General features: G+C 55.4%; 217 protein-coding genes and 4 tRNA genes (2 of these 221 only partly in view). 122 read left to right on the top strand and 99 right to left on the bottom strand.

The window, feature by feature from the left end; translation table 11 throughout:
- The 4 genes from BP758_RS03285 to BP758_RS03300 all read right to left on the bottom strand — a co-directional run.
- Positions 1 to 696 carry the 5' portion of a homoserine dehydrogenase gene (locus BP758_RS03285; RefSeq protein ID WP_292368670.1) on the bottom strand. The gene continues 291 nt to the left of window position 1, outside the view, so 696 of the gene's 987 nt are visible here — the first part of the coding sequence; the start codon lies at positions 694 to 696; its stop codon lies off the left edge, out of view.
- A complete protein-coding gene (locus BP758_RS03290; protein WP_292368672.1) occupies positions 693 to 1,184 on the bottom strand; it encodes an amino acid-binding protein in 492 nt (163 codons plus the stop codon). The genes BP758_RS03285 and BP758_RS03290 overlap by 4 nt, the downstream gene beginning before the upstream one ends.
- 90 nt (positions 1,185 to 1,274) lie before the next feature.
- The gene (locus BP758_RS03295) at positions 1,275 to 2,087 is read right to left on the bottom strand and encodes an NAD(+)/NADH kinase (RefSeq protein WP_292368674.1); all 813 of its coding nucleotides are present in this window, start codon (positions 2,085 to 2,087) and stop codon (positions 1,275 to 1,277) included.
- A 6-nt stretch (positions 2,088 to 2,093) separates the two neighbouring features.
- Entirely contained in the window at positions 2,094 to 2,870 is a 777-nt protein-coding gene (locus tag BP758_RS03300) for a bifunctional fructose-bisphosphatase/inositol-phosphate phosphatase (protein ID WP_292368676.1), read from the bottom strand.
- A gap of 105 nt (positions 2,871 to 2,975) precedes the next feature.
- Here BP758_RS03300 and BP758_RS03305 point away from each other — a divergent pair, with 105 nt between their 5' ends.
- The gene (locus tag BP758_RS03305; protein WP_292368678.1) at positions 2,976 to 3,353 is read left to right on the top strand and encodes a translation initiation factor IF-5A; all 378 of its coding nucleotides are present in this window, start codon (positions 2,976 to 2,978) and stop codon (positions 3,351 to 3,353) included.
- A gap of 170 nt (positions 3,354 to 3,523) precedes the next feature.
- Here the strand turns inward: BP758_RS03305 and BP758_RS03310 are convergent, their stop codons facing one another.
- Positions 3,524 to 4,375, bottom strand: a complete 852-nt coding sequence (locus BP758_RS03310; RefSeq protein WP_292368680.1) for a hypothetical protein — start codon at positions 4,373 to 4,375, stop codon at positions 3,524 to 3,526.
- Positions 4,376 to 4,614: 239 nt separating this feature from the next.
- Between BP758_RS03310 and BP758_RS03315 the strand changes: the two genes are divergently transcribed.
- The 15 genes from BP758_RS03315 to BP758_RS03385 all read left to right on the top strand — a co-directional run bounded on the left by BP758_RS03315 (position 4,615) and on the right by BP758_RS03385 (position 19,590).
- Positions 4,615 to 5,220 (top strand): flagellin, encoded by a 606-nt coding sequence (locus tag BP758_RS03315; RefSeq protein ID WP_292368682.1) that lies wholly within the window; start codon positions 4,615 to 4,617, stop codon positions 5,218 to 5,220.
- A gap of 304 nt (positions 5,221 to 5,524) precedes the next feature.
- Positions 5,525 to 6,439: a hypothetical protein gene (locus BP758_RS03320; RefSeq protein WP_292368684.1), complete on the top strand. Its 915-nt coding sequence runs from the start codon at positions 5,525 to 5,527 to the stop codon at positions 6,437 to 6,439.
- 3 nt (positions 6,440 to 6,442) lie between these two features.
- On the top strand, positions 6,443 to 6,955 hold the full coding sequence (locus BP758_RS03325) for a flagellin (protein ID WP_292368686.1): 513 nt from the start codon (positions 6,443 to 6,445) through the stop codon (positions 6,953 to 6,955).
- A 12-nt stretch (positions 6,956 to 6,967) separates the two neighbouring features.
- Positions 6,968 to 7,444: a hypothetical protein gene (locus tag BP758_RS03330; RefSeq protein WP_292368688.1), complete on the top strand. Its 477-nt coding sequence runs from the start codon at positions 6,968 to 6,970 to the stop codon at positions 7,442 to 7,444.
- Between the two features lie 14 nt (positions 7,445 to 7,458).
- Entirely contained in the window at positions 7,459 to 8,193 is a 735-nt protein-coding gene (locus BP758_RS03335; RefSeq protein ID WP_292368690.1) for an ATPase domain-containing protein, read from the top strand.
- Between the two features lie 3 nt (positions 8,194 to 8,196).
- Positions 8,197 to 10,062 carry a type II/IV secretion system ATPase subunit gene (locus tag BP758_RS03340; RefSeq protein WP_292368692.1) on the top strand — a complete coding sequence of 622 codons (1,866 nt, stop codon included), beginning with the start codon at positions 8,197 to 8,199 and terminating at the stop codon, positions 10,060 to 10,062.
- A 2-nt stretch (positions 10,063 to 10,064) separates the two neighbouring features.
- On the top strand, positions 10,065 to 11,708 hold the full coding sequence (gene flaJ, locus BP758_RS03345) for an archaellar assembly protein FlaJ (protein WP_292368694.1): 1,644 nt from the start codon (positions 10,065 to 10,067) through the stop codon (positions 11,706 to 11,708).
- A 1-nt stretch (position 11,709) separates the two neighbouring features.
- Positions 11,710 to 12,963, top strand: a complete 1,254-nt coding sequence (locus BP758_RS03350; RefSeq protein WP_292368696.1) for a hypothetical protein — start codon at positions 11,710 to 11,712, stop codon at positions 12,961 to 12,963.
- Positions 12,964 to 13,025: 62 nt separating this feature from the next.
- Positions 13,026 to 13,841, top strand: a complete 816-nt coding sequence (locus BP758_RS03355) for a CheF family chemotaxis protein (RefSeq protein ID WP_292368698.1) — start codon at positions 13,026 to 13,028, stop codon at positions 13,839 to 13,841.
- Between the two features lie 61 nt (positions 13,842 to 13,902).
- Positions 13,903 to 14,265, top strand: coding sequence for a response regulator (locus tag BP758_RS03360; RefSeq protein WP_292368700.1), 363 nt, complete (start codon positions 13,903 to 13,905; stop codon positions 14,263 to 14,265).
- A gap of 5 nt (positions 14,266 to 14,270) precedes the next feature.
- Positions 14,271 to 15,314, top strand: a complete 1,044-nt coding sequence (gene cheB / locus BP758_RS03365; protein WP_292368701.1) for a chemotaxis-specific protein-glutamate methyltransferase CheB — start codon at positions 14,271 to 14,273, stop codon at positions 15,312 to 15,314.
- 3 nt (positions 15,315 to 15,317) lie between these two features.
- Positions 15,318 to 17,288, top strand: coding sequence for a chemotaxis protein CheA (locus tag BP758_RS03370; protein WP_292368703.1), 1,971 nt, complete (start codon positions 15,318 to 15,320; stop codon positions 17,286 to 17,288).
- A gap of 7 nt (positions 17,289 to 17,295) precedes the next feature.
- Positions 17,296 to 17,910, top strand: a complete 615-nt coding sequence (locus BP758_RS03375) for a chemotaxis protein CheC (protein ID WP_292368705.1) — start codon at positions 17,296 to 17,298, stop codon at positions 17,908 to 17,910.
- Positions 17,911 to 17,924: 14 nt separating this feature from the next.
- Complete coding sequence (locus tag BP758_RS03380; RefSeq protein WP_292368706.1) at positions 17,925 to 18,416, top strand: chemotaxis protein CheD; 492 nt, start codon at positions 17,925 to 17,927, stop codon at positions 18,414 to 18,416.
- Positions 18,394 to 19,590, top strand: a complete 1,197-nt coding sequence (locus BP758_RS03385) for a two-component regulator propeller domain-containing protein (RefSeq protein ID WP_292368707.1) — start codon at positions 18,394 to 18,396, stop codon at positions 19,588 to 19,590. The genes BP758_RS03380 and BP758_RS03385 overlap by 23 nt, the downstream gene beginning before the upstream one ends.
- A gap of 67 nt (positions 19,591 to 19,657) precedes the next feature.
- Here the strand turns inward: BP758_RS03385 and BP758_RS03390 are convergent, their stop codons facing one another.
- Both BP758_RS03390 and BP758_RS03395 read right to left on the bottom strand, forming a co-directional pair.
- Entirely contained in the window at positions 19,658 to 20,188 is a 531-nt protein-coding gene (locus tag BP758_RS03390; protein WP_292368709.1) for a DUF5804 family protein, read from the bottom strand.
- 52 nt (positions 20,189 to 20,240) lie between these two features.
- The gene (locus BP758_RS03395; RefSeq protein ID WP_292368711.1) at positions 20,241 to 21,401 is read right to left on the bottom strand and encodes a proteasome-activating nucleotidase; all 1,161 of its coding nucleotides are present in this window, start codon (positions 21,399 to 21,401) and stop codon (positions 20,241 to 20,243) included.
- Positions 21,402 to 21,439: 38 nt separating this feature from the next.
- Between BP758_RS03395 and BP758_RS03400 the strand changes: the two genes are divergently transcribed.
- A complete protein-coding gene (locus BP758_RS03400) occupies positions 21,440 to 21,847 on the top strand; it encodes a DUF126 domain-containing protein (RefSeq protein ID WP_394339192.1) in 408 nt (135 codons plus the stop codon).
- 455 nt (positions 21,848 to 22,302) lie between these two features.
- On the opposite strand, the gene BP758_RS03405 is transcribed toward BP758_RS03400, so the two are convergent.
- Together BP758_RS03405 and BP758_RS03410 are read right to left on the bottom strand one after the other, a co-directional pair.
- Positions 22,303 to 22,785: a YkgJ family cysteine cluster protein gene (locus tag BP758_RS03405; protein ID WP_292368713.1), complete on the bottom strand. Its 483-nt coding sequence runs from the start codon at positions 22,783 to 22,785 to the stop codon at positions 22,303 to 22,305.
- An 84-nt stretch (positions 22,786 to 22,869) separates the two neighbouring features.
- Positions 22,870 to 23,787, bottom strand: coding sequence for an ion transporter (locus tag BP758_RS03410; RefSeq protein WP_292368715.1), 918 nt, complete (start codon positions 23,785 to 23,787; stop codon positions 22,870 to 22,872).
- Positions 23,788 to 23,916: 129 nt separating this feature from the next.
- On the opposite strand from BP758_RS03410, the gene BP758_RS03415 reads away from it, so the two are divergent.
- Complete coding sequence (locus BP758_RS03415) at positions 23,917 to 24,840, top strand: DUF475 domain-containing protein (RefSeq protein ID WP_292368717.1); 924 nt, start codon at positions 23,917 to 23,919, stop codon at positions 24,838 to 24,840.
- A gap of 38 nt (positions 24,841 to 24,878) precedes the next feature.
- Here the strand turns inward: BP758_RS03415 and BP758_RS03420 are convergent, their stop codons facing one another.
- A complete protein-coding gene (locus tag BP758_RS03420) occupies positions 24,879 to 25,685 on the bottom strand; it encodes an epoxyqueuosine reductase (RefSeq protein WP_292368719.1) in 807 nt (268 codons plus the stop codon).
- Between the two features lie 256 nt (positions 25,686 to 25,941).
- Here BP758_RS03420 and BP758_RS03425 point away from each other — a divergent pair, with 256 nt between their 5' ends.
- Positions 25,942 to 26,838, top strand: coding sequence for a 4Fe-4S binding protein (locus tag BP758_RS03425; protein WP_292368721.1), 897 nt, complete (start codon positions 25,942 to 25,944; stop codon positions 26,836 to 26,838).
- 127 nt (positions 26,839 to 26,965) lie between these two features.
- Here BP758_RS03425 and BP758_RS03430 read toward each other — a convergent pair whose 3' ends face one another.
- Positions 26,966 to 27,934, bottom strand: coding sequence for an ROK family protein (locus BP758_RS03430; protein ID WP_292368723.1), 969 nt, complete (start codon positions 27,932 to 27,934; stop codon positions 26,966 to 26,968).
- Between the two features lie 169 nt (positions 27,935 to 28,103).
- Here BP758_RS03430 and BP758_RS03435 point away from each other — a divergent pair, with 169 nt between their 5' ends.
- The 7 genes from BP758_RS03435 (at position 28,104) to BP758_RS03465 (ending at position 34,649) form a co-directional block, all read left to right on the top strand.
- Complete coding sequence (locus BP758_RS03435) at positions 28,104 to 29,342, top strand: aldo/keto reductase (protein WP_292369956.1); 1,239 nt, start codon at positions 28,104 to 28,106, stop codon at positions 29,340 to 29,342.
- Positions 29,335 to 30,027, top strand: coding sequence for an MBL fold metallo-hydrolase (locus tag BP758_RS03440; RefSeq protein ID WP_292368725.1), 693 nt, complete (start codon positions 29,335 to 29,337; stop codon positions 30,025 to 30,027). The genes BP758_RS03435 and BP758_RS03440 overlap by 8 nt, the downstream gene beginning before the upstream one ends.
- Before the next feature lie 4 nt (positions 30,028 to 30,031).
- Entirely contained in the window at positions 30,032 to 30,682 is a 651-nt protein-coding gene (locus BP758_RS03445) for a TetR/AcrR family transcriptional regulator (RefSeq protein WP_292368727.1), read from the top strand.
- Positions 30,679 to 31,407 (top strand): ABC transporter ATP-binding protein, encoded by a 729-nt coding sequence (locus BP758_RS03450; protein ID WP_292368728.1) that lies wholly within the window; start codon positions 30,679 to 30,681, stop codon positions 31,405 to 31,407. Before BP758_RS03445 ends, BP758_RS03450 begins: the two co-directional genes overlap by 4 nt.
- Positions 31,400 to 32,809: a hypothetical protein gene (locus BP758_RS03455; RefSeq protein WP_292368730.1), complete on the top strand. Its 1,410-nt coding sequence runs from the start codon at positions 31,400 to 31,402 to the stop codon at positions 32,807 to 32,809. Before BP758_RS03450 ends, BP758_RS03455 begins: the two co-directional genes overlap by 8 nt.
- Positions 32,810 to 32,847: 38 nt before the next feature.
- Positions 32,848 to 33,942, top strand: coding sequence for an AI-2E family transporter (locus BP758_RS03460; RefSeq protein WP_292368732.1), 1,095 nt, complete (start codon positions 32,848 to 32,850; stop codon positions 33,940 to 33,942).
- Positions 33,943 to 34,031: 89 nt separating this feature from the next.
- On the top strand, positions 34,032 to 34,649 hold the full coding sequence (locus BP758_RS03465) for a TMEM175 family protein (RefSeq protein WP_292368734.1): 618 nt from the start codon (positions 34,032 to 34,034) through the stop codon (positions 34,647 to 34,649).
- A gap of 73 nt (positions 34,650 to 34,722) precedes the next feature.
- On the opposite strand, the gene BP758_RS03470 is transcribed toward BP758_RS03465, so the two are convergent.
- A complete protein-coding gene (locus BP758_RS03470; protein ID WP_292368736.1) occupies positions 34,723 to 37,305 on the bottom strand; it encodes a calcium-translocating P-type ATPase, PMCA-type in 2,583 nt (860 codons plus the stop codon).
- Positions 37,306 to 37,407: 102 nt separating this feature from the next.
- Positions 37,408 to 38,223 carry an ABC transporter ATP-binding protein gene (locus tag BP758_RS03475; RefSeq protein ID WP_292368738.1) on the bottom strand — a complete coding sequence of 272 codons (816 nt, stop codon included), beginning with the start codon at positions 38,221 to 38,223 and terminating at the stop codon, positions 37,408 to 37,410.
- Between the two features lie 621 nt (positions 38,224 to 38,844).
- Between BP758_RS03475 and BP758_RS03480 the strand changes: the two genes are divergently transcribed.
- Positions 38,845 to 39,615 (top strand): SagB/ThcOx family dehydrogenase, encoded by a 771-nt coding sequence (locus BP758_RS03480; RefSeq protein ID WP_292368740.1) that lies wholly within the window; start codon positions 38,845 to 38,847, stop codon positions 39,613 to 39,615.
- A gap of 69 nt (positions 39,616 to 39,684) precedes the next feature.
- Here the strand turns inward: BP758_RS03480 and BP758_RS03485 are convergent, their stop codons facing one another.
- Both BP758_RS03485 and BP758_RS03490 read right to left on the bottom strand, forming a co-directional pair.
- Complete coding sequence (locus BP758_RS03485) at positions 39,685 to 41,424, bottom strand: MBL fold metallo-hydrolase (protein WP_292368742.1); 1,740 nt, start codon at positions 41,422 to 41,424, stop codon at positions 39,685 to 39,687.
- Positions 41,411 to 41,743, bottom strand: coding sequence for an STAS domain-containing protein (locus BP758_RS03490; RefSeq protein WP_292368744.1), 333 nt, complete (start codon positions 41,741 to 41,743; stop codon positions 41,411 to 41,413). Before BP758_RS03490 ends, BP758_RS03485 begins: the two co-directional genes overlap by 14 nt.
- Before the next feature lie 150 nt (positions 41,744 to 41,893).
- On the opposite strand from BP758_RS03490, the gene BP758_RS03495 reads away from it, so the two are divergent.
- Positions 41,894 to 42,328, top strand: coding sequence for an ATP-binding protein (locus BP758_RS03495; RefSeq protein WP_292368746.1), 435 nt, complete (start codon positions 41,894 to 41,896; stop codon positions 42,326 to 42,328).
- An 18-nt stretch (positions 42,329 to 42,346) separates the two neighbouring features.
- Here the strand turns inward: BP758_RS03495 and BP758_RS03500 are convergent, their stop codons facing one another.
- The 4 genes from BP758_RS03500 to BP758_RS03515 form a co-directional block, all read right to left on the bottom strand.
- Entirely contained in the window at positions 42,347 to 43,645 is a 1,299-nt protein-coding gene (locus tag BP758_RS03500; protein WP_292368748.1) for an STAS domain-containing protein, read from the bottom strand.
- A 164-nt stretch (positions 43,646 to 43,809) separates the two neighbouring features.
- On the bottom strand, positions 43,810 to 44,274 hold the full coding sequence (locus BP758_RS03505) for an META domain-containing protein (protein WP_292368750.1): 465 nt from the start codon (positions 44,272 to 44,274) through the stop codon (positions 43,810 to 43,812).
- Between the two features lie 166 nt (positions 44,275 to 44,440).
- Positions 44,441 to 44,797, bottom strand: a complete 357-nt coding sequence (locus BP758_RS03510; RefSeq protein ID WP_292368752.1) for a DUF86 domain-containing protein — start codon at positions 44,795 to 44,797, stop codon at positions 44,441 to 44,443.
- A 130-nt stretch (positions 44,798 to 44,927) separates the two neighbouring features.
- Positions 44,928 to 45,401, bottom strand: coding sequence for an META domain-containing protein (locus BP758_RS03515; protein ID WP_292368754.1), 474 nt, complete (start codon positions 45,399 to 45,401; stop codon positions 44,928 to 44,930).
- 103 nt (positions 45,402 to 45,504) lie between these two features.
- Between BP758_RS03515 and BP758_RS03520 the strand changes: the two genes are divergently transcribed.
- Positions 45,505 to 45,729, top strand: a complete 225-nt coding sequence (locus BP758_RS03520) for a hypothetical protein (RefSeq protein ID WP_292368756.1) — start codon at positions 45,505 to 45,507, stop codon at positions 45,727 to 45,729.
- Between the two features lie 11 nt (positions 45,730 to 45,740).
- On the opposite strand, the gene BP758_RS03525 is transcribed toward BP758_RS03520, so the two are convergent.
- Positions 45,741 to 46,655, bottom strand: a complete 915-nt coding sequence (locus tag BP758_RS03525) for a mechanosensitive ion channel family protein (protein WP_292368758.1) — start codon at positions 46,653 to 46,655, stop codon at positions 45,741 to 45,743.
- Complete coding sequence (locus BP758_RS03530; protein WP_292368760.1) at positions 46,652 to 47,359, bottom strand: DUF432 domain-containing protein; 708 nt, start codon at positions 47,357 to 47,359, stop codon at positions 46,652 to 46,654. The genes BP758_RS03525 and BP758_RS03530 overlap by 4 nt, the downstream gene beginning before the upstream one ends.
- Positions 47,360 to 47,536: 177 nt before the next feature.
- Between BP758_RS03530 and BP758_RS03535 the strand changes: the two genes are divergently transcribed.
- Both BP758_RS03535 and BP758_RS03540 read left to right on the top strand, forming a co-directional pair.
- Complete coding sequence (locus BP758_RS03535; protein WP_292368762.1) at positions 47,537 to 48,172, top strand: hypothetical protein; 636 nt, start codon at positions 47,537 to 47,539, stop codon at positions 48,170 to 48,172.
- A 35-nt stretch (positions 48,173 to 48,207) separates the two neighbouring features.
- Positions 48,208 to 49,362, top strand: a complete 1,155-nt coding sequence (locus BP758_RS03540) for a geranylgeranyl reductase family protein (RefSeq protein ID WP_292368763.1) — start codon at positions 48,208 to 48,210, stop codon at positions 49,360 to 49,362.
- 115 nt (positions 49,363 to 49,477) lie between these two features.
- Here BP758_RS03540 and BP758_RS03545 read toward each other — a convergent pair whose 3' ends face one another.
- Both BP758_RS03545 and BP758_RS03550 read right to left on the bottom strand, forming a co-directional pair.
- Positions 49,478 to 49,900, bottom strand: a complete 423-nt coding sequence (locus BP758_RS03545) for a hypothetical protein (RefSeq protein ID WP_292368764.1) — start codon at positions 49,898 to 49,900, stop codon at positions 49,478 to 49,480.
- A 63-nt stretch (positions 49,901 to 49,963) separates the two neighbouring features.
- Positions 49,964 to 51,490 (bottom strand): TrkH family potassium uptake protein, encoded by a 1,527-nt coding sequence (locus tag BP758_RS03550; protein WP_292368766.1) that lies wholly within the window; start codon positions 51,488 to 51,490, stop codon positions 49,964 to 49,966.
- A gap of 124 nt (positions 51,491 to 51,614) precedes the next feature.
- Between BP758_RS03550 and BP758_RS03555 the strand changes: the two genes are divergently transcribed.
- From BP758_RS03555 to BP758_RS03565, 3 genes are all read left to right on the top strand, one after another.
- Entirely contained in the window at positions 51,615 to 52,637 is a 1,023-nt protein-coding gene (locus BP758_RS03555) for an AI-2E family transporter (protein WP_292368768.1), read from the top strand.
- Positions 52,638 to 52,724: 87 nt separating this feature from the next.
- Positions 52,725 to 54,539 carry a KUP/HAK/KT family potassium transporter gene (locus BP758_RS03560; protein WP_292368770.1) on the top strand — a complete coding sequence of 605 codons (1,815 nt, stop codon included), beginning with the start codon at positions 52,725 to 52,727 and terminating at the stop codon, positions 54,537 to 54,539.
- Between the two features lie 74 nt (positions 54,540 to 54,613).
- Positions 54,614 to 54,698 (top strand) — tRNA-Leu (locus BP758_RS03565).
- 574 nt (positions 54,699 to 55,272) lie between these two features.
- Here BP758_RS03565 and BP758_RS03570 read toward each other — a convergent pair.
- From BP758_RS03570 to BP758_RS03580, 3 genes are all read right to left on the bottom strand, one after another.
- Positions 55,273 to 57,270, bottom strand: coding sequence for a monovalent cation:proton antiporter family protein (locus BP758_RS03570; RefSeq protein WP_292368772.1), 1,998 nt, complete (start codon positions 57,268 to 57,270; stop codon positions 55,273 to 55,275).
- A gap of 69 nt (positions 57,271 to 57,339) precedes the next feature.
- On the bottom strand, positions 57,340 to 57,531 hold the full coding sequence (locus tag BP758_RS03575; protein ID WP_292368774.1) for a hypothetical protein: 192 nt from the start codon (positions 57,529 to 57,531) through the stop codon (positions 57,340 to 57,342).
- A 41-nt stretch (positions 57,532 to 57,572) separates the two neighbouring features.
- Positions 57,573 to 58,202 carry a type I 3-dehydroquinate dehydratase gene (locus tag BP758_RS03580; RefSeq protein WP_292368776.1) on the bottom strand — a complete coding sequence of 210 codons (630 nt, stop codon included), beginning with the start codon at positions 58,200 to 58,202 and terminating at the stop codon, positions 57,573 to 57,575.
- Positions 58,203 to 58,293: 91 nt separating this feature from the next.
- On the opposite strand from BP758_RS03580, the gene BP758_RS03585 reads away from it, so the two are divergent.
- The 3 genes from BP758_RS03585 to tpiA all read left to right on the top strand — a co-directional run bounded on the left by BP758_RS03585 (position 58,294) and on the right by tpiA (position 62,267).
- Positions 58,294 to 58,845, top strand: a complete 552-nt coding sequence (locus BP758_RS03585; RefSeq protein ID WP_292368778.1) for a hypothetical protein — start codon at positions 58,294 to 58,296, stop codon at positions 58,843 to 58,845.
- Between the two features lie 12 nt (positions 58,846 to 58,857).
- Entirely contained in the window at positions 58,858 to 61,512 is a 2,655-nt protein-coding gene (locus BP758_RS03590) for a U32 family peptidase (protein ID WP_292368780.1), read from the top strand.
- Between the two features lie 86 nt (positions 61,513 to 61,598).
- Positions 61,599 to 62,267 carry a triose-phosphate isomerase gene (tpiA, locus tag BP758_RS03595; protein WP_292368782.1) on the top strand — a complete coding sequence of 223 codons (669 nt, stop codon included), beginning with the start codon at positions 61,599 to 61,601 and terminating at the stop codon, positions 62,265 to 62,267.
- Between the two features lie 290 nt (positions 62,268 to 62,557).
- On the opposite strand, the gene BP758_RS03600 is transcribed toward tpiA, so the two are convergent.
- The 3 genes from BP758_RS03600 to BP758_RS03610 all read right to left on the bottom strand — a co-directional run bounded on the left by BP758_RS03600 (position 62,558) and on the right by BP758_RS03610 (position 65,266).
- Positions 62,558 to 63,112, bottom strand: a complete 555-nt coding sequence (locus BP758_RS03600) for a CBS domain-containing protein (protein ID WP_292368784.1) — start codon at positions 63,110 to 63,112, stop codon at positions 62,558 to 62,560.
- A 121-nt stretch (positions 63,113 to 63,233) separates the two neighbouring features.
- Complete coding sequence (ade, locus tag BP758_RS03605; RefSeq protein WP_292368785.1) at positions 63,234 to 64,910, bottom strand: adenine deaminase; 1,677 nt, start codon at positions 64,908 to 64,910, stop codon at positions 63,234 to 63,236.
- Complete coding sequence (locus BP758_RS03610) at positions 64,907 to 65,266, bottom strand: hypothetical protein (protein WP_292368787.1); 360 nt, start codon at positions 65,264 to 65,266, stop codon at positions 64,907 to 64,909. Before BP758_RS03610 ends, ade begins: the two co-directional genes overlap by 4 nt.
- Positions 65,267 to 65,382: 116 nt before the next feature.
- Here BP758_RS03610 and BP758_RS03615 point away from each other — a divergent pair, with 116 nt between their 5' ends.
- The 5 genes from BP758_RS03615 to BP758_RS03635 all read left to right on the top strand — a co-directional run bounded on the left by BP758_RS03615 (position 65,383) and on the right by BP758_RS03635 (position 72,721).
- Complete coding sequence (locus BP758_RS03615; RefSeq protein WP_292368789.1) at positions 65,383 to 66,366, top strand: ParA family protein; 984 nt, start codon at positions 65,383 to 65,385, stop codon at positions 66,364 to 66,366.
- Complete coding sequence (locus BP758_RS03620) at positions 66,357 to 68,348, top strand: methyl-accepting chemotaxis protein (RefSeq protein ID WP_292368790.1); 1,992 nt, start codon at positions 66,357 to 66,359, stop codon at positions 68,346 to 68,348. The genes BP758_RS03615 and BP758_RS03620 overlap by 10 nt, the downstream gene beginning before the upstream one ends.
- Positions 68,349 to 68,351: 3 nt before the next feature.
- Positions 68,352 to 68,867, top strand: a complete 516-nt coding sequence (locus BP758_RS03625) for a chemotaxis protein CheW (RefSeq protein ID WP_292368792.1) — start codon at positions 68,352 to 68,354, stop codon at positions 68,865 to 68,867.
- Positions 68,868 to 68,904: 37 nt separating this feature from the next.
- Positions 68,905 to 71,790, top strand: a complete 2,886-nt coding sequence (locus BP758_RS03630; protein ID WP_292368794.1) for a methyl-accepting chemotaxis protein — start codon at positions 68,905 to 68,907, stop codon at positions 71,788 to 71,790.
- 124 nt (positions 71,791 to 71,914) lie between these two features.
- Positions 71,915 to 72,721, top strand: coding sequence for a CheR family methyltransferase (locus BP758_RS03635; RefSeq protein ID WP_292368796.1), 807 nt, complete (start codon positions 71,915 to 71,917; stop codon positions 72,719 to 72,721).
- A 21-nt stretch (positions 72,722 to 72,742) separates the two neighbouring features.
- Here the strand turns inward: BP758_RS03635 and BP758_RS03640 are convergent, their stop codons facing one another.
- Positions 72,743 to 73,003: a hypothetical protein gene (locus BP758_RS03640; protein ID WP_292368798.1), complete on the bottom strand. Its 261-nt coding sequence runs from the start codon at positions 73,001 to 73,003 to the stop codon at positions 72,743 to 72,745.
- Between the two features lie 171 nt (positions 73,004 to 73,174).
- Here BP758_RS03640 and BP758_RS03645 point away from each other — a divergent pair, with 171 nt between their 5' ends.
- Positions 73,175 to 73,828 (top strand): hypothetical protein, encoded by a 654-nt coding sequence (locus tag BP758_RS03645; protein ID WP_292368800.1) that lies wholly within the window; start codon positions 73,175 to 73,177, stop codon positions 73,826 to 73,828.
- Between the two features lie 45 nt (positions 73,829 to 73,873).
- Here BP758_RS03645 and BP758_RS03650 read toward each other — a convergent pair whose 3' ends face one another.
- The 9 genes from BP758_RS03650 to thiC form a co-directional block, all read right to left on the bottom strand.
- Positions 73,874 to 74,062, bottom strand: coding sequence for a hypothetical protein (locus BP758_RS03650; RefSeq protein ID WP_292368801.1), 189 nt, complete (start codon positions 74,060 to 74,062; stop codon positions 73,874 to 73,876).
- A gap of 32 nt (positions 74,063 to 74,094) precedes the next feature.
- Entirely contained in the window at positions 74,095 to 74,346 is a 252-nt protein-coding gene (locus BP758_RS03655; protein WP_292369958.1) for a DUF7123 family protein, read from the bottom strand.
- A gap of 218 nt (positions 74,347 to 74,564) precedes the next feature.
- Positions 74,565 to 76,409: a DHH family phosphoesterase gene (locus BP758_RS03660; protein WP_292368803.1), complete on the bottom strand. Its 1,845-nt coding sequence runs from the start codon at positions 76,407 to 76,409 to the stop codon at positions 74,565 to 74,567.
- A gap of 182 nt (positions 76,410 to 76,591) precedes the next feature.
- Positions 76,592 to 76,804 carry a hypothetical protein gene (locus BP758_RS03665; protein ID WP_292368805.1) on the bottom strand — a complete coding sequence of 71 codons (213 nt, stop codon included), beginning with the start codon at positions 76,802 to 76,804 and terminating at the stop codon, positions 76,592 to 76,594.
- Between the two features lie 315 nt (positions 76,805 to 77,119).
- Complete coding sequence (rnz, locus tag BP758_RS03670; RefSeq protein WP_292368806.1) at positions 77,120 to 78,058, bottom strand: ribonuclease Z; 939 nt, start codon at positions 78,056 to 78,058, stop codon at positions 77,120 to 77,122.
- Positions 78,055 to 78,828 carry a sugar phosphate isomerase/epimerase family protein gene (locus BP758_RS03675; protein ID WP_292368807.1) on the bottom strand — a complete coding sequence of 258 codons (774 nt, stop codon included), beginning with the start codon at positions 78,826 to 78,828 and terminating at the stop codon, positions 78,055 to 78,057. Before BP758_RS03675 ends, rnz begins: the two co-directional genes overlap by 4 nt.
- Positions 78,825 to 79,373: an AAA family ATPase gene (locus BP758_RS03680; RefSeq protein ID WP_292368809.1), complete on the bottom strand. Its 549-nt coding sequence runs from the start codon at positions 79,371 to 79,373 to the stop codon at positions 78,825 to 78,827. Before BP758_RS03680 ends, BP758_RS03675 begins: the two co-directional genes overlap by 4 nt.
- Positions 79,370 to 80,176, bottom strand: coding sequence for a radical SAM protein (locus tag BP758_RS03685; protein ID WP_292369960.1), 807 nt, complete (start codon positions 80,174 to 80,176; stop codon positions 79,370 to 79,372). Before BP758_RS03685 ends, BP758_RS03680 begins: the two co-directional genes overlap by 4 nt.
- 75 nt (positions 80,177 to 80,251) lie before the next feature.
- Positions 80,252 to 81,529 (bottom strand): phosphomethylpyrimidine synthase ThiC, encoded by a 1,278-nt coding sequence (thiC, locus tag BP758_RS03690; RefSeq protein WP_292368810.1) that lies wholly within the window; start codon positions 81,527 to 81,529, stop codon positions 80,252 to 80,254.
- Between the two features lie 207 nt (positions 81,530 to 81,736).
- On the opposite strand from thiC, the gene BP758_RS03695 reads away from it, so the two are divergent.
- Entirely contained in the window at positions 81,737 to 84,145 is a 2,409-nt protein-coding gene (locus tag BP758_RS03695; protein ID WP_292368811.1) for a CDC48 family AAA ATPase, read from the top strand.
- A 58-nt stretch (positions 84,146 to 84,203) separates the two neighbouring features.
- Here the strand turns inward: BP758_RS03695 and BP758_RS03700 are convergent, their stop codons facing one another.
- Complete coding sequence (locus BP758_RS03700; RefSeq protein WP_292368813.1) at positions 84,204 to 85,148, bottom strand: hypothetical protein; 945 nt, start codon at positions 85,146 to 85,148, stop codon at positions 84,204 to 84,206.
- Positions 85,149 to 86,488: 1,340 nt separating this feature from the next.
- Here BP758_RS03700 and BP758_RS03705 point away from each other — a divergent pair.
- The 12 genes from BP758_RS03705 to BP758_RS03760 all read left to right on the top strand — a co-directional run bounded on the left by BP758_RS03705 (position 86,489) and on the right by BP758_RS03760 (position 99,520).
- Positions 86,489 to 86,737, top strand: a complete 249-nt coding sequence (locus BP758_RS03705) for a hypothetical protein (protein ID WP_292368815.1) — start codon at positions 86,489 to 86,491, stop codon at positions 86,735 to 86,737.
- A gap of 126 nt (positions 86,738 to 86,863) precedes the next feature.
- The gene (gene clpB / locus BP758_RS03710) at positions 86,864 to 89,455 is read left to right on the top strand and encodes an ATP-dependent chaperone ClpB (RefSeq protein ID WP_292368817.1); all 2,592 of its coding nucleotides are present in this window, start codon (positions 86,864 to 86,866) and stop codon (positions 89,453 to 89,455) included.
- Positions 89,456 to 89,505: 50 nt separating this feature from the next.
- Positions 89,506 to 89,997 carry a nucleotide exchange factor GrpE gene (locus tag BP758_RS03715; protein WP_292368819.1) on the top strand — a complete coding sequence of 164 codons (492 nt, stop codon included), beginning with the start codon at positions 89,506 to 89,508 and terminating at the stop codon, positions 89,995 to 89,997.
- Positions 89,987 to 91,876 carry a molecular chaperone DnaK gene (gene dnaK, locus BP758_RS03720; RefSeq protein ID WP_292368821.1) on the top strand — a complete coding sequence of 630 codons (1,890 nt, stop codon included), beginning with the start codon at positions 89,987 to 89,989 and terminating at the stop codon, positions 91,874 to 91,876. The genes BP758_RS03715 and dnaK overlap by 11 nt, the downstream gene beginning before the upstream one ends.
- Before the next feature lie 17 nt (positions 91,877 to 91,893).
- Positions 91,894 to 92,961 carry a molecular chaperone DnaJ gene (gene dnaJ / locus BP758_RS03725; RefSeq protein WP_292368823.1) on the top strand — a complete coding sequence of 356 codons (1,068 nt, stop codon included), beginning with the start codon at positions 91,894 to 91,896 and terminating at the stop codon, positions 92,959 to 92,961.
- Positions 92,962 to 93,008: 47 nt separating this feature from the next.
- Positions 93,009 to 93,488, top strand: coding sequence for an Hsp20/alpha crystallin family protein (locus BP758_RS03730; RefSeq protein ID WP_292368826.1), 480 nt, complete (start codon positions 93,009 to 93,011; stop codon positions 93,486 to 93,488).
- A gap of 185 nt (positions 93,489 to 93,673) precedes the next feature.
- Complete coding sequence (locus BP758_RS03735) at positions 93,674 to 94,588, top strand: class 1 fructose-bisphosphatase (RefSeq protein WP_292368827.1); 915 nt, start codon at positions 93,674 to 93,676, stop codon at positions 94,586 to 94,588.
- A gap of 8 nt (positions 94,589 to 94,596) precedes the next feature.
- Positions 94,597 to 95,733 (top strand): class II fructose-bisphosphate aldolase, encoded by a 1,137-nt coding sequence (locus BP758_RS03740; protein ID WP_292368829.1) that lies wholly within the window; start codon positions 94,597 to 94,599, stop codon positions 95,731 to 95,733.
- Between the two features lie 68 nt (positions 95,734 to 95,801).
- Positions 95,802 to 96,899: a fructose-1,6-bisphosphate aldolase/phosphatase gene (gene fbp / locus BP758_RS03745; RefSeq protein ID WP_292368831.1), complete on the top strand. Its 1,098-nt coding sequence runs from the start codon at positions 95,802 to 95,804 to the stop codon at positions 96,897 to 96,899.
- A 95-nt stretch (positions 96,900 to 96,994) separates the two neighbouring features.
- Positions 96,995 to 97,231 carry an LSM domain-containing protein gene (locus BP758_RS03750; protein ID WP_292368832.1) on the top strand — a complete coding sequence of 79 codons (237 nt, stop codon included), beginning with the start codon at positions 96,995 to 96,997 and terminating at the stop codon, positions 97,229 to 97,231.
- Between the two features lie 31 nt (positions 97,232 to 97,262).
- Complete coding sequence (locus tag BP758_RS03755) at positions 97,263 to 97,607, top strand: helix-turn-helix transcriptional regulator (protein ID WP_292368833.1); 345 nt, start codon at positions 97,263 to 97,265, stop codon at positions 97,605 to 97,607.
- A gap of 233 nt (positions 97,608 to 97,840) precedes the next feature.
- Entirely contained in the window at positions 97,841 to 99,520 is a 1,680-nt protein-coding gene (locus BP758_RS03760; RefSeq protein ID WP_292368835.1) for a PAS domain S-box protein, read from the top strand.
- A 761-nt stretch (positions 99,521 to 100,281) separates the two neighbouring features.
- Here BP758_RS03760 and BP758_RS03765 read toward each other — a convergent pair.
- The 7 genes from BP758_RS03765 to BP758_RS03795 all read right to left on the bottom strand — a co-directional run bounded on the left by BP758_RS03765 (position 100,282) and on the right by BP758_RS03795 (position 106,625).
- Positions 100,282 to 100,776, bottom strand: a complete 495-nt coding sequence (locus BP758_RS03765) for a hypothetical protein (RefSeq protein WP_292368837.1) — start codon at positions 100,774 to 100,776, stop codon at positions 100,282 to 100,284.
- Between the two features lie 66 nt (positions 100,777 to 100,842).
- Positions 100,843 to 102,945, bottom strand: a complete 2,103-nt coding sequence (locus BP758_RS03770) for an acetate--CoA ligase family protein (RefSeq protein WP_292368838.1) — start codon at positions 102,943 to 102,945, stop codon at positions 100,843 to 100,845.
- Between the two features lie 108 nt (positions 102,946 to 103,053).
- Positions 103,054 to 104,166, bottom strand: coding sequence for a glutamate-cysteine ligase family protein (locus BP758_RS03775; protein WP_292368840.1), 1,113 nt, complete (start codon positions 104,164 to 104,166; stop codon positions 103,054 to 103,056).
- Positions 104,163 to 104,657 (bottom strand): YkgJ family cysteine cluster protein, encoded by a 495-nt coding sequence (locus tag BP758_RS03780; protein ID WP_292368841.1) that lies wholly within the window; start codon positions 104,655 to 104,657, stop codon positions 104,163 to 104,165. Before BP758_RS03780 ends, BP758_RS03775 begins: the two co-directional genes overlap by 4 nt.
- A 35-nt stretch (positions 104,658 to 104,692) precedes the next feature.
- Complete coding sequence (locus BP758_RS03785) at positions 104,693 to 105,565, bottom strand: ATP-grasp domain-containing protein (RefSeq protein ID WP_292368844.1); 873 nt, start codon at positions 105,563 to 105,565, stop codon at positions 104,693 to 104,695.
- Positions 105,562 to 106,329, bottom strand: coding sequence for a RimK-like ATPgrasp N-terminal domain-containing protein (locus tag BP758_RS03790; protein ID WP_292368845.1), 768 nt, complete (start codon positions 106,327 to 106,329; stop codon positions 105,562 to 105,564). The genes BP758_RS03785 and BP758_RS03790 overlap by 4 nt, the downstream gene beginning before the upstream one ends.
- A 56-nt stretch (positions 106,330 to 106,385) precedes the next feature.
- Entirely contained in the window at positions 106,386 to 106,625 is a 240-nt protein-coding gene (locus BP758_RS03795) for a hypothetical protein (protein ID WP_292368848.1), read from the bottom strand.
- Between the two features lie 643 nt (positions 106,626 to 107,268).
- Between BP758_RS03795 and BP758_RS03800 the strand changes: the two genes are divergently transcribed.
- The 3 genes from BP758_RS03800 to BP758_RS03810 all read left to right on the top strand — a co-directional run bounded on the left by BP758_RS03800 (position 107,269) and on the right by BP758_RS03810 (position 111,582).
- The gene (locus BP758_RS03800) at positions 107,269 to 107,808 is read left to right on the top strand and encodes a hypothetical protein (RefSeq protein ID WP_292368850.1); all 540 of its coding nucleotides are present in this window, start codon (positions 107,269 to 107,271) and stop codon (positions 107,806 to 107,808) included.
- A 238-nt stretch (positions 107,809 to 108,046) separates the two neighbouring features.
- On the top strand, positions 108,047 to 109,432 hold the full coding sequence (locus BP758_RS03805; protein WP_292368852.1) for a hypothetical protein: 1,386 nt from the start codon (positions 108,047 to 108,049) through the stop codon (positions 109,430 to 109,432).
- A gap of 98 nt (positions 109,433 to 109,530) precedes the next feature.
- Positions 109,531 to 111,582, top strand: a complete 2,052-nt coding sequence (locus tag BP758_RS03810; RefSeq protein ID WP_292368854.1) for a fibronectin type III domain-containing protein — start codon at positions 109,531 to 109,533, stop codon at positions 111,580 to 111,582.
- A 671-nt stretch (positions 111,583 to 112,253) separates the two neighbouring features.
- On the opposite strand, the gene BP758_RS03815 is transcribed toward BP758_RS03810, so the two are convergent.
- Both BP758_RS03815 and BP758_RS03820 read right to left on the bottom strand, forming a co-directional pair.
- Positions 112,254 to 112,338, bottom strand: a tRNA-Leu gene (locus BP758_RS03815).
- A gap of 85 nt (positions 112,339 to 112,423) precedes the next feature.
- Entirely contained in the window at positions 112,424 to 114,256 is a 1,833-nt protein-coding gene (locus tag BP758_RS03820; RefSeq protein WP_292368856.1) for an AMP-binding protein, read from the bottom strand.
- 603 nt (positions 114,257 to 114,859) lie between these two features.
- Here BP758_RS03820 and BP758_RS03825 point away from each other — a divergent pair.
- The 4 genes from BP758_RS03825 (at position 114,860) to BP758_RS03840 (ending at position 119,303) form a co-directional block, all read left to right on the top strand.
- Positions 114,860 to 115,846, top strand: coding sequence for an AAA family ATPase (locus BP758_RS03825; RefSeq protein ID WP_292368858.1), 987 nt, complete (start codon positions 114,860 to 114,862; stop codon positions 115,844 to 115,846).
- Between the two features lie 82 nt (positions 115,847 to 115,928).
- Entirely contained in the window at positions 115,929 to 116,825 is an 897-nt protein-coding gene (locus BP758_RS03830; protein WP_292368860.1) for a DUF58 domain-containing protein, read from the top strand.
- Positions 116,809 to 117,759 carry a vWA domain-containing protein gene (locus BP758_RS03835; RefSeq protein ID WP_292368862.1) on the top strand — a complete coding sequence of 317 codons (951 nt, stop codon included), beginning with the start codon at positions 116,809 to 116,811 and terminating at the stop codon, positions 117,757 to 117,759. The genes BP758_RS03830 and BP758_RS03835 overlap by 17 nt, the downstream gene beginning before the upstream one ends.
- Positions 117,756 to 119,303 (top strand): hypothetical protein, encoded by a 1,548-nt coding sequence (locus BP758_RS03840; protein ID WP_292368864.1) that lies wholly within the window; start codon positions 117,756 to 117,758, stop codon positions 119,301 to 119,303. The genes BP758_RS03835 and BP758_RS03840 overlap by 4 nt, the downstream gene beginning before the upstream one ends.
- 103 nt (positions 119,304 to 119,406) lie before the next feature.
- Here BP758_RS03840 and BP758_RS03845 read toward each other — a convergent pair whose 3' ends face one another.
- The gene (locus BP758_RS03845; RefSeq protein ID WP_292368866.1) at positions 119,407 to 119,961 is read right to left on the bottom strand and encodes a DJ-1/PfpI family protein; all 555 of its coding nucleotides are present in this window, start codon (positions 119,959 to 119,961) and stop codon (positions 119,407 to 119,409) included.
- 366 nt (positions 119,962 to 120,327) lie between these two features.
- Here BP758_RS03845 and BP758_RS03850 point away from each other — a divergent pair, with 366 nt between their 5' ends.
- From BP758_RS03850 to BP758_RS03880, 7 genes are all read left to right on the top strand, one after another.
- Positions 120,328 to 121,785, top strand: coding sequence for a hypothetical protein (locus BP758_RS03850; protein ID WP_292368868.1), 1,458 nt, complete (start codon positions 120,328 to 120,330; stop codon positions 121,783 to 121,785).
- An 89-nt stretch (positions 121,786 to 121,874) separates the two neighbouring features.
- A complete protein-coding gene (locus BP758_RS03855) occupies positions 121,875 to 123,254 on the top strand; it encodes a zinc-ribbon domain-containing protein (protein WP_292368870.1) in 1,380 nt (459 codons plus the stop codon).
- Positions 123,255 to 123,388: 134 nt separating this feature from the next.
- Positions 123,389 to 124,591, top strand: a complete 1,203-nt coding sequence (locus BP758_RS03860) for a methionine adenosyltransferase (protein ID WP_292368872.1) — start codon at positions 123,389 to 123,391, stop codon at positions 124,589 to 124,591.
- 64 nt (positions 124,592 to 124,655) lie between these two features.
- The gene (gene hisG / locus BP758_RS03865) at positions 124,656 to 125,513 is read left to right on the top strand and encodes an ATP phosphoribosyltransferase (protein ID WP_292368874.1); all 858 of its coding nucleotides are present in this window, start codon (positions 124,656 to 124,658) and stop codon (positions 125,511 to 125,513) included.
- 4 nt (positions 125,514 to 125,517) lie between these two features.
- Entirely contained in the window at positions 125,518 to 126,228 is a 711-nt protein-coding gene (gene hisA, locus BP758_RS03870; protein ID WP_292368876.1) for a 1-(5-phosphoribosyl)-5-[(5-phosphoribosylamino)methylideneamino]imidazole-4-carboxamide isomerase, read from the top strand.
- Positions 126,225 to 126,806 carry an imidazoleglycerol-phosphate dehydratase HisB gene (gene hisB / locus BP758_RS03875; protein WP_292368878.1) on the top strand — a complete coding sequence of 194 codons (582 nt, stop codon included), beginning with the start codon at positions 126,225 to 126,227 and terminating at the stop codon, positions 126,804 to 126,806. Before hisA ends, hisB begins: the two co-directional genes overlap by 4 nt.
- A 30-nt stretch (positions 126,807 to 126,836) precedes the next feature.
- Positions 126,837 to 127,136: a hypothetical protein gene (locus BP758_RS03880; RefSeq protein ID WP_292368880.1), complete on the top strand. Its 300-nt coding sequence runs from the start codon at positions 126,837 to 126,839 to the stop codon at positions 127,134 to 127,136.
- A 114-nt stretch (positions 127,137 to 127,250) separates the two neighbouring features.
- On the opposite strand, the gene BP758_RS03885 is transcribed toward BP758_RS03880, so the two are convergent.
- The 3 genes from BP758_RS03885 to BP758_RS03895 form a co-directional block, all read right to left on the bottom strand.
- Entirely contained in the window at positions 127,251 to 127,457 is a 207-nt protein-coding gene (locus BP758_RS03885) for a histone family protein (protein WP_292368882.1), read from the bottom strand.
- A gap of 196 nt (positions 127,458 to 127,653) precedes the next feature.
- A complete protein-coding gene (mtxX, locus tag BP758_RS03890) occupies positions 127,654 to 128,409 on the bottom strand; it encodes a methanogenesis marker protein Mmp4/MtxX (RefSeq protein ID WP_292368884.1) in 756 nt (251 codons plus the stop codon).
- Positions 128,406 to 129,407: a methanogenesis marker 2 protein gene (locus BP758_RS03895; protein WP_292369962.1), complete on the bottom strand. Its 1,002-nt coding sequence runs from the start codon at positions 129,405 to 129,407 to the stop codon at positions 128,406 to 128,408. Before BP758_RS03895 ends, mtxX begins: the two co-directional genes overlap by 4 nt.
- 96 nt (positions 129,408 to 129,503) lie before the next feature.
- Here BP758_RS03895 and BP758_RS03900 point away from each other — a divergent pair, with 96 nt between their 5' ends.
- Positions 129,504 to 130,943: a replication factor C large subunit gene (locus BP758_RS03900; RefSeq protein ID WP_292368886.1), complete on the top strand. Its 1,440-nt coding sequence runs from the start codon at positions 129,504 to 129,506 to the stop codon at positions 130,941 to 130,943.
- Here BP758_RS03900 and BP758_RS03905 read toward each other — a convergent pair.
- Positions 130,940 to 131,341: a UPF0146 family protein gene (locus BP758_RS03905; RefSeq protein WP_292368888.1), complete on the bottom strand. Its 402-nt coding sequence runs from the start codon at positions 131,339 to 131,341 to the stop codon at positions 130,940 to 130,942. The genes BP758_RS03900 and BP758_RS03905 overlap by 4 nt on opposite strands.
- 16 nt (positions 131,342 to 131,357) lie before the next feature.
- On the opposite strand from BP758_RS03905, the gene BP758_RS03910 reads away from it, so the two are divergent.
- The gene (locus tag BP758_RS03910; protein ID WP_292368890.1) at positions 131,358 to 131,909 is read left to right on the top strand and encodes an archaemetzincin family Zn-dependent metalloprotease; all 552 of its coding nucleotides are present in this window, start codon (positions 131,358 to 131,360) and stop codon (positions 131,907 to 131,909) included.
- Positions 131,910 to 132,058: 149 nt separating this feature from the next.
- Here BP758_RS03910 and BP758_RS03915 read toward each other — a convergent pair whose 3' ends face one another.
- Together BP758_RS03915 and BP758_RS03920 are read right to left on the bottom strand one after the other, a co-directional pair.
- Entirely contained in the window at positions 132,059 to 132,646 is a 588-nt protein-coding gene (locus BP758_RS03915; protein WP_292368893.1) for a hypothetical protein, read from the bottom strand.
- A gap of 81 nt (positions 132,647 to 132,727) precedes the next feature.
- The gene (locus BP758_RS03920; RefSeq protein ID WP_292368896.1) at positions 132,728 to 133,300 is read right to left on the bottom strand and encodes an RDD family protein; all 573 of its coding nucleotides are present in this window, start codon (positions 133,298 to 133,300) and stop codon (positions 132,728 to 132,730) included.
- A gap of 145 nt (positions 133,301 to 133,445) precedes the next feature.
- On the opposite strand from BP758_RS03920, the gene BP758_RS03925 reads away from it, so the two are divergent.
- Positions 133,446 to 134,567, top strand: a complete 1,122-nt coding sequence (locus tag BP758_RS03925) for a hypothetical protein (RefSeq protein WP_292368898.1) — start codon at positions 133,446 to 133,448, stop codon at positions 134,565 to 134,567.
- A 38-nt stretch (positions 134,568 to 134,605) separates the two neighbouring features.
- Here the strand turns inward: BP758_RS03925 and BP758_RS03930 are convergent, their stop codons facing one another.
- On the bottom strand, positions 134,606 to 135,490 hold the full coding sequence (locus BP758_RS03930; protein ID WP_292368899.1) for an MBL fold metallo-hydrolase: 885 nt from the start codon (positions 135,488 to 135,490) through the stop codon (positions 134,606 to 134,608).
- A gap of 128 nt (positions 135,491 to 135,618) precedes the next feature.
- Here BP758_RS03930 and BP758_RS03935 point away from each other — a divergent pair, with 128 nt between their 5' ends.
- On the top strand, positions 135,619 to 136,005 hold the full coding sequence (locus BP758_RS03935) for a winged helix-turn-helix transcriptional regulator (protein WP_292368901.1): 387 nt from the start codon (positions 135,619 to 135,621) through the stop codon (positions 136,003 to 136,005).
- A gap of 7 nt (positions 136,006 to 136,012) precedes the next feature.
- Here the strand turns inward: BP758_RS03935 and BP758_RS03940 are convergent, their stop codons facing one another.
- Together BP758_RS03940 and BP758_RS03945 are read right to left on the bottom strand one after the other, a co-directional pair.
- Positions 136,013 to 136,549 (bottom strand): response regulator, encoded by a 537-nt coding sequence (locus BP758_RS03940; RefSeq protein WP_292368903.1) that lies wholly within the window; start codon positions 136,547 to 136,549, stop codon positions 136,013 to 136,015.
- 55 nt (positions 136,550 to 136,604) lie between these two features.
- Entirely contained in the window at positions 136,605 to 138,059 is a 1,455-nt protein-coding gene (locus BP758_RS03945; RefSeq protein ID WP_292368905.1) for an MDR family MFS transporter, read from the bottom strand.
- A 196-nt stretch (positions 138,060 to 138,255) separates the two neighbouring features.
- Between BP758_RS03945 and BP758_RS03950 the strand changes: the two genes are divergently transcribed.
- A complete protein-coding gene (locus BP758_RS03950; protein WP_292368907.1) occupies positions 138,256 to 138,867 on the top strand; it encodes a TetR/AcrR family transcriptional regulator in 612 nt (203 codons plus the stop codon).
- Positions 138,868 to 138,971: 104 nt separating this feature from the next.
- On the opposite strand, the gene BP758_RS03955 is transcribed toward BP758_RS03950, so the two are convergent.
- Entirely contained in the window at positions 138,972 to 139,160 is a 189-nt protein-coding gene (locus tag BP758_RS03955) for a tautomerase family protein (RefSeq protein ID WP_292368909.1), read from the bottom strand.
- A gap of 498 nt (positions 139,161 to 139,658) precedes the next feature.
- On the opposite strand from BP758_RS03955, the gene BP758_RS03960 reads away from it, so the two are divergent.
- Together BP758_RS03960 and BP758_RS03965 are read left to right on the top strand one after the other, a co-directional pair.
- Positions 139,659 to 140,063: a hypothetical protein gene (locus BP758_RS03960; RefSeq protein ID WP_292368911.1), complete on the top strand. Its 405-nt coding sequence runs from the start codon at positions 139,659 to 139,661 to the stop codon at positions 140,061 to 140,063.
- A complete protein-coding gene (locus BP758_RS03965; protein WP_292368914.1) occupies positions 140,060 to 140,470 on the top strand; it encodes a hypothetical protein in 411 nt (136 codons plus the stop codon). The genes BP758_RS03960 and BP758_RS03965 overlap by 4 nt, the downstream gene beginning before the upstream one ends.
- A gap of 707 nt (positions 140,471 to 141,177) precedes the next feature.
- Here BP758_RS03965 and BP758_RS03970 read toward each other — a convergent pair.
- Together BP758_RS03970 and BP758_RS03975 are read right to left on the bottom strand one after the other, a co-directional pair.
- Entirely contained in the window at positions 141,178 to 142,023 is an 846-nt protein-coding gene (locus BP758_RS03970) for an AbiJ-NTD4 domain-containing protein (RefSeq protein ID WP_292368916.1), read from the bottom strand.
- A gap of 469 nt (positions 142,024 to 142,492) precedes the next feature.
- On the bottom strand, positions 142,493 to 142,936 hold the full coding sequence (locus BP758_RS03975) for an SRPBCC domain-containing protein (RefSeq protein ID WP_292368918.1): 444 nt from the start codon (positions 142,934 to 142,936) through the stop codon (positions 142,493 to 142,495).
- 292 nt (positions 142,937 to 143,228) lie between these two features.
- Here BP758_RS03975 and uvrA point away from each other — a divergent pair, with 292 nt between their 5' ends.
- The 3 genes from uvrA to BP758_RS03990 all read left to right on the top strand — a co-directional run bounded on the left by uvrA (position 143,229) and on the right by BP758_RS03990 (position 148,222).
- Positions 143,229 to 146,036 (top strand): excinuclease ABC subunit UvrA, encoded by a 2,808-nt coding sequence (uvrA, locus tag BP758_RS03980; protein ID WP_292368920.1) that lies wholly within the window; start codon positions 143,229 to 143,231, stop codon positions 146,034 to 146,036.
- 211 nt (positions 146,037 to 146,247) lie between these two features.
- Positions 146,248 to 147,282 carry a methyl-accepting chemotaxis protein gene (locus tag BP758_RS03985; protein WP_292368922.1) on the top strand — a complete coding sequence of 345 codons (1,035 nt, stop codon included), beginning with the start codon at positions 146,248 to 146,250 and terminating at the stop codon, positions 147,280 to 147,282.
- A gap of 430 nt (positions 147,283 to 147,712) precedes the next feature.
- On the top strand, positions 147,713 to 148,222 hold the full coding sequence (locus BP758_RS03990; protein WP_292368924.1) for a hypothetical protein: 510 nt from the start codon (positions 147,713 to 147,715) through the stop codon (positions 148,220 to 148,222).
- 290 nt (positions 148,223 to 148,512) lie between these two features.
- Here the strand turns inward: BP758_RS03990 and BP758_RS03995 are convergent, their stop codons facing one another.
- Both BP758_RS03995 and BP758_RS04000 read right to left on the bottom strand, forming a co-directional pair.
- Positions 148,513 to 149,130 (bottom strand): LysE family translocator, encoded by a 618-nt coding sequence (locus BP758_RS03995; RefSeq protein WP_292368926.1) that lies wholly within the window; start codon positions 149,128 to 149,130, stop codon positions 148,513 to 148,515.
- 818 nt (positions 149,131 to 149,948) lie between these two features.
- Positions 149,949 to 150,356, bottom strand: a complete 408-nt coding sequence (locus tag BP758_RS04000; protein ID WP_292368928.1) for a winged helix-turn-helix domain-containing protein — start codon at positions 150,354 to 150,356, stop codon at positions 149,949 to 149,951.
- 146 nt (positions 150,357 to 150,502) lie between these two features.
- Here BP758_RS04000 and groES point away from each other — a divergent pair, with 146 nt between their 5' ends.
- From groES to BP758_RS04035, 7 genes are all read left to right on the top strand, one after another.
- Positions 150,503 to 150,775, top strand: a complete 273-nt coding sequence (gene groES / locus BP758_RS04005; protein ID WP_292368930.1) for a co-chaperone GroES — start codon at positions 150,503 to 150,505, stop codon at positions 150,773 to 150,775.
- An 11-nt stretch (positions 150,776 to 150,786) separates the two neighbouring features.
- Positions 150,787 to 152,400: a chaperonin GroEL gene (groL, locus tag BP758_RS04010; protein WP_292368932.1), complete on the top strand. Its 1,614-nt coding sequence runs from the start codon at positions 150,787 to 150,789 to the stop codon at positions 152,398 to 152,400.
- A gap of 195 nt (positions 152,401 to 152,595) precedes the next feature.
- A complete protein-coding gene (locus BP758_RS04015; protein WP_292368934.1) occupies positions 152,596 to 153,942 on the top strand; it encodes a RecQ family ATP-dependent DNA helicase in 1,347 nt (448 codons plus the stop codon).
- A 30-nt stretch (positions 153,943 to 153,972) separates the two neighbouring features.
- A complete protein-coding gene (gene uvrC, locus BP758_RS04020; RefSeq protein WP_292368936.1) occupies positions 153,973 to 155,526 on the top strand; it encodes an excinuclease ABC subunit UvrC in 1,554 nt (517 codons plus the stop codon).
- 81 nt (positions 155,527 to 155,607) lie between these two features.
- Positions 155,608 to 155,982 (top strand): ferritin family protein, encoded by a 375-nt coding sequence (locus tag BP758_RS04025; protein WP_292368938.1) that lies wholly within the window; start codon positions 155,608 to 155,610, stop codon positions 155,980 to 155,982.
- A 2-nt stretch (positions 155,983 to 155,984) separates the two neighbouring features.
- A complete protein-coding gene (locus BP758_RS04030) occupies positions 155,985 to 156,773 on the top strand; it encodes a family 1 encapsulin nanocompartment shell protein (RefSeq protein ID WP_292368939.1) in 789 nt (262 codons plus the stop codon).
- A gap of 41 nt (positions 156,774 to 156,814) precedes the next feature.
- Positions 156,815 to 157,198, top strand: coding sequence for a hypothetical protein (locus BP758_RS04035; RefSeq protein WP_292368941.1), 384 nt, complete (start codon positions 156,815 to 156,817; stop codon positions 157,196 to 157,198).
- 324 nt (positions 157,199 to 157,522) lie between these two features.
- On the opposite strand, the gene queC is transcribed toward BP758_RS04035, so the two are convergent.
- The 6 genes from queC to BP758_RS04065 all read right to left on the bottom strand — a co-directional run bounded on the left by queC (position 157,523) and on the right by BP758_RS04065 (position 163,337).
- Complete coding sequence (gene queC, locus BP758_RS04040) at positions 157,523 to 158,170, bottom strand: 7-cyano-7-deazaguanine synthase QueC (protein ID WP_292368943.1); 648 nt, start codon at positions 158,168 to 158,170, stop codon at positions 157,523 to 157,525.
- Between the two features lie 135 nt (positions 158,171 to 158,305).
- Positions 158,306 to 158,842, bottom strand: a complete 537-nt coding sequence (locus BP758_RS04045) for a chemotaxis protein CheW (protein WP_292368944.1) — start codon at positions 158,840 to 158,842, stop codon at positions 158,306 to 158,308.
- A gap of 13 nt (positions 158,843 to 158,855) precedes the next feature.
- Positions 158,856 to 160,334, bottom strand: a complete 1,479-nt coding sequence (locus tag BP758_RS04050; protein ID WP_292368946.1) for a methyl-accepting chemotaxis protein — start codon at positions 160,332 to 160,334, stop codon at positions 158,856 to 158,858.
- A 367-nt stretch (positions 160,335 to 160,701) separates the two neighbouring features.
- Complete coding sequence (locus tag BP758_RS04055) at positions 160,702 to 161,241, bottom strand: chemotaxis protein CheW (protein WP_292368948.1); 540 nt, start codon at positions 161,239 to 161,241, stop codon at positions 160,702 to 160,704.
- A gap of 15 nt (positions 161,242 to 161,256) precedes the next feature.
- Positions 161,257 to 162,708, bottom strand: a complete 1,452-nt coding sequence (locus tag BP758_RS04060; protein WP_292368950.1) for a methyl-accepting chemotaxis protein — start codon at positions 162,706 to 162,708, stop codon at positions 161,257 to 161,259.
- A gap of 32 nt (positions 162,709 to 162,740) precedes the next feature.
- The gene (locus BP758_RS04065; protein ID WP_292368953.1) at positions 162,741 to 163,337 is read right to left on the bottom strand and encodes an acetate uptake transporter; all 597 of its coding nucleotides are present in this window, start codon (positions 163,335 to 163,337) and stop codon (positions 162,741 to 162,743) included.
- Between the two features lie 524 nt (positions 163,338 to 163,861).
- Here BP758_RS04065 and BP758_RS04070 point away from each other — a divergent pair.
- From BP758_RS04070 to BP758_RS04080, 3 genes are all read left to right on the top strand, one after another.
- Entirely contained in the window at positions 163,862 to 165,931 is a 2,070-nt protein-coding gene (locus BP758_RS04070) for a PAS domain-containing protein (RefSeq protein WP_292368955.1), read from the top strand.
- Positions 165,932 to 166,023: 92 nt separating this feature from the next.
- Positions 166,024 to 166,401, top strand: coding sequence for a response regulator (locus tag BP758_RS04075; protein ID WP_292368957.1), 378 nt, complete (start codon positions 166,024 to 166,026; stop codon positions 166,399 to 166,401).
- Between the two features lie 168 nt (positions 166,402 to 166,569).
- On the top strand, positions 166,570 to 168,204 hold the full coding sequence (locus BP758_RS04080) for a hypothetical protein (protein ID WP_292368959.1): 1,635 nt from the start codon (positions 166,570 to 166,572) through the stop codon (positions 168,202 to 168,204).
- Between the two features lie 308 nt (positions 168,205 to 168,512).
- Here BP758_RS04080 and feoB read toward each other — a convergent pair whose 3' ends face one another.
- Entirely contained in the window at positions 168,513 to 170,504 is a 1,992-nt protein-coding gene (feoB, locus tag BP758_RS04085; RefSeq protein ID WP_292368961.1) for a ferrous iron transport protein B, read from the bottom strand.
- Complete coding sequence (locus tag BP758_RS04090) at positions 170,501 to 171,226, bottom strand: DtxR family transcriptional regulator (protein WP_292368963.1); 726 nt, start codon at positions 171,224 to 171,226, stop codon at positions 170,501 to 170,503. Before BP758_RS04090 ends, feoB begins: the two co-directional genes overlap by 4 nt.
- Positions 171,227 to 171,356: 130 nt before the next feature.
- Here BP758_RS04090 and BP758_RS04095 point away from each other — a divergent pair, with 130 nt between their 5' ends.
- The 3 genes from BP758_RS04095 (at position 171,357) to BP758_RS04105 (ending at position 175,889) form a co-directional block, all read left to right on the top strand.
- Complete coding sequence (locus BP758_RS04095; RefSeq protein WP_292368965.1) at positions 171,357 to 172,289, top strand: response regulator; 933 nt, start codon at positions 171,357 to 171,359, stop codon at positions 172,287 to 172,289.
- A gap of 247 nt (positions 172,290 to 172,536) precedes the next feature.
- Positions 172,537 to 173,751 (top strand): tyrosine-type recombinase/integrase, encoded by a 1,215-nt coding sequence (locus BP758_RS04100; protein ID WP_292368968.1) that lies wholly within the window; start codon positions 172,537 to 172,539, stop codon positions 173,749 to 173,751.
- A gap of 512 nt (positions 173,752 to 174,263) precedes the next feature.
- Positions 174,264 to 175,889: a hypothetical protein gene (locus tag BP758_RS04105; protein ID WP_292368970.1), complete on the top strand. Its 1,626-nt coding sequence runs from the start codon at positions 174,264 to 174,266 to the stop codon at positions 175,887 to 175,889.
- A gap of 98 nt (positions 175,890 to 175,987) precedes the next feature.
- On the opposite strand, the gene BP758_RS04110 is transcribed toward BP758_RS04105, so the two are convergent.
- The 4 genes from BP758_RS04110 to BP758_RS04125 all read right to left on the bottom strand — a co-directional run bounded on the left by BP758_RS04110 (position 175,988) and on the right by BP758_RS04125 (position 179,433).
- Positions 175,988 to 176,839 carry a hypothetical protein gene (locus tag BP758_RS04110; protein ID WP_292368972.1) on the bottom strand — a complete coding sequence of 284 codons (852 nt, stop codon included), beginning with the start codon at positions 176,837 to 176,839 and terminating at the stop codon, positions 175,988 to 175,990.
- A gap of 137 nt (positions 176,840 to 176,976) precedes the next feature.
- The gene (locus BP758_RS04115) at positions 176,977 to 178,929 is read right to left on the bottom strand and encodes a type B DNA-directed DNA polymerase (protein ID WP_292368974.1); all 1,953 of its coding nucleotides are present in this window, start codon (positions 178,927 to 178,929) and stop codon (positions 176,977 to 176,979) included.
- Positions 178,930 to 178,933: 4 nt separating this feature from the next.
- Positions 178,934 to 179,170: a hypothetical protein gene (locus tag BP758_RS04120; protein ID WP_292368976.1), complete on the bottom strand. Its 237-nt coding sequence runs from the start codon at positions 179,168 to 179,170 to the stop codon at positions 178,934 to 178,936.
- Positions 179,170 to 179,433 carry a hypothetical protein gene (locus BP758_RS04125; protein WP_292368977.1) on the bottom strand — a complete coding sequence of 88 codons (264 nt, stop codon included), beginning with the start codon at positions 179,431 to 179,433 and terminating at the stop codon, positions 179,170 to 179,172. The genes BP758_RS04120 and BP758_RS04125 overlap by 1 nt, the downstream gene beginning before the upstream one ends.
- Here BP758_RS04125 and BP758_RS04130 point away from each other — a divergent pair.
- Positions 179,425 to 179,715, top strand: a complete 291-nt coding sequence (locus BP758_RS04130; RefSeq protein WP_292368979.1) for a hypothetical protein — start codon at positions 179,425 to 179,427, stop codon at positions 179,713 to 179,715. The two genes, BP758_RS04125 and BP758_RS04130, sit on opposite strands and share 9 nt — an antisense overlap.
- 348 nt (positions 179,716 to 180,063) lie before the next feature.
- Here BP758_RS04130 and BP758_RS04135 read toward each other — a convergent pair whose 3' ends face one another.
- Complete coding sequence (locus BP758_RS04135) at positions 180,064 to 180,468, bottom strand: hypothetical protein (RefSeq protein ID WP_292368981.1); 405 nt, start codon at positions 180,466 to 180,468, stop codon at positions 180,064 to 180,066.
- 248 nt (positions 180,469 to 180,716) lie between these two features.
- On the opposite strand from BP758_RS04135, the gene BP758_RS04140 reads away from it, so the two are divergent.
- Positions 180,717 to 181,481: an MvaI/BcnI family restriction endonuclease gene (locus BP758_RS04140; protein WP_292368983.1), complete on the top strand. Its 765-nt coding sequence runs from the start codon at positions 180,717 to 180,719 to the stop codon at positions 181,479 to 181,481.
- Here the strand turns inward: BP758_RS04140 and BP758_RS04145 are convergent.
- The 3 genes from BP758_RS04145 to BP758_RS04155 form a co-directional block, all read right to left on the bottom strand.
- On the bottom strand, positions 181,478 to 182,764 hold the full coding sequence (locus tag BP758_RS04145) for a DNA methyltransferase (protein WP_292368985.1): 1,287 nt from the start codon (positions 182,762 to 182,764) through the stop codon (positions 181,478 to 181,480). The two genes, BP758_RS04140 and BP758_RS04145, sit on opposite strands and share 4 nt — an antisense overlap.
- The gene (locus BP758_RS04150) at positions 182,757 to 183,035 is read right to left on the bottom strand and encodes a winged helix-turn-helix domain-containing protein (protein ID WP_292368987.1); all 279 of its coding nucleotides are present in this window, start codon (positions 183,033 to 183,035) and stop codon (positions 182,757 to 182,759) included. Before BP758_RS04150 ends, BP758_RS04145 begins: the two co-directional genes overlap by 8 nt.
- A 73-nt stretch (positions 183,036 to 183,108) precedes the next feature.
- Positions 183,109 to 183,969, bottom strand: a complete 861-nt coding sequence (locus tag BP758_RS04155) for a DNA methyltransferase (RefSeq protein WP_292368989.1) — start codon at positions 183,967 to 183,969, stop codon at positions 183,109 to 183,111.
- Between the two features lie 193 nt (positions 183,970 to 184,162).
- Here BP758_RS04155 and BP758_RS04160 point away from each other — a divergent pair, with 193 nt between their 5' ends.
- The 7 genes from BP758_RS04160 (at position 184,163) to BP758_RS04190 (ending at position 191,389) form a co-directional block, all read left to right on the top strand.
- Entirely contained in the window at positions 184,163 to 184,840 is a 678-nt protein-coding gene (locus BP758_RS04160) for an SOS response-associated peptidase (protein ID WP_292368991.1), read from the top strand.
- Between the two features lie 156 nt (positions 184,841 to 184,996).
- Complete coding sequence (gene rbcL, locus BP758_RS04165) at positions 184,997 to 186,289, top strand: type III ribulose-bisphosphate carboxylase (protein ID WP_292368994.1); 1,293 nt, start codon at positions 184,997 to 184,999, stop codon at positions 186,287 to 186,289.
- 302 nt (positions 186,290 to 186,591) lie between these two features.
- Positions 186,592 to 186,999: a type IV pilin N-terminal domain-containing protein gene (locus BP758_RS04170; protein ID WP_292368996.1), complete on the top strand. Its 408-nt coding sequence runs from the start codon at positions 186,592 to 186,594 to the stop codon at positions 186,997 to 186,999.
- A 133-nt stretch (positions 187,000 to 187,132) separates the two neighbouring features.
- Positions 187,133 to 187,645 carry a hypothetical protein gene (locus BP758_RS04175; protein ID WP_292368999.1) on the top strand — a complete coding sequence of 171 codons (513 nt, stop codon included), beginning with the start codon at positions 187,133 to 187,135 and terminating at the stop codon, positions 187,643 to 187,645.
- Positions 187,646 to 187,830: 185 nt separating this feature from the next.
- Complete coding sequence (locus BP758_RS04180; protein ID WP_292369000.1) at positions 187,831 to 188,232, top strand: hypothetical protein; 402 nt, start codon at positions 187,831 to 187,833, stop codon at positions 188,230 to 188,232.
- Between the two features lie 507 nt (positions 188,233 to 188,739).
- A complete protein-coding gene (locus tag BP758_RS04185; RefSeq protein ID WP_292369002.1) occupies positions 188,740 to 189,480 on the top strand; it encodes a heparan-alpha-glucosaminide N-acetyltransferase in 741 nt (246 codons plus the stop codon).
- A 316-nt stretch (positions 189,481 to 189,796) separates the two neighbouring features.
- Complete coding sequence (locus BP758_RS04190; protein WP_292369004.1) at positions 189,797 to 191,389, top strand: FMN-binding glutamate synthase family protein; 1,593 nt, start codon at positions 189,797 to 189,799, stop codon at positions 191,387 to 191,389.
- A gap of 96 nt (positions 191,390 to 191,485) precedes the next feature.
- Here BP758_RS04190 and BP758_RS04195 read toward each other — a convergent pair whose 3' ends face one another.
- The 5 genes from BP758_RS04195 to BP758_RS04215 all read right to left on the bottom strand — a co-directional run bounded on the left by BP758_RS04195 (position 191,486) and on the right by BP758_RS04215 (position 197,731).
- A complete protein-coding gene (locus BP758_RS04195) occupies positions 191,486 to 192,634 on the bottom strand; it encodes a hypothetical protein (RefSeq protein WP_292369006.1) in 1,149 nt (382 codons plus the stop codon).
- Positions 192,635 to 193,043: 409 nt separating this feature from the next.
- Positions 193,044 to 193,373: a P-II family nitrogen regulator gene (locus BP758_RS04200; protein WP_292369008.1), complete on the bottom strand. Its 330-nt coding sequence runs from the start codon at positions 193,371 to 193,373 to the stop codon at positions 193,044 to 193,046.
- A gap of 20 nt (positions 193,374 to 193,393) precedes the next feature.
- Entirely contained in the window at positions 193,394 to 194,602 is a 1,209-nt protein-coding gene (locus BP758_RS04205) for an ammonium transporter (RefSeq protein WP_292369010.1), read from the bottom strand.
- Between the two features lie 444 nt (positions 194,603 to 195,046).
- A complete protein-coding gene (locus BP758_RS04210) occupies positions 195,047 to 196,243 on the bottom strand; it encodes an ammonium transporter (RefSeq protein ID WP_292369012.1) in 1,197 nt (398 codons plus the stop codon).
- Positions 196,244 to 196,405: 162 nt separating this feature from the next.
- Complete coding sequence (locus BP758_RS04215; RefSeq protein ID WP_292369015.1) at positions 196,406 to 197,731, bottom strand: glutamine synthetase family protein; 1,326 nt, start codon at positions 197,729 to 197,731, stop codon at positions 196,406 to 196,408.
- Between the two features lie 145 nt (positions 197,732 to 197,876).
- On the opposite strand from BP758_RS04215, the gene BP758_RS04220 reads away from it, so the two are divergent.
- The 6 genes from BP758_RS04220 to BP758_RS04245 all read left to right on the top strand — a co-directional run bounded on the left by BP758_RS04220 (position 197,877) and on the right by BP758_RS04245 (position 203,431).
- Complete coding sequence (locus tag BP758_RS04220) at positions 197,877 to 198,926, top strand: class II glutamine amidotransferase (RefSeq protein WP_292369017.1); 1,050 nt, start codon at positions 197,877 to 197,879, stop codon at positions 198,924 to 198,926.
- Entirely contained in the window at positions 198,923 to 200,437 is a 1,515-nt protein-coding gene (locus BP758_RS04225) for a glutamate synthase-related protein (RefSeq protein WP_292369019.1), read from the top strand. Before BP758_RS04220 ends, BP758_RS04225 begins: the two co-directional genes overlap by 4 nt.
- Positions 200,438 to 200,441: 4 nt before the next feature.
- Positions 200,442 to 201,185: a hypothetical protein gene (locus BP758_RS04230; RefSeq protein ID WP_292369021.1), complete on the top strand. Its 744-nt coding sequence runs from the start codon at positions 200,442 to 200,444 to the stop codon at positions 201,183 to 201,185.
- A 5-nt stretch (positions 201,186 to 201,190) separates the two neighbouring features.
- Complete coding sequence (locus BP758_RS04235; RefSeq protein ID WP_292369964.1) at positions 201,191 to 202,213, top strand: Coenzyme F420 hydrogenase/dehydrogenase, beta subunit C-terminal domain; 1,023 nt, start codon at positions 201,191 to 201,193, stop codon at positions 202,211 to 202,213.
- Between the two features lie 67 nt (positions 202,214 to 202,280).
- Entirely contained in the window at positions 202,281 to 202,889 is a 609-nt protein-coding gene (locus BP758_RS04240) for a hypothetical protein (protein ID WP_292369025.1), read from the top strand.
- 203 nt (positions 202,890 to 203,092) lie between these two features.
- Positions 203,093 to 203,431 carry a P-II family nitrogen regulator gene (locus BP758_RS04245; RefSeq protein ID WP_292369027.1) on the top strand — a complete coding sequence of 113 codons (339 nt, stop codon included), beginning with the start codon at positions 203,093 to 203,095 and terminating at the stop codon, positions 203,429 to 203,431.
- Positions 203,432 to 203,541: 110 nt separating this feature from the next.
- On the opposite strand, the gene BP758_RS04250 is transcribed toward BP758_RS04245, so the two are convergent.
- The 3 genes from BP758_RS04250 to thpR all read right to left on the bottom strand — a co-directional run bounded on the left by BP758_RS04250 (position 203,542) and on the right by thpR (position 205,753).
- Positions 203,542 to 203,706 (bottom strand): hypothetical protein, encoded by a 165-nt coding sequence (locus tag BP758_RS04250; RefSeq protein WP_292369029.1) that lies wholly within the window; start codon positions 203,704 to 203,706, stop codon positions 203,542 to 203,544.
- 131 nt (positions 203,707 to 203,837) lie between these two features.
- A complete protein-coding gene (cca, locus tag BP758_RS04255) occupies positions 203,838 to 205,220 on the bottom strand; it encodes a CCA tRNA nucleotidyltransferase (RefSeq protein WP_292369031.1) in 1,383 nt (460 codons plus the stop codon).
- Positions 205,214 to 205,753, bottom strand: coding sequence for an RNA 2',3'-cyclic phosphodiesterase (gene thpR, locus BP758_RS04260; RefSeq protein WP_292369033.1), 540 nt, complete (start codon positions 205,751 to 205,753; stop codon positions 205,214 to 205,216). The genes cca and thpR overlap by 7 nt, the downstream gene beginning before the upstream one ends.
- Positions 205,754 to 205,888: 135 nt before the next feature.
- On the opposite strand from thpR, the gene BP758_RS04265 reads away from it, so the two are divergent.
- From BP758_RS04265 to BP758_RS04275, 3 genes are read left to right on the top strand one after another with little or no spacing between them, the layout of a single operon-like run.
- A complete protein-coding gene (locus BP758_RS04265; RefSeq protein ID WP_292369035.1) occupies positions 205,889 to 206,158 on the top strand; it encodes a glutaredoxin family protein in 270 nt (89 codons plus the stop codon).
- Positions 206,158 to 208,344 carry an anaerobic ribonucleoside-triphosphate reductase gene (gene nrdD, locus BP758_RS04270; protein ID WP_292369036.1) on the top strand — a complete coding sequence of 729 codons (2,187 nt, stop codon included), beginning with the start codon at positions 206,158 to 206,160 and terminating at the stop codon, positions 208,342 to 208,344. The genes BP758_RS04265 and nrdD overlap by 1 nt, the downstream gene beginning before the upstream one ends.
- A 47-nt stretch (positions 208,345 to 208,391) precedes the next feature.
- Positions 208,392 to 209,135, top strand: a complete 744-nt coding sequence (locus BP758_RS04275) for a hypothetical protein (RefSeq protein ID WP_292369037.1) — start codon at positions 208,392 to 208,394, stop codon at positions 209,133 to 209,135.
- 109 nt (positions 209,136 to 209,244) lie between these two features.
- Here BP758_RS04275 and BP758_RS04280 read toward each other — a convergent pair whose 3' ends face one another.
- Together BP758_RS04280 and BP758_RS04285 are read right to left on the bottom strand one after the other, a co-directional pair.
- Positions 209,245 to 209,667: a hypothetical protein gene (locus tag BP758_RS04280; RefSeq protein ID WP_292369039.1), complete on the bottom strand. Its 423-nt coding sequence runs from the start codon at positions 209,665 to 209,667 to the stop codon at positions 209,245 to 209,247.
- 7 nt (positions 209,668 to 209,674) lie between these two features.
- Complete coding sequence (locus tag BP758_RS04285; RefSeq protein ID WP_292369041.1) at positions 209,675 to 210,295, bottom strand: ArsR family transcriptional regulator; 621 nt, start codon at positions 210,293 to 210,295, stop codon at positions 209,675 to 209,677.
- A 151-nt stretch (positions 210,296 to 210,446) separates the two neighbouring features.
- On the opposite strand from BP758_RS04285, the gene BP758_RS04290 reads away from it, so the two are divergent.
- Positions 210,447 to 210,662, top strand: coding sequence for a KTSC domain-containing protein (locus BP758_RS04290; RefSeq protein WP_292369043.1), 216 nt, complete (start codon positions 210,447 to 210,449; stop codon positions 210,660 to 210,662).
- A gap of 54 nt (positions 210,663 to 210,716) precedes the next feature.
- Here the strand turns inward: BP758_RS04290 and BP758_RS04295 are convergent, their stop codons facing one another.
- The 6 genes from BP758_RS04295 to BP758_RS04320 form a co-directional block, all read right to left on the bottom strand.
- Positions 210,717 to 211,337: a superoxide dismutase gene (locus BP758_RS04295; protein WP_292369045.1), complete on the bottom strand. Its 621-nt coding sequence runs from the start codon at positions 211,335 to 211,337 to the stop codon at positions 210,717 to 210,719.
- A 217-nt stretch (positions 211,338 to 211,554) separates the two neighbouring features.
- A tRNA-OTHER gene (locus BP758_RS04300) sits at positions 211,555 to 211,626 on the bottom strand.
- A gap of 14 nt (positions 211,627 to 211,640) precedes the next feature.
- Positions 211,641 to 211,726: transfer RNA gene (locus tag BP758_RS04305), tRNA-Ile, on the bottom strand.
- Between the two features lie 56 nt (positions 211,727 to 211,782).
- On the bottom strand, positions 211,783 to 212,646 hold the full coding sequence (locus BP758_RS04310) for a hypothetical protein (protein WP_292369047.1): 864 nt from the start codon (positions 212,644 to 212,646) through the stop codon (positions 211,783 to 211,785).
- Positions 212,647 to 213,170: 524 nt separating this feature from the next.
- The gene (gene guaB / locus BP758_RS04315; RefSeq protein ID WP_292369048.1) at positions 213,171 to 214,640 is read right to left on the bottom strand and encodes an IMP dehydrogenase; all 1,470 of its coding nucleotides are present in this window, start codon (positions 214,638 to 214,640) and stop codon (positions 213,171 to 213,173) included.
- 47 nt (positions 214,641 to 214,687) lie between these two features.
- The gene (locus BP758_RS04320) at positions 214,688 to 215,374 is read right to left on the bottom strand and encodes a (5-formylfuran-3-yl)methyl phosphate synthase (RefSeq protein WP_292369050.1); all 687 of its coding nucleotides are present in this window, start codon (positions 215,372 to 215,374) and stop codon (positions 214,688 to 214,690) included.
- 42 nt (positions 215,375 to 215,416) lie between these two features.
- On the opposite strand from BP758_RS04320, the gene BP758_RS04325 reads away from it, so the two are divergent.
- The 5 genes from BP758_RS04325 to BP758_RS04345 all read left to right on the top strand — a co-directional run bounded on the left by BP758_RS04325 (position 215,417) and on the right by BP758_RS04345 (position 220,148).
- The gene (locus BP758_RS04325) at positions 215,417 to 216,097 is read left to right on the top strand and encodes a HisA/HisF-related TIM barrel protein (RefSeq protein ID WP_292369052.1); all 681 of its coding nucleotides are present in this window, start codon (positions 215,417 to 215,419) and stop codon (positions 216,095 to 216,097) included.
- Positions 216,091 to 216,708, top strand: coding sequence for a dTMP kinase (gene tmk, locus BP758_RS04330; protein WP_292369966.1), 618 nt, complete (start codon positions 216,091 to 216,093; stop codon positions 216,706 to 216,708). The genes BP758_RS04325 and tmk overlap by 7 nt, the downstream gene beginning before the upstream one ends.
- Positions 216,709 to 217,304: 596 nt before the next feature.
- A complete protein-coding gene (locus BP758_RS04335) occupies positions 217,305 to 217,601 on the top strand; it encodes a nucleotidyltransferase family protein (protein WP_349680496.1) in 297 nt (98 codons plus the stop codon).
- Entirely contained in the window at positions 217,598 to 218,050 is a 453-nt protein-coding gene (locus BP758_RS04340; protein WP_292369054.1) for a DUF86 domain-containing protein, read from the top strand. Before BP758_RS04335 ends, BP758_RS04340 begins: the two co-directional genes overlap by 4 nt.
- A gap of 679 nt (positions 218,051 to 218,729) precedes the next feature.
- Positions 218,730 to 220,148 carry a helix-turn-helix domain-containing protein gene (locus BP758_RS04345; RefSeq protein ID WP_292369056.1) on the top strand — a complete coding sequence of 473 codons (1,419 nt, stop codon included), beginning with the start codon at positions 218,730 to 218,732 and terminating at the stop codon, positions 220,146 to 220,148.
- Positions 220,149 to 220,949: 801 nt separating this feature from the next.
- Here the strand turns inward: BP758_RS04345 and BP758_RS04350 are convergent.
- Together BP758_RS04350 and BP758_RS04355 are read right to left on the bottom strand one after the other, a co-directional pair.
- Positions 220,950 to 221,678, bottom strand: coding sequence for a hypothetical protein (locus tag BP758_RS04350; RefSeq protein WP_292369058.1), 729 nt, complete (start codon positions 221,676 to 221,678; stop codon positions 220,950 to 220,952).
- A 184-nt stretch (positions 221,679 to 221,862) separates the two neighbouring features.
- Positions 221,863 to 224,457: a valine--tRNA ligase gene (locus BP758_RS04355; protein ID WP_292369060.1), complete on the bottom strand. Its 2,595-nt coding sequence runs from the start codon at positions 224,455 to 224,457 to the stop codon at positions 221,863 to 221,865.
- A 133-nt stretch (positions 224,458 to 224,590) separates the two neighbouring features.
- On the opposite strand from BP758_RS04355, the gene BP758_RS04360 reads away from it, so the two are divergent.
- From BP758_RS04360 to BP758_RS04380, 5 genes are all read left to right on the top strand, one after another.
- Complete coding sequence (locus BP758_RS04360; protein ID WP_292369062.1) at positions 224,591 to 225,808, top strand: TIGR00297 family protein; 1,218 nt, start codon at positions 224,591 to 224,593, stop codon at positions 225,806 to 225,808.
- A gap of 250 nt (positions 225,809 to 226,058) precedes the next feature.
- Positions 226,059 to 226,655: an acyltransferase gene (locus BP758_RS04365; RefSeq protein ID WP_292369064.1), complete on the top strand. Its 597-nt coding sequence runs from the start codon at positions 226,059 to 226,061 to the stop codon at positions 226,653 to 226,655.
- Entirely contained in the window at positions 226,655 to 227,746 is a 1,092-nt protein-coding gene (locus BP758_RS04370) for a DegT/DnrJ/EryC1/StrS family aminotransferase (protein WP_292369968.1), read from the top strand. The genes BP758_RS04365 and BP758_RS04370 overlap by 1 nt, the downstream gene beginning before the upstream one ends.
- 1 nt (position 227,747) lies before the next feature.
- The gene (locus BP758_RS04375) at positions 227,748 to 228,665 is read left to right on the top strand and encodes a Gfo/Idh/MocA family protein (RefSeq protein ID WP_292369066.1); all 918 of its coding nucleotides are present in this window, start codon (positions 227,748 to 227,750) and stop codon (positions 228,663 to 228,665) included.
- Positions 228,666 to 228,667: 2 nt separating this feature from the next.
- Positions 228,668 to 230,107 carry a nucleotide sugar dehydrogenase gene (locus BP758_RS04380; protein ID WP_292369068.1) on the top strand — a complete coding sequence of 480 codons (1,440 nt, stop codon included), beginning with the start codon at positions 228,668 to 228,670 and terminating at the stop codon, positions 230,105 to 230,107.
- Positions 230,108 to 230,251: 144 nt separating this feature from the next.
- Here the strand turns inward: BP758_RS04380 and BP758_RS04385 are convergent, their stop codons facing one another.
- Positions 230,252 to 230,686, bottom strand: partial view of an ABC transporter permease gene (locus BP758_RS04385; RefSeq protein WP_292369070.1) — the 3' end only. The gene runs 759 nt beyond the window's last position; the window shows 435 of its 1,194 coding nt (coding positions 760–1,194); its start codon lies beyond the right edge, outside the window; its stop codon occupies positions 230,252 to 230,254.

Consider the following 230,686-nt stretch of genomic DNA (forward strand, 5'->3'; position numbering starts at 1 on the left):
CGTCACATCGATATCGGAAAGTTTCGTCCCGCTGCCCCAGATCGTGTTTGCCAGGATCACCAGCTTGATCGCCGCATCGATCCCTTTCACATCGTAGGTCGGGTCTGCCTCGGCATACCCCATCTCCCGGGCTTCCATGAGCGCCTGCTCGTAGGTGAGTCCCTCTGCTGCCATCCTCGTTAAGATATAGTTGCAGGTCCCGTTGAGCACGCCCCGGACGGCGATGATCTCGTTCCCGCACAGCCCGTCTTCGAGCACATGCATGATCGGGATTGCCCCGCCGACCGTTGCCTCGTACCGCAGCGCCACGCCGTTCTTTTTGGCAAGGTCCGAGAGTTCGCGGTACGCAAGGGCAATGGGCCCCTTGTTCGAGGTCACGACATGCTTCTTCCGGGCAAGGGCTGCCCGGATATACCCGAGCGCCGGCTCGCCGGTAAGGGCATTGGTGGGCGTTACTTCGATCAGGACATCGTAATCGGCTTTTTTTACGATCTCTTCAGCGGAGACGGCCGGATCGCCGCAGGCTCCGGTCTTCTGTTTGGTTTCGAGCACTGCGGCAACATCGATTCCCGCATTGCAGATAAGCCCGCTTTTGGAATCCGCGATTCCCGTGACCGAGATCCCGAGGTCCTTATGGGCAATCATTTCCGCAATACCGCGTCCCACGGACCCAAGGCCGATCAGCGCTGCCTTCATGCGGTCTCCTCCAGGGGTTCGATTAAAAGAAGCGACTTCTCCCCCGCAACCCTGCGGAGAACCGCAACCGCAGAGTCCATGTCTTTGCGGTTCGTGGCCTTGATCGTGACCCGTGATGTTGAACGTTCGTTGATGGCGGGCATGCTCATCGAGATCTCGCAGACCTCGGCAAATCCCGTGGAATCGATCCGGTCTACCGTATCGGACAGGTCCGTGTGCATCAGGTGGCCGATCAGGATCACGGTGCGCTTGTAGAGCAGGCGTTCCTTTCCGATCCGCTGGATGTGGACGCCCTGCTCCTTCAGGAGAGCCACGAGCCGGTCGAGGCGGCCCTCGGGAAGGGCAAGCACGATCTGCACGTTTAAGGTATGACTGGTGGGATCCGGGTCGCGGTGGTGGATGACCGCAATGATGTTTCCCCCGACATCCGAGATCGGTTTGAGGGCTGCGACCAGCTGTCCGGGAGAATCCTTCATCTCAAGCTTCATGGAGACCTGCACGGGTTACCACCTTCGTAACAAAGAATGGGGTTGCCGAAAAAGAAAAGGCTTGTTCTTTTTGGTCGTCAGGCACCGGGTTTATAATTTCCGGAGTTTTTCGTCGACCTTTTCAAAGAAATTGCGGTAGGCATCGACAAAGAGGGCCGGCTGGTCGGACCGTTTTACCGCAAGCGTTGCCATGCACCCCAGCTCTACGGTCTTCTGACCGTCGATCACCAGTTTGGCCGGTTTCGAGCTCTCAAGCCGGATCTCTAAGCGGCGGTCGCTGCCGATAAAGTGCGGGCGGGAGGAAAGCATGTACGGGGCGAGCGGGACTACCAGGTAGCCTTCCATGCGGGGGTCGACAATCGGGCCCCCGGCGCTCATGGCATACGCGGTCGAGCCGGTAGGCGTGCTCACCAGGAGGCCGTCCGAGCGGAACTGTTCGGAGACCCTGCCGTCAATGACGATCGAGAACCGGAGCATCTTTGCCGGGCGGGTCGTGACAATGAGCGCCTCGTTTAAGGCCTCGCCGAGCGGCTGGTCGTTCATAAACAGCGAGAGCCGCATCCGCTTCTCGACCTCAAAGCCGGAGACCAGCGTCCGGATAAACTCCCATGCCTCGTCCGGTTCGAGATCGGCAAGGAACCCCACCTCACCGTGGTTGACCCCGATGATCGGGATCTGCGGGTTCATCTGCTGGACAGTGCGGAGGATCGTGCCGTCGCCGCCGATAACCACGGCAACATCCGCCACGACACTGCTGTACGGGACACCGGGTTCGCCCAGGCAGGCGGCCGTGTCCTGCTCGACAAGTACTTCTACCCCTTTCTTTACGAGGGCCTTATGGATCTGCCGTGCGCAGGACAGGGCGCCGGGCAGGTCGATCCGTGAGACTAACAGACACTTCATCGGAGATCACCGTAAATACTCGATAACCTTGTGGTGGAGCACGCCGTTTGTCGCAACAAGGCACCGGCCCACGGTCACTTCGTCAGGGAAACTGATGGGGGCGCCGTCGAGATCGGTCACTGAACCCCCGGCTTCGGTACAGATCAGCATCCCCGCCGCTGCATCGGTTACCCGCAGCGTACCCCGCAGATCGACAAATCCGTCGATCCGCCCGGCCCCGATATAGGAGAGTTCGAGTGCCGATGCCCCGAGCAGGCGCCAGCGCCGGATCTTGTGGCCGAGCTGCATCATCCGGGTAGGATCGAATTTCCTGCCGTACACGCTCATTGCCGCCTGGTCGAGGCGGGAGGTTGACGACACATGGATCGTTTTCCCGTTGCACCGTGCATACTTGCCCCGAATTGCCGTAAAGGTCTCTGCCGTTGCAAGATCCTGCACGAACGCCTGCTGGACCACGCCGTCCTTTGCCCATGCAAGGGAGAGGGCATAGAACGGGATCCCGGCAACGGCATTGTAGGTCCCGTCCACAGGGTCGAGGAAGATCGTCCCTTCCCCGCCTTCAACGGGCACCTTGCCTGCCTCCTCGCTGATCAACAGCGAACACAGTGCGTGTTCCCGGACATACTCAAGCACGCAGTCTTCCGCCACCTGGTCGATCTTCTCGGTGGGGGTGCGGTCGGCCCCCATGTGGAGCACCTTTCCGCCTTCCGGCGATCCTACCAGCGGGCGGACATTCTCGCGGACAAGGCATGCAATTTCTTTACAGGCAGAAAGGAAGGCCATAGTGATAAAAACCTCTAAATGCAGTCAGCGTTGTATTTATGTAAGGCAATAAAGATAAATTACTTCTGCGCTTAGGATATGGTTACGTTTTAGGATGTGAAGGTAATGAAGGAACAAACAGAAATCGGAAAGATAAAGGAAGGACGGTATATTGTCATCGAAGATGAACCCTGCAAGGTAGTCGGCCTTGCCACCTCCAAGCCCGGGAAACACGGCGCGGCAAAGGCACGGATCGACGCAGTCGGCATCTTTGATGGTGTCAAGCGGTCCATTGTATCGCCGGTCTCCACTAAAACCTACGTCCCCGTTGTCGAGAGGAAGAGCGGCCAGGTCATCTCCATTGCCGGCGATATGGCACAACTCATGGACATGAAAGACTACTCCAACTTCGAGATTGCCATCCCCGATGATAAGAAGGGCACCCTTGAGATTGGAAAAGAGATCATGTATATCGAGTCCATGGGTAAAAGGAAACTCGATTAAATAATCTTTATATCTCAAAAAAATACCTTTTATCGGTTGTAATTTTGTTGTTTTAGAAAAACAGATACATTCTTGCAGGATTTTTTATTATCCTGACGGGGTTTTTTCTGGTATTACCGGATTGATCTTTTGGTAATTCCTTTCCTCATTTGATGCGTCAGGCAGGTTCCCTAATACTTTCCAATATACTTCGTCGGGACAAGAACCTTGATTGTATAGGAATTGATGTACTGGGAATTGATGATGAAGTAATAACTGCGCTGTCCTTCATAGAACTTTTCGGTCCAGGGTCGGGGATCAGTGTTGCTGGCTGTGGGTGTTGCTGCAATTTCTGCATATTTTTGTTGAGTAGTACGAGTAACTGCGGGCGCCGACTGCTTATTTCCTGCCCAAAGGTCGGGATCTATTCCCCCAGGGGGTATTATACTCCTGACGATGCGGTTGGGATCGGTCGCATCCATCACCTGGATGGAAAAGACCGGATTTACTGCACTATAAGATCCTGAAATACCACTATGGGAGTAGGGATTCCCTAATGTAGGTTCAAATTTTTCACTATCGTAGCTTGACCCCGCAGACATTGGGCCAATATGGGGATCTATAGTATACTGTAATTCCCAATAGGGGAACGGGATATTCACGATCTGGGTCGTTCCGCTGTACTTCCCAGATATAGTTGCATATACCGTGCGATTGGTATCCGGGGGAGTTGCATTTATCCTTGTCCCTTGGGGGAGCGTTGAATTCGTAGAGATATGGTAGGATTCGGGACTGACAAAACCAACGGTCTGTGCCCTCTGGTTCCAGGTTGTCGGTATGGGGGCAGGAGTGGGAGGTGTGGTGGTAATACCAGTAACATTCGAATATATCACAAGAGGGGTCTCGGATATGATCGGTTCCGTCGTTGCCACGGGAATGCCGGTATTGACAGGCTGGCCGGTAGCTAAGGGTTTGATAACAAATGCTACTACAAGAATGATGCAAAAGGCCGCGATGATATACGTAATGTCCTTCTTATCCATAGGGTAATAAATGATTATTGGGTTGTCTAAACATTAAAAAGGGTATGCGGTATCTTTTTAAAACCGGGCCGGGAATCAAAGTTGCGAATTAGAGGAAATTTGATTTAATTGCACCTGTTTTGGAAAAAAAACCAGAATAATCTGGAATTCTCAAAAACTATTTATACGAACAATACTACTTTACAGTGTAGAGACGCTAGTTCTAACTAGTGTCTACTAAATTCACAAAAGGTGAAATCATGAGTTCGTTGAAATATAACGATGAAGGGTTCACCGGCCTTGAGGCAGCGATTGTACTTATTGCATTCGTTGTCGTTGCGGCGGTGTTCTCGTATGTGGTGCTTGGTGCCGGGTTCTTCACGACCCAAAAGGCTCAGGAGACTGTTCACACTAGTGTCCAGCAGGCTAGCTCGACGCTGGAAATTGTAGGGAATGTCTATGGGTCGACCGCGGCTGGCAGTACTAATGCAGGTATTACTAGTGTCAACTTTACCGTTGCACTAGCACCCGGCGGTACAGCTGTTGATTTTAGTAAGGTGGTCCTGACCTACAGTAATGCAACAGTATTACAAACGTTGAACCAGACTATGCCTACTAGCGGTAACTATCCGGTCACAGCCGCCCTATCGGCAGGGCACTGGGGCGTAACGGGAGTTAACAACGATGTGGGTACAAGCAACGACCTGCTTGAATCGGGCGAGCAGTTCCAAGTAACGGCAATGCCGCCCTACAACATCATGGCTAATGACCGGTTTACCATCGAAATCAAGCCCGCGGTCGGCGCTGCGTTTGATATCACTCGTTCAGTACCGGGCGGACTTAATCAGGTGAACCTTCTCTACTAATCTTTTTTTCATCACAAAATCCAGATATGTAGCAATGTAAAACAGTTACAGGGAACAGTTCTAAATTAAGATCCATCCCATAACCCCGATTCTACCCGATGACTCGTTGACTTTTTTTATAGATTTATTCAGCTACTATGAGATGAGGGGATTCTGAATGTCGATATAACCTCATCATAAATGAGGAAGATCCTCAACGGCAAAATAATTGTTTGGATTCTTAAAACACCAAATAATTTTGTACCTTACCCCGGGTACACGGGACAAAGTATATTAATGTAAAACAGGATAATAATGAAATGCTATGGCGGTAAATCAGGCTCAGGTCGATCATATCATTACCGCGGCTTCCGAGGACGATCCCGAGGTAAAGCTCCAGAACCTCGAACGGGAAGTTGACCTGATCAAGACCTCTATTAAGCGCCTGTTAATGGATATTAGGGAGCGGATGAACGAGCTGGAGAACCCGTTTACCCTGTCCGCTACTTCCGGGGGAGGCTCTGTTGCTGCTAACGGGGATGCCGACGCCGCCCACGAAGCAAAAAGAGCTGCACTCGATGCAAAAGAGGCTGCACTCGATGCACGGGAATCAACGCTTGATGCAGCCGATGCAGCAAAGGAAATGGAAGTTAAAGAGGCTCCAAAGAAAACCGAGTCAAAAACCCGGCCCGACAGCCCCGATCTGGCAGATGTCCATGATGAGAAACGTCTGTTCGAAGAACAGCAGATCATGGCACTGTTAAAATCACAGATCCCTCCGGCAACCGGCCATAAGACCGGCCAGAATGCACTTGCCAGCGAGAAACTCCGGCTCCAGAAAGTGTATAAACTGTTCAAATGGACAAACGGGGCCATCCGCAAATTCGGGCATGACCGGCTCGATATCATCCTTGAATCGTATCGGATTATGGGGTATATCTCCCGTGAATCCTGCGAGGAGATCAAAGAGATCTCGCATTTGATGCCTGCAAATCTTGGCGAGGAGCATGAGGTCGGGCCGGATGAGTTTGTATCCGAACTGTATTCGCTCAACCGGATCCTCTCTCCCAACGATTCATCACTTGACCGGGATATGATTGAGGTCATGATGGAACAGCGCCAGCAACTGCTGCCGGCAAGAGAGAAACCTGAGGGACTGGAAACAACCGCCAAGGATCGTGAAATTTCACGAAATGCCCACAAAGACGATGAATGGATGAACCTGCCGGACAGGATATAAGCAATGTCATCAGATACCTTTACTACTGCTCTCTTTTTGATCACTGCGGTAATTGCTGCAGGTGTTCTTATAAATGCAATATTCCCGGTTGTTTACCAGATGTCGGGTACATTTTCTTCAGCCAGTCATCAGGCAGACCAGAGACTCCGTACGGATTTTAAAATTGTTCTTGGAGTAGCAAACACCAGTCAGTATGCCAGGGTCTGGATGAAAAATACCGGCACTGAACCCATTCCTCTTGCAGATATTCAAAAATCAGATGTCATCTGCGGGGATGCCGGGAATTTTGGCAGATTATCTCTTGATTCATCCTCCAGCCAAATGAGTCCGAATACGTGGAGATATACGTTAGACAACCTCAATAGCAATAATTATTGGGATGCCGGGGAGACTCTGGAGATTGACGCATTGGCAACATCTATTGGAACAACTGACGGCAGCCCGGTGTACTTCCAGTTTATCTTACCAGACGGGACATGGAGATCAGATCAATTTACCGTGGGTGCAACTTCTTAAGGTGATCCCGGTATGGCAGTTGCAGATCTTATCGGGGCGGCAGTAGGGGTAATGCTTCTTGTAATCGTTGCCTACCTTCTTGTGGGGAGTACACTTTCCACCGCGGAGATTGTTACAAATGCCCAAAAAGCTGCTGCCCTTCAGGAGCAGACGCAATTACGAACAGATTTTTCCCTGGAAAACATAACCACGGAAAACTCGTTTATCAACTGTACTATTCACAATACAGGTAAGGAAGTTATATCCGATTTTAAACACATGGATGCTGTAGTTTATGACCGTAGTGCCAGAGACTTTCGGCTCTACCAGTACAGTACTGACGGTGGCCCCGGGACGTGGACAATCACCGATAAAGGTACTGAGGTGATCCATCCCTCCGAGCTCGATCCCGGTGAAGCATATCAGATATCTATCCAGACAACCGCGGATTCGCCTGCATGGTTCCAGATCACAACAGGGACTGGTGTTTATAATTCAAAAATATTATAACGGGGCAATATACCATGGCTACTGATCTCTCGGATCTCATGGGAGGGGAAGACCGGCAGATCATCTCGACCGGCAACAGCGAACTGGACAAGAAGATTGCCGACGGTCTTCCGGTTGGTTCCCTGACCCTGATCGAAGGGGAGAACGATACCGGGAAAAGCGTGCTTACCCAGCAAATCATCTGGGGTGCCATGAAACAGGGAATGTCGGTCGATCTATTTACCACGGAAAACACGAGCAAGAGTTTTATCAAGCAGATGGACTCGATGAGCTTGGATATCTCCGATTATTTTGCCTGGGGATATCTCAAAATTTTTCCCCTCCACGTGGTAGGTTTTGAATGGAAAAAAGAGGAAATGGAAGGTATCCTTGCACGGCTGATTTATTATATCCAGAACAGCAAGGCGCAGGTTGCGGTTGTCGATTCACTGACCCTGTTCACGGAATACGCAGAAACCGATACCATCCTCACCTTCTTTACCAACTGCAAATCCCTCGTGGATCACGGGAAAACGGTTCTCGTGACGCTCCATACCTATGCATTTGAGGAAGATACCCTTGTACGGATCCGTTCCATCTGCGATGCACACCTGAATATGAAAAAAGCCCTTGTCGGGGACAAGTACGTCATGGTCATGGAAGTAATCAAGGTCCGCGGCGCACGCAAGACCACCGGAAACCTTGTCAGTTTCGAAGTCCATCCGGGATACGGGATGAAGGTTATCCCGATGAGCTTTGCGAGGATCTGATCCATGAGTTCCCTCTCCGTTGCAATCAATCTGCCTTTCAAACCCGAACCGGTGGACATCGATGTCGACCTGTACGCGGATCTTGAATCGGATGCTCTTTTCAAGATGCTGCCGGCCAATGCAAAGGAGTACGTCCAGAACAGTCCGCACCTCCTGGAATACCTCCATACCTTCCCGGTGAACACGTACGGGATCCCGCTCTTTGTGTCGGAACTCACAAAGGATCTCCGTAATAATAAAAACCCGAACGTTATCTACCCGGTCAATGACACCACGTTCGTCCACATTCTTCCCGATCCGGACGATGTGAGGAATTACTATATCCCGATTGAACCCTCGTTTCTGCACAGTGTAAGCGACATTTTACCGGTAGTAGAGACAAAACTGATCGATCTTATCGATGGACTCGAAACAGATCCCACTACCGACAAGGAACGGGCGGATGTCATTAAAAAAATGCTTGCCACCATTGCCATTGTCAAGCCCCCGGGCGTCGATGTAGCAAGCCTGACAAAAAAGGACGTGCAGGCAGGCGGATCGTCAAAACTGATGACCTTTTTAAACACTGATTTTACCGCACAAAAAAAGATGAAATCCGGTAAGAAGAGCAAGAATATTCCCATCACGCCGGAAGGGAAGATTATTCTCTCCAAGGTGGAGTACCAGGCTATCGAGTATCTCCTTGTCCGGGACAAGATCGAAATGGGGGTCCTAAAGCCATTTCTCTCCGACAGTTATATCGAAGATATCTCCTGCGACGGTGTCGGGCCGATCTTTATCGAACACAAGGTTTTCAAAGGTCTGAAATCTGTTGTCGAGTTCAAGGTATCGAGCGAACTCGACGAATTTGTCGTAAAGGTTGCCGAACGGATCAAACGGCCCATTACCTACCGGAACCCGGTGGTCGACGCCACGCTTCCGGATGGTTCCCGTATCAACATTGTGTACGGCACGGCAATCTCAAAGCACGGCAGTAACTTTACCATCCGTAAGGTGAACGAAGTTCCCCTCTCCATCCTAAATATCGTCGAGAGCGGCGGCATAGACTATGTCTCTGCGGCATACCTGTGGATCTGTGTCGAGTACGGGATGTCCCTGTTCGTGAGTGGCGAAACGGCAAGCGGAAAGACAACGCTCCTGAATGCCATTACTACCTTCATTCCCCCCGAGAACAAGATCGTTACCATTGAAGATACACCTGAGCTCAATGTCCCGCACCGGAACTGGGTGCGGGAAGTCGCACTCGCCAAGGGTGGAGGCGAGAGCGGCGGGGCCGGTGGCGAAGTCACGATGTTCGACCTCCTTAAAGCTGCCCTTCGTCAGCGTCCCAACCAGATCCTTGTGGGTGAGATCCGAGGGGTAGAGGGGAGCGTGGCCTTTGGTGCAATGCAGACCGGGCACCCGGTCATGAGCACGTTCCACGCAGCATCGGTCGAAAAACTGATCCAGCGTCTCTGCGGGGATCCCATCAATATCCCGAAAACATATGTGGATAACCTCAACCTGGTCGTGATCCAGAGCGCAGTGAAACGGCCCGACGGGCAGACCGTGCGCCGGATGATCAGCTGCAACGAACTGGTCGGGTACAATGCCGAGACGGGAGGGTTTACCTTTGTCCAGATGTTTACCTGGGAACCGGTCTCCGATACCTTTGTCTGGACCGGGAAAGGCAGCTCGTTCCTTCTGGAAAACAAAATAGCATCGATGCTCGGTATCCCTGATAGCAAGAAAGCAGAAATTTACCTAGAAGTGGAGAAACGGGCAAAGATCCTCGAACGCCTTCACAAAGCCGGGTATATCAAGTTCTGGGACCTGTTCCACATGATAACAAAGATCAAGAAACAGGGGCTCCTCACCATCGGTGCGTAATTATGCCTGATGCGATCGCACCTCCAGAAGGAGACAAGGAAAAAGCAAAGCCTGCACGGGAGATCCCGTTCGCCTCGATGGTAAAAGGCATCAAGGAAAAACTGGCCTCCATCCAGGAAAAGAAGAAGATGGGCGCGGATCTTCTTTTCATGACCACCTACATGGCGTCGCTTGCGATCGCCAATGCAACGCGCCCCGAGATCTTTTCCTTTGCTGCCAACCGGCACGAGTACATCTCGGCAAAATACATTGGCAAAGTGGATACTTTTGTCAAAAAATGGAACTACAGTTATTCCGAAGCCCTTTCTATCGTTGCCGAACGAACCGAGAACGATATCCTCAGAAGCATGCTCAACCGGTATGCAAACTCCATCGATTCCGGTGTTCCGGACGAGGATTTCCTGAGTAACGAGCTTGCAACGGTCAGGAGCGTGTACCGGAACCAGCTGGAACAGGGGATGTCCATGCTCCAGAAATGGGGAGATGCTTATGTCGCCATGCTCCTTTCGGGGACCGTCATCGCCGTTATCATCATGATCTCCGTGGTGATCTATGCGCCCTCCGACATCCAGTCGACCTTCAACATGTCCTATGGGATCATCCTTGCAATCAGTGTCTTTGGCATCACCCTGATGTACACAACCGTCCCTGACGATCCAAAGAGCCACGGCCTGGTCGCACGCATGTCAAAAGAACAGGAGACCATTCGTGCCATGGAACGGATCATCGTCCCCCTGACCCTGGGGGTGGTTATCCTCCTCGCACTTCTTGGCGTTGCAGCCAGCATGATCTTTATTCTTGCCGGTATCCTGATGGCACCGATGGGGATCATCGGTTTTATCGATGATCTGAATATCACCCAGAGGGACAATGACTTCTCGGTCTTTATCAGGAGTTTTGGTGCGATCATGGGCGGCCAGGGGACGACCGCGGTGTACGCACTGGGAAGCATTGACCGGAAATCGCTTCCGGCGCTTGAACCGCTGGTAAATTCAGTCTATTCCAAACTCAATCTCGGCCTTGACGAAAAGCAGGTCTGGGACCGGTTTATCGGGGAGGCCGGGAGCAACCTGATCTACAAATACCTCAACATCTACCGGGATACCGTGGCACTGGGCGGTCCGCCGGAACCCATCGGTACGGTGGTGGGGTCCTCAATGCTCGAGCAGACCCTGCTCCGTGAGAAAAAAGACATGCTCTCCAAGGGGTTCATTGTCCTTCTCATACCCATGCATGTCGCCATGACCGGTCTCTTTGTGGCGCTCTACCAGATCCTTGTTGTACTGACCGATTCGGTGGCAAGTATGATGACAAAATTCCAGGAAGCGGCAGCTACATCAGGAGGACAGGGATCCGGGGCATCCATGAGTGGCGTCTTTGGTGGCGGAATGAACCTGTTTACCAATTTCCCCAAGGAGGCCATGCAGACCTATGTGTCCATCACGCTTGCAATCCTGACCGTATCGAATATTATTGCCGCCCGGATCGTTGGAGGAGGGGATCGATACATGTATTATTTCTACGCAGCAATATTCTGCACATTGACAGGTCTTGTCCTTCTCCTGGCACCGAGCGTGGTGGGGCTGTTCTTCAGCTCAGAAGCACTGACAAGCATCGGCAGCGGCGTAAGCGGGACGGGGGTATAACATGAAAGATAGTGTCCGCCGGTTGATCCTTTTTATAGCGATCGTGGGGCTCGGCTCGGTCCTGATCTTTGTCAATCTCCCCCTCATCGTTATGCTGCCGCTGGTGGTGGTTACCGGATTTGTCCTGCTCCTCGTCCTCGGTGCCGTTACTTTTGCGGAAATAAAAGCTGCATTTGCAAATATTTCCCTCAAAAAGCTCCGCAAGGGTTCCTCAAACAAACCGGAATCACCAGTTGCAGGGAGGGGGGCAAAGCCCGCTGCACCAAAAGAACCGGCTGCCAAAAAGCCGGCAAAAGCGGCCGAGGTTAAAATCCAGGAAAAAGGCGGGGGGATCAAAGGACATCTCGTATTGCTCGCTTCCTCGATTCACTCGTTAAAACATATCCTGACCGATCGCAAAAAACAGAGCAAAAAACCCGAAGAGATCAACAAACTTCTGGATCGCACGATCTCCGAGAAAGTTACGAAAAGTTCTCTGTCGGATAACGCAGCGTCGGTCCCGGCGTCGGGAACGGGCGGAGGCGGCGGAGCGCTCCCTGGCGGGAATGCCGATGAAACAGATCCGTTCCTGTCGTTATCCGGTGACGATCTCGATGCGGATCTCTTAAATGGTCTTGACGATACCGACCTTGACACATCTTCGGCCGCCGGGCTGGGCGGTGGTGCAGATCTTGCCCTTGCCGGCGGGCCCGGGGACGACAGCGATCTATCGATGCCGGATCTGGACATGCCCTCCGAACCAGACTCTGATGCAAATGCCGAGGCCGATGCGATCCTAAAAGCACATGCCGATCCCGGCGCGAACGACCTGGAAAACCTTGACGGGGGAGATGCAATCGATGCGAGCATGGGGGACCTGGACAATATTAACCTCGACGATATCGATCTGGGCGACGACAGCCCGGCAGATCCTGCGCCTTCTTCAGCACCGGCTGCGGCCCCGGCTCCGACATCCGCCGATCTGATACCGGCAACCCCGCTTACCCCTGCCGCCGAGCCGGATAACGACCAATCGGATATATCCTCGTTTGCAGCCGGAGGAAGTCCCGGCTCCGACGAGGATATGTTAAGTTCGCTTGCATCCGACATCAAACAGGTAAAAAAGGAAAAAAATGTCAGCCTCCTCCGCGAACTCAAGGATTTCAAGGCACCGGCAACAGATATCGAGCAGGAACTTCAGGATATGGCAGGTTTCCTCGACGGTGCCGGAAAAGGCAAGAAAAAGGAACCTCCTGCCCCGCAGGGAATAAAATAAACCTGTTCGGGTAATATATAAAAGAGAACAAATCTCCTGCAGATCAACATCCGTGAGCGCACATGAAAGAAATTCCCGTAAAAACCGAACATGAAGGCAAATGGATTGTGGTCAAGGCTGCGGTCGGCGATGACCGCATCGTCTTTCCCGCTCCCGTGAATAAGGAGATCCTTTTTAAATCCATCTTCGATCTTGACGAACGAAAGAGCATTCTTATCGTTTCAGCGAAGGGCAACCCTGAGACCATTATAAAAATCGCCAGCGTGGAAAAGGTCCTTGTTATCTTAAAGCGGCTGTTTCTGGCCAACTGCAATGCATACCGGCTCATGGCATATTTCATGTCCCCGGCTATCCGCGGCGGTGTCATGATCAAGAATGCCCAGTGGGAGAAGGGCAGCATTGTCGTCGTGAAAACAGGCATCTGGTTTGTCAGTGCGGTAAAACAGGTCTGTGTCCCGCTTACTGATGTCGCAGCAATTGAGCTGACAAAGCGGGACGTACAGGGAAAGCAGACCGATGTGGTCCGTATCGATCACGTGGAGTCCGGGGAAGTGGTGTCAAGCATGGTCCTTTGTCCGCTCTCCACGCTCCAGGTGCTTGCCAATTTCTTAAAAGATACCACAAAAGGCATTGATATGAAAGGGACCGAGCTGGACGCTCTCGACCAGCAGGTTGCAATGCTCGTATATTCCGGGATGGATTCCCATGCAATCGAGAATATGCTAAGCATCCCCCACAAGCAGCTCGACGGGATCTATGACCGGATTATCAAACTGGGAATTGCGGAAGTTATGACGATACGCCGGGAAGTCCAGCTTACGACGAAAGGCGTGCGATACATTTCCGATGCCACCAAAACCCAAACAAACCAAAATTAACCCCTGTTTTGTTCCACTATTCATTTATATCAGGATATACCAATATTCTGTCTGATATTCCATGGGAACCATTTTGATCGTGGACGATACACTCTTTATGCGAACCCTTCTCAAAAACATCCTCTTCTCCGGCGGCCATACCATTGCCGGCGAGGCTGCGAACGGGGAAGAAGCCGTTGCCAAGTACAAGGAACTCAAGCCCGACCTTGTTACGATGGATGTGGTCATGCCCAAGGTAAACGGGATCGAAGCCTTAAAGGCGATAAAACAGCTCGATCCTGCAGCCCGGGTTGTCATGTGTACTGCAGTCGGACAGGAGCAGATGGTCAAACTCGCGATAAAAACCGGTGCCAAAGGATATATTGTAAAGCCATTCCAGGCCCCAAAAGTCCTTGAAGAGATCAAAAACGTCCTTGCGTCCTGACGCTTATGGTAAAGGTTCTCATCGTCGATGACTCCGTATTGATGCGGACAGTCATCCGGGACATGCTGCAAAAAGATCCTTCCATCGAGATAGTGGGAACGGCAGCTAACGGGATTGAGGCACTGGAAAAGATAGACTCCCTCAAACCGGAGCTGATCACGCTCGATATCGAGATGCCGAAGATGAACGGTCTGGAGGTCCTGCGTGAACTCAAAACCGTCTCGTGGCACCCAAAAACCCTGATGTTCAGCTCGCTCACCTCAGAAGGTGCGGAGATGACGAACGAGGCCATCCGGCTGGGTGCAGACGATTTCATGCTCAAGCCAAAGGATGTCCCGCAGCTCCGGCTCATTGCTGACGAACTGGTTGCAACCATCCGTCACCTGACAACGGATCCGATGCCGTCGCCCCGCGAAGTGGCACCGCCGGTCCTGCCGCAGAACGGGAATTCCCAGCGGGTCGTCCTTATCGGCTCCTCTGCCGGAGGTCCGCCCATGCTGGACCAGCTTGTCTCAAAACTTCCCGCAGATCTCCCGGCGGGTGTCATCATTACCCAGCATATGCCGGTGGGATTTACCGCACCGCTTGCTGCCCGGTTCAACCGGATCTCAAAAATGCCGGTAAAAGAGACGGAAAACGGGGATATGATAAAGGACGGGATGATCTTTGTCTCCAAAGCCGGGGTCCACACCATGATCGGTACGGCGCTATCAGCAGACGGGAAAAAAACGGGCCGTATCATCCACTCCAGTGCCCCGCCGGTGCATGCCGTCCGTCCGGCGGTAGATAAAACCTTCGAATCTGCTGCGCAGGTATTCGGGAAAAATATTGTATCCGTGGTTTTGAGCGGAATGGGAAACGATGCCGGCGCTGGAGCATATGCAATAAAACAGGCCGGGGGAACAAGTATTATCTGTGATCAGAAGGACTGCCTTGTATACGGAATGGCACGCTCTGCAATCCAGAAAAATGCCGTTGACAAGGTCCTGCCCTTGGTAAAGATCCCGGATGCAATCGAGCGCATGGTAAGGCATATGGCGGAGAACTAAAAAATGTCGGAATTTGAACAGTACCGGTCCCTTTTTGTTGCAGAATCCAGGGAAAACCATGAAAACCTGGTCAATAACATGCTGGAACTGGAAAAAGGATCCGATCAGACTGCAATCGACGAGATCTTCAGGTCCATCCATACGCTCAAGGGTTCGTCTGCCTCGATGGGTTTTGCCGACATGGAGCGCCTCTGCCACACCATGGAGGATGTCTTCCAGCTCATAAGGAACGGCACCGCAGTAATTACGGAGGATCTGAGCAACATTCTCCTTGCCTGTACCGATCTGATAGAGGAGATGCTGGACGACATCGAGTCCGGGGGGGATTCTTCAGCCAAAAACCCGGACGAACTGGTGGGGCAGCTCAAAGGGTGGCTCGAACAGCACAATGCCGGCGGACAGGAACACCCAAAACCGCAGGTATCTCAAAAAGCACCCGCCGCAGATGACGGGGTTGCACCCGACTCCCCGGAATCACCGGCTGAAGGGGCGGGTCCGGTATATGTCATGACCGTCACCGTTGCCCCCGACTGCATGATGAAGGATGTCCGGGCCCTGATAGCAATACAGAACCTTGAGGTGCTCGGCACCATCCGGTCCATGCAGCCGTCAAAAGAGGCAATCGATGAAGGAAATTTTGACGGGACCGTTCACCTTGTCATAGCGAGCGAAGCCGGCGAGGAAGCCCTCAGGACCGCTGCGCTCGGGACCGAGATCGCCTCTGTCGAGCTCAAAATCGAGGAAACGCCGGCGGCACCTGCGGGAACCGGAGCTGCAGCAGTAAAAAAGGCACCGGATGCGGAGAAAAAGCAGCAGCCCGCTGCGGCAGATAAAAACCGGGAGATCAAGAACCTTCGCGTGGATATCACGCAGCTCGACCATATCATGAACCTTGTCGAGGACCTGGTGATCAACCGCGGCCGGCTCAAACAGATCGCAGAGGAGCATAAGATAAAAGAGATGGACGAGGCGATCAGCATGGTGGAGCGCTCGGTCTCGGAGCTCCAGAGCCTGATGATGACCATCCGCATGATCCCGCTCTCCCATATCTTCAACCGCCTGCCCCGGGTCGTTCGCGACGTTGCCCAGTACGACCACAAGGAAGTGGAGTTCATCATGGAGGGCGGGGAGACGGAGCTTGACCGGAGCGTCATGGACGGTCTCAACGATCCCCTCCTCCACCTGATCAGGAATGCCGTAAATCACGGGATAGAATCCCCCGAGGTCCGGGAAAAAGCCGGAAAGCCGCGGAAAGGTACGGTCCGGCTTCTGGCACACCGGGACCGGGACAATGTGATCATCGAGCTGACCGATGACGGCGCCGGCATCAATGTCGAAAAAGTCAAGAAAAAAGCCGTGGATAAAGGGCTGATCACCGCAGAAGTTGCTGCGACACTCACGGTAGAACAGGCCATCGATCTGCTCTTCCAGCCGGGATTCTCCACTGCGGATAAGATCACGGACATCTCGGGCAGGGGTGTCGGCCTCGACGTAGTAAAACGGTCCATTGAATCGCTCAAAGGCACCATCAAGGTAGAGACCAGTCCCGGGAAAGGCAGTACCTTTGAACTGCTCCTTCCGCCCACCATGGCAATCGTCGATGTGATGATTGTACGGATCTGCAGCCGGCGCCTTGCAATACCGATCAGCAGCATCGTGGAAGTGGCGAATTTCAAAAAGGACGGTATGCACCGGATCGGGAAAGGCGACGTTACCATGCTTCGGGATGAAGTGCTCCAGATCCTCTGGCTTAACGAGATGGTCGGGAGTTCGGACCGGTGCGAGATACTCATTGTTGTCCAGTACCAGAAACGGAAATGCTGTATTCCTGTCGATGCCGTTGAGGGCAAGCAGGAAGTTGTGGTAAAACCGCTGAGCAGTTTTATCGGAACCACAAAAGGGATCAGCGGGGTGACCATTCTCGGAGACGGGGATGTTGTGCCGGTTCTCGATATAAACACAATGCAGGAATGATCGAACCATGAAATTGTCATCAGTTCAGATGGATGCAATGCAGGAACTGGGAAACATCGGGGCAGCCCATGCTGCAACGACACTCTCCCAGATGCTGTCGAGCCCTGTCGAGATGAGCGTTCCGAGGATTACCGTTGTGGATATCTCCCAGCTGGCAGACCATATGGGAGAAGAGTCTGCGGCATTCGTTGTCTTCGAATTGCAGGGAGAGATCCCCCACGGTGGATACATCATCTTTTACATCTCGAAAAAGTCCGCAGTCCACCTGACAAACACGATGCTCGGCCTGACCGACCCGGACCGGCCGCTCAACGAGATGGATGAGAGTGCCCTTATCGAGGTCGGGAATATTATGGCCTCGGCGTTTCTCGATGCGACCGCAGAGCTCCTTGGCTTTATCATGCTCCCCTCCCCCCCGGCGCTCACCATAGATATGGCACACGCAGCCATACAGACACTGGTAGCCCAGATGCAGGAGGAGATCAACGAAGTCCTGCTGTTCTCGACCGAACTGGTCTGCGAGGAGCATAAGGTAGACAGCGATATTATCATGCTGCCGGAGTCCACCACGCTTACCACGCTTATAGAACGCCTTGAGAACCTGATGAAGTCAGGCCCGTGAAACCTTTACCTGGAATGACAGATCCTGCTACTCCGAACAAGCTGCCGGTGATGATCGGAATCGGCGAGTTCCACGTGGGAACCGAGCCGATGATGGCAATAGGTCTTGGTTCCTGCATAGGCCTGACCATCTACGACAAGGACCGGCATATCGGGGCGATGGTCCATATCATGCTGCCGGACAGTTCCGGAAGATCCGATCGCCCCGGCAAATATGCGGATACGGCCATTCCCCTTCTCCTCGCAAAACTCACTGAGGCCGGCTGTCACAAGGCATCTCTTGTGGCAAAGATGGCCGGCGGGGCATGCATGTTCGAATATTTCGGCAATAACCTGAATATCGGCGAGCGGAATGCACAGCAGGTCCGGGCGATTCTTGCCGCGAACCACCTGCGACTCGCAGCAGAGGAAGTGGGCGGAAAAGCCGGCCGGACCGTGTCGTTTTTCCCGGGGGAAAGCGGGAAGGTCACGGTAAGGAGCGCTGATGGCGCTGCACACGAGATATAATCCCGTCTTTTGTTTTCTTATCTGTATCTGCCTGATCCTGCCGGCAGGTGCCGCCAGTACCACCGGGAGCGGCATCTTCCTTTTCCGTCCCGAAGCGGGCTCGGTGCATTCCACTCAGATCACGGATTTTACCCGGGGTCCCGATGGCGAAGTCACTATCGCGACTGCGTACGGCCTCTCCACCTATACCGGAACCTGGAGTACACGGCATGTCACCCGCGACAACTTTTCTGCCGGCCTCATGGACGATTTTGTAACCGCTGTGGAATATGACGCCGATGGCAATCTCTGGATTGGGTACAGCAGCGGGCTCCAGGTATTCAACGGGCAGTACTATTACGTGATCCGGGACCAGGAACTCCTGAAGAGTACCCAGATCCGGGCCCTCCAGCGCTGGGACGACGAGATGTGGGTGGCTACCGGAAATGCCGGGATTCACCGGTACTGGAGTGGCACGTGGACATGGTATCCGCCCGCCTCCCCGGCGGGATCGGGATTTTACGAGGCGGACAGTCTGGCGCTTGACAGCGCAGCCAATACCCTGCTTGTCGCAACCGCAAAGGAAGGCGCATGGGCGGGGACAAGAGCCGCGAATTACACGGTTACGTTCCGGCAGATCGCAGATAAGGACGGGCCGTTTGGGAAATTATCCCACGTGCGTCAGGATCCGCTCGGCGGCGCCTATTTTTTTAACGAGACCGATGTTGCCCATTACGATCCAAAATCCGGGTTCACACCGGTTGTCAGCAGTTCGGATCTCGGGAGAAGCGCCGGGTCAGTCAACGATGTTGCCGGCGGATCCGACGGGGCACTGTATATTGCAACGGATGACGGGATCTATGTCTGGAAAGACCGGCAGGTAGCGGAGGTACTTGACCGGTTCAGGGGCTTTGGAACCACCAACAGTGTCCGCACGGTCTTTACCGATGCCGACAACCGGCTCTGGTTTGCAACACCGGATGAAGTCGGGTATTATACGGGGACTGCATCACAGAGACCGGCTATCGCCATTAATACCGTAACCCCGACCACCCCTCCGACAGAGATTCCCCGGACAACCGTGAGTTTGCCGGTCCAGACCCCGGTACCAACGACTACGCCGGAGGCTTCGCCCTTTGACGGGATAGTACGGTTCTTTTCCGGATTCTTACCCTTCCTGTCGCCGGGAAAATAAGCGGTCGTGAGGGGAGAGGAATATGCCTCTTCAGGGAAGTACAAAAAAACCTGATTTGCAAAGGTAATTATTCTGTATCCGGATCGGGCAACGTGGTTTTTTTGCTCTCTTCACCGGTATTTCCACCGGCCTCTTCAAGAGGAATCGGTTCCCCGAGGTCTTCCACCTCGTCCTCCGTACACCAGACCTCGATCGTGGTGTCGGTTCCCCGCAGGTCTTCTGCATAGTCCTGCGTACCGGATCCCGGTGCCATGACCAGCTGGACCCGAATCCTTCCGGAAGAAAACCCATAGAGCCGGCGGAATGCCCACGGGTTTTCCGGGAGTACCGTCCTTTCGTAATAGATATCCTGTGCAAGGGTAAGCGTGCAGAAGATCCCGTGGCTGACCCGGAAAAGGGGTTCCCGGACATAACGACGGATATACCAGCGCAGCTCTGATGCGAGCGCGAGGGCGCTCCCGAGCGTGGAGACCGAGATATACACCCCGCAGGGGATCTTTTTCGGATGGTAAAAGCGCAGGGCGAGCCGGCTGGTCTCCGATGAAAAAAGGGTGTGGTGGAGATCGATGCCCTCCCGCTGGATCAAGAGTATATTCATCCGGGCGCTCCGTTATTTTTGGTGCCGGCAGCCACGGTATGCCTAAAAACCATCAGGTATACATGCGGGTGTCGGGCTGTGCGTCGTTTTTGACCTTGTGGACCGCATCGTTGAAATCAACCATTTCAGCGGACGGGGCCTCACGGCGCACCGCCATCATCCCGGCCTCCCGGCACACTGCCTGGAGTTCGGCGCCGGTCGATCCTTCGGTCATCGAAGCGATGGCCTCAAGGTTCACGTTTGTCAGGTGCATCTTCTTTGAATGGATCTTTAAGATCTCAAGCCGGGCATTCCGGTCGGGCAGCGGGATCTGGATCAGGCGGTCGAACCGGCCGGGCCGGAGAAGGGCGGGATCAAGCATATCCACGCGGTTCGTGGCGGCCATGATCCGGATATCTCCCCGGTTGTCGAAGCCATCCATCTCGGCCAGGAGCTGCATAAGGGTGCGCTGGACCTCGGCGCTGCCGCTTGTTCCGTCATTTGTCCGCATGCTGCCGACCGCATCGATCTCATCGATAAAGACGATCGCCGGGGCACGTTCCCGGGCAAGCTCGAAGAGCTCGCGGACAAGGCCGGCTCCTTCACCAATGAACTTGTGGACAAGCTCGCTTCCCGACATACGGATGAAGGTCGCTTTTGCCTCGTGGGCAACGGCCTTTGCAATCAGCGTCTTTCCCGTTCCCGGCGAACCGTAGAGCAGGATCCCCTTGGGGGGCTCCACACCGATACGCTTGAAGATCTCGGGTTTCGTGAGCGGGTATTCCACTGCTTCCCGCACTTCCTTGATCTCGTCGGTGAGCCCGCCGATCTGCGCATAGGTGATCTCAGGGGACTCTTCGAGTTCCATTACCCGGACCCGGGAATCGTACACGTTCCCGATCACTTTCACAATCGAAAGGGCGTTGTTGACCGCCACCTTGGTGCCGGCCTTTAACAGCGGCCGGATCTCATCGGATGCATGGGTCAGGTATTCCTGGTTGTTCCCCTGCTGGCGGAGATAGATCTCATTATTTTCAAGGATATCGATAACGACCGCGACAAAGAGCGGCATGCGCTTGAGCTGGTTGTTCTCCCGTTTCAGCTGCGCATTTTCCTTCTGGAGATCTTCGGCCCTGACCTTCTGTTCGAGAAGCGCTGCCTCGAGCTCGTTTAACTGTATCTGGTATTTGAGCTCGCTTGAGGGCGCGGCATTGTCAACCGAGGTCTCTTCCATATTACTCTTATATCTGCATCTTCAACCATTTATGTGGTGTGATTTTGATAGTCCGCGGACGCAGCATCTCACGGGGGAAAGGGACGGGTCGCCTGATGGTGAGCCAGGCGCCGATCTCGTTTTTATCCGGGGTCGATCCCGAGACCGGGATTGTCGTGGAGAAGGGCCACCCGCTCGAAGGCAGGTCGATTGCCGGAACCGTACTCGTCTTTCCCTTTGGCAAGGGTTCGACCGTTGGCTCGTACGTGATCTATGCCCTGGCAAAGAACGGTCATGCCCCGGCAGCGATCGTAAATGCCGAGGCTGAAGCCATCATCGCGACCGGCGCGATCATTGCTAACATCCCCATGATCGACCGGCCGGAGGTCCCCATCGACAGCCTGATTGACGGCATGGTGGCGACGGTTGACGGGGATAACGGGGTCCTCGAATATACACAAGGGTAAACAGGAGGATTTCCCTCTTTTTTTGCATTACGTTCCCTGCCGGTTTCCCTCTGACAGGATAAGACCCCCACAACCATGAGGGGCGTCATAAAACAATGAGGTGGCAATTACCGGCCGCTGATAAATGGGTTCAGGGTGCGGAACAAGGGGATGGGGGGTACCCCCTGCCCCCCCACCCATTTTTTTCAGGGAGGGGGTCACCCCCTCCCCTCATGTTCCCGGACGGGCAGGGTCGCAACACTCACGGGAATTCTGCCAGTACACCGGTTCACGACGGTAATTTCACGCGAACCCCGGGTTTTGGCCGTACAAAAAGTACTGTTTTTCCGGGCACATGGTGGAGGGGGGTGACCCCTACCCCCCGCCCGCTTTTTTCTCATGGTGGGGATCACCCCCCCTCCAGGTTGCCGGGCAGGTGGGGGGTCCCCCGTCTCCGGTATCCCGCGGTCCGGCACTCACTTCCGGACCGTGTACCCGTGTCCGGTCAGCACCCGGATAACCAGCTCGTCCCACCGTGCATCGTCCGGTTCCTTTACCGGATCAATGCACTTTTCAAAGATCGTTGTCACGAACGGGTCTTCCGAGCAGAGATACCGCGCAAACATGATCCGGCCGGCACGCCGTCCGTTCCGGTTCACGATCAGCATCCGCCAGCATCCATAATCGCGGCAGATATCCGGCCGGGTGAGGTGGACCGTGCAGAACGCTTTTTCCGAGCCCGGCTGGTGCCGGAAGAAGGGGCAGGCTTCGGGGAGCTTCGCAAAGATGCTCTTGTCATCATAGAGTGCGTGCTTGTCCGGGTCAACGGTCACAAGATCGGACTCGTTTGTGTACCGGTTGAAGACCACGAACTCGTAATTGCCATGGTCTTTTGCAATACTGTGGACAAGCCCGAGATGGCTGCAACACTCCCCGCACTGTTCGCAGTCAAAAGCCAACCGGTTACCCTCCCGTAAAAAGGGATGTACGTTCCTATCGGATAAGTGTGCCTCCTGGAACCGGACAGCGGGGGTAAGGGCGACTCAGGATCCCGGCGGGGAATTTTGTTCCTGCTGGCCCGGGGAAGTATCCGGAGGCGGCGTATCGGGATCCAGCTTGTTCCCCGCGGCATCGTGGCGTTTCCCGCAGTACGGGCAGACGTACTCCATCTTCTGCCGCCGTTCGTTGATCACATCGATAAACCCGGAAGCAAAGATACCGGTCGGCAGCGCGAAAACCCCGATTCCGATAATAAGAACAATCCCGCCAAAGAACTGCCCGAGCGGGGTTATGGGATACACGTCGCCGTACCCCACCGTAGCAAGAGTCACGATCCCCCACCACATTGCATGCGGGATGTCCGGGAACTTATCCGGCTGGGCCTCGTGCTCGACTGTGTACATCAGGCTTGACGAGAAGACCAGTACGATAAGCAGGATAAAGAGCGCAAGGAGGATCTCCTCTTTTTTGTTGACGATCACCCGCTGGAAGGTCTTTGCCGCTTCCGAATACCTCCCGATCTTGAGGATCCGCACCAGGCGCATGAGCCGGAGGGCCCGCAGCATCCGGAGATCGACCGGGATGAACATCGGCAGGTAAAACGGCAGGATGGCAAGCAGGTCGATGATGGACATGGGGGTGAGCGCGAACCGGGCGCGGCCGGTCACCACGGATGAAAATTTCGGGTTGAGCGTGCAGGTCCAGAGACGGAGAATGTATTCAATAGTAAAGATCAGCACAGAGACGACATCGATCGTTACAAAGACCGGGTTATAGAGTGCCGCAAGACCTGCTACGGATTCGAGGATTACTACCGAGATGTTGAGGACAATGAGCACGCTCATGAAGATGTTGAAGCGCGGAGCCCATACGCTGGGGTGCGGACTCTCTTCGATGATATCGAAGACCCGGCGCCGAACCGATTCAACTCTGGCAGAAAAAGAGGCGTGTTCTTCCGGCAAACAGGGTCATCCCCGGAGCTCTATGCAGTAACCATCCGGTGGGCATTTCATCCTTTTATAAATTTTTAGCCGGGTAAAAACACAGGCTCACAGGTTTTATACCGGTACACGACAAATGAATCATGATTCATGGATATCCTTTCGATCATTCTCATCATTGCCGGCCTCTGCCTGTTCGAGACGATTACAAGCATCGATAATGCCATTATCAATGCGGAAGTCCTCTCAACGATGTCAGAGAAGGCCCGCCGCTGGTTTTTGATCTGGGGGCTGCTCTTTGCGGTCTTTATCATCCGGGGCGTACTCCCCTGGCTGATTGTCTGGATGTCCACGCCGTCCCTCGGGCCGGTGGGTGCACTTACCGCCACCTTCTCCAGCGATCCTGCCGTAGTTGCGGCAATCGAACAGTCCGCCCCCATCCTCCTGATCGGCGGCGGCACGTTCCTAGTCTTCCTCTTCTTCCACTGGCTTTTCCTGGAAGACAAGAACTTCGGCCTGCGGGGAGAGCGGTTCTTTGCAGCAAAGGGGGTCTGGTTCTTTGCCATTGTGTCCATCCTCCTTGCCGGGATTGTCTGGCTGGCACTCGGCAAAAACCCGATGATGGCGTTTGGTGCGGTGATAGGATCCACGGCATTCTTTATCGTCCACGGGTTCCGGCAGAATGCGGAGGAGCAGGAACGCAGGATGGTCTCGGGAGACCTCTCCGATATCAGCAAGATATTCTATCTCGAGATCATCGATGCAACGTTCTCAATCGACGGGGTGCTCGGGGCATTCGCATTCACGATGGCGGTTCCGCTCATCATTATCGGGAACGGGATCGGGGCACTTATCGTTCGGGAGATCACGGTCAGGAACGTGGACTCGATCAAGAAATACCGGTACCTCAAGAACGGGGCAATGTATTCGATCTTCTGTCTGGGCATCATCATGATCCTCGACAGTTTCGGCTTTGAGATTCCCAGTTTCATATCGCCGATCATCACGTTCGGCGTGGTCGGTTATTTCCTGTATATGTCCATCAGGGCCATGCCAAAAGGGGAGCCTGCTTAATCCTTCAGGGCAGGCTTTTCCCGGGTTTTAAAGAGATTTCACTTCGATCCGTAGGAGCGTACGTGGTCCCGGACGCGCCGGTACGGCGCCGATGCCGGGCTCTTATCGTCATACATCTTCATATCCTCCCGTCCGTACTGCCCGCGGTCTTTTCCCACGGGACAGACCTTGATGCAGCACCCGCAGGGTGAGAGGGAGCGGTTGAAGAGTTCTTCGGACCGGATGGCGCAGGCAGTTTTGTCGGTAAGTCCCTGAGGATAATTTTCTTCGCGGACCGCGTGGACCGGGCAGATCCTGGCGCAGCGCAGGCACCGGATACAGAGAGGGTCTTCGAGAACCGGATCCGCCGGAAGCTCTGCGGAGGTCAGGACCGATGTGAACCGTACGCGTGGACCGTACTCCGGGGTAAGGAGCATGTTATTGACGCCGAAATTCCCAAGGCCGGCACAGTACGCCGCATGACGGTGGGAGAAGAACGCAGCCGGTCTCTCCTTTAGGATACCTATCGATCCATAGCCGTCGCGGGGGATCGAAACCGAAGGATATCCTTTTTCGGTAAGGAAGGTGGCAAGACGGTACCCGCAGGAATCGAGTTCGGTATTGATCGTCCGGTAGAGTTCGTGGTACCAGATGGAAGGAGCAGTGTCGATAACCGGGAGACTGACGGGAAAGCCGATCACGATCACGGTCTTTGTTTCAGGAAAAATACGATCCGGCCGGAACGCTTCGGGAACCCAGGGTTCAAACGGCGGATTGTTCCAGCGGTCCGCTGCGGCAAATCCCACGAGCGGGATGTCCATGCCGCTGCATTTCCTGATAACCTGCCGCCGCAGGATCGTGCTCATGGATCAACGATTGCATCATGGAGGATAAGAGAGTTTGTTTATGGGACGCTTTTTTGTCTCCGCCGCCGCTCTCAGGGAGAATGCCGGTGCCGGAAATACCCGATTTACAAAAAAGTCCCTGAGATCCGTGGTATCGAACTGTCACAGCCCCGGTGATGGATCCCGGTATGAATGTCAGATATGCCGGAGATATGCGATTATTCAGGAACTGCGCTGACCCGAACTTTAATACAGGGCATTCTCACCAGTACTGGTAATGCAGTACCCATTTGGCATTCACATGAAAGGCGGGGTGATCACCGAGCGTAACCCCGATCTCGTTACCGTCCGGGTCCGGGCTCCCGCCGGGGCACTGACTGCCGAACAGCTGCGGGGCATTGCGAGGATCGCAAAGAGGTACGGTGCCGGTACGGTACACTGTTCCACCCGCCAGACGATCGAGATCCCGCATGTCGACCCGGCGCGGCTTAAACGGATGGCAGTCCAGCTCGAAAAGAACGGGACACCGGTCGGGTCTGAAAAGGACGAGGTCGTCAATATCATCTCCTGCCCCGGTACCGAACGCTGCAAGTTTGCCAATATCGAGACTATCCCGCTTGCAAAAAAGATCGATGCAAGCCTTTTCGGGAAGGCGATGCCGGTCAAGATGCGTATCGCGATCTCCGGCTGCCCGAACGCCTGCACGAGCCCGATGTTAAACGAGATCGGGATTATTGGGAGGATCCGCCCGATCCGAACGCCCGGCCTCTGTACGGGATGCGGGTCCTGTGTCTATTACTGTAAGGAAGAAGCCATAAAGATCCGGAACGGGATCTCCGAATTGAACGACGAGACCTGTATCCAGTGCGGGATGTGTGTCAAGTCCTGTTCGTTTAACCTGCTCAAATCGCTTCATACCCATTACCTCATAACGGTTGGCGGGCGGCGGGGACGCCATCCGAAGGTGGGCAGGGAACTTTTGACGGTGGAGACCGAGGAGCAGGTACTCTTTGCGGTGAACCGGATCATCGACTGGGTGTACCGCAGGGCATGGAGCGGGAGACTGCTCTCCGAGCAGCTCGATGAACTGGAGTTCAGCGCCTTCCGTGAAGAGATGTTAAAAAGCGTCCCGAAGGCTCTGGCAGCGGGGCATGGAAAGAGTGCCAAACCATAATTGCTGATGTTCATCCGGCAGATAATCTGCCCGCTCTTTTTTAGGATACAGCCGGTAACGCGGACTTTTCTAGAAACATTCCCGCGTACAAGGTAAAACCCGGCACCCTGCGAACCTCTCCTCTTTCTCATTCCACCGACCCGTACCGGGTCTCATATCCCCTTGCAATAACTGCCGCGCCAAGGAGGGGGGCCTTCCCGGCAAGGGGACTTGTCACGATCCTTGGTTCCGGCAGGTACCGGTCCATGAACTCCAGGATTGGCGGGATGATGAGATCGGGGTTCCTGAGGGCCACAGAGCCGTCAAGGACAATGGTGTCCGGGTCGTAGGCCACGATGATGTCCGAGATGCCCCGGGCATTGATTCGCCCGAGCTCGCGGACAAACGGGTGGGAAACGGGATCGCGCTCCTTTCGTATTCCTGCAAAGATCTCCTCCGCAGAGTTCACCGGTGCACCGCCAGCCCCGTTCTTCTCCTGCCATGCCCGGTAGAACCGGGGCAGGAACCGGCCTGAGGCATACCCTTCCCAGTGGCCCCGGCCCCCGCACCCGCAGACCAGATCGTATTTTTCGTCTACGAATACATGTCCGATCTCGCCGGCATTCCCGTCACGGCCAAGGATCACCGTTCCTTTCGAGAGGATCCCGGCGCCGATGCCGGTCGAGAGCGTTACGTACACGAAGTTGTCGGAGTTCTTCCCTTCGCCAAAGTATGCCTCGCCCAGGAGCCCGGTGCAGCAGTCATTTGCAAGGTACACCGGAAGACCAAACGCTTCAGACAGCGGGCCGGCAAGAGGGACAACATCCAGCGGGATATTGGGGGGCCGGACAATTGAGGTGCGGGTTCTGTCAACCGGTCCCGCAGCCCCGATGCCGATGCCTGTGATCCGCGACAGGCCGCGATCCGGTCCGAGCGCCCGGATCTCCCGGATGATCTGATCGGTGATGACCCGTGCATCGGGTATTTCTGCCGGGAGCCGGGTGGACCGGGTTTTAAAAATCTGACCGCGGATGTCGACAAGGCCGACCCGCAGGTTGGTGGCCCCGAGATCTACTGCAATGGCAAAATCCCCTGTATCGCCCGTCCCGGAAGTCATGGTATTTTCCTGCTATACCGGCGACGTGCCGGCACGTGTCTGTCTCCCGGAAATGATAGTCCTGTAAGGATGTTAAAATGATGCGTGGACGACCGCCCGGGCGCAGGTGCTAAATACCAAAACATGCACACGTACTGACTGACCAGTCAATTTATGAAAAGGTGATATGATGCTGTACCGTACCGTCCCAAAGACCGGCGATAAACTCTCCATCCTCGGCTTCGGCTGCATGCGCTTCCCGTCAAAATCCGGCCGGGTTGACGAGGAACGGGCCATCCGCCAGATCCGGCTTGCCATTGATTCCGGGGTAAACTACCTCGACACGGCCCCGGCATACCATTTCGGCAAAAGCGAGCAGATCTTAGGAAAGGCCCTCCGCGACGGCTACCGGGAGAAAGTGAGGATCGCGACAAAACTCCCCCACTGGGAGGTGCGCGACGCTTCCGACATGGACCGGATCCTCACCCGGCAGCTGGCAACGCTCGGGACCGACCGCATCGACTACTACCTGCTCCACAGCATGACCGGCGAGAGCTGGAAGAAGATGCGGGACCTTGGAGTGCTCGCGTTCCTTGACCGGGCAAAAAAGGATGGCCGGATCATACATGCCGGCTTCTCGTTCCACGGGAAGTTGCCGGATTTCAAGGAGATCGTGGACGCGTACGACTGGCAGTTCTGCCAGATCCAGTACAATTTCCTCGACGAGAATAACCAGGCCGGGACCGAGGGGCTCCGGTACGCAGCGGAAAAAAACCTTGCCGTGATGGTGATGGAACCCCTGAGGGGAGGCAACCTTGCCGGGCCGGTGCCGGATGAAATTAAAAAGATCTGGGACGAGGCCCCGGAGAAACGGTCGCCGGCAGAATGGGGCCTGCGCTGGGTCTGGGACCATCCGGAAGTCACGGTCGTCCTCTCGGGAATGAACGACGAGGCCAATATCGATGAGAACATCCGTGCGGCAGATTCCGCTCTCCCCGGATCGCTCTCCCCGGACGACCGTGCCCGGATCGACCGGGTCAGGGATACCTACAAACGGCTTATGAAGGTCGGATGCACGGGCTGCGGCTACTGCATGCCCTGTCCCTTTGGTGTCGATATCCCCGGCTGTTTTGCGCTCTACAATGCCCGCCACCTCTTCCCGAAGGACCGGAGCACGAAGTTCCATTATTTCGGGCGGCACGGGGGCCTGATCGGCGATGTCTCGTATGCCGGGCTCTGCCGGCAGTGCGGGAAGTGCGCAAAGGCCTGCCCCCAGCACCTGCCGATCCCGCAGCTCTTAAAGGACGTGAAGTCGGAGATGGAGGGAGGGATGACGGTCATCGTCCCGGTACTCAAAGGGGGACTCTGGTGCATGAACCGGGTGGCAAAGGTCCGGGCGTTCTTTTTGGGGGGGAAGACCCGTGACTGAACCAGTCCCGCCGGACCGCGCGCTCGTCCGCCCGATCAAACTCGGCCATGCAAACGCCTTTCTTATCCGGGGAAAGCGCCCGGTCCTTGTCGATACCGGCCTCCCCGGGAATACCCCGGCGATCCTTGCAGTCTTAAAAGAAGAGGGGTACAGCCCGTGGGATCTCGGCCTCATCATCATCACCCATGCCCATATCGATCATTTCGGGAACGCAGGCGCCCTTGCCGGGGCAACGGGAGCCCCGGTGCTTGTCCATTCCCTGGAGGCAGAAGCCCTTTCCCGCGGCGAGAGCCTCCCGGCGGTGCCGGCATCGTTTACCGGGAAGGTCATGCGGTTTATGATAGGGAAACATGCCCCGCGGCCGGAGCTTGGGATAAAAGCCGTGATCCGGCTCGATGCCCCGTACCGGCTCGATGCATTCGGGATCGACGGGGAGATCCTCCCGACCCCGGGCCACACGAAAGGATCGCTCTCGGTGATGCTCGGGACAGGCGAGGCGATAGTCGGCGATCTCGTGATGGGGATGGTATTGGCCCACAAGGCGACCCTTCCCCACTTTGCCGAAGACAGTGAAGATGTGAAAAAGAGCATCAGGACGGTCATGGAAAAAAAGCCCGCGATCGTCTACACCGGCCATGGCGGGCCGGTCTCCTGCCAGGACCTTGAAGCGCTTATTCCGGGGTGACCGGATGGATCGTGCAGCAGACAAGCGGGAAGCAATCTTAAAAACCGCCCTCCGGCTCTTTACCGAACGGGGCTTTTACGGTACGCCGACATCCTTGATCTCGCGGGAGGCGGGTGTTGCAACCGGCACGCTCTTTTTTTACTTTGCCACAAAAGAGGAACTTATCGATACCCTGTACCGGCAGGTCAAGGCAGCGGCGGCAGCGGCATTAAAAAACGGGGTTGACCGCGAACCGGACGTGGAGATGAAAATCAAAAGGGTCGGGGCAAATGCCCTCGACTGGGCAATCTCGCACCCGGACGAGTTCCGGTTCATGGAGCAGTTCGCCCACTCGCCTTTTGTCTCCACGACAGCGCACGAAGAGGGGATGTCGCACTTTGCCTTCCTTGCCGAACTCATGGACGAAGGGATCCGCACCGGTGCCCTGCGCGAATGCGATACCTGGCTGCTCTGCTCGGTGCTCGCCTCATCGTTCACGGGCCTTGCGGCGCGGATCATGGCCGCGACCGGTGAAAAAGAACGAGAGATCCTGACAGAACAGGGACTGTGCTTTATCTGGAACGGGATTGCGGCTCAACCGGGCGGTACAGGGAAACGGACAACAAAGGAACACACAGGAAAACAGGAAAAACGATCAACAGGGAGCAGGAAATGACGGGATATGTGATCGAGGCACGTGGCCTCACAAAAAAATACGGCGACCTTGTCGCGGTAAACCATGCCGATCTTGCGGTGGAAAAGGGGGCACTCTTTGGGCTTTTAGGCCCGAATGGTTCCGGAAAATCGACGATGATTAAGATGCTCACCGGCCAGATCCGGCCGACTGAAGGGTCGGCAACCGTGCTCGGGATCGATGTGCAGAAAGATCCCGTCGGGGTCCGCGAAAGGGTGGGTATCATCCCCGAGCAGGAGACCCCGCCAAGTTTCCTCTCGGCCACCGAGTACCTCCGGTTCGTGGGCGCGATCCGGAAGATCCCGGATATCGAAAAAAAAGCGGAATGGTGGTTTGACTACCTTGATTTCGCGGACAAAAAGGACGTGCTCTGCAAGGATCTTTCCCGGGGGACCCGGCAGAAGCTGATGTTTGCACAGGCATTCATCCACCAGCCGGAACTCGCGCTCATCGACGAACCGCTCATCAACTTCGACCCCATCATGCAGCATGTGGTAAAGGATTTCCTCAAAGAGTATGCAGCAAAGGGCAACACGATCTTCATCTCCACCCACATCCTCGAAGTTGCCGAGGAGATCTGTTCCGGCTTTGTGATCCTGCACAAGGGGAACGTCCTGCATACCGGCACCGTTGCGGATCTCAGGGCACAGAACCGGCACCTTGACGAGTTCTTCCTCTCGCTCGTGCAGAAGGGCGGCCATGTTTGATCTCTTTACTGCCATGGTAAAGGAGGAGTGGCGGATCCACTCTACCATGTTCGGGAGCCTTGCCTTTGCGCTCTTCCCCATCCTCATCTTCTGGATCGCGTTCATGGGATCGTTTATGCTACCCCTCATGCGCCGGGCCCTCCCCTCCGGCGAACTCTCGCTCGTCCTCCATGCAAACTACCTGATGCTCGGCTTCATGGTGGGCGCCTTTGGCCTGCTGGGAAATGAGGCTATGAACCGGCGTTTCGGGCAGGCAAGCCTCCTTGCCTATGCAGCACGGAGCCTGCCCTTATCGGAACGCTTCATCTTTGCAAACTTCGTCATAAAGGACACCCTGTATTACTTCGTTCTCTGGGTGCTGCCCCTCGCGCTCGGATTCCTGCTGGCCTCGCCCTTTATCGGCATCCCGATCACGCTTCCCCTGCTCCTTGCCCTCACCCTCTCGCTCTCGTTTTTGTCCGGGCTCTGCGCGGTCTTTTTTCTCTCCTCGCTCTATGCCCGTTCCAGACCGGCACTCGCGGCGGTCCTTCTCATCCTTGCGGCAGCCTTCGGGGCACTTGACGTAATTACCCGGCAGAACCCGGCGGTCTTCTTCCCGCCGCTCAATCTTTTCCTTTCGTTCTCGTGGACCGGCCTTGTCCTTACCCTTGGCGCCATTCTTGTCCTCTTTATTGTCTCGATCCTGCTGTTTGACCCGGATACGACCACCGGTGCAGAAAAGCGCCACGAAAACCTCCTCACTCCCGTGATGGCAAAACTCTCCATCTTCCCGCAACCGCCCCTGGCGGCAAAGGACCTCATCGACATGTACCGGAGCGGGGGCATGGTGGGCCAGACCCTCTTCTCGTTTGTGATCCCGTTGATTGTGATCTGGTTCTTCCTCTCGCTTCTCTCGGGATACCTTCCGGCAAACGGGGTGCTTCTGGAATTTGCGCTTGTTGCGGGCATCATTGCCTCGACCATGTACACGTGGATCACGATGTTCGACTCGTTTGGCACTTATGCCTGCCTCCCGGTGAGCGTTAGTACCGTTATAAAAAGCAAGATTGCCACGTTTTGTGTGCTCCAGGTCATCCCCGCGGTCTTTGTGGCAGCAGTTGCCGTGCTTTCGGGACAGGCGCTCTATGCCCTCCCGGCGGTTGTCCTCTGCCTCTCGGTCTCGTTCTACAGCCTCGGGATCACCATCTGGCTGACCGGCCTCTCGCCGAGCGTGCTCGTGTACAATGTGAAAGTGATGGTCACCTACCTCATCCTGACAGGAACGGCGATGATCATCCTCTCGGCCGTGGTCTTTGGCGCACCGTTTGCCTCGTTTGCCGCCGTGATCCTTCTCATCCCGGCAGCATTTTTTGCCCGGCTCGGCATGAAGAGATGGGATGCCCGGGAACAGCCCGGGTTCTAACCTCCTTTTTTATCAGAGCGCCAAACGGCAAGGTTTGTATGATACGGCAACAAAATACCCGTATCATGTCCTTTGCCCCGAGCCTGTCCCGGACAGAGCGCACGCTGATCTTCGTTGGGCTTGCAATCCTTGTCATCTTCGGGATCAAAGAAGGTGCCTCGATTGTCAGCATCGTCCTTGTCTCCCTGATCCTGGCGCTCCTCCTCTACCCGGCAACCCGGTGGCTGCGCGAGCGGGGCATTCCCAATGCCGGGGCGGTCGGGATCGTTACCATTGTCGCGTGTCTGGTGGTCCTGCTCGGCCTTGTTCTTGTCCTTAAGTCTTTTGACGTGATCGTGACCGACCTGCCCCAGTACCAGGCTGAGCTTACCGAACGGCTGGCCGGGCTGACTGCCTTTTTTGGCGCCCACGGGATCGATCTCACGCAGATGACCGCCCAGGTACCCAGCCTCGTAACGGTAGTCCCCCAGATATTCTCTTCCCTGCTCAATGTGGGAACCGCGCTCATGAACGTTTTTTTCATCGCGGTCACGACCATCTTCATGCTGCTCGAAGCTCCTGCTTTTATCGGCCGGGTAGAAACCCTGCTCAAAGACCAGCCGGAAAAACTCCGCCAGCTCTCGCGGATGAGCGGGTACATTATCGATTTCATTGTCGTGCGCACGGAGACCAATATGGTCCACGGGGTGCTTTTCGGCGGGTCGCTCGCGCTCATGGGCGTCCATGGCGCAATCCTCTGGGGCACCCTGACCTTCCTGTTAGGCTACATCCCCTACATCGGCCTTATCATCGCAGCGATCCCGGCACTCATCTTTGCCTGGATCCAGTTCGGCATGTGGGGCGTCGTGGCAGTCATAGCCGTTGTCTGCATCCTCAATTTGATCGTGGAAAACCCGGTCTTTTCCTGGCTTGCGGCCAGAAAGTTCGAGATCCCGGCGCTTATCGTGATCCTGTCGGTGATCTTCTGGGGCTGGCTCTTGGGCCTTGCCGGGATGCTCTTTTGTGTCCCGTTCACGCTGATGGTCTGCATCCTCTTCCACTTTTCCGACGAGCTCCACTGGGTAAACACGCTCTTTGGCGTAGGGCATCTCTTCGAAGAGAAGGCTACAGACCCGCCCGGGCCGGATCGTTAATCCTGAAACGGTCCTGCCTTTTTTTGGTCCCGCAATAATTTATCTGCTGTCCTGACAGAGGAGTTAAAAAGTACTCTGGAGCCCCGGATATGGAACCGATCAGCAAGGTCAACCTCGAACGTCTGACAAACGGCATCTATGCGTTCACGATGACCCTGATGATCCGGAATATCCAGAACCCGGCTGCCGGCACCCTTGGCGATCCTGCGGCACTCAACTCCTATCTCCTGACAACCGTTTTTGCGGTCATCGACTTTGTCGGGGCATTTTTGATCCTCGGGATGTTCTGGCTTTTTTACTTCCAGATCTTCCACCGGATGAAATCGGTCGATTCCCGGTTCATCTATATCCACCTGCTCTCCCTGATGGTGGTGGTATTCGTGCCCTTCACGCAGGGTCTTGCAAACGATATCGAGAGCGGCCCGGTATCCGATGTCCTCTTCCAGATAAACTACTTCATCCTCGCCTGCCTGCTCTCCCTTGCCTGGTACTATACAACGAGCCGGCCCGCGCTGCTCGTGCCGGAGCTGACCCGGGACGAGTCGGCATTCCTTGCAAAGAAATTCCTTGTCCCGCTCGGGGTTGCCGTTACCGGGATAATCCTTGCCGCAATCGGATGGGGCTATATCGATCTCCTCTACTTTGCCCCCCTCATTATTATCGGGCTCTTTTTTCGAAATCCCCCGGATGAGACCCCGGTTTCCTGATGTTTCAGGATTCAGGATATGCGGCAAACGGCAAAACGCCGCGAAATGAAGGGCGATAAAAAAAAAGTTGTGTTCAGACAGATACGGGGATCTTTTTCCGGTGCAGGTAGCCCCGGTATGCCAGCCGGAGCACGAACCCGATGAGAAGGACCGGGACAAACGTTGCCGCAGCAATCAAAAGCCATGTTTCGGGGGCAAGCGGTACGGTTCCAAAGACCGCCCCGCCGAACTGGATGATGACAATCTGGATGAACACAATCCCACCCATCACAAAGAAGAACGTCGGGTTGCCCGTAAAGAAGGCCGGCATCTTCCCGTCCATTGCCCGGCAGTTGAAGCCGTTTGCAACCGCGGCAAAGATAAAGGCGGCAAAGAAGACGGTGCCGATCTCCGCTTCGGTGGTGCCGCCGAGGAACCCGGTCCCGAGCTGGAGAAGACCGCCGAGGATGATAAAGACGCCGAGCACGCCAATCGAGAGCCACATGAACGGGGTGATGATCGGGGCATCGCGGGGAACCGGCTGTCGGGTAAGCAGGCCCTTGTGCGGCGCTTCCGAGCAGAGCGCAAATGCGGCGAGCGTGTCCATGATAATATTGATCCAGAGGATCTCGATGATGGTAAAAGGCTCGGGATAGCCGAGGAGCGGCGCGAGGAAGACGAGAATACAGGCGCAGACATTGATGGTGAGCTGGAAGAGGAGGAACCGCTGGATGTTCTCGTAAAGCGACCTGCCCCACCAGACTGCGCTCGTGATCGAGGCGAACGAATCGTCGAGAAGGATGATATCGCTGGCCTCCCGCGCAACCTCGGTGCCGGCTATTCCCATGGCAAGGCCCACATCGGCGTTTTTGAGCGCCGGCGCATCGTTCGTGCCGTCGCCGGTCACGGCAACGACCGCACCGGTCTTCTGGAGGGCCTGTACGAGCAGGAGCTTGTCGAGCGGTTCTGCCCGGGCCATCACGTCGAGATCCTGTGCCGCGTTCACCTGATCTTCCGGGGAAAGCGCCCGGAACTCCTTCCCGGTCACGACCGTTCCCCCGGCAAGGATTCCTGCTTCCTGCGCAATCGCGCGGGCGGTCTCGGGCTTGTCCCCGGTGACCATCCGCACCCGGATCCCGGCGCTCTGGCAGCGCGCTACCGATTCGTGGATATTTTCCCGCAGCGGGTCACGGATGCCCACGTACCCGTCCCAGGTAAGGGAGGTCTCGCTCTCGTCCCCACCCGTGATCTCCCGGTGGGCAAAGGCAAGGGTACGCATGGCCCGGGCAGCATATGCATCCACCCCGGCAAGGTCGGGGGGTACCGTGCAGAGGCCGGCAAGGATCTCGGGTGCGCCTTTGACCAGCAAAAACTTCCTGCCGCCCGTCTCCACCACCGTCGACATCCTCTTCCGCTTACCGTCGAACAGGAACTGTTTTGCGGCCGGGAACGCAGCACGGATCTCCCGGTACCCGATGGCATGATCCGCAAGCCAGCGCAGGAGCGCGCCTTCCGTGGAGTTGCCGATCACGAGGATCTTCCCGTCCCGGGTATTCTCCAGGTGGGCGGTGCTGTTTGCCGCGGCATTGAGCGCGATCCATTCCTGCGGGGTTGCCGGGAGCGTGCCGGCAGGGTGCGGGGCATCGACAGATGCCTCGGCAACGGTCATCTGGTTTTTGGTGAGCGTCCCGGTCTTGTCGGTACAGATCGTGGTTGCCGACCCGATTGTTTCGCAGGCGATCAGGCGACGGACAAGGCAGTTTGCCCGGGTCATCTTGCGCATGGCAAGGGAGAGCGAGAGGGCAACGCTCATCGGGAGCCCTTCGGGAACGGCGGCGACCACGATCACGACCGCGAGCATGAAGTAGTCGAGCAGGTGGTGGGCGGTTGCAAGGGTAAGGCCGGTGAGATCGCCAAGGATGAACCCCCGGAGCACGAGCGTGCCGCAGATGAGGGCTGCCATCACGTACCCGAACTTCGAGATGATGCCGGCAAGCTTTTCGAGTTTTTCCTCTAACGGTGTCTTTGTCGCATGGTCGATCCCGAGCGTTGCGGCAATGAGCCCCATCTCGGCCCGGTCGCCCACCGCCCCGACAGCCATCTGCGCTTTTCCCGCCGTTACAAAACTGCCCTTGAGGACCTTTTTCCCGGCGCTTTTTGCAGCGGGCTCGCTCTCCCCGGTAAATGCGGACTCGTCGCAGTAGAGACTGTCTGCGGAAACCAGCCAGCCGTCGGCCGGCACCGCATCGCCGGCTTCGAGGAGGACGAGATCGCCGACCACGAGATCCTTTGCCTGCACGGCTGCCGGGTTTTTGTCGCGGACTACCTTAATGGCCATCTCGTCGCGATGGGCATTGAGGACATCGAACTCGCGGCTGCTCCGGTATTCGTTGTAGAACGAGATGCCGGTGGCAAGGAGGATCGCAACAATGATCCCTACGGTATCCAGAAGACCGCTCCCTTCGAGCAGCGAGACGATAGCGGAGATTGCAACGGCGAAGATAAGGATCCTGATGATGGGGTCGTTGAAATTTTCCAGGTACTGTTTCCAGGCAGGTTCCCGGGGCGGGGGCGTCATGACGTTAACGCCGTATTTTTCCCTGCTCTGCTCTACCTGAAGGGAGGAAAGCCCCGATTCTCCCCCGGAAAATTCACGGATCTCTTCGCGCGACAGCATGGTTTGGGTCTCTTTATGGCAGGGCCGGAAGTCCTGCCTGGTGCGAAAGAAGGTATTGGCGTTTGGGGAGTATTAATCTCCGCTCAACACGGAGGTGCGGGCCTAATAGCCCGTGGCGTAGTACCAGCCGTTCTCGCTGACTACGTGGATTGGGACGGAGAAGAGGCGCCCGATGGCGGCATCGGTAAGCATCTCCTCTTTTGGCCCGTCCCCGCAGATCCGCCCGTTTTTGACCATTACGACCCGGGCGATCTCCGGGATGATGTCGTGGAGGTTGTGCGTGACGAGGATAATAGAGGTGCCGGACTGTGCAATTTTCCTCAGGATCTCGCGGAACGCATGGAGGGCTTCGAGGTCGAGGCTGTTCGTGGGTTCGTCGAGGATAAGCGTTGCGGGAGAAAAGACGAGCGCCCGCCCGATCAAAAACCGCCGCGCCTCCCCCGAGGACATGGCGTTCAACGGGCGGTCAGCCAGCCGTTCGACTGAGAGAAAATGCATGATCTCGTCCGTTTTCTTCTCCATCTCCGGGGTCACGACATGGTTGAAGAGGCCGATGCTCGAAAAGAACCCGGAGAGGATCACTTCGCGGCCGGTGATCGTCCGGGTGAAGGTGTACTGGAGGTCGTTTGATACGATCCCGATGGTCGATTTGAGGGAGAAGACGTCCCATGTCTCCTCCCCGTGGACCTTGAACGTTACCGGTTGGTCAGAGACAACCGGGTAGTATTCCCGGGTGATGGCTTTTATAAGGGACGATTTCCCGGCACCGTTTGGCCCGAGGATGGCGATGTTCTCCCCTTCTTTTATGGCAAGGGAAACATTGTCGAGGACCCGGTTCTCTCCCTTGATGACGGTAACGTTTGCAAATTCGATGAGGCAGGGTGCGGACTTGTTATTTGGGGCGGCGCGAACTGGCATGGAGGTCACACAGGGTACTGGTGGTTTACACTGTTTTTTCTGCCGGCAGATATCAGTTCCTGAAAAACCGACCGGTTCACCTGCCGGGCAGGTACGGGAAACGGAGAGATCGCGGGGCAGAACAATTAAAAAAAACGCCCGCCCCTACCCTTCATCATGACCGGTCACCCTTACCATTAAAAAAAACAGTCGCCCCCCTCCCCCCTGCCATCCACACCGCAGAAAAAAAGATCGGACCGATCATTTTCAAAAATGGCCAGGGCGGGCTGTTACATTCCAGTTCCGCAACATGTGTTTCCACTGGAGGTCCAGACGAGAGGTGTGGTCGCCCCGACCGTACTCGATCCATGGTCGGACCGACCGATCGTATACAGTGGTCGGGGCGACCATGGATCCACGCGGATTTGAGATCACCCCCACCCCCCCCTACCGGGTACTCAACAGAAAAACCGGCCGGACCGATCGCTCTCCATGATCGGTCGCCCCGGCCCCATTGTTCAAGCGGGCGGAGGACCCGGATTAAAAAAAGTCGAGGCTTACCCGCAAGACAGGGCCGATCCCGAGAGAAGGCTCCTGTGGCACGATCCATAAGGATATTGTGCCGGGAACCTATCGTCTCTTATGACTGATATCGTCCCGATCCCGGGAGGTGCCGGCCGGGAGTTCATGGAACGGACAAAGTACCGGTATCTTGGCCGGTCCGACCAGGAAAACGGACTGCCCCAGCCGCCCCTCGAACTCCCCGCGGACCCGGCCCTGCCGGTCATCGACCTCGTTCCCCCGGAAAAGATTCGCGTCCCGCCGCTCGATCTCCGGACTGCGATCGAGCGCCGCCACAGTGTCCGGTCGTACGAACGGGAGACCCTCTCGCTTGAAGAATTATCGTATCTGCTCTGGTGCACGCAGGGAGTAACGCATGTCCACGGGACGCAGGCGACATTCCGGACCGTTCCCTCGGCCGGGGCGCGGCATGCCTTCGAGACATACGTGCTCGCCAATGACGTTGAGGGTCTCGAACCCGGTCTCTACCGCTACCTCGCCCTTTCCCACCGGCTCTCCCGGGGAAAGGCAGATCCGGCACTCCATGCCGCTGTTTCCCATGCCTGCTTCGACCAGACCTTTGTCATGCGGTGCAATGCCGTATTTCTCTGGACTGCGGTCCCGTACCGGATGACATGGCGGTACGGCGAGCGCGGGTACCGCGACCTGCACCTCGATGCCGGCCATGTCTGCCAGAACCTGTACCTTGCCGCGGAAGCGGTTGGCTGCGGGGTATGCGCCATTGCCGCGTTCGATGACGATGCCATGGCAGGAATCCTCGGGATTGACGGGACAAACCAGTTCCTGATCTACCTTGCAACGGTCGGGAAGTGCGGGGAGGACCGTACCTGAAACCGGGGGTTTAGGTCCAGGAAAAGGGAATCTGTGGCCGCTCCGGCTCAACAACGGATATGGCGCAGGTCAGAGCGCGATCGTATACGAACGTCCGCCGGGAACACCTTCTGCCTCCAGGTGCCCGCCCGAGCGCTCGCAGAGCCGGGTAAAGAAACCCCTGACGTTTTTTGCATCCCTGGCACCCGCCATCCTTCCGGTACCGGCGATCTTCAGCACGGTACGGGCAGTCCCGTCCCCCAAAACCGAGACCGCAATCGTTTCCGCACCGGTGCCCACCAGGTCCTCGAAGAGATAGATCAGGAGGTCGGAGAAGAGGTCGCGGTCGATACGTGCCCGGGGATCGCCCGTACCGCGTTCGAAGGACACCCTGACGTCGTCGAAGAGCGGGCGGGTGCCCAGTCGCGCCACGAGCAGCCGGCAGAATGCCTCGGCATCGTCGGTCGAGGCAAGGATGTCGTCATCGGAACAGGACGGGCCGGTAAGGCCGATGATAACCGATTCGATAAGCGGGCACAGTTCGCAGGTCTCACGGTCCTGCGGGGGCGTAAACCCCCGGAGCATCGACGAGTACGACGAGAGCAGCCGTTCTGCCCGGCGCACCAGGGAGATATCGACGATCTTTGCGAGCTCGTCCTTCATAAACGACCGTTCGAGTTTCCCTATCACCTGCCCGGCCTTGAGCGCCAGGTGGATCGAGACATAGTCCTGTGCATGGTGGGCATCGGCAAAATCCTGGAAACTCGCGAGGAGGTTGTCGAGTTCCTTTGCATCGATCAGTGTGCCGGCCTGTGCGGCCAGGTCTGTCTCGCCCAGCTCGTCCATGACATGCGCAACATAGTAGAGCCGGCCTGCAAGGATGGTAAAAAGCTCGTTTATCTCTTCCATGCAGTCCTCGGCGAACCGTGCCGTCTCCTCCGCCCGCTCACGGTTGAGTTCGGCAATACCGGTCAGGGCCCGTGCATCGGTAAGGACGCCTTCGAGCATGGTGCATGCCTGTGCGGAGGAGATGATCCTGCCGTGGCCCGGGCAGACCATATCCACCTCCCCGCTTTGTAAGATCCCAAGCATCCGATCGAGCGATCCGATCAGCGCATCCTGGTCCCAGCCGTGCAGCCCGGCAACGCCGGGGTTTGCGGCAAAGAGGAGGTCGCCGATAAAGAGTACCTTCCCGATCCGGATACAGGTGCTGTCCGGGCTGTGGCCGGGCGTATGGTACAGCTCCACCCGTGTCCCCCGGGGGAGAGCGAGCACCTCGCGTTTCAGGATTAGCCCGGACTGTCGGGGGACATCCTCGCGGGAGAGGGTGGCCGTGACCCCGCAGGGAAGCACAAACTCCCGCGGGGATTTCCCCTCCGTATTTTCCCCCTCTGCAAAGAGACGGATACCGACAGGCAGCGGTGTAAAGTCCCGGCCAAGGACTTCTGCCTGAGTCAGTGCAGTATCATGCGTCCCGATGGCCCGTGCCCCGATCTCCTGTACTGCGAGGATCACGCGACCGGTATCGAGGAACAGGGGATGTTCCTGCAGCGCGGTGAAGTGATCGACATGGGCGTGGGTCAGGAGCACGACGAGGGGAAGATCGCCCGCTGCGAGACAGGGGGCGATCTCTGCGATAAGAAGTTCTGCCTGCGAAGCGAGTCCGCCGGGATCGATAAGGAGCAGGCAGTCCGGCGTCCGTATCAGGTAAGCGTTGGAAGAGATCACATCGGCCTTGCGGATCTCGGGAAAGATTGAGAACCCCGGCAGATCCGGGAACGGCTGCCAGGTCCGGGACGACAGCAGCCCGCTGCCGTTACCAGCCGGCAAGTGCCTCCTCGGGGGAAGCATAGATGGAAAAGATCGAGGTGAATCCTGCCAGTTTCATGACTTTCTGCACCTCGGGGGAAAGCCGGCAGAGCGCATACCTGTCGCCATCGTTACGCAGTTTCTTCGCGGTTGCAAGAAGGACCCGGAGGCCGCCGCTGGAGATATAGGATACCCCTTCGAAATCGAGGAGCAGTTTACGGTTGCCTTTTTCAATAAGGCCGTTGATGGCGGACTCTAAGTCCCCCGCCGTTACGGTATCGACACGTCCGCAAACGGCGAGCACCGAGGCCACGCCCTGTGCAGTTATGGTAATCTCCATTTCCTGTCCTCTAAACGACTAAAATTATGGTATTAGATTCGTTAAAGTATCGTACACAACCCGTGATAATCTTTCTCCTATTGGAAGATACTGACTTGTTTATGTACGAGGGAATGCAAACCATAGCTGATAGCATTCCGGTGGAAAACCATGACTGTGCCGCCTGATATCGTCATCCCCTCTCACCTCGAGGAGATCCCGAGAATTTCCGCGGAACTGGAGCAGTGTATGCAATCCATGGGGTTCTCCGACGACCAGATCCTCGACCTCCAGCTGGCAGTAGAAGAAGCGATCACCAACGTGATCAAGCACGGGTATGAGGAAACCCCGGGCACTATTACCATTCGGTGCACACGGGGTGACGACGAGATCGCGATCGAGATCAGCGACAGTGCCCCGGCATTCGACCCGCTCAGTGTCCCCGAACCCGATACCTCGGCGGATATCGACCAGCGCGGGATTGGCGGGCTGGGTATCTTTTTGATCCGACGGGTAACCGACAGCGCAACCTACCGGTACGAACAGGGGAAAAATATCCTCACCCTGACGAAAAAGAAGTCTTTGCAGGGAAGGGTACCCGGATAATCCCTGATAAAAAAAGAATTATTGTTCCTTTACGATATCCTGGATATAGGCAACGCCGATCTTTGCCCGTTTGAGCCGGGTGCTGTCGAGAAGGTGGCGCATATCGACAAACGTCCCCTCGCTCACGATTTTTTTGACCTGGGAATTGAGGTCAAGGGTCGGGTTATAGGGGATACCCCGGAAGACCACGCCGTGGTTATGGAGCGCTATTGCCTTTTTGGACTCGCCGTTTGCCGAACAGATATCGGCAATACGTTCGGCAGGGTAGCCGGACGCCGCCTTTGCGAGATCGATCCCGAAGCCGAAGCTGACAAGGGTGTCTCCCTTGTAGGACATGCCGGTATCCGATGCCATCCAGATCCCGGCCTGGGCCGGGTCCATGATGGACGCCCCGTCGGGGAGGCCGGATCCGGCAACCGGTGCTTTCTTGATCCCGGAACTTGCAAGCCCCGAGAGCACACCCCAGATCGCCACGGCAACGATCCCCTTGTAACTCCTGACCCGTTCCGATGCACCGGAGAGGATCATGCGGTAGATATCCGCGACCGACACGCCCTCCGGCTTCTGTGTGTCGAGCGTGAGGTATTCGTTAAAGGGGCCGTCCAACGTCACGTTGAATCCCGTATAGACCGGTACATCTGCATCGGCATCGAGCGGGGTCATAAAGTCCGGCGTATTGTTTCCGTCGGTGGGAAGCCAGACCATCGAACCGTACAGGGTGATCATCTCGCCAAGGAGCGAGCCCGCTTCGTTCTTGTCGGCGCCGAGCGCCCCAAGGCCGAGCGAGTACGTGATCTCGGAGAACTTCCGGGTCTTGATATCGTCGTTTGTGAGCCGGGCATGGAGGAGTTTGTTTAAGTCCCCGGTAACGCGGAGGACCGGGGGTGCGGTCATCCAGCCGGGTTCGATGGTCAGGGAGACGCCCTCGGCTTCGATCTTCTTATAGAAGATCTCGTTAAAGAGCGTGGGATCTTTTCGTTTCTTCTTGATATCCTCTATTGCGGCATCGGTGGTGGGAAAGATCTCGAAGATCGTGGAGAACCCGGCCATGTCGAGTACTTTTTTCGGGTACTCTCCCACAGCGGAAAGGACAAACCGGCCGTTCCGCCGCTTTGTCTCTTTTTTGAGGATATTGAAGGTCCGGAGCCCCCCGCTGGAGAGGTAGGTGGATCCCGAAAGGTCGAGCACCAGATCCTTATCGTCATCGTGCAGCGCTCCCTTGATCCACTCGTCAAGCTGCTGTGCCCCGAATGCATCCAGCCGGCCGTTGATGAAAAAGACCAGCACCCCGTCTCTCCTCTCGCTCTTTGCTTCCATGATACCGGGCTCCTTTATTACCGGATAATGTGTTTACGGCAGGAGTTTTTAATGTTGGCATATGCTGGCGGAGACAAGATCTCGTTTTGCCACCGTTCACCCGGGCTGATTAAAAAAAGGGATGAAAAAGACGTATGAAAGAGTGTGGGACCCCGGGCAAAAAATTACCGGGTCGCGGTTGTGAAGATCAGGAGCAGTTTCTGGTTCTGGTCGTACAGGTACAGGTGATCGTTACGGGAGGAGAAGGATGTCGTGTTCTTTAGGTTTTCCAGATACGCGGATTCGAACTGCATGATCCCCTGCCCCGGGCAGTTCATCTTGGTGATCGTCCCCGAGCTCCGGTCAACGGTGAAGGCAGAAGCCCGGAGGGTATACTCGTACCGGTACTGGTTACAGCCGGTAAAGCCGGAGAGCCCGGTCGTGTTGCCCGGCCCGAATTCAAGGGTTGCCGTGGTGGCTGCAGTCACGGGCACAAGCGTACTGTTCCCCGTGGAATAATAGGCAAGCGTCCAGCTTGTCCCGGCAAGGCTGACCGGCACCGGGTGGTTCGCCGTTTCTATCTGGAAATACGCAATCAGGCAGATAAGGATGGCAATGAGCCCCATCACCGCCCAGAACTTCCAGCCCATCGGTTGGGGTACAGGCGGAGCTACAGGGAGGTCTTCCGTTTCGGGAGATCCCTCTTGTAAAACAGGGGGCTGCTCGTCCATACCTATATTCATCGGCTCGGGGTTTTTTAAGCATTCGTTGGATCCCCTAAAACCGGTTCTGGCAGGCATCCCTTAAGAAAGGGAACTATTTCTCAATCTCGTCGATGAGGCTCTCGACCAGCGGCCGGATGCGGGGGAGAGCTTCCGTGCTGATCTTCCAGACCACCCGGGGGCGGAGGTGTGCGTCCGCCTCCATAAACTCGGCCTTGAGCGCGGCGATCTCGTTCCAGGGCAGCAGGGCGTACTTTACCCGGACAATGGTAGGGATGCCGTGCGCTGCCTCGTCGATTCTCTGGATGCAGGATACGACCGTAGCATAGGTTGCCGGTTCCTGCACGAACTCCTCGAAGGTCTTGTCCCGGACCAGGTCTGCTACCCGGGCGCTCTCTTCGAGGATCCTGTTGAGCGGTTCGCGAAGGTTGTGTGAGGATATAGGGATCATCTCCAGGGCATGCCAGGCACCCGAAAGGTGCGCTTTTCACCGGCCTGCCTGAAAAATACCTGTTGTTTGTCTGTTCCGGGTGTATGCGGGGGCAAGGGGAAATACTTTCCCGGTACACACGCGTTCCCGGTCACTGCCGGTGGAATTTGAGAAGGGTGGCGCCGTTTGCATCGAGGAGGTCGAGTTCCGAGGGGCCGGTGTTCACCGAGGCTGCCGCTGCAAGGTTGCGGTAAAGGCTGGCTTCCTGCTGCATGAGACCGGCATCGCTGCAGGTATTGTCGGTATGGAGGGGGTAGGTGATCCGGATCCGGTCATTGTTTTTTATGAATGCCGCAACGTACCGGTTGCACCCCGAAAATCCTGTAATATTTCCGTCGCGGTTAAACTGCGCGGTGACCTCCCCGTTATTGATTGCCGGTATAAGGATCCCGGTAGCATCGCGGCAGGAGACGAGCGTCCAGTTCGGGCTTGCCTGCAGCACCTGGGGCTGGGCGGTCATGCCCTGAAAAAAGACCAGGACGACCACGATTGCAATACCGGCGAGGGCAAGGGTTAACAGTGTGGTTGTGATGCTCCGTACCTTCGGTGCTTCGGCCTCATCCATACCCGTACACTCCTTCCGGCAAGCCTATAACCGTTTCGTATGGATCTTCCCCAACGGGGGGTTTTGGGAGGTTTAATACCCGGGGATGCCCTATGGTACCTGCATGGATTCAGCAGAGATCAAGAAATGGGTCATTTTTTTCGCGGGCATCCTTGTTGCCATCATCATAGCAAACGCACTCTCGAATATCATCATGTCGTACACGGGGATCACCGGGTGGGTGGAGTTCCTCGTCAGCTTCGTGCTCTACGCGGGTCTCTTCTTTGGCATTCTCTACCTGATGGAGCGGTTCCTCGGGATCGAATTCTTCGGTTTTAACCGGCTCTGATCCTTTTTTTTTTATTTTTGACCGTTCCCGGCAGCCGGATCCTTTACGGAAGACGGCTCGTTTGCAAACCAGACCACCCGCTGGCCATAGGGCATCTCGATACCCGCTGCTTCCAGTGCATCCTTGACATTCGGGAGGATGGAGGTTGTCCGCGAGATATCGTCCTTGGTGAGCTGCCAGTTCGAGGGAAACCACGCACGGATCGAGAGGAGAACGCTGTCGGCGGTAATATCGCTGACAAAAACCGCCGGCGCAGGGTTTTCAAGGACAAACGTGTGCTTTTCGAGGAGCTGCCGGATAATGGCAATGGCCCGGTTCGTATCGTCCTGGTAGCGGATACCCACCCGGTACTCGAACCGGCGGGCAACGTTTGCATGGACGTTCGATACCGCGGTCGAATAGATCTGGTCGTTGGGGATATGGACATAGATTCCTTCGCCGGTGCGGATCCGGACCGAGAAAAGCCGGACCGCGATAACCGTACCCTCGACCCCCCCGGTGCTGATATAGTCCCCGGTTGCAAACGGGCTCTCGTACAGGAGCGCGACACCTGCTACCATGTTCGAGATCACCTTCTGGCTGGAGAGCGCGATGATCGCGATAACGCCGGCGATACAGATGAGGATGATGGTCACGCTTAAGTCAAGCAGGCCGGGAAGGGAGAGGCCGACGGCAATAATGATGAGGATGGCCCGGATAAACCCGGTCAGGATGTCCAGCTGGTCTTTTTTGAGCCGGTGGCTCATGCGCATCCGGACATGGTGGCTGATGATAAGGCCGAGGATGTACGCAATGACGATCCCGACAAAAAAGAAGAGGATGTCGCGCGGACTGACCGTTGCAAAGAGGTTTTTGTCCGAGGTAACATCGGATTCAACGCCCGTCCAGTTCGGCAGGGCAAGGCCAATGATATCAGTGATGCTCAACTCGTACCCGCCTCCATGAAACAGCCTTTTGTCGTGCTCAGCGCAAACGAGCTTGCCCGGTACAGGTCGATGGCCCGGTTCGGGCAGTCCGGCGGGGCGGCATCGGTAAACGTGGTGCGGGCAAGGTATTCCGAGAACACTTCGAGGGTTGCGGTCATTGCCACCCGGGTGCCATAGTAGAGGCACATCGAGCTGCTGTCAAAGACCGCCCGGCTCACCTTTGCATTTTCCGTCCGGCAGTTTTTCAGGGTCAGGGCCATGACACCCTCGCGGTACATGTCGACTGAGGGGATTTCCGGGTAGATGTCGCTCTTAAACCAGCGCGTGATCAGGCCTGAACTCGGCAGACCGTACAGCGAGAACTTCACGGGCACGAGCGAGAATACATCAAGCGGAGACTGCTTCCCGTTCGATTCGAGGAACACGCCGATCTCGACCGGGAATTTCACATAAACCGTCTGCTCGGCGCCGGGCGGCAGGACTACCGGGGGAAATGCAATCTCCAGGTACTGGGTGAGCGGTTCAGGGAGATTGACCGGCTCGACCGGGTAGATATGGATGGCGGAAAACGATCTGCCCAGGTACCGCTCCTCGCGGCTGCCTCGGCATTCCCGCTCGTACTTTAAGAGGCTGCCGGTATCGGAAAGCCTGATCTTGATCTCCTGGTCGTCATGGGAATAATCCAGCGGGAATCTGCCAAACACGTGATGAAATACATTGCCAAGATCGGAGATAAACCTGACGAAACGTGAGTAAATTATGGGGGGGGGACATAACGCAGGCAGATCCGGGCATGTCCGATGATCGGGCAAAGATACCCGTTTTCCTGTAACGATCACGGCAGGGAGAAACTATTAACGCGAGGACAGTGACGTATTTCTATGGATGCGAAACTCTCCTGCCTCCTCAAAGGATTAATCGGTGTCATATTCGGAGGTCTCGCGCTGATCGTGCCCGCGTCCCTTCTGGCATTCTTCCTGGGGATATTCTGGATCATCCTCGTTACCGGTATCGTCCTCTGTATCCTGATTGCGATCACCTCCCCGGCCGAAGAATCGTTCTTCTGGTTCATCTGCGCCGCCGGCCTTCTCCTCGTGGGAATCGTGGCAACACTGTTTACCGACAGCATTGCACTGCTCTTTATCATTGCCATAGCCGTGCTGGCATTCTATGCCGCATACTCGGGAATCGCGCTTGCGCTCACCCACCCGCGGAGTAAATACTACCTGGTAGGGGGAGTAATTGTAGCGAGTGTTGTGTTGTTCGCGGTGCTCATGCAGTATGTTCCCGCCAGCCAGACCTACCTGCTTATGACTGTTATTGGGACGGTCTCGTTTGTGTTCGGCCTGTTTGCACTGGCCATGGGATTTTCCCTCAAGGACAACTCACAGGTGCCGGTCCCCCCGCATGTCCTGATTCTTAAGACCTGCAAATTCCCGGTAAAAGTACCCGGGGAAACAGCGGCGAAGGAGGAGATGGTATGCACGACAACGCAGGATGAGAAGCCACCCCAGTAACCACAGAATACCCTTTTTTAGCGCCTGTAATTACCATGTCCCCGGTATATGATGTGATCGTTGCCGGTGCAGGACCGGTGGGGAGTTCCGCAGCCCGGGAATGTGCAAAAGCCGGCCTGTCCGTGCTCTGTATCGAGGAACAGGGGACGATCGGGTACCCGGTCCAGTGCGCAGGCCTTCTTTCGCTTGCCGCATTTGCCGAATGCGAAGCCGGGCCGCGATCGATCCTGAACACGGTAACGGGTGCCCGGGTGATTGCCGGGGACGGGCAGGTGCTGACCATCGATGCAAAGGTCCCCAAAGCCCATGTCGTAGACCGGGGGATCCTTGACCGGGAGATCGCAAAATCCGCAGCCGATACCGGGGCCGATTTCCTGACAAAGACCGCGGTCTGCGAGGTAAAGGAAGACCGGGTGGTCACCCGGGGAATGAACGGGCGTGGGGATATCCGGTTCCGGATCCTGATCGCCGCAGACGGCCCCAGGAGCACGATCGCACGCCTCTACGGGATGGAGCGGGCCCGGACATACCTTGCCGGCATCCAGGCGGAAGGCCGGCTCGCCCGGGAACGGGATCTTGTGGAACTCTGGCCCGGTGCATCGGAGGACTTCTTCGGCTGGGTCATCCCGTCGGGAGACGGCCGTGTCCGGGCGGGGCTCTGCGGCACGACACAGGTTCCCGAACGGTTCGCCGCGTTTATCCGGCGGATCGGCCTTTCGTCAGACCTGCACATGGTGACCGGCACGCTCCCGCTCGGGGTCATGCCAAAGACCTATGGAAGGCGGACACTCTTTACCGGGGATGCGGGAGGATTTGCAAAACCGACCTCGGGCGGCGGCGTCTATACCGGTATCCGTACGGCCCGCCATGCGGCAGCAGTAGCAGCGCTCTGCTGCGAGCAGGACGATTTCTCTGATACGGCCTTAGCGGAATACGAGAGTCGCTGGCAGGCGGACATCGGGAAAGAGCTCGCCCTCGGCTACCGCCTGTTTCTGATGCGCCGTCACCTCTCCCCGGAGACGCTCGACCGGATGATCGCCGCGATGGCAGCACCGGAGATTGTCGATACTATCGTGAAACACGGCGATATGGACCGGCCGGGAAAACTTGCCGGGATCCTTATAAAAAACCCCTCACTCATCCGGTTCTTCTCGCCGCTTCTCTTCTCCGGGATCCGGTCGTTTCTCTAGCTACGACCGCCGTACATTGTAACCCGCGGTTCAGCCATCCGATACAAAGATCGATTGTCCCGACCGGTTACCCCAACTGAATATGGAATAAAAAGAGAGTGCCCGGGAGATTTTTTTATGTGCACCGGTCTGCACAGTCGTTAAGCTGGTTGGGATTGTTGTAATACGTGCTCTCGCACTGCTGGACACATGCTCCGCACTTGTCGTATTTTGTATCCTTGACCGCCTGGCAGGTGCCGCTCACAACCTGGCAGGTTGCATATTTCCTGCACCGGTCCCCGGCATCGATATCATTGGGACATGCGGTGGCAACGTTCGGGCCGCACTGGACGGTGTATCCGTGGCAGTTCTCGATCCCGCAAACGGAATCGGTCGCCACTGCGGTGGGGATCTCAGTTGTTGTTGGCGGAGCGGTAGTAACAACAGCCTGCTGCGGGGCGGTCTGGGTGCACCCGGCCACAGACAGGGCGGCAAGGACAATGGCGCACATGATAACGAAAAGGTACCTGAACTTCATCGCTGCATACCTCACTGTCATATCATACGCAGGGGCATGACAAAAACGTACGCACCTGACCAAATGAAAAAAGGTCTGTCCTTTTTAGACCGGTTCGTCGTCAATTTTATTGGGCGACGCTACGGCATGGACCGGTGGTTCGGAGAAGAGTTCGTCCCGTATTCCTTTCGAGATACCCATCACCATGATGATCACCGGTACAATCTCAAGACGCCCCAGCCACATCAGGACAATGAAGATCCATTTGATGGCAAACGGGCTTGCAGCAGTAAGGAACCCGACAGAGATCCCTGAGTTCGAGAGCGCGGAGATACATTCAAAGAGCACCTCGTCGAGCCGGAACGAGGTGATGTACAGGTGCAGGCACAGGAGCGTGGCAGTAAAGATCGTAAGGACATAGAGCGCGATCACGAGCATGTTCTTTGAGATCTCCATCTCGGACATCTCCCGGGAGAGCATGCGTCCCTCGTACCGGAAGGGTATAAGCACCCTGCTGCTCGCAAAGAACCGCCGGAACCACCACTTCATCCCTTCATAGGCAAGCGCGATGCGGTTGACCTTGATCCCCCCGGCCATGCTCCCCATCGCGCCCCCAATAAAGACCAGGAGGGAGAGGACTGCCAGAGGGATGGCCGCCCATGCGTGGACATCGGAGTTCTGGAGGCCGCAGGTACAGAGTCCCGATACGGAGACAAATACTCCCTGCCGGAATGCGGTTGTAAGCGCCAGGTTGTTGAAGAGATAGAGTTCGAGCGATACGATCACCGATCCGGCAAGGGCGATGAGGAGCAGGAGTCGGACGGTCTTGTCCCGGATAAGCGCGTCCATCTTTCCCCGGTACATCAGGAAATAGAGTTTAAACGGGATTGCCCCGGCAAGCATGACCGGGATGAGCAGGCCTTCAAGCCACGGGTTGTTGTAATAGGCAAGCCCTGAAGAATGGATGGTAAAGCCCCCGGTGGCGATCGCAACCATGACAAGGTTGAGGGCATCCCAGAGGGAAATGCCGGTAAGCATGATAAGGCCGGTGAACATGCAGGTCAGAAAAATGTAGATCTTCCACATGCGCCAGCCGGTTGACATGAGGTTGGGCATGAGGTCTTCTGGTTTTCCCTCGGACCGGAAGATCTGGAAAAGGGATACCTGGGTCCTGCGGCGCATCGAGATCCCAAAGGCGATGATCCCGATACCGCCGATCCACTGCATGAATGTCCGCCAGAAGAGGAGGGTTTTTGGGGCGAGATCGACCGAAGAGATCATGGTAAAGCCGGTGCTCGTCCAGCCCGACATTGCCTCAAAGACACTGTCGGTATACGACATATTGAGGCCGAAGACGAAGGGGAGCGCCCCGATGAGTGCGAGCAGGAACCATGCAAGGGCTACCGCGACGAGCGCAATCGAGACCGGGGGCTCGTAATCGCGGGCAGGGACCTGGAGGAACAGGTACCCGACCCCAAGAAATGCCAGGGGAGCTGTCGCCATTGGCAGGATCATGTCCCATTCCTGGAAGATTGCCAGTACGACAAAGGGTACCAGCGAGACAAAGCCGAGGAACCGGCAGATCCGTCCCACATCGTGGACGATCATGGCGAAGTGATCGATCCGCTTCATGTCAGAGTGAGAAGATAGTTGGCGCTCCGGTATTGTTATGGGTTGTGCTGGAAAGGCAACCGCCGGCCGCAGGTCTTTTTACCGTATCTATTTAGCAGATGCCGGGCAAACCTGTCTGATAAGCATGCCCCGTATCGACAGGGATCTGTACCCGTTCCTGATTGTCCTCTTCCTTACCCTTATCGCACTGGCGGTTTTCTGGCCGGTGCTCGACATGGTTGTTTTGGGGGGTTCGATTGCCGTGGTGCTCTTCCCGGTCCATACCCGTCTCTCCCGGCATATGCGGCCCGGCGCATCGGCCGCACTTCTAACGATAGCACTCTTTGCGGCAATCGCGGCAACCCTGTTTGTTACCCTCACGATCCTCCGGGCAAATGCCGGCGTCCTTGACGAGATCTTCCGGTCCATCGGCACCTGGCTTTCAGACCCGGCAACGCACCCGGGCGCCTTCGGGGTACCGGTCGCCCGGGAGACGCTCGCATCGTGGCTGGCGGAAGGCGATGCCCTTTTTGTCAATTACTGGGGAACGATCACCGCGAACCTGACACTTATCATGATCAAGGCGATCGTCTTTTTCGGATCGTTCTTCCTGCTGCTCATCAAGGGGAAAAATCTCTACGACCGGGTCGGCGGACACCTCCCGGAACCGGTCAAATCCTATTATACCCAGCTCACCCCGGTCGCGGTCGACACCCTTTATGTGATCTACGTAGTCCAGATCGCGATTGCGGTCCTGACCTTTTTTATTGCCCTCCCGGTCTTCTACCTGCTCGGGTACGGGAATATCCTCTTTTACTCGTTCCTTGCCGCGTTCTGCGAACTGATCCCAATCCTCGGGTCGTCCATTGCCTTTATCCTGATCGGGGCATATGCTCTTGCCCTCGGCGACATGCAGGGCGTCCTCATCCTCTTTATCCTGGGGTATATTGTCGTCTCGGCGCTGCCCGAGATCTATGTCCGGCCGGTCCTTGTCGGGCGGCGGGTCAAGATCCACCCGGTCATCATGTTCATTGGCATCATCGGCGGCATCCTGACCCTCGGCCTGGTCGGCTTTGTCCTCGGGCCCCTTATTATCGTGCTGCTGCTCAAAAGCTACCGCATCTGGACCGATGAGCACAAGGCCCCCGAACCCGCACCTGTTGCTTAAAATGGGGAAATTGCCGGTTTTTTGGCTCTTTGGACCCGAATAAAGAGAAACTAATATACCCTATATGTCCCCACGCGTAAATCAGAAATGCTTCGGGATCACGTGGCGATGCCTTCGGTCGTCAAATCGATGGGGCTCGTATTTGGCGATATCGGGACGAGCCCTATCTATACGCTGACCGCCATCTTCCTTTTTACCACCCCCACACCGGGGAACGTGATGGGCATCCTCTCCCTCATATTCTGGACGATGACCATCCTTGTAACGGTCCAGTACACCTTCCTTGCCATGCACCTGGGCAAGAAAGGGGAGGGCGGGACGATCGTGTTAAAAGAGATCCTCCTCCCGATGCTCAAATCCGGTCACCAGGTCGCTTTCGTCTCCCTTTTGACCATCATCGGCATCTCGCTTTTTATTGGCGACGGCGTTATCACGCCCGCGATCAGTATCCTCTCCGCCGTCGAAGGTATCCTCTTAATCCCGGGGTTTGAGAATACCGCTCAGATCGTCCTGATGATCATTGCAGCGGTCATTGCCATCTGCCTCTTTACCTTCCAGGCCCGGGGCACCGACAAGGTGGCATGGGCGTTCGGGCCGGTGATGGTGATCTGGTTTTTGGCGCTCGCGATCTCGGGATTTGTTGCCCTCTTCTTTGCGCCTCAGGTTGTCTTTGCCGTCAACCCGATGTATGCCATCAATTACCTTGGGCAGAACATTCTCGCAGGGTTTTTGATCCTCTCATCAGTCATCCTGTGCGCCACCGGGGGCGAAGCGCTCTATGCCGATATGGGCCACTTGGGCCGCGAACCCATCGTCAAGGCGTGGTACCTGGTTTTCTTTGCCCTTGCCATCAACTACTTCGGGCAGGGTGCGTTTTTAATGACCCACCCGGGCACGACAAACGTCCTTTTCGAGATGATCTTCTCCGAAGCACAGGTACTATACATCCCGTTCCTTTTCTTGAGCATCGCCGCCACCGTGATAGCATCGCAGGCAATGATCTCCGGGATCTTCTCTATCGTGTACCAGGGTATCACCACCCGGATCCTGCCGCTGCTGCACATCGAGTACACCTCGCCCCACCTGCGGTCCCAGATCTACATCGATATCGTGAACTGGATGCTCTTGTGCGCGGTCCTTGTGGTCATTGCCATATTCAGGAGTTCAAGCAACCTCACCCATGCCTACGGGCTTGCGGTGTGCGGGACGATGACCATTACCGCCATTTTGATCCTCTGGATCCTGGTGCTGCGGGGCGAGATCCTCAAGAGCTTCGTATCCCTCTTTGTGCTGATCGTGACGTCGGTGTTCCTCCTCTCGAACCTCCACAAGATCCCGATGGGCGGGTACTGGTCGCTGCTGATAGCCTCGATCCCGCTGGCAATCATCCTGATCTATACCAACGGCCAGCGGCGCCTGGCACAGTCCCTCACGCCGGTCCCGCTCGATGAGTTCCTGCCAAAGTTCAATGCGCTCTACAAATCGGTCAACAAGATTTCCGGCTCGGCGCTCTATTTCGCCCGGGATTTCCGGTTGATCCCGCAGTACATTCCCCGGACGATGTTTACGAACAACATCGTGTACGAGGAGAACATCATCATCTCGATCATCCGCACGGAGCAACCGTTCGGGGTGACGTGGGGTGTGACCCGTGAGCTGACCCCGGGCCTCTCGATCTTCGAGGTCTATCTCGGGTATATGGAGATCGTGGATATCTCGACGATCCTCAAAGATGCCGATATCGATGAGAAGACCATCTTCTACGGTATGGAGGATATCGTGACAAACCACATTGCCTGGAAGATCTTCGGCGCGATAAAACACCTCACTCCTTCGGTGGTGCAGTTCTACCGGCTGCCGTCCGACAAGATCCATGGTGTCGTTACCAAGGTAGAGATGTAAGGGGGGCATGGGGCAGGGTAAGCGAATCTGCCCGATACCCTCTTTATTTCCGCCCGACCAATATACCCGGCAGAGCGAGGGTTGCCAAGCCCGGTCAAAGGCGCTGGATTTAGGGTCCAGCCTCGAAGGAGTTCAAGGGTTCGAATCCCTTCCCTCGCATTTTCGTGTGATCGGGAGCTCTGATCTACCGTATCGGACGTTTCCGGGAATAGTGTGTTTTCGAATCCAGTGACCCTTACCAAAAACAGGGTCCCCTGCCCCCACCCCTCCCCAAAAGTTCCGGGCGGGGGGGTGCCATCCAAAATTCCCGACACCCCCCTCCCCCCGGTTTTGTTTTTTGGCAAATGTACCCCCACCCCCCGTTCTGTAAGAGAGAGGGGGGACTATCCCCCCCTGTTTCCAATCCCTAAAGGCGTGTTTCGCATGGAACATCAGGTGAAAGAGGGGGTGGGGACCACCCCTTCGGTCACGATCAGGGGGGGCGGGGTGATCGCATGGCAGGGAGGGGGTACCCCCTCTACGCATACATTGGGGATGCCCCCACACCCCTTCCAGGTTTTTTCGTGCCAGACCCTCCACCTCCCCAGGCATATAAAAGAGAGGGGACTACCCCCCCTCCGGAAAAGGGGGAGGCCGGCCCGTGACCCCTGCTAACAGGAATATCAGTTCCACGTGGTGCGTACAAAAGAGGGAAACTGTGGTATCTCCCTTTATGATAATCCTGCGGGATAGTTCAGGAAGCCTGCAGAGGAGAGAGGGTGGCGGCAAACTGTGCGATCCGTGCAGGTGGCCCGATAACGATCACCTCGTCGGCCGGTTCGAGCAGGCAGTCACCGTCCGGGTTCTCCATAATCCGGCCTTCCCTCCGGATGGCAAGGATTGAGATCCCGTACTCCCGGCGCACGTTTAATTCCTGCAGGCTTTTTCCCGCAACCGGGGAATCGCCGGAGATCGCAAGGACCGATATATCGCTGTCCGGGAGAGTGATCTTGAGATCCACAAGATCGACCCCGGGTTCCGACGGGCTCCGGAACATCTCGTAGGTCTTTGACCGGATCTCGTGAACCAGCCCGTCGATGGTAGTCTTCGGGACCAGGTATTTCTTCAACACCCGGGTAAAGATCTCAAGCGAGGTCTCGAACTCCTCCGGGATCACCTCGTCCGCCCCAAGTTCGTGGAGCTTTTTTACCTCGGTCATAAACCGGGTCCTGACAATGATATACAAGTGCGGGTTCATCTGCCGGGCAAGCTGGATGATTGATCGGGTAGAGGCCGGGTCGTTTATCACGATAACAAGGATCCGTGCCTTCCCGACCTCTGCATAGGAAAGGATCGACTCGCTCGTTGCATCGCCAAAGATGATGGGTTCGCCCTTTTCCCGCTCCTTTGCCACGGTATCCGGGTTAAGATCGATGATCCGGTACGCGATTCCGCCGGTCTTCGCCGCCCGCGCAAGATTCCTGCCGTTGAGCCCGAACCCGATAATAACAAGATGGTCCTCCAGGTGCGGCTCTTTGGCCCGCTCCGAGTCCCCGACTTTATCCACGCCATTGAACCGCGAGAGGGCCGGCCGCCGGCACCAGAAATCCGCCATTTTTGGCCCTGTGGAGATCATAAGAGGGGTAAGCGACATCGAGATTACCGTGACAGCAAGGAAGATCTGTTCTTCGGCCGGGGTAAAGAGGCCGTACTGGGTCCCCGGGATCGAGAGGATAAAGGCGAACTCACCGATGTTACAGAGAGCAAGGCCGGCAAGCACCGAGGTGCGGAGCGAGTGCCCGATGGAGATGGTCGCCCCTGCCGCTATCACGGTCTTGAGCACGAAGATGCCGAGCACAAGGACGACGATAAGGACCGGGTTCTGGATCACGAACCAGAGGTTGATGAGCATCCCGATCGAGATGAAAAAGAAACTGGTAAAGATGTCGCGGAAGGGGATGATGCTCGCAAAGGCCTGGTGGAAATACTCCGACTCCGAGAGGGTGATCCCTGCAAGGAACGCGCCAAGGGCGATCGAGAGGCCGACGCTCGACGTGATATACGTGACGACAAAGCAGATTAAAATGATACTTAAGAGAAAGATCTCGGGGTTCCGGGTCCCGGTAACCCGGTTCATGATGCGGGGGATCAAAAATGCTGATACCGCAAAGACAAATGCAAGGAGGAGCGCGAGCGTTACTCCGAGGCTCATGAGCGACCCGGAAACATCGGAGGTCTCCCCGGCAAGGAGAGGAAGCGCAATCAGCATCGGGACGGTGATGATATCCTGGTACAGGGAGATCCCGATGGTTGCCCGGGCCTGCGGGCTGTCCATCTCTGCCCGGTCCTGGTAGATCTTGAGGGTAATGACCGTACTGCTATGGCAGATCAAAAAGCCAAGGAATATCCCCTTGTTAAACGGCATGCCGAAAACGGAAGTGATCGCCAGGGTTGCAAGGATCGTGCCCAGGACCTGGAGCGTCCCGCCGATAAGGACGATCTTCCGCATCTCGTAAAGCGTTTTAAACGAGAACTGCATCCCGATGGTAAAGAGCAGAAAGATGATCCCTATCTCGGCAAGGCCATCGACAACCGTGACATTCTGGATCAGGCCAAGACCGTACGGGCCGATCACGAGGCCCGTGACAATAAACCCGACAATACCGGGGATCCTGAACCGGTTGCCAAGGGCTATGATAACGATTGCCGCGGCAAAGATGACGATAATTTCATAGAGGTAACTGGTGATCATGCGGGGCCTTTTGTACCGTGTGGTATGATATGGGGAGGTCTGGTTTTAGGGAGTTGTGGTCTGCTTTTTTTATAGGAGACCGGAACCGGTTCGGGCGCCTTTAGCGATAATTCCCGTCGAACAGGTATTGATGGGGGCAAGTGCGATAAAGATCAGTGCTGATTCTGCAATCCCTTCAAGGAGGATGGCATACCAGGCAAGCGCGATGTGCACTGTGGTAAAAAATACCCCGAGGACAATGACAAATACCAGGGGTATCATATCACTCGTTATTTTTCAACGGGACATAAATGTTTTCCGATTTACCCGAGCAGTTTTCTAATGGCCACGAACTCTTCGACCGAGTACTGCCCGGCAGCGGTCGCATCACCCGTGTGACAGTACACGAGCTCCGAACCAAAGAGCGGGAGGATCGCCCGGGCATATCGGAACCGTTCGCCCATGACCCCGGTGCAGATCGGTTTTTTTGCCGCCCGGGTGAACGCGGCAAGGTTGAGGACATCGTCCTCGTTCTCGGGAGTCACGATGATCTTCGGGATATCCCCGTAGGCCCGTAACTCCTGTTCCAGCACAAAGAGGACATGGAGCGGCAGCATCCGGGCCGCATGGTGGGATGCAATGATCCGCTTTCCTGCCTCCTTTACCGGCCCGGCCTCCCGTGCAAACTGCTGCTCCACATCGACATAATCCACGAGCGGGATGAGCGGGGCGACCTTCGCCTTCCACTCCTCCGGGCTCCCGAAGTACCGGCCGCCTTCCTGAGCGGAACGGTAGGTGGCGATGATCGGGAGGGAACAGTGCTCTCTACACTGCGTTACCGCCGCAACCGGGTCGCCATCGATTAAGTCGAAGCGGAGCTCGACCATGGCAGCACCCTGTTCCTGTGCCCGGCCGGCCAGCAGGGGATCGGTAAGCGAAGCAACGATCTGCATGTACCTGAAGCGTTCGCCTTAACGCCACAAAAAGATGCGCCTGCACCGTTTTCCCCGGGGATACCGGTTTATCCCCTCCCGGGTAGACAGTATGCTGTTACTAGTTATGGAGCGGGCGGCAGTTCTGGAAGCGGCACGGCGGACCGGCATGGCACTTGCCGCTTGCATCCTCCCATCAATCGTCCTGCCACTTGGGGCAGCCATCCTGCTCGGTCTTCCCCTTGCCCCGGTGTACGGCCTCATTGCGAGTGCCTTCCTCATCGAGTACGGGGCGATCCCGATCGGGATCGGCCTTGGTCTCCCTGCCGCTTATGTATTCTGCGCTGCAACAGCCGTCGAGGCCGGGATCTTCCTTGGAATCTATGGCATCCTCGACGCCATCGGCCGTACCTCAAACCGTGTCGCCGGACTCCTTGCCCGGATCCATGCCATTGCCACGCGGTCGCGGATGTTCGACCGGTATGGCATCCTCGGCCTCTTTCCCTGCGAGATCCTGATCGGCGTCTATATCTGCGCACCGGTCTCCTGGCTCTTTGGGTGGAGCGGCGTGCGGTCGTTTGGGATCACCATGGCCGGCTACATCGTCGCAGCGGCGATAACCACCCTTGCCACCCTCGGCGCGATACGGTTGTTCCTCTCCTGAAACGAGGTTTTTATGTCCGAATCCAGAAACACCATCCCCACTAAAAAAATCCCCGAACTGCTCGCACCCGCCGGATCGCCGGAAGCGTTCCGGGCAGCGGTTGCTGCCGGGGCCGATGCCATCTACCTGAGCGGGAAACACTTCGGGGCACGGAGGTTTGCAAAGAACTTTTCCGACGACGAGATGGCTGCTGCAATTGCGTACGCCCATGCACGGGGGGTGAGGGTGTATGTGACCGTCAACACGCTGATCCACGACCGGGAGCTTGATGGTGTTGCTGCATATCTTGTCCGGCTCTATGCAATGGGCGCCGACGCCGTCCTCGTGCAGGATCCCGGTATTGCAGCTCTTGCCCGGGAGATCGTCCCCGGCCTTGCCCTGCATGCATCGACCCAGCTCACGATCCACAATGCCGACGGGGTGCGCTGGGCGTACGGGCAGGGATTTTCTCGGGTCGTGCTTGCCCGGGAACTTTCCCTTGCCGAGATCGGGAGGATCGCAGAAGAAACCCGCGACCTCCCGGTCGGGCTCGAAGTATTCGCCCACGGAGCCCTCTGCTACAGTTACTCGGGCCAGTGCCTGCTCTCCTCGGTTATCGGGGGGCGGAGCGGGAACCGGGGTATGTGCGCCCAGCCGTGCCGGAAGCGTTACACCCTTGTCGAAGGAAAGACCGACAAGTACGGGCGGCCCACGGATCTCGGCGATGTCCCGACAAAGGAGCACTACCTCCTCTCGCCAAAGGATCTCTGGACGTACCGCGACATCGGCACCCTTGCCGGATCCCCGGTGGCTTCGCTCAAGATCGAGGGGCGGATGAAGTCCGCGGAGTACGTGGCGATCGTGGTCTCCACGTACCGGCGTGCGCTCGATGCCGCGGCAGCAGGCACCTTTACCCCGGACGCATCTGTGGAGCGCGACCTGTACCTGGCCTTCAACCGTGAGTTCACAAAGGGGTACCTCATGGGCGACCGGCTCCGCGACCTGATGGGAAGGGAGCGGCCGGATAACCGCGGCCTGTGTATAGGAAAGGTCGCCTGTTTCGACCAGAGGAGACGCACGGTAACAATCGTCCCCGACCGGCCCATTACCCTGCATCCCGGGGACGGGATCCTCTTCTCCAGCCACGAACATCCTGCCGCTGCATGGGGTTGTGCCCTCAACAGCGAGCCGGTGGTGACAAAGGAAGGGATCGAGATGACCGTTGCACGCCCGGTGATCGAAGGAACCCTGGTCTACCTTACCTCTTCGCTTGACCTTGCCGCCCGCGCCCGGCAGATCGCGGGCTCCTCATCCCCGGATCTCAGCCACCCGGTGCCGGTCGATCTGGCCGTGCGTGTCGATGCCGAAGGACTCCTGACCATGACCGGTACCATTTGCCCGCCCGGCAGATCCCCGGTAATGGTGGAGGGAACACCCGGCCCCAGAATGGAACCGGCCCGATCGCGCCCGCTCACTCCGGAACAGCTGGCAGAGCAGCTTACAAAGACCGGGGGAACACCGTTTGCCGTTGCCAACCTTTCGCTCGAGTACGACGGTACACGGTTTGCCCCGGTCAGCGGGATCAACCAGATGCGGCGTGACTTCTTTGCCCGGGCCGAAGCGGAACTGGTTGCAGTATCCCGGCCGGTGCCGGCAGAAGTCAGGGCCGCAGAGCAGCGCCTCAAACACTATACTTCCCGGCTCCGGGAGACTCCGACTACTCCTGCGGGAAATGCCCGGCACAGCTGCGGGATCGTCCTCTTTGCCGATACGCTCGAAGCAGTCGAGGCCGGGGCAGGTGCCGGGACTGCTGCCATCTGTTTTGAACCGGCCGGTTTCCCGTGCCGGGATCAGAAAAACGACGAGGACGGACTGATCCGGACCGAGGCTGCCCTGCGGGCAGCCCTGACGGTGTGCAGGAAAAAGCACTCCCGTCTTATCTGGAAACTGCCCCGGATCACCCGTGAAACCGAGATGGAAGGGCTCCGTATCCTCATTCCCCGGCTCCTGACGGTCGGGCTCGACGCCTGCATGGTCGACAATCCGGGCACCGCTGCCGCGATATCTGCCCTTGCGCCGGAAATCGGGCTTGCAGGTTCGTTTGGCTTAAACGTGTTCAATGCAGAAACCGTCCGTGCATTTTCCCGCCAGGGTTTCGGATGGCTCCTGCTCTCCCCGGAACTCTCCGGGGACGAGTGCGCCCTTCTCATAAAAACCGTACAGAACGATCCGGCAAGGCCGCAGCTGGGCATCTTCGTGCAGGGTTCTTTAGAGACCATGGTGACCGAAGACTGCCTGCATGCTATACTGACCTCGTGCAGGAAACGTTCGGGATCCTGCGCACGGAGCCGCTGGATCGGGGTCCGGGACGAGACCGGCCACCTGCTCCCGGTACGGACGGACGGGGCATGCCGGAGCCATATCTTCAATGCAGCTGAAACCAGCCTGATCGAAGCGTTGCCGGAGCTCGCCGCAATGGGTGTCGATGCCCTTGTTATCGATGCCCGGGGACGGCCCGGGGCCTATGCGCAGGAGATGGTGAAGATCTACCGCGAAGCGCTCGCTCCTGATGAAAAGAGCAGGAAAAAAGGGGCGGGCAGCAGGAAAACCCCAAAAGAGCGGATCCGGGAGATAGCCCTTGGCGGGATCACGACCGGCCATTATACCCGTGGCGTAAAGGAAGAATGATCCGCCCTGACGGATCATTTTTTTAAACGAGCGAAAGGTTGAATGGAACCGGGGATCAACACCTCAAGCACGAGGAATGTGATACAATGCCGTCGCCCCTGATCCTGGTAAACCTCAAGAGCTACAAGGAGGGCATGGGCAACCGTGCCCACCAGATCGCCACCGCTGCGCAGCTTGTCAGCCGTGAGAGCGGAGTCACCATCGGGGTGGCGCCCGGGTATATCGACCTCCATCCGCTCGCCCACCATTTCGCCGTTCCTGTCTATGCCCAGCATGTGGACGGGTACGAACCCGGTGCCCATACCGGCCACATCACGGCAGAGTCCTTAAAAGTCGCGGGAGCGGCAGGGTCGCTCGTCAACCATTCCGAGCGGCGCCTCACCCTTGCCGATATCGAGGCGGCCGTCCGGGCACTCCACGGCCAGAAACTTTCGGCCGTGGTCTGTACGAACAACGATATAACGAGCGCTGCCGCCGCCGCACTCGGTCCCGAGTACGTGGCCATCGAACCTCCCGAGCTCATCGGCAGCGGTGTCTCGGTCTCGAAAGCAAACCCGGATATCATCCGGCGGTCGGTTGCAGCCGTCCATGCCGTCAATAAAGAGGTCAAAGTCCTTACCGGCGCCGGCATCCAGTGCGGCGAATGCGTAAAGATTGCCGTCGACCTGGGGACGGACGGTGTTCTCCTTGCATCGAGCGTGGTAAAGGCACCCGACCCGGCAGCAGTACTCCGGGACCTCGTATCAAAACTATAAAAAAAAGTTTTTCCTGAACTCACTTGAGGAACAGGTACCAGATTGCGACAATCACCACGAAAAGGGCGACGCCGATGCCGATTACCATTCCGCTGCTGATCTCCGTGGATTCAGTTGTGTCTGCCATGTAATTGTATCCTCCATTGTGGTGATTACCACAACAAGCATTCCTCTTTTATCCATTATATATATACCATTTTCTAAATATGTCGGGACTAATATCAGGAAAAATTAAAAGAGTCTGCTAGTTTACCCGAATTGCAGGGATCTCATAGACCTTAAAAAAAAGCTCAAATGATGAGGGTGATCAGGTCGTGCTTGGTGATAACGCCCCGCACCTGCCGGCCCTCGACAACGAGCACCGCATGGTTCTGCTGGAGGATGTTTACCACGGTCTCGACATCCATATCCGGCGGAACCGTGGGAAAGCCCGGCTCCATAAAGTCCTTGACCACAAAGGGGTGGGAGTGGTGGAGGCGCTGCTGTTCGATGGCTTTTACAATAACGGATTCCGATATACAGCCAACCGGTACGCCCCGTTCGATCACAGGCAGCTGGGAGACATCGTTCTTTTCAAAGATATCCACGGCCTGGGTGATGCTTGCCTGCGGTGAAACGGACAGGACCGGTGTGTGCATGATCTGGCCGGCTGCGATCTTCTTTGGCTCGGCATTATTGAGGACAAGGATGATCTTGTTGAGCGTGCTGACCCGGGGGTCAACGCTTCCCGCTTCGATCCGTGCCACCATGGACTGGCTGATCCCTGCCCGTTTTGCTACCTCGGTCTGCCGGAGGCCGAGGGTTTCGCGGCGCGAACGCAGCTCTTCGGGGCTGGGGATATGCATATGGTATTACTCATAGGAATAGGAAGATATCAACCTTATGCAAGGGGAAAGATGTTGTACCTATCTGTCATTTTAAAAACAACCTTCCCCACGGAATACGACATACCGCTTTTGGTACAGGTCACCGGTCAAGGAAGACCGGAACATCCTTAAACCCGACGCCATCGAAGAGCCCGCGGTCGGTGATTCGCAGCGCCGGAATAACCGTGAGGGCCAGAAACGACAGGTACATGAACGGTTCCGCGATACCCCCCATCCCCGTGGTGATCCCTCGGAGGGCATCCAGGCGCCGGACAACCTCTCCTGCCGGAAGGGTCGACATGAGCCCGGCACAGTCGAGCGGCAGGACCGAGATCCTCTCCCCGTCTACCGCGGCCATCCCGCCATCCGACCGGATCACGGCCCCAATCGCTGCAAGGATCTCGTCGTCTCCTGCCCCGGTTGCAACGATATTGTGTGCATCGTGGGAGACACTCGCGGCGATGGCTCCCTTTTTAAACCCGAACCCGTGTACGATCCCGGTCCCGACGGTGTCTTTTCCGTACCGGTTGCAGACCACGACTTTGAGAAGGTCGCGGCCGGTATCAGGAAGCTCTGCGGCATCGATCCCGTATTCGCGTGCTTCAGTCAGGATCTGGCCGGGGACAAGCCCGATCACCCGGGCCTTCCCGTTCCCATAAAGACCAATCTGCTCCCGCGTGGGAACCCGGCACCGGACCGTGCCTGCCAGGGGTGATGCGGAAGCAATTGCACGACCACCGGTCCCGCAGGGTTCCGCAGGGATCGTCTCCAGTACCGTAAACGGGCGGAGATCGCTTGCAATACAGAGATCTGCCCGCCGGCCCGGGACAAGTGCCCCCCGGTCGGAAAGGCCGAAGCGTTCTGCCGCAGAGAGCGTGGCCATCCGGATTGCAAGCTCCGGTTCAATTCCGCAGGCCACGGCTATCCGTATGCACCGGTCGATATGACCTTCCCGTGCCAGGAGATCTGCATGGCAGTCGTCCGTTGCAAACGAGCACCGTGATACCGTGTAGGGCGTTACCAGGGCAGCAAGCGCCGGGATATTGTGCTCCGTCGAACCGTCGCGGACAAAGATATACATCCCGCGACGGAGTTTCTCTTTCGCCTCGGAAAGGAGCGTGCACTCGTGATCGCTCTGGAGCCCGGCAAGAACATAGGCATTCAGGTCCTGGCCGGAGAGAAGCGGCGCGTGGCCGTCGCGGACAGGAAAAAGCCCGAGTTTTGTAAGGACTTCCCCGTCTCCCGATAACACACCGGGGACATTCATCATCTCGCCGAGACCAAGGACGCCGTCTTGCCGGGCAAAGGCAGAGAGGGCGTTTGCATCAAGGATTGCCCCGCCGACATCGGCCGGGGTCGCAGGCACGCAGGAGGGGAGCAGGTAGAGGATATCCACGGGCAGCCCGGAGCGTGCAGCAAGCATGTATTCGATCCCGGCTCTTCCGGCAACATTGGCGATCTCGTGGGGATCGGCAATGACGGTTGTCGTCCCGTGAGCGGAGACCAGCCGTGCATATTCCTGCGGGACAAGGAGCGAACTCTCGATATGGACATGGGCGTCGATCAGGCCGGGGAGAAGGTATGCCCCTGCAAGGTCGCGCTCCCGGTTGCCGCGATACCCCGGGCCAATACCAACAATAATGCCATCTTTTACCGCAAGGTCGTTATGCTCCCAGGTACAGGAAAAGGCATCGAAGATCTCTGCATTCCGGTAAACGATATCGGCAGGGACAAGGCCGCGTGCAGCGGATATGAGACCTGTAACGGGTCCCGTCATCGGGATTCCACCGTAATGTCGCGGATGACGGCGGTCTCGCGTTCTCCGTTACGGATGAGGTATACGTAGAGCTTGTACCTGCCCGGTTCCAGGGAGACCGGAATATCGATGACATTCCCTTTTCCCGCAACCGGAACGGTCGTACCGGTGGTCAATAGTTCATGCTGCCCGAATTCGTCAATGGCAAAGATCCGGACCTGCACACCGATATTTTCCGGCGTCCCGGTGCCCGCGACTGCTACGGACAGGTTGCCATTTCCATAGGTAACGTCACCCATCGAGAGCATCGAACACCCGGCTGCTGCAAGCAGCAGGGACAGGCAGGCAAGAGGGATCAGCCATGCAGGTCCGTTCATACATCTCTTGTCGGATTGCTGCCATAAAAAACCAACCGGCCGAACGCGGGAAGACCATCAGCGGGAAAGTCCCCTGCTTTTTCACATGGAAAAAACGATAATTTTGATAAAATGCCGTGAATGAAAAGGTTTCTGTCGGGCAAAAAAGCAAACTTATTATAGGAATATTTCACAACGTTCAGTTCGGTGATAATATAACAACCATCACATTCACCCACCATAAGGGCGGAACCGGCAAGACCACATCCTGCCTGAATATTGCCGGGTTCTGCGCATTAGCGGGAAAGAAAGTGCTGGTGGTTGACTGCGATCCTCAGGCCAACGCCACTGCCGGTTTAGGTATCAACCCGGAATCGACACAGAAGAACATCTACGATGTCTTCATGAGCCGGGTCGATGGTTTTCCCCAGGTTTCCATGGCCGGGATCATACGGCAGACTGAGTCCGGAGTCGATTGCGCCCCCTCCAACCTCGACCTCGTAGGTGCAGAACCCTACCTGTACGGGATTGCGTCACGGGCTGAAGTCCTGCGGGATGCGCTTTTGCCGGTAAAAGACACCTATGACCTGATCCTGATCGATACGCCGCCGAGCATGGGGCAGTTCGTGATAAACGGGCTCTATGCAGCGGACCACATTATCGTTACGCTCGATTCCGGGTCGTTTGCCATGAACGGCGTCGGGCCCCTGTTTACGATCTTTTCCGATATGAAACAGGACCTTGGAAAGGAGATAAAGGCGGATATGGCCATTCTCTCCCGCTGGGGAGAGGTCGATGACAAAAACGGCCCGGTCCAGACAAACGAGGCCCCGGAGAAAAACGACCTGGTAAGCCGGCTTCGGTCCCTTTTTGCCCCCCGCCCCCCGGCAAAGACCGAAGAGGAGCTCGTAAAGGAAAAAGAGCATGCACAGGAACAGGAACGCCTGTTACAGATGCTGGAAAAGACCAATCAGCAGTTCCCGGTGGCATATACTGTTTCTTACTCCCCGGAGATCTACGAGGCCCAGCAAAAGGGAATGCCTCTCTCGCATGTCTCCCCGGACTGTACCGCCGGAAAGGAATACAAGAAAATTGCTGATGAAGTGATGAAATGGATGTAACCGGACTGGAACAGAGCCTGAAACGTGCAGCTGACGGAGACCTGTCGGTCCGTATCAGCGAGACGAACGTGGATCCGGAAATGCTCCCTCTCGTGGCGCAGATAAACCGGCTTCTCATAAAGGCCGAGGATACCGCGGAAAAGAAGCATCGGGCAGATGCGATGATCCGGTTCAACCCGCTGGCCATTGCAATCCTGAAAAAAGACCGGGGGATTATCAGTGTCAACAAGAAATACGAACAGCTCTGGCAGGGCAACCGCGAGGAACTGGTAAAAAAGCGCCTGTCCGATTTCGATCTTACCGTGTTATCCGGGGATACCCTGTACGCTTGTTTTGAGACCAAAAAACTCTCGGTGAGCCAGTGTCTCCTGAAATTGTCCGACGGAACGAGAAAATATCTCACCCTTCATGCAATGCCGATGCTCGATGCGGCGGGCGGGGTTGACGGGGCATTTTATTTCTGGGTGGATACGAGCGATCTCCACGCAAAGGTGGCAGAATCCGAACGGATCCGGCAGCAGGCGGATCGGGTAATCAATGAGAATCCCTTTGCCCTTTTTACCATCGACACAAACCTGTCGATTCTGTCGGCAAACAATGCATTTTTAAAACTCACCGGCTATTCGCGGGACGCGGTCCTCCACCTGTCGGTAAAGGACTTCAAATACAAGAAAAACAAGGGTGTAAGCGTCGAGGACACGATCCGCAGCAAACAGCGCGGGCACGGCGAGTCCGTGATCGAATTCCCTGCCGGGCTGTTAACCCTGGACTGGTATTACATCCCGCTTCTCGATGAGGGAGGCAATACGGAAAGCCTGCTTGTCGTCTATAACGATATCACCGAGAGACGCAAGCAGGAGACCGAGATCAAGGGACTCATGGAGGTCTCCAAAAAGACAGCGCAGGATCTCTCGGAGAGTGCGGCTGTACTGGAGAACGGGCTTTCGCGACTGGCATCGGGGGATCTTACGGTTACCGTGGAGATCGCCGACAGCGATCCCCTTGTAATCCTCAAGAAGGATTACAACACGGCAGTCGGGTCGATCACTGAGGTTATCCAGGAGATCGGCAAATCCGCTGCCCAGATCGATCTTTCGACCTCGGAAACCGGCAAAAGTACGCAGGAGATCTCCAAGTCCACGGAACAGGTGGCTATTGCCACGCAGGCATCTGCGGATGGGGCCAAAAAGCAGCTCGAACAGATCGAACAGGTCAGTAAGGACATGTCCGATCTCTCCGCTTCGATCGAAGAGATTGCAAGCACTTCCCATGATCTCATGACCCATGCCCAGAAGGCAGCAAACGACGGCAACCAGGCCGCCGAAATGGGCCGGGTGGCAACCGCAAAGATGGTGGCGGTCGAGAAGATCGCAGGAAACAGCGTCTCGGAGATCACGGCCCTCAACGATCGTATGAAGGAGATCTCCAACATCGTCAAGCTGATCGCCGATATCTCGAACCAGACCAACCTTCTTGCCCTGAATGCAGCAATCGAGGCTGCACGGGCCGGCGAGCATGGCCGCGGATTTGCCGTAGTTGCCGGCGAAGTGCGCAACCTTGCCGGAGAGTCCAAGAGCGCCACGAACAATATCGAAACCCTGATCGGGTCCATCCAGAGTTCGAGCGAGAAAACCGCAGCGGCGATTCTGAACTCCTATAAGGAGATCCAGACCGGCATCGAGAGCGTTAACCAGACCATCGAGATGCTGAACCGGATTATCTCGGAATCCACGATCGTTGCCGACGGGGTTACCGAGATCACGAAGGCAACCGAGGCACAGGCCGAGGCAACGACCCGGGTTATGCAGGGTGTAGAAGAGACCAATACGCTGACCCGGCAGAACCGTGAGCGTATGGAAGACATGGCCGCACTTGCACAAGAGACCAGTGCCTCGACCGAGGAGATAGCGAGCGCTTCCGCAGAGCTCTCGCGCATGGCAGAACGACTGAAATCTGCAACAGACAAATTCAAAATGAGGTGAACTATGGCTGCAACGATTGACGTGGTTGAATTCGAGTTTGGCGGGGAACGCTATGCACTGGATATTAACCTGGCACGGGAGATTGTCGAGATGATGCCGATCACCCCCATCCCCCGGGCGCCACCCTTTATTTCCGGTGTCATCAACCTCAGGGGAGAGATCACCAACATCATGAACCTCAATACGCTCCTCGGGCTCAACGGGGGCGAGATCCGGCAGAACCAGAAGATTATCGTGCTCGTCCCTGAAGCGGCAAAAGGGAACAATGTCGGCATTATTGTCGACGATGTATCCAGCGTCCGGCAGGTGCCTGAAGCCGATATCGAGCATATCGGGGCCGGGATCTCTTCGGACTTTTCACAGTTTGTCAAGGGAATTATCAAGATCCCGGTGGAAGAAGGGGAGACCAAAAAGAAGGATCTGGTTATCTGGCTGGACATGGAAAAAGTGCTCTCGCGCCTGGGAAACAACGGACAGGGCAGCGGGGATGCAGCGGGCAGCATGCCGGGAACTGAATGATGGACATGAAGGCAGGGTACGAGAAGGGGATGATGGAATGACAGAACCACGACCGGGAAGAAAAGCACTGTTTGCAGGGGCGCCTGCTGCGACGACCGTACGGAGTAATACTCCCGACGAGATCGCACAGCACGTCCGGCAGTTAAACGAAGACCTGGCACTGGCGCTGAAAGGAGCTGCGGCAAAAAAGGCGACAAAGCCCCTCAATGCATCCGATTTCGGGAGCGAATATACTACCCTGGTGGATGCGGTAAATACCGCACTTACACAGTTGCAGGAGACTACTGCCCAAGAGCCTACGGGAAACGAGGAATACGACAAGAAGATCGATATTCTCGAACGGCGCCTGGAGTTCATGGAGAAGAACAATCCGGTCCCGATGCTGATTGTTACGCCGGCACTGGATATCGTTGAGGCAAATGCGGCGTTCCTTGCCATGAGCGGGATTCCCGAAGACGAGATCCTCACCAAAAACATCCATGATTTCCCCATCACGGATCGCTCGGGAGAAGGTGCAAAGGCTGCACTGGAGACAAAGCGGCGTGCGGCAGGAGAACTGACCATCGGGTTCCCCGCGGGCGTGCATACGCTCGAACAGTACTGCATCCCGGTCCTCGATGACGAAAGCAAAGTCACTTCACTTGTCCTCCTTTACGACGACCTCACCATTAAAAAGAGGAAGAATGCCGAGATAGAACGGCTCAAAGCCCGGTCCGAGACGATCGTCCAGCAGAACCCGATGCCCATCCTTCTCGTGGACACCGGTTTTAAGATCCGCGTGGTCAACGATGCGTATGTCTCCCTTGCCGGTATCGAGAAGGAGCGGCTCCTGAAGATGACCCTGCGCGATTTCAAGGTTCTCCAGCAGACCGGGACCGGGTTAAAACAGGTGCTTGAAAAAGGAGAGCGCTCTGAAGGCGAAGTTGTCGTGGAGTTCCCGAAAGGTACCCGCAGGCTCCGGCAGTACGGTATTCCCATCTCCGATCAAAAAGGCGGCGTGGAGAGCATCCTTGTCGTCTATAATGATGTTACCGAAGAGCGTTCCGAGATGGACAAGGTGGTTGCAGCCCGCCACACCTCCGATACCCTCATCCAGGAAAACCCCATCCCCATGCTCATGGCCGACCGGTCGTTTGCCGTTACCCTCGCGAATGCCGCATATCTCAAGATGAGCGGGTTTGCGCAGGATACAATCCGGGGCATGAACCTGCGGGAGATCAAGATCAAAGACCAGAAAGGAGAGGGCGCAAAGGTCGCAATCCAGACCAGACGCCGGGCCTTTGGAGAAGTCACCGTCGATCTCCCGAGCGGCACCCATATCCTCGAACAGTACGTAATGCCACTCCTTGACAACAAAAACGAGATCGAGAGCCTCCTTTTGGTATATAATGACGTGACCGAGCAGCGGAAAAACCAGGAAACCCTCGCAAAAGAGATGGAAAAGGCAGCGGCATTCCGGAAACGCTCCGATACCATCGTGATGCAGAACCCGATGCCCATCATGCTCATGGACGCCACATTTAAGATCCTCATGGCAAACGAGGCATATGTCGGCCTGACCGGCATAGCAAAAGAGAAACTGGTCGGGATGAGCGCAAGAGAGTTCCGGATCACCGCCCAGACCGGGCAGGGGCTCAAGACGGTGCTCACCGAAAAGAAGCGCAGTTTCGGCGAGATCACTATCGAGTTCCCGACCGGCGCGCATATCCTCGAACAGTACGGGATCCCCATGCTCGATGCCCAGCAGAACATCTCGTCCATCCTCTGCGTGTACGTCGATGTCACCGCACGGAGGGCACAGGAAAAGAAGATCCAGATCATGATGGACGAGGCAAAAGCGAACGCAGAACTGCTCTCGGCAAGCGCAACCGAACTCGAATCGGGCCTTGCAAAGATCTCGTCGGGAGATCTCACCTGCCGGCTCAGTATCGACGATGCGGATCCGCTCGTCCAGCTCAAGAGGGACTTTAACACCTCGGTAGAGGCGATCCATGCCGTCATTTCCGACCTCATGGCCTCGGTCAAGAGACTGGACGTGACCGTAAAAGACACCATCAAGTCGACCGAGGAGATCGCAAAGGCGACCGAGCAGGTGGCCCTCTCCTCACAGAAAGCGACCGACAATGCAAAAATGCAGCTTGCCGCGGTCGACAAGATCTCCGGCGTAGTCTCGGATATCTCTGCATCGATCGAAGAGATTGCCAGCACCTCCCACGAGGTCATGACCCATGCGGAAAAGGCCGCTCATGAAGGTGCGCAGGCAGCCGGTATCGGAAAGACCGCGACCGACAAGATGCAGTCCGTTGAGCAGATCTCAAAGAAGAGTGTCGACGAGATCACTGCATTAAACGAGCAGATGCAGCAGATCACGAAAATCGTCAACCTTATCACGGATATCGCAAACCAGACCAACCTCCTCGCCCTGAATGCCGCAATCGAGGCGGCACGGGCGGGAGAACACGGCCGCGGGTTTGCGGTGGTTGCCGGGGAGGTCAAGAACCTTGCCGGTGAGTCCAAGAAAGCGAGTTCGCAGATCGAGACCCTCATCAAATCCATCCAGGCAAAGAGCGAGGTCACTGCGTCATCCATCCAGAGTTCCTTTGACGAGATCAAGGCTGGGATTGAGAGCGTCAACCAGACGGTAGAGTCCCTGAACCGGATTATCGCCGAGGCAAATGTGGTCTCGAACGGTGTTACGGAGATCACAAAAGCCACCGAGAACCAGGCACAGGCCACTTCCGGCCTGATGTCCAGTGTCGAATCGGTCAAGGCGGCGACCGAGGACAACCAGCAGCGGATGGAAGATATGGCAGCGCTTGCCGAGGAGACCAGTGCCTCGACCGAGGAGATTGCGAGCGCATCTGCCGAACTCTCCACCATGGCCGAACGCTGCAGCCATATGATGGAAGAGTTCCATACTTAAAACAAAAAAAGACGGGAAAAATAATCCCGCCCCTGCTGTTTAGCAGGCAATCATCCGAAAGCTTCCCAGAAGCGCGGGATGTTCCCGCAGATGTATAAGACCCCACAACGCGGAGTACACTACCATGATAACAGCTGACGACGGCTTTTCCGCTTTAAAAAAATACATCGAGCAGACCATCAAGATCCAGTGTAACAATTACAAGGAAGATTACATCAAGAGACGGCTGCTCTCCCGCATGCGTTCGACCAGTACTGCAACGTATCCGGACTATCTCCGGTACCTCCACGAGCACCCGCCGGAGCTTGAGAACCTCAGGAATGCGCTCACCATCAACGTGACCGAATTCTTCCGGGACGCCGAAGTTTACGATCTCCTCAAAAAGGAAGTCCTCCCGGCCCTTTTCCACGGCAGAAAGACGATCCGGATCTGGTGTGCAGGGTGTTCCACGGGAGAAGAGCCTTATTCGATTGCCATGATCCTCCACGATATAATAGCCGCGGACAAATCGCTTTCCGCCCAGATCACGGCTACCGATATCGACGAAGTAGTCTTAAAAAAGGCAAAAGACGGGATCTATTCGGAAAAAGCAATGGGAAAACTTTCCGCTGCACAGATCCAGCGGCATTTCACCAAACTTCCTGACGGGAACTACCAGGTAAAGCCGCACCTCCAGGAGCTGATCCGGTTCCGTCCCCACGACCTCATGAGCGGTCTGCCCCCTGCGAAGTTCCTCGATCTTATCACCTGCAGGAACGTTACGATCTATTTCACCGAGAAACAGAAAGACGACCTGGCAAGGATGTTCCACGCAGCCCTCGTCCCCGGGGGATATTATGTGATGGGAAAGACCGAATACCTCGGCCGCGAGGTGGAAGGACTCTTTACCCCCATAAATTCCATCCAGAAGATCTATACCAGAAAAGACTGAAAGACCCGGCTATTTTTTTTATCAGTGAGCCGGGGGCTCCTCATCTTCGTTCTCGGCATTTTTCCCGATCCCTTTTACAAACTCGGCCTGGAGTGCTTTTCGTGCCGAATGCTGTTTTATCTGGGCATAGACCGTGATAAAATTGATCCCGATAACGACGATAACAAGCATCAGGCTTACCCAGAGCATGGAGCCGTTTGCGGTAAGAAAGGCTGCCCACAGGAGAACGACAAAGGAGATCAGGTAAAAAATGACCCATGTCCGGAGCCCGGGGAGTTCCATGAATAACAATATGCATCATGACGATACTAAAGTGTTCCCGCATTTTCCGATATATTTTTAAGATATATACATTATCTGCCATTTATTGCAGTAAAAAACGTATTGCGCCGGATCATTCCCGTTTCTCCGCAGATCCTCACGATTTTTATCTGATGATTGCCAGTAGTATGTGTGGACAAAGGAGATCTTTTCACGCTGGTCGGGGGTTTTGTCGTGCTCCTCTTAGTTGCCGTCATAGTCCGGCCCGACTCGCTCCTGTTACTCTCACCGGCCCCCCAGCACCCGGTCACGACAGTCCCGATAACCGTAAATGAAACTCCTGCTATCAGCCCGGAAATAACCCCCCCTCTCACTCAGGTACCTGTTGTAACACACACACCCAGCGAGCCGTCACCGCCGTATCGCATCATGTACACCAGCAACCCGTTCACGTACCCGAAGATCCATCTCCCCGATAACATGGTCTCTTTTGGGGCATCCGATATCCCCCTGAAGGATAACCGGAGCGTGACCTTTGCCTATATGGAGGGAACCGGGGGAGGACTGACCCAGGTATTTACCGTGCCGTACGAAATATGGGCACTCAACATGACGGTAACGGCCAACAGGATGCCCCAGTATGCCATGTTCAAGATGGTAGTCTGCGATGCGAAGACGGGGGCCATTCTGCAGGGGGGAGAGATCCAGTTCCCCGGCAGCATGTACAAGATAGTCCGGGCCTCGGGCCCGGTATACATGATCATCACCACGTCCAACGTGGACTCATTCCGGATCGATCTTGAAACGCCGTACCGGTTCTATACCGCGGCAGCACCGGCGGAATAGCGGGAAAGGTCTCCGGGAAACCGGGGCTTACCCGTTTTGTTGGTATCAGGATACTTTTTCAACGATGACCCGGACCCGCTCCCCGGCTTTGAAATCGTGCCCTTTGGGGATGTCGATATTAAACCAGAGCGCAGCCGGATTGTCCTGCGTGTTGTCCTGGGACATCAGGCAGTCTTTTTCTTCGTTGATGTCTGCAACAAAATCGATAACCGCTTCAAACTCAAGTTTTGGCATATACTAGAAGAAGGTGGGGAAAAGTAAAAAAGTTAGAGGGCACGGGGCGTGACCATCCACGTCGTGCTGTTCGAATAACTCCACCTGATGATTGAAAGCTCCTTGCACATTTCGGCAAGGATCGCCATGTTGGTTCCCACTTCCTTGGGGGATAACCCGAGATCTTTTGCAATATATTTTGACTTGAAGTAGTGTTTGCCTTTGGTTATCCCTGAGGTAAGGTAGGATACAATTTGGTGCTGGGTTTCGTTGTACTTTTCGCGTAACTTCTTGCTTGTTGACATATCTCGCCTCAGCATTAACCATTCATATAGAGCAACTCCTATTTATATATAGCGGACGATACAGGTTAAATTTATGGTTATTTAGGCAACAGCGGCCTTATTCTGACCAGAAACTATTTAATTCGGCCAGATTTTGCGCAGATTGCATCCGGCCCCGTAAACGGCCGGGTTTTCATGTTTATTAACAAAAATCCCTGAAATTAAAAAAAGGACGGAATTTAAGGCTGCTGCACCGGAGCATCGCCGATCTTCTTGATCAGGGCATCGAGCACAACTTCCCGCATACCTTCCACGAACTTGATGCTGCCGACCACCAGGTGGCCGCCGCCGGAGATCCCGCCGCCGGGGATCTCGTTGTGCAGGTCCCGCACCATACGGGGGATGTTCATGTGCACGCCCCGGGACCGCAGGACCGCAAAGTCCGGGCCAAACCCGATGGTGACCACCGGTTTTCCCTCGTTCTGCTTGCAGAGGATGTCGTGGACCTCCCCCGAGGTCTTCCCCGGCGGGGGGAAGGTGAACTTGTGGGCGTGGATCTCCACGTCGATTAAGAACAGGTGGGCTGCATTGGGCAGCACACGGGAGACGACATGGGGCATGCAGGCGCTCATCTGGTCTTCGATCATTGCATTTGCGCCTTCGACCAGGAGGCCGACCAGTTTCTCGTGGCGCTCCCGGTTCCCGAGAAGGTTAAGAATGTCTTTTACGATCTCCCTGCCGTCATTGAACCGGAGCCAGAACTGCTCGTAGTCGAGCGCAAGGGCAATATTCTTGCAGGCCTGCTCGGAGTACTGGTCGCGGATAAGGGCGAGGTAGAGGGCACGTTCCGGTGCTTCGCTCCGGTCGCCCACACCGGCAATCGCCGGGAGATGTTTGATCAGGGGTTCGACCCGGGGGTTGATGAGCCGGGCCACTTCGGTCCCGAGCATCCCGGCAGTTACGCCAAAGTCCCCTCCCACATGGTAGGGGTTGACGTGGCCGACCAGGTACTTGTCGATGGTGGCATCCGGGTGGTGGTGGTCGATCACGACAAAGGGAATGTCGTACACGCTCGCGATCTTGTACGAGGCTTCGTCTTCCTCGGTGGAACCATTATCGGTGAGGATCACTAAGGGCATCTTCTGGCCGAACCGGGCATGGTCCTTTAAGGCGAAATCGAGGTCACGGGTGATATCCTCGATCTCGTAGAAAGGTGCCTTTGACGGGGCACGCTTGAAGAGGAAATAGTCGGCATCGAAGTCCCCGCCGGACTCTTTGATGAGCGAAACTACTGCCTGCTCGATGGCAACCGCCGAGCAGATACCGTCTGCATCCGCATGGTGCCGGAGGATGATGGGCTGGGCGGTAAAGATAGCTTTCCTGATGATCTTTGCTACCTTGCGCATCTCGGGCATGAGGGCGTCAAGCACATCGCTTTTCACGAGCGGCTTGATGATCTCGGGTTCCGCCCTGGCATCGAGCGCCTGCTCTATCCTCGTCCTCACGGCTCCCTCCTCGTCACCGGCCAGCGCAGAGACGGCATCGGCTTCGATCTGGAGCTGGTTGTTGCGCATCATGACTTCGCCGATGACCTTGACAATCATGTTGAGCTCGATCTCCGGGTAGGCCCGGACACCGGCTTCGACAAAGGCAGCGACGTTCTGGGTGCCGGATTCGTCGACGATGGTAAAGATGGTCGGGCCGCTCGTCTGCTTGATCTGGGCAACCTCGCCTTCAATGGCAACGGTCTTTCCCTGCTTTGTCTTAAGATCGGCGATCCGCACGGTCGTCGACGTCCGCTCGATCTGCTGGACCTGGTAGATCTGGATCAGCATCTCTTCGAGGTCGATGTTGCCGTTCGGCCGGATCTGGCGGACCCTCACAAGGACGCTGTCCTTTTCCTTGTGCTCGGCCTTGACGCTTGTCTTGTGCACGAGGCCCTTGATCCGGTCGTTGAGCTGGACAAACATCCCGAAAGTTGCAAAGCCCTGGACCTTGCCGAGGTAGGTCTTACCCTCCTCCACATCGGACAGGTCGCAGCCTGCGGCCAGCCGGTAAACAATGATATCTGAATCTGATTCCATTTCTCTCTCCACACGCACAGCGAAACGAAACGATATAGAATGCGGCTTATTATTTTCTGGATTTATCGTTCTCCGTCGGCAGGCACGAATGACGTGCTTGCGTGTACCATGAATGGTTGCGGTAAGGTTATGTTAGTTGTGATGGAGGAGAACCTGTGTCGTATCTTTCAAAATAGTAAAAATTAAAGGAATGGTGCAAATGTACCGATGTAAACAAAAATTCCAAACATCGCTAAAAAAATCACAATAAATGCTGCAAACGGGAGATAAGGATCATACCAGTTTTCAGGAGGATGATCTTTATGGTAATACCAAGAAGATATGGCCCAGTTTCCAAATAGACCTGTAAGCATACCTAATAGCAAACCTGCAAAGAATAACAAAAATTGGCCCATATTTAATTAATACAAAATCAATAATAAAAAGATTTTGGGATAATTACGATGAGAAATTTTGTATAAATATACCCTGAATCGTTCGATGAAAATTCCTTATTTAATGCAGCCCCTACCCCTTGTACATCACAATATGTTCACAGGAGATCAAAATTCAAATATGGTTTTCTAATCGAAAGAAGGGGAATTTTGGTCTAGTTGAATCCGGAACCCCCCACGCAAAAAACGGGTGTAGCCGTGCCACCCGTTTTTTGTGAAGGGGGGACTGGGGGGCGTCAGCTCGCTAAATTACCGTAGTAACCAGTAAAAGAGAATTCAATCCCGGTACCCGATCTCCAGCATGAACCGGTCCTCCGGTACAATCACATCACCGGAAAACGCAGACTTTGCCTCGTTCATATGGGCCGTGGTATCCGTGTACCGCGAACTGATGTGCGTCAGGGCAAGGGTCCTGGCATTTGCAGCTGCCGCCGCCTCCCCGGCCTGCCGGGCAGTGGCGTGGTAGAACTCGGCGGCACGCTTGATCTCGCTCTCATCGTACGTTGCATCGTGGATCAGAAGATCGGCCTCCTTTGCATGCACCGCAAGGGTCTGGGAGACCGGCCGGGTATCCCCGGTATACACGATCTTCCGGCCCGGGCGGGGAGTACCCAGGACATCGGACGGGAGTATCTCCCGCTCGGTGCCGTCCTTTGTGATCCTGATGGTCTCGCCCCGCTGGAGCTTCCCGAAGAGCGGCCCGGGCGGGACGCCGAGTTCGATGGCGTGCTCGCGGTCGAACCGGCCCGGGCGGGGGTCTTCTTCGAGCACATAGCCAAGCGCCGGCATACCGTGGCTGACCCCGAACACCGTGACCGTGTAACCGTCGAAGCGCACCCACGAGCCGTCAGCAACCTCCACAGAGTCGAGCGTGAACTTCAGGTTGAATCGTGCAACCTTTTTTACTGTCTCCACGAACTCGTGCACCCAGGTCGGCCCGTAGATGGTCAGAGGCTCGGTCCGGCCATTGAAGGACATGGTCTGGACAAGCCCGAAGATCCCGAGGAAATGGTCGGCGTGCCAGTGCGAGACGAAGATCGCATTGATGGTAAACCCGCACCGGGCCCGCATCATCTGCTGCTGGGCGCCTTCCCCGCAGTCGAAGAGGAGGGTATCGGTACCGCGCCGGACCATGATACAGGACGGGTTCCTTGCCGGGGTCGGGAGGGCTCCTGCCGTCCCGAGGAAATAGACCTGGAGGGTCTCGCCGCTCATACGAAGCACTCCGTAAAGACCGCGAGACTCTTTTTTGCCTCTTCGACCGAGCGGCCCTCGACCACGACAACGCCGCTGTACTGTGCGGCAATCGCCTTTCCGGCCCTGTGCCAGTCAATCGTGCCGTCCCCGAGCGCAAGATGCTCGTCCGATTCCCCGTGGTTGTCGTGGATATGGATATGGTTTGCAGATCCTACGTGCGCGAGGAAATCGGGGACCTTCCCGACCGTATTCGCATGCCCGAAATCGAACGTCAGGCCGATCCCCTCGATTCCTTCCGCCATTCCCATCAGCTCCCCGCAGTCCCGGCAGAGGAACTCCTTATGGAGGATCATGTTTTCAAGGCAGGCAAGCACCCCGTATTCAGCCGCACACTTCCCGATCCGGCGCAGGGCCTCCTTCTGGAGCTCCCAGACCTTCTGGGGTACGAGTTTTCCCGCCGGCGAGAGGTAGCCCGGGTGTATGGTCACCCGGTCGGTCAGGTCTGCCGCGTGTTCAATGCAGACCTCGATCTGCCGGATGGATTCCCGCCAGATCGGGTCGTTTAAGGTGGCAAGGTTGAGGTCGCCATACGGCGCGTGCACGGTCACACCGAGCCCGGTCGATGCGATTGCCTCTTTAATTTTTTTTATGTTCTCCGGCTTCTCCAGCCGGTAATTGCCGTCGGCCACGATCTCCCAGCCCGCGTATCCCGCGTCCTTTATCCCATAGACCCAGGATATGTCGTCCCAGACCTTCGAGGACGAGGAGAAGTAGGCCTTCAGCGTCATGGCTCCTGCTCCAGCGCCCGGATAAACCCGGTCACCTTTGTCGTGAACTCTTCGAGCGTACCGTCGTTGTTGATCCGCACGTCGGCCAGTGCAAGGGCACGCGCGAGTCCCCAGCCCTTCTCGCGCTCGTCGCGGGTCTTGAGCCCCTCGGCAGAACCCACATCGTCGCTCCGCTTGCGCTCGCGGAGCCGTTCGAGGCGTATCTCAAACGAGGTCTCGATTGCAACGAGCCTAAAACCCGGGAAGTGCTCCTTAAAGACCCTGACCTCTGCATCCCCCCGGATCCCGTCTACAAGGACGAGCGGGGCATCCTGCTTTTTTAGTAAGTCCACGCAGAGGATCGCAATCGCGTCCATGCCGTGCTCGGCCCGGAGCCGGTTTGCCGTTGCCCCGAGGTTTGCATCGGTCGGGGGAAGACCCGCCTCTTTTACGGCATTCCTGATCACGTCGCCCATGACCACGACCGGGATGCCAAGGCTCGCGGCTATCCGGGAAAATTCTCCCTTGCCGCTCGCGGGAAGCCCCACAACCCCGAACACCTTCATAACAGGTACCTCCGGTTATAGGGGATCTCCCCGCCGTCCCGGGTCCGGATCCGGACATCCCGTTTGAGCCCGTCGGCAATTTTTTTAATCTCTGGTAGCGTCATGGGGGTGTACTGCCCGATGGTCTCCCATCTCTTTAGGATATATGCGCTGGTGTTCTCTGCCCCGCCCGGGACCATCGGGATCTTGTGCTCTCCCTGCTGGAGGACGAGGGGTATATCGGCAACCTTACGCGAAATCTCCTGTAAGTATTTTGCATTCTCATAAAATACGGTTACTACGATCTCGAGTTCTGCAAGCGTCCCGTTCCGGAACGCTTCCCGTGCAGCCTCTGTCGACTGCATGACATTTTTTGCATAGTTTTCCACGGCCGCACCGTCCTGTGCGCCGGAGAATCCCTCCCACTGCGTCTTGTAATCGATCGCGATCCGGTCGATGAGCCGCTCGGCAAGAAGGGCCCTGATGGTATCAGGAAAGGCGCCGTTTGTCTGGAGGCCCGTGGCAAGCCCGTGTTTCTGTGCGGCACGGGCAAGGCACAGGAGCGCCTCTTTCTGGAGGGTCGGCTCCCCGCCCGAGAAGACCACACCGCTCACGGCAATTTTCGAGCCCTCGATGAGCCGGATAACCTCGTCTGTATCCCGGTAGTCCTCGCCGCCGAAGATCGCGGCGTTCTGGCAGTAGGAGCACCGTAGGGGGCAGCCCCGGAAAAAGACGGTGCAGACCGCCCGGCCCCGCCAGTCTACCGTGGAGAGCGGAACAAAGCCGCCAAAATTGACCCTGATAGCATCACCGTTACGGATTATTGGGGATTACCTTATTTAGTGCATTTGCATCGGAACCGGTACCGGCCGACACGGGTGCACGGGAAAAAAAGGAATTTAGAATTTGAAGTGCCGGTTGACGATCTTGATGGCGCAGAAGTCCCCGCACATGGTGCAGCCGTCGGTATCTGCGGGCATCCGCTCGTTACGGATCTTCCGTGCGCGGGCCGGGTTCATGGCAACCGCAAACTGGCGGTTCCAGTCAAGGTCGCGGCGGGCGTGGCCCATTTCGAGGTCGGCGGCCCGGGTCTTTTTGAGCTTGACCATGTCGCCAACGTGTGCGGCAATCCGCGAGCTCATAACTCCCTCGTATACCTCTTCGGGGGTCGGGAGGGCAAGGTGCTCGGCAGGGGTAACGTAGCAGATGAAGTCGGCACCAAGGGAAGACGATATGGCGGCACCGATGGCGGCCACCCGGTCGTCGTAGCCCGGTGCAATGTCGGTCACAATGGGGCCGAGCATGTAGAACGGCTTGTTGTTCGTGACCCGCTTCATGAGCTGGACGTTTGTCGCGATCTCATCGATCGGGACATGGCCCGGACCTTCGACAATCACCTGGATGCCTTGTGCGTGCGCTTTATCGGCAAGCTCGGCGTTGATGAGGAGCTCCTGAATGCCGGCCCGGTCGGTTGCATCGTGGATGGCGCCGGCCCGCATGCCGTTCCCCATCGAGAGGGTGACCTCATGCTCTTTCATAATCTCCATGAGGTAGTCGAACTCTGAATAAAGCGGGTTCTCCTTCTCGTTGTGGAGCATCCATGCGGTCATGAATGCCCCTCCTCTCGATACCAGCCCGCAGTGCCGGCCCTGGTTTTTAAGTCTCTTGACCGTCTCCCAGTTGATGCCGGTGTGGATTGCCATGAAGTTCGTACCGAGCTTGGCCTGCTCGGCCGTGATCCGGAAGAGGTCGTCCTCTTTCATGTTGACAACGGCGCCGTCCTTTTTCACGGCCTCGATGAAGGCCTGGTAGAGCGGGACGCATCCCACGGAAAGCGTGGTGTTTGCGATCACCTGTTTACGGATCTCGACAAAGTCACCGCCGGTGGAGAGCTCCATTAAAGTGTCGGCACCCGCAAGCTCGGCCTGCCGCGCCTTCTCGACCTCTTCGGGAATATTGACAATATCGGTGGAGGTCCCGATGGAGGCGTTCACCTTGGTGCGCAGGCCCTCGCCGATACCGCAGATCTTGACCTTGCGGTAGGGGGAGACCGGGATAACAATGTGGCCCTCGGCAACGCCGCGCCGCACAAAGTCCTCGGTCACGCCTTCGGCTTTTGCGACCTGTTTCATCTCGTCGGTTACGATGCCGTTCCGGGCATCATCTATGATACTCATACCTTACCGGTTCCGCAAAAGAGCAGATAAAGGCTCGGTTTTGCCTTTCTGGACGAAATATTGCTTGTCTATAAAACAAGTAAATTTTAGTTTAGGTAAACAATGAAGCATCAGGGCTGCAGGGCAAAACCGGGGCAGGGATTGTCCGCACGGGTGCATTTATGATTTCCCGGCACTATACAAGAGCATAGACTGCACGGGACGCACATGGCAGAAACGGGTTTTTTTGAAGTAACGGTAAAGGAAGCGGCGCATAACGACGCAAGCCGGGGGATCGCCCGCTTAAGCGTGGACGTAATGAAGAAGCTCGGCCTTGTCTCGGGCGACGTGATCGAGATCGTGGGGAAGCGGAGCGCGGCAGCGATCGTCTGGCCCGGGTTTGCGGAGGATATCGGGTTTGCGATCCTGCGGATTGACGGGAGTGTCCGGGCAAACGCGAGCGCCGGGATCGACGAGAAGGTGAAGATCCGCAAGTCCGAGGCGGGCTATGCCACCAAAGTCGTGATCCAGCCGGTACAGGAGACGCGGCTCGTGGGCGGGGAACAATACCTCTCGCGGGTGCTGCGGGGCCGCTCGGTTGTCGAAGGGCAGTCCCTCCGGGTCGATATTCTCGGGAACTCGGTCACGTTCGTGATCGTCCGGGTCGCGCCCCGGGCGATTGCGATAGTCTCTGACGATACCGAGATCGAGCTCAAGAACGAGCCCTTCAAGCCGGAGGAGGGAAAGCGGCAGATCACGAACATCCAGTACGAGGATATCGGCGGGCTCGAACGCGAGCTCCAGCTCGTGCGGGAGATGATCGAGCTCCCTCTTCGCCACCCGGAGATCTTCGAGAAGGTCGGGATCAAACCCCCCAAGGGCGTGCTCTTCTACGGCCCGCCGGGGACAGGAAAGACGCTCATAGCAAAAGCGGTTGCAAACGAGGTGGACGCCCACTTCCTCACGCTCTCGGGCCCCGAGATCATGAGCAAGTTCTACGGGGACAGCGAGAAGGCCCTGCGGGACAAGTTCCACGACGCAGAGGAGAACGCGCCCTCGATTGTCTTCATCGACGAGATCGATGCCATCGCCCCGAAGCGCGAGGATGTGCAGGGAGAAGTTGAACGCCGCATCGTTGCCCAGCTGCTCGCCCTCATGGACGGTCTTGCAGGGCGCGGGCAGGTCATCGTGATTGCGGCCACCAACCTCCCGAACTCCATCGACCCGGCGCTCCGGCGCGGCGGGCGCTTTGACCGGGAGATCGAGATCGGGATCCCGGACAAGAAGGGCAGGTACGAGATCTTCCAGGTCCACACCCGGGGCGTGCCGCTCGCAAAGGACGTTGATCTCGAATCGCTCGCGGAGACCACGTTCGGGTTTGTGGGGGCGGATATCGCCCTTCTCGTAAAAGAAGCGGCGATGAACGCGATCCGGAAGATCATCCCCTTAATCGATATCGACAAGGAGATCCCCAACGAAGTGATCGACCAGCTCCGGCTCACGAAGGCCGACTTCGATGCGGCACGAAAGGTTGTCCAGCCGAGCGCGCTCCGCGAGGTCCTTATCGAGATCCCCGATGTTGCCTGGGAAGATATCGGCGGGCTCGACGATGTCAAGGACACGCTCGTAAAGACCGTCGAGGGCCGGCTTCGGTTCCCGGGCATCTTCGAGAAGCTCCAGTACAAACCCCCGAAGGGGATCCTGCTCTTTGGACCGCCGGGCACGGGAAAGACGCTTCTCGTGAAAGGCATCGCGAGCAAGCGCCAGCTCAACTTCATCTCGGTAAAAGGCCCCGAGATGCTTTCCAAAGGTGTCGGGGATTCCGAGAAGCACGTGCGGGAAGCCTTCCGCAAGGCCCGGCAGTCCGCACCGTGCATCATCTTCTTCGACGAGATCGATGCGCTCTTCCCGAAACGCGGGGCGGTGGCGGACAACACGCACGTGACCGAGAGCGTGCTCTCGCAGTTTTTAACTGAGCTTGACGGCGTGGAGGAGCTTAAAGAAGTCTTTGTGATCGGCGCCACGAACCGCCCCGACCTCCTGGACCCGGCCCTGCTCCGGCCCGGCCGGCTCGAAAAGCACCTCTACATCCCGCCACCGGACGAGGCGGGGAGAAAAGCGATCCTCGCTACGTACCTGAAAGGCATCGAAGACCTCCTTGCCCCGGAGGTGAAGATCGACGACCTTGCCGCCCGGACCCGGTTCTTTGTCGGGGCCGATCTCGAAGCGCTCGTGCGGGAGACCAAGGCCGCCGTGATCGACGAACTCACCCGGGAGAGCGACGGGGCGGACAAAAAGAAAGCCGACATTTCCGTCACCATCACAAAGGAACACTTCGATCGTGCGCTCGAACAGGTCAAGGGGACACTCGACGGTGCAGATTTCGAGAAGTACGAGCAGAAGTCCTGGGACCTCCTGTACGCCAAGGGACGGCGCGACCTGTTATACCAGGCGGTCGGCCTCATCAACCAGGTCGAATACCTGAAAGGCAAGCGCCTGGTAACGGACCGGATTGTCCGGCTCGCGGACGAGCTCCGCGATCTTGTCTACTGGCAGCGGAAGTCTTTTGACGATGTCCAGAAGCGCACCGCAGATCTCAGGAAAGCGCTTGAAAAAGCTGCGGACGCGGGCAAATAACTCTTTTTATTTTTATCCCCGGGTTCGGCGATGGCAGATTACTGCCTGCATCTCCCATTCAGCTGCTGTTGAACAGGTACCCGGCCGATGGCCCGGCCATACCCGCCTCATCGTGCCCGACCCCCGGGACAACATGGTATTCCCAGCCAAGCGGGATGGAATCCTGTGCGGCCGCTGCCTGTGCCGAGGCATAGTAGGTCTTTGCCCGGGCAAACCGCGTGCTCCCCTCTGCCTCCGCGAGCGGGAATGTGGCAAGGCCGCTGTCGTTCGGGTTCGTGTCGAGCTCCCCGGACAGGATGATGAGTTTACGGGAGAGCACTTTCGGGAGATCGCTCTGGTACAAGGGGGAACTGTCAAGGCCGAACGGGTACGGGATCGAATAGTCGGGGAGCACGTACACGCCGGCATTTGCGGCGACCGCCCGGCGGTAGCGTGCGTCCGGCAGGAAGGTGACGAGCCGGTGGACGAACTGTGCGCCGGCGCTGTGCCCGTCGAGGAGGTAGGTGGCCTGCGTTGCGCCGGTCGTGGTGCGGACATAATCGAAGAGGTGCTCGATTGCCATAAACGTCCAGTTCTGTTTTGGCTGCCAGTTCGTGGCGTCATAGGTGTTCCCGAGCGGGTACCAGAGGTCGCCGGGATAGGCAGTATCGGAGAACTCGGGGACGAGGAGCAGGCAGGAATACTGTTCGGCATACGGGACCCAGGTCTCGCGGGGCGAGAGCCCGGCCCGGCCTGCGCCGGGCATCACGATCAGGATCGGCCCCGACTGGTTCCACGCCGCCGGGCGATAGGTGTAGACCGTGATCGGGCGGTCTGCATTCCCGAGCGTATCGTTGAAGACGAACTGCCCCCGGCCGATGGGGATAACGGACTGCCCTGTGGTGTACTGGGGCGTGTACTGCTGAGTAGCCGCAGCCTTCGGGGATGACGGTGCCGTGCACCCGCACGCAGAAACTGCAAGGAAAAGCATGAGCGCAGCAAGGCAGAGGCACCCGGCTTTCATATATCCATACAAGGGTCCGGCCTACAAATAGCCCGCGGTGCGATCCAGATTCGGGTGAAGTTTTGAGCCGTGGGGGGGAGGGGGTGACCCCCACCCCCCTCCCCATTACAAAAAAAATCCGGAAACCGATTGTCAGATGTCCATTTGATTATCAGATGTACACTTGATTATCAATTGATCATCTGACAAAAAACCGGCAGCCCACGCCGGACGGTCCGGGCAAGGGGGGGTGGGGGCCCCCTTTTTTAAAAAAGAGCGGGGCGGTATTTTTTTCGCGGGATGTGATGAGACCCATGGGGGGGTCCGACAATTTTTTGTGCGTGGGTGTCGGGGGGAGGGGGGTGGCCATTAAAAAAAAGTCCGGGAAGCGGTTGTCACATGTACATGCGTTTATCACATGCTTATGTGATTATCACATTGCTATGTGACAAAAATCAAAGAGCCCACGCCGGACGGTCCGGGCAAGGGGGGTGGGGGTCCCCTTTTAAAAAAAAGAGCGGGGCGGCAATTTTTTCGCGGAATGGGAGGGGACCCCTGGGGGGGTGGCGTGATTGTGAAGGGGGGATCCCCCTTTTGTGTGCGTGAAGGTGGGGGTACCCACTCACTAATCTTATCTGAGGGTGGTCGCATTGAGATCTAAAAAGCCGGGATTCAGGAAACTGGAGTGAGGTCTCCCCGCCTCAGGGCCCCTCACGGGGCACGGCGGGGCAATTACCTGTACGCCCTTTTCCGGCAATTACCTGCCGCGGAGGTTTCTTGTCAGGAGCGGATTGTGAAATCGTAAGGCTCTGCCAAGGATGTAAATTTATCACAACGTTGTCCGGTCTCATGAAGCACCTGACGGGAAAAACATGGCAGATGCGCGTGGAATCGTGATTTATGGGGAAGATAAGTGGATGACGCTGATTCAGAATGCTGCGCAAGCAAAATAGACAATTTTATTAAATTAATGAAATCTATTCTCTCTTGATGGCAAGTATATTGGGACTTGTTTGTACTGTAATTAGCGTAATATTATCCGTCTTAAGTGCAATTTTTTTCGCGCCCAATCTATTACGAACAAAGCAAGAAATTACAGAAATCTGTTCTTCACACCCCGGACCAAATCCGGAATTGTGGAGAGCGTTTTTAAAAGATAAAGGAAATGCACAAATTGGTATGTGCCTACTTTCTGTTGGAGTCGGGTTTCAATTTTTATCAATTTACTTTACATAATATTGTTTGACTCCTCTCACGCTGGTTAACACCTGATTTCACCCCACGCCAAGTAATAGCCACCCCGACCCAACCTTTTATATATTCAACCATACTAACCTAGGGTTAATCCTAGAAAAGGAGGCATGACGATTACCACAGATTTCACGACAGTAAACCTGGCAGGACAGGAAGCGATAAACGAAGCCGGGACCGGGAGGAACAGGGCGATCCTTCACTGGCAGGTGATCGACCGGCTCAGCCGGTTAGGCGGGGACGCCGACGGGCTTGACGGCCTTGATACGACCTGCGGGATCGAATCCCCGGGTCACATCTCTGTCCCTGCATCTGCCCCTGATCCCGTCGATGCGGATACCCTTGCCCAGTATGTATAACAGGCACGGGATCGCTCCCGGTGGTTACCGGGCCGGGTTCCTCATTGCCAAACTATTTGACAGGAAGGGACGCTATTACGAATTACCGGTAGCGGATAATGAACAACCAGAAAAACCACCAGCATCATGAACTTCAACAATTTCACCATCAAATCGCAGGAAGCAGTCTCGAAGGCAATCGAACTAGCAACGGCAAAAAAGAACCCGTCCATCGAGACATCGCACCTCCTTAAAGGGATGCTCCTGGTTGACGAGAATGTCATCCCGTATCTCTTAAAAAAACTGAATGTGAACGTCGACGGGGTTACCGCTGCCCTCGACCGGATCATCGATACATATCCCGAGGTAACCGGCGGGGACCAGAACCTCTCAAACGATGCCTCAAAGGCCCTGCAGAAAGCCGTCGCACTTTCAAAGGAGTCCGGGGATGAGTTCGTCTCGCTCGAACAGATCCTCCTTGGGATCCTCTCGGTCAGCGACAGCACATCCCGGCTGCTTAAGGAGAACGGGGTATCGGAAAAAGAGTTAAAGACCGCCATCAGCCAGTTGCGGAAAGGTGAGACCGTGAACAGCCAGAATGCCGAAGATACCTATAATGCCCTGGAAAAATACGCCCGGAACCTCAACGATCTTGCCCGCAAGGGAAAACTCGATCCGGTCATCGGGCGTGACGAAGAGATCCGCAGGGTGCTGCAGATCCTTTCACGGAGAACGAAGAACAACCCGATCCTCATCGGGGAGCCCGGTGTGGGTAAAACCGCCATAGCCGAAGGTCTTGCCCACCGGATCATCGACGGCGATGTCCCGGATAACCTGAAGACGAAGCAGATCTTCTCCCTCGATATGGGTGCCCTGATCGCCGGGGCCAAGTTCAAGGGAGAGTTCGAGGAACGGCTAAAAAGTGTCATCAAGGAAGTGACCTCGTCCGACGGTGAGATCATTCTCTTCATCGACGAGATCCACACCCTGGTCGGGGCCGGCGGGGGCGAGGGTGCCATGGACGCGGCAAACATCCTCAAGCCCGCGCTCTCACGGGGAGAACTCCACGTCATCGGCGCAACGACCTTAAAGGAATACCAGAAGTATTTCGAGAAGGACAAGGCGCTCGAACGGCGGTTCCAGCCGGTGATGGTCAACGAGCCGGATGCAGACGATGCCATCTCCATCCTCCGGGGCATCAAGGAGAAGTACGAAACCCATCACCATGTGAGGATCAAGGACGAAGCGATCATTGCTGCGGTCGAACTCTCGCAGCGCTATATCTCCGACCGGTTCCTCCCCGACAAGGCCATCGATTTAATCGACGAGGCCGCCTCGAAACTCCGGCTCGAGATCAACTCGAAACCGGAAGAACTCGAAAAGATCGAGCGAAAAATCCACCAGCTGGAGATTGAACGGGAAGCCATCAAGCGCGAGAAGGACCAGGGAAAGCTCAAGATTCTCAATGAAGAGATCGCGAACCTGACCGAGGAGAGAAACCGGCTGCATGCAAAGTGGCGGTCGGAAAAAGAGCTCGTCGAGCAGATCCAGGCAAAGAAGACCGAGATCGAGAACTTAAAGTTCGAGGCCGAACGTGCCGAACGGAACGGCGACCTCGGGAAAGTTGCCGAGATCCGGTATGGCCGCATCCCGGATAACGAGAAAAGCATGGTGGAGCTCAAGGAAAAACTCACCGTGCTCCAGAAGGATTCCGCGCTCGTGAACGAAGAGGTGGACGCCGAAGAGATAGCAGAAGTTGTCTCGCGCTGGACCGGGATCCCCGTATCGAGGATGCTCCAGAGCGAACGGGAGAAACTCTTGAGCCTCGAAGCCGAACTCCACAAGCGCGTGGTCGGCCAGGACGAGGCAATAGAAGCGGTCTCCAATGCTATCCGCCGGAGCCGGGCCGGGCTGCAGGACACCAAACGTCCGATCGGCTCGTTTATCTTCCTCGGGACAACCGGGGTAGGAAAGACAGAGCTTGCAAAGGCCCTGGCTGAATTCCTGTTCAACAACGAGAACAGCATGGTCCGGATCGATATGTCGGAGTACCAGGAACGCCACACCGTATCACGGCTGATCGGCGCACCGCCGGGTTACGTGGGCTACGAAGAGAGCGGGCAGCTGACCGAAGCGGTCCGGAGAAAGCCCTATTCCGTGGTCCTGCTGGACGAGATAGAAAAGGCCCACCCGGATGTCTTCAACATCCTCTTACAGGTCCTTGACGACGGCCGCCTGACCGACAACAAGGGCCGCACGGTGGACTTCAAGAACACCATCATTATCATGACCTCGAACATCGGGTCGCATCTCATCCAGGAGAACATGGAGCATGCCACCGAGAAGGACCGGGACGAGCTCTTCGAGCGCACGCGGGAACAGGTCTTTGACCTGCTCAAGAAGACCATCCGTCCCGAATTCCTCAACCGGATCGACGAGATCATCATGTTTAAACCGCTCACGGAGGACGAGATCCGGGTCGTGGTCGAGATCCAGCTGGGCGGTGTGCAGAAGATGCTTGAAAAGAGCGGCATCCGGCTTACGGCAACAAAGAAAGCCATCCGGTTCATCGCCACCCTGGGCTTTGACCCGCAGTTTGGCGCACGGCCGATCAAGCGCGTGATCCAGAAGAACCTGCTCAACGAGTTGTCGAAGATGATCCTTGAAGGAAAAGTCCAGAAGGACAAGGAGATCGTGGTCGATGAGAAAGGAGGAAAACTGGTGTTTGGGAATGCCTGATCCCGAACCTCCGGTCTGATTTACAGGTATCAGGATGAGGGGAGACGACCATGGATGATACCGAAGAGTTGAAAAAAGCACTCGCAGAACAGACCCGGCTCGCGGAGGAACGTCTCAATCAGCTGAGATATCTCCAGGCGGACTTCGACAATTTCCGCAAATGGAGTGCAAAGGAAAAGGAGACGATCACCTCCCTTGCAAACGAGAGACTGATTAACGATCTCCTCGTCGTCCTGGACGATTTCGAGCTGGCCCTTCCCTCACTCGCGCAGGAGAAGAACCGGGAAGGGATGGAAATGATCCATAAAAAACTGACAAAAATCCTGTCAGACTATGGATTGCAGCCGATCGACTGCGTGGGGAAAAAATTCGATCCCCGGTATCACGAAGTGTTGTGTACGGAGAAATGCGCAAAAGAGCCTAATACCATCCTCGAAGATTTCGGGAAAGGCTACCAGCTGAAATCCAAAGTCATCAGGCCCTCGAAAGTAAAGATCGCAGAACAGGTAACAGAGAACGTTGGTGAGAACAATGACAAATGAGAAAATTATCGGAATTGACCTTGGTACCTCGAACAGCGAAGCATCCGTCATGGTCGGCGGCAAGCCGACGATCGTACCGTCAGCAGAAGGGGCAACGGTTGCGGGAAAAATGTTTCCCTCCTATGTGGCCTTTACTCCGGATGGCCAGCTCCTTGTCGGCGAACCGGCACGGCGGCAGGCCGTGAGCAACCCCGAAGGGACCGTTACCGCGGCTAAAAGGAAGATGGGGACAAACCACGTCTACAAGATCTACGGGAAGGAGTACACCCCCCAGCAGATCTCGGCGTTCATCCTCCAGAAGATCAAACGCGATGCCGAGGCGTTCCTGGGAGAAAAGATCACAAAGGCTGTCATCACCGTCCCGGCCTACTTTAACGACAACCAGCGGACCGCAACAAAGGACGCAGGAAAGATCGCGGGCCTTGATGTGGTCAGGCTGGTAAACGAGCCTACCGCAGCGTCCATGGCCTACGGTCTTGACAAGGGCGGCGACTTCAAAATCCTGGTCTTTGACCTCGGCGGCGGCACGCTCGATGTTACCATCATGGAGTTCGGCGGCGGCACGTTTACCGTCCTTGCAACCTCAGGGGACACCCAGCTGGGCGGCACGGACATGGACAATGCCATCTTCGAATGGATAGCAGACGAGTTCAAAAAACAGGAAGGCATCGATCTCCGGAATGACAAGATGGCGGTCAACCGGGTCAGGGAGGCTGCGGAGAAAGCCAAGATCGAGCTTTCTACAGTCATGGAGACGGAGATCAACCTCCCCTATGTATCCGCGACCCAGACGGGCCCCAAGCACCTCAACATCAAACTGTCCCGGTCAAAACTCGAACAATTGATCGACCCGATCATCCGGAGGTGTATCAATCCGTTCGAGCAGGCGCTTAAGGATGCAAAACTGACCAAGAACGATATCCAGAAAGTGATCCTGGTCGGCGGACCCACCCGGATGCCGGTGGTCCAGAAGTTCATCGAGGACAATGTCGGCAAAAAGATGGAACGCGGCATCGACCCGATGGAATGCGTGGCCATGGGCGCAGCTATCCAGGGCGGGATCCTCGGCGGCGAGATCAACGACATGGTGCTCCTGGATGTGACCCCCTTAACGCTTGGCCTTGAGACACTCGGCGGGGTCAGGACCGCTCTCATCGACCGGAACACTACGATCCCGACCAAAAAGAGCCAGGTCTTCTCCACAGCGGCGGATATGCAGACCGAGGTCACGATCCATGTCCTCCAGGGCGAGCGGCCCATGGCAGCCGATAACGTGAGCCTGGGCCAGTTCAACCTGGTCGGCCTGCCCCCGGCGCCCCGGGGGGTCCCGCAGGTCGAGGTCACCTTCGATATCGATGCATCGGGGATCCTCAATGTCTCTGCAAAGGATCTCGGCACCGGGAAAGAGCAGAAGATGACCATCACCGCTTCGTCAAAGCTCCCCGAAACAGATGTACGGAAGATGGTCGACGAGGCAAAACAGTTCGAAGAGCAGGACCGGCAGAAAAAGGAAGAGGTCGAGGCAAGAAACATCGCAGACTCTCTGGTCTATACCGCGGAAAAGACCCGGACCGATCTTGCAGATAAGCTCAGCCCGGACATGGTTGAACGGCTGAACGCCGCGATCACCGCAGTCAAAGCGGCACTGGAGAGTAAGGATACTTCCAGCATTAAGATCGAAACTGAAAAACTCCAGAAAGTTCTCGGCGAAGCAGGCGCCGCTGCATACCAGGCGGCAGCCCGGCAGCAGGCAGAACAGCAGGGACCTTCCCAGAACACGGGACAGCCTTCGCAGGATGCCGGCGGATCGGGTAGTGCCGGCGGCCCCGGCGGCGAAAATGTCGTTGACGCCGACTTCAAAGTAAAGGATGACAAATAATTTTTCCTCCACAACCCATGGCAGCGCGCGACTATTATGAGACCCTTGGCGTAAAACGGGATGCAACAGCTGACGAGCTCAAGAAAGCATTCCGGCAGCTCGCACGAAAATACCACCCGGACCTGAACAAGGGAAGCAAGGAGGCAGAAGAGAAATTCAAGGAGATAAACGAAGCCTACCAGGTGTTAAGCGACCCCCAGAAGAAAGCCCAGTACGACATGGGAGGCCATGTCGAGTTCGGGCCCGGGGACGCAGCGGGGTACCGGCCGCCCAGTTACGACGACCTGTTCCGGGACTACGGTCTCGGGGATATCTTCAACGCGTTCTCCGGGAGTGGCCGGGGGCCACGGCAGCGGGCAGGGGCAGATCTCCGCTACGACATTGAAGTAACACTCTCCGATGCATTCTACGGAACGAAAAATACCGTGGCGGTCCCGCATGATTCCGTATGCGACACCTGCCACGGTACCGGGGCAGAGCCGGGGTACCTCAGGGACTGCCCCACCTGCCGGGGAACCGGCGAGATCCGGAGCCCGCAAAGAATGGGGAACCGCAAGGTGATGAGCATCGCCCAGTGCCCGGAATGCGGCGGGAGCGGGAAGATCGTTGAGAAGCCCTGCCGGACCTGCCACGGGGCCGGGTCGATCCAGAAAACCCGGCGGATCGAAGTCACGATCCCGCGGGGTGTCGAAGACGGGCAGTTCCTGCGTATTGCCGGGGAAGGCGAACCGGGCGAGAACCGGGGGCCACCCGGCGATCTCTACGTGGTTGTCCACATAAAAAAACACGCAGTCTTCGAGCGGCAGGGGGCGGACCTGACGACAACCGCAGTGGTCGGTCTCGCCACCGCGCTCCTGGGAGGAGAGATCACCGTACCGACCATTACCGGGAGTGCGGCCGTAAAGATCCACCGCGGCACCCAGAGCCATACCATCTTACGGCTCCGGGGGCAGGGGATGCCGTTTCTTAACTCCGACAAACGGGGCGATCTCCTGGTAAAGGTTATCGTGAAGATTCCTTTGGACCTGACAAAAAAGCAGGAAGACTTAATGAAGGAAGCATTCGTGGGCGGACCGGTGGGATGAACCATGGTACGGGCAGCTGATCCAAAACCCGGTGCGGGGTAAAACAGATGGTGCGATGGTATTACCGGTCGGTCTTTGACGAGCTGGAAGACTTACGGAAATACCTGGAGGCTCTGGACCGGCAGATATACGAGACCAATCCTGCGGCATTATTGCCCGCTGCCGGCGGGTCAGCACGGGTGATGCTGCCCGTGCGACCGACAACGTTCCATGTGCAGGTTTCCGGGAGCGATGACGAAGTGGTGATTACCGCAGAGACGATGGCAGGGATTACCAAAAAAGGGATCGCACTCGACCTGATCGATCCCCGGACGCTCGAAATTACCTGCGCACGAACGGACGAACGTTCCGATGAGAATGGGGGGTACTATTCGCACGAATGTACGTCTGCGTCAATCACGCGGGTGGTTTCCCTCCCGGAACCGGCGACCGGGGAAGGAGCCTCTGCAACGTTCAAAGACGGTGTGCTGGAAGTCCGTCTCAAAAAGATCGCAAAAGAGTCACGGGGAAAAATACCTGTTGACTAACGGATTAAGAATCCTGCATACCTCCCCCTCCTTTTTACCTCATACCCGGCAGTATGGCAGAAACCGCGTTATCGCAGGATAATAATCCTCATAAACCTCCGGGTCAAACGACTACCCACAGACCCGGACACCGTTCCGGGTAATTCGGGGTTGAACGCCCAAAGCGGCGGGATCCGGTGGACAGTATGATTCTCAAAGATTTCCTAACACACGAGGGCACGGACAAAAACCTCGCCGAACTCATTCTCTTCTTAAGCAGGCAGGCATCGGAGGTCAGGAAAGGCTTCCTGTTGAACTGTACAAACACGGCAGCCTGCGGCACGAAGAACATGTTCGGCGAGGACCAGAAGCCCCTCGACAAGTATGCCGACGATGTCTTTGTCGAGGCATTAAAAAAGTCAAAGCTCGTCCGGTATATCGCAACCGAAGAGCAGGACTCGATCATCGAGGTAAAGGACGCAAAGAACACCTTCGGGGTAGTTATCGACCCGCTCGACGGCTCCTCCCTTCTCGACGTGAACCTCTGCGTGGGTTCGATCATCGGCATCTGCCCGGGCAATGTCCTTGACAAGGGCAAAAACATGATCGCTGCCCTCTACATGCTCTACGGCCCGATCACCACCCTCACTTATACGACCGGTTCGGGAGTCCACGAGTTCGTGCAGGACGAAAAAGGCGAGTTCTTCCTCCGCCAGAAAGACATCCGTATCCCTGATGGCAAAATCTATTCTCCCGGGGCACTCAGGAAAGACTATCTCGCCGCCCATGCCGCGTGGATTCAGGATCTCGAAGAGAAAGGCTACAAGCTCCGGTTCTCGGGCTGCTTTGTTGCCGATGTCCACCAGATCCTCCATAAGGGCGGCGTCTTTACCTACCCGGCATACAAGGGAAAGGAGAAGGGCAAACTGCGCCTTCTCTACGAGGCAAACCCGATGGGCATGCTCGTCTGCGCGGCCGGCGGGGCAGTCAGCGACGGAAACAAGAGTTTCCGTGAGATCGTCCCGACCGATATCGGCCAGCGTGTCCCTCTCTACATTGGCGGGAAGCAGGAGATTGCGGGAATAGAGGAATACATGAAAAAGTCGGAGAAGAAGGAGTGAAATCAGGTATGAGTACACACGAGTTTGGCCCGGTTCCCGGCTCTGCCATCTTCCATGGCGTTGCCGGCAAAAAAGCGATCGTCATGGCGGCAAACATCCGGATCGGCCTTGTGGCCGAGGGGATATTCCAGGCTGCAAAGGATACCGATTCGGCAGTCTTCATGGAGCTGGCCCGGTCCGAGAGCGATCTCTCGGGCGGCTACACCGGCATGACCCCGAAGATCTTCTCCGAAAAGATGGCGGTTGCCGCGAAAAATACCGGCTTTGGCACCTGGGGCCTCCACGCCGACCACATCTCTATCAAGAAAGGCGATGCGGCAGAGGTAGCCTCCACAAAAGAGCTCATCGACGCCCAGATCGCCGCCGGCTACACCTCTTTTGCGATTGACGCCTCCCACCTCTTCAACTTCAACGGCAAGACCGTCCGCGAGGAGCTCGACGACAATATCCGGATCACGACCGAGATAGCCCGGCACATCAAATCAAAGATGGGCACAAAAGAGTTCGGCCTCGAAGTCGAGGTCGGCGAGATTGGGAGGAAGGACACCGAGGGACTTGTCCTGACGAGCCCCGAGGAAGCAGTTGCCTACATCAGCGCATTAAACGAGAACGGCGTCTTCCCCCACGTGCTTGCCATTGCAAACGGCAGCACCCACGGCCACACCTACGATGCGAACGGGAACGTGGTCGAACAGCTCTCGATCAACATCCCCCGCACAAAGGAGATCGCAGAAGCGCTCAGGAAGCACAAACTCTCCGTCGGCATCGCCCAGCACGGCATCACCGGCACCCCCCGGGACCTGATTGCAAAGTACTTCCCGAAAGGCGACATCATCAAGGGCAATGTCGGCACCTTCTGGCAGGACGTGGTCTTTGACACCTTCAAGGTCTACGAACCGGCACTCTATAAGGAGATCGAGGACTGGACGCTCGAAACCTACCGGCCCAAAAACGCCGGGAAGAAGGACAAGCAGATCTTCGATGGCAACTGCAAGATGGCCATTAAGCAGTTCTATAAGGAGATCTACGCGGTCGGCGAAGAGACGCAGGCCGCAGTCCGGGCCCGGGCCTATGCCGAGAGCCTGATGTTCTTTAAGGCTTTCAACTCCTATGGCACGGCATCCGCCGTCAAAAAACTGCTCTGATCATTTTTTTTCTTTTTCCCGCATCCTTTTAGTATCCCCCTGCCTATCTCATATCTACGTGAAGTGTCATGCCAAAGACCACCATCTCCGTCATCAAGGCCGATGTGGGAAGCTTCCCCGGCCATTCCCGCACCCACCCGAAGCTGCTCGAAAAAGCAGCGCTGATGCTTAAGGCCGAGCGGGGGAAACTCCTTGTCGATTCCTTTGTCACCCACTGCGGCGACGACCTGGAACTGATCATGACCCATACCCACGGAGTTGACGACAAGAAGGTCCACAAGCTCGCGTGGGATGTCTTTACCGAATGCACGAAGATTGCAAAGGAGCTCAAGCTCTACGGGGCCGGGCAGGACATGCTCGCCGATGCATTCTCGGGGAATGTCAAGGGTATGGGCCCGGGCGTTGCCGAGATGGAATTCGCGGAGCGGGGATCCGACCCGGTCATGGTCTTCATGGCCGACAAGACCGAGCCCGGCGCCTGGAACTTCTACCTGTACAAGATCTTTGCCGACCCGTTCAACACGCCGGGCCTTGTGATCGACCCGTCCATGCACGACGGGTTTGTCTTCGAGGTGCACGATCTCGTAAAGAAACGGGCGATCACCTTCTCCTGCCCCGAGGAGAGCTATAACCTGCTCGCCTACATCGGCGCCCCGTCGCGCTATGTGGTGAAACACGTGTTCAAAAAAGACGGCACGATTGCAGCCTCAACGAGCACCCAGCGCCTCAACATGATGGCGGGAAGATACGTGGGTAAAGACGACCCGGTCATGATCGTCCGGGCCCAGAGCGGTTTTCCCTCCATGGGCGAGGTGCTCGAACCCTTCACGATCCCGGTCCTTGTTGCCGGGTGGATGCGCGGCTCCCACCACGGGCCCTTCATGCCGGTCGGTCTCTGCGATGCGAACTGCACCCGGTTTGACGGGCCGCCCCGGGTCATCTGTTTCGGGTTCCAGGTAGCGGACGGGAGACTGATCGGCCCCGCCGACATGTTCGACGACCCCGGTTTCGACCGGGTCCGGGCACGGTGCAACGAGCTTGCCGATACGATCCGGGCCCAGGGGCCTTTTGAACCCCACCGGCTCTCCCTCGAAGAGATGGAGTACACCACGCTTCCGGCAGTTGAGAAAACGCTGGAGAAACGCTGGAAGCCCCTTACCGGTTAAACCCCTTTTTTCCTGGCCCAAAGGGGACCGGGCCATTTATTATCTTACGCCGGTCCAGGGAAACTTTAATTATCTTACGACCCAAATCAGAGCAGATGGTTAACGGAATTGTTTTGCCCATAAAAAAAGTCTTTGCGCTCGTCGATTCAAAGATCACCGTTGAGATCAAGGACGAGGGAAAGAAACTTCAGGGCCGGCTTGTCGCCGTGGACGAATATTTGAACATCCACATGGACGAGACGATCGAATACGTCAACAACGAGCGGGGCAGGAGCCTCGGGACCGTCGTCATCCGCGGCAACAATATTCTTACTATTGCTCCGGTCCTGTAATGCATAACGAGGTAACATAGGTTTGATTGAGATGCCTGAACCTGAAGACGATGCACTGGCATTGATCCAGTCAAAACCTGAAGGGGTACTCCAGAGCGAGCTCTGGAAAGAGCTCGGCGTGGACAGCCGCAAGTGTTCGAGGATTGTAAAGAAACTCGAAGACAGCGGGCTTATTGAACGGGTAGAGTTCAAAAAAGAGGGGATCAAGACCTATCTGCTCCGTGCAAAACAGCAGCCGGTTCACCCCGAAGATCTGCTTGCCGGGGACGAACTGATTCCCTGCATTGCCTGCGACCTCGAATGCGTTGTCGAGGAATGCCACCCCTTGATGGACTGGATGTACCAGCTTGCCATTGTCGAGAACAGCGGCAAATAGACTATTTTTATCCTTTTTAACAGACCGGATAAACATCCGGCGTTCACCGCAGTTTCCCTTTTTCCTGACCAGAGGAAACAAAATGCCGGGCTGCAGAAAACCCGGTACGGTTATTCCGGGCCATAATTGCCCGAAACCGGGGATTTTGCCGTCGCCAGTCAACTATTTATTACACCATAGCCGATTATAGGTAACCTGTACAGACCCGGCGAGATCCGGCTGCGGAGTACCCGATGATATCCATTCTTTTTGTCGATGACAATACCGGCTTTCTTGGGCAGCTGCGCCCGATCCTTGAAAAGACCGGGGAGGTCCGCCTGGAGATGGTGCCGTCGCCCAAGATGGCCATCGAGAAACTCAAAAGCCGCATCTTCGACATCGTGATCTGTTTTGAGGAAGTGCCGGCAGTAAACGGGATCGAGTTCGTTCCCGACATGGACGGGATCGGTTTTTTGCGGTACCTCCGGTCGATCGGCAACCCTACGCCCGTAATCCTCTACGAACGCCGGGGCCAGAGCCGGATCGCGTTTGAGGAAGTCGCAAATGGCGCGGAAGTCACGTTCTCCGGGAATTGCGACCTGCGGGGACCGGCTGCGGAGCTGGTCACCCTTCTCAAGCAGACCGCCTTACGCAGGAAGACCGAGCGTGAGGCAAAGCTCCAGAACGATCAGCTGACCGCGATCCTCTCGGCAACCCCTTTAGGGATCTTCCAGATGCGCAACGCCACGATAGAATGGGTCAACCACCCGTTTGCTGCCCTTCTCGGGACAACCGAACCGGCGCTTATCGGCAAGCCCGTACGGACGCTCTTTAAGAGCGACGAGGAGTTCGTGCAGGTCTGCCGGGATCTCCAGATCCACCGGGATCCCCTCGGGAACGGGCTGGCAGAGTCCGAGATCGCACGGACCGGCGGGGGATATGTTGCCTGCACCCTCCAGGCCCGGCTGCTCGATCCGCTCGATGCAAAAAAAGGCGGCACGGTTGTCGTCACCGATATCTCGGACAAAAAGAAGATGCGGGACGCCTTAAAAGAGAGCGAGGGAAAATACCGCGAGATGATGGCAAACGCCCAGAGCATCATCATCCGGATGGACCTCCTCGGGAACATCACCTACATCAACACCTTTGCTGCGGCGTTCTTTGACTATTCGGAAAGCGACCTTGTCGGAAAGAACCTGGTGGGAACGATTGTCCCCGAGAAGAACCGGGGCGGTCACGATCTCTCCATGATGGCAAACGATCTGGGATTCAATGCCGAAGGATATGCCATCAACGTGAGCGAGAACATACGCAGGAACGGCGATATTGTCTGGATTGCGTGGATCAACAAGGCGATCCGGGACCCGCAGGGCCATATCACCGAGATCCTCTGTATAGGCCACGACATCACCGACCGCAAGCAGACCGGGGCGGTACGGATCAGTACCGATTCCTGGAAGGACCAGGTGGTCTCGGATACTGACGTGCGGGAAGAAGTGTTCGATACGGTCTTCCATATCGCGACCGAGATCTCGATCGAGGGCCGCGAGGGAAAGGCGGTCGGCACGACCTTTTTAATCGGCGACACGAAAAACGTGCTTTCCAAGTCCCGGCAGATCATGCTCAATGCCTTCGAAGGCCATGCCCCCGAGATGCGGATGGTAACAAACCCCGATCTAAAAGAGAACATCAAGGAGTTCGCGCAGCTCGACGGGGCGTTCGTGATCTCGGGCGACGGCTTTATCGAGGCGTCGGGCCGCTACATCACGGTCGATTCAAGCCATGTGACGCTCCCCAAAGGGATGGGCACCCGGCATAACTCGGTTGCGGCGATGACGAGCGTGACAAAGGCAGTGGGTATCGTGGTATCCCAGAGCGGCGGCGGGATTACTATTTTTAAGAACGGGCAGATTTTGAAGAAGATTACGCTGTGAGGGCGGTTCTTTTCCCTGCAAGTAATCCTGAAATTTTTCAAGATTATCAATATTTGAGTTACATTTTCTCTCGCCGACGCGAGCACTCGCCCCCTCCGCCCCCTCGCGCTCGACGGGTGGCACTGCCACACCCGTCTCGCTAGGGGGAACAACCGGAAAAGCGCTTTTCTGAAACGCGGTTTGATTGAAATATGGGATCAAGGTAAGTGCGTAGCGCAAAACCCGACGAGGTGTTTTGCGCGTAGGGCATCGTTATGCATCAATGCCCGAATAATATCACAATTTGATCAGTATTCCATAAATCTCAGAAAAACCGCTCGCCCCCACCCATCATCATGATCGGCCACCCCGACCTCAAAAAATAATGGTAACCCCCCTCCCCTGCCTCTCACTCATCAAAAAAATTGATCGGACCGATCATTTTCAAAATTGGTCGGGGTGGCCACTGTTTTTCCAGTTCCACGACCTGCGTTTCCTCTGGAGTTACCGGCGAGAGGGGGTGGTCGCCCCGACCGTACTCGATCAGAGGTCAGGGTGACCGATCTCAAGCATTGGTCGGGGCGACCATTGATCCACGCGAATTTACGATCGCCCCCTCCCCCCTACCATGCACGCCACAAAAAAACCGGGCGCACCGATCCTTTTTAGAAATGGTCGGGCCGACCCTCATTTCCTGCATGAACAAAATGTTTCCCGGGAACCTGCCTGTGCACCAAAAATGGTGGAAAAAAGAATTTGCAGATCTTATACTGGATGGCTGATCAGTTATACGACCGGAACGGCACGTACTGGTCGATGATCTTGACCCGGTCGCCCTGGGGCGTGATTGCCCAGACCACAGCCCGGTCATTGTTCTGGGTGGTGCCCTGCAGGGAGACGGTCTTTCCCACATAGAGGGGCTGTTTCATGGTCCCGGTCTCGACAACACCGTCAGAGCGGATCACTTCGAGGTCGAGCTCGGGGATAAGGTTCATGCCCATGCCGCCGCGGAAGGTCATAATGACCTGCGGGTTGATCGCCTGCCCGTTGCTCTGGACCTGCACATCGACCGCCCAGACATCGGGGAGAGCTTCGGTCGGGCTTGGGGTGGGCGAGAGCGTGGGCAACGTACTTACCGGTGCCGTTGTGGGGACGGGCGTGGGGGTTGCGGTCGGGCCAAACGGGAGGGCGGGCGTGGTCGTGCCCGTGCAGCCCGCTGCGGCAAGCAGGAGGACGACACACAGGGCGAGAATGACGGGGGTATGCCGGATATTCATGAACTAGGATTTTACCCGGTCCTATAAAGGATACATGGATGGCCCGGGTTCAATGGTTCCGCCCGGTCAGGGCCTCTTTTTCTCCAGCGGTTCCCCCCTGGCACACCCGCAGGACCCGCCATTGTTCCGGCAGGTGTATCGGCAGATGTTTCCCACGGTCCGGAATGCATCTTCGAGATCCGGGAAATTGGGGATCTTTGCCTCTTTTAAGATATGCTGCGGCGTCTTCATGGAGTCGCCGCCAATCATGCAGCCCACGATCATCTTTTTGGTGTGCGTGGAGAACCGGACGATCTCGTTAGCCACCCGCAGGGGATCCGACAGGGCGGTCGGGGCGGTAATCACAAAGGCAATGTCCCAGAGATCCTGGTGCCGGATCATCACGTCAAAGGTTTTTGCATACCGGTCGGGATGCGAATCGCCTACCATGTCGATCGGGTTAGCCCTGCTCCAGTTAGACGGGAGGATGGCATCGAGTTCCTGCACGATCTCGTTTGGGAACTCCACGAGCGTTATCCCGAACCGCTCCGCATAATCCGAAGAAAGGACGGCAAAACCCCCGGCATTCGAGATCACGACCGCCCGTATCCCTTCGGGATATCCCTCGGAAGCGAGCAGTTCTGCGGCCTGGAATGCTTCCCGGATCGAGCGGGCCGGGATGATCCCTGCCTGCCGGAATGCGGCCTGGTACACGGCAAAACTCCCGGCAAGGGAACCGGTATGCGATGAGGCTGCCTTCTGCCCGATGGCAGATGACCCGGATTTTATTGCGATCACGGGTTTTTGGTCCGTGATCTCACGTACGATCTCAAGGAAGCGCCGGCCGTTCCTGATCTCCTCAACATAGAGAATGATGGCGTTTGTTGCCGGGTCTGCCGCAACACTCTGGATGAAGTCCTCGAAGGCAAGGTCGAGCTGGTTTCCCACCGAGATAACCGAAGAGAACCCGATCTCTTCTGGCAGGCTCCAGTCGACAATGGTCGTGATGATCGCCCCGCTCTGGGAGATGAATGCAATGGAGCCGGGCCGGGGGGAGAGGGTATCGAAGGTGGTGTTGATCCCCTGCGCCGGGACCATGAACCCGAGGCAGTTGGGACCCATGATACGGATGTGGTATCTTTTTGCAGTGGCAAGGATCTGATCTTCGAGGGCCCGGCCTGCGGCGCCGGTCTCTTTAAAGCCGGACGAGACGATGACGACAAGGGGGACTCCTTTTTTTCCTGCTTCTTCGACAATTGCCGGGACGCCGGGGGCCGGGATGGCGATCACGGCAGCATCCACCGGCCCGGGTATCGCAGACAGCGAGGGGTAGGCAGTCTTCCCGAGAATTGCCGGGCTCTTCGGGTTGACCGGGTAGAGATCGCCGGAGAACGAGAGCATGTTCCGGCAGATTGCGTACCCCACCTTGTCCGGGTCCTGCGATGCCCCGACTACGGCGACCGAACGGATCCCGGAGAGCAGTCCGGCCGGCACCGGGCTCCCGGCGCCGGTCTCCGGAAGAGGTGCCGCAGAGTCATCGGTGTAGATCCGTGCGTCCACTGCACAGCACCCCTTCCCGTACAGGATGACCGGGTTGATATCGAACTCGCTGATCCCGGGGTGCTCGAGAAACATCCGCACAAGCGCCCCGGTGATCCGGACAAATTCATCCTCGTCCCGCGGCGCTGCGTGACGGTACCCCGCGATCAGCGGGTAGCCTTTCAGGCTGCGGACCATGGCCCGTATCCCGTTCTCGTCCGCCGGGAGGATACGGATCGCCACATCGCGGAGCAGTTCCACGAGCGTCCCGCCCATCCCGATCGTAAGTACCTTCCCGAACGCCGGATCGGTCTTTCCCCCGACGATCAGTTCGAGACCCGGGACCTGTTCTGTTTCGAGGATCACGCCCCGGATCTCCGCACCGGGAAAGGCCGCATGGATGTTCTGCGTGATGGCAAGAAACGCCTGTTCTGCCGCTGCCGCTGTTGTGATACCGGTGATGACGCCCCCCGCATCGCTCTTGTGGACCACATCCGGCGAGACTATCTTTGCCACGAGCGGAAAGCCGATCTCCCCTGCGGCCCGTCCCGCCTCTTCAGCGGTTCTGGCGACGGCAAAGCGGGGCACCGGTATCCTGTATTGTTTCAGCAGTGCATAGCCGTCGGCTTCGGAAAGGAGGGTGCGGGTCATAGTGAAAAAAACTCCTTACTGATTGTTCCGGCCACCAGGTTAATGAGGGTTACCCTGGTACGGGAATGCATCGTTTTTCGGGAGATGGCTAAAAAGGGGAGGAGGAGATTAATCCATGCCGTATGGCGTGTTCTTTTGCAGGCAGCGGGCCATATCAGCAAGGATCGGTTCGATCTGCTTTTCCCTGCGGTAGCGTTCCGCCATCAGTTCGGCAAGGCTGCCGTTTTTTATCCTGCGTTCGATTATCGGCAGGTACTGCTTTTCCTCCGGCGTTGCCTTCTTCCAGGCATGATCGTAAAGGGCCACAAGTTCCGGGCGGAGACCGACCGTCCCTTTCTGTATCGCCGTCTCCATGAGTCCGAGGAGTGCATCCCGGTCCGATTCCACGGGAAGCGTCGGGCAGCGCAGCAGGGCCTGTACGAATGCGGCCACTGCCATGTCGGACTTTATGCACTCCTGCTCGTCCATTGCCTTGATCTCGAGGCACTGCCGGGAGAACCGGATGATAAGACCGCCCGAGTTGAGCCACTCTTCGCAGAGGATCTCCGCATCACGGGTGCGGAGTTCGGCAAAGATCGTCTCCTGGAACGCGTTGTATTCCGCAACCGAGCGGAGCCGCTCCGGGACGATCCCGTTACAGATCGCCGGGATCTGCTCCTGGTTTTTCCGGTAATAGACGAGTCGGTTGTCCATTACCCCGGTCAGTTTTCCCTCGACCATGGGCGACGACGCCGTGATGGCGACCAGGTACGGCAGGAAGGTGCGGATCCGGTTGTACTGCATGAGCAGGTCTTTTTCGTTTGCATACGAGAGGTTGACCTGGAGCGCCTGGATGTTGAGCCACCCGTGCTGGTGGATGTTGAAGAGCCGGTCGTAGCACTCGTAGTATTCCCCTTCGTCGTGGTCCCAGACGGAGGTCCGGTCGAGCGTCACGGTCGGGTGCATGCCGAGGCCGAGCAGGTGGTACTGGTCCGGGAAGATCCGGTAGAAACGGTTGATCCCCTGCACGAGCTGGATTTCCAGTACCGCCGGGCCATCGGCAGGCACCTTCGGGAGCATCTCGATGACGGTCTTCTGGAGCTCTTTACCCAGACGGACATCGCCAAACGATATCTCGCTCTCGAAACTCCCGCAGATCGCCTTTATGATCTGGTCCGAGACAGGCAGCGCGGTAAAATGATCGTCGTTTACCGAGAACTCATGCTCTGTTCCGATTGTCATAACGCCCGGTATTCCCGCGGAATCTCGGCGACGAGGTCGGTCTCGGGCTCGTCGATCTTGTTGATCTCCGCAATCTCCTCATCGGTCAGGTTTGCGACAAGGAGGGTAATATTTTTCACGGCACAGTCGTACTGCTGGTCGTACGCAGCCGGCACGTCCTTTAAGAGCGTCACGATGGGGCAGATCGAGGGATGCTTGAGGAAGATCCGGATCATGTCCCCGTTCACGTCGAAGGTAAACGGCCCGGCCCGGCAGGTCTCGGGTTTTACCGCATGGATGGTGCACTTGCCGTTCTTCATGAGGTAGCAGGTGTTGTCGGCGTGCGTTTTAAGGCGCCGGTAGCCCTTTACCTCGAATGCGTCCGGGGATACCCCCTCTTTTATCAGCCGTTCCTGACAGTTCTTCGAAATCGGGGGATGCGCTTCATCGCAGCAGTGACCCCCGCAGTCCATACAGATAGCTTCGGCACGAAGCAGCCAGTTTTCCGTCATACAAAATCACGCCTGAAATGGTATTTTTCCTATCCTTAACTTGCAAAAAGGTGGTTTACGATCCGTTCGTACACGTTCGGGTAAAACGTGTCCTCGCCGCTTTCGAGCGAGGGGTTGTCGTTTACCTCGATAACGCACGCATCGCCATTGCTGTTCTTGATATCCACGCCGTACAGGCCGTTTCCTATCGCATTTGCCGCATCGATCCCGAGCTGGATTACGTGGGGCGGGACTGCCTCCGCGGGAACGCTCTCGACACCGCAGTACACAATGTGGCCGTTTACCGAGGCCTGGATTTTGAAGGTGACCGAGGGGATCGTGTACTTGCAGGCGTACAACAGTTTCCCGTCGAGTACCCCGACCCTCCAGTCGTACGTGCTCTCCACGTACTGCTGGACAACGATCCAGTCCGACATCTTGATGAACCGCCGGGCAACCCGGAAGAAGCCGGCGATATCGGTGACTTTCTCCACCCGGAGCGAGAACGAGGTCGAAGGCTCCTTGACAATCAGCGGCGTCCCGAGCGTGTCGAAAAGCTGACTCACCCGTTCCACCGAGAGATCGTTTTTCGAGAGGAAGACGGTCTTTGGGAGCGAGACGTTCTTTCTTAGCAGGTGGGAGTACATGTTGATCTTGTCGCCGCAGATCTGGATCGAGTCGGAATCGTCGATGACCGGGATCCCGTGGAAGTCTGCCATCCTCGCTGCAACATAGGTAATGTTCATCGGGTCGGTCCGGGCCCGGATGAAGAGCGCGTCCATTTTGGGGATCTTGTTGATATCGACCGGGAAGAGGAAGTCCACGTTGTGGCCCATCTCCTCGGCAACGTCGCGGCAGTGGATCAGGGCCCCGAGCTGCTCGGCATTCGAGAGGGTTTTCCGGTCCACGAAAATGCCAAGCCGGCTCATAAGAACTCCTGCTCGTCGCGGTACGCGGCAAGGAGCGAGCGTTCCTGTGCGGAGAGGTGGGTGTACCGGGTGGGGGCAAGGCTCGAAAGCGCGAAATTTTTCCCGGTCTTTACAAAGACCATGCTCACGAGCGGGATATGGAAGAGATCGTAGATCATCGCAGCATACCCGCCAATGGCAGCACAGCTCCCGGTGGTCCGGCCAAAGACCGCGGTGCAGGTGTGGAGGATCGCATCGTCGCCGAGCTTCTGGTAGCAGAACGGGTACTTGCCCTTGTTGGTGATATGCTTGACCACGTCCTTTGCCTGCTCGTTGTCCTGCACCACAAAGAAGTCCGATGCAGTGGCAAAGTAGTTGAGGCCGTAGAGGATCGCCGGCAGCGGCACGTAGGCCTGCGATATGCCCCATTCCATGACGGGGATTCCCGCACGTTTTGCCCGCTCAAGGCAGATGGGCACGACAAAGGCGTCAAGTACCGCCCGGCTGGAAGGCCGGATGTCCTCTCCCTCGAGTTCGTGCCGGAGGATGGTGTAATAGGCCTCTGTCTTGTAGGAGTAATCCTCGGCGATCACGTGGCTGGCGTGGTCACGGTGGACAATCGCGAGGGAGTCGCGGAGCATCGGCGGTTCGTGCTTCTGCGTAAGGCGGGCATGGGCGTTTTTGCCGGCAGGTTTCAGGTGCGGCTCTTCAAGGAACGCCGCCCTTGCCGCTGCCCGCCGGTTCATGCCTGGCCGGGTAATGACATTGGCGGGGCCGCCTGCCATGGCTGATTCTGTCTGCAGTCCTTCGTCGGACTGCGGAGTATTGCCCCATCTATCGTTCATCCGCAGATCAGCCCGTTGTCCGCACACGCTGTGGTTGCTCTGTGGCCGGGGGTATCGCGTACAGGGCAGAAGCTGCTGCCGTTGACCCTGACAGGAGAAGTACACCGGGCTGAACCCTGATCGAATACCGCACGCTGCATGCCATACGGCATGCTGCATGTCATTACAAAAGAGAGGGAAAACGCGAACCGTTTGGCCTCTTCATCATCGTCGTCGCTGATGACACTGACGGTCATATCCAACACTAATCCGGCACAAGAAGCCGGATCATTCTATCTAGTGTCCTCTATACGTGCCGGGCTTTAAAAGAATTATGCACCGTACATGCCCCGGAAATGCATACTGTTCATAATTTCTGCCCCGTTTTTTATAGGTTGGGGAGGCCGGACGCGCGAGGCAGCAGTGGGAGGACCGGTCATTGATTTTTGTGTAACCACTGGCCAGCTCCATCATGATCAGGAACTGAACCGTGAAGGATCGATCTTCCGCTTGCCGGAAGCTCGACGCAAAACACGTCTTTGGGGGGAATTGTGGGGAGAGGCGAAACGCGCATGCACAAAACATGATTCCTGCGATACATTCCGGTAAGTATCGCAGGCTAAATTTCCGACCGAGGTCTATTCCCACTAAATTATATTTATAATTATAGTTATAAAAATATACACTATGACGTTTTTTTATTAAATACGGCGATTTCTGCTATTTGCATCAAATATAGCCCGCAATTTCGCATTTATGAAAAAAACGTGGGATGGGTAACCGTTCACGGTTTTCAGCGTGGCATTTTGCCGCATTTTTGGGGAACACATTTCATAAGTTTAATATATATATTAAAATTTATTTTAAGTTTGATCTATTTGATCACGGAGAAGGCAAAACATGAAAACCAAAATCTGGATTATGGTTGGGGTATTGATCATTGCATTCGCCACGATGGCGGTGCCGGTGATGGCAGGGGATACAGGAACCATTGGTACATCAGGTGACCAAAGTCAGCATTATGATATTACAATCGATAATGGTACTTTGAGTTTCGGAACCTTCGCCATAGCCTCGAACACCATTTCCCCAACCCATCCCGATGCAACGGGAAAGTGGGCTGTCATCAAAGGGTTCTACACCAATGATGATACATGGTATTTAAAAGTAGCAGGAAATAATGCAAAAATGACTCACAGCAGTCACACACTCAATGCAGCTATGACGATTAAAAACGCAACGGATCAATCAGGAAGTGGAATCACCGGGTTAGGAAGTGCCCAGACATTAACTACTGGTGCCACAACCTTAGTTCATGGTACCGGGAGTCTTCCCGCAACAGACATTCCATTGTATATTGAACAGACCGTCTCAGCGACAGATCCTGCAGACACCGGTTACGCAATGACCATCACCGTTAGCTATTCAACCTCGGCTTGATCGCCATCATTGGGGATAAAACATTCTTTTTTGACGGTTACGGGTTACGGGCTACAACATCCAACAACAAACATGTTTCGGAGCATGACAACAGACAGGTATCCAGAACCAAAACCTGAATAAGGCAATTTCGGAAAGAACGGCCGCCGTATTTTTCCTGCTACTCCGCAATCGGACATAATAAGATATAACAAATGATATATTCGGTTTAGTATATTGTTTTGTGAGGAGATTTGAGATGGGAGATCCAGATACACGAAAGGTAATGAAAATAGGGTTCCTGATACTGGCAATGCTCTTTTTTAGTGTACCTGTACCGGCGATGAGTGGGACCGGAACAAAATATGTCGGCAGTATCGCACCAGGTGGAACGGACACCTTCAGGATGAGCTTTGGGATCGGACCAAATGAAGATCCGTCAGATATATCTGTTCAGGTAATGGGATTCGGTCAGTCAATGGACACAGGGTTTGTACCTGTGGATCCCGCAAACGACACGAACCCGTACTCGGCGAGAACCTTTATCTCTCTTGACAATACGACCATCCACCTGAAGCCCGGCATGACACAACAGGTAACTGCAACGATCACACTCCCAAAGAATGTGGGACCGGGAGGACGATATGCGATCATTTACGTACATTCCATCCCGGCTGCCGGGGGACAGGCAACGATTGCAACAGCAGTCGTTATACCCGTCTTGATCACGGTTTCAGAAACACAACCGTCACTGACCGGTAGCATCGAAAATGTAAATGTGGGAGATTTGACGGCGGGTCAACCGGTAATCGTAACTACCACATTCAGGAACACAGGAAATTACCATTATCGGTATACCATAAACAGTGTTACGGTCACTGACTCCAATAAGAACATACTGGCAACAGGCACTACACAACCGTCAGAGAACTCTGTTATTCCCGGTAATACCGTTCAATATATCGTACAGCCGGAAGTAAAAAACCTACCAGAGGGAACATACACCGTCGATTCAAAGGTTCTCCGTGAGAATGGGCAGGTTCTCGATGAGAAAGCTTCAATATTCTCCGTAAAGTCGAATTATGTACCGCCGGTAACCGAGTCCAGCATCACGCTCACCCCGGGAAGTGCCGGAACCCTGACATCCCCGGATGGCCGGTACTCGATCTCATTTCCACAGGGTGCAATGCTGGGTGATGCCGTGGTGACCCTGAAGCCGTACTCGCATGACAAACTACCCTCAGCACCAACGGATGCAGGTCTTGGGGCAACCTGTTTTGAGATCACCGGGCTATCAGGGTTACTTAGCAAGGACGCCACGGTCACAGTCACCTATTCGGCAGACGATCTCACAGGCGCAGGTGGAGATACTTCAAAACTAAAACTCTCCTACTATGATGCTGCCCAGAATGCATGGGTCATCCTGCCCACGCAGGTAGATGCAGGGAAAACCACACTGACTACCACGACCAACCACTTGAGTGTCTGGGCAGTCATGATCTCATCATCAACCACAGGTAGTGCTACTTCAGGATCCACTCCCGGGACGGCTGCCACCCAGAGTCCCCTCTCTCTGACCGTGATTATTATTTCACTTATTATTGCTGGCATTATGGTTAAAAGGAGCATCCGGAAACAGGAATGAATCAAAATCATTTTTCCGGCCTGATTGTTCTCGGTTTTTTTCTTTGTCTGACATCAGGATTTCTTATTGCTCCCTCATACGCGGGAACCGGTGGGACAATGACCCTTTCCGGGGACATCGCACTGATTACCTACAATATCTCAGCTACCGGGATCGATGATAAAAATGCCACCATCACATGGAAAACGAACGGTAATGCGAACAGTACCGTTGAATACGGCACCACTACCGACTATGGTTCAACGAGCTCGGATGCGGTGATGAAATCCTCGCACATGATAGGATTGTACAGCCTCTCTTCTCATACAACATACCATTACCGGGTAAGATCCACGACAATAGACAGCATCTCCGCCACCAGCGGGGATGCAACGTTTACCACCCTTTATTCCACCGGGACTCCCGTCGCCACCCAAAGCCAGGGAACCACGTTCTCCGGGGTTACCGCAACCACAACGAACGGCGCCCAGCAGGTTAATCTCACCCATTCTACGCTCACCGGGACTACTTCTGTTTCCGGAAACACAGTTACCGTCAGTAATCCGGGAAACGGGTGGTCCAGCCTGAAATATACCGGAACCGTACAACAGGATGCCGGGCTGAATATCAGCATCAGTAATGTCCAGAGGGTGGTCATGGAAAGCACCCCGGTGACCACCGATCTTGGCGGGAGTGTCGGAGCGGTCAGCACCAAGATTAGTGTCCCCTTAACTCAACCGGTGACCGGAACTCCCCTCCAACAGAATATCATCGCAGGTGCAACCAGCTCCGCGACCAGTGCCTTCCAGCTTGCAGCCACGAGCAGCAGTCTCGATATCAAATCGGTGGCATATACCGTGGAGTTCACGAATACAGACTCCGTGAATGCCAATCTGGGCGGTGACGGCGTGACCCTGAATCTGGGGATCGACCATGCCTGGGTGGATGCAAACGGGGGCCGGGGTGCCATCAAAATCCTGCGATCCGGGGAGGACGGGAGAAAAGAAGTACTGACTACGCACTATACGACCAGTTCCGGCTCAACCGATTATTTCGAAGCAGTCTCCCCCCACGGGCTTTCGGTCTTCGGTATAGCTGCGGTAGCGTCAACGGGTGGCAACAATGGGGGAGGTAATTCCGGCGGCGGGGATACCGGCGGAGGGGGCGGGAGCGGCGATGGAGGCCAGGCTGGAGGGTTCTTCTCCGCCCTGTTCGGTGCCCCTGCAGCACCGCCGGCTGCACCGGCCCTGCCACCCCAACGGGCGCCGTATGAGAAAAACGTGACCGTGACAACCCGGTCGCTTTCGGTTGCGGGACTCATGGCAACCCGGGACACAGCTGGGTTACCAACCCTTCACCTTGCCACCCGATTGGCCGAACAGTCCGGTGCCAATATCTCCGTACAGGGTAACGTTATCACCATCAACCAGCCGGGGTTTGCCCTGACGCTTGAAACCCGTGACATTCCCCATATGGAAAATGATGTAATTTCCGGCACGATCTCAGGAGCTGGTGTAAGTACAGCACCGGCTTTTGCACAAACGGATGCGGGTAATGTCTCTGTTGCGGTCAGTACTCCGATAACAGGAATTCCGGAGAATGCCGTCATCTCCATTGCTATCCCCCAGGCGATTAACCGTGACATTGTAGATGCATTCCGGTCTGCCGCGGAGAGTGCTTCCGGGGAACTAACCGGGATCGCTTACAGCGCTTCGGTGGATACTATCAACCTTACCGCAGCCGGTCCGGCGACCGTAACGATGACCATCTCGCCGGAATGGGTCCATGCATATGGGGGAATCTCCGCCATCACCATTGCCCGTCTGGATGATGACGGAACTGCCGAGCTGCTTGTGACAAATTATTCCGGTACGGACCCTGCCGAAAATCTCGTATTTGTGGGAAGTTCGCCCAAAGGATTCTCCACTTTCGGCCTCGTCAGTGTAAAACACCAGAATATTCCGGTTCAGACCTCGCCCGAACCAGCATCTCCTGCATCCTCCTCAACCCCCGCAGGCATGGACAATGTCACAACCGGGATACCGTTTGTTGGCGATCCTCTCCTTCTGATAATGGGACTGGTGGTCTGTGTAGTGGCAGGGTTACTGGGTGTTGTCATTTATTGGATACGATTCCGTAAACCCGCAAAGAAAGACTCCAAAAAAGGATGAGGAGGAGGTCCCCTCTCTTTTACAAAACAGGGAGGGAGGGGGCCGACACGAAAATTTCCGAATGAGGGGTGGGGGGCACAATTCATTTGTACGTGGAGGGGAGTACCCCCTCCCTGCCATGCGATTACCCTGCTCCCTGATCGCGACCGAAGGGGTGGTCCCTACCCCCCTCTTTCACCTTATGTTCCATGCGAAACACACCTTTAGGGATGAGAAACAGGGGGGGTAGTTCCTCCTCTCTCTTACGGAACGGGGGGTGGGGGTACGTTAGCCAAAAAAATAAAACCGGGGGGAGGGGGGTGTCGGGAATTTTGGATGGCACCCCTCCGCCCGGAACTTTCGGGGAGGGGTAGGAGGCATGAGCCAAACTTTTCTAAAAAAAAGCCGGCTTCCGGAACCGAACTTTTTCCGGAAAGTTCGATACCAGCGGTGAACTTTTTTTGAAAAGTTCGATGCCGTTGATCAACTATTTTAGAAAAGTCCGGTAACGGCGATTAACTTTTTTTGGAAAGTTCGATTGCGTTGATCAGCTTTTTTATAAAAGTCCGGCAACGATGCCGGATATTTTTTGGAATTATCAGCGCAACACCTGTTTTTGGAAATAGCCAGGACTGTCGGCATGTACTTCTTGTCATGAAGCGGGAGAAAACACACGAAAAGATAAGAAAAAATGCGAGGGATGGGATTCGAACCCAAGAACTCCTGCGAGACCAGGCCCTGAACCTGGCGCCGTTGACCTGGCTTGGCTACCCTCGCGCCGGATGATTTGCGCCTTAATAGATTATGTGCACGGTGTAATAAAGGTGCGGGAAAATAGGGGGTGCAAAAACAGGCATGAGAGTTAGTGCTTCTGCCCGTTCATGTATTTTTTGAGTTCCCGCTCGCGGAGCTCGATGCGCCGGATCTTCCCGGAGATTGTCTTTGGGAGCGAATCGACAAACTCAATCGCACGCGGGTACTTGTACGGCGCCGTCACCCTTTTCACGTGGCTCTGGAGCTCTTTTACAAGCGCTTCCGAGGGCTGGACGCCCTCCCGTAAGATCACAAACGCTTTGACGATCATCCCCCGGATATCGTCCGGCGTTCCCACGACCGCGGCCTCCTGCACGGCCGGGTGCTCGATTAACGCACTCTCGACCTCGAATGGGCCGATACGATACCCGGACGCCTTGATCACATCGTCGTCGCGGCCGATGAACCAGAGATAGCCGTCCTCGTCCTTGTAGGCCTTGTCGCCGGTATAATACCAGCCGTCGATAAAGGACTTCTTGTTCTCCTCGGGATTGTTGAGGTACTCAACAAACATCCCGACCGGTTTCGGGTCGCACTTTATCGCGATCCGCCCTTCCTCGTGGACCCCGACCGGCTTTCCGTTCTCGTCGTGGAGCTCCACCACCCAGCCAGGCGAGGGCTTGCCCATCGACCCGAACTTGGGTTTCATGCAGGGGAACGTCCCGATCGAGAGCACCATCTCGGTCTGCCCGTATCCTTCGTAGATGGTCAGGCCCGTTGCATCCTTCCAGGCCTTGATGACCTCGGGATTGATCGGTTCGCCGGCGCTCACGCAGTGCCGGAGCTCGGTAAAATCGAACTTGTCGAGATCGGCGAGGATCAGCATCCGGTAGATCGTGGGCGGGCAGCAAAACGTGGATATACCGTACCGCTCGATGAGCGGGAGAAGTTCGGTTGCATTGAACCTGCCACGGATATCGTACACGAAGATCGCGGCACCCTGGAGCCACGGACCGTAGAGTTTGCCCCATGCGCTCTTTGCCCAGCCGGTGTCTGAGAAAGTGAAGTGGAGATCGGTAGGGTGGACATCGTGCCAGAACCTTGAGGTCACGATGTGGCCGAGCGCATAGCTCTGGGAGTGGAGCACCATCTTTGCCTCGCCCGTGGTGCCCGAAGTAAAGAAGATCACCATCGGGTCCGTCGCCTTGGTCTTTTTCATGCCGGGGAGGTTAACCAGTTTTGCCGAGACCGGCGCCGGGTAGTCGAGCTCGACCGGGTAACTGATCCAGTGCTCGCGTTTCCCGTCGATTAAGAACCGGCAGGTCAGGGACGGGCAGTCCTTTGCAATGGCATCGATCTTGTCGGCCTGGTCAAGAGAGGTGATCACCATCTTGATCTCTGCGGCATTGATCCGGTACTTTAAGTCGTGCTCGGTCAGCATGGTCGGCGCCGGGCAGTAGACTGCACCACGTTTGATGAGCGCAATCGTAGCGATCCACCACTCGGGGACTCTCGGGAGCATGATCATGACCCGGTCGCCTTTGTTGACGCCGTACTTGATGAGCATGTTCACGACCTGGTTTGAGCTCCGCATCAGGTCCCAGAATGTGAACTTCTTCTCTTCGCCTTTCTGGTTGGTCCAGATCATGGCAAGCTTGTTCCGGTCCTTCTTGGCCCAGGCATCGATCACGTCGAAACCGAAATTGAAGTACTCGGGAACATCGATATGGAAGTCCCGGTAGGTCTCATCGTAATCGGTCATATTGGGTTCCGGCTTGCCATCCGTCTGTCCCATACAGGCAAGGGTTGCTGCACCGCCGCTGCTGAGCTGGCTGGTGCATGCCTCCGCGATCCAGTCGGACCGGGAGATCTTTTTTTGTTCGCATGCCCTGTCGATCTTCTCTGTCAGGGTATCGTCCATGGATACCGAGTACCGCACCATGCCTTTACTGTTTGGTGGTGCACTTAATGAGCGTTTTGATGTGTTTGTGCACCAGTATTGTGGACTAAGAGGAGTGTTCCTGTGCACGATCTGTCGGGTTCGGCAGGATATTTGCACCACGGGAAAACCGATCAAATCCCCCTACACAGGAACCGGCACCGTTCCGTACCTGCAGGTTGCCCGTGGTTTACGAACGGGCCGGGCTCCTGCTGTATCCAGGGGTATCCCACTCTCGTTTTCCGCTGCCTGATGTGCGGGATTCTCCCTCGGGAGCAACCCGGCCCGGCGGGCAGGTGTACCGTCCGTCAATTCGGGCACAGGGATAAGTATGGCAGGATATTTGCGCTCCTGCACGCATTGTCCCGGAAAGCATTTATCCTGCACCAGCTGCCCCAAGGAAAGCATTTAAACCATCCTCCAGATATCCCGGGATCATACAAAAGGCGGATAACCGGAATGGAAGGGGCAGCGGAACGGGATAAGAGATCTCCGTACGTCCCCCGGCACAAATGCAGCCGTGACAAACACCCCGATCCTATTCTAAAAAAAGCAGTGCGGCAGGACAATTTCACCAGTCCTTCATCCCGCCGCGAGGTATATTAAATGAATGCCGAAATAAGCAGCCTGACTAGTCAGGCAAAGGGTTATGCTGAGGTATTGGACCAGCTCCGCAGTGAGATGAAGACCGTCATTGTCGGCCAGCGCGATGTGATCGACCGGCTTTTGATCGGTCTCTGTGCCGACGGTCACGTACTCCTCGAAGGGGTGCCGGGCATTGCAAAAACGCTCACCATCAAGACCCTATCGCAGTGCATTGACTGCAGCTTCGTGCGGATCCAGTTCACGCCCGATCTGCTGCCTGCCGATATCATGGGCACGAAGATCTACAACCAGAAAGACTCCACGTTCTCTACGATCAGGGGCCCGGTCTTTGCCCACTTCGTGCTCGCGGACGAGATCAACCGGGCGCCGCCCAAGGTGCAGTCCGCCCTTCTCGAAGCCATGCAGGAGCGCCAGGTGACAATCCAGGGAGAGACCCACCCGCTCCCCAAACCGTTCTTTGTCCTCGCTACCGAGAACCCGATCGAGTCCGAAGGCACGTACCCCTTGCCCGAGGCGCAGGTTGACCGGTTCATGTTCAAGGTGCTCATGACCTACCCGGAGAAGAACGACGAGGTTACCGTTCTCGACCGGTTCACGGAAGGGACGACGATCACCCCACGAAAGGTCGTGACAAAAGAAAAAATCCTCGAGATCCAGGCCTTCACCCAGAAGGTGTACGCGGACGCTGCGATCAAGAAGTATGCCTGCGAGCTCGTGGACGCGACCCGGCACCCGGATACCTACGGGATCGAAGAGGCAAAGTACATCGCGCTCGGTGCATCGCCCCGTGCCACGATCTTTTTAGTGCTCGGCGGCAAGGCTCATGCACTCCTCGCCGGCCGCGGCTATGTAATTCCCGAGGACATCAAGGCCGTTGCCCACGATGTGCTGAGACACCGCATCCTCCTTACTTACGAAGGGGAGGCGGACGGGATCACTACCGACCGGATCATCGAACGCATCCTTGGTATCGTTAAGGTGCCGTGATCGCCATGACCCGTGCAGTGCCGATGCTGAGCAGGGCATTTTTCCTACCCGAAACAAGAGGTTCCTTTATGGGGGATGCGGGATGGACGACCGCGCCGAACTGATCCGCCAGCTCAAAAAGATCGATCTTGCAACCGGCATCCTTGTCGAAGGGCTCCAGTCCGGTCCGCACCACTCGGTCTTTAAGGGGCAGGGCATCGAGTTCTCCGAGATCCGCGAGTACGTGCCCGGGGACGATGTGCGCTCCATCGACTGGAAGGTGACGGCACGCTACAGCCGCCCGTTCATCAAGGAGTTCACCGAGGAGCGGGACCAGACGTTCTACTTTGTCGTGGACATCTCCGGGTCCTCGGGATTTGGCTCCGAGACAACAAAACAGAGAAAGATCCTCGAAGTAACAGCGAGCCTTGCGTTTGCGGCGGTAAAAAACAACGACCGGATCGGCCTCGTGCTCTTCTCGGACCGGGTGGAGAAGTTCATCCCGGCCAAACGCGGGAGAAAACACCTGGCAAACCTCTTCAACGTGATGATCGACCATGCGGCAGCGTCGCAAAAGACCGATCTGGCCGCCGCGGCCCGGTTCCTTGCCGGTGCCCTCTCGCGCCGGTGTTCGATTGTCATCCTCTCGGACTTTGCGTCCCCGGACTTTTTCCTGCCGCTCCGGATCCTCCGGCGCCGCCACGAGGTGCTTGCGATCCGGGTCGCCGACCCGCGGGAACTCGACCTGCCCGATGTGGGCTTAATAGAACTCGAAGACCCCGAGACCGGTGAGCAGGTCCTTGTCGATACTTCGGACCCGGTCTTCCGCGAGCGCTACAGCGAGCTCGTTACGGAAGCAGACCGGCGCCTGCACGCGGACTTTGCAAAGAACCGGATCCCGGAGACGGCGCTTTTGACTGACGAACCCTACGACATCCCGTTAAAACGGTTCTTTGGCGGGGTGGCAAAGAGGAGGGCGGGCTATGTCCGGGTTTTATGAGCCGGCCTGGCTGTTTGCCCTCCTCCTCATTCCGGTGCTTGCCGGCGTCTACTGGTACATCACCCGGAAAAAGAAGCAGGAAGCCATCGCTTTCTCCCGGATAGCGTTCGTGAAATCCGCGCTCGGCGATGCACGGAAATCAAAAAGAGCCCATATCCTCTTTATCGTAGCGCTCGCGGTCATCGGTCTTCTGGTCATCGGCCTGGCCGACCCCCACATCCCACTCGAACAGACCAAAGAAGGGACCAACGTCATCCTCGTCCTCGATATTTCGGGGAGCATGCAGGCAAACGATTACCAGCCCACGCGTATCGAGGCGGCAAAGACCGCTGCCGAACAGCTCGTTTCAAGTCTCGACCCGAAGGATTCCGTTGGGGTCGTAACCTTCCAGTCCGGTGCAACCACGGCTGCGTACCTCAGCCAGGACAAGGATCGGGTAAAAGAGAAGATTGGGGCGATCGAGCCGAGCAGCGGGGAGACCGCGATCGGCGACGGCCTTGCGCTCGGGGTAGATATGGCCCAGTCGGTGCCAAACAAGAAAAGCGTGATCATCCTCCTCTCGGATGGCGTCAATAATGCCGGAGTCATCTCCCCGGACGAAGCAGTTGCGCTTGCAAAAACCGCCGGCATCCCGGTCTTTACCGTTGGCCTCGGGACAACGACCCCGACCGTGCTCGGCTATGACTGGATGGGCAACCCCCAGTATGCCCAGCTCGACGAAAAGACGCTCCAGTCGATTGCCGACCAGACCGGCGGGAAGTACTTCAAGTCGGTCGATGAGCGGACGCTCAAGACCGTGTATTCGGGATTAAGCTCCAGCATCGTGCACGAAAAAGAGGATACGAGTATCAGGGACTGGTTCTTTGCCGCTGCCCTTCTCCTCCTCATCATCGAATTCTGGCTCCGGTATGGCAGGGGGCGGATCATCCAATGAAGGCGTGGCATGCAGGACTCTTCCTGCTCCTCTGTGCCCTGCTCGTGGTCCCGGCCGCTCTTGCAGCCGGAATCACGATCACATCCGACAAGACCGATTACTACTTCGCCCTCGGGGATACCGCAGCGATCGCGCTTCCGGTCACCAACACCTACGATCACGATATCGACGGGACGCTCCAGTTCACGACCGTAGAACAGCTCCAGAACACCGGTTCTACCTTAACGAGCACCAAGAACCGGGTCTATACCACCACGGTTCCCTCGGGCAGCTCGTATATCAACATCAGCGCCGGGACCTCGAATGTCCCGGAGTCGATCCAGATCCAGGTCGCCTTCCAGTACACGGACCCCTCGGCAACCCAGGTAACGCTCCCGACCATCACGGTCCACTTCGTGCAGGACCCCGCGCAGTACACGCAGTCGCAGGGTGGAAAGCAGACGAGCACGAGCGGCGCTGCAACCTCGGCCTTCGGGTCCAGCTCGGTCCAGGTCATGCAGCAGTCGGTATCGGTCCAGCAGCAGGCAGGCCGCGATGCATCTCAATCGTCTTCCTCGGCACTCCAGAACAACCAGATGTCGCAGGATACGTCGGCCTTAAAAGAGCAGCTCCAGCGCGAGGCGGCAGAGAAGGAACAGGCAAAGAAGGCATTTGCCCAGGCCCTCGATGCCGACCCGCTTGTCCGACAGGTAAACGAGACCCTTGCGGCTGATGGCTATTCCCGGGCGTCCGTTGACACGACCCCGACATCGGGTTCCGACGGCTCCTTTGCCATGACATACCAGAATGCAGCAGGAGAGCAGGTTACCCTGAACGGTGCCATGACACAGGGCGTCGTACCCTCGGTTCTCGAACAGTCGGCGACTACCCTCAACGTGACCTCTCCGCTTGCAGCAAACACCACGTACCAGTCGTTTGTCCGGACGCTCTCCGACAAGGGCTATACCCGGAATACCACGCTCACGAACGTGACCCTCACCGGGGCAATGGTCAACGTGACCTACCTCACGGACAAAGGGACACCGGGATTTGTCAATGCAACCGTAGAGAACGGGAACGTAACGCAGGTCTCGCTCGGCCTCAATGAAAAAGGCCCGGATTATCTGCTCATCGCGATCATTGCCGTGGTCCTTGTCATTGCAGCGGTCTGTGCGTGGTTGATCTGGCGGCGCCTGAAAGCCAGAAAACCGGTCCTTCCGGCAGTCGTTTCCCCTCTGCGCCCTACGCCGGTCCCGCTCGATTACCGCAAAGAGGCCCTGCGCCTGCTTGCAGAAGCTGAGGCAGCCTACGGCCGCCACGAGTTCCGCGACGCATACGGCCTTGCCGGACGGGCAGCCCGGGTCTTCCTCTCGTACTACCATGGCGACCGGCGCGAACTCACCAATGCCGAGCTCGTATCCGTTCTCGCTGCTTCCCGCCGGCCCGGTGCCGAGGTTATCGGTACGATCCTCGAACGGACAAGCGATGTGGAGTTTGCAAAGGGAATGCCGGACGATACCGAGTTTGCCGCAATAATCAGGCAGATCCGCGAACTTGTAACATAACCGACGCACCAGAAACAGAAGTACTCCCGATTGTGGTGGGGCAGCCCGAAGGCTCCATTTTTATCCGGTACCGGCTTTGCCGGTCAGAAAAAGAGAGAGAGGATCAGTACTGGAATCCCTTGCCCGAGGGTGTTCCCCAGGGGTCCGAGGTGACTTCCTTTACCACGGCAGCAGCAAATGCCTTTGCTGCCTGCGGGCCGTTTGCCGTAATGATCCGTCCGTCTTTTACCACCGGTTCATCGACAACGACAGCCCGTCCTTTCTTCATCTCAAAGACGGCAGTCTGGCTGTTGTATACCGTTGCCTTCTTTCCTTTGAGGATACCAGCGTGGGCGAGCACGACCGGCGCAAGGCAGATCGCAGCAACGACCTTGTCGGTCTCATAAAAGAAACCCGCAAGGCGAACCAGGAGATCGTCGTCCCAGAGATGGATCTGGCTTCCGTTTCCGCCGATAATAATAAGGGCCTCGTAGTTTTTGGGGTCGATCTCATCAAAAGACATAGTGGCGGTCACCTTCGCGCCGAGCATCCCGGTACAGGTGCCCGAACGTGTCGATGCAATATCAAAAGGGATCTGCGCCTGTTTGAGCGCCGCCACCGGTTCTGCCAGTTCTTCGTCCCGGAACTTCTCGGGAGCGACTGCTAGTACGACCTTCATGGTACCCGAATTTTCCTGTAATGATATTTGAGGATTGTCTTTTTCTGGTGAATCCTCCTGCCGCGCATTCCGGGATCTCCTCATTAAGTCTGCGGCGGATAAGAAGAGGGAGGGTGAACTGGAGCGCGTCGCCGTCAAACGAGCGGACTGTATATGCGGTTACTCCCGGACGGCCCCGGGCAGTATCGACAGCCCTCCGGTCACCTCAGGAAAGGGAGAGCAGCGCTGCACAAAAAGAATCCAGCCCGCAACGCTCCATGATCCTGCATTCTCATGCTGACCGTAAAAAACCCGGCGGATGGATCGCGGTACAGTCTGCAAGTGTTTATCCGCGATTCCCGCCAACAGGTAAGGGCGAAAATACCCATGGCGGCCCCCCAGTTCCTTCCGATACCAAAAAATATCCATGCACTTGCCTGCGAGACTATCAACCGTCGGGTAGCCCGGCTCCCGTTCCCCCGCGAGGGGGTGGAGATAACCCCGGAGCTGGTCGCGGTTGCCATGGAGTGCCTCAACGCCGAGGTTCTCCGGACACTTCCCCTTAAGACCCTGGAAAAAGGGGACCGCACAGTACCGGGGCTTGGCGAGTGCCTCTCGGGAAGACTCGGCGGGAACCAGAGCGCAGTAGCTGCCGCGATCGCCGATGTCCTTTCCACCGCCGGCCTTACCGAACCGGCAGAAATGATCGATACAAAAACCCGCACCCAGATGCGGGGGATCCGGCTGATCTCCGCATGGACCTGGCATATCGGATCGGGGGACGTGGGATCTGCCGTAAGCCCGGGAACCTCCGGCGGTGCGGGAGATGCATGGCTTGCCCGGTGCCCGGTCTGCCGGACCGGCATCCTCAACCGGGTTACCGGGAAACGGCTCTTTGGGATCCCCCCGACAGACTATTATCTTGACTGTTCCCACTGCGGCGCCAAGTTTGTGCCGGAGAAAGACCGGTTCCGGCTTGTCTCGATCGCCCATATCTCCGATCCCCGCTGGCGCCAGCACCTGAATTCTGCAAAATCGGCGGACGACTGGGCGGCACTTGCACGCATGGAACAGGAGGGAAAACCCGCCTCGTCTTCCCGTGTGCGGGTCACCGGGTACCGGCTTAAAGCGCCCAGGCCCGAGGCTCCGCCCGTTACGGCCCCGGTGCATCGGCCGGCACGCCCGGCCCGTGAGATAGAAGGTATCCCGGCATCGTTTTCTGCGCTCCGCGACGGGACGCTTGCCGTTCCCGGGGAGACAAAGACCCTGTACTTCCGGCCCGTTGCACTGCAGTTCCTCAAAGGCCTGCGCCATGATCTCTTTACCCAGTCGAAACGGACCGTAAAAGAAGCACTTGGGCAGCCGGCGTTTTCCTCCCTTGTTCAGGAATGCGGGCAGGATCTCTCAAAATACCAGGACAGCCGGCTCGGCCAGGTCATGGCAGACTTCCGGCTGCGGAGCAACATGGTGTACCGGCGTTTCCTGAATGCCTATGGCGAAGAGGATTTTTCCTCGTTCTGCCTGCAGGACGAGGAGACCGGGCATGCACAGGGAATCCTGATGATCTATGCAAAAGGCAGGATCTGCCATATCGAAGGCTGCCATACCGGTTTTTCCGAACTGATCGAGCGGCGATTCGGCGCCCTCATGTCGGATGCCTGTTACCGTGACGGCGATGAAACTGCATGCCGGATAAACAGCATTGTCACTACATGCCGGCCCGCCCCGGTCATCTATATCCACGCGGTTTCCAATGATACCGGGATCGATGCGATGGTTGCCGCCCTGACTGCGCGGTACCTTTCTGCCGATCCTAAACCACGGGAGACATCGGTTGTCCCGTAATTAACAAAAACAGGTAACAGAGCATTTTTCATATCATAAGAAAACATTATACTTATCTACTCTGGGTAGCGGGTAAGGGAGAAGATCTGATGAAAAAGTGTCCGCACTGCGGGATGAATATCCGGGATAATGTCGAGGTCTGCGGATACTGCGGGGGCGAGATCCCGACAGGCACCCCGGCGCGGTCGGCAGCCGGCCGGCCGGCCCAGGCCCCGCAGCGCAATATCCCCCAAAAGCAGGCGCCAAAGCGGGAACAGGAAAAACCCGCCGGTGAACCGGATGGCGAGGAAGAGGAAGATGGCGGACTCTCGCGTGTGCTCCAGTCCGGGGAGCAGATCCTGATTGGTTCATTAAACGTCTCGGTAAAAAAGTTCGCTTTTCATGCCTATCTCACGAACCAGCGGATCTTTTTGATCGACTCCCAGGAAAAGAAGATCCGGGTCACCGCAAAAGACGTTCCCCGCCCCACCATTGCCGACAGCACCATTGAGTATTCCGAAAATTCCGACCCGGTGCTTGTCCTTTCCGTGAAATCGGCCGATGACGAGGATATCAAGACCATGAAACTGGTCTTTACCCAGGACGGTACCGACCGGTCGGCAGAGGTCGAGGACTGGGTTGCGCTCCTGCACGAGGAGACCAGAGGCAAGAAACCGCGCCGGGCAACCCCGCCACCCGCAAGGGAAGAGCCTGCCGAAGAACCTCTTGTTGAAGAGGAGCAGGAAGAGGAACCGGAAGATTTGCCGCCGGTCCGCCCGGCAAAGCCGGCAGTACGCCACGAGGAACTCCGCCCGACCCACAAGCCCCTCAAGGAGCATGAGCGCCAGCCCCCGGTAAAGCGCCTGATGCCGATTGTCCGGGAGCCCGAAGAACCAGAAGTTGTGCCCCAGCACCGGAAGGTGCAGGTGCGGACAGTTGGCGAACAGCAGCAGCACCCGGTACGATCCGATACCCTGCTCATAAAAAAACCGGAGGTACATACCGCAGTCCGTTCGGCCATGAATAACCCGGTCCAGCCAATGCGGCAGACCACCATCCGCCCAATCCGGAGCACCTCTGTCGAGCCAATCCGCCGCCCCATTCCTGAACCGGAGCCTCTCGCCGAGATACCACCGGTCGAGATGCCAACCATCCGCCGGCAGGTTATGCCGCCGGAGGAATCTGCCGAGAACCCGCAGTTCTGTTATAACTGCGGGAAGAAACTCCCGGCAGAGGCAAATTTCTGCCCGGGATGCGGGACGAAACTGGGGCGTGCAAAGGCCGAAACAACGGCAGCCCGGCACGCCAAAACCCTTCCCCGGCCGGCTCCTGCCGCTGCGGCAACGACTGCGCCGCACCTGAAAAAGCTCCCGCGTATCGAGGAAGTCCACGAAGATGACGAGGATGTGGAACCGCCCCGCAGGCCCCCGGTAAAGCGGACCCCTAAGGGGAGCGATATGACGATCCTCCAGAAGTTCCTCCGGCGTTAGAGCCCATCCCCTTAAGGGTTTTTTATTACTCCCGGGAATATTTCTTCCGCATCTCTTGCCTAAGAAGAAATGGTTATATGAATCACCGTCTCTTTTAATAGTACGATTACGGAGTAAACCCGAGGAAATAGTAAATGAAGCGAAATATCCAGATCGAAGCATTAAACCAGATCCCGTTGGAAAAGCAGCAGATCGAACTTGTCGAACGCAAATGCCTTGGGCACCCCGACAGCATTGCTGACGGTATCGCGGAGTCTATCTCCCGGGCCCTCTGCAAGACCTATCTCGATCACTTCGGTGTCGTCCTCCACCACAACACCGACCAGGGCGAGGTCGTTGCGGGCGAGTCCTGCCCGAAGTTCGGCGGCGGCAAGATGATCCGGCCTATCTACATTCTCCTTGACGGCCGGGCCACCAAGCAGTTTGACGGCGTCACCCTCCCCACCGATGCAGTTGCCGTTGAGGCAGCACACGAGTACCTCCACTCGATCCTGCCCGAGCTCAACCTCCAGCGCGATGTCATCATCGACAGCAGGCTCGGAACAGGTTCCACCGATCTTCGGGATGTCTTCAAGCCCAAGACCGGCAAGGTTCCGCGGGCAAACGATACCTCGTTCGGGGTCGGCCATGCCCCGTTCTCCGATGTGGAGACCATTATCCGGAACAGCGCCGGCTATATCGATACCAAACTCCGTAAGAAATACCCGGCAATCGGCCAGGACATCAAGATCATGGGCCTGCGGAACGGCAACACCATCACGCTCACCGTAGCCTGTGCCATTGTCGACAAGTACTGTGCGGACATCAAGGAATACCAGGAATACATGGTCCTCTTAAACGAGGAGATCACCAAAGTCGCAAAGAAGAGCACCTCGCGCAAGGTTATCGTCGAAGTCAACACCGCCGACGATATCAAGAACAAGAGTGTTTTCCTGACGGTCACCGGCACCTCGGCCGAGATGGGCGACGACGGTTCTGTAGGCCGGGGCAACCGCTGCAACGGGCTCATCACCCCCAACCGCCCGATGAGTATGGAAGCCACAAGCGGCAAGAATCCGATCAACCACATCGGTAAGATCTACAACCTCCTCTCCACCCAGATAGCCCAGGAAACGGTCAAAGAAGTCTCCGGTGTCGAAGAGATGTACGTCCGGCTCCTCTCCCAGATAGGTAAGCCGATCGACCAGCCGCTCATGGCAAGCATCCAGGTGCTCCCGAAGAAAGGCACCACCTTAAAGGAGATCAACGGAGAAGTCCTCGAGATCGTTGACAAAAACCTTGCAAATGTAACAAGCATCACGGAGAAGGTAATCCGTGGCGAACTCAAGACCTTCTAACCCCAAAAAAGGCACCAGGAAGAATACTCCTGCACCGGCAGGAGACCCCGCTTCTTTTTCCGGCGTGATCCGGCTTGCGATCCCCAATAAAGGCAGGATTGCAGCGCCGATCACCGACCTCATGGAAAAAAGCGGTCTCCACCTGCAGGACACCGCTGAGCGCAAGCTCATTGCCCGGACGCTCGACCCCCACGTAGAGATCCTCTTTGCCCGGCCCATCGATATCCCCGAGTACGTGGCAACGGGAGCAGCAGATCTCGGGATCACCGGCCACGATATGGTCTGCGAGCGGGAGTCCGATGTCGAAGAGCTTCTCGACCTCCAGTTCGGAAAGGCAAAGCTCGTTCTCGCGGTTCGCGAGGACTCTCCCGTAACGAGCATCAAGCAGCTCAAAGGCGCAAAGATCGCTACAGAGTTTCCCACCATCACGAAAAAATACTTTGCAGAGCGCCACGTGCCGGTGACCATCGTCATTGTGGGCGGGGCCTGCGAGGCCACGCCCCATCTCGGGATTGCCGATGCCATTGTCGATCTTTCGAGCTCGGGAAACACCTTAAAGACCAACCGGCTCCGGGTTATTGACGAAGTTCTTGTCACCTCGACCCACCTGATTGCAAACCGCAGGGCGCTTGCAGCAAAGCGCGACAAGATCGACGAGATCCACCTGGCCCTCGAGAGCGTGATCCGGGCCCGCGGCCAGTGCTACCTGATGATGAACGTCAAACGGGCGGCACTTGAGAAGGTGAAAAGCGTCCTGCCCGGCCTTTCGGGTCCGACCGTGATGGACGTTGCATCCACCGAGGACATGGTGGCGGTCCACGCAGTGGTCAACGAGGAACGCGTCTACACGCTGATCAATGCGTTGAAGCGTGCCGGTGCCCGCGATATCCTCGTGATGTCGATCGAACGGATGATCCGCTAGAGCCATGAGAATCTTTCCTGCCGTGGACATCCTTGGCGGACGGTGCGTCCAGCTCGTGCAGGGGAAGCGCGAGACCGCGACCGCGTACGGCGACCCGCTCTCCTGCGCACGGCGCTGGCTCGACGCCGGTGCCGAAGCGCTCCATGTGGTCAATCTCGACGGGGCATTCGGGGAATCTGCGAAAAATGCCGAACTGATCCGGTCCCTCGTTAAAGAGACCGGTGTCGAGATCGAGCTTGGCGGCGGCATCCGCTCGGTCGGCGATGCCCGCCGCTGGCTCGATACCGGCGTCTCCCGCATTATCCTCTCCACCTTTGCGGTAAAAGAGCCGGAGAGCATCCAGACGCTTTCGCATGAGTTCGGGAGCGACCGGGTGATGGCCGGCGTCGATGCTAAGGGGGGGCAGGTGGCGATTCACGGCTGGCAGGAGGCTGCCGGCGATTATATCGGCTGGGCGCAGAGGTTCGAGACCCTCGGCGCCGGGTACCTTCTCTATACGAACGTGGATGTCGAAGGGCTCCAGAACGGAATTGCCGCCGGCCCGGTAAAAAAACTCATCGGGAGTGTTAAAATCCCGGTGGTGGTTGCCGGCGGGGTCTCGGCCCGAACGGACGTAGCAGCCCTGAGGGATGCAGGGGCGTACGGGGCGGTGCTCGGATCGGCGCTGTACAGCGGAAAGATTAACCTTTCAGAGGCACTAGAGGAATCTCGATGAGAAAAGTTACCATTTCGCGGGAGACAAAAGAGACCGCGATCACCCTCACCTTTAACCCAGACGGGACCGGGAAGGTCTCGGTCGAGACCGGCATCCCGTTCTTCGACCACATGCTCACCGGCATGGCAAAACACGGCGGCTTTGATCTTTCCTGCACGGCAAAGGGCGACCTTTCCGTGGACTGCCACCATACGATCGAGGACGTGGGGATCGTGATTGGCGAGGCGGTCAAAAAGGCAATCGGCGACGGGAAGGGTATCACGCGCTTTGGCCACGCCATCATCCCCATGGACGAGTCTCTTGCGCAGGCGGCCCTCGACTGCGGCGGCCGGGGGTATCTCGTCTATACCGGGACGTTCGGGAATAAGACGCTCGGGAATATCCCCTCCGATCTTTTCGAGCATTTCTTCTACTCCCTCTGCATGCACGCCGGGATCACGGCGCATATCACGTTTGCCGGGAAGAACGACCACCACCAGTGCGAGGCGGCCTTCAAGGCGTTCGGGATTGCGCTCGGTAATGCCTTAAGAAAATCCGGCAGGTCAAAGGGCGTCCCGAGCACAAAGGGGACGTTTTAGGCCCGCCGTTCTATTTTTGACGGTTTCCAGGTGATTGATACGGGTGTCTTCCGGTACGACAGTAAATATGCGGCGCCGACAAAGGAGCAGCGCGAACGGTACATGAAAGGGGAGTACGAGGAGCACTGCATCGGGCCGGAGAACGAGATCATGGTGATCGTGTACGACGAAGCAGCGTATCTCAAGGATGAAACGGACGGCTCCCGGATCCTCTTTACCGGGGCAAAGGACAAGGGAAAAGTGTACGACGAGATCTCGAGAATCCTGTCTGAGCATGCTGCAAAAGAGAATAGCAGCAGCGAATTTGTGACCGGGCGCGGGATCGATTGACGTTCCCCGGTTTTACTTTCCCTTTTTCATCACGTTTTTTTGTTTTTAGATAATCTCCTGCAAACGGAGACGGGCATTGATCCCGGAATATCCGTAAGAGAAGAAAAAGAGGATTTAGTTGGACTTGGACGCAAGGTCCACGTCTTCCTTCTTGATGGTCTTCCTGCCTGCGTGCTCTGCGAGCTTGTTGGCTTCCTTGGTGAGCTGGGCAATGTACTTCTCTGCCTTGATCACAAGTGCCTCGGCTGCATCGCTTCCTACTCTTTCGGCTCCGTTCTTCTTTGCAATCCGTACAACAGCGGCGATTGGTAAATCTGCCATTTTACATACCTCAAAAAGAAAGTCTCCTGTCACCTATAAAAACTTTCTGTGAAAATACCGCATATTGCGCACCAAAACGATTTTGGAAGCCATGCAGAAGCGTATAGGGAAAACGCGCTTTGGAATTGCGCAGAATATTTTTTAACCCGTTATATCAGGTTGTTCTGAAAAAAGAGGCCCGTAAACGGGCGAAAATTTATTCCAACAATGCTGCTGCGAGCAATAGCGCATTGGCGTAATCCGGTTGGGCGCGCGAGGTATCCACAAATATTCTATCGATATTTACGACCGGCGCCCCATGTCCGTGCCCGGCTCCCAGAAAGGCGAGCGTCCGGAAGACCAGGTTCCCGGAGATCCCGTCGGGTGCGATGATAAGCCCGCAGCTCTGTACCGCATCTTCGATCAGGATCTCGCAGTGCACGGCATTTCCCAGTTTTGAGACAAGTTCTGCGTCTGCCATGCTCCGGTCCACAACCGGGTGGCGCCCGATATCGCCCAGCCGTCCGCCCGAGAGTATCCCCACCTTGTCCGGAAGGCCGAATTTCTTTGCAATCGCCCGGCCTTTTGCGATAAGGTCGAGTTTGTCAGCCACGGTCCATCCCTCGTCGATCCCAACCGGGGCAAAGAGGAACTTTTTTCCCCCCGCAGTCTCCAGAAGGGCAATGCGTTCGAGGTGGTCGACCCCGGCGCTGCGTTTTAATGCCGCAAGGGTCGCGTTTGCGGGGAGCGTTCCCCGGATCGCGGCGCCAATGCTGCCGTCCATGAGATCGGAAACGAGCGCTTTTTCCGGCGCGGGACTCTCGCGGAGGGTAACCCCGGGGTGACCGGGCGGTACCCGTACCGTCCCGGGCCGGCAATAGCAGGCAATGTCACAGGGCAGATTGACCCGGCAGGCACTCGCGATCACCCGATCTGCGTCCTCTGCTGCTCCGATCCCTATCGTTACCATCATGCCTCATCGCGTGCAAGGCAGGTGATCCCGTTTGCAATAAAATCGAAGACCTCTGCCTCGTTCCCGTCGTATTTGATACGGAGCCGGCGCGTGGCATCGACCGTGCCGATCTCCCGTGCGGTCATACCGACGGCCGCAAAGCGCCGGATGAGTTCGTCCACGTGTTCCTGTTTTGCGGTCAGCACAAAACCCATGCCGGGGTACATCTTCACCCACTGCTCGAATGTCATATGGTTTGCCGCAAGGTCCGGCTTTGGCACCTTGCCGAGGTCGAGTTCCGCGCCTTTCCCGCTCACTTCCAGCAGCATCCCGATCGTCCCGATAAGACCCGGGTTGCTGATATCTTTTCCCGAGGTAACCAGGTGGTCGCGTCCGATCTCCTCAAGGAGTGCAATCTGTGCCCGTACATGGGCGGCGGACTTCATGGTGACCGAGTCCCAGTTTAAGGAGCACGACGGGTGGACCCTGCCGGCAAGATCGAACGTGGCAATAATCCGGTCTCCCTCCTCTGCCTTGTTCGAGTAGATAATCCCGTCGAGCTTTGCCGAGCCGAGAATCGCGACATCGATCACGCTGTAGGGTGCGTCGGGGTGGAGGTGTCCTCCCACAATCGGTACGCCGAACTGGGCGGAGGCATCGTGCATGCCTTTTACCACCTGCTCGTGGGTGTGGGTGTTCTTTGGCATCGAGAAGATGTCCACCATGGCAATCGGTTTCCCGCCCATGGCGGCAATGTCGTGGACATTCACGAGTACCGAGCAGTAGCCGGCCCAGTACGGGTCGGCCTCCATGAGCCGGCTCCAGATGCCGTCTGCTGCAAGGAGGAGCGCTTCCCCGTTATGCTCGATGACCGCTGCATCCTCGCCAAACGAGGCGACAACATGCGGCGCATCGATCTTTAACGCCTTTACCATCTCGCCGATGGCATGTTTCCTCTTTACCCCCTCGTACTCCCTGACCACCTGCGCGATCTTTGTCGTGGAACAGTCTGAAACCACCGTAGTCACCCGGTATATATGAAAAAACAAATTCTTGTACGCTATGTGTGGGCTCATCAGAGATAATTTATTTGATGCAAGGTCGACCTCTCATGCATGGAATGGGCAGAGAAGTACCGTCCCGAACATCTCGCGGATATCGTCGGCAACTCAACCGCGGTCCGCCAGATGGCCGAATGGGCAAAGACCTGGACGTTCCGGTCAAAGCCCCTGCTTCTCTACGGCAAGCCGGGGATCGGGAAGACCACCTCTGCCCATGCGCTCGCACGGGACATGGGCTGGGAAGTGATCGAGCTCAATGCGAGCGACCAGCGGACGGCAGGCGTGATCGAGCGGATTGCCGGCGCCGGGAGTACGACCGCGAGCCTGACCGGATCCTCGCGGAAACTCATCGTAATGGACGAGGCGGACAACCTCCAGGGCACTGCCGACCGGGGCGGGGCGAAGGCGATCATCGAGTGCATCAAAAACGCCCGCCAGCCCATGATCCTTATCGCAAACGACCTGTACGGCCTCTCCGCCGAACTCCGGCTCCGCTGCGAGCCGGTCCAGTTCAAGGCAATCCCCGCCCGGTCGATAGCACCCCGGCTCAAGTACATCTGCGCTGCGGAGAAGATTGCCTGTTCCGAAGGGGCAATCCACGGGATTGCCGAGAGCGCCGCAGGAGACGTCCGGGCTGCGGTGAACATGCTCTATGCCTCGGCCATCGGCCGGGACTCCCTTGGCGACGAACAGGTGCATACCTCGCAAAAGGACGAGCGGGTATCGATCTTTACCCTGGTCTCCGCGATCTTTTCAAAGACTTCCGACGAAGAGCTCCTCCGGCTCTCCTATGATGTGGACGATACGCCGGAGAATATCGAGCAGTGGGTGGAGGGAAACGTGCATTTCATTCCTGACGCTCCTTCAGTGGCAAAAGCCTACCGTTCGCTTTCACGGGCCGACGAGTACATCGGGTACACCTACCGGCGCCAGTATCATACGCTCTGGCGGTACGCAACTGCCCTCATGCTCCTCGGTGTTGCCGATGCTGCCGGGGGCAGGGGCATCCATGCCCGGATCATGCCGCCCGAACGCTGGCAGAAGATGTCCACGGCGAAGCGACAGAAGGCGATCCGGTACAGCGTGCTCTCGCGCCTTGCCTCAACCATGCAGCTCCCGCAGGACACGCTCCGGGAGAAATATCTTGAAACGGTCTCGCTCCTCGTGGAGCACGACCCGGGAACCTATGCGCAGGAACTCATGCTTGATGCAGACGGGCTTAATTTCTTCTTAAACGATCGGGCCCGGGCCCAGGAGATCATCCGGGGTCTTGCAAAAAAAGAGCGGGATAGTGAGGCCGAACAAAAAAAGAAGGCAAAAAAAATAAAACCCGCGGAGAAGGCCGATCCCCCGGCAGCCGCCGAAGTTCCCCCGGTTCCCGTAAAAGAACCGGAACCACCGGCTCCCGAACCAATACCCACACCCGAAACGGAAGAGGAGAACGCCCCAAAGAAGCAGCCGCCCACCCAGTCCACGCTCTTTGACGGGTTTTAGGTGCGCCTGCGGTAATAATGGAGCGGCACGCCGCAATCCACGATCTCTCCCCCATTACCATACCCCTCGAACCCGAGGTGGTAGACCACCAGGTCGCAGTCGATCTGTTCTGCAAGCGCAATGAGCGGGGGGATCATCTCTTCTGCCGGCCGTATCGCATAGATCACATCGGCACCGGCATACCGGGTGAGATCGGGCGAGAAGATATCGTCCCGGGCAAATGAAATCCCTTCCGGCAGGGCACACGGGTGGATATCGACTGCCCGGACCGGGATCCCGGCGTTGTGGATCCGCAGTGCGGCATCCGGGTTGTTCCCGATCCCCGCCTCGACGGGATTTTTATACCGTCCCGCAATGTAGGTACCGACGCAATGCTCAATATGTTTAAACCCGGCCATCCAATAGTATAGAGCGATGCGGCTCCATATTTTTTGGGATCAGCTTGCTCCCGAAGGCCTGCAGCTGCCGGTCGGGAGGATGATCGCGTCGGTAACCGGGATTCCCGCGGTTGTCGTGGAGAACCCGGTCCGTATCATGGGCTTTGTGAATGCGAGGAAACAGATCGACGCCCAGGTGCAGCTCGATCACCTTGCCGCTTACAAACACCAGCACCGGATGGACGAACCGGTCCTTCTCGTGGTCAGCCAGGACCTTTTTAACCCCGGCCATTCCTCCCTCTTCGGCCTTGCACGGGAGCAGGCCGGGGCCGCAGTAGTCTCGACGGCCCGGCTCGCAAACGAGTTCTACGGGCTTCCCCCAAACGACGATGCCCTGTTCGACAGGCTGGTGACCGAGGGGGCCCACGAGGTCGGCCACCTGCTGGGCCTTGCCCACTGCAAAAACCACGAGTGCATCATGTTCTGCCCGGACACGCTCGACGAACTCGACGGCAAGAAGAAGGGATTTTGCGAGGCCTGCCAGAAAGAGCTCGATGCCCGACAGCAGTGCCGGATCGACCAGATCTAAAACACCCGTTTTTGATTTTTATACCACGAGAAAACGGCGGGCCAGCAGCGCCATAAAGCCCCCAGGTCCGGTTTTGTTTTGCCGGCGGGAAGCTTGTCGGGGCAGACGCAAGCACCCATGATGCGCAGGCCCGGTTAAAAAAAGGGGATTTATTCTTTTACCGGGAGGATTTCGATCTCCATCCGGCTGATCTTCTCGTAGATCTTCTTTTCCTTAACAATCGGCCAGAGCTGATAGAGGAGTACCGTGATCGGTTCCCACATCGCAGCCCACCCGATAATCAGGAGCGCGTCGGAAAGCAGCTGGGCGAGAAACTGATTGTGGAGGGCTCCCGCGAACTGTCGGGCGATCATGGCGATCACCATGAATGACAGGCCGACAAGCAGAGCCCATCGCCCGAACCGGAACCGGGCCCGTAACTTTCTGTCGGTTGCAAGTGCCCGGTAGGCGAAGTGCGTGTGGATTGCCGGGATGATCTTCTGTGCCTCGGTACAGTCGCTCTTCCCGGCAGGGAGATAGATGAGAATACCAAACTGTGTCTTTGCCGGAAAATCCTTTACCGTATCGACGATATACTGCTCGGCCGAGGTATCAATCTCCTTCTCGTAGAACGGGGACGGGTCAAATGAATTGAAGAGCTGGGGGATCGAGCTGAGCTTGATCTCGATCATGACCTTCCCGTTCTTCCTGTGGTACATCGATTCGATGTCATGTACCGGTTCGGTTTCAGGAAGCATTGTGCCACTGTAGGGCGGGAAGGCCAATAAACCTCACGAACCAGACACTAAAAAAAAGAGATTGGGGAGTGGCCGGAAGCCTTACTCCTTGTCCTTGACGTATACGATGCCGTCAGGCTCGCTGTAATCGGTCTTGACAACGATCGTGTTCGAGATCCGGTTGAAGACCCTGAGCTTGGTGCCGGGCATAGCGAGCCACCCGATCAGGCAGTCGAGGACGAGTACCGGGATGAACGCTTTCCCGAGGCTCTCGATCGCAGCCGTGGTCCAGTGGATCTTCGAACCGTCGCGGTTGACAACGCGGATGTTTAAGACCATCTTCCCGATGGACTGGCCCTTGTAGCTCTCACAGATGGTCCAGTATAACAGGAAGATCAGGATATCGATGCCGTAATCGAAGACTCCCAGGTGCCAGACATCCCAGAGGGCGTGCATCTTCCAGTTGAGAGGTGCGAGGATGCCGCTGACGATATTCAGGAACAGGATAATCAGGATAATGTCGATAAGCCATGCCCAGAACCGGGTCGACCACTTTGCAAGGTAGAGGGTCTTTCCCCGCGAGATTGCGGGCATGTCCGGTGCCGGAACCTTTTCTGGTTCCGCGGCCGGGGCCGGAGAGGGTTCGGTGGCCGGAGCCGGAATTTCGTCTGCCATAACAGTATACCCGTATGCTTTGCGAGTGAATGAAGGTTGCGAACCGGCAGGTCAGCCTTGTACCTTTGAATTCACTCCCGCCCGGGACAAACCCTTTTATCCCGAGAATAAAATACCGATACCATATCAGGCCGGACGTGCACCTATGACAGAATCGGTCATTACAGAGTATGACGGCAAAGACCGCGACCGGGTGGCCCGGATCTACCGGTACGGGCCGGGCGGGGTCCAGGTCTACGACAGCCACGACAGGCTCCGCAGGATGTACAAATTCTCACCGGGCGAGAATATGATGACGGAGAACGACCCCAAGGCGCCGGCGAAAGTGCTGCGCCGGTTCGTCTTTGACGATTACGGGATGCTCGAAGAGACCTTCTCGTTCGGGAACCCGCCGCGGACCTACCGGTACGAGAACGGCGGGCAGCAGATCGTGATGCGGGAAGGGGGAGACTACGGGGCGGTCGGGAAGACCTACTCGTTCGAAGGATCGGGCGTGGCAGTGACATCATTTGGCCGCGACGGGAGCATCGAACGGGTTTATGTCTTCGAGCCGGGCGGGAGTGCGATCACCATCCGCACCGGCGGCTGGTACGGCGAGGTGGAGCGGACGCTGGTGTTCGACCGGATCGATCCTGTAGTTTTCCGGGCGCCGGACTCCTTTTTACAGTTCCTTTCCTTTACCGAGAAGAGCCAGCGCGAGATCGACGAGGCGATTGACGAAGAGGTTGCAAAGATCCGGGCAGGTTCCGGGGGCAACCGGTATGCCTACACCGGTCCCCGGAATACGGAGGGGAGCGGTAATGCCGAACCTGCCCGCGTTGTTGGCCGGAGGGGGCCGGCGCGGGACGACGATTCCGGTATCGATTTCATTACCGATGCAGATACCCCGCGGGATGTCCCGAGGGGTCCACCGGGTTCGCGCGACGGGGGTGCCGGGATCCCCTTCGAGGAGCGCTGGCAGAGCGCGACAAACGGCAGGGAGGGCGTGTCCTCCGGACGGAGCACCAGCATCCCTCTCGATGAACGGTTCCGGAGTTCGCGCGAGGAGGATCGGACGCTCTCCCGGGGGAGGAGCGCAAACATCCCCCTGGACGAGCGGTTCCAGAGTTCGCGGGACGAGGACCGGACACTGAACCGGGGAAGGAGTGCCGATATCCCGCTCGAAGAACGGTTCCGGAGCAGCGAAGATGACAAGGACGAGCTCACTCCCGGCCGGAGCACGCAGATCTCCTACGAAGAGAGAAAGGCCGGGCGAAGGTTGCCGTAGGCCGGGGGACATCCCTTTTTTCCCGGCACCATCCTGTTTTAGCAGAATTCCCAGCGGAAACCGTCACCTTTCCGCGTGACATAGCCTGCTGAGGTTCCGGCAAAATGCGAACTGCAGTACAGGGCATGCCGGTCCGCGAGATATTCCAGTGCCCGTCTTCGGGAGGCGCGGGCCTTTTCTGCATCTTCGCAGTATACGGAGTTCCATTCGGGCCGGTATACCTGGATCGGGTGGTGCATGATATCTCCCCCAAAGAGCGCCGCCTCTTTGCAGGACTCAAAAACAACCGCCATCTGGCCGGGAGTGTGTCCCGGTACGGGTATGAAGGAAATTCCCGGGAGGAACTCGCTCCCGTCGGGAACAACGAGCTCTGCCTGTCCCGCCTGAACCACCGGGAGGATGCTGTCCTCGTAGATGACAAACTTGACACGGGCATTTTCCGGATAGTTCTCCGGGTTGGAATTCCACTCCAGCTCTGCCTTTGGGAACACATAGGTAGCATTTGGGAAAGAGGGGATCCACGCATCCCCCCGGCGGCGGGTGTTCCACCCGACATGGTCGATGTGGATATGGGTCAGGATCACGTAGTCCACCATCTCCGGGGTTACGCCCGCGGCCCGGAGCCGTTCAAGGAAGGGGGTGTTTAACCGGTGGAACCGGGGGGACCAGACACGTTCCTTGTCGTTTCCCGCGGCGGTGTCGATAAGGATCGTATGCTCTTTTGTCCTGATCAGCCAGGAATGGATACTCTGGATAAGGTGCGTCCGCACCGGATCCATGTTTTCCGGGACCAGCCAGTCAGCGTGTTCGCTAAGAAACAAAGGATCCCAGTCGGGATAGAGATAGTCGGGCGTGTTTGCATCGAGGATCAGTTCCGGTATTTTCGTGATGGTGGCATTGCCCACATGATAGGTCCGTTCCATGATGGTTTCACATATGCTGCCCGTGACAGGTTTTGAGGGCGTTTTCCTTTACCGATCATGGTCCTTATAGTATCAAAAGATGAGCAGTTTGCACAATCGTATATACTATCCTGCAGGATAGTTGTGGTATGCCAGAGCCACCGCCGGCCAGGAAATGCCCGATCCAGGTCTCGCTCTCTGTTATCGGGGGAAAGTGGAAACCGATCATCCTCTGGTTCATTAAAGACGAACCGGTCAGGTTTTCCCACCTCCAGAAGAAGATCCCGGGGATCACCCCGATGATGCTCGCAAAACAGCTCAAAGAGCTTGTGGCCGACGGGATGATCGTGCGGACGATCTATCCCGAAGTTCCCCCACGGGTCGATTACGCCATTACGGATGACGGCCGCTCGGTCCTTCCCGTTCTTGTGGCGCTCAATGACTGGGGTAACGAGTACCAGAAACGGAAATTCGGGTGCTGGAGCCAGAAGTGCGCGGACACATTCCGGACCGATGACGGAAAAAAACAGGAATGAATCCGGATCATTTTTTACGATAGAAGAAGTATCCCCCGTTAAACGACCGGTTAAGAGAACCTGCCGGGGTATTCATTACGATAAGATTACGGTCTTTTTCCACTTCAGGAAGGCTCAGGGAAAGGGGATTCAGATCGATAGGATAGCTGATTTTTTCCCGGAGTTGTGATTGTTCGATCAATATCAAAAACATTGTTTCCAGATCCAAAAACCGTTCCTGCGGATTCCCACCTTTCCTGATACAGAAGTCAGCCCCGCTGCTGTACGCCCGCTCATACACAGCCCCGGAAAAATCACTGGAAAAAAGGATAAATGGAATTTCACCCAGTTCGGCCCTCACCTGTTCGAGCAGGAGAATCCCGTTCATGGGGCTCATACCATAATCCGATAGGATCCCGTCATACCGCCGGCACCTGAGCTTTTCTAGTGCCTGAACCCCCGACAGTGCCGTATCGACCGCGAGCATCCCCGACATTTCGAGAAACAGTTTTCCCATATGCAGGAGTGCCTCGCTGTCATCGACAAAAAGAATGGTGTAAGTCATGCCGCATCCTGCCAGTCATTCTGCTTTGTGTTCGGGAAACACTCCTGACTTTACATTATGGGCCCGCGGCAGCCCCTTTTTGCAGGGGAAGATAAAATGCTACACAGATTGCAATTACCGTCAGGCCCGACAGTCCCCAGAATGTTACTGCGTACGCATTGGTTACCGCCGCGATCCCTGAGGATCCATAGCCCTGAAGCTCCTGCTGGAGGATGACGGCAATTGCGGCAGAACCAAAAGCCCCGCCAATAAGCTGGAAGATGCGTGTCGCACTGCTTGCATGAGATATTTGATCGCCGGCAAGGCCACGGTAGGCAGCCACCATGACCGGGATGAGTCCTCCCCCCATACCGATTCCCACAACAAACAACAATACGGCAACGATAACCGGGCTTGCTGATGGCCCGATAAAGGAGAAGGGCACTATCCCAATAAGGGTGACAACAAGGCCGGCCTGGATAAGCACCCTGGCGTCTACATGATCCGTGAGGTTCCCGATCCAGCTTCGGGTCAGGAGCATCCCGAGCCCTTCCGGGATCAGCCAGAGCCCGGTAAACAGAACATCTGCTCCCCGGACCTGCTGGAAATACAGGGGCAGAAGAAGCAGGGATCCGGCCGAGATGGCACCAATCAGGAAAAGCAGGATACACGATGCGGAAAAATAACGCGAAGCAAACAGGCGGAGATCGATAACGGGCATTTTTTTTGTGGCAGATTTTTTTACTGAGGAAGAATGGAAGATAAAAATGCCCGCCAGGAGCAGGCCAATGGCAAGGGGAATACCTGCCCTCCAAAAAGATGACTGCACAGAGGATCCTGCCTGCGAGATAGCGTACACAAGAAGCGCCAGCGCCGGGGATAAAAGCATGAGGCCAGCAATATCAAGATCCTGGCTGGTGCCTGGTACTTCATTCTCCGGCAACTCTCGCCATGCAAGTACGATTGCTGCAATGCAGATCGGGATATTGATATAAAAGATCCAGTGCCAGCCTAAGGCCTGGACAATAATTCCCCCAAGGACCGGCCCGAAAATAGGAGCAAAAAGTGCCGGCAGGCTCATAACCGACATAACCTGGCCAAGACTGTGTCCCCCGGCGGCCTGTACAGCCAAGGTTGTGAGGATGGGAAAGATCAGCCCGGCCCCGATGCCCTGGAGGATGCGGAAAAGGATCAGGCTGGTGGTGTCCCAGGATATTCCTGACAGGATCGAACCCGCCAGGAATACCGCAAGCGAGACCAGCCACATCCGCTTGCCGCCAAAACGGTTAACTGCCCAACCGGACACCGGGACCGTCATACTCATAGCGAGCAGATACCCGGTAATAACCCATTGAATAGCCGAAACGGTCGTATGCAGATCGGCGGTCAGCGTGTGGACTGCCACGTTGACCATCGTTGTATCCAACAATGCGGCAAGACCGCCAATCAGGAGGATCATCTCAATTTTTAATAATGCCGGTTCGATCTTGCCATTGGAATTTGTCGGGGTTTTCACCGGGTCAGTAATCATAAGAATTCTTCCGCTCACGGATTTTAAGAAACGCTAAGTATCTTATGTAAGAAACGTTAAGTTCCTTAAATATAAATATGTTCCCGGAAGAAACAGGAATATACAAACGGTCCGGGAACGGCAGAACCCATTTGCCGGGAGAAAGATTATCCCCATGAGCGAGGAGAAAAAGAATCGGATTTTACCAGCGCACCGCGTGGTTGGTGATCCAGGATCCCAAAAGGGAACGCGGCGCCGGGGAGAAATTCTCGAAGATGCGATCCTTCTGGCCGCATGGGAGGAACTCTCCGAAACCGGTTACACTCACCTGACCATGGAAGGGGTTGCCGCCCGGGCAAAAACAAACAAGGCGGTTGTGTACCGCCGCTGGCCCAACAAAAGCAGGCTTGTTATTGCCGCATTGAAAAAATACCTGCCCATTACCAAGGGGGAGGTACCGGATACGGGAAATCTCCGTACGGATGTCCTTGTTTTGCTCAGGAACGTAACACAACCCCTCCAGGCAATCGGGGCTGAAACCCTCCATGGGCTGCTGGCGGATCTTCTCGACAAGGAGAGAATTTCATCGCTCCCGAGGATGTTGCGCTCCGGCGGGAACGAAAAAGTCACGGTTGCCATGAGAAAAATTCTCGAACATGCCCAAAAACGAGGGGAAGTCTCTCTTGCATCGATCAATCCGCGTATTATTTCCCTGCCCATGGATCTGATACGCTATGAAATTCTTATCCGTCAGGAGCCGGTATCGGATACCACCCTCAATGAAATTGTGGATGATATTTTCCTGCCGCTTATCACTGCAAAAAGATAATGGAGGACCGGATAAATCGTAGGGATTGTATCCGGTGTACTTCCCCTTCACCCCGCACACGCGACAACGGGGATACGCCGAAAAAAACAGTTGATAAAAAGGAGTTAGTGCTCGTCGCACCGGAGCACGCCGCCGTGCCCGATGTCTTCGAGGCTGTGCTCGTCGATCATGATCGTGACGAGACCCGGGTCGATCTTGAGGGTCGAGACGAGCGTGTTCGTGAACTCTTTTACGATCTTTCGTTTCTGTTCGGTTGTCCAGCCTTTGCGCATCTTGAGAATGACGACGGGCATGATAGTACCTTGAAGTACGATATGTGAACGGATGATATTTACTTTCTTTTGAGTCTAATCCGGCTGCAAAATAAGGCCAGTACCCCATTTTTACGCGCACGGATCTTCAATAATTGCGCTCCGATCGCTGTGCAACCCAATATAATCTGCCGGTTTTCCTCTTCCGGAATTTATTCAGCCAGACCCATCACCTTTGCATAACCATGCTGTTTTGTCAACAGTGCCCAAAAACCGGGAAGCAGCGATATGCATTCCCGGCCATGACACACCGGCCGGGTGCCGGGGAGAGCAAAGGGGACAGGTTGGGGGAGCAATCGTAAAGGTACATTTTTGTACCTGGAGAAAACGCGAGAATAATCCCCGGATTGGCCTAAAAATCCTGAACGGGTTCCCGTTTTCCAAAAAAAGCGGTTCATAATCAACGCACATTATCTTCCCGCACCAATGTTCCGGATGTCAAAGGGGCCTCTTGTGACACCAGTAAATGGAGGTAAAAAAATGAGTGAAGAATCCAGACATGAACCGGAAGGAAAAACACCCGGCCCCTCCGGGCCCGGTGCGGGAACCGGCCCGTTATCACCGGCAGCAGGGGAACACCGGGTGGTGCCCAAAAAAACCGCACCGCCACACCTTGTCGAACGGGCCACGGCGCTCCGGGGCCAGGGTATCGGGCGGCCGCTGCCTCCAAAGAGCGCAGTCCGGCGCCAGACCCTGGGGGATATCTATGGGAGGGACCCCGAGGTTCCGTATGTGAAGTTCGAGGCATCACTTCGCGATCTGGTCTGCTCCCTCATGGAGCGGCAGGACCGGATGAACGAGGAGATCTTTTACCGGGTAAACGATCTCGGCAGCAGGCTCGACGATATTGAAGACCGCATTCAGGACAGCGGGAGCGAACGATGACCCGGGGACGGCGCCCGACAAAGGCGCTCACGGAAGCAGTAGGGATTGCCTGCCGGCGCGGCAGCGTGGAGAATGTTGCCGGCCGGAGGGGCCGGGCCTTCGATTTCATCATTATCGAGCCGTTCCGGGTTGTCTTTGTAAAGGTGAAGCGATCGCGGACATCATTCACCTTCCCCCAGGATGCCCTTGCCAAATACGGGCGGGAGATTGCATGCCTCCACCGCGTTGCCCTGACCCGGGTGACGGCCCGGGAGTTCTGGGTCCGGTCGCCGGCCGGGGAGTGGCAGCATTTTCTCATCCGGCACGATTCGGTGATCGAAGTCCATGCAGACGGGACGTATATCCCCCGCGAAGTGCTCCCGCTGGAAGCAGGAAGCCCGGCGGAAAGTACGGCAGACGGGGAATAATTCCTTTTTTTTGCACCAGAGAACTCCCTTTTTTATGTCGCCCCCCCTTACGCCAGCCCTGCCCCCGTTGGGGGCGGGGGCGTATGCGATGCCTCGGTATTACCTGCACCGAAGAATGCTCTGAATGCAGGTAATACTGCATCATCGCTAACCGGGGGACGCCCACGCGGCGGGGGCGATAGCCCCCGGGAGCGTCTTTGTGGGAGTATCAGTTTAAAGAGGGTAAAAATTGGGTATACTATCCAGCACCCCAAAAAAGGGTATCCCAAAAAGCCAAATCCGGGCCCGCATTGGGCTCCGTTTCCCTTTTTTTGATCCATTTTTGCACAAAACCCGTGCAGTTTTACACACTTTTTCCGGAAACACAATATACATGCGATTCCGGCCAAACCGGGCTTATCCTGCGGCCCTGTACAACCCTAATGTACGCTTTTGCGAGGCAAAAATCAAGGGAGGGTGGGGTGCAGGAGGGGGGCGGGAAAAGGAGGGGCAGTTATGCGACATCCGCCGCTTCGACTTCGGAGATCTCGCGGTTGAGTTACGGGGATTTCCGGTGAAGTTCTTCACGCTGGACTTCGAGAACAAGTTCTCTTGCTTCTTTGGTAGTGGCGAACGCTTCTTCCTGGGACTTACCCTAGATCTCAAAGTTGCTTATAGCGGAAAACGAGGTCCACATGTTCTACCCAGAACAATATAGTCATTAAAAATCATTTTATTCGATTTGTAGATTTGAGAATTAGATAAATAATATTGAACATTCTAAAGAAGAGATAATCCACTTGATAATCCGACACAATCGAAATTTTATCTATTTCGTGATGCCGAATCCGAAATTGATTTCCAATTTCTGTAAGCTCATGTGCATCGGTATCAAGGCGTTTATTGAAATTTGTTTCAGGAGCTGTTTTGTCTAGAAGTGTTTTAATTGAAGATTGTTTGTCACAAGACACTATTGTTTTCAACCGTTCCCAAGCATCCCATAGTTTTTCCAAAGAATCTTTTCGGGTATGAGGATCGGAATTGAGAAATTTCGTGCGAGCCGTGTTAAGTAAAATGTCAAGATCGACATCACCCGTATTAAATTCCGTTTGTAGTAGCGGTTGTCGAAACTCCTCAGGAACCAAACGTATTATTTTTCCTTCGCCAGATAACTCATAAATAGATCCATTCCGTCGAAAAATTATATTAATATCCTCCCTGAACGCTAATTGACCCTTCTCTCTTTGAGAACAATCCGAATATTCCTCATAATGATCTTTAGTAGGACGTAGCACATTTTTATAAGAAAATTCAATTAAATCGAGAATGTCTGATCTCGAAGGTTTATTGGATGAACTCAGGGACCAAGACAAAGTTGGAATTTCAGCTGAAAGGGAATTCTCGAAAAGCTCATTATTACCATGATCGGTTCCAGATAATGCATTTTCAAGATACCACTTGAGAATAACTGTGTGTATGCCTTTCCAAACGGGTAGAGAAATCTCCTCAATAACGCGTGGACGTGGCCCGTTTTCCCGTTCGCTAAAATATTCATGCGGCATGAACGTACCCATCACATATTTTCCTTTACATTATTCTTTCTGCAAGAATAATATTCCTTTATAATCTGACGAATAAGGAGATATAATGTTGACTTTACTACAACCCAATCTTGATTGTTAATACGGTCGGTATTATAGAGAGGGAATTGTCTGGTGATGATACCCCTCCTTCACTTTCATACCACGAACTGAACCGCTTTAAATGCCGGGTGTCAAAATCCTGAGCACACCAGCATGAAGAATCTCACCATCAAAGGTGCATGCCAGCACAACCTGAAAAATATCAATGTGGAGATCCCGCGTGACAAGCTTGTTGTGATCACCGGGGTCTCGGGGTTCGGCAAATCCACGCTCGCGTTCGATACGCTCTATGCCGAAGGCCTGCGCCGGTATTGGACAAAGTCGGGCCGCAAGCGGCGGGACGGGGCCAGGCTAGTGGGATTTGGGCGGACCCGGAACCGGTTTAGTACCGGACCCGTCGTCATGCTGCGGTCTGTTCTGCCCGGGCTTTCAGCGCGTTGTTCATTTCCTCAAAACCGCGTTGGGTATCGGTATCGAGCATCCGTGCCAGCAGGGGGACAAGCAGGCCCGTGAAGATCTCCCGCTGGGTAAAACGAACCCGGCCTGTTCCCAGCGGTTCGATAGTAAAGATATGTTCGCCGTCAAAAAGGCCGGGTACGAAGAGATGACCAATCCACCGAAGCTCCCGGTCAGTCTCTACCTTGAGAACCGTGGGCGAAAAAGTCATTCCCTTCGCCCCGGAAGGCTGCATCAGGATGTCGAGCCGTTCCCCCTCCACAAGGTTTCCCCGTGCCCGGCGAATGAACGGATTCCATTGAGGAAAACCCGCGAAGTCGGTGAGGATCTCCCACACCCGTCTGGTCGATGCGGTAATTTCAATCTCACTCCGGAGTTCTTTCATCATTCCTTTTAAAGATGTGATTTCTGATAAAAGAGTGAGATCGTGTTTATCGGTGCGGTTGATGTGGTGCGGACCCGTTCTCTCCGTGATTGAAAGACCTGGAACCGGGTTGGTACCGAGGTCGTCGTTTCATCTCGGGTACCTAGGGCACTGAAGAATGGCTTGTAGGGAAGGGTCGGTACATACGCGTGAGGCGGACCGGTATTATAGACGAGTGGGAGAAGACCGTCTTCACTTTCATGCCCCGAACTGAACCGCTATAAATACCGGGTGTCAACAGTCTGAGCACACCAGCATGAAGAATATCACCATCAAAGGTGCACGCCAGCACAACCTGAAAAATATCAATGTGGAGATCCCGCGTGACAAGCTTGTTGTGATCACCGGGGTCTCGGGGTCCGGCAAATCCACGCTCGCTTTCGACACGCTCTATGCGGAAGGCCAGCGGAGGTACGTCGAGTCCCTCTCCTCCTACGCCCGCCAGTTCCTCGGGATGATGCAGAAGCCCGACGTGGATTCCATCGAAGGGCTCTCTCCAGCCATCTCCATCGAGCAGAAGACCACGTCCAAGAACCCCCGCTCGACCGTGGGGACCACGACCGAGATCTACGATTACCTCCGGCTCCTTTTTGCCCGGATCGGCACGCCCTACTGCCCCGAGCACAACATCCCGATCGCAGCCCAGAGCCCGGACCGGATTGCCGACCAGATCGCGGCGGAGCATCCCGGCCAGGTCACGGTCCTTGCCCCCATTGTCCGGCAGAAGAAGGGGACGTACCAGCAGCTCCTCCGCGACCTCAACGCCGAGGGCTATGCCCGGGCCCGGGTGAACAACACGCTCGTCCGGACCGATGAGGAGATTACCCTCGACCGGTACAAGAAGCACGACATCGAAGCGGTGATCGACCGGCTCGACACCACCGACCGGGCCCGGCTCGCGGAAGCCGTCGAGAACACGCTCAAAAAGTCCGGCGGGCTCGTGCTCGTTGCGGACGAAGCGGGGAAGGAATCGACCTATTCCTCGCTCCTTGCCTGCCCGGTCTGCGGCCTTGCCTTCGAGGAGCTCCAGCCCCGCATGTTCTCGTTCAACAGCCCGTTCGGTGCCTGCGACGAATGCCACGGCCTTGGCGTCAAGATGGAGTTCGACGCCGACCTCATCATCCCGGACAAGAACCGGTGCATTGCGGACGGTGCGGTTGCCCCGTACCGGAACCCCATGGACGGTTTCCGGGGCCAGTACCTTGCAACGGTTGCAAAGCACTTCGGCTTCTCGGTCCTCACCCCGATAAAAGACCTGACCGAAACCCAGTACAATGCGCTGATGTTCGGCTCGACCGAGAAGATGCACTTCTCGATGAGCACGAGAAACGGCGATGCCCAGTGGTCGCATAATGGCGAGTGGGAAGGCCTCCTCCCACAGACCGCCCGGCTCTATGCCCAGACCCAGTCCGAGTGGCGCAAACGCGAGCTCGAAGGCTACATGCGGGTCTTCCCCTGCCCGGCCTGTAAGGGAAAACGGCTCAAGGACAAGGTGCTCGCGGTCAGGATCGATGGCAAATCGATCATCGATGTGACCGACCTTTCGATCACGGCCTGCCTTGCGTACTTCTCCGGCCTCCGGCTCACCGAGAAGGAGGAGGGCATCGCCCGGCAGATCATCAAAGAGATCCGGTCCCGTCTGCTCTTTTTGGAAAAAGTCGGCCTCGGGTATCTCACGCTCTCGCGGAACGCCGGGACGCTCTCGGGCGGCGAAGCGCAGCGGATCCGGCTTGCCACCCAGATCGGTGCAAACCTGATGGGCGTACTCTACGTGCTCGACGAACCGTCCATCGGTCTCCACCAGCGGGACAACCGGAAGCTTATCGAGACGCTCCAGACGCTCCGCGATATCGGGAATACGCTGATCGTAGTGGAACACGACGAGGACATGATCCGCTCCGCCGACCATGTGATCGATATCGGGCCCGGGGCCGGGCTCCACGGCGGCGAGATCGTGGCGCAGGGAACCCCACAGCAGATCGAGAAGAACAAAAAGTCCCTTACCGGGCAGTACCTCTCCGGGAAAAAGACGATCGATGTGCCGGAGAAACGCCGGAAGGCAAAGCAGTTTATCACCGTCAGGGGCTGTAAGGAGAACAACCTCAAAAACATTGATGCGAAGATCCCGATCGGCCTCTTTACGGTCGTGACCGGGGTCTCCGGGTCCGGCAAGTCGACGCTCGTATACGACACGCTCTACAAGGGCATGATGCAGAAGCTGTACGGCTCAAAGGAGCAGGCAGGAGCGCATAAGGAGATCGTCTTTGATTCCGAGATCGACAAGGTGATCGTGATCGACCAGAGCCCGATCGGCCGCACGCCGCGAAGCAACCCGGCAACGTACACGAAACTCTTCGACGAGATCCGCACGATCTTTGCTGAGACAAAGGAGGCGAAGATGCGGGGCTACAAGGCGGGCCGGTTCTCGTTTAACCTGAAAGGCGGGCGCTGCGAGGCCTGCGAGGGCGACGGCCTCATCAAGATCGAGATGAACTTTCTGCCCGACGTGTACATCGAGTGCGAGGAATGCAAGGGCAAACGCTACAACCGCGAGACGCTCGAAGTGAAGTACAAGGGCAAGTCGATCGCCGATGTGCTTGACATGAGCGTTGAGGAGGCGCTCGCTATCTTCGCAAACATTCCCTCGATCCAGAGCAAGCTCGAAATGCTCTGCCGGGTCGGCCTCGGGTACGTGAAGCTCGGCCAGAGCGCAACCACGCTCTCGGGCGGCGAAGCGCAGCGGATCAAGCTCACCCGGGAGCTCGCGAAACGGGCAACGGGAAAGACCCTCTACCTGCTCGACGAGCCGACTACCGGGCTCCATTTTGACGACACAAAGAAGCTCATCAAGGTGCTCGACGATCTCGTGGAGAAAGGCAACACGGTCGTGGTGATCGAGCACAACCTGGACGTGATCAAGTCAGCCGATTACCTCATCGATATCGGGCCCGAAGGCGGGGATGCCGGCGGGGAGATCGTCGCAACCGGGACACCGGAGAAGGTGGCTCTCGTGAAGGAGAGTTATACGGGGCAGTTTTTGAAAGGGATGCTGGGGAAGAAGTAGGACTGCCCGGTTCCCGCATACCCCTTTTTAGTAGGTATCCCGAAACAGTGCGATTTTCACTTAGACGTTTTATAGGGATTATCCGGATACTGCCGTCAGGATACGAGCCCGGCGAACCGGTTTTTTTCTGGAGGATATTATTTTAGGTAACTGTTATTATTTTTTTATATCGGAATATTATTATAGGGCTTGTTAGAACGATACTTCTAAGATGATGCAGTCAGATGGTAGCCATGATAATTTTTCCGAGAATGCCGCATTCGAGATGAGGAAGGGGCTCTCTGCCATACAGGAAATCAACAGTTCGGTCAAGATGCTCTCCCTTAATGCCCGTATCGAAGCTGCACGGGCTGGTGATGCAGGGAAGGGATTTGCGGTGGTCTCCGAAGAGATGAAACGACTGAGCGATGATATCCAGACGACCGCAGTACAGATCGAAGAGATCATCAACCGTACGGTAAACGAGATCGCCGAGGCGGGGATCACTGCACGGGGGGCCCGGCTCAGCGATCTTGCTTTTAATGCCATCGAGATCCTCGATCGCAACCTGTACGAGCGAACGGCAGATGTCCGGTGGTGGGCTACAGAGTCTGCATTTGTTGAGGCCTGCACCCAGCCCGGCAGCAGCGAGATGTCCCACACTGCCATGAAACGCATGGATATCATCCTTAAGAATTACACTATTTACAAGGATCTGGTTATGGCCGATCTTAATGGCCGGGTGATTGCCAATGGCCGGCCCGAGCAGTATCATCTTATCGGTCGGGACGTTTCTGATAAGCCCTGGTTTAAGGGGGCCGTTGCAACGGGAAACGGTCTTGAATACTATGTTCAGGATCTCGATATCTGTGACCTTACGGGAGATCATGCCGTGCTTTATTCCGCTGCGATCCGGGAAGGAGGCAGTACCGAGGGCAAGGTTATCGGGGTGCTGATGGTCATATTTGACTGGAAGCAGGCCGATTATATCGTAAAGAATGTGCGCCTTCCGGAGAACGAGAAAAACAGTTCACGGGTTGTTCTCTTTAACAGGAGAGGGATTGTGATTGCCGCAAACAATGGAACCGGGGTGCTGACCGAAGATCTCTCCTGTATAAGCGGGATTAAACGGGCGCTGAACGGCGAGAAGGGGTTCACGGTTGAAACCCATGAAGGGCAAAAGACGCTGATTGCCTATGCCTGTACTCGGGGATATGAAACATACCGCGGGCTCGGATGGGGTTGTGCCCTCATGCTGCCGGCATAAGACAGGGCGATCGTGGCAATCGGGACGCCGGGGAAGGTGGCACTCATCCAGAAGTGTTATACAGGGCTGTTTTTGAAAGGGATGCTGGGGAAAAAGTAGGGTCCAACCGCGTTAAAGAATTGAAATTTATAGGCAATACGGTATATACTAAATAAACCGTGAGTAAGTCCTTCCCGAAAAGGATGATACCACCTTGAGGTGGACGAAGTGAAGAAGGGATCACTACAGTTAACAAACCCCTTTTTAAAAATCGACGTATCCTTTAGTAGACCCTATCCCTGATACCGGACATGAGGGTAAGGTGGCTATAGCTGAAAGTAATGCAACATATTCATTGTCCATTACATTTGAACTTTTGATTGTGTAGGGGATCTTTCAATTATGACCCCCAAAGAATTATACCCATAAAAATAAAAATTAACTAAAGTATATGAATGAAATAAATACATTGGATGATTTAATAGAGAGAAAAGCAAAACATATTACAATTATTGGTGTTTTTTGCGCTTTAACATTATTTTCTATCAATTTGGACATTCCACTTATAACTTTTAGCTCATTAGCAATTTTAATAATATTGTGTTGGGTTTTCTATAGAGGAATTCCTCAAAAAGACGATTCCAGTACTTTTTTTTCAGCATTAAAACTGTTTGAATTGTTATTCTTTTTTGGGATATTAGTCCCCATTTATTTATATATTGCAAAATACGCTTTTTCACTTCATCCGGATCAAAAAATTCTTTTTATTATTTATCTAATAGTCCCCCTTTATTTTAATTTTAATTATTTCATCGTTGAGAATTGGATGAAAAATCCAAATACTCTTCCACCAGTTGATTCACAACGATATTACCGGGTTATGATTGTAACACTTTTGATGATCATTAGTTTGGAAATGACATATATCACAATAAAATTATTTGAAATCTGGTTCAAATAAAGACTTTAGGTATAGAAACGCACATGAACGGACATTCACACGCGGACCATGAAGATTAAAATTCCAGATTCTATTTCGACGGGAATTATTAACCCCACTTAGTTAATTTTTATAGGAAATCTGATTTTATAATATTTTTAATTGTTTTTGATTGTATAATATTACCGCTTTTAACGATGGTGTTTTTGTCTTCGGCAGTTGCCCCGCCGCGGGGGCGCCCCGTCGGGGGGCGGCGGCGTTCCTCGCTCGTGGGGGTATGGGGGCGCGGTCTGCCCCCATCATCTGGAACCTCACACAAAAATCATCGCAAATGTGGCAATCCCAAATAAGACTATTATGACCCCGGCGACCCGGTTCACGAGCCCCAGCACCCGCGAATCGCACCGCGATCCAAGAACCGATGTCCCGCTTACAAGAAGGATCCACCAGGCAATCGATCCCGCAGTAATGCCAAGGACCATCAGCATCGCCGGGACGCCGCCGCCCGAAAGCCCGCCAATGCCCAGCGCTGCAAAAACCCCGGCAAACGAGATGAGGGTCATGGGGTTCGTGAGTGTCAGAAAAACCGTTGTGGCATAATCCTGCAGCAGCGTGCATTCCCCCGCGGTCCCGGGAGTATCCGGTGGCGCTGACAGGAAGATCCGGACACCGAGACCGACAAGGAGTGCTCCCCCGACCGCACTTACGATGGTCATGTGCCCCGTGAGCAGCCCGGTAACAACGGTAAGGCCAAACGCTGCAACGCCAGCATATACCCCATCTGCCGTTGCCGCCCCGAGTCCCGTTGCAATCCCGGACCGCCATCCGCACGCAAGCGTCCGCCGGATGCAGAGGATCGCGATGGGGCCGACGGGTGCCGCTATGCAAAACCCAAAGATTATCCCGGCGACAAGAACCGACCAGTCCACGAAAGTACAAAGAATCCGCGGTTATAAATCACTGTCTTTTACGGTCAGGGAGAAACCATGTCCACCGGCAGGATGGGGGATTGCAGCTTCTTTTTGTCCTAGTGGCGGCAACTACTGACCTCCGATTGGTATCCCAATCCAAACTGCCCCGTACGATCCCACCCGCTCTTTTTAAAAAAACTTAGGGTCGCGAGCTCTAGGTTTCCAAAAAATCTTCGAATCGGTTGCTGAGGATTCCAGAAAAAATGCGGATCGCGAGCTGGAAATTCAAAAAAAAGTTCGAATCGGTTGCTGAGGATTATAAAAAAAAAAGCGGGTCCCGAGCTGAGGATTCCGGAAAAACATCGACCCCGCCCGGCCCGCTCATTTGACTCACCCACGAATAATCATCATATTCTCCGACGGAGCCTAGACAGATCATGCACCTGTTCGCGAAAAAAGTCCGGCCTGGGGGGATCCGATTCAAAAAAAAGAGCGGGCCGCGAGCTGAGGATTCCGGAAAATCTTCGGATCGGTTGCTGAGGATTGCAAAAAAAGATCGAAACGCGAGCTGAGGATTTCAAAAAATCTTCGGATCGGTTGCTGAGGATTTCTAAAAAACTCCGGGTCCCGGCCCGGCAATTCCGGAAAAAGAGCGGGGGGTCACCCTGACCTCCAAAAAAATTGGCAACCTCCCTACCCACCAAACCGCAAAAAAAATGATCGGTCCGACCGATCGTCAAAAGAGGTCGCCCCGACCCTTTTGATGGGGAGAGTCTTCACACATTTCGCAGGGATCGCACATTATTACAGAAAGATCCTGCACGTGTGCAGCCCGCTCACTCCCGCACTCTCCCGTACTCCTTATCGATCCCGTCCGCCACATCTTCGAGATCGTCAAACATCCTGATGGCGTCTTTCCGTAACTCCTGCACCATGGCCCGGAGCGTGCTGCCCCGGAGGTAGATGAGCTTCCGGTGCCGGTACAGGATCCCCGCATCGATCAGGTTCCTTATATGGTGGTTCACCCGCGAGGATGTGATATTGAGATCCGCTGCAATCTGCTCGACCGGCACGCCTTCGCCCGCAGGCCGGTGTTCGAGCAGCGCCACGATCACCTGCGTTGCCACCCGGTCCGTGTCCCGGCCTTCCCCGATCCCGAACGAGTGGAAGAACCAGTGGATCTCCTCGTCCTCTCCCGGCGCCATCGGGCGGTCCACCTGCCGGATCACAATCTGACGGATCATACCTGTCTCCAGTGTTATCGCCAAAATAATTTAAACTTTTTCTAGGATATCTCTAAAAAGTTGAAACGATTTCTACAATTTTCATAATTTTTAAATATTTCAGGAACCCATACTACCGGCATACCACAACAGTTGAGGTGATACACATGGCAATTGTTCCCATTGGAGAACGGGTCTTAATCAGGCCCAGGGAAGCCGAAGAAGTGACAAAAAGCGGGATCTACATCCCCGAGACCGCCCAGGAAAAGAAAAAAGAAGGGACGGTCATTGCCGCAGGGACGCACGATGACGGAAAGTCGCTCCCCTTAAAAGCGGGCGACCACGTCATTTACGGCGGGTACAGCGCGGACAAGGTTGAACTTGATGGCGAGAACTACGTCTTTGTACCGTTCAAGGACGTGCTCGCGAAGATCGAGTGAGGTGAGAAGATATGGCAGGATCCAAACAGCTGATGTTTAACGAGGAGGCGAGGAAGTCGCTCCTTGCCGGTGTCAACAAGGTAGCGGACACAGTGAAGATCACACTTGGCCCCAAAGGGCGCTATGTCGTGATCGACAAGGCAACGAGCCCGCTTGTCACCAATGACGGCGTGACCATTGCAAAGGAGATCTCGCTCCACGACAAGTTCGAGAACATGGGCGCAAAGCTCGTAAAAGAAGTTGCCCAGAAGACCCAGGACAAGACCGGTGACGGCACGACCACGGCAACGCTCCTTGCGCAGGCTATGATTGTTGAAGGTCTCAAGAATATTACCTCGGGCGCAAACCCGATCGAAGTGAAAAAGGGCATCGATGCGGCGGTCGGCGAAGCGGTCGGCTACATCAAAAAGACGAGCGTGCCGGTAAAAGACAAGGCAAAGATCGTGCAGGTAGCAACGATATCGGCCAACAACGACGAGGAGATCGGGAAACTTATCTCCGAGGCAATGGAAAAGGTCGGGTACAATGGCCTCATCAGCGTCGAGGACGCAAAGAGCCTTGAGACGAGCCTTGACGTGGTCAAGGGGATGCAGTTCGACCGCGGGTTCATCTCGCCCTACATGGTCACCGACAACGAGAAGATGGTCTGCGAGTACGAGGACTGTTCGATCCTGATTACTGACAAGAAGATCTCGTCCATCAAACAGATGGTGCCGGTGCTCGAGATGGTGGCATCGGAGGGCAGGCCGCTCCTGATCATTGCAGAAGACGTGGACGGCGAGGCGCAGGCAGCGCTCTTCTTAAACATCATCCGCGGGGCGCTCAAGGTCTGTGCGGTAAAAGCACCGGGCTTTGGCGACGACAGGAAGGCAGTGCTCGAAGATATCGCAATCCTGACCGGAGCGACCGTTATCTCGGAAGAGAAGGGTATGAAGCTCGATAATGTCACCAAGAAAGAACTCGGGCAGGCCCACGTGATCCGGGTTGACAGCGAAAAGACGCTCATTGTCGGAGGAAAGGGCGATAAAAAGGCCGTCGAGGACCGGATGACGCTGATCCAGTCCCAGATCAAGATCACAGATGCCGAGTACAAGAAGGAGGAGCTCAAAAAGAGGCTCGGTAACCTTGGCGGCGGTGTTGCGGTGATCAAGGTCGGCGCGGCAACCGAGACGGAGCTCAAGGAGAAGAAGATGCGGATCGACGACGCCCTCAATGCGACAAAGGCCGCAGTCGAGGAAGGCGTGGTGGTCGGCGGCGGGATCACACTCTTTAAGGCCATCGCATCGCTTGACTCCCTCAAATTCGATGACGACCGCAAGGTCGGGGTCTCGATTGTCCGCCGTGCGCTCGAAGAGCCGATCCGGCAGATCGCAAAGAACTCCGGGATTGAAGGCGCGGAAGTAATCGCACGGATTAAGGAACACAAGAATGCAACCTACGGGTACAATGCGAAGACCGCAGTCTACGAGGACCTCATGGAGAACGGGGTCATTGACCCGGCAAAGGTTGTGCGGATCGGACTCCAGAACGCAGGCTCGATCGCCGGTATGATCCTCTCGACCGAGGTCCTGATCACGGACTTCAATGACGAGAAGGACCAGAAGTCCGCAGCGATCATCATCTAAACCAAAAAGATACCCTCTCACCTTTTTCCCACAAAAGCGTGCCGGCAAAAAAAGAGCCCCATACTGCCTGCCGGCACTTTTTTTTATTTTCACCCTGCACGCCCGGGTGTTCTTATACGGTCATCTCCCACGCCTGATACATACGACGACGCCGGGCCGACAGGAAATGCCGGCCCGGATAAGGACTCTTTACCCATGACCCCTCAGGCAGACACACCCCGCACCGCACCCGACTCCCGCGAACATCTCCTTACTCTCTTAAAAAAATACTGGGGATACCCGGGCTTTCGGCCGCATCAGGAGGCGATCATCCGATCGGTTGTGGGCGGCCGCGACACGCTCGCGATCCTGACTACCGGCAGCGGGAAATCGCTCTGCTACCAGCTGCCTGCGGTGTATCTCGGCGGAATCACCCTTGTCGTCTCCCCGCTTCTGGCGCTCATGAAAGACCAGGCCGATGCACTCAATGCGCGGGGTATTATGGCGGCCGCATGGACCGGCCAGCTCGACAGTGCCGGGCGGAGCCGGATCGAGGCGGCAATGCGGGAAGGCAGGCTCCGGATCCTCTTTGTCTCACCGGAGAAGTGTATGCAGCCGGGATTTCTGGCATTCCTCAAAGGATTCCCAGTCCGGCTCCTTGCCATCGACGAGGCGCACTGCATCTCGGAGTGGGGCCACGATTTCCGGCCCGAGTACCGCGAGCTTGCCCGGCTCCGGGCGGGTTTCCCAAATGCCCCGGTCATCGCGCTCACGGCAACCGCAGTCCCCGAGGTGCGTAACGATATCGCCCGCCAGCTCGGCCTCGTGCAGCCCCGCGAGTTCGTGGGAAGTTTCGAGAGGAAGAACCTCATCTATAAGGTCATCAGGAAAAAAAACCCGGAAGTCCAGCTCGCTGCCATCTGCTGCCGGCATAAAAACGAGTCCGGCATTGTGTACTGCCTCTCGAAGAAGGAGACGGAAGAGTGCGCTGCGGACCTCCGGCAGCGGGGCTTTGCCGCCGTTGCCTACCATGCCGGCCTCTCCCGCCCGGTCCGGGAGAACGTGCAGGAAGCGTTTCTCAATAACTCCGCGAAAGTGGTCTGCGCCACCGTTGCGTTCGGCATGGGGATCGACAAGCCCGATGTCCGGTTCGTTGTCCACTACGATCTCCCCAAATCGGTAGAGTCCTACTACCAGGAGACCGGCCGGGCCGGCCGGGACGGGAAGCCCGCCGAGTGCGTGCTCCTCTTTGGCCGCAGGGACATTGTCCGTATGAACTGGATGCTCGACCACGATAATGCGGGAGAGAAGGCCACCCGGATCGCGCACCGGAACCTCCGCGAGATAGTCCGGTACTGCGAGATAACCACCTGCCGGAAGCACTTCCTCCTCACGTATTTCGGTGAGAAACCGACCGGCCCGGCCTGTGGGACCTGCGATGTCTGCACCGCAACCACATCCGGGCCAAAGAAGAAGACCCCGGCCCGGCGCACTCCTGCCGGCAGGAGCTCAGCAGGCTGTGTGGCAGTCCTCCAGCGCAGTTACCCGATCCCGAGCGTTTAAGGCGCCCGACCCCGGATACTTTTCCCGGATATGATCGATACCGCAGGCCTTCCCGAAAACCCCGGCTGCTACCTCTATTCCGATGCAGAGGGCCGGATCATCTACGTGGGTAAGGCAAAAAACCTCAAAAAACGGGTATCGAGCTATTTCACAAAAAAAGACCACGACCCCAAGACAAAGAGCCTCGTTGCCCATATCGCCTCGGTCGACTTCGTGGTCACCGGTTCCGAGACCGAGGCATTTCTTCTCGAAAACACCCTGATAAAAAAGCACCAGCCGAAGTACAACATCGATCTCAAGGATGCGAAACGCTATGCCTGGATCGAGCTCACGAACGAGAAGTTCCCGCGCCTTGTTGTTGCCCGGAAAGCGACCGGCGACGGCACGTACTTCGGGCCCTTTGTCTCCGCCTCGGAACGGGACTATGTCATGAAGGTGGCAAAGAAGATCTTCCACTTAAGAACCTGCAAAAAACTCCCCAAGCGCCCCTGCCTGCGCCGGCACATGCAGTCCTGCAGTGCACCCTGCACAGGGACCATGAGCCCCGAAGAGTACGGAGAGAACGTCAAAAAAGCAGCCCTGCTCTTAAAAGGAAAGGCAAAGGAACTGGTCGCAGAGCTCCGTACCGCGATGGCGGCCCGGTCGGTGGCCGAGGACTACGAGCGGGCACTTGTCCTCAGAAACGAAATTTCTGCCATCGAACATCTTGCAGACCGGCAGCACGTGGAACGCCGTCGGGAGTACGACCAGGACGTGATCGCATTCCAGGTCTCGGGGGAGACCGTGTACCTGACGCTCTTTAACGTAGAGAAGGGCACACTTGCAAACAAGCAGGAGTTCACGTTCGATGCGGGCGAGGACTTCTTCGAGGAGTTTGTTGTCCAGTATTACTCGGACCATGATCCCCCCAATGAGATCATTGTGGAGCAGGAGACCGACCCGGCACTCGCGGAGTTCCTCTCGACAAAGAAGGGCCGGCAGGTCGGGATCGTTGTCCCGCAGCGGGGCGAGAAGAGGCAGCTCCTTGATCTTGCCAAGAAAAACCTTGAGATCGCGTTCTTCCGCGACACCTTAAAAGGCGTGGAGCTCGGCGCTGCGCTCACCATGGAGAAGCCTCCCGGAGTGATCGAGTGTTTCGATATCTCCCACCTCTCCGGGACGGCAATGGTGGGCTCGATGGTACAGTTCCGTGACGGGAAACCCGACAAGTCCGGCTACCGGCGCTTTAAGATCAAGACCGTGGAGGGGATCGACGATTTCGCTTCCATCGCGGAAGTCGTGACACGGCGGTACCGGCGGCTTACCGAAGAGCACGCACCGCTCCCTGATCTCGTGATCATCGACGGGGGAAAGGGCCAGCTCTCCGCCGCCCGAGGGGCGCTTTCTGCGCTCGGGATCGACAACCTGCCGGTGATCTCGATTGCCAAGCGCGAAGAGGAACTCTACGTGCCCGGGGACTCCCTCCCGTTACGGCTCGACCGGAAGAGTATCGCCCTCCGCTACATCGAGGAGATCCGGGACGAGGCGCACCGGTTCGCCATCACCTACAACCGGCTGTTACGAAAAAAGAAGGTCATTTCCTGACTATTGTCACATTTCTGCCATTTAGTCAAAAGTATTTAAACAGGGCGGGATACAACTCTCAAGTACAATCAGGTGATAGTAATGCCAGACTTTTTAAATCCGTTCAGCGGCAAGGTCCCGGACCGGAAACTGACCAAAGAGGAACTCATCCGGGCTGTCCGGCTCGACGTTGCCGGGGAGCTTGAAGCGATCCACGGCTATATGGCGCATGCTGATGCTACCGATAACGAACTCGCAAAGGCGGTCCTTACCGATATCGCCGATGAAGAGCGCGTGCATGTCGGGGAACTCTTACGGCTCCTTTCCATCCTGACCGGCGACGAGGATGAATTCTACAAGAAAGGAACGCTCGAAGTAGATACCATGGCAGGTAAGGTTGGGGCAGCCGGCGCAGGTGTACCGGCGGCAAAAGAGGAATCGACCATTGGAGCGCTCAAACCCTTAAAGGAGGCTTAATCATGGCAAACGCATATCTCGGACGCGAAGATGCACCCATCGGTGCAGAGACCTGGAAACTGATCGACGATGTGGCAGTTCAGGCAGCAAAGAGCCAGCTGGCCGGGCGCCGGCTGCTTGCAGTGGAAGGACCATATGGCTTCGGGCTTAAGGCTATCCCTCTCGGGGACTATGCACTCGAAGACGGGATTAGCGCGAGCGTCTCGCTCCCGCTCTCCCTGATCCGGACCGATTTCTCGCTTGCAAAACGCGACCTCGCATCCTTTGAGCGTGACCACCTGATCCTCGACACAGCCCCGGTTGCCTGTGCGGCAATGGACGCAGCGGCAAAGGAGGACAAGATCATCTTTGCCGGCCTTGCCGGGACCCCGGGCCTCCTCAATGCCGAGGGTGCAGGCTCAATGACTCTGTCCAAGTGGGACAAGGTCGGCGCGGCAGCAGACCAGATCATCGATGCGGTCACCAAACTCGACGCAGCCGGGTTCCACGGCCCTTACAGCCTCGCGCTCGCACCGGCGCAGTACAACCTGCTCCTCCGACGCTACCCGCAGGGTGACGGCACCGAACTCGAACACATTACCTCTATTGTGGGTGATGGTGTCATCAAGGCGCCGGCACTCAAGAAAGGCGGCGTGCTCATTGCTTCGGGCAGCCAGTATGCCTCGGTTGCTATCGGACAGGACCTGGCCGTAGGCTATAACGGGCCGGTCGGCGACCTGCTCGAGTTCCAGATCTACGAGAGTCTTGCCCTCGTGGTCCGGGCACCCGAATCGATCCTCATCCTCAAATAATCCCCTCTTTTTATCGGGTACCGCGGCAAGGTACATTTATCATGTATCCGGGAATTTCGAGACTCCTCATTGGCGGATGTACCTTCCTCGTTCTTGCGGCATTTGTGCTCGGCGCCGGCTGCTTAAGCGAGACGGTGGCAAACGATACATCGTCGGGCACGCTCCATGCCCATTTCGAGCATGCAGATTCGTGGTCGCCCGGCCTTGGCTGTTATGCACATACAACCGGCTATGTGTACAATGCCGGGAATATCTCGGCAGATAATGTCCTGCTCAAGATGAACCTGGTAAATATCAGGACCTCTGCAATCCGGGATTCCCGACAGATCTATATCGGTACGCTCGCACCCGGCAAGACCCGGCCTTTTGAGACGAATCTCGATGGCGAGTGTTCGCAGGATTACCAGGTAGAGGCGTATCTGTAACAAGGGAAAAAAAGAGGGCCGGGTTTTCCCGGTTTTACATATTCCGTTTTTTTTGTTTCAGGAGAGAAACATCGATTTGGAAAATGCATCCCCCCCTTGGGCTACCAGACCCCCGATGGGGACGAGGCGCAATTGCGATAGTGGGGGCATTACCTGTACATAAATAAGGTAAATGAAAATCATCGGATTTTTTAGCTCTGCGTACAGGTCAGCACCATCGCAATTGCGAGGATGCCTCTGGCGAGCGGGGGCGACAACCAAAAAAGCGGGCCCATCAGGCAAATTTTACCGGGCCTGCGACAGGAAAAAAGCGGATGCCTATTATTAATTATCCAGCGGATCCCTTGCCCCCGCTTCCTCAAATGCCTCGTGCCTTTCAGTGCAGGCGCCGCACTTCCCGCAGGGGCGCTCTCCTCCCTTGTAGCACGACCAGGTAAGGGAATAATCCACGCCAAGGGCAAGACCCTTTTTGACAATATCCCCCTTGGTCAGGTTCACGTACGGCACACGGAGCGTGAGGTCTTTCCAGTCGCAGAGATGAAGGGCGGTTTCCATAGCGCTCACAAAGACCGGCCGACAGTCCGGGTAGATGGCATGGTCCCCCGAGTGGGCTGCGTAATACAGTTCCTGCGCCCCGATACCGATTGCATACGAGGCGGCAAGGCTTAAAAAAACCATGTTGCGGTTCGGGACTACCGTCTGTTTCATCGACTCCTCGGCATAATGGCCCTCGGGCACATCCAATTCTGTCCGGGTGAGGCTCGACGGGGCAAGATCGCCCAGCACCGATATGTCGGCAATCTTCTGGGGGATTTTGAGTTTTTCGCAGGTGGCTTTCGCGCACCGGATCTCCTTTTTGTGCTTCTGGTGATAATCGAAGGTCAGGGCCGAGACTTCGTAGCCCTGGTCCAGCAGATCGCAAAGGAGGGTCGTGCTGTCGAGTCCGCCCGAGAGAATAAGTACTGCTTTCACCTGTAATGCCCCTGTTTGATAGTACCGGGTATCTTCCCATCCTATAATAAGGAAATCCCCGCGGGGGATAAAAATTCATGGCAGGAAAAAGCCCGCCAGGCACTCCCGGTTTGCCGGTAAAAAAAGATTGCAGATTCAGAGCCCCGAATCCAGATCGCCCAGCAGCTTTTTTATGTCGATCCAGATGATGAGCTCGTTTATTTCCTTATCCTTTACCTTCGCCTTGCGCTTGATAATGCCGATGATGGCTGTATCCTCGTGGCTGATGGATGCGGAGGTGTGATCGACCTGGTTTCCCTCGAATGTGGAGACCGAGGTCACATCGTCAACAAGGATCCCGATCTTGGACCGGGTGACCGTATTGTCGAGGACAATGATCCGTGAGGCTTCGAGCGACTTGGTGCTCGCATCGGTGATATTGAGCCGGTGCTTGAGATCCACGATCATCGTGATCTCCCCGCGGAGGTCGATGATCCCCCGGACATAGTCCGCAACATTGGGGAGCTTGGTGATGTTCGTGTACTCGACGACTTCCTTGACATCGAAAAGGTCGATGGCAAAGTGCTCGTTTCCCAGTACGAACTCCACGACCTGGATGGTGGAACCCTGATCCATCCGCCGGGGGGACGAGTCCTGCATGGCAGCCTCGGGTTCGCGTGCCTTTACAGACATGGGCGCCACCCGGTTAGTCTACCTTGAACCTGCGGTTGGCGTTCATTGCCTCGACCGCGACATCGTTAACCACCTGGACCATCCTGGTGATCTCGTCAAGGGCGGCTGCTGACTCTTCGGTTGCGGCTGCTGCATCGCCGGCCTCTTTTGCAGTCTGTTCGATGAGCTGTGCTACCTCGTGGACACTGGCCGTGATCTCCTCGGTGGTTGCAGCCTGTTCTTCGGTTGCGGCAGCAACTTCCGAAGCGCTGTTTGCAACGGTCTCTACGGCAACCTGGATCTTCTTGAACGCGCCGACTGCATCGGCGGATGCAAGGGTACCCTTACTGACCAGCTCTTTGGAGACTTCCATTGCCTCCGTTGCTTTCTTTGTCGCGGCATTGAGGTGCGTGATCATCTCTTCGATCTTCTCGGCGCTCGAACGGGACTCCTGCGCAAGGGACTTGACCTCGGATGCAACCACGGCAAACCCACGCCCGTGTTCCCCGGCCCGGGCAGCTTCAATAGCCGCATTGAGTGCCAGCAGGTTGGTCTGGTTTGCGAGATCACGGATGAGACCGATGATCTTGCTGATGTCGGCCATCTGTTTGCCGATCTCCATGACAATCCCGTGCACGTTTTCCGAGGACTCGGAAATCTCGGACATGTCCTTATTGATGGTATCTGCAAGAACGGCACCGTCTTTTGCCGAATCATTGGCGCTCTTTGCCTGGTTGGTGACACTCTCCATGCTCGAGGTAATTTCCTCGACTGCGGCGCTCATGTCCTGCATGGCCTTGGCGATCTGGTCGACGCCACCGGCAGCTTTCTGTGCGTTCTCGCTGACACCGCCGGCATTCTTTGCAATCTGGTTGACACCCTTTGATGCGTCCTCAATGCTCTTGTTCGCATTGTCCGCAGTCGAGGTCAGGTTCTCCATCTTCTGGTTGATGTCGCCGATGTTCTTTTCGAGGCTGACAACGATCCCGCGGACAGCGTCGCGGAGTTTGGTGATCTGTTCGTGCACCTTTTTTGTGTCATCGTCGGCTTTCGTGATCTCGTACCTGACGGTAAGATCGCCCTCTGCCATCTTGGTATAAACCTGGCTTAACGCGACGATCTCTTTTTCCATGAAATCCTGCTGTTTGGTGAGTTTGGTGACATCGTGGAAGACGATGTAGATATAGGCAACCTCGCCTTTTTCGTTTATTATGGGGATATTTGCCCGCTCAAGCACGTGCATACCGGTCGGGCCGTCGGTGACTATCCCTCCGAATGCCTTCTTTTTCGAGGCGATTGCATCGGTATAGGATTTGCCGGACTCTTTGAGGTATTTAACAAGACCCTGGGACTTGAGATCCGTGATCTTAAGCGGCATCAAGCGATCGACCGTATACCCGAACAGTTTGGCAAAAGCCGGATTGATCTTGACAAACCTTAAGTCCTTATCGATGAGAACCTGCGCAAGCGGGTTGTATTCAAACATCAGTTCGTAGTCTTTTAGTTCAACCATGTCCACATCACTCCACTATAGTAGTTGTTCCGCATCCTACCTGTACGATTCTCATAGGGATATATATAAATCCAACCGAATCTGACTCGGGCACCAAATCTGCCCCGGTATAACGACAAACCGGTTTTCCGGTTACACCAGTCCCAAGAGTAAACGGGAAGACCAGTTCCCGGAAACCAGACGGGGAGACGGCGGACCTATGCCAGAAAAAAAACGGAGCTTGGTAAAAAAGCGAACGGAGGGGAAGATCTCCCTCCTTACTCTGCATACCGGGAGGCGAACTTTTTTTTAGGGATCGTGCAGACCCTGAACGGGGGCAGAGGGCCGCAATATTGTATGCCCTCTCCCAAACGTTCCTCTTCATTCATCAGGTCATCGTCGTATCCAGATCGTCAAGAAGTTTTTTTATGTCGATCCAGATGATGAGCTCGTTTACCTCCTTGTCTTTGACTTTGATCTTGCGCTTGATGATACCGATAATAGAGGTGTCCTCGTGGCTGATGGATGCGGAGGTATAATCGACCTGGTTGCCCTCGAACGTGGAGACCGAAGTCACATCGTCCACAAGGATCCCGATCTTGGACTTAGTAAGTTTGTCGTCGAGAACGATAATCCGTGAAGCCTCGATGGACTTGGTGCTCGCATCGGTGATATTGAGCCGGTGCTTGAGATCGATAATCATGGTGATCTCGCCGCGGAGATCGATGATGCCGCGGACATAGGGCGCGACGTTGGGGAGTTTTGTGATGGTCGTGTACTCGACCACTTCCTTGACGTCGAAGAGGTCGATGGCGAAATGCTCGTTTCCCAGCACAAACTCCACGACCTGGATGGAGGATCCAAGATCCGCCTGAGCGGCGGCCGGACCCTTCTCCTGGGTAACAGGTTCACTTGCCTTTGCAGACATGGCGGGTATCCCCCGTTATTCCACCTTGAACCTGCGGTTGGCGTTCATTGCCTCGACTGCGACATCGTTTACGGTCTGGATCATCCGGGTGATCTCGTCAAGGGCTGCTGCGGACTCTTCGGTTGCGGCAGCTGCATCGCCGGCCTCTTTTGCGGTCTGTTCGATAAGGTGGGCAACTTCATGAACGCTCGCGGTGATCTCCTCGGTGGTTGCGGCCTGTTCCTCGGTTGCGGCGGCGACTTCGGAGGCGCTGTTTGCCACGGTCTCGGCAGCGGACTGGATCTTCTTAAAGGCTGCAAGGGCCTCAGCAGATGCCACTACGCCTTTGTTGACCAGTTCGTGGGAGGCTTCCATAGCATCGGTCGCCTTCTTGGTGGCGGCATTGAGGTGCGTGATCATGTCCTCGATCTTCTCTGCGCTGGAACGTGACTCCTGTGCAAGGGATTTGACCTCGGATGCAACCACGGCAAACCCGCGGCCGTGTTCCCCGGCCCGGGCAGCTTCGATAGCCGCATTCAGGGCAAGCAGGTTGGTCTGGTTTGCGAGATCGCGGATCAGCACGATGATCTTGCTGATGTCCGACATCTGCTTCTCGATCTCTTTTACAATGCCGTGGACATTATTCGTTGCCGTGGTGATCTCGGTCATATCCTTGTTGACCGTGTCGGCAAGGATGGCACCTTCCCGTGCAGAATCATTGGCGCTCTTTGCCTGTGTGGAGACACTCTCCATGCTTGAGGTGATTTCCTCGACAGCTGCGCTCATGTCCTGCATGGCCTTGCTCATCTGGTCCACGCCTTCGGCTGCTTTCTGGGCATTCTCGCTGACTTCGCCGGCATTCTTTGCGATCTGGTTGACACCCTTTGAGGCATCCTCGATACTCTTGTTCGCGTTGTCCGCAGTCGAAGTCATATCGGTCATCTTCTTGTTGACGTCACCGATGTTCTTCTCCAGGTTGATAACAATTCCCCGGACTGCATCGCGGAGCTTGATGATCTGCTCGTAGACCTCTTTTGTGTCATGGTCGGGTTTGGTGATCTCGTACCTGACCGTGAGATCCCCCTCAGCCATCTTGCTGTAGACATTGCTGAGCTCAGTGACCTCGTTTGCCATGTAGTCGGTCATCTTCACGACACCGGTGATCTCGTTGTAGGTGATATAGACAAATTTTACTTCACCCTTCTCATTGAGGAGGGGAATGTTTGTCCTGATGACTACATGCAGGCCGGAGGCGGTCTCCATAGTACTCTCCCCGGAGGTCTTGCGCCGTGTACTTAAGGCATCAGTTACCGACCCGCCCGAATTTTTCACGTATTTTATCAGGTTCTGGTCCGCAAAATCGCTAAACTTCATAGCGAGCAAGCGGTCCCGGCTAAACCCGGTCAGCTTGCAGAATGCATCATTGACCATGACAATTCTCTGGTTGACCTCAACCACTGCCTGTGCGAGAGGGTTTTTCTCAAACATCTCCGTTAAATCCTGTAATTCTACCATTGTTTTCACCCAAGTCTGACTACGGTTTCTTTCCATACTTCATTCATAATCTGTCCAAGGCCGGTGTACATTGCGGCGAGCCCGCAGAGGATCCCCACAAGTCCGGCGATCATAATAACTGTGCTGTTTCCGAGCGCATTTCCTGCGATAAGGAGCAGGAAGAGCAGTGTCAGGAGACCGAATACCACCTGCATTGCTTTTGATAACCGGAACGTTATCAGGAACATTCCGAGGGTAAAGAGGCCCCAGATGCCAAGGAAGCAGACCATGCCCTCCTTACTCAACGGTGCGCCCCAGCCCCACAGGGGCATAAGGATCAAAAACACCAGCGAGATCCAGAAGAACCCGTACGAGATAAATGCCGTCATCCCGAAGGTGTTGTTCTTCTTCCATTCCATGATCCCGGCAATTATCTGGGCGAGGCCGCCGTAGAAAATTCCCATCGCAAAGACCACGGAGCCCATGGCGAATATGCCGGCATTATGCATGTTGAGGATGATCGTTGTCAGCCCGAATGCGAGAAGACCCAGTGCTCCCGGGTTGCCGGTAGTGTCGGTGATCTTGATCTCGTTTTTGAATACCTGGTCGATCTGTGCTTCCATGATTACCACATCGCTTTGATCTCTTTGCTTGCATCGATCCCGGAAGTATGAAGTATCTGGTACAGAATCCGAGCTCTTCCCACAGCCGCTGTGCATGAAGGACACGCACAGGTACATTCATTGCAGGGAAGTGTCTCCTCTCCGGCCCATTTCCCGGTTATCATCATACTCTAGTCATCTCCGAATGCTTCACCCATAGTTCGCATGGCAAAATACCGGTCCAGCCGGTCTGACAGTTCACGCATGCGCAGGAGGTTCTCTTTGAGTCCGTCGCGCTCTACCGGATGTACCGATGACGGTGCATCAGAATTTTCTGTTACGGTTTCCCGTGGGGTCATCGTCCTTTCACCAGATTTTTGTTATGTGTTCCCCAATTTTGCCATGCATATTTTTGGGGCTGATCATCACTGTGCAAAATATTATTTATAAGCATAACTAAATGCAAAGCAGATAAGCAAGGCAGATAAGAACTTTTTATAATTGAATTGCTGACAGATGGTAAGGAACCGGAGTAAGCGGGAATCATGGAAGAGTACCAAAACGAGATAACCCGGATCAAGGAGACACTCGAACAGCACCCGGAAGGTCTCAGTATAACCGAGATCGCCGGATTACTCGGGATCAACCGGAACTCGGTAGCCAAGTATATGGATATTCTCCAGATTCAGGGATCGGTCGATGGGAAAAAACGGGGTACATCAAAGGTCTATTATATCTCCCACCGGCTTGCGGTGGATTCATTGCGGAAAGTCTGCAGTCTCCCGTTCGTGATGCTCGATCAGGATACCCGGGTTATCGAATATAACTCCCCGTTTACCACCCTGACCGGTACGTCTCCCGGAGAGATCGCGGGACAGCCTTTCGACAAACTGCCGTTCCGGTTTACCGCGGGGGATGATGCCAGGCAGACATTCAGGATGGCATTTAAGGGGATCGAGCAGCACGTACATGCCCGTATCCTCACCAACAGCCATGAATACCCGGTCAGCCTGGATATGATCCCGGTTGTGTTCCCGACCGGGAAACCGGGGGTCGCAGTACTTGTTGAAGGATCCCGGGATCCCGCCGGTAACAACAGGGAGGGAGAACCTTCGGGAAACAATTCTCTCGTGCTCCTTGACAACCAGCTCGAATATGTGGTCCGGTACACCCCGGACGGCATCCTCCAGTATGTCAACGAACCCTACTGTCGGGCGATAGGCCGGGCACGGGAGGATCTCATCGGACGGCAGTTCAAACATTTTGTTACGGCCGATGATGCCGAACGGGTGATCAGGAACCGTACCCGCCTTACCGTGCAGTACCCTGCCGGGATGATTGAGTTCAGGGCCATCATGGCAAACGGTGAAGCACGATGGCAACGCTGGTGGGACCGGGCCATTTTCGATGACCGGGGCCAGCTTACCGGCTATCACTCAACAGGTCTTGATATCACCGATGAGATCCAGGTACGGACAAAACTGAAAAAAACGCAGGAGATGCTCGAAGAGACCATCGTGACCCGGACAAACGAGCTCCGCGAGATCAACCGTCAGCTGTACGATGAGATGGCCCACCGGGAAAAGATGGAGCGGCAACTGCTCCTGACACAGTTCGCCATGGATAATGCGGCGGATATGGTTCTCTGGGTGAACCGGAATGCGAACGTGGACTATGCCAACAAGGCAGCAGTCACCGGCCTCGGGTATACTGCGGAAGAATTCTCAAACCTTGCCATACGGGAGTTATTCGCGGTGGCTCCCAAGAAGTCCTGGAACGATGTCTGGCAGGTCCTGACAAACGCCGGCACCATTACGCACGAAGATGTCATGGTACGGAAAGATAAAACCCGTATGCCGGTCGAGATAGTGATCCGGTACATGGAATATCATAATACCGGATTTGCCTGCTGTTTTGCACGGGATATATCGGATCGGGCCCGGATGGAGCAGACCCTTCATCTTGCCAATAAAAAACTCAACGTGCTCGCGAGCCTTACCCGCCATGATATCCAGAACAAGGTTACCGTCCTTTTGGGGTACCTGGCACGGACCTTAAAGCGGGAGCAGGATCCGGTAATTCTGGAGTACCTCAGGCAGCAGGAACAGGCAGCACTGGCTATAAGGGACGAGATCACCGTTACCCGGGACTACAAGGATCTGGGTACCGATCCCCCCGAGTGGTTGAACATCCGCGACGTGGTTGCCACTGCGGTCGCACCGTACGGCCAGGGCCCGGTCGTTTTCGATATCAGCCTGCCGGATCTTTTTGTCTATGCCGACCGCCAGATGGAGCGGGTGTTCTCCCGTATGATCGAAAACGCCGTCATGGCAACACCGCTGCCTCGGGTTATCCGCATATCCGCTCACGAGGAGAAGTCGCAGATGGTGATCTCGGTCGAATATGGGGGCCCGGGCATCTGCGCCGAAGACAAGGAGCAGATCTTCCGGCCCGGCTGCAATGTTTCCGGGATGCGGGGGCTCTTTATCATTCGCGAGATCCTGTCCCTGACCGGGATTTCGCTCTTCGAGGCCGGGGAAACTGGAAAAACGATCCGGTTTGAAATGGGTATACCACCGGAATCGTTCCGCCGGGAAAACCCGTCGCCGGCTTGAACAAATGCGCTTTTACTTATGGTATCCCCTTTGAGAATTTCAAATATCATCCTTTTTATAGCAAAACCGGCAATTTAGTGACTATCGTTTAAATGACGCGAATTCTCATTGTCGATGATGATACGGATATCCTGGGGCTTCTCCGGCTGGAATTTGAGGATGACCCCGGGTGCAGCGCAGATACGATAAATGATGCAGGAAAAGCGCTGGAACTGATCCGGTCGCATTCCTATGACCTTATCATCACGGACTGGAGGATGCCGGTAATGAACGGTACGGAGTTTGTCGGTGCCGTGCGCAGTCAGGGCTGTAAAACCCCCATCGCACTCTACAGCGGGAAGGAATGCGATCAGGAGATCAGGGACGCACTCGATGCAGGTGCCGAGTGGTATGTGGGCCGGCGGGGAAATCCCGAACAGGAGTTCCCGGAGCTGAAGCGGATCGTGCAGGAGATAGCTTCCCGCACATAACATCAGGATCGACACGATGTTGTCGGTGCTTTTTTGGATTATTTCTAACATTATACGACACCTGCAATCGTTTTCTCAATAATGGCCGGATGTGCCGCATAGTACAAAGACCCGGCTAAAAAGCATATCACGATCAACAACGAATTGTGATCAGGAGCAAGCGTTTTCATGCCGGGACCGTACCTTAAAAGCGGCGAGACCATTGTCCTGACTACGGACCGGGTACTCATTGGAGACAAGGAGTACGATCTCATCCTCACGAGCCACCGCCTTGCCCTCGTGGACAGCGACCATGCCCGGGACCATCCGCAGGTGCTCCCGTTTGCAACCATCCTTTCCGTGAAGGGTGGGAAAACACCCGCACACGAACCGCGTATCACGCTGGTTCTTGTCGATCCTGTCGGTATCGAGGACTCCACTACGCTCGAACTGGTTTTTTCCCAGCAGCCGTACGAAGACCGGAGCGCGGAATGCGAGACATGGGTCAGGAAACTGATCGAGCACATCGTCTCCGACCGCCATGAATCTGCCCCGGCAGCCGCAGAGCAGCAGCCCGTAAAGCCCCAGGTGATCTCTCCTTCGGTCCGGCGCTGGGTAGCCCCCGATATGCCCGGGCCGCATACCACCGTAAGCCAGAAAGGGAAGACTTCTTCAGAAGAGATCCTGTCGGCTCTCCAGAACCCTGCATGGGACGAGGAGAAATCCAGACTTATCGTTCCGGAGGAGGAGCCCGAAGAAGAACCAGAGGTTGCCCCGGAACCGGTAAAAGACGAAGATACCGGGGACGATACCCTGCCCGGGGAACCGGGGGAAGAGGTCAGGGAAGAACTCTCCCTTAAAACAGAGAGGTCGGAACCGGAAACAGGATCCCCCGAGGAACTGCCGGAAGAACCCGCAGCGGAATCCAGGGAAGAAGTTCCCGTAAATAAACCCGTGCCGGATTTACCGGCCACTGCCGTGGAAGATTCGTCAGAGATTCGCGCAGACGATGACGAGCGCGGGATGCAGCCCGGGCCGGAACCTGCCGGGAACGGGCAGTCGGTACCGGTCCTGCCCCTTGATGACAAGCAGCGCCTGATGGCAGAAGACGAACAGGCCCTGCTGGGGAAAGAGCCAGAGGTGGCGGCCACACCGGAGCCCCTGCCAGTTCCCCCGGCCGTACCAGAAGTCCGGTCCGGCCTGCCGGACACGGTGGTCTTCCCGGTTCTTTTGGGGCAGACGGATCGTGAGGAAGCCCCGGCGCCCGATAAGAACAACCCCGATCACGCTCCGCCGGATGACACCAAAGAGCCGCAGCCGCCATCCCCAAAGGCCCCGGTGATTTCGGTCCGGGGAATTGCCGCGATCGTCATCGCTGCAATTGTCATTGCTTTCCTTGCCGGGGCGGTATTTGTCCTGACGACACAAGGCAGTCACGAAGGGACGACACCCCTCCCGGTCACGCCATCGGTCTCTGTAATCCCCACAACCGTCCCGGACACTCCGGCAATTCCCGGGACCGGCGTCTGGGTCCGGGTCACGTATAACGGGACTTTTTACGGGAAGTACGGGAACCCGGGCGGGCTCCGCGAAGTACGGGGAACCGGCGACCGGTTCTACCCCATAAAGGACAGCACGGGGCTGGTGCAGGCATCGTTTGAGAAGCTGGACGATTCGGGAGATACCCTGACCGTCGGCGTTTATCATAACGGCACGCAGGTCACACAGGTGGAGAAACGGATGCCCCGGGCCACCATCGCAATTCTTGTCGACCCGGCGACCGGGAATGCACCGTACGTCCCGGTGACTACGGCTGCAGCGTAAAAACAGTTTTTTAAATAACTGCCCGGCAAGGCATACCAACACAGATTCATAAAAAATAACAGAATGGAACGTCTCTTGCCAGGTCTGTGGCAAATGCGATGACTCGCCCCCCGCCCCCTCGCGCTCGACGGGTGGCACTGCTACACCCGTCTCGCTAGGGGGAGCATCAAAAAATTATCCATAGCAGGGGGCGTATCCGCAGCCTGACTGGATATTGCCATACCCCAAATTTATGAGAAATATAAAAAAAAAGTGGCATTCCCAGGGAACTGAATAGTTCTTGCGGGGGAAAAATAAGAGGGGTTTTCCTAACCCATAAACAGGCTCAGTACCCTGAATGCAATCCCGCCGATCACGACTGCTATCACGACCTCCACCGCGGTGATCGCCAGTGACTTTTTCCACCCGAATTCAGAGGCCAGCGCAAGGATCACCGAGATGCAGGGGATGTAGATCATGGTGACAAGCGCGAGCACGATGAGCTGGACCGGGGTGAGGACCGCAGCAAAGTTCGTGGTACCCATGAGCACCGCAAGGGTGAGGATCGTCATCTCTTTCCTGACGATCCCGAAGATCAGCGTGATCCCGACGATGGCAGGGAGCCCGAGCCAGAGGGTGGTGATCGGCGCAAGCGCTGCATTGACCGGGTTAAGCCAGCCGGCCCAGTAGAATGCCTGGATGAGTGCGCTCCCGATGATGTAGGCCGGGAAGACCAGCCAGATGAGCGATTTTGTCCGGGCCCAGGTCTGCTTGAGAACGACCGAGAGCGATGGGATATGGTAGTCCGGCATCTCCATGATGAGGCCCACCGATTCTCCGGGCATGACCTTGAATGCCAGCCGTCCGGCAACGATGATCAACAGGATATCGAATGCATAGAGCGCGAGCGCCCACCAGATATTGACAAACGCGGCAACGAGCCCGAGGATCACCACGGTCCGGGCCGTGCAGGGAACGAGCGTCACGAGAAACGCGGAGAGCAGTTTCTGCTTGGGCGACTCCATGATCCGGCAGGAGTAGCAGGCCGGGACATTGCAGCCGTAGCCGAGGATGATGGGGATGATCGCCTTCCCGTGCAGGCCCAGCTTGTGCATGCCCCGGTCGAGCATGACCGATATCCGGGTGAGGTAGCCGGAGTCCTCGATGATTGCAAGGATCAGGTAGAACGGCAGGACGTACGGGATGACGAGCGTGAGGCCGGCGACCAGTCCGGTAAAGGCCCCGTTTAAGAGCACACTGCCAAGCGATCCGTCGATCACCGGCTCGTACTGCCCGAACTGCGAGAAGAAATCCGCAATCACGGTGGATATCTGTGCGCCGATCAGAAACGTCCAGAGCAAAAGGCCGCCGATCACCGCAACGACCATCAGGTACCCGAAATACGGGTGGAGCGCAATGCTGTCGATCTTATCGGTCAGGCTCTTTTTTACTGCCCCGTCAGCGGGTGTACGGATGGTGATCACTTCGGATGCGATCCGGTCTGCGATCTGGTACCGCTCCGCGCTCATGACAACGCAGACCGGTTCGCCGTGCAGTGTCTCGATCTCCCGGGCGAGCGTGTCGGCAGTTTCGACCGCGGCCGGCGACTGTTCCTGTACAAGCCGTGAGATCGCCGGGTCGCGTTCGAGAAGTTTTATTGCCACCCAGCGGAGAGGGTATGCCGTCCCGACCCCGCCAAGCATTGATGTGATCTTTTTAATCCTTTCTTCGACCTCCCTGCCATATTCGAGCGTGGGCGGTACCGGCCGGTCGCGGACAAGATCGAGGATCGCATCGGTCAGCGTCGGGATACCTTTGCCCCGGATTGCCACCGTCTGGACAACCGGCACGCCGAGAAGTTTCGAGAGCTTTTCGATATCGATGCTGATTCCCTTCTTCTCTGCAAGGTCGACCTGGTTGACCGCGATCATCAGGGGCGGCGCAAGCTCCATGAGCTGGATGGTGAAAAAGAGGTTGCGCTCCAGCGCCGACGCATCGATTACGTTCACGACCGCATCCGGGTGTTCGAGCGCAATGTACTCCCGGGATACCACCTCTTCCATCGAGTACGTGGTAAACGAGTAGATCCCCGGAAGGTCGATGACCCGGATCCGTTTACCCTTGTACTGGAGGAGCCCTTCGGCCCGCTCGACGGTCTTTCCCGGCCAGTTCCCGATGATCTGGTCGACCCCGGTGAGCTGGTTGAACGTCACGCTCTTGCCGACATTTGCATTGCCGGCAAGGGCGATGGTGTAATCGACATCCTTAACCGGGATCTCCTTTTTCGGAGCGCACCCTTTACAGTCTCCGCATCCGCTCACGGCACCCCTCCTTTTTTGGTATCGACAAAGATATTCTCCGCTATCGTATGATCGACGGCCAGTTTGGTCCGGCGCACAAAGACCTCGACCGGGCCGTTTAACGGTGCCTTGCGGGTGACCGAGACGGTTGTCCCGAGCGTGAGCCCGAGATCGGAGAGCCGCTGGACGATCCGGCAGTCGCCCCGGATAAACGCGATCGTTCCTTTCTGCTGCGGGCCGAGATCGGTGATCGGGATAATATCGGCCGACCGTATATCGCTGGGGAGGTGAAATGCCGGGCCGGTCTGCGCGTCGCATTCAGTGCAGCTGCCGATTCCCTTGCTGCACGGGGAGATCGGGCTCCCGTGGGGGCACCGGGCCGGGGCATTGAGCATCCGGCAGAGGGCGTTCTCCGTATCCTCCGAGATCGTATGCTCCATCCGGCAGGCTTCTTCGTGCACCTTTTCCCGTTTTATGTGGAGCACATCGGCAAGGAAGACTTCGAGGAGCCGGTGCCGGCGTTTGATCGTTTCGGCGATCTTCTTTCCTTCTCCCGTCAGGCTTGCCCCCTTGTAGGGTTCATAATGTACAAGGTTTTTTTCCGCCAGGCTCTGTAATGCCTCGGTGACGCTTGCGGGAGCGACCTTGAGACATTTTGCTATGGCAGTTGTCTTCGCAGCACCATCCGTGCCTGCGATATCGTAGATTGCTTCGAGATATTCCTCGACCTGTTCCTGTGCCATCTGAATAATAATTAGGTGTCCCTAAATTAAAATAATTTTGGTTGTCCTAAAAATCTGGTCTGCCGTGAGGGCAAAAGGAACTGATTTAAACCGGACCGGCGATACTGTCACAGCAGTACTTCCCCGGATTATGATCTCTGCACTATACGTCGATGACGAGCCGGCCCTGCTTGAAATCGGCAGGATCTTTCTTGAACAGGCAGGGGATATCCGGGTGGATACGGTAAACTCTGCACCCGAGGCCTTAAAAAAGATCCGGTCGGGTTCCTATGACGTGGTGATCTCCGATTTCCAGATGCCGGTGATGGACGGGATTGCTTTTTTGAGGGCACTCAGAGCGGAAAACTCTCTTCTCCCTTTTATCATCTTTACCGGGAAAGGGCGCGAGGATGTGGTGATCGAGGCGCTCAACTGCGGGGCGGACCATTATATCCAGAAAGGGGGAGCCCCAAAAGCGCAGTTTGCAGAACTGACGCATACGATCCGCCGGGCCGTGGAGCGCAAACGTGCAAACGATACCATCCTGCACCTCAACCGGATCTATTCGGTCCTCTCACGGACCAACAAGGCCGTGATCCAGATCCGGACAAAGCGGGAGCTGCTCAGCGAGGCCTGCCGGATCGCAGTCGAAGAGGGAAAGTTCCTGATGGCATGGATTGGCATCGTCGATCCCGCCACGAAGAAGGTCAACCCCGTTGCGGCCTGCGGGTACGAAGAAGGATATCTCAGTAAACTGTCCATTACCGCGGATAACGTCCCGCAGGGGATGGGACTGACCGGCCTTGCCATCCGCGAGGGCCGGCCCATGATCTGCAATGACATCCTCTCCGACCCGCGGATGGGAAAATACCGGGACGAGGCAATCCGTCGGGGCTACCGGTCTTCCGTTGCGCTCCCGCTCCGGAACGGTACCGCGATTGTGGGCGCAATGCGGATCTATGCAGACGAGCCCGGGTTTTTTAACGACAAGGAACTGGAGCTGCTCCAGGAACTGGTAGAGGATATTTCCTTTGCACTGGGCCTGATGAACGATGCTCCCGATGCACGGCCAACGGATCCGTAAAAGAAGGCTGCGTGAGGAATACGGGAATGTTCCTTTGCCGGAGTGAGCCCGGTGTTTTTTTAAAATCCGGCAAACGCATCTTTTGTGGATTCTCCCGACAGCCCGGCCTATGAATCCCCATCTGAAGGTATTTGAGGCATGGATACCTTAGTTGGTGTAAAGAAGAGGAGTTCATTATCATGGCAATCGACTGGTCAAACGTATCCAAATAATAACGTTTTTGACAAATTAAAACAAGAGATTAAACATGGACTCTGTTAAGGGGAAAAAGATCGATAATTTTATCCAAAACTATACTGGCACAACTCGAACAGGATATCGATCCAGCATTTATCAATTTCTCAATTACAAGTTCAAATTCTCCCGTGAACGTCGTAATCCCACTCCGGAAGAGCGCACACATTATGAAGAGATGGCTGAGATCTATCTTTCCTCAGGGGAAATTAACGTTTTAAAAGATCTCAGAGGGTTTAAAGATTGGATGTTTTCTGATAAACGTCCCCCTCATAGTATTAGTCAAAATATTGCGAATGTCAGAGTCTGGTTGGAACATTATGGTTTTGAGATGTCGGCAAAAGAAGTACGCGAGCTTAAAAAGTACTTGCCTCGCCAGAGAACGGCGGTAACAAGGGAAGATGAAGTTACTGGAGAGACTATTCGAACCCTTTTATCGCATGCAAATCCAACGCTCAGAGCAATCATTTTACTCATGTATTCATCAGGCATACGTATTGGTGAGCTCGTTAAATTGCACCTAGATGACATAGACATGGAGAAAAATACAATTTACATCTCAGATTTGATCTCTAAAAACAGAGAAAGTCGTATCACCTTTTTTACGGACGAAGCAAAGGACGCGTTACAGATTTACTTGAAAGAACGCGACCGAGTAATGGCAAGAGCGGCCAAGTGTACCAAACAATTTGGCCACATTTACAGGGGAGGAGACGAGATATTTGCTGGTGCAACATCAACAATTCGCCAGGCATTTAGTAAAACACTCAAGCGGGCAGCATTCTATCGTGCAGATCCGCGAACAGGCCGAGGTACAATCCATCCACATATCCTTCGTAAATATTTTATATCGACGATGAAACTACAAGGGTGCCCTGATGATGTTGTTGAGGCGTTGGCAGGGCATTCCGGTTATTTGAGCACAGCTTATCGTCGATATCCGGATAGTGCACTCCGTGAACAGTACAACAAATACAGTGCGGCGTTGACAATTCGAGATTATGGATATGAACGGCGCAAACAACTGGAAGATCAGGTAGGTACAATATCTGATCGTCATGCAATATTGGAACAAGAGAATACTGTGTTGAGAGAGAAAGTTATACAGTTAGAATTACTGCAACACCAGATAATGACTGCTCTGCAATCCGATCCTCAGTTCAAAGATAAAATGATAATCGGGAAAGAAAATAAGCGTGTTATCATTTCAACAAAGACCATCGTGTAATGGTAATTAATGGTGAGGGGACAATAGGATGACCCGAATTTTAATTCTTTAATATACCAAGTCGATTTTCTATAACATTCACGTCGTAATAAGAAAAGTCTGAAATTACCCTATCGAGGTTAAATTTTTTTTAAGGTGTGATTTGTATCACACAAACCAGATATTGCCCCATTTTAAAAAATATTACTAATTTGTCGCATTTAGGCTATCATGAAGAGAGGGAATAAATGCTCTAATACAATACAATATATCAATGACTAAAATTGAAAGAAATGGCACGATCTATGTGCAGACGACTGTTCAAATTCCTGCTACGTTACGAGAGAATGCCCACAAACACAAGATTTGCCTTTCGGCTACACTGACTGCTGCTTTAGAGGATGAACTTAAAAACCGTCAGAACGGGGTACAGCAATAATTCACCCATAAAAGACTCAGTGATACACTCATCCACCCCCATTACTTGCTGATGTAACTGGAAATCGCGGATTAAACAGGATACGGCGAATATTTTGATTGAAGACGTACTGTGTGAAGAGCGGAGCGTTTCTCCTAAAGAGAAAGTGTTCAATTACCTCCAGAAGCATCCCTCATCCACAGAACAACTTTCCAACCTTTTTGGCTATAGTGACCGCCAGATACGCCGTTATTTGAAAGATCTGAATGTGATTCGGACTAAAACAGGTCGCAACATCATTTACCGGGTGAATGAGTCGGTTTCCCATGACATCCCCTCAGCATCATATACTACTATGCATGCTGAAAAACCGCTCAAAAAGAGCAGTCGTGATCTAGGGGATATGTCCCCCTTTTCGGGGGAACCCAGATCTTTTTCAGGTAAGAAAATCCCTGAAAATAGCGGACATCATTGCGGACACAAAATACCCAAAAACTCAAAGCAAGAGTACCGGATCCGGAAAAGAGAAGCAAAAGGGCATGGTCATGCCCAGAAATCGCTTCAATCTATTGAGAGATCAGAGCATTTACCGATGAAGGGCATCTCATCATGTCCGCAATCATATTCCCATGTCGAATTGGACAAGATTCAGCTCGTTCTGACCGACAAAAAATTCAGCGATTTGCTAAAAAGGAGAATAATGTCCAGCGTGGGATGGGAAGTTACGTGCAAAAAAGGGCAAACTGTGATACATGTAAATAGCCTCCCACTTAAGATCCAATTATTCCGGAACTCTGTCGTATTTAACAGCTATGACCCCGGGGACATGAGTAAAATAATTGACTGGGTTAGAAAGACCTTTGCTGATGAGTACGGAGATATAGATTCCCTCATAACCCGCCTTAAAAGCCCGTTAGATCTTTGCTCAGGAGAGCTTACTGTTGTTATTGACTATCCTGACATTATTGAAGATATCCGCTCAAATCTAACGCTAAACTATCTGAAGTTGGGTCAATACCTTATTACTGCCCCGAATGATATCATCCCCGGTTTGAAGATTTATGAGCGGGACGACACAATGAGAGTAGAGTTCCTATTCTACAACTCCACTCAACATATGATCGCTTTAAAAATGAGAGTGAATTTGGAGGGCTTATTGCCAAAAATTCACGAAACGCCTGAGGTCTTCAGAAAATTAATAGACACCTACTATCACGTTCAAGTCCCACCTATCATTATTTGTCCGGACAATCAGGATCACATCCAGTCCATGGAACAAGAGATCGCAGTTCTTAAAGAGAAAGTCAATTCCCCAAACAAGACGCGATCAAAACCACCAAAGTCACGCGAACCATGGTGTTCTGAGATACTACAGGAACTTGACAATATCAATCATTCTCTTCAATGGGACGATATTATCGAGATCTTGAAACTTAAGCTTGGTATTGATAATACAGCCAGCAGGGTTTTCCTTGCCGCTTATTCGTCTTGGGCAAAGACGAAGTATAAAGGACGTGTGAGTAGGGTAGACGTATCGTCTGCAATGACCTGCGAAAAGTGTGCCATTTCCGAGGCTGAGTTAACCACGGCGCTTAATGACCTCATACACGCTCATTTACTTGAAGAAGACGAGAGATACGAGATAAAATTTTCTGACGGAGGAAAGGACTTAGGAAATAAAGTGCTTAAGCGGAGAAAACTCGATAGATTACGAGATAATACGGACAATTTTCCAAAATGAAAATATTTCCCCATCTTGGGCATTGTTTCTCCGAACTATAATATCATCACTAATTTTGAACCCAGAACATCACTAACTTTGAAAAATGGAACTTTTAATCAAGTTGTCACTGTGACCTCCCCGTACCCGGCATCGGTCGACTCGGTTGAGACTACTTGACCCCAGTGGAGGATCTCGACCTTGAGGGTACCCTGACCGCCGACATTTACGTTTTTTTGAGCGACTACTACAATAGGCGTACTGACGCCCCGGCCCAGATTAATGGTCTTCGTACCCATCCCATCAACAGATTTTGAGTTGCCATAGTCGATAGTTGCCGACCATGAATAGGGGCAGGAGATCCTTACCTGCCATTCCTGATCAGGTGACAGGGTTGGCGTCGGAGTCGGGTATACTTCAGCGTATAACTGGCGGGCTTTTGCATAACGAAGATTTGACTCTTGAGACATGTTGATTGCGTATAGTCTCTCACTTTCAGCATTTTTCCAGTCTCTAACACGCTCATAGTCCATTTTTTTGAGGATCGCTCTATTAGATTCGATAAGCGCCAGGTTCCCCGCAATGAACTCTTTCTGGGCCGGTTCCATCTTTGAGGAAAGGGTCAGGTTGTTTTCCAAGCTCACTACGTACTGAGCATTGTCTATTTCCAGCTGTACGCATTTGGCACTCCGGTCGATCGTTGCATTTGTAAGGCGCGGGCCAAACTCAGCGCCATATGCGTCTGCTGCCTCCTTACACCCGATCACCGATTCATTATACCCCGGCATGATACCTTTCTGCGCAGTCAACAACTGCTTGTCGTTGTCTTCGGTAGACGTACAACCTGCGGCTAAAATAACCGCGAAAACAAAAATAACGAGCAATAATCGTTTCATTCTGGATAATACCAGCTCTCTAGACTTTAATTCTTCCGATATTTGATTAAAATCGATATTTCTCCATTCAGCCATAGGATTAAAGAGATCTGCCCCATGTCACGAAATTGTTGTATTTAAGGGTTTCACTTTATTGTCGTCGAAGTTTCGCAGAATTTCCCAAAAGGGTACATCTCACCCTTCGTGAGACTAATCGTTAGGATCTTGGTGAACTATACCCTGCCGAAAGCATAGACGATCTCTTCTCGTGCCTTGTCAATCAGTCCCCGGTAGTAGACAGTATCAAAGGTCGTGGCGCACCACGCAGGTTCAACCCGGTATCGCTTTGCGTCGGTCACCACATACTGGATCTTCATCCCGGGTGCAATGTCGACCTTATGATCACGGTATGCCTGCACTGCTGCCCCCTCAATACAGCGATGGGCATATGTGAGGCGACTGATACGGCGGTTGATCACCATCTGTTGGGGGTCGGCCGTGGGGAGGGTCTCTACGGTCTTCCTGAAGATGCTCTCCACTTCACCTTTTAACGCAAAGACTTCGGACAGGGTCTTTGCCCGTGCCATGACCTCAAGCATCTGCTGCTGCATGTTCCTGACGAACTCAGGCGTATCGTGCCTGCGGGCGGCAATCCCCCGGACCTTGATACTGCCATCCGGTTGCCTGCCGTAATACCGGTTGTAGGCGCCGAAGCCGTCGTTCAGAGGCAAAAAGACGATCCAGTCGAAGTGTTCGACTTCAAGAAGGAGGCCGGTCTCATTCTCCACCTTCTCCTTGAGTGCCTCGATCGGCGCCCCCTGCACCCACAGGCAGTCTACGATGCCATGAAGGACTCGGAAGTTCAGTGACTCGGCAATATCCTTGGTCTGAATGAGGATCTCCCGCGACCGGCCCGTGATACCCTCATGGACTTCGATCCGCCCGAACTTCGCATTTCGGTATCCCGTGTACCCGAAGCAGGTCACGAGCATCCACTTGAGGATCGCGTCAGTCCCGGTGAGTGCAGGGTCGGTCTTCTTGAGCCGTTTAGTCGTCACACGGAGGTCAAGAAGGGGTTTAAGGACGGTCGGGAGGAAACCCTGGCGCTCCTGGTGCCCCACGGTCTCCGGGGATAGGTTCGACTGCACGATGATCGAGGGGTACATCGAGGTATAATCGATCTCCTCGACATTCTCATAGATGCCGGGATTGGGTTGGTACATCATCCCGCCCCGGTCGGCGTCCATGAGTTCCCACATCTTTCTGACCTGTTCCGGGTCGCTTTTGCGGAAGGGCACGACTATCCCCTGCCGTACTGCCTCGTAAATCTCATAGCTGCTGATGAGCGTCCCCGGGGTGAGGCGCGAGGCAAGGTTTGGCGGAAGACCGGACAGGCGCGAGGCCATGAGGACACCCGGGAGTCCGCCCTCCCGATAAACGAAGGACTGTTCCGTGTCGATCAGTATGCGTCCGTCCGGGATGAGGGCCGCTTCCTTGTGTTCCATCCGTCCGTAACTCCAGTACGAGCGGGAGGACATTTTGCGATACCTGCCATTTCGTGAAATATTCATCTCAAGGCACTCTTTCTGCGCGAGAGCCCGTATCTTCGGCATCCATACATCCGCGTCTGTCATGAGGAGGACGTCGGGGTTGAACGACTCCACGAGATCAAAGAGATCGGAGAGCACGATCTTTGCCGGCCCGGTTAACCGGTCAGTGCGCTCGCATGTGACGGTGATATCAGAAGGTGCCGGTAATAGCGCAGCGTTCCCATGAATAGAAACCTCCATCACGGTCAGATCGTGGGAGATCTGCGGCGAGAACCGGTCGTCGCCCTCCCCCACGCAGGGAAAGAGGGAATGCTCGGCCATGAAACGCTGATCGCGGCGGACATCGACATTAAAGAGGTCAACGCAGCATTGTGCCTGCCGCTCGATAGCCTCGGCAATGTCACGACCCCCATATACCGCATATCCGGATAATTCCCCGAAAATCGTGCGGATGGCGCACTCTTTCGCCTCGTAGCGTTCCTCAAGTGCCGAGATCATTTCATAATGAAGGGCAGGATCGTGGAAACGGACGTAAAAAGGTGGGTTGTACGCATGGTGTACCCGAGAGACGTTCCCCCGGTCTTTTGTCCAAAGATCGATACCATCATCTCGGTATGCTGAGTCAAAGATCCACACGATCCTACTCCTGCGACTCGGTTTTGTCCTGACTCTTGAGGATCTCAATGAGGACGGAGAACATGGTCGCCTCAAGAGGGTCGTTGCACGCAACGAACGCTTCACTTGAGTGGGTCTTGGCGAGTCTCACCAGCCGCTCGCCGTACTTCTGGTCTTCCTTCTTGAGCGCCCGCGCTGACCGGGCCCATCGGTCTGCCGTGCTATTGACTCCCTGACGGACACTGGGGAATGTCCTGCCCATTATATCACCTCCAATGTCCGTTGCCCGGCCGGCCGCATGCCATACTGCCGCATAATCTTGGTTGTCTGCACCTTGGGGCGCTCAGGTTCGATGGCAACGATCTCGACATAGTGACTGGATTTGCGGGCAAGGGCTGAGAATGTGCGATCGGGCATGGATGTGTAGAGGATGACCAGCGACTCGCGCCCGGTCTCCCTAAGCGCGTCGGCGACCGGTTCGATCATGTTCATTGCGCCGTCAAAGAGGGAGGGGTCATGTTCCACGAAGACAACCGTGTGACCCGACTCTCGGAGTGTGGTGAAGAGTTGTTGGGCAGTGAATGCCCTGCGGGTGTCGAAGTTCGAGGATTGACGGGCAATACCCGGGAGTATCCGGGAGTAGTTGCCCGACACATAGAGGAAGAGGAAGCGCTGAAGATCCGCATTGCTATTGAGGGCATTGACCATTATTTTCTCGGGCACGACCACGGCATTGAAGGTTCCGGGCACGAGGGTAAGTCCCTTGCGGAGTTCGATCTGCATAGGCCCGGAACCCTGATGCACTGAGTGGCATAAAGATCAGACCATGCAGAGTGTGAAAGTGACGGATGAGATAAAAATGAGGCAAAAATGCCCAAACCCGTTTAGATATAGATCAACACTGATTTAAACGGATGTTGTCGTGAGGATCGGTAGGATATTGTTGAGGACCGGCGAAGATCAATAGTTGATGGAAAGGCTATTGAAAATAGCAACGGGAGGTTTTTATTACTATGTCAACGGGTTTCCTCTCTCAAAATAATATATGAGATTATCATAACCTCATCCGGGGTAAAGTCTTCCCATTGTTACTTCCAAAGGGTTAGATAAACATCAAAATTGCTTAAGCAAACTGGGCGTTAAAAATAGGGCAAATTAATACTTATTGAAGGGATTTCCAACCTTCCGGTGTGTTGTTCCATTCTTTTCTTTCACAAAACCAACAAGTGGCGTGGTATCAGGAATGCCGGCTTCTTTTAGGGCTTTGGCCATTTTGGCGCGAGACATTGCCAGACTAACGCTCATGTACGGTGCGAGTGTGATAGGAAAGTTCACAACTCCGGGAAAATTAACTGGAACTTCAGTGATATAATTGGTGTTTGGCAATTCAAATCCCCATGAGGAGATTACAATCGGTTTATCGCTGCTATTTGTGCCTTTTATCCCGATGTAGTGTTCTTGTGAACCTATTATGTGAGTTGTGTGATTTTCTTCCTTCACATTCCATTTATCTCCGGGTCCAAGATACGACTCAAAGTTGATTGTAATTTCCGATGTCATAATCCCCACATTCAACTATAATTATAATCCGGTTCTCTTTTTGTTATATCGCTTATTGTAATATGAGAATTAAAGATCTTTTATTGGTTTGAATGATCGGGATTGTGGACGAAAGAAAGTACATTAACCGGTTTTAAGGCATTCTAAAAACAATTTCAATCACTGTAGTTACACTATCTCTAATTTGTAACAATATTATCCTTATTTTGTATTATTAATATTTGGAAATAAGATTCGAACCTAAAAATATGGTTCCTCCGATATCAGATAATAACATAATTACTACATTCCGCGAAGATTTCCAACGGATTAAAGACATGGGTTTTGTGAGATCAAATCGCGCCCATAATACCGGGATAGGCAAGACGTTTGAGGATCTTATCGGGGTTCACGAGAATAACTTCCAGTTAGTCGATTATATGAACTTTTTAGAATTGAAATCTCAACGCGATTATACAATGAGTATGCTCACTCTTTTCACCAAGTCTCCCGATTTTCCACGAAATGCAAACACTCATCTTCGTGATACTTATGGTGTTCCCGACGAAGAAAACCCGCGTGTTAAGAAATTACACACGACCGCCTCCGGAGCAAGATTTAATTCCGTTTATGATAGGTTCGGGTTGAAACTTGAATGCAACAACGCTGAAAACAAACTGTTTTTACGATTTAAACATCTCAATGATGAGGCCGTATTGCCAGACCGCATATATTACGACTATGCTACTCTCCGTTTTATCGTTGAACAAAAATGCCAAAATATTGCTTACATTAACGCCGAGTCAAGAGTGGTAAATGGGCATGAGGAGTTCAAATACAACAATGCAGTCCTATTAACGGGATTGTCTTTTGAGAAATTCATTGATGGAGTGAACCAAGGTCTGATCCTATATGATATTCGGATCGGTTCGTATAAGAGCGGGAGAAACTTTGGAAAGATTCACGATCATGGATCGGGTTTTAGAATAAAAAAAGCAGATATTCAGAATGTATTTTTAATTACTGAAATTTAACTCATTTTTTCCAAGATAACGATGTATTCTTCATTCATTGTCGATTCTAACTTTCCGACAACGTTAGTTGGACTATTTTTTGAGGGCATTCTCTTGTTTGGGATGTTCCTGATGATTGTCTTATGATGTTTGTATTTATTCTGTGATCGGAACAACTCGACAATAATTTCATCGGTGGGTATCTTTATACCCTTCACGGTTCGGTTACCTACAACAAAACATATGTAACCGCCTTTCCTCATCACACGGTCTATTTCAATGACACACCGGTTGAAATCCTCGTAGAAACTTAAAACTTCTTGAACTCTCTTGATATCTTTTTCCTTGATTGTGGTAATCGTGTCGGAAAGAGATTCCGATCCTAAGTTGGGGATTGCCGTCTTGCTGGGAATTCCACCCAATGAAACCTTGTCAAGCCTCCGAACTGATTTCTCCTCATACCCTAGAAACTCCAATGAGAGGCGGGAGAATTGACCATAAGCAACTGTAGTATGGCTATCCCCGTAGGGTGGCGATGATACAATAATATCAACGCAATGATCGGGAATACTTGTTCTCTCTCTTGTATCTTCATTCAATAAGACAACCTTGCACTTCTTGGCCTTCTGATTGAACTCCTCAAATTTTTTGACATTCGACCGGAGCTTCTTTGAGAATTCGCTTATAGTGTTCGGATTATGTTTACTCAACGATTTTTCAGACATTCGATATAACTTAAACTCACTATTTCGGGTGTTGGAACACAAACGGACAACTTCAGAGAAAGCAACCTTACAGAAGTCGATAATATCCTGTTGAAGCTCCTTGTTTTCAGTGGAGATACCTTCAATATTATTCTTAATGATGGTTAAATCGATTATTACGTCGGCCTTAAACCAAAAATCAATGTTACGAAAGGTGGGTTTTTCAACAGTAAACCCACCAAAACTCGCGGCTTCTTTATCACTAATACACTTTTGGATTAGATTTTCGGTTTCTTCAACCAGAATTGCCTGATGGATTGGTGTCGCTTTGACTTTTGCGATAAGGCGGGCTAATGGATTGATGTCAATCCCATATGCGATTTCAAAATTATCATGTAGTTTTGCCTCCAGTATTGATGTTCCAGATCCGACGAAGGGATCAAACAATACCTTCGCATTTTTCCCGTACATCTCGATGAGCCGCCTCGCGATTTGAGGGATCATCATGGCAGGGTAGGTGTGGAATCCGTGATTGCTAATCTTGGTATCATCTGTTCGAAAATCCCAGTTTGTATCAATATATTTTATTGGTTCACTCATCTTTTACACCAGTATTGATCATCACGATAACGCGTTTGCCCAATGTTGAGATTGAATATAATCGGCCTTTCCTAGTGTCTTCGTTTAAACATTCGACGAGATTAAAGGTCTTTAAGTCATTAAGATACATACTGACATGATTCAGACGGAGATTGCTTTTTTTTGAGATTTCCGATGGCGTGAGTATTTCGTTATTAATAATTTCGAGGATTTCTTGGCGATGTTTGGATGATTTCACAACGGAGATCCCTTTAATGAGTTCATCGTCCATGAGGTACTAAATACGTATAAACTGATATCAGAGTATAATACACTTTAAGTACAGTTTAACTACATCATAGTTTTTATTCTTTGGGTTTCCAAAAGTCCAAGAGAAACTCCATCGTAGTTCCCAAAGAGATATAGTTGCTCGGCCATCCGAATATTCCTACTTTATTGACGAGATTTCGTTTGTCCCAAATGAAGGTATTCCGAAATTCAAAACCCGCGTTTTGAAGTGCTTCAATAACTACAACATGAGTCGCGTATCGTCTATTCTCTTTCCATAAATCGTTGATATTAACGATACAATGAGAATTGGGCTTCATTAATGGGAATATTCCTTTGTAGATTTTTGTCATCTCTTTCTTGAATTTGACGTGGGACATATGCCCTAAATCGCGCGGGTCATCCGAATATTGTTGAATCGTGTCATAATGTTGATTCTCACGAAGATCACCTCGAATACTTTTATTTTTTCTAGGGTGCGTGAGAAAATCAGGATATGGTGGAGAAGTGATGCTTAGTGCAACAGAGTGTTCAGGAAGATATTCGGAAATTCTTTCGGCGGCGTCAACTATTGGTAATTGCTGTGTTTTGCAGTCCAAGCGTGATTGAGATAATCGGTTTTTACAAATATCAATATATTTAGGCTGAAGATCGAACCCAACAGCGTTCCTTCCTAAATCTTGTGCGGCGACAAGTGTTGACCCCGCTCCAACAAAAGGATCGAGAACTAATTCACCTTGATGTGTTAAAAGCTGAATAAAGTGAGCGGGCAGAGAGATTGGGAACATTGCGGGATGAATTGATTTATCACGGATATCCCGTACTTCGTAATAAAACTCCTTAATTGTAACCATGCCGCGAAGCCAATCTTTTGCTGTGACACAACTAACATGGCTATCAGGACAATTACACGTTTTGGTAAATTCAATGTCCAACATTTTTTATTATTAATTATGATGCCGCCCGTAAAAAATCGATCTGATGGGAGTCTCACTGAAGATAAGGAGTCTACCCTCCACAAGGGGTCTTACAATCCTGTCACTTCTTCCGGTTTGGGTGTTGGGCGGATAAGTAATCGGGTTGCCCGGCTATCACATAAACTTGATTAGCCCTTCCACTAGAATCAACCGTATGTGCGGTCGGTACTCCTTGTTGTGCATCGATAACCTCTGCGGACGGTTCAGAGTGATGGATCCTTCGATCGGGTTCAGGTCTCACTTCAACATTGCGCCAGGAAGTACCAATCCCGTGATCGTTGCTCATGAGCGGGCCGAGGTAGTCTTGATGCAGTGGGGACTCGTTCCCCATTGGGCAAAGGACATTAAGACTTCAAATCGTCCCATCAATGCCCGGGCGGGGAGTCTCGCTGAAAAACCGATGTTCCGCGACCTCTTGCGATCCAAACGCTGTCTCGTGCCCGCGAGCGGGTTCTACGAGTGGAAACTTGATGGAAGACGGAAGATCCCATTCTACATTCATCTCACGGACGATCCGGTCTTTGCCTTTGCAGGTCTCTATGATATTTGGCACAATCCGGCGGGGACACTCCTTCAAACCTACACCATCATCACAACAGCGGCCAACTCATTGATGGCATCTATCCACGACAGAATGCCGGTTATCCTTCGACCTGATGATGAGGTTCGGTGGATATCGCGCGACCCGTTACCCGCTGAAGAGATACATCAAATGCTCGTGCCACGCCCTGTAGGGGATATGGAAGCTTACCCGGTATCTGACCGCGTGAACAGTCCCTCTGTTGATGATAAGATGTTGATTGAACCACTGTCCGGTTTGCGAAACGTGTGACCTGCTCGGCTCTCGACATCTCAATAATCGAAGTAATCTATTGATTCTGCCCCAAAAGAAAGTATTTGATATCCTTAAAGAGAATGTGATTTATGTCACATCTGTTTGATGATGAATCTGGTTCAGACGGCAATTCGTCAAAAGGGGCGTTAAATTATGGCAATTGACTGGTACAACGAGTTTGTCGATACGAATTACGAACCGGCAAAGGACGATCTCGTCTGTCTCTTTTATTTTGAGCCGGCAGAAGGGATCTCGGACAAGGAAGCCGCAGGCCGGATCGCATCCGAAAGTTCGACCGGAACCTGGACAACGCTTGCCACGCTCCCGCCCCGTATGAAGAAACTCGAGGCAAAAGCGTTCGATTTCGACGGGCACTTTGTAAAAGTTGCCTACCCGCTCGCACTCTGGGAGGAAGGAAATGCCGTGCAGCTGATGAGCGGGATCGCGGGAAACATCTTCGGCATGAAGGCGCTCAAAAACCTGCGCCTCATCGATGCAACCCTCCCGTCGGCATACCTTAAGGGTTTCAGGGGGCCGCATTTCGGTATGGACGGGATCCGGAAGATGATGAAGATCCGCGGCCGGCCGCTGACCGGGGCAGTGCCAAAACCCAAGATCGGGTTCTCCGCAAAGGAGCATGCGGAGGTAGGGTACGAGACCTGGATGGGCGGATTCGATTTTGTCAAGGACGACGAGAACCTGACATCGACCTCGTTTAACCGGTTCGAGGACCGGGTGAAGTTCATGACAAAGCTCCGCGACAAAGCGGAGAATGAGACCGGCGAGAAGAAATCCGCGTTTTTGAATATCTCTGCCGATATCGACACGATGAAAGAGCGGGCCGATATGCTCGCGGACTATGGCTGGAACTATGCGATGATCGATGTCGTGGTGGCGGGTACCGCCGGCGTGATGACGATGCGGGACTACTGCTCGGATCTCGGCCTTGCGATCCATGCCCACCGTGCATTCCACTCGGCCTTTGACCGGAACAAGAAGCACGGGATGACGATGTACTTCCTTGCAAAACTCATGCGTCTCATTGGGGTCTCCCAGATCCATACGGGAACTGCGGTGGGCAAACTCACCGGGACAAAGACCGAGTCGCTCCTCCTTGCCGACCTGCTGCGGGAAAAGAAGATCGCAGAAGTCCCGCACCAGTGCCTTGCGCAGGACTGGGGTTCGATTAAAACTGCGTTCCCGGTCTCCTCGGGAGGGCTCCACCCGGGCCTCGTGCCGGATGTGCTCGATATCTACGGGACAGACCTCGTGCTGCTCGTCTCGGGCGGAATCCACGGCCACCCGAAAGGGACCCGGGCCGGGGCAAAGGCAACGATGCAGGCGATCGAGGCATGGCAGGACGGGATTACGCTGGACGAGAAAGCGAAAAAGGCAAAAGAGCTCAAAGAGGCTCTCGCAAAGTGGGGCTACTATAAGCCGAAGTGATCTTTCCTTTTTTTGTTTTTTTCTGAACTCTGTACCTGCACGGTACGCATAATACCCGGGATCATCGGTTCAACAGGAGAATCTTGCGGGTTTTTCTTGAATTTTTTTAAAAAGCTACTATAATATACGATAAATTCCCTGTCGGTCCCCGTGTCTGCCCATTTGTACAGGGCCACATTCACCGGGATTACCCGCATATACCCGAAAGATCGAATGGCAGGATTTAAATATTAAAGTAAGTGAATAGTTTGACTGTACATTGTCATATCCACCGTGGATATGTAGTTGGAGTGATTCTGAAAATGGCATTCACCAAAAAGAATGAAGAAGCAGTATCGCCGGTCATCGGAGTTATCCTGATGGTCGCGATCACCGTTATCCTCGCAGCAGTCATTGCTGCGTTCGTGTTCGGCATGGCAGGTAACATCCAGAAGACCAAGGTCGTTGCGGCAACTGCATCGCGCCTGAACAGCACAGCAGTTACCCTTACCTACCAGGGCGGCCAGGATGCAAACACATTAACAAATATTTCATGGTCCGTTAACGGAGCAGTAGCAAGTCCTGTATGGACTGCAACTCCCGCAGGTGCCTCATTGGATGTTGGACACTCTGGATCAATTTCCGCAGGCAGCCCGGGAACGGCCCATATCATTGGTGTTGCAACCTTCACCGACGGATCGACCCAGGTTATCTACGATAACACACTCTAACCTTTTTTATTTTTTTACCGGTATCTTTCCGGACTCACCGCACGAAGGGGAGAATTAACGGAGCAGCCTCGATGCCCGGATATTCACGGCAAATCCGATACCCTCATATCCCGACCGGTACAGTAATTACCCCATGGATTATGCGCATGATTCCCGCCTGCCCGTGCTGGTTCAGTCGGCCCTGTTTTTTATCCCGGTCAATATCTATGTAATCGGCGACTGGCTCGCCCGCGGCCTGCAATGGAGTACGTTCCGGTACCAGCAGAGCGACATGGGATCCAGTCTCATTGGTTTTTCAAAAGATCTCACGTACCTTCAGGAAAATATCCTGAAAGGGAGCAGCGCCCTTGCAGCGGAGTGCAACCTCGTTGCATCAGCTCTGATGATCCTCACATTTTTCATTCTCGTCTTTGCACTTACAGACAAACCGGGATGCTGGATAAAATACGGGGCGCTGTGTTCGATCTGCGGGGGAATTTTTTTCCTGGCAGCGGATATCGTCCAGTACGGTATTTTTCTTAACGGAGCCTCGGGATTTGTCATCCCCATAGGTGTTCCCATCATCCTTGTTGCCGGCATCTGGATGTACCGGACGGATTTTAAAAATTCCGGCACCGGGGGATCTGCTGAGGCAGTCACAAAATAAAACGAACAACCGGGTGACAGGCCCTGCTGCTTCAGATAAACGAATCGAAGCAGATTATTCCTGACAGGACCAGGTATTTTTTTACTTTTTTCTGCCGGAGCCGGGATTTTTTTTATAGGTCTTTTGTCGTACCGTCAGCCTCCCGACCACAAACACTTCAACCCATTGCCTCCAAACCGGCCCGTATGACCCGGGGGCAGAAGCCGGTAGCGATGATTGGCGAAGCCAAAAAATTCGCAGAGCAGATGGGGTACCGCTGGCAGGAGAACACACAAGCTGATCTTGGGTACGACCTCTTCATCTTCAAACCGGAGACAGCCTGTATTGTCCGGGTCCGGCAGACCCGGTACCGGATCGATCCGGAAAATTGCTACGAAGACCTGTTACACGACGATCTGCGTGTAATGAGGGGACTGCCCTTCCCGCACTGGTTCCCAAAAGAGATCTGGATCCGCACGCAGCACGAGCGGAACTGGCGCCGGCTCCGGGTGTACAAGGAGATCGTGTCCGAGATCGAATGGTGGCAGCCGGACGGGTACACCAATCCCTATGCCAGGCAGGCCCCCTATACGAAAAGAGGGGAGTAGCCGGACATACGGTCCCCTGAGATCGTTTCTCCGACGTAAGACACTCCCGGGCCGGATCAGGCCCTGGAAGTTCCAGTGGAAATGGTGCCAATCCACTCCACGATTTTTGTTTTATTTAGGTATTTTTTGAAATAAACCGATTATAGGGAAAATTGACCGTGCAATTTAGCAGCGTTCTTTTGGCCGCGAAAAACCGGATGTCTCACTGGCCAGAAAGAGATCCGGTGAGGCTGGAAACCGCATTACGAGCCGAAAATAAGGGGGGTCTTTTCCCGGGGAAAATGCACCTGTTTTTACCGGAAATGTTACGTGATCTCAGGTTCCGTGCCTTACGGGAGCGTCCTGCGGGCATCCGGGTAACGGGATCATCCCCGCCGCCACGTTAATCCGGAAACGGACCCCCCGGAGGAGACCGATACCGGAGTATTTCATATGCCGGATTTCCACCGGAATTACCGGGCCTCCCCAAATACATATCAGAACCCGGACGCGAATATACCGGCACGCATGAGCGGCAGTTCGCGGTTCCCCGAGATCGATCTTCTCCGGGGCATTGCTATCGTGATGATGGTGATCTTCCATTCGGTCTTTGACTGTTCGTTCTTCCGGATCGCTCCCGTTGTGGTCGATACCGGGTTCTGGCGGTACTTTGCCTATGCCACTGCCTCGCTCTTCCTCCTGGTGGCCGGCATCTCGCTTGCAATCAGCCACGCCCGCTCAGCACGCCATCTCTCGGGCTGGCCGCTCACCAGGAAATTCCTGATCCGCGGCGCCGGCATCTTTGCCTGCGGACTTCTTGTTACCATAGCGACCTGGTGGTACCTGCAGGAGGGATTCGTTATCTTCGGCATCCTGCACCTGATCGGGGTCTCGATCATGCTCTCGCCGCTCTTTTTCCGGTTCCGGAAATGGAACGCAGCGATCGGGATCGTTTTTATTCTTCTCGGCTGGTTCCTTGCCACTATCCCCGGCCCGGCGGCCCTGCTCGTCTTTGGTATCCACCCGCTCGCGTTCTGGAGCGTGGACTATACCCCGATCTTCCCCTGGATGGGCCTGGTCCTGATCGGCATGGCCATCGGTGAGTTTGCCTATCCCGATGGGGAACGGGCGTGGACAATGCCCCGGCTCCCGGACCGGGCAGTCTCGCTGCTTGCGTTCCTGGGCCGGCACTCGCTCGTGATTTATCTCGTGCACCAGCCGCTGATCCTCCTCGTGTTGTATCTTGTAACCGGCGCGCCGGTCTTCTAAAGCGCACCGGCAGGTACCGGTCCCGGGCGGGAACCACACGGGATCCGGATCGATCGTTTTTCTCCTCATTTTCCAAATTTTGGATCATTTTTTCGAAAAAAATGCAGGGAACTCCAGCAAAAATGCAGGAAAAATGTTGAAAAAACCTGACATTTCACAATAAAATAAGAGCGTTTATAAAGAACGGCAGGAAAATTCCTCTTGTTTGAGCACTGTTCTCAAACCGTTTCAGGGTCACGATTCCTGCACCCGATTCAGGCGGTGCACGCGGGTCCTCTTACGAACATATCCACTCACGTTTGTGAGGAGTGAATTCATGAGCAATTTACGACAACCCAATGCAAACGAGGCAACGGGTACGGTCAACCGCTCGCGGAACGTTGTTCCGTGTTCCGGTATCTGTACCCGCTGCATGGACGGCTGCAAGGGCAGTTGCGAGATCTGGCTTTCGTCATTCAGGGGCAGGGAGGTTCTCTATCCCGGCCCGTTTGGCGCGATCACCGCAGGTGCCGACAAGAACTATCCCGTCGATTACTCCCACCTCAACATCCAGGGCTATGCCGTGGGGGCACGCGGGCTTCCCAAAGGAACAAATGCCAGTCCCGATACAGCGGTCTTCTCAACCGTGGATACCGAGACCGAGTACGGATGGGACAAGAAAGTAAAGATGAAACTCCCGATCTTTACCGGGGCGCTCGGATCCACGGAGATCGCACGGGCCAACTGGGAACACTTCGCGGTCGGCGCTGCCATCTCCGGCATCACGCTCGTCTGCGGGGAAAATGTCTGCGGGATCGACCCGGGCCTCAAACGCGACAAGAACGGCAAGGTCACGCTCTCGCCCGAGATGGACCGCCGGATCACCACCTACCAGAAATTCCAGAAGGGCTACGGGGAAATTCTCGTCCAGATGAATGTCGAAGACACCCGGCTTGGAACCGCGGAGTACGTCTCGGCAAAACACAACCTGGACACCATCGAGCTCAAGTGGGGCCAGGGTGCAAAATGCATCGGCGGCGAAATCAAGGTCACCTCGCTCGAACGGGCCATCGAGTTAAAAAAACGGGGCTACATTGTCCTCCCGGACCCGACATTAAAGGAGAACCAGGCCGCATTTAAGGCCGGCGCAATACGGGAATTCGAGCGCCACTCCCGGCTCGGTTTTGTCACAAAAGAGGGGTTCCTCGAAGAGATCGACCGGCTCCGCGATATCGGTTTTAAGCGCGTGACGCTCAAGACCGGCGCGTACTCCATGGTCGAGCTCGCAATGGCGCTGCGCTACTGCTCCGAAGCAAAGATCGACCTGTTGACCATCGATGGCGCACCCGGCGGGACCGGCATGAGCCCGTGGCCGATGATGAACGAATGGGGCATCCCGACCTTCTACCTCCAGTCGCTCACCTACGAATTCTGCCAGAAACTGGAGAAGAAAGGGATGCGGGTCCCGGACCTCGCCATGGCCGGCGGGTTCTCGGACGAACCCGGCGTGTTCAAGGCCCTTGCGATGGGCAGCCCGTACTTCAAGGCAGTCTGCATGGGCAGGGGACTTATGATCCCCGGCATGGTGGGCAAGAATATCGAGAAGTGGCTTGCCGCCGGCGACCTGCCCAAGTCGGTCTCCCGGTACGGCAGCACCAAAGAAGAGATCTTTGTCTGCTACGAGGAACTCAAGGAAAAATACGGCGCAAAGATCGCGCAGATCCCGATGGGCGCCGTGGGCATCTACACCTATGCGCAGAAGTTTAAGACCGGTCTCCAGCAGATCATGGCAGGCAGCCGTAACTTCCGGCTCTCGACCATGTCCCGCGGGGACGTAATGGCTTTGACCGAAGAGGCCTCCGAGATCTCGGGGATCCCGTACGTCATGGAAGCCCGGTACGACGAGGCGATGGCCGCACTGCTCGACTGAAATTATAAAACAGGATACGTCCCGGCATTCCCTGGTTGGACGGGGAGTGCCCCTTTTTTTATGCCCGGGGTTTGCACAACCTCATCCGGGGTTTTCTTACGTTTTATCCGGTTCCTTTTCTGAAAAGGTCTTGAGGATATCTAACGAGATCTTTGTCCCAAGCGATGGCTGGAGGGACTCGATCCACAGGAAAAACCCTACCCGCGAGGGGGTCGGCCGTTCGAACCGGAAATGGCCGTCCTTTGTCTGGATCATCTTGAGGAACTCACGTTTCTGCCGGGACCGGAGATAGATGATCAGTTCGTAACCGGGAAGGTCCATGGCAATGATCGCTTTCGAGTAGTACTGGAAAAATTCCGCAAACGGGACGCGTTTTCCCTTGACCACGAGTCCGTAGTCATCGCAGACCGCCTTGATGGCATGCGGGTAGAGCGCCCCGTACAGGATCTTTTTCACGATCGCCTCGGTCTCGGTTTGCGGCGCCATGCCCGGCTTTTGCTGCCCGCGCGTGATCCCGGCGAAGATCCGGGCCCGGTACTCGTCGTGGCATTTCCGGTAATCGATCGGGTGTTTGATCGGAATGTCGGTCGCTCTTATCAGCTTCGGGTGGTTGGTGGGTTTCGTGTACAGGATCCGGGGACGGTAATGCTTCACGAGGCCTTTGAGCTCTTCACAGGAGCTCGTGTGGATGATCGCATTGTCGGGATCTTTACTCAGCCGTTTTACCACGGAATAGTTGGAGATGTCGATGGACGAGATCAACAGGAAGGGAACGTGCTCCTGGCCGTAGAGGTACCCGAGCAGCCGTTTTTTGAATGCGATCTCGATCTCGAACTCTTTTAGATCGGCCGGGGAGGTGACGACCTCGCCAAAGGACACGTTGTTATTGGAATCGACAAGAATGAGATCGAACTCGGCAAGATCCTGCCCGTTGCCGCGGAACGTGATGTCCCCGTATTTTGAATAGAAGACGCCGTTCTGGCCGAGCCGCGCCTGGGCGCCGGCCCGTGGGGCATCGGCGCCTTTCCGGGCAATGTACTTTATCCGGTCGGTCTTCTGCGAGATGTCGAGGAACATCTCGTACACGATCGCCTCGAACCAGCGCCCTTCTGCCGTACGCATGGGCTCGATATCAGGGGAGAAGAGTTTTTTCCGTTCGAGCGTGTTCATGTGCCGCGTGGCATTGAGCGCGATGGCAGCAGAGGGCCTGAAATTCTTAAAATTCGCTTTCAGCCACGGGATCATGATTGTTACTTTATGGGTTTGGCGCCATGGTAAATAACAATCTGCATTAAATCCTCCGACCGGATCCTGTCCCGGGAGCGGTAAAGTAATTCTCCGTGAGGGGGATGCTTTTTTCACCCGGTTTTATCCTTTGGCATGGCCCGAAGAGGTATAACGGGCTAAAACCGGTAATTTTTTTTTAGAGCGCGAAAGGACGCCCGGGCAGCCATGCCCGGACCAACCGGGCAACCCGGATCAGATCCTCGGTAAGAGATGAGAAAACCGTCGCATGCGTTTGACCGGAAATACTACCGGTTCTTTTAAAAAAAAAACAGACGGGGTGGGTGTGGAGATCCCAAGCCCCGTGAACATGAGTCTGCTGCATTTTGTTGGACGTATGGGTTATTGTGGTTTTACGGTTCCTGTTTTTTTAGGATTCCACATCACCGGTCCTGATCCGTATGGATTTCTCGACCGGCACAATGAAGATCTTGCCGTCGCCGATCTTGCCGGTCCGTGCGGCACCCGTAAGTGTTGCAACCAGGTCGTCGACCGCACTGTCGCGGATTACGATCTCGAGCTTGACCTTGGGCAGGAGGTCGACCGTCATCTTTCCGCCGCGGTATTCGAGCGAGATCCCTTTCTGCTCGCCGCGACCCTTGACTTCCGTGATGGTCATGCCGACATAGCCTTTGTCTTCAAGCGCTTTTTTTACGAACTCGAACCGTTCCGGTTTGATAATTGCTGTAACCATTTTCATTTTTATCACCCGGAAAAATATCAGGCCCTCTCACCATGCTGTGAGATGTCGAGCCCGACATATTCCTCTTCCTCGCTCACCCGCAGGCCCATCGTTTTGTCCACGATGACTGCGAGGATATATGTGACCACAAAGGCGTAGATTACCGCCGCTCCTGCACCGACAATCTGGGCGGTGAACTGGTGGACATTGCCTTCAATCAGGCCCGATGCACCGTTCACTGCTGCAGAGGCAAAGATACCGGTTGCGATTGCACCCCAGAGACCTCCCATGCCGTGGACTGCCCACGCATCAAGGCTCTCATCGATGCCCTTGCCCTGACGCCAGAGCATGATACCGTAGCACATTGCACCTGCAACTGCACCGATCAGGATCGATGCCGGTACTGTTACGAACCCGGCTGCGGGCGTGATAGCCACAAGGCCCGCCACTGCGCCGGACACGAACCCAAGGGAACTCGGCTTGCCGCCGTGTGCCCAGGAGACGAGCATCCAGACGATTGCTGCGGTTGCCGTTGCCGTGTTCGTGGTGACGAACGCCTGGACTGCGAGGCCGTTTGCTGCGACCGCACTGCCTGCGTTAAACCCGAACCAGCCAAACCAGAGCAGGACCGCACCGAGGATGGACCACGGGATATTGGCCGGCTCCATGGCGTACTTGCCAAATCCTACACGTTTACCAATCACCAGGGCGAGTGCCAGTGCGGCAAACCCTGAACTGATATGGACGACCGTGCCGCCGGCGAAATCGATTGCGCCGAACTGGGATGTCCAGCCGCCTCCCCAGACCCAGTGGGCGAGCGGGTCATAGACAATCGTTGTCCAGAGCAGGGCAAAGACAAGGTATGCGCTGAACTTGATACGCTCTGCAAACCCTGACGTGACGATTGCCATCGTGACCGTGGCAAACACCAGCTGGAACACCATGTAGAGCATTCCGGGGATGATCTGGCTGTACGGCCCGGGGTCGTTCATGCTGACACCGTTTAAGCCCAGGTACTGCAGGTTGCCGATAAAGCCGCCTACATCGGGCCCGAATGCCAGACTGTACCCGATCAGCACCCACTGGACACTCACGAGTGCGAATGCCACAAATGAGAGCGTGATCATGTCGATGAAGTTTTTCTTCCGTACAAGACCGCCGTAGAAGAACCCGACTCCCGGCGTCATGATCATGACAAGCGCCGTTGAGGCGAGCACCCATGCAATTGCTCCAGAATCCATTACCATTCCATTCACCTGATGTAAACGTTTCTGATTTTATGCACCAGCCCATATATTTTTTTAGCAATACGGGCAGGTACGGGAATCTTCCCATGAGACTGCCCAAAAAGGCAGCAAAGACCAGTGAGCAGTCCCGGATAGGAAGTCCGGTCCCCGAGAGAGTTGGCCTTTGCGCTTCTTGGACAAGGGAGATTCGCTGGTGGAGTTTTGTGATTCGCTAAGATTGTAGGAAGGAAATTCTATTCCTACACTTATAAACATTGTTATTTTACCCCTCCCCTGCACCCGTACAGAAAGCGTATATGCGGCCCACCAGTGCCGGTGTAAAAACGCGCAGAGAAACGAAGATCCCAAAACCAAGAGACAAAAACCGGGCAACGACCCGGGACAGATCGCACGTGCAGATGCGCACGGGAAACAGAAAGATTCCAGAGAAAAGAAAAACGGGGATTATGCCCGTTCGCCGTACTGGCAGATATCGAGACCCACGTACTCTTCATCGGCCGTGACGCGGAGTCCCAGGGTGCGATCGATCGCCCAGGCAACAATGTACGTGACAACAAAGGCATAGACGAGCGCGGCAAACGCCCCGATTGTATTTGCCACCATCTGGTGTACGTTCCCTTCAAAGAGACCCGTGAACCCGGCCACTGCTGCTGCCGCAAAAAGACCGGTGGCAAGCGTTCCCCACAGGCCGCTCATGCCGTGGATTGCCCACGCATCGAGGCTCTCGTCCAGCTGTCGGCGGATCCGCCAGAGCATCATCACAAAACTGAGCACGCCGGCAACCGCGCCAATGAGGATTGCCGTAAGCGGCGTCACGAACCCGGCGGCCGGCGTAATAGCGACCATGCCGGCAATTGCCCCGCTCACCATCCCCAGAGAACTGGGCTTGCCATTATACCAGCTGGCAAACATCCAGGCAAGCGCACCGGCCGCGGCGGCAGTGTTCGTGTTGACAAACGCGGTAACGGCACTTGCATTTACCGCAAGGGCGCTCCCCGCGTTAAACCCGAACCAGCCGAACCAGAGCAGTGCGGCGCCGAGAAGCGCAATGGGAATATTGTGAGGCTCCATCGAATATTCCCCAAAGCCGGCCCGTTTCCCGATCACCATCGCAAGCGCAAGCGCGGCAAACCCGGAACAGATCTCGACCACCGTTCCCCCGGCAAAATCGATCATGCCCATCTGCTGCGCCCAGCCGCCGCCCCATGCCCAGTGGGCAATCGGGCAGTACACGACCGTCACCCAGACAAGCACGAACAGAATGAACGACGAAAGCCGGATCCGTTCCGCAACTGCCGAAGTGACGATCGTGATCGTTACTGCCGCAAAGAAGAGCTGGAAGACCATGAAGATGAGCGGCGGGTATGCCGCACTGCCGGCATCCGCACTCACTCCCGAGAGTCCCATGTACTGGAGGTTCCCGATGAAACCGCCCACATCCGGCCCGAACGCAAGCGAGTATCCAAAGAGGATCCACTGGATGCTCACGAGCGAGAGCACGATGAACGACAATGCGATCATCGAGATAAAGTTCTTCTTCCTGACAAGACCGCCATAAAAGAACCCGACGCCCGGGGTCATCAGCATGACAAGAAGTGCCGAGACCATGAGCCAGGTAGTAACACCGGTATCCAGAGCCATAATATTCTCCTGTAACTGTGATGCAGGGATCCGATCCCTGTTTTTTGCTTCCTGCTCCTGCCTGCCCGCAGGCAGCATACGCGGAGCCTGACGTAAAGGCGCAGTTACCGGATGAAAAGTCCAGCCTGTTCCTGGAGGATTAATTAAAAAATTTTAGGGAAATTAGTAGGTCGCGAGGTAGCGGTCCAGTTCCCACGGGTGAACCGTGAGACGGAACGCATCGGTCTCGGCCTCTGCAATGTTTGTTAAGGTTTCGAGGATGTGCGGACCGAGCACATCGCAGAGCACCTGATCCTTTAACAGGTACTGGTGCGCTTCTGCAAGACTGCCGGGCAGCATATCGATCTTCATCTTCTTCCTCTCTTTGGGAGTGAGGTGGTAGATGTTGGTGTTGGTCGAGTCCGGCGGCATGATCTTGTTTTTCACGCCATCGAGACCGGCCGCGAGCATGCAGGCGAACGTGAGGTACGGGTTGCACATCGGGTCCGGGCTGCGGAACTCGGCACGGGTGCTGTTGCCCCGGGCTGCCGGCACCCGGATGAGCGCGGACCGGTTCGTGGTGCTCCACGAGATATAACAGGGTGCTTCGTAACCGGGCACGAGGCGGCGGTACGAGTTGATGGTCGGGTTTGCAACCCGGGTGATGGCCTTTGCGTGCTTTAAGAGACCGCCGATGTAGTAGAGAGCGGTGTCGGAGAGGCCGTCTTTTGCATTTGCATCGAAGAACGCATTCTTGCCGTTCTTTGCAAGCGAGCCGTGGGTGTGCATGCCGCTGCCGTTAATCTTTGCGATCGGCTTTGCCATGAAGGACGCATGCAGGCCGTACTTGAGCGCAATGGCCTTTGTCGCAAACTTAAAGGTCATGACCCGGTCTGCGGTCGTAAGTGCATCTGCATACTTGAAGTCGATCTCGTGCTGGCTCTCGGCAACTTCGTGGTGGGACATCTCGATCTCAAATCCCATCGAGCTTAACGCGAGCACAATGTCGCGGCGCACGTCTTCGGCCTTGTCCTGCGGGGCGAGATCGAAGTAACAGCCCTGGTCCACGAACTGCGTGGTCGGCTTGCCGTCCACCATGTTGAAGAGGAAGAATTCCAGTTCCGGGCCGGTGTTGAAGGTGTAGCCCATCTTCGATGCGGTTGCCATGGCCTTTTCGAGCACATAGCGGGGATCGCCTTCGAACGGCTTGTTCCCGTACGTGTACACATCGCACATGAACCGGGCAACCCGTCCTTCCTGCGGCCGCCAGGGGAGGACCGCATACGATGCCGGGTCGGGCTTTAAGAGCATATCGGACTCTTCGATCCGGGTAAATCCTTCGATCGAAGATCCGTCAAACCAGATCCCGTCGGTTAAGGCTTTTTCCGCCTGGACCACCGGGATTGCCGCATTTTTGGGCATACCGGGGACATCGGTGAACTGAAGCCGGATAAACTGAACCTTATCGGCCTCGATTTTCTTCAGCAACTTGGATACGTCCGCAGACATAATGGAAATTAATTTCCAACCAATCAGATTTATATCTTCTGAACAAACGTTCTAGGAGAGAATGTACTATCCAGAAATGCCGGAACGATTACATTCAATTCTGCGAAGCATTCACTAGTATAGGATATCCCGATTGTGATGGAAAATGTGCGGAATCATTGGTGTCATTGACAAACGCCGCCAGCTCATGGACGGCAGTAAGATACGAGAATCCCTTGCCTTAATGGACGAGCGGGGAAGCGGCGAAGGCGCCGGGTACGCAGCCTACGGCATTTACCCGGAGTTTGCCGATGCCTACGCCCTCCACGTCTTCTTCGATAATGTACGGGAGAACAAACCGGCGCTCGTCCAGGAACTGGAAAAGTGGGGACGGATCGTCCATGACGAACCGATCCCGATCTACGAAGCCGGGATCAAAAAGGTCCACACACCCTGGCGGTTTTTCTTTAAGCCGGATGTTACCAAAGCCCAGGAGTCCCATACCAGCGCCGACGACATTGTCATGCGCCTCGTCATGAATACCAATTCCGCACGAAAAGGAAGCCTCATCTTCTCATCGGGAAAGAACATGGGGGTTTTCAAGGCTTCCGGCTGGCCCGAAGAAGTCGCAAACCTCTACCGCATCCAGGATTACAAAGGCTACCTCTGGCTCGCCCACAACCGGTACCCCACGAACACATCAGGATGGTGGGGCGGGGCGCATCCATTTAACCTCCTTGACTGGAGCGTTGTCCATAACGGCGAGATCACTTCGTACGGGACGAACCGGCGCTATATCGAGAGCTACGGGTACGACTGCACGATGTATACCGACACCGAAGTCGTGGCGTATCTCGTGGACCTGCTGGTACGCAAACACGGTCTCTCCGAGAAACTGGCGGTAAAAGCCCTTGCCCCGCCGTTCTGGGACGAGATCGATGCAATGCCGGCAAAGGAGCAGGAGCTCAACCGTGCGCTCCGGCTCACCTACGGCCCGGCGCTCATGAACGGGCCGTTTGCCATCTGCGTTGCAACTGCCGACACCCTGATCGGGTTTACCGACCGGATCAAGCTCCGCCCGCTGGTTACCGGGGAACACAACGACCGGCTCTATATTTCGAGCGAAGAGGCAGCAATCCGGCGCATCGAGCCGGAGATCGAGGACGTCCGCATGCCAAAAGCCGGCGAGCCCGTGATCGGGAGGGTCATCGCATGAGCATCGGCAGCGTCCCTCTCCGGTTCAAGGTCGAGATCGATCCCGAGCGGTGCATGAAGTGCGGCAGGTGCGTGGAGAACTGTTCGTACGGTGTTTTCCGGAAAGAAAGCGACAACATCGTGGTCGCGAACTCACGGGCCTGCGTTGCCTGCCACCGCTGCCTTGCCTTCTGCCCCCGCGATGCGATCGACATCTACGAGAAACCTACCGATTACCGGACCCACCCGGTCTGGACCCGCGAGGTCCGGGAAGCGGTCTTTAACCAGGCAAAGACCGGGCGGATCATCGTTGCCGGGATGGGGAACGTGCTGCCCTACCCGTCGATCTTCGACCGGCTCGTACTCGATGCCTGCCAGGTGACAAACCCGTCCATCGATCCCCTGCGCGAGCCCATGGAGCTGCGGACGTACATCGGGAAAAAACCCGCAGCGCTCTCGGTAAAGGAAAAACCAAACGGCGATGCGGAGCTCTTAACAAAACTCGCCCCGAACCTGAAGCTCGAAACGCCGATCATGATCGGCCACATGAGTTACGGTGCGATCAGCCTCAATGCCCAGACGGCCTTGGCAAAGGCAGTCACAAAGATGGGCACGTTCCTCGGGACCGGGGAAGGCGGCCTGCACGAGTCGCTCTACCCGTACCAGGACCACATGATCGTCCAGGTTGCAAGCGGACGGTTCGGCGTTGACATCAACTACCTCGAACGCGGGGCCGCCATCGAGATCAAGATCGGCCAGGGCGCAAAGCCGGGTATCGGCGGCCATTTGCCGGGCGAAAAGGTCTGCGCAGATGTCTCCTGCACCCGGATGATCCCGGAAGGGAGCGATGCGATCAGCCCGGCACCGCACCACGATATCTACAGTATCGAGGACTTAAAACAGCTCGTGCACAGCCTCAAGGAAGCAACCGAGTGGAAGAAACCGGTCTTTGTCAAGATCGCGGCCGTGCACAACTCTGCCGCGATTGCCGCAGGTATTGCCCGCTCGGGCGCCGACGCGGTCGTCATCGACGGATTCCGGGGCGGCACCGGTGCAGCACCCCGGGTCTTCCGCGACCACGTGGGCATCCCGGTCGAAGCCGCGGTTGCAAGCGTTGACGCAAAGCTGCGCAAGCAGGGTGTCCGTAACGAAGTTTCGATCATTGCAAGCGGCGGCATCCGGCAGAGCGCAGATATCGCGAAGATCATCTGCCTTGGCGCCGATGCCGTATACATCGGTACCTCCGCGCTCGTTGCCATGGGCTGCCGGGTCTGCGGTACCTGCAACCGGGGCACCTGCGCCTGGGGCATTGCAACCCAGCGCCCCGAGCTCACAAAGAGACTCGACCCGGAGACCAACGCGGTGCAGGTTGCAAACCTGATCCATGCGTGGACGGATGAGATCGCCGAGCTCATGGGAGCGGCCGGTATCAACAGTATCGAGAGCCTGCGGGGCAACCGCGACCGGCTCAGGGGCTATATGCTTGACGAGGGACTGCTCAATGTCCTCGATGTCAAGACGGTGGGGGCGTAAAACAATGGCAGCACTCCGCATCGATGCGAAAAACCTGCACTACACCCCGCTCAACCAGCAGATCAGAAAAGCGGTCTGTGACGGCGTAAAAGAGATCGTGATTGACAATGTGCTCGGTCAGCGGTTCATAGCAGACGGCCTCCGGGGCGACGATGTAACCATCACCGTAAACGGCGTCCCGGGCGGCGACCTTGCCATGTTCATGAGCGGCCCGACCGTGATCGTCCATGGCAACGCTGACCATGCCCCGGGGAACACCATGAACCAGGGCAAGGTGATCATCTTCGGCAGCACCGGTGACGCGACCGCACACTCCATGCGGGGCGGCCGGGTCTATGTCCGCGACAGCATCGGGTACCGGGGCGGCATCCACATGAAGCAGTACAAGGAGAAGCGCCCGATCCTTGTGGTGGGTGGCTCGGCCCGGGCGTTCCTCGGCGAGTACATGGCCGGCGGCCTTTTGATTGTGCTCGGCCTAAACGGCCAGGTCCCGGTTGCGGAACGCGGCGTCGGGAGCGGCATCCATGGCGGCGAGATCTATGTCCGCGGCGAGGTAGAAGCAAAATACCTCGGGGTCGGTTCAAAGCAGCTGCCGGCAACGGCAGAACAGATGGAAATGATCCGGCCCATTATCGAGGACTTCGCAAAGTCCTTCGGCCTTGACCCGGCACCGCTTTTAAAAGAAAAATACTCGCGGATCGCGGCGGCAAGCGCACGGCCGTTTGCCAACAAGTATACCCCGGAGTGAGAATGATGGCAGCAAAAACTTACCAGGATCTGAAAACCGAGGTCTGGGATACCGGGAAATGCTCGGGATGCGGCGCATGCGTCGCGGTCTGCCCGGCCGACGCGCTCTCCTTTGCTGAAGGGGAGATGGTAGTAAGCCCGAAGAGCAACGGCTACTGCAAACAGGTGACCGATGGTGTCCCCTGCGGTGCCTGTTATGCGGCATGTCCAAGGACTGCCGATCAGCCGCACGAGACGCTCGGGAAGTATCTCGAACTGCTCACCGCAAAGGCGACCTTTGAGGTCCCGCACCGGCAGAGTGGCGGTGCGGTCACGGCAATCCTTACAAACGCCCTCGATAGTGGCCTGATCGATGCCGTAGTCACGGTGACCGAGGACCGCTGGACGCTCAAGCCCTCATCGGCGGTAATCACAAAATCGGAAGTGCTCGTCACAGAAGCCGGCAGCCGGTACAGCTGGTGGGTGCCGCTCCTTGCAGCGCTCAAAGAGGCCGTAGTGATCCGGAAGTACACGAAGATCGCAGTTATTGGAGTCCCCTGCGCCGTGCAGGCCGCGGCCCGGATCCGGGCAAGCGAGTACGATCTCCTCCGCCCGTACGGGAATGCGATCCGCCTTGTCGTTGGCCTCTTCTGTACCGAGACCTTCGATTATGCCGGCCTTGTGCACGGGAAACTTGAAAAGAAGTACAAACTCGCACCGCATGAGATCAAGAAACTGGATGTCAAGGGCAAGCTGGTCATCCTTAAAGAGGACGGCACGATCCTCGATGTGCCGCTCGCGGATCTCGAAGACGCGATCCGGCCCGGCTGCCATATCTGCACGGACTTCTCCTCGATTGAGGCCGATCTCTCCGCAGGTGCGGTCGGGAGCCCGGCCGGGTCGACCACGCTCATTGTGCGGAATGCCACCGGGAAAGGATTCGTGGAGAGCGCAGTCCGGAACGGGAAACTCTCCGTTGCAGCCGGTGCCGATACCGCCGCGATCGAGAAACTGGCAGCAGCAAAAATCAAAAAGAATTCCCGGAAATAATTTCCTTTTTTTTTAATACGTTTCACAATAATTATCCGCACACGATGCGTATCACCCGGTGAAGATTATGAATAGTTTATCGCTGTTTACCGCATTCGTGCCGTGGATTGCCTTTGCTCTTATTGCACAGGCACCGCTGGGGAATCCGGGCTTAAGCCTGATCTTAGCGTTTGTGATTGCGATTGTACTTGCCCTCGCAACAAGTTACCACCAGCTGGTCAAGGGGTATATCCTTGCCATCGTATCGCTCGCATTTTTTGCCGTATTCTTTACTCTGATCATCGGCCTTGGCCAGTATTACCTGGCAAATTACATTGCCGTGCTCTCGATGCTGCTTTTAACCGTCGTCAGCTGGGGCACCATCGCCTTCCACTTCCCCTTTACCCTCCAGTATTCCCGCGAAGGGGTCGAACCCGAGCGCGTCAAAAGCGCCCCGTTTATGAAAGTCAATTACATCATCACCGCGGTGTGGGCCCTTGCTTTCACGCTGGGTTTTGTCATCAACGTTTTTCTGCTGGTCTACCCGGTCCAGGGTTCTATTTTCTGGGACAACGTGCAGTGGGTCTTCATGATAATCGCAATTGTCTTTACTATCTGGTACCCGGCGTATGTCCACAAGGAGCGGGCCATTGAAGCCATGATGAGGTACCGGCCCGATCTTCTGAAAAAAGCGTAAATATTTTTTCCTTTTTTTCATGCACTGCTCTTTTCCCGGGGCCTCTTTTTGCAAGAAGCCCTGTGAAATGCCTTACCCACCACTCTTGTTTTTTTTTAAGAGTCCCGAATTCTTTTAAAGGAAGCCTTCCTCATTCTATATTATCGGAAAAATCCGGGCGCGGGCGGAGAAAAGCCCGTTCCTTCCCGGAAAGGTGACCTACCATGAAGATGATAAAGGCAATGATACGCCCCGAGAAGTTCGAGGCAGTCAAGACGGCACTGGATACGGCCGGCTTTGGAGCGATGACCGTGTTTGATGTCGAAGGGCGGGGCGTCCAGAAAGGCATCAAGCAGCAGTACCGGGGGGCCGAATATATCACCGACCTTATCCCGAAACGCCAGATCGAGATCGTGGTCTCCGATGAGTCCGCAGAAAAGGTGATCGAGGTCGTCAAGACCGCCGCGTATACCGGTAAAATCGGCGACGGCCAGATCTTTGTCTTACCGGTCGAGGACTCGATCCGGGTCCGGACCGGGGAACGGGGCAACAGCGGGATCTAAAAAAGTCCCTCTCTTTTTCGTACAACTCTTATACGGGCAGTTTATCTCCCACAGGGTTTTTACCGGCACGGACCGGGTATTCCCGGAAATAAAAAAGAAAAAAATACGAATTACTCTGCGTTGGGTGCCGTCCAGACAGGACAGCCCTTGTGCGCGAGCCTGAAGATCTTCGGTTCCGAGAGCGGGGAGCAGCCGGTGTATCCGCAGCGGGGCATAAGCAGATCGGTCTGCGGGATAAAACCGCCGCAGGTTTCACATCTGTTGAACTGTGTCATGGTTCTCATCCTTGGTAAGAAAAACCGGATTCCTCCGGTTGTTCCAGATAATGTTAACCAAACATAGTATAGATTTTTCTATGTTAATCGGGTCTTTTTTACGGAGCGGATCCGGCCACAAAATAATCTGGTTACTGCCCTTTCCGGCTCCGCACGAACGGCGAGCACCGGGCAAAGAACCCGGCAATAAAGCCGGCAAAAGCCTCGTCCCAGCAGTCCGCACCTTCGAGCACGCACCAGTCCTTCTCAAGCGATGCCCGGATGTGCCGGCCCACGCCCACATTCAGGAGCTCCTTTGAGGTGAGGAGATCGGCAGCCGACCGGTACTCCCGCGGGACTTCCATCACGTACCGGCCGTTCTCCACGAACGGGCCGGGCAGGACTGCATCCCGGTACTTTTCCCGGAACTTCTCCGCGTTTACCTTGTTCCAGAGCGGCGGGCCCTCGTGGCGCCGGATTGGCGGGAGCTCGTCGGTTAAGAGCTCGAAGAGCAGCATGCAGCGTTCCGTTCCCATCTCGTAGTGGGCGTGGTGCACCACAAAACCGTTCCGGGCGAGCAGATCGCTCACCGCCCCGGTGCTGCGCCGGAGCTGCGGCACCACGATCTCGTCAATAAACGGCGGGGTCGCAAACGTGACCGCGTACAGGGACGTGCCCCGCGAGGCAAGGATTGCGGCAAGCTCGTCCCTGCTCACCGGGATAATCTTCGGCAGTTCGAAGAACGCTTCGGACGGCGCCTCGCGGTAGCCCCGGGCAAGCTCCACGAACTCCGCCATCCGGTCGATCGACACCGCTGCCGCCACATTGCGCCGGGGATCGACCGGGTCGATCACTACGAGCGGCTCGGAGAACTCCTTTGCCCCGTGATGTTCGATATCGATCTTCTGGTGCGGGCCCCAGCCGGATGCCGCTTCGAGCAGCGCAGAAAATCCGCCATAGTGGAGGATTAAGAGTTCGCAGAGGTAGCCCGAGAACCCCTCAGTCATCTGGTCGGAGCCGTAGATCCCCCCGGCCTTTGCGAACCGCTTTAAGAGCAGCACGTCGTCGGTAAAACCATTGATCTTGTCCGTAATGTACCGGGTATGGAACGGCGTCCGGTCCACCGCGCTCTGGATATGGGCAGCGCTTTTCACGTTATAGCAGGGCACGAGATCCACATCGATCCCGTCGATCGTCGCGTTGATGTACGGGTGCTCCGCGTACTTCTCGCACAGCGTGTCCGTGAACTGCCGGGCAATGCCCCGGGCAAGGGCGAGGCCCTCCTTTTCGAGCGTCTCGCGGGGGAGGTCCGGGGAAAAGAGCATGAACACATCGAGGTCGCGGTCGCCTTTTACCCACGTGTCCCGGGCAATCGACCCGACCACCATCCCTTCCGCCTTCCCGTCAGCGGCAATCGCGGCGAGCAGCCGGTCCGCCACGCCCCGGATATATGCCCGCTCCTCCGCGGACGGCCGGAGCTGTTCTTTTAGGATCTTCTCTTCGAGCGGGAGCCGGGAGGCGGTTCCGCTCACCATGCCACCTCGTGCAGGTCCTCGTATACCGGCCCGCGGGGCGAAAGCGTGCTCTTCTTGAGTTTCAGGCCCGAGACCGTGCAGCTGCCGCAGGGGGCATCCTTTATCCCTTCGAGGCAGCGGAGCAGTGAGGGATCCGCGATTTTTACCCGGGCGAGCGTTGCGTGGGGAAAGAACTGCCGGGTCTCGCGGGGAAACCCGAGCGGGGCAAGAACGGTTTCTACAGCGCCAAAGACATTCCGTCCCTTCCCGGCATCGTCGATTGCGCACCAGACCGTGTGCGGGTTTTTGAAGTTATTGACCGTGACCCGGTTCCCCGTGACCGGGAACGGCGCAGCCTTCACGGTGTCAAGGGCGCGGATAACGAGCGGGAGCTTTTTTTCGTCCACCTCGCCAAGGAATTTTACCGTGATGTGGATGAGCGGCGGATCGACAAACGCGAGACGTGCGGTGCTCTTTTTGAGCCCGGCCTGCGCCGCTGCCAGAAGCTCCCGCATCTCTTCAGAGATCTCGAATGCCACAAACGCCCTGACCATTACGGGTACGTTTTGGACACGACACGTTAAAAGGGTGCCCGCCCGGCCGCGCCCATCTATGCAATGCAGATGTATTAAACCATGATTTTTTTATCCCTCCACTGCGTACGTCCTAGATAAGAGAGGGTGCTTTTTATGACGAAACCGGTTGAACTGATCGTGTACTCGCTTCCGACCTGCCCGCACTGCGAAATGTTAAAGAAAGCCATAAAAAAGGGCGGCTATGCATATTCCGAACGCGACCTTTCGACCGCGGAGGCCCTCACCGAGCTCCGGGTCAACGGCGTCTTTGTCAACGAGGCGCCCGTCCTTCAGCGGGGCGAGGAGTTCTATACCACCGCAGAGCTCTTCCCGACCGGCGACCTTAACGAGAAGAAACTCTTGGAAATCCTTTCGGGTGCCTGATGACCCCGCAGCGGCAGACCCGCCAGCTGACCTTCGACGGCAGCTTCTCGCCCGCCCTGCCCCCGGTCCGCACCACGGACGGCCATATTGTTGACTGGGACCGGAACCGGATCGCCGGCCAAATCAAGACCGAGACAAAACTTGCCGAGGCATTCTACGGGTACGAGGGCGCAGACGATGCAACCGCGCAGGAGATCGCCCGCGAGGTAGAAGAGCGCATCCTTGCCCTTGGCTTAAAATCCCTCTCGGGCCCGCTCATCCGGGAGATCACGAACATCACGCTTTTGGAAAAAGGCATGGTTCAGTACCGGAACATCTGCACCCGGGTGGGTACGCCGGTCTATGACGCCCACCAGATCGACGTGGGCCGGGGCTTCGAGGCGCACGACAATGCAAACCTCCAGGAGAACGCCGAGACCAGCCACAAGAAAAAGGCGGACAAGATCTCCAAGGAACAGTACCTACTCCAGCTCCCGCCGGAACTTGCCGACCACCACCTCTGCGGCGAGATGCACATCCACGACCTCGAATATTTCGGGACGCGCCCCTTCTGCCAGGACTGGGACCTGCGCTACTTCTTCTACTACGGCCTGATGCCGGACGGGAACGGGACAAAGGCCTCGGTTGCCGGCCCGGCAAAACGGGCGGAGGTCGCGGTCCTCCACGCGGTAAAGGCGCTCGGGAGCGCCCAGACCAACTTTGCCGGCGGACAGGGCTACTATAACTTCCTCACGTTCCTTGCGCCCTTCATGGAGGGCATGGAGTACGGCGAGATCAAGCAGAACATGCAGATGTTCGTGTACGAGATGACGCAGATGATGGTTGCCCGGGGCGGCCAGCTCGTCTTCTCTTCCGTCCAGCTCTCGCCGGGCGTTCCCACGCTCTGGCAGGACAAGCCCTGCGTGTACAAAGGAAAGGTCTGGGACGGGAAACAGGCACCTTTGAAGACCTACGGCCAGTTCGAGCGCGAGGTCCGGCTGCTCTTTAAGGCGCTCATGGAGGTCATGATCGAGGGTGACTACTGGGGCAAGCCGTTCAATTTCCCCAAACCCGAGATTTCTATCGAGCCGGACTTCATGCAGGAGCGCGAGGAGTTCAACAAGGCCCACCCGGACCTCCCGACCTTCCGCGACCTGTACCTCATGACCTTCGAGCTCGCCTCCAAGTTCGGGACGCCCTACTACGACAACCAGCTCCCGGCGTACCGCGGGGCGGGCAAGGGCATCTCCTGCTACCAGTGCTGCGCGTACCAGTTCTCGGCAGTTGCTGACGAGGACTCGGACTTTGACAAGAAACTCTTCTTTGAAGGCGGCAAGCACTTCTCGATGGGCTCGTGGCAGGTGGTCTCGGTCAACTGCCCGCGGGCGGCCTACAAGGCGGAAGGAAACGACGAACGTCTCTTTGCCGAACTCCGCTCCCTCATGGATGTGGCAGTCGAGATCTTCAAGATCAAGCGCCGCTGGATGAACAATATCCGGGCAAACGGGCGGATGCCCTTTGCCATGCAGCGGCCAAAAGACCCGAACACCGGCGAGCGCGGGGCGATTGCGGTCGATCTCGAAGGGCTCGTGTACACGATCGGCGTGGTCGGTGTAAACGAGATGGTCCAGCACCACCTGGGCCAGCAGACCCACGAGTCAAAGGCTGCCTTTAAGCTCGCCATCCGGGCCATGACCGAGATGGAACTCTATGCGAGAAAACTCTCGGAGAAGAACCACATGACGCTCGCGCTTGCCCGGACCCCGGCCGAGACCACCGGCCAGCGCTTTGCGGTCGCCGATCTCATCGACAAGCGCTACCACGACATGGCGGCAAAGGTGGCAAAGGGCGATATCGGGTACACGCTCGACCACCTCGGGAAATCCCGCGACCTCCCGGTCTATTACACGAACGGCACCCATGTTGCGCCGGGCGCAGACGTCCCCTTGACCAAACGCATGGAGATCGAGCATGTCTTCTTCCCCATCGTAGACGGCGGGAACATCTTCCATATCTGGCTCGGCGAGGCCCGGCCCGACCCCCGCGGCCTCATGGACATGGCCATGAACCTCTGCCGGAACACGCAGATCGGGTACTTCGCGTTCACCCGTGACCTCACGGTCTCGCTCCGGCAGTTCCACGAGTACAAGCCCGATAAAAAAGCGATCGGCCAGCTGTCCAAATCCGACATCCCGGCCCGGGCCTGAACCATTTTTTACCAGGTTTAATATTTTGGAAGGGGCCCGGATACGCTATGAACACCCTCCGGTTTGCGGTACCGGTAATCCTCTGCCTGCTTGCCGCAGCTCTTGTTACTGCCGGCTGCACGGCACCGCCCGCGGGTTCTCCCGCTAAAGACACCCCGATGACCAATACCGCCTGTGTCACGGCGACCCGGGTCCCGGACGTACCACCGGTTTTTCCGACCGTTTCGCCAGAGCCCGCTGCCCGGTTCCCCGATGCCCGGGCCCCCGGGGAGATGGTGGCATTTGGTTCCGCGGATGTTGCAAGCGAAGCAACGGTGTACCGCTCCTGGCTCAACGATACCTACCAGTGGCACAACACCATGGACAACAACTACTATACCCAGTACCCAAAAAAAGGCAGCCGGTACCTCATCGTCTTTATCAGCATCGTCAACCGGGGAAACACCCGGGTCTGGCCGCCCTCTCCGGCCGCGATCCATCTCTGGTATGACGGGAAGGAATGGCCGCTCGATCCCGATCACGTCCTGCCGGACCAGACAAAGGGGATAAACGACATGACCATCCGGATCGGGGAGATCCAGTATTACCACCAGCTGTACAGCTCGGAACTGGTGACCGATTACGGGTACTCCCACGGGAAAAAACTCAACTTCCTGTACCCGGGTGAGAGCAATGCGCTGGACGGGTACCTGATCTATGTTGTCCCGGCATCGCTTGCGATAAACCAGACCTATGTACAGATCGTCTTTAACGGGAACGATACCGGCGTGTGGAAACTTTCAGGATCCTAGCCTGCCGGCGGGAAGCGATACCGCACCCGGTTAAAAAAATCATGAAACCGGGATCGTCCGGCGGGCCGGGAACTACCAAAAACACGACTTGCAGTCCACGGTAAAAAAATTACCGGAAATCCGGGGGAAGCTTCCGGAGCGTGATGTCCATCACGCCGCGGTGGACCCGGTAGGTGCTGTGGATCACATCGATCCGCTGTTCGAGCGGGATCGTGGTGAACTTTTCATCGACACAGATCTTCACCACGTCCGGCTGGATATCCGCATACGGCGCGTGCTCGGCCGTGACCGGGATCGTGGCGGTGATGTAGATCTCCGTCTCGGACTCCTGTACCTCGTACGGGATGTCGTCCCCGCTGTTTCCTGCACCGCCCGAATAGACCTCGGGGTCCCCGCTAGCGCTGCGGGTTACAATCGTGTACCCGATGATCCGGGCGTTCTCCGCGCCGGGCATGTTCTGCACGATCTCCTCGACGATCTTGGAGATGTTGCCAAACACTTCATCGTAGGGATTGTCGGGATTGTTCTGCATGGACGCCTCAGGTTATGAGTGTAATCCGGTTCTTCGTTCTGGTCACAAGCCCCTTCTCGGTAAACCGCTCGATGACGGGCGCGAGCTCGTTTTCGGAAAGCCCGGTCGCCTCGGCAAGCTCCGGCCCGGTGAGCGGTTCGTGGGAAAGGGCGATTGCTACAGATAACTCTCGCTCGCTTTTGAATAAATCCTTATGGTTGCGGGCAAGATCCGCAAGTTTTGTATCGATGTCGTGGTTGAGCTGTTCGAGGTTTGCCGTGAGCCGGTCATGGGCCTGCACCATCTTAAAGAGCATCGCCACCTCCTGCCGGGTCCGCTCGTCTTCCGCGTCCTTTTCCCGGCGCCTTTCTTCTGCTGCCTCCACGTGCATATTGCGCAGGCTGACATCCACGAGGATATCGTTCTCCAGGTAGTAATATTTCCGCCGGCGGTCGTCGGTCTGGCAGGCAAGGATATCCTCGCGCTCCATGAGCTGGAGGTGCTCGATCACGGCTTTGGGCGAGATCATGAGCGTCTCCGATATCTCGGTGACAAAGCACGGCTTCTGGCGCAGGAGTTCGATGATGCGCCGCCGGTTCCGGTTCCCGAGGATATCGAGAAGGCGGGCGAGTTCTACGAGATCGTCCATAGGTTTACTTAATGTTAGTGCTGCAATCGTATATAGGGCCCTGACCCTGCAGGCCGATCCACCCTACCCGCACCGGCCCGGATTTTCTTGCCGGCATTTTTATAAAAACCATTAACCCCCCGGAGCACTAACATGATAGTGGTGAATAGTTTTGGAGAGACAACCCGTTCAGTCCTGCATCCTGCGCTCCGTTGGATACGATGATACCACAAAAAACATGGAGATCGAATTCCATTCAGGACTCATCTACCAGTACTCGGGTGTCCCCACGAAGGTCCATGACGACCTCATGAAATCAAGCGCGGTCGGGAAATTCTTTGCCGACAAGGTCCGGAGCCGGTTCCGGGCAAAACAGGTAGCACTCTGAAATTTTACTTTTTTTTAACCGTTAAAAAAAGCGGAACGGTACCATACCGCCCCGTCACTTTTTATTATGCGTAATGAACTGCTTGTTTACCTCATCCCAGTTCACAAGGTTCCAGAACGCCTCGATGTACTTTGCCCGGTCGTTCTTGTAGTCCACGTAATACGCGTGCTCCCAGACATCGAGCACAAGCAGGATCCGGAAGCCCGGGTACACATTCACGTTGTGCTTTTCTATCTGGTTGATGAGAAGATGGTGCGTTGTCGTGCTCACTGAAAGCGCAGCCCAGCCCGAACCTTCGACACTGGACGCTGCCTGCGTAAACTCTTTTTTGAACCGCTCGAACGATCCGAACTCCGCATCGATCGCCTTTGCAAGTTCGCCCTTCGGGACGCCGCCCCCGCCTTTCCCGGCCGGGGCAAGGTTCTCCCAGAACGTGGCGTGGAGTTTGTAGCCCCCGATATGGAACGAGAGTTCCTTTAAGGTCGCCTTGATATCGAGGTCGGCCTTGTCCTTCCGTGCCTTGTCCAGTTTCTCGAAGATCGCATTTGCACCGGTCACGTACGCCTGGTGGTGTTTCGTGTGGTGCAGGGTCAGCTGTTCCTTCGAGATATAGGGTTCGAGCGCCGCATAATCGTACGGCAGCTTCGGGAGAGTATACAGTTTGTCGTCAGCCATGACATTTTCACTCCGAAAGAGTATATACACGATACTATTCCCGCACCAGTATATGATGTACTGGATGGCGGCAGGCTGCCGGATAGTATTTGACTGCGAAAGGATCATAAAAATATCGTGATTTCTTAAAAGTCACCGTTGAAAGGGTAAATCTACAAAAAAATGCACATACGTGCCGGAAATTATAAATTAGATAATGTTTATCATAATTATGTAATGCTGGTGCCGGGAATTGAACCCGGGTCTCAAGATTGGGGAGTCCAGAGTACTACCGTTGTACTACACCAGCATGAGTTAAAACTGCGGGGAGGGCGGGATTTGAACCCGCGACTCGTGCGACCGAGACCAGATTATAAGTCTAGCGCCATGCCGGACTTGACTACCTCCCCTCACATTAACTAAGCGCCCATATGGGGCTCACCTCCATTCTGTATGATCTTTCGAATCATTCAATACCTAGCTCCTTTCCTCGTCTCTTCAATAAAAATTCTGCAAACCGATAGGATTCTTCATCGATTACAGGAATAGATTCACCATGAACTATAATTGTCAGATCAAATTTTCTTTCAGCAGAATCAAGTGGGTTTGATTGAACCATCATTTCAGTAGATACCCCACTTCCTGTCGTAACACTAGCACTCATGGGTTCACCATCAGATCGAACTTCAGTCATGACAACTTCTTTTTGAGTGACCTCTGCGATTTTTTTCTCTATGTTTTGTTCTATATTATGAGACATTATTTTGGAGTCCACCGTTGTAATAGCGGATCCTAGTACTTTTGGAGATTCTGATTTGTTGTATATAACAGAGTACTTAGAAAACGGAGGGGTTCGATTAATGCAAGCCACATCCTCCATAAAGGCATAAAAGAGTTTTTCGATGTTTTCTTGTAGAGTAATGTCATCAATTCTTGTAATTTGCTTTACCGATCTAGCAAAAGAAGGTAGATCGGGATTTTTACCCACATTCGTGAGGAGTATGCTCCACAGAGGGATTGATCTAACTACAGCTTCGATTGCTCTTGTTCGCTCTGTACCTCCATAAATGATCTTTTGCCCTAAATCCGATATTTTATAGATATTGCCGGTTTTGCGCACTAATCCAAATTGCTCCATCCCTTGTAATTTTGCAGCCGTACTTGTTGGTTTCAACTTTGTAATTTCAACAAATTGCCCACGGGTAAACTCATAAGGATATGCCTTGCTCATCTGGATCAAATGATCGAGGAGTATTCCCAACCTGGTGAAAACAATTGAGTAGTCACCAAATTTTGTTTGCATAGATGTTTGTGAGCTCTGATATACCATAATGCTTTGGGTCTGTGAAATTTACCTGTGATGATTTGTTATCTTGAGTAACTTTTAAATATAATTTTTCTTAGAACAGACGGAAAGAGTTACAAACGATATTGAACATTAGTAATTGAGTATATCAATTCGATGTGTGGGGTGTGAAAATGAAAATGTGATATGCATCCCACTTTTGAGATCAAATCTCCATACCTCAGCAACCAACAACGCGGCAAATTTCCCAAAGAAATACTTTTGATCAAACGACTGAACTGTCAGAGCGATTTTTCCTTAACGATTTCACCCCTCCTCGCGAATGCTCGGAGTCGCTCGGGCGCCTCATCGGGCCCTCGCTGGGCAAGTGCGGTTCTTTCTCACTGATCCGCCGCGGGGGCGCCCCGTCGGGGGCGGCGGGAAGCATCGTTTGCGGGGGTATGGGGGCGGCAGCCCCCATCATCAGAACACGTTAAGTCTCTGTCCAATCCGATACCAATCGGGCTGCAGGAAAAAAATCCAATAAACAAACAAAAGTAAAAGAAGAATTACTCGAAGAGCCGGTAGTTCGGCGCTTCGTCCGTGATAAGGATGTTGTGCGGGTGGCTCTCGGTCATGCCGGCGTTGGTGATCCGGACAAACCGGGCCTTCTTGTGCATATCGTCAATGGTTGCCGCTCCCGAGTAGCCCATCGCGGATTTCAAGCCCCCGACCATCTGGTAGATGACCTCGCCCACGTGGCCGACATAGGGCGTGACCCCTTCCACGCCCTCGGGCACGAACTTGGTCGCCCCGATCCCCTTCTTCTGGAAGTACCGGTCGCTGGACTGGCCCGAGCTCATCACGCCAAGCGACCCCATGCCGCGGTACTGCTTGTAGCGCCGGCCCTTGATCGTGATGACCTTGCCCGGCGCCTCGTCGGTCCCGGCAAACAGGCTCCCCATCATCACGGTGCTGGCGCCGGCCGCGATCGCCTTTGCCACATCGCCCGAGTAGCGCACGCCCCCATCCGCGATCACCGGCACGCCCGCCTTGGACGCAACATCGGCAACTTCCGCGATCGCCGTGATCTGCGGCACGCCGGTCCCGGCAACAATCCGGGTCGTGCAGATCGAGCCCGGCCCGATCCCGACCTTGATGCCGTCCACATTTGCCCCGAGAAGCGCCTTTGCCGCCTTTGCGGTCGCAATGTTTCCTGCAACCACGTCGGCCTTCACGCTCCCCTTGATGTTTTTCACGGCTTCGACCACTTTCATGTTGTGGCCGTGGGCGCAGTCCACGATAAGTGCATCCACACCGTGCCCGTCAAGCTGCGTTGCCCGGGCAAAGTCAAACGGCCCGACCGCTGCCGCGACCCGCAGGTTGCCCTTCTTGTCCCGGGTCGCCTTCGGGTACTGGCGCTTTTCGAGAATATCCTGCATCGTGATGATCCCGAGCAGTTTCCCGGTCTTGTCGGCCACCGGCAGGCGTTCGACCTTGTTCGTGTACATGACTTCGAGCGCCTTTTCCGGCGTGATATCGTTATCGGCCGTGATCGGCTTCTTGGTCATGATCGTCTTGATGCTCTCCTCGCCGCGCCGGGAGACGATCGCACGCACATCGCGCCGGGAAACGATCCCGATGATCTTTCCTTTCCCCACCACCGGGACGCCGCCGATACTGTACTGGTTCATCAGCTTCTCGGCATCGGAGACGGTTGCGGTCTCCTCCACATAAAGGACATCGCGCTCGATGAGCTCCTCAGCCTGCTTGACGATATTGACCTCCTGGATCTCGCGTTCGGCCGTCATATTCCGGTGGATCACGCCGATACCGCCTTCCCGGGCAAGGGCAATCGCCATCGTGGCTTCCGTTACCGTATCCATAGCCGCGGAGACGAGCGGGATATTGAGCGAGATGTTTTTCGTGAACCGGGTCTTTGTGTCGGTTTCGGCCGGCTCGGTCCAGGACTCCAGCGGTTCGAGAAGTACATCGTCAAAGGTTAAGGAAAGGGGAACTTCCAGTTTCTTGGCAAACATGATTTCTTCCTGTAGTTTGGTTACCCTAAAAGGGAGTTCGCGGGATTTTACCGGATCATGGCAAGGGCGGTCTTTACCAGGTCTTCGCGGATGGTTGCGTTCCGGTCGCCCCCGCAGACCATGCCCCGGACACCGATGATCTCCGGGTCGATCCTCTTTAAGGAATCGAGGTCTTCGAATTTGAGCGAGCCGGCCAAGGCAGTGCCGATCCCGAGCGCCTTGTTCTGGGTGGTAAAGCGCAGGAGCGTTGCCTCGTCCATAAACGAGAACGTGCTCTTCCCGTCTTTTATCCCGGTATCGATCATGGCAAAGTCGGCCCCGCAGTCAGCAGCAATTGAGGAGATGTCGAACGGGGAGATCGAACCCATCCGCTCGTAATCGGAATACCCGGCGATTACGACAAATTTTTCGGGAAACTCGTCTTTTACGGCTTTTGTTACCGCCTCGATCACTTCGCGGGCCTGGCTTTTCCCGGAAAATGCTAAGCCAATCTTGATATAGTCAGCCCCGGCGCAGGCGGCCCCGTAGGCGGCAAGGGAGGCCTGTCCCGGTTTGTACGGGAAATCCCCGATGGCTGCACTCACCGGTTTTTTGGCAAACGATTTGATCTCTTTTATTACCCAGGGAAAGTTCGCCCCAAGCGAGCCTTCGGACGGTTTCTTGACATCGATGATATCGGCATCGACAGCACTCCGGGCCTCCAAAATAGAGCTGGGGCTGACCAACAATTGCATAAAGTTTAATGATCTTTTGTACTAATAGTGGTTGCGTTATCGATGGAACTGGTTCTTGCGATGGATTTGCGGGGCAATACGGTCGTGCACGGCAAATCCGGGCTCCGTGCGACCTACAAACCGCTGGACTGGGGGCTTTCTCCGACGGCAGAACCGGTCGGGTTCGTACAAGCGATCGCGCCGAAATTCTTGTACATCGCGGACCTGGACCGGATCGAGGGGACCGGGTCGCACGATGCACTGATCCGCCGTTGTGCAGATCTGGTTGACTGCTGCTACGTGGACCGGGGCGTTCGCGGCCCGGCCGATTTCCTCTCCGGCCCGCATATCAAAAATATCGTGGGGACGGAGACCGGCGGGGCGGAACTCTCGCGGTACCGCGGGGGATTTTTGAGCGTTGATGTGAAGGACCGTAAAGTGATTCCCTCGGGAGCATCGCCGGAGTCCGTGCTCCGGGCCGCCCGGGAGATGGCCTTTGAGGGCTGTATTCTCCTGAATCTCGGGTTTGTCGGGACAGAGCACGGGTTTGGTTCCGACAGCAGGGAGGTTCTTGCATCGTGGCGCTCGGCATACCCCGGGAAACTGCTGTACGGCGGGGGTGTTGCAACGGTCGCGGACCTCGAAGTGATCCACGATGCCGGGTTTGACGGCGCGATCATCGCGACCGCTCTCCACAAGGGAGCAGTCCCTGCGGAATGGATCAGGAAGGGATGCATGTGTTAGTCACGCTGGAAGGTATTGACGGGACCGGCAAGAGCACGCTGCTTGCCGGCTTACAGCCCCTGCTGGCGGATCTCGACCCGGTCTATACCCGGGAGCCCGGGGCTACCTGGGTGGGGGAGGCGGTGCGCCGGGCGATTGCGGAACAGACCGATCCGGTCTGCGAGGCTACGCTCTTTGTCGCGGATCACGCGGCCCATCTGGCAGCGGTTGTGCGCCCGGCGCTTGCAGAGCACCGGCTCGTGATCTCGGACCGGTACTCGGACAGCCGGTTTGCGTACCAGTCGGTTACGCTCGATGGCGTGATCCCGGAACCGGAACGCTGGCTCCGGGCCATGCATGACGGCTGGTCGGTTGTCCCGGACAAGACCTTTTTGCTCGTGATCCCGGTCGATGACGCGCTCGCCCGGCTTTCGACCAAGAGCGGCAGGGAGCATTTCGAGCGGCGCGATGTGCTGGAGAAGGTGCAGAACCGGTACCTGGAGTATGCCCGGGTTGAGCCGGACCGGTTTGTGATTGTGGATGCCCTGCTCGATAAGGACGAGGTTGCCCGGTTTGTGGCGGACGGGATCCGGCAGGTTGTGGCTGAGGGGAAGAGGCACAAGAGGAAGTGAAGGGACCCGGTTTTTTTGGAAGTGCCGGCTCGTGACCCGAACTTTTTTTCTAATCTTCAGCAACAGCATCGAACTTTTTTTGCAATCCTCAGCCCGCGACCCGCATATTTTTTGAAATCCGCAGCAACCGATCCGAAGTTTTTCCGGAATCCTCAGCAACGGGTCCGCTCTTTTTTTGTAATCGTCAGCCCGGGACCTGAACTTTTTTCGAAATCCTCAGCACCGTGACCGGACTTTTTCTTGAAAAAAACCGGCCCGGTGCAAAGCGCCCGTCGGAAGTTTTGAGGAGTAGTTGTGGGCCGGGCCTTTGGGGGGGAGGGGGTGGGGCCGGTCTTTTTTTATAATCCTCAGCAACCCGTTCGAACTTTTTTTAAAAACCTCAGCTCCTGTGCCAAACTTTTTTTGGAATCTTCAGCCCGCGATGCGATCTTTTTGGTAAATGCTCCGGACCGGTGCCGGATTTTTCTGGTAATCTTTGGCTCGCGACAAGAGTGCAGCTTTTCTTTAGCAAAAACAGGAGCATCCGGCAAAAGACTGATGAAGGGCCGGCAATAATACTACATCAATTACAAAAACAAAACGCTGGTGATCAGTGTATGGCGACACGCAGGATCAAAAAAGAAATCCGGGATCGCATCGTTACGATACTCAAAAATTACGATGCAGAGCGGATCGCCATCTTTGGTTCCTATGCCCGGGGAGAGGCCGGCAAAAAAAGCGATATCGATATCCTTGTCCGGTTTGCCCGGCCAAAGAGCCTGATCCAGCTTGTCCAGATTGAGGATGAGATTGCAGCAGCCGTGAAGATGCCGGTCGATCTTGTGACAGAGAAATCGGTCAGCCCGTACCTTTCCCCTTCAATCCACCGCGATGAAGTGGTGATCTATGGATGAAGCCGGAAGATCCGGCGTACCTCCACCACATTCTTGATGCAATTTCCCATATCGAAAAATTTTCAAAAAACATCTCTTCCGCCGAGGATCTTAAAAATCATCCGCTCGAACGTGCAGGGATCGAACGGATGCTCTCCATCATTGGCGAGGCGGCAAAGAATATCTCGCCACAGTTACGCAAAGATGCCCCGGATATTCCCTGGAAAGCAACGGCTGGTACGCGTGACAAAATCATTCACCATTACTTTGGCGTGGACTACGAAGCGGTGTACGAAACTATCCGGCAGGATTTGCCGGTGCTAAAACGGGGCGTCCGGAAAATTCTGGATGGCACAACCTCTCATAAGCCTGATACGGACGCAAAGAAAACCGGGAAACCCGGGAAAAACCTAAGTAATTCCAAGAAATCCCCTCGGAAAAACTGCCGATCACCCCGATCTGAAGATTAAGACCTTATTTACGCCCCATTTGCCAAAATACGCCAAAATTAGGCTCCATATAATGCCTTTAAACGACACATAAACGCGTTTTTACCGCACCTTTTTCCATAATTCACCAAGTGCCAATCCAGCATATGATCGGCCCACAAAACGCGTTTACATGAGCGATATATTTTGTCCGTTTGCCAAAATACTGCTGATTCAGGCTTGTTTTAAAACGGAGGCCAATCTGGGCTCCGATTGGATCCGGAAAAGGGCAATCCGGGCTTGATTTGGGGCCGGATTAGGGTAGGTCGGATCGGAGGGTTGGGGGTTAGGGTATCCCACCCCAATACGGTGGGTGCTTGATTAACGAGGATGCGATGCCCTACGCGCAAAACGCCTTATCGGGTTTTGCGCTACGCACTTACCGGGATCCTGACATGAAATCGAAATCCCGGAACCGTATGGAATATTGAGTGGGCGCTCGGACACTCACTTGCCCGAACGAGTACCGCAACAGGAGTGCGAAGGTAACGAGACGCATCAGCGGCGAGGCTGAGCCCCACGTGTATCGCGCGAGCGAGTCCCCGGGCGTCTGCGGCTACCCGGGCAGGTAGATCGCCGCCCCGCTTCGCACAAATTCGCCATGCTCGCCCTCGCTTTCGCGGACCGGCTCCACAAAATTACATGCCAGTTACATTGGCCGATGCTCCTTGAGCAATCAAAGAGCAACAACAACAAGAGGAATGAAAAACCAACTCAAAGTACAATGCCAGACTCTCCCGTACCGGCCCTGCACGAATCAGAGACGGTCGAATTCAAAGAATCATTCGACCGGGAGGTTCCTGTTTCAGCCGGGTCACTCGCAAATACCCGGGGCGGGACTATTTTCATTGGCATAACCGATCGCGGCAATGTCGTCGGGACGATGATAGGTACCGAAACTTTCAAAGAATGGGGTAATACGATCTCCCAGAGCACTGAACCCCGCATCATCCCGGAGATCGAAAAATTATCCCGTGAAGGCAGGACCGTGGCCGCCATCCACATCAAAGAAAACCCGCTTAAACCGGTTTCTGTCAGAGGTCGGTGTTACCGGAGAGTCGGGGCCAGCAACCGCGTTATGCAGCCTCATGAGATTGCCGAGATGCATCTTTTGTCTGTCGGAAGCAGCTGGGACCTGACGCCAGCACCAAATACGACATTCGCAGATCTCGATACCGCCAAAATTGCCGATTACATCAGGAAAGCAAACGAAACCGGCAGGCGGAACATCGCGACGGACGAATCTTTGCAAACAGTACTCCAGAAGATTGGCCTGGTCCACGGGGATATCCCGACCTGGGCTGCAATCCTCCTCTTTGGGAAAGATCCACAACGGGCCCTCTCTCAGGCAACAATTCACTGCGGACTCTTCGAAGCGGACGGGGTCAGTGTCTTGGACGACCGCATGAGCCGCGGAACCATCATCGAGCAGGTCAACGATGCGATGGAATTTATCCGGAAGAATATCCGTGTCGCGTTCATAATGACGGGGGAACCTGAACGTAAACAGGTCTGGGACTATCCGGTTGAGGCACTTCGTGAAGCAGTTATTAACGCGGCCTGCCATCGCGATTACACGATCAGCTCCGCGGTTGAAATCCGAATACTAAACGATTCTCTCAAGGTCTGGAGCCCGGGCAAACTTGCGATCGGCATCACCTTGCCCGAGCTTCTTACTCCACACTCGTCGGTCCTCAGGAACAAGGGTATCGCACAGGTGCTGTATGACATTGGCTGGATCGAACGGTGGGGCGGCGGGATCCAGAAGATGCAGAGCGCCAGCAATGCCGCGGGGATTCCCGAACCGGTCTTTCAGGAAGACCAGGGATTCTCAGTGACGTTCCGGAAGGATGTGTTCGACCGGGACAACCTCGTCCGCGCCGGATTATCCGGCCGTCAGATCTCCGCGGTGCTCTTCGCGAAAGATTCCGGAAAGATCACCAATGCGGATTACCAGAAACTCGCTGGTGTATCGGCGGCAACAGCCCGACGGGACCTCAAAGATCTGGTCGACAGGAATCTTTTCGATATGAAAGGGATGCGGAAAGGTATTTTTTACATAATCAAACCCCGCCAATAAACGGATCCTCATATGACTCATAAATGACGCATATTTGGTGAAAATGATGTATATCTGACGCATAAGTGCTCTCGTCCGGAATTATCGTCCCGGCAATGGGGCAGGAAATGGAGGGGACAGGAGCGCTTCAGCGATTCTTCTGACAGCGACAATGGGGCGGATGGAAACCCGGGGATATTCCATGAGCCTCTGTAGGGGGGAGTGAGTTCCCCCAATGAAAATGTGCCGGGCATTGTCGGGAGGCTAAAAGTGCGCGATTATTGCCCCGTTTGCCAAAATACGCCCGATTTGAACCCCATATAATGTCGTTAAACGACCCGTAAACGCGTTTTTACAGCGTCTTTTTCCGGGATCCACCAAGTGCCCGTTTGGCAAACGATCGGCCCGCAAAATGCGTTTACATGAACGATATATTATGTCCGTTTGCCAAAATACTGCTGATTCAGGCTTGTTTTAAAACGGAGGCCAATCTGGGCTCCGATTGGATCCGGAAAAGGGCAATCCGGGCTTGATTTGGGGCCGGATTAGGGTAGGTCTGATTGGGGGGTTGGGGATTTGATCCTATCTTTTCCTCTGATGTAGGGGTTCATTGAAACGGAACGATGCCCTACGCGCAAAACGCCTCGTCGGGTTTTGCGCTACGCACTTACCGGGATCCGGGTGAGAACCCGGATTAGGTTACGAGGATATAACTGTAAATAAAAGATTCTCTAAATATTCTGTCCGAACTGAACGAATAATCGTGTTACTCAAGAAGAAGTTACAGCAATGAGTTCCCAAAATAGTCGTTTTGAAAAAGAATTACATTTGAACTTTCATTGGAAAAATTTCGTTTTCTGGATTATAGCTATATTTTATCCAAGCTTTACTTGATTTACCTAATCTACTTCTAATTTGTTTTAGTTGTTTTTCATCCTCTAAATTAAAATTATTAAATTTCTTAAATTGTTTAAAAAACAAATCCATCGCAGAATACAATAAAACATTTTGCATAACTACTAACGCTCTAGCGGTAGGTTTGTGAAATTCAGGATATGTATTGAAGTTTACAATATCATCGTGTTCCAAAAGTAAATTTCCTTTAATTCCATTAAAATTTGGATGGGTATAATCACACATCATACCATACAATTGTTTCATTGCTAGGGGTATCTCTAGATTTTTAGAAACATGGCTATGCTTAATGGATTCTCCCTCGAACCAAGGATCTACTTTTTCAGGATTCTTTATTAAATACTCGGATAAATAATGCAGTTCAAAAACATCTCTTTGAAGAGATTGAAATTCACAATAATTCCCCTTCAGCAATAAAGTGGAAAGACACGTCGATATCTTAAGAATTTTTGAATGGATTATCATTATTGAGAAATCTTGTAATGGAATATCCGTATCATCGTTTGATTGTTTCAGAATAAGATTGAAATAAAAATTTAAAATTTCTTCATTAAGACGAAGTGTTGATTTTAAAGATTTGGCGGTTTTTTTCATGCATTTTTGTTCATGTAATGAAAAAGTTTGAATGTATTCCATATTAAGTAGTAATTTCGGGCAAATGTAATAAATATCATTATATTCAACAAATCCAGTTTGTTTATTCATGGATTTGCCCTTAAACAGTAATGAGAAAATGTCTACGCAACAGAAGGGTAAAAAATCCTATTATCGTTAAATCCATCTAGTGCTTATACATAGTTTATAAAAAACATCCAAAAGATTATTCCTTCCCCGCCACCGTCACGATCACATCGCCGACCGTGATCATGTCGACCTTTGCGCCCTCTTCCACATAGGAATACTGCGGGGCAAACGCATCGGCCGGCACTTCGAGATCTTTGCCGTTCACCGTGATCGTTTTTGGCGGGTGGGCCAGCTCTTCGGCCGGGAGTGCCTTGACCGCGTCCATGAACGCTGCGGCATCCTTCCGGAAGGTCTTCCCTACCACCGAGCGGTTGAACTCGATGCCCGAGACAACCTTGTCCAGGTGCGCCTTGTCCGTGCGCCAGTGCACGTCCGCGTTGATGGTGCGGGCCGTGTCGTTCTCATCGTTTGTTGTGTGCGGCGCATAGACCGTGACCTTCCCGAGCGGTGCGTTTAAGGCAAGGCCCTTGTCGTGCTTGTACTTGCGTACCTCGGCAACGACTTTCACTAAGAGGTCGCCCTCGGCCTTTGCCGCCGGGTCGTCGAACGTGAAGTCCACCCACGGCTGCTTGTGCACGCTGCCCTTGTGGAGGTACGAGTAGCACTCCTCGGCAAAGTACGGGATGAATGGCGCGAGCATCCGGCAGAGCGCGTCGTACGCGGTAAAGAGCACCCGGCAGGCGCTCTTCCTTGACGCATCGCCGGCATAGAGCCGGCCTTTCGCGAGCTCGATGTAGTTGTCGGCAAGCACGTCCCAGGCAAATTCCCGGATGGCCTTAAGCGCCTCGTCGAACTCGTAGTTCTCCATCCGGGCGCTGACCGTTGCCACCGTATCAGAGAGCCGGGCAAGGAGCCAGCGGTCCGCAAGCGCTGTCACCGGCGCGTTCTCATCGATACCTTCCTTTTCGAGCTGCATGAGCGCGAACCGGAAGATGTTCCACATCTTGGTCTGGAACCGTGATGCCGCGATCACATCGTTCCACGAGAACATGATATCGGAGCCGAGCGCAGCTCCCGTTGCCGCCCACTGCCGGAGTGCATCCGCGCCGTACCGGCCAACAAGTTCTTCGGGCACGATCACATTCCCCCGGCTCTTGCTCATCTTGAAGCCGTCCTCGCCGAGTACCATGCCGTTCACGAGAATCTGGTCCCAGGGCTTGCTGCCCGTCAGCGCAACCGAGCGCAGGATGGAGTAGAACGCCCAGGTCCGGATGATATCGTGGCCCTGCGGCCGGATCTGCGCCGGGAAGATCTTCGGCTTCCCCGAGCCGTCCCAGCCGGTAACGTTTAAGACCGAGATGGACGAGTCCATCCAGGTATCGAGCACGTCCTCTTCGCCCTTAAAGTCATTCCCGCCGCATTTCGGACAGGAGTGTTTGGGCTTGGTGAGCGTCGGGTCGCACGGAAGATCCTTCTCGTCCGGCACCACGATCTCCCCGCATTTTGTACAGGACCAGACCGGGATCGGCGTTGCAAAGATCCGTTGCCGGGAGATGCACCAGTCCCACTCCATCTGGTCGATCCAGTTCTCCATCCGGCGCAGCATGTGCTCGGGGTACCATTTGATCTGGTGCGCTGCGTCCCGGATCTCCTGCTGCTTGATCCGGATGAACCACTGCCGGTTCGAGAGGATCTCGATCGGCGTCTTGCAGCGCCAGCAGGTGCCCACGCGCTGCTGGAGTTTCTCCTGCTTTTTGAGGATGCCGGCGGATTTCATGTCCGCGAGGATCGCCTTGCGGCACTCGGTCGATGAAAGGCCGGTATATTTCCCGCAGATCTCCGTCATCTTCCCCTTACGGTCGATGGCTTTTCTTAACGGGAGATTGTGCTGCTTCCACCAGTGGACATCCTGCTTGTCCCCAAACGTACAGATCATGACCGCGCCGGACCCGAACTTCGGGTCCACGGCCTCGTCCTGCACGACCGGGACCGCGTGGCCAAAGAGCGGCACCGTGAGGGTCTTGCCCTTTAAGGTGTGGTACCGGTCATCGGCCGGGTGGACTGCCACCGCAACGCAGGCAGCAAGGAGCTCGGGACGGGTGGTCGCGATCTCGATGCCGTCGAAGTTAAAGAAGTTGAGCTGCGTCTCGCGGTCTTCGTACGAGACCTCGGCAAACGCAATCGCCGTCTCGCACCGTGTACAGAAGTTCACCGGGTGCTCGTCCTGGTAGATGTAGCCGGACTTGTACATTTTCAAAAACGAGAGCTGGGTCTTTGAGTAGTACTTCGGCATCATCGTGATGTACTCGTTAGACCAGTCCGTGGAGAACGCCATGCGCCGCAGGGTCAGGCGCATCTGCTCGATGTTTTTGATCGTGAGATCCCGGCACATCTTCCGGAACTCCTCGCGCGACACATCGTTTTTTGTGATGTGGTTGAGTTCCTCGACTTTTACTTCGGTCGGAAGGCCGTGGCAGTCCCACCCCTGCGGGAACATCACGTTATAGCCTTTCATCCGTTTGTACCGGGCGAAGAAATCGATATAACACCAGTTGAGCGCGTTTCCGATATGGAAATTGCCCGTTGGGTAGGGCGGGGGCGTATCGATCACAAACTGCGGCTTTTTCGAGTTGTGGTCAAAATAGTGGTCCTCGTCGCGCCAGGTTTTACGCCAGCGCTCCTCCACCTCGGCAAAATCGTAATTTTTGGGAAGTTCGTCAGAGGAAGCCATTCCGTACCGGATTGGTTGTTGCACAAAATATACTTAATCGCAAAAAACCGGCGCGGGAATGCGGGCGGGCCGGGACCCGGACGAATGAAATGACGATAAGACTCTTGTCATACTAAAACAAATATCTGGAACAATGGCGAAGCAGCGGGGACTCGGCTACGCGGCTGCAATCACCGGAGGTATCATCCTTGCCGGCCCGTACGTGCTGCCCCCGTGGTTCATGGCGCTCGTGATCGCCTTTTTTGCGCTCATCCTCTGGCGCTTCTTTGATCTCAAGTATTTTGCCTACGTTACCTGTATCCTCGCGGCCCTGTACGGCGTCGGGCTCCTCCCGTTTTTGGTGCTTGCCACAACGCTTGCCATGATCGCCCTTGGCGAACTTGTCTTCCAGAGCGGGACCGACGACCTCAACACCTATCTCTATTACATCATCACGACCGCATGGGCGGGGATGCTTGTCATGGTCTACCTCCACGAGCACGCGCTCCTGATGGTGATCTTCGGTATCATCGCCGCGGTGCTCTTGAAAGTGATCCTCTTAAAGTTCGAGGACTCGCTGGTGCTCGAAGGGATCGGGATCGCGATGACAATGTATCTCATAAAAGAGCTCAACTACACGGTCGATATCGAGATCGTGATCGTTGCGGTGGTCATCGCGTTTGTCTTCGGGTACTTCGCGTTCCGGGCAAAGACTGCCGACCTATCGGGGCTCTTTTCCATTGCGCTCGTGGGCGTTATCCTCCTCGTCTTTGCCGATGCAACGTGGCTTCTGGTCATGCTCACGTTCTTTATCCTCGGTTCGCTCTGCACCCGGTACAAGTTCGAGTACAAGAAACGGATCGGGGTCGAACAGGGGCAGAGCGGGGCACGCGGGTACCGGAACGTCTTTGCAAACGGGATCGTTGCCTGCGCGGCAGCTGTGCTGTACGGCGTCTTTGTCCAGCCGGTCTTTATCGTGATGTACGTCGGGAGCGTTGCAACCGCGGCAGCCGATACGATGGCAAGCGAGATCGGGGTGACCGGCGGGATTCCCTACATGATCACCACGCTGCGCAAGGTTCCGATCGGGACCAACGGCGGCGTATCGCTCAAAGGGGAACTGGTCTGCATCCTCGGGAGTTTTATTGTCTCGCTTGTGGCGCTCGCCTTAAACATCATCACCCCGTGGATGCTCGTGGTCTGCACGATCGCCGGCTTTGTCGGCACGAACCTTGACAGCCTGATCGGGGCGCTGTTGGAGAACAAAGGGTTCCTCGGAAATGCGGGCACAAATTTCCTTGCAACGCTCGGCGGCGGGCTTGTGGCGGTAGGGCTGTACTGGATGCTTGTTACGCACGGGGTTGTGTGGTAAATACAGGACGCGATCGCTCAACAATAGTTTGTCGGCAGGTTTTGTTTCCCTAAACCCTGCATGAAACGCTGAATTCTCTGGAGGATTTCGATCTGCCCCTGATTCATCATAGGACAATTTTGAAGGGGGCCCTGTTTTTTATTTATTATCCTCATAGGATAGAGAAAATTCATCTTTTTTGTTCGGACAACAATATTACCCCATGAGAAAAATACATACTGTAAGGGTATATTTTCCAACCAGGTGACAAATGAACCAATACGGAAAGAACCAAATTGGTGATGGGGCCCAGATTTTTGAACCCGTCATCATCGGTTTCCCCTCACGGGAGTACCTTGGAAAGACTGATTACACTGGTACGGTGATCGGAAAGAATGCTATACTGCGGCCTGGCACGGTAATCTATTGCGCAGTCACAATCGGGGACAATTTCTCAACCGGCCATAACGTAATAATCCGGGAAAAGACCACGATCGGCAATAATACCGCAATCGGGACTGCCACAATTATTGAGGGTACAAGTTCGGTGGGAAATAACGGGCGAATCCAAAGTATGGTTTTCATTCCCACGAACACGGAGATTGGCGATAATGTCTTTATCGGGCCTAACTCTGTTTTGACTAACGACCGTTACCCGCCGTTTGGCAAACCGTCACTAATCGGGCCAGTGCTTGAAGACAATACAACGATTGGTGCCAATGTCACAATCCTGCCGGGGGTCCGTATCCATGAAGGGGCGGCGGTTGCTGCCGGTTCGGTTGTGACAAAGGATGTGCCGCCGGGAGTGCTTGCCATAGGTGCTCCTGCACGGTTCCGTGAACTTCCAAAGGAGATGAGACGCATATGATGCAGATCCCCATAGCCCAGCCACGGGCAGATGCAGAAGAAATTGAAGCGGTCACCCGGGTTCTCCGGTCCGGTATGTTCGCCCAGGGACCGGTTGTTGCAGAGTTCGAAAAGGAATTTGCCCGGTATTGTGGTGTTAAGAATGCAATTGCCGTGAACAGCGGTACGGCAGCACTTCATGCCGCGCTGGCTTCTGCCGGTATCGGTCCCGGGGATGAAGTGATCGTTCCGACATTCTCCTTTATTGCGACTGCAAGCTGCGTTTCCATGTGCGGGGCGCGGCCGGTCTTTGCCGATGTGGATCCGGGGTATTTCACCATCGATCCCGATACGGTGAAAAAACTCTTTACCCGGTCCACAAAAGCCGTTATCGGGGTGCATCTCTTCGGCCAGCCCTTTGATATCGATCCCATAGAGGAGCTCTGTTCCGAACACGATGCCATTCTTATCGAGGATGCAGCTCAGGCTCATGGATCCGTATACAAGGGAAAGAAAGCAGGGGGATGCGGGGCTGCAGGATGTTTCTCGTTCTATCCCACAAAAAACATGACCACCGGGGAGGGCGGCATGGTGACCACAGACGATGATGAGTATGCAGGAAAGATCCGCAGGTTCATCAACCACGGCCAGAGCGAGAAATATCTCCACACCTCCATCGGGTATAACTACCGCATGACCGACATCAGCGGGGCAATCGGTCTTGCACAGCTGGGAAAACTGGATGGATTCAACAAACGCCGCATCCATAATGCCGGGTATTACGATCGTCACCTGAAAAAGACCGGGATTCTATTGCCGGCACAGAGAAAAGACTGCACTCACGTCTTCCACCAGTATGTTGTCCGGGTAACAAAGGACTGTTCATTGTCCCGGGAACCGCTCATGGCAGCTTTAAAAGAGAAGGGTATCGGGACTGCCGTGCATTATCCCATTCCCATCCATTGCCAGCCGGTGTATAAACCAATATCCGGAAAAACCCATTGCCCGGTTGCCGAAGAACTTGCCGGCCAGGTGATGAGTCTGCCCGTCCACCCGCAGGTGAGCGACGAACAATTGCAGTATGTCTGCGAGACGCTCAACGGGATGATCTGACATGGATGTCGGCGTTATCGGGGTAGGGGCGATGGGCAGGAACCATGCCCGCGTCTATTCAGAACTAAAGAATGTCGATACCCTCCATCTCTTTGATGTAAACCACGCTGCAGCAGAAGAGCTGGGAAAGAAATTCGAAGCGCACGTTGCAGGATCGATGGATGAACTATTGGACGCCTGTGACGCGGTGAGTCTCTGCGTCCCGACACCGTACCATTACAAGACTGCAAGCGAGGTAATCCGCCACCATGTGCCGGTCCTGATAGAAAAACCGATCTGCCTTACTACGGAAGAGGCGACCGCACTGGTAAGGAGCATTCCGGAGGATCTCGTGGTCGGGGTCGGCCATATCGAGCGGTTCAACGCGATCATCCCGGAACTTACCCGGATAGTCCATCATCCCTGTTATGTAGAGATCAGCCGCCACAACCCGGCATCTTCCCGGGTCACCGGCAGCACCGTTGTTGAGGACCTGATGATCCATGATATCGATCTTATATTCAGTCTCATCCCGGCAAAAACCTGGTCGGTACTGAGCACAGGTAATGCAGATGTTGCTGCTGCCCTCTTTACGATTAACGATAATCCGGTCTATCTTTCTGCGAGCAGGAAAGCCTCCAAAAAAGTCCGATCTATCTATATTGAGGAAGAAGATTTCACAATCGAGGGTGATTTCATGCACCAGGAGATCTATATCCACCGCAAACCCGGGAAGATTAGTTTCGAGGATGCACGATATACCCAGGACAGCGTTATGGAAAAAGTACTGGTAAACCAGGTTGAACCGTTAAAGCGGGAGCTCTCCACATTCCTTGATTGTGTCAAATCCGGAAACAAATTCCCCGTCAGCCCCGAACAGGGTCTTTTTAACCTGCAGGTCTGCGAGACCATTACCCGTAATTTCAGGAAGGCAGCATAACCATGCCCCGGGATTTATCTTCAACACTTGTTCAACGGGGAGCAATCAGGACGATTGGTGTTGTAGGGATGGGGTACGTCGGTATCCCCGCAGCAATGCTCTTTGCGGATGTTGCGCATTTTGAAAAGGTCTGGGGGTTCCAGAGGGCATCGGAGACTTCCAGGTACAAGATCGAGATGCTGAACCGGGGCGAGAGCCCCTTAAAAGGCGAGGAGCCGGGATTAGAGGACCTGATTAAAAAGGTGACTGCTGCAGGGAAGTTCGAATGTACCGCGGATTTTTCGAAGATTTCACAACTCGATGCAGTGACACTTGCCATCCAAACACCATTCTTAAACAAGAGCGATCTTCTTCCGAATTTTTCCGCACTCAAAGAAGGATTAAAAAATGTGGGCAGATATCTCCAGCCGGGGATGCTTGTTGTCCTCGAATCCACCGTGACCCCGGGAACAACCTCCGGGTTTGCCCGGGAGATCCTGGAAACGGAATCCGGTCTTGTTGCCGGCACTGATTTCGCCCTGGCCCATGCACCGGAACGCGTGATGGTCGGCCGTCTCCTCAAAAACCTCCGGGAGCACGACCGTATTGTCGGGGGGATTGACACGGCAAGTACCCTGCGGGCAACGGAACTCTATTCGCCCATCCTCACAAAAGGAAGGGTTATTCCGATGAGTGCCACCGCTGCCGAAGTGACAAAAACCACCGAGAACACATTCCGGGATCTCCAGATCGCTGCCATGAACGAGCTGGCGCTGTACTGCGAGGCGATGGGGATCAATGTGTACGATGTCCGGACCGGGGTTGACAGCCTCAAGGGGGAAGGGATTACCCGGGCCATGCTCTGGCCGGGTGCCGGTGTGGGCGGCCACTGCCTTACCAAAGATACTTACCATCTTGAACGGGGCGTGCAGGTCTTGGGAAAAGATCTGCTTGATTACCCGGCCGGCGAACCTTCGCTCTATGTACTTGCCCGGCATGTCAACGATTTCATGCCGGTCCACATGCTCAACCTGACCCGGCAGGGTCTCGAACGTGCCGGCAAGCAGCTTAACGGAACAAAGATCGCACTCCTGGGCTGGGCATTTATCGCAAATTCGGATGATGCCCGGGACCCCCCTTCCGAGCCGTTCCATGAAAAAGCGGTTGCTGCCGGAGCAAACGTTGCCGTGCACGATCCCTGGGTCCGGTCCGCCCCGGGAGTTGAGATCGAACACGATATGGAAAAGGTTCTTTCGCATGCCGATGCAGTTGTCATCTTCACCGGCCACACGGAGTACAAATCTCTCCACCCAGATAAGGTGAAAAAAGCGTGCGGCAGGGATCACCCGGTCATTATTGATGGCCGGAACGTGATCGATCCGGATGCCTTTATCCGGGCCGGATTTGTATACAAGGGGATCGGACGCGGGGACAAGAACGCGCACCCAATCGCAGATAACTAGACAAATTCTCTTTTTTTTCTAGGATACTACCTGATGCGAACGAAAGGTTGGATAAAGTCCGGTCTTTTTTTAACGAGAAATTCAACAGGAGCTAGCGTTTCTCATAAGACAACCCTACGATTTTGGATCTAAAAAAAAGGATAATTACTTCATCTTAATAAACCGCAGCACATCCGCGAGCCCCGCCCGCTTCCCGTAGGTCAGCATGCCCATCCGGAAGATCCGGGCAGCAAGCCGGGTGAGGACGATGATCGAAAGAACGAGGATCGCCATGGAAATCGCGATCTGGTACGGCGGCACGGAAACGAGCGTGAGCCGGACCATGCCGATGAACGGCGCGGTGTAGGGGAAGTAGGTCAAAAACTGCATCGCTGCCGAGTTCGGGTCCGCGAGGAGGAACTGGAGGAATATGAGCGGGAAGACCGCGAACATGGAGAAGATCGCAGAGACCTGCTGGGCCTCGCGGACCGAGGGGGCAAGCGACGCGGTGCAGGCAATCGAGACCGAGAAGAGGAAATACCCGAGCACAAAGTACACGACCGCGATGCCGACAAGGCCCGAGATCTGGAGCCCGGAAAA

Source organism: Methanoregula sp. UBA64 (assembly GCF_002502735.1).
Lineage (GTDB): Archaea > Halobacteriota > Methanomicrobia > Methanomicrobiales > Methanospirillaceae > Methanoregula.

Bases quoted from the DNA above. Each gene is read 5' to 3' on its own strand.
- BP758_RS03960 (WP_292368911.1), top strand. From the start codon at position 139,659: ATGAGTGAAGAATCCAGACATGAACCGGAAGGAAAAACACCCGGCCCC.
- uvrA (WP_292368920.1), top strand. From the start codon at position 143,229: ATGAAGAATATCACCATCAAAGGTGCACGCCAGCACAACCTGAAAAAT.
- BP758_RS03435 (WP_292369956.1), top strand. From the start codon at position 28,104: ATGCTGTACCGTACCGTCCCAAAGACCGGCGATAAACTCTCCATCCTC.
- BP758_RS03640 (WP_292368798.1), bottom strand. From the start codon at position 73,003: ATGGAACTCCCCGGGCTCCGGACATGGGTCATTTTTTACCTGATCTCC.
- BP758_RS03930 (WP_292368899.1), bottom strand. From the start codon at position 135,490: ATGGAACGGACCTATCATGTGGGCAATGCCACCATCACGAAAATACCG.
- BP758_RS03715 (WP_292368819.1), top strand. From the start codon at position 89,506: ATGGATGATACCGAAGAGTTGAAAAAAGCACTCGCAGAACAGACCCGG.
- BP758_RS03470 (WP_292368736.1), bottom strand. From the start codon at position 37,305: ATGCTGTCGCGCGAAGAGATCCGTGAATTTTCCGGGGGAGAATCGGGG.
- BP758_RS04050 (WP_292368946.1), bottom strand. From the start codon at position 160,334: ATGGTTGAACTAAAAGACTACGAACTGATGTTTGAATACAACCCGCTT.
- BP758_RS03515 (WP_292368754.1), bottom strand. From the start codon at position 45,401: ATGGATGAGGCCGAAGCACCGAAGGTACGGAGCATCACAACCACACTG.
- BP758_RS03625 (WP_292368792.1), top strand. From the start codon at position 68,352: ATGGCTGCAACGATTGACGTGGTTGAATTCGAGTTTGGCGGGGAACGC.
- BP758_RS03740 (WP_292368829.1), top strand. From the start codon at position 94,597: ATGAGTACACACGAGTTTGGCCCGGTTCCCGGCTCTGCCATCTTCCAT.
- BP758_RS03560 (WP_292368770.1), top strand. From the start codon at position 52,725: ATGCTTCGGGATCACGTGGCGATGCCTTCGGTCGTCAAATCGATGGGG.
- BP758_RS04280 (WP_292369039.1), bottom strand. From the start codon at position 209,667: ATGCAGAACAATCCCGACAATCCCTACGATGAAGTGTTTGGCAACATC.
- BP758_RS04310 (WP_292369047.1), bottom strand. From the start codon at position 212,646: ATGGTATATCAGAGCTCACAAACATCTATGCAAACAAAATTTGGTGAC.
- BP758_RS04160 (WP_292368991.1), top strand. From the start codon at position 184,163: ATGTGCGGTCGGTACTCCTTGTTGTGCATCGATAACCTCTGCGGACGG.
- BP758_RS03705 (WP_292368815.1), top strand. From the start codon at position 86,489: ATGACGATTACCACAGATTTCACGACAGTAAACCTGGCAGGACAGGAA.
- BP758_RS03490 (WP_292368744.1), bottom strand. From the start codon at position 41,743: ATGGAGATTACCATAACTGCACAGGGCGTGGCCTCGGTGCTCGCCGTT.
- BP758_RS03455 (WP_292368730.1), top strand. From the start codon at position 31,400: ATGTTTGATCTCTTTACTGCCATGGTAAAGGAGGAGTGGCGGATCCAC.
- BP758_RS03390 (WP_292368709.1), bottom strand. From the start codon at position 20,188: ATGAATATACTCTTGATCCAGCGGGAGGGCATCGATCTCCACCACACC.
- BP758_RS04025 (WP_292368938.1), top strand. From the start codon at position 155,608: ATGCCAGACTTTTTAAATCCGTTCAGCGGCAAGGTCCCGGACCGGAAA.
- BP758_RS04180 (WP_292369000.1), top strand. From the start codon at position 187,831: ATGACCCGGGGGCAGAAGCCGGTAGCGATGATTGGCGAAGCCAAAAAA.
- BP758_RS03775 (WP_292368840.1), bottom strand. From the start codon at position 104,166: ATGACAATCGGAACAGAGCATGAGTTCTCGGTAAACGACGATCATTTT.
- BP758_RS03655 (WP_292369958.1), bottom strand. From the start codon at position 74,346: ATGTCAACAAGCAAGAAGTTACGCGAAAAGTACAACGAAACCCAGCAC.
- BP758_RS03430 (WP_292368723.1), bottom strand. From the start codon at position 27,934: ATGACTTCCGGGACGGGCGATACAGGGGATTTTGCCATTGCAGTAGAT.
- BP758_RS03475 (WP_292368738.1), bottom strand. From the start codon at position 38,223: ATGCCAGTTCGCGCCGCCCCAAATAACAAGTCCGCACCCTGCCTCATC.
- BP758_RS04285 (WP_292369041.1), bottom strand. From the start codon at position 210,295: ATGGACGATCTCGTAGAACTCGCCCGCCTTCTCGATATCCTCGGGAAC.
- BP758_RS03290 (WP_292368672.1), bottom strand. From the start codon at position 1,184: ATGAAGCTTGAGATGAAGGATTCTCCCGGACAGCTGGTCGCAGCCCTC.
- BP758_RS03535 (WP_292368762.1), top strand. From the start codon at position 47,537: ATGGATGCGAAACTCTCCTGCCTCCTCAAAGGATTAATCGGTGTCATA.
- hisA (WP_292368876.1), top strand. From the start codon at position 125,518: ATGAGAATCTTTCCTGCCGTGGACATCCTTGGCGGACGGTGCGTCCAG.
- BP758_RS04235 (WP_292369964.1), top strand. From the start codon at position 201,191: ATGGCAGCAAAAACTTACCAGGATCTGAAAACCGAGGTCTGGGATACC.
- BP758_RS03385 (WP_292368707.1), top strand. From the start codon at position 18,394: ATGGCGCTGCACACGAGATATAATCCCGTCTTTTGTTTTCTTATCTGT.
- BP758_RS04295 (WP_292369045.1), bottom strand. From the start codon at position 211,337: ATGGCTGACGACAAACTGTATACTCTCCCGAAGCTGCCGTACGATTAT.
- rbcL (WP_292368994.1), top strand. From the start codon at position 184,997: ATGGCAATTGACTGGTACAACGAGTTTGTCGATACGAATTACGAACCG.
- BP758_RS03760 (WP_292368835.1), top strand. From the start codon at position 97,841: ATGATATCCATTCTTTTTGTCGATGACAATACCGGCTTTCTTGGGCAG.
- BP758_RS04175 (WP_292368999.1), top strand. From the start codon at position 187,133: ATGGATTATGCGCATGATTCCCGCCTGCCCGTGCTGGTTCAGTCGGCC.
- BP758_RS04225 (WP_292369019.1), top strand. From the start codon at position 198,923: ATGAGCATCGGCAGCGTCCCTCTCCGGTTCAAGGTCGAGATCGATCCC.
- BP758_RS04195 (WP_292369006.1), bottom strand. From the start codon at position 192,634: ATGATCCCGTGGCTGAAAGCGAATTTTAAGAATTTCAGGCCCTCTGCT.
- BP758_RS04170 (WP_292368996.1), top strand. From the start codon at position 186,592: ATGGCATTCACCAAAAAGAATGAAGAAGCAGTATCGCCGGTCATCGGA.
- BP758_RS03940 (WP_292368903.1), bottom strand. From the start codon at position 136,549: ATGACTTACACCATTCTTTTTGTCGATGACAGCGAGGCACTCCTGCAT.
- BP758_RS04365 (WP_292369064.1), top strand. From the start codon at position 226,059: ATGAACCAATACGGAAAGAACCAAATTGGTGATGGGGCCCAGATTTTT.
- BP758_RS03370 (WP_292368703.1), top strand. From the start codon at position 15,318: ATGTCGGAATTTGAACAGTACCGGTCCCTTTTTGTTGCAGAATCCAGG.
- BP758_RS04055 (WP_292368948.1), bottom strand. From the start codon at position 161,241: ATGTCTGCAAAGGCAAGTGAACCTGTTACCCAGGAGAAGGGTCCGGCC.
- BP758_RS04215 (WP_292369015.1), bottom strand. From the start codon at position 197,731: ATGTCTGCGGACGTATCCAAGTTGCTGAAGAAAATCGAGGCCGATAAG.
- BP758_RS03990 (WP_292368924.1), top strand. From the start codon at position 147,713: ATGAATGAAATAAATACATTGGATGATTTAATAGAGAGAAAAGCAAAA.
- rnz (WP_292368806.1), bottom strand. From the start codon at position 78,058: ATGAGCGGCGAGACCCTCCAGGTCTATTTCCTCGGGACGGCAGGAGCC.
- BP758_RS03580 (WP_292368776.1), bottom strand. From the start codon at position 58,202: ATGCAGATCGTTGCTTCGCTTACCGATCCCCTGCTGGCCGGCCGGGCA.
- BP758_RS04015 (WP_292368934.1), top strand. From the start codon at position 152,596: ATGACCCCTCAGGCAGACACACCCCGCACCGCACCCGACTCCCGCGAA.
- BP758_RS04120 (WP_292368976.1), bottom strand. From the start codon at position 179,170: ATGGGCAGGACATTCCCCAGTGTCCGTCAGGGAGTCAATAGCACGGCA.
- BP758_RS03985 (WP_292368922.1), top strand. From the start codon at position 146,248: ATGATGCAGTCAGATGGTAGCCATGATAATTTTTCCGAGAATGCCGCA.
- BP758_RS03460 (WP_292368732.1), top strand. From the start codon at position 32,848: ATGATACGGCAACAAAATACCCGTATCATGTCCTTTGCCCCGAGCCTG.
- BP758_RS04360 (WP_292369062.1), top strand. From the start codon at position 224,591: ATGGCGAAGCAGCGGGGACTCGGCTACGCGGCTGCAATCACCGGAGGT.
- tpiA (WP_292368782.1), top strand. From the start codon at position 61,599: ATGCCGTCGCCCCTGATCCTGGTAAACCTCAAGAGCTACAAGGAGGGC.
- BP758_RS04035 (WP_292368941.1), top strand. From the start codon at position 156,815: ATGTATCCGGGAATTTCGAGACTCCTCATTGGCGGATGTACCTTCCTC.
- BP758_RS03500 (WP_292368748.1), bottom strand. From the start codon at position 43,645: ATGGAAGCAAAGAGCGAGAGGAGAGACGGGGTGCTGGTCTTTTTCATC.
- BP758_RS04250 (WP_292369029.1), bottom strand. From the start codon at position 203,706: ATGACACAGTTCAACAGATGTGAAACCTGCGGCGGTTTTATCCCGCAG.
- BP758_RS04030 (WP_292368939.1), top strand. From the start codon at position 155,985: ATGGCAAACGCATATCTCGGACGCGAAGATGCACCCATCGGTGCAGAG.
- BP758_RS03770 (WP_292368838.1), bottom strand. From the start codon at position 102,945: ATGACCCGCACCCTCCTTTCCGAAGCCGACGGCTATGCACTGCTGAAA.
- groL (WP_292368932.1), top strand. From the start codon at position 150,787: ATGGCAGGATCCAAACAGCTGATGTTTAACGAGGAGGCGAGGAAGTCG.
- BP758_RS03375 (WP_292368705.1), top strand. From the start codon at position 17,296: ATGAAATTGTCATCAGTTCAGATGGATGCAATGCAGGAACTGGGAAAC.
- BP758_RS03660 (WP_292368803.1), bottom strand. From the start codon at position 76,409: ATGGAATCAGATTCAGATATCATTGTTTACCGGCTGGCCGCAGGCTGC.
- BP758_RS04135 (WP_292368981.1), bottom strand. From the start codon at position 180,468: ATGACATCGGAAATTACAATCAACTTTGAGTCGTATCTTGGACCCGGA.
- BP758_RS04220 (WP_292369017.1), top strand. From the start codon at position 197,877: ATGTGCGGAATCATTGGTGTCATTGACAAACGCCGCCAGCTCATGGAC.
- BP758_RS03520 (WP_292368756.1), top strand. From the start codon at position 45,505: ATGGATTCAGCAGAGATCAAGAAATGGGTCATTTTTTTCGCGGGCATC.
- BP758_RS04265 (WP_292369035.1), top strand. From the start codon at position 205,889: ATGACGAAACCGGTTGAACTGATCGTGTACTCGCTTCCGACCTGCCCG.
- hisB (WP_292368878.1), top strand. From the start codon at position 126,225: ATGAGAAAAGTTACCATTTCGCGGGAGACAAAAGAGACCGCGATCACC.
- BP758_RS03790 (WP_292368845.1), bottom strand. From the start codon at position 106,329: ATGGCAGGCGGCCCCGCCAATGTCATTACCCGGCCAGGCATGAACCGG.
- BP758_RS03310 (WP_292368680.1), bottom strand. From the start codon at position 4,375: ATGGATAAGAAGGACATTACGTATATCATCGCGGCCTTTTGCATCATT.
- BP758_RS03975 (WP_292368918.1), bottom strand. From the start codon at position 142,936: ATGATGAAAGAACTCCGGAGTGAGATTGAAATTACCGCATCGACCAGA.
- BP758_RS03380 (WP_292368706.1), top strand. From the start codon at position 17,925: ATGACAGATCCTGCTACTCCGAACAAGCTGCCGGTGATGATCGGAATC.
- BP758_RS03915 (WP_292368893.1), bottom strand. From the start codon at position 132,646: ATGCTTCCTGAAACCGAACCGGTACATGACATCGAATCGATGTACCAC.
- BP758_RS03945 (WP_292368905.1), bottom strand. From the start codon at position 138,059: ATGATTACTGACCCGGTGAAAACCCCGACAAATTCCAATGGCAAGATC.
- BP758_RS03415 (WP_292368717.1), top strand. From the start codon at position 23,917: ATGGATATCCTTTCGATCATTCTCATCATTGCCGGCCTCTGCCTGTTC.
- BP758_RS03835 (WP_292368862.1), top strand. From the start codon at position 116,809: ATGTCCGGGTTTTATGAGCCGGCCTGGCTGTTTGCCCTCCTCCTCATT.
- BP758_RS03340 (WP_292368692.1), top strand. From the start codon at position 8,197: ATGAGTTCCCTCTCCGTTGCAATCAATCTGCCTTTCAAACCCGAACCG.
- BP758_RS04155 (WP_292368989.1), bottom strand. From the start codon at position 183,969: ATGTTGGACATTGAATTTACCAAAACGTGTAATTGTCCTGATAGCCAT.
- BP758_RS03480 (WP_292368740.1), top strand. From the start codon at position 38,845: ATGACTGATATCGTCCCGATCCCGGGAGGTGCCGGCCGGGAGTTCATG.
- BP758_RS03820 (WP_292368856.1), bottom strand. From the start codon at position 114,256: ATGGTGCGGTACTCGGTATCCATGGACGATACCCTGACAGAGAAGATC.
- BP758_RS04090 (WP_292368963.1), bottom strand. From the start codon at position 171,226: ATGGCACAGGAACAGGTCGAGGAATATCTCGAAGCAATCTACGATATC.
- BP758_RS03610 (WP_292368787.1), bottom strand. From the start codon at position 65,266: ATGAACGGACCTGCATGGCTGATCCCTCTTGCCTGCCTGTCCCTGCTG.
- BP758_RS03850 (WP_292368868.1), top strand. From the start codon at position 120,328: ATGGCGGCCCCCCAGTTCCTTCCGATACCAAAAAATATCCATGCACTT.
- BP758_RS03555 (WP_292368768.1), top strand. From the start codon at position 51,615: ATGCCCCGTATCGACAGGGATCTGTACCCGTTCCTGATTGTCCTCTTC.
- uvrC (WP_292368936.1), top strand. From the start codon at position 153,973: ATGATCGATACCGCAGGCCTTCCCGAAAACCCCGGCTGCTACCTCTAT.
- BP758_RS03830 (WP_292368860.1), top strand. From the start codon at position 115,929: ATGGACGACCGCGCCGAACTGATCCGCCAGCTCAAAAAGATCGATCTT.
- BP758_RS04065 (WP_292368953.1), bottom strand. From the start codon at position 163,337: ATGGAAGCACAGATCGACCAGGTATTCAAAAACGAGATCAAGATCACC.
- BP758_RS03905 (WP_292368888.1), bottom strand. From the start codon at position 131,341: ATGGCCGGGTTTAAACATATTGAGCATTGCGTCGGTACCTACATTGCG.
- BP758_RS03630 (WP_292368794.1), top strand. From the start codon at position 68,905: ATGACAGAACCACGACCGGGAAGAAAAGCACTGTTTGCAGGGGCGCCT.
- BP758_RS03505 (WP_292368750.1), bottom strand. From the start codon at position 44,274: ATGGGCTGGAAGTTCTGGGCGGTGATGGGGCTCATTGCCATCCTTATC.
- BP758_RS04075 (WP_292368957.1), top strand. From the start codon at position 166,024: ATGACGCGAATTCTCATTGTCGATGATGATACGGATATCCTGGGGCTT.
- BP758_RS03810 (WP_292368854.1), top strand. From the start codon at position 109,531: ATGACCCTTTCCGGGGACATCGCACTGATTACCTACAATATCTCAGCT.
- BP758_RS03600 (WP_292368784.1), bottom strand. From the start codon at position 63,112: ATGCATATCCCCAGCCCCGAAGAGCTGCGTTCGCGCCGCGAAACCCTC.
- BP758_RS04100 (WP_292368968.1), top strand. From the start codon at position 172,537: ATGGACTCTGTTAAGGGGAAAAAGATCGATAATTTTATCCAAAACTAT.
- BP758_RS03315 (WP_292368682.1), top strand. From the start codon at position 4,615: ATGAGTTCGTTGAAATATAACGATGAAGGGTTCACCGGCCTTGAGGCA.
- BP758_RS03680 (WP_292368809.1), bottom strand. From the start codon at position 79,373: ATGAAGGTGTTCGGGGTTGTGGGGCTTCCCGCGAGCGGCAAGGGAGAA.
- BP758_RS03545 (WP_292368764.1), bottom strand. From the start codon at position 49,900: ATGACAGTGAGGTATGCAGCGATGAAGTTCAGGTACCTTTTCGTTATC.
- BP758_RS04140 (WP_292368983.1), top strand. From the start codon at position 180,717: ATGGTTCCTCCGATATCAGATAATAACATAATTACTACATTCCGCGAA.
- BP758_RS03900 (WP_292368886.1), top strand. From the start codon at position 129,504: ATGGAATGGGCAGAGAAGTACCGTCCCGAACATCTCGCGGATATCGTC.
- BP758_RS03845 (WP_292368866.1), bottom strand. From the start codon at position 119,961: ATGAAGGTCGTACTAGCAGTCGCTCCCGAGAAGTTCCGGGACGAAGAA.
- BP758_RS03700 (WP_292368813.1), bottom strand. From the start codon at position 85,148: ATGAAAGCCGGGTGCCTCTGCCTTGCTGCGCTCATGCTTTTCCTTGCA.
- BP758_RS03855 (WP_292368870.1), top strand. From the start codon at position 121,875: ATGAAAAAGTGTCCGCACTGCGGGATGAATATCCGGGATAATGTCGAG.
- BP758_RS03965 (WP_292368914.1), top strand. From the start codon at position 140,060: ATGACCCGGGGACGGCGCCCGACAAAGGCGCTCACGGAAGCAGTAGGG.
- BP758_RS04240 (WP_292369025.1), top strand. From the start codon at position 202,281: ATGAATAGTTTATCGCTGTTTACCGCATTCGTGCCGTGGATTGCCTTT.
- thiC (WP_292368810.1), bottom strand. From the start codon at position 81,529: ATGAGTATCATAGATGATGCCCGGAACGGCATCGTAACCGACGAGATG.
- BP758_RS04190 (WP_292369004.1), top strand. From the start codon at position 189,797: ATGAGCAATTTACGACAACCCAATGCAAACGAGGCAACGGGTACGGTC.
- cca (WP_292369031.1), bottom strand. From the start codon at position 205,220: ATGGTGAGCGGAACCGCCTCCCGGCTCCCGCTCGAAGAGAAGATCCTA.
- BP758_RS04070 (WP_292368955.1), top strand. From the start codon at position 163,862: ATGGAAGAGTACCAAAACGAGATAACCCGGATCAAGGAGACACTCGAA.
- BP758_RS03825 (WP_292368858.1), top strand. From the start codon at position 114,860: ATGAATGCCGAAATAAGCAGCCTGACTAGTCAGGCAAAGGGTTATGCT.
- BP758_RS03925 (WP_292368898.1), top strand. From the start codon at position 133,446: ATGACAGAATCGGTCATTACAGAGTATGACGGCAAAGACCGCGACCGG.
- BP758_RS04325 (WP_292369052.1), top strand. From the start codon at position 215,417: ATGGAACTGGTTCTTGCGATGGATTTGCGGGGCAATACGGTCGTGCAC.
- BP758_RS04150 (WP_292368987.1), bottom strand. From the start codon at position 183,035: ATGGACGATGAACTCATTAAAGGGATCTCCGTTGTGAAATCATCCAAA.
- BP758_RS03795 (WP_292368848.1), bottom strand. From the start codon at position 106,625: ATGACCGTCAGTGTCATCAGCGACGACGATGATGAAGAGGCCAAACGG.
- BP758_RS03780 (WP_292368841.1), bottom strand. From the start codon at position 104,657: ATGACGGAAAACTGGCTGCTTCGTGCCGAAGCTATCTGTATGGACTGC.
- BP758_RS03495 (WP_292368746.1), top strand. From the start codon at position 41,894: ATGACTGTGCCGCCTGATATCGTCATCCCCTCTCACCTCGAGGAGATC.
- BP758_RS03910 (WP_292368890.1), top strand. From the start codon at position 131,358: ATGCGGCTCCATATTTTTTGGGATCAGCTTGCTCCCGAAGGCCTGCAG.
- BP758_RS03450 (WP_292368728.1), top strand. From the start codon at position 30,679: ATGACGGGATATGTGATCGAGGCACGTGGCCTCACAAAAAAATACGGC.
- BP758_RS04095 (WP_292368965.1), top strand. From the start codon at position 171,357: ATGATCTCTGCACTATACGTCGATGACGAGCCGGCCCTGCTTGAAATC.
- BP758_RS04205 (WP_292369010.1), bottom strand. From the start codon at position 194,602: ATGGTAATGGATTCTGGAGCAATTGCATGGGTGCTCGCCTCAACGGCG.
- BP758_RS03885 (WP_292368882.1), bottom strand. From the start codon at position 127,457: ATGGCAGATTTACCAATCGCCGCTGTTGTACGGATTGCAAAGAAGAAC.
- BP758_RS03785 (WP_292368844.1), bottom strand. From the start codon at position 105,565: ATGAGCCGGCTTGGCATTTTCGTGGACCGGAAAACCCTCTCGAATGCC.
- BP758_RS03350 (WP_292368696.1), top strand. From the start codon at position 11,710: ATGAAAGATAGTGTCCGCCGGTTGATCCTTTTTATAGCGATCGTGGGG.
- BP758_RS03805 (WP_292368852.1), top strand. From the start codon at position 108,047: ATGGGAGATCCAGATACACGAAAGGTAATGAAAATAGGGTTCCTGATA.
- dnaJ (WP_292368823.1), top strand. From the start codon at position 91,894: ATGGCAGCGCGCGACTATTATGAGACCCTTGGCGTAAAACGGGATGCA.
- BP758_RS04375 (WP_292369066.1), top strand. From the start codon at position 227,748: ATGGATGTCGGCGTTATCGGGGTAGGGGCGATGGGCAGGAACCATGCC.
- BP758_RS03590 (WP_292368780.1), top strand. From the start codon at position 58,858: ATGTCCGAATCCAGAAACACCATCCCCACTAAAAAAATCCCCGAACTG.
- BP758_RS04145 (WP_292368985.1), bottom strand. From the start codon at position 182,764: ATGAGTGAACCAATAAAATATATTGATACAAACTGGGATTTTCGAACA.
- BP758_RS03695 (WP_292368811.1), top strand. From the start codon at position 81,737: ATGGCAGAAACGGGTTTTTTTGAAGTAACGGTAAAGGAAGCGGCGCAT.
- BP758_RS03665 (WP_292368805.1), bottom strand. From the start codon at position 76,804: ATGGGCCAATTTTTGTTATTCTTTGCAGGTTTGCTATTAGGTATGCTT.
- BP758_RS04245 (WP_292369027.1), top strand. From the start codon at position 203,093: ATGAAGATGATAAAGGCAATGATACGCCCCGAGAAGTTCGAGGCAGTC.
- BP758_RS03510 (WP_292368752.1), bottom strand. From the start codon at position 44,797: ATGATCCCTATATCCTCACACAACCTTCGCGAACCGCTCAACAGGATC.
- BP758_RS03970 (WP_292368916.1), bottom strand. From the start codon at position 142,023: ATGGGTACGTTCATGCCGCATGAATATTTTAGCGAACGGGAAAACGGG.
- thpR (WP_292369033.1), bottom strand. From the start codon at position 205,753: ATGGTCAGGGCGTTTGTGGCATTCGAGATCTCTGAAGAGATGCGGGAG.
- BP758_RS03730 (WP_292368826.1), top strand. From the start codon at position 93,009: ATGGTGCGATGGTATTACCGGTCGGTCTTTGACGAGCTGGAAGACTTA.
- BP758_RS03935 (WP_292368901.1), top strand. From the start codon at position 135,619: ATGCCAGAGCCACCGCCGGCCAGGAAATGCCCGATCCAGGTCTCGCTC.
- BP758_RS04340 (WP_292369054.1), top strand. From the start codon at position 217,598: ATGAAGCCGGAAGATCCGGCGTACCTCCACCACATTCTTGATGCAATT.
- BP758_RS04380 (WP_292369068.1), top strand. From the start codon at position 228,668: ATGCCCCGGGATTTATCTTCAACACTTGTTCAACGGGGAGCAATCAGG.
- BP758_RS03750 (WP_292368832.1), top strand. From the start codon at position 96,995: ATGGTTAACGGAATTGTTTTGCCCATAAAAAAAGTCTTTGCGCTCGTC.
- BP758_RS04210 (WP_292369012.1), bottom strand. From the start codon at position 196,243: ATGGCTCTGGATACCGGTGTTACTACCTGGCTCATGGTCTCGGCACTT.
- BP758_RS03620 (WP_292368790.1), top strand. From the start codon at position 66,357: ATGGATGTAACCGGACTGGAACAGAGCCTGAAACGTGCAGCTGACGGA.
- BP758_RS03955 (WP_292368909.1), bottom strand. From the start codon at position 139,160: ATGCCCGTCGTCATTCTCAAGATGCGCAAAGGCTGGACAACCGAACAG.
- BP758_RS03735 (WP_292368827.1), top strand. From the start codon at position 93,674: ATGATTCTCAAAGATTTCCTAACACACGAGGGCACGGACAAAAACCTC.
- cheB (WP_292368701.1), top strand. From the start codon at position 14,271: ATGGTAAAGGTTCTCATCGTCGATGACTCCGTATTGATGCGGACAGTC.
- BP758_RS04350 (WP_292369058.1), bottom strand. From the start codon at position 221,678: ATGGAATACATTCAAACTTTTTCATTACATGAACAAAAATGCATGAAA.
- BP758_RS03360 (WP_292368700.1), top strand. From the start codon at position 13,903: ATGGGAACCATTTTGATCGTGGACGATACACTCTTTATGCGAACCCTT.
- clpB (WP_292368817.1), top strand. From the start codon at position 86,864: ATGAACTTCAACAATTTCACCATCAAATCGCAGGAAGCAGTCTCGAAG.
- dnaK (WP_292368821.1), top strand. From the start codon at position 89,987: ATGACAAATGAGAAAATTATCGGAATTGACCTTGGTACCTCGAACAGC.
- fbp (WP_292368831.1), top strand. From the start codon at position 95,802: ATGCCAAAGACCACCATCTCCGTCATCAAGGCCGATGTGGGAAGCTTC.
- BP758_RS03550 (WP_292368766.1), bottom strand. From the start codon at position 51,490: ATGAAGCGGATCGATCACTTCGCCATGATCGTCCACGATGTGGGACGG.
- BP758_RS03920 (WP_292368896.1), bottom strand. From the start codon at position 133,300: ATGGCAGACGAAATTCCGGCTCCGGCCACCGAACCCTCTCCGGCCCCG.
- BP758_RS04060 (WP_292368950.1), bottom strand. From the start codon at position 162,708: ATGTTTGAGAAAAACCCTCTCGCACAGGCAGTGGTTGAGGTCAACCAG.
- BP758_RS03800 (WP_292368850.1), top strand. From the start codon at position 107,269: ATGAAAACCAAAATCTGGATTATGGTTGGGGTATTGATCATTGCATTC.
- guaB (WP_292369048.1), bottom strand. From the start codon at position 214,640: ATGTTTGCCAAGAAACTGGAAGTTCCCCTTTCCTTAACCTTTGACGAT.
- BP758_RS03425 (WP_292368721.1), top strand. From the start codon at position 25,942: ATGCAGTACCCATTTGGCATTCACATGAAAGGCGGGGTGATCACCGAG.
- nrdD (WP_292369036.1), top strand. From the start codon at position 206,158: ATGACCCCGCAGCGGCAGACCCGCCAGCTGACCTTCGACGGCAGCTTC.
- BP758_RS03585 (WP_292368778.1), top strand. From the start codon at position 58,294: ATGCTGTTACTAGTTATGGAGCGGGCGGCAGTTCTGGAAGCGGCACGG.
- BP758_RS04185 (WP_292369002.1), top strand. From the start codon at position 188,740: ATGAGCGGCAGTTCGCGGTTCCCCGAGATCGATCTTCTCCGGGGCATT.
- BP758_RS04080 (WP_292368959.1), top strand. From the start codon at position 166,570: ATGCCGGGACCGTACCTTAAAAGCGGCGAGACCATTGTCCTGACTACG.
- BP758_RS04045 (WP_292368944.1), bottom strand. From the start codon at position 158,842: ATGTCTGTAAAGGCACGCGAACCCGAGGCTGCCATGCAGGACTCGTCC.
- BP758_RS03355 (WP_292368698.1), top strand. From the start codon at position 13,026: ATGAAAGAAATTCCCGTAAAAACCGAACATGAAGGCAAATGGATTGTG.
- BP758_RS03330 (WP_292368688.1), top strand. From the start codon at position 6,968: ATGGCAGTTGCAGATCTTATCGGGGCGGCAGTAGGGGTAATGCTTCTT.
- BP758_RS03295 (WP_292368674.1), bottom strand. From the start codon at position 2,087: ATGAAGTGTCTGTTAGTCTCACGGATCGACCTGCCCGGCGCCCTGTCC.
- flaJ (WP_292368694.1), top strand. From the start codon at position 10,065: ATGCCTGATGCGATCGCACCTCCAGAAGGAGACAAGGAAAAAGCAAAG.
- BP758_RS04335 (WP_349680496.1), top strand. From the start codon at position 217,305: ATGGCGACACGCAGGATCAAAAAAGAAATCCGGGATCGCATCGTTACG.
- BP758_RS03465 (WP_292368734.1), top strand. From the start codon at position 34,032: ATGGAACCGATCAGCAAGGTCAACCTCGAACGTCTGACAAACGGCATC.
- BP758_RS03305 (WP_292368678.1), top strand. From the start codon at position 2,976: ATGAAGGAACAAACAGAAATCGGAAAGATAAAGGAAGGACGGTATATT.
- BP758_RS03570 (WP_292368772.1), bottom strand. From the start codon at position 57,270: ATGATCACCAGTTACCTCTATGAAATTATCGTCATCTTTGCCGCGGCA.
- BP758_RS04200 (WP_292369008.1), bottom strand. From the start codon at position 193,373: ATGAAAATGGTTACAGCAATTATCAAACCGGAACGGTTCGAGTTCGTA.
- BP758_RS03575 (WP_292368774.1), bottom strand. From the start codon at position 57,531: ATGATACCCCTGGTATTTGTCATTGTCCTCGGGGTATTTTTTACCACA.
- BP758_RS03300 (WP_292368676.1), bottom strand. From the start codon at position 2,870: ATGGCCTTCCTTTCTGCCTGTAAAGAAATTGCATGCCTTGTCCGCGAG.
- BP758_RS03860 (WP_292368872.1), top strand. From the start codon at position 123,389: ATGAAGCGAAATATCCAGATCGAAGCATTAAACCAGATCCCGTTGGAA.
- BP758_RS03840 (WP_292368864.1), top strand. From the start codon at position 117,756: ATGAAGGCGTGGCATGCAGGACTCTTCCTGCTCCTCTGTGCCCTGCTC.
- BP758_RS03395 (WP_292368711.1), bottom strand. From the start codon at position 21,401: ATGGAAGAGACCTCGGTTGACAATGCCGCGCCCTCAAGCGAGCTCAAA.
- BP758_RS03635 (WP_292368796.1), top strand. From the start codon at position 71,915: ATGATAACAGCTGACGACGGCTTTTCCGCTTTAAAAAAATACATCGAG.
- BP758_RS04000 (WP_292368928.1), bottom strand. From the start codon at position 150,356: ATGATCCGTCAGATTGTGATCCGGCAGGTGGACCGCCCGATGGCGCCG.
- BP758_RS04370 (WP_292369968.1), top strand. From the start codon at position 226,655: ATGCAGATCCCCATAGCCCAGCCACGGGCAGATGCAGAAGAAATTGAA.
- BP758_RS03675 (WP_292368807.1), bottom strand. From the start codon at position 78,828: ATGACGCTGAAGGCCTACTTCTCCTCGTCCTCGAAGGTCTGGGACGAC.
- BP758_RS03335 (WP_292368690.1), top strand. From the start codon at position 7,459: ATGGCTACTGATCTCTCGGATCTCATGGGAGGGGAAGACCGGCAGATC.
- groES (WP_292368930.1), top strand. From the start codon at position 150,503: ATGGCAATTGTTCCCATTGGAGAACGGGTCTTAATCAGGCCCAGGGAA.
- BP758_RS04320 (WP_292369050.1), bottom strand. From the start codon at position 215,374: ATGCAATTGTTGGTCAGCCCCAGCTCTATTTTGGAGGCCCGGAGTGCT.
- BP758_RS03325 (WP_292368686.1), top strand. From the start codon at position 6,443: ATGTCATCAGATACCTTTACTACTGCTCTCTTTTTGATCACTGCGGTA.
- BP758_RS03765 (WP_292368837.1), bottom strand. From the start codon at position 100,776: ATGAATATCCGGCATACCCCCGTCATTCTCGCCCTGTGTGTCGTCCTC.
- BP758_RS03650 (WP_292368801.1), bottom strand. From the start codon at position 74,062: ATGCCAAAACTTGAGTTTGAAGCGGTTATCGATTTTGTTGCAGACATC.
- BP758_RS04230 (WP_292369021.1), top strand. From the start codon at position 200,442: ATGGCAGCACTCCGCATCGATGCGAAAAACCTGCACTACACCCCGCTC.
- BP758_RS03320 (WP_292368684.1), top strand. From the start codon at position 5,525: ATGGCGGTAAATCAGGCTCAGGTCGATCATATCATTACCGCGGCTTCC.
- BP758_RS04275 (WP_292369037.1), top strand. From the start codon at position 208,392: ATGAACACCCTCCGGTTTGCGGTACCGGTAATCCTCTGCCTGCTTGCC.
- BP758_RS04130 (WP_292368979.1), top strand. From the start codon at position 179,425: ATGTTCCACGAAGACAACCGTGTGACCCGACTCTCGGAGTGTGGTGAA.
- BP758_RS04110 (WP_292368972.1), bottom strand. From the start codon at position 176,839: ATGGCTGAATGGAGAAATATCGATTTTAATCAAATATCGGAAGAATTA.
- BP758_RS04345 (WP_292369056.1), top strand. From the start codon at position 218,730: ATGCTCCTTGAGCAATCAAAGAGCAACAACAACAAGAGGAATGAAAAA.
- BP758_RS03540 (WP_292368763.1), top strand. From the start codon at position 48,208: ATGTCCCCGGTATATGATGTGATCGTTGCCGGTGCAGGACCGGTGGGG.
- BP758_RS04355 (WP_292369060.1), bottom strand. From the start codon at position 224,457: ATGGCTTCCTCTGACGAACTTCCCAAAAATTACGATTTTGCCGAGGTG.
- BP758_RS03445 (WP_292368727.1), top strand. From the start codon at position 30,032: ATGGATCGTGCAGCAGACAAGCGGGAAGCAATCTTAAAAACCGCCCTC.
- BP758_RS03755 (WP_292368833.1), top strand. From the start codon at position 97,263: ATGCCTGAACCTGAAGACGATGCACTGGCATTGATCCAGTCAAAACCT.
- mtxX (WP_292368884.1), bottom strand. From the start codon at position 128,409: ATGATGGTAACGATAGGGATCGGAGCAGCAGAGGACGCAGATCGGGTG.
- BP758_RS03420 (WP_292368719.1), bottom strand. From the start codon at position 25,685: ATGAGCACGATCCTGCGGCGGCAGGTTATCAGGAAATGCAGCGGCATG.
- ade (WP_292368785.1), bottom strand. From the start codon at position 64,910: ATGACGGGACCCGTTACAGGTCTCATATCCGCTGCACGCGGCCTTGTC.